Consider the following 227,411-nt stretch of genomic DNA (forward strand, 5'->3'; position numbering starts at 1 on the left):
TTGTTCAGCTTGAGCTTGCTGCTGTTCTTCTTGAGTTTGTTCAGCCGGCGCTTGAGTTTGCTGAGCTTCTGGAGCAGCTTGGGCTACTGAAGGGCTTGATTGCTGAGCTTGACCGTTTGGAGACTGAATTTTTAATTGTTCGCCAGGATAAATTAAATCTGACTTCAGTCCGTTCCATTCTTTAATTTGATCTACCGTCACGCCATATTGCTGACTGATGGACCATAATGTGTTTCCTTGCTGAACTTTGTGCGTCATTTCTTTTATAGTAGCTACGTTTAATTCTTGATTTGGATAAATAATATTAGATGTTAAGTTGTTTGCATCTTTTAGCTCGTCTACGCTCACGCTGTGCTTTTGAGCGACTTTCCATAACGTATCACCTTTTTCTACGTGATACGTTCCGCTTGTAGAAGCAGAAGCTGCACCTACAAATCCTGCTGAAAGGATTGCTGTTGTTCCTAGAGTAAATATAAATTTTTTCATTACGAATACCTCCTTATTTACTCAATGATTGAATGATATCATCCTCACATTTCACAGCCGTTACAGAGCCATGCTACTTTTATTACAAAACTTAACAAAACAGAACATTCAATCGTAATATTTCTGATAATTTGGCTATATGATGAAACGTTTCTACTTTTTACTGCTTTTTATTGTTGTTTTTACTAAAATAGTTAAATTTCTCTACCATTGCTGGCTATGCCTCTTCTTTTTTATTGACCATTTAACGGGTATATTCAGTTTTTTTATAACAAAAAAAAGCGAACCGCTAATCAAAAATTTTGATTAGCGGTTCGCTTTTCAATTCGGCTAAAATACTTTTGTCCCAGCTTTTTTTATTTCTTGTTAAATCCTTGCTTTTCAACAAATTCTTTCATATACATACGCTTAGGATTGGAAAGCATGTCGGCCATTTGACCAGTCCATGTGTCTTGGCGTTTGCCATTTGTTCTTTCGTTGTAATAAGCAGAAATTTCTTCGTTATACGATGCTAATTCTTTTTTCGTCTGCTCATCGTTCGGCTCATATGTTTCTTCATGATACACATGTTTAAATGGTAAGCGCGGCTTTTTATCCGTAATACCCGCTGGATGTCCAACCGTCAGACCAAATAACGGAATTACATGACGAGGCAGTTTTAACAATTTGCTTACTTCTTCTAATTCGTTACGCAAACCGCCGATGTAACAAGCTCCAAGTCCCATTGATTCAGCAGCAAGCGTTGCATTTTGCGCAGCAAGGGCAACGTCAATAATAGCTACCATAAACTGCTCTGTGCTTTCGAGCGCTGTCGATAAATCTTTTTTCTCCATTTCCGCAATGACATCATGACGATGAAAGTCAGCGCAAAATACAAAGAAGTGTCCATTTGTTTCTACGTAAGGCTGATTTCCTGCTAATTGAGCAAGCTTTCGCTTCGTTTCTTTATCTTTTACTCCGATAATGGAATACGCTTGAATATAGCTTGATGTGGAAGCTGCCTGTGCGCTTTCTACAATCGTCTGAATTTGCTCTTCTGACAATGGTTTGTCTTCATATTTGCGAATAGAACGATGATTTAAAATCGTTTCAATAACTGAGTTCATATTATAATCTCCTTTTACTTCATCTAACCTTCTACAGTTGTTATCTCTACAGTTAGTTTATCGAATGTAAAAAGAAATAACCAATGTTCTGCTTAAAATTGATTTTGACTTGTCTCATATCGATACAGCTTAAAGTGATCTGCAAGCACGCGATCTACTTTTACTTCTAAGCTGTCTACATATTCGTCCATCCGTTTTATCAACCGGTTTCGTTTCACATCATTTTCTAAAATGTTCTTAAGCTGCTGTTCAAAGGCTTGAGCCTCATTAAGCGGTATCAGCAGCTCTTTTTCTTTTAGATATTCAATGTTAATTTGTTCTTGACCGGGAAGAGATGAGTGAATAAAAATAGGTAGTCTTTTGTGAAGGGCTTCGCTAATTGTCACTCCCCCCGCTTTTGTGACAATGGCATCTGCTCCCTCATATAAATCATTCATTTTCTCTCTCGATTTTACATACGAGACCGCTTTAATTCTCGGGTGGTTTAATTTTATTAGTTCTTGATACAACTTTTTGTTTTTTCCGCACAGTACATAATACATATACGTACAGTTTTGCGGAAGCTGCTGAAGCATTTTGCGTACATTTCCAAGGCCGGAATTCCCTCCGGCAATCAGTATATGTTTCTGTGGCATAAGATGGTCAATCCTTCTTTTTAAAAACGCTTTATGAACAGGAATTCCCGTTACATAAATAGAAGACTCTTTTACACCGTGAACATTTTGTAAAAACGTTTTTGTATCCTGATCAGGCACGCAGTGAAGCTCAATTCCATTTTTACCCCATACGTCGCTTACTAAGAAGTCTGTGTATACATTTATAATAGGAAGATCAATGATTCCTTTTTCTTTTAACCCGCTTAATACACAGGAAGGAAAGCTGTGTGTACAAACAATGACATCCGGCTGCTCTGCATCAATTAATTTCTTCATATGGTATTCGATAATGGGCCACTTTTTCACAACAAAATCGTCCATCGTATGGTCGTTTTTTTTGTATACATGACCGTAATAAAATTTTTCAAACTGCTTTGGGAAAACAGAAATCCATTTCATGTATATCGATGAAATCATTTGTTCAAGCGGTTTGCTCCAATAGCTTAAACAATCAATTTTTTGACAAATAACGTGCGAAAAACGCTCCATAATGGCATCCATAACGGCGTCTGCTACTTGGTGATGACCAGATGGCATCTGAAAAAGCGGTAAGAATAAAACCTTCCTCATTGACCATCCCTCCTCTCAAGACGTTTTCGGTTTCTTGTTCTTTTTATAAGTAAATAAATGACAAAAAAAGCTACAGCGCCCATGATAATATACGAAATATGAATTCGATCTCCTACGTAGTAACCTAGAATCAGAAAAGAAAGGACCCATACTAGACTTCCTACTACCGATAACAATAAATAAAGCAAAAACGGATAGCGACTTATTCCCGCCATATATGGGCTAATTTGACGCAAGCCTGGAATATATAAACCAAATAAAATGGTCCATATCCCATATTTATGGTAGCTGCCGCTTGCCGCTTCAATTTTCTCTTTGGTTAACCCTACGTATTTTCCGTATTTATCAAAAAATGGGGTTCCCGCATACCTTCCTAGCCCGTAAGCAGTAAGCATTCCAGTAATAACACCTAAAAAAGCAAAAAGAGATGATTCGTATAAGTTCAGCTGATGTTTGGCAATAAACATGCCTAATAATATTAAAAATGATTCTTCAGGCGCTGGAATTCCAACAATCCCACAAAAAAGTACAAGTAAAATAACAATATAACCATAGGAATGTATATACTGAGAAATAATTGTTAAGTCCACTGCTCGCTCCTCTATTTACGATTGATTCATCAATTGCTGCATGGTTATACTTTCATACCCTTGCTGTTTTAAGTAAGGTAAAAATTCTTCTAACGCCGCAATCGTCATTTCAGGTGCTTTTTCATCTGCTCCCGGGGTATCTCCATTATCGTGTAACACAAAAATGGCTCCATCTTCTACTTTACGCATTAGTTTTTGAACTAATGCCGTTTTCGTTGTTTTTAGTGTCCAATCCTGAAAGATTCCTGTCCAGATCACAAGGTGATATGGCTTGGCCATTGATAAACTGCTCATATTTAAATGTCCCCACGGCGGACGATAAAAAAGCGGCTTTTGATTGGTTACTTTCTCTATAACCTGTGCACATTGATGAATTTGTCTTTTTAATTGCCAAGGTGTTTGCGTCCATGCACTCACATGACGGTGATGATGTATAGCTACTTCATGTCCTTCATCGATCATTCTGTTTAAAATAGACGGGTGTTTCTCCCCTAGTTCTCCCACAATAAAAAAAGTAGCTTTCATTTCATACAGTTTGAACAAGTCCAAAATTTTTGGTGTATAAACAGGATGAGGACCGTCGTCAAATGTTATAGCTATTTTATGCTTTTTTTCCCCTTTTATTATGACTGATGAATGATAGCGACGATAAAGGGTTTGCGAAATAATGGTATATACACATATAACCATTAGAACGAAAAGTAAAACAATAAAAAAACGAGTCATATGCTTTTAACCATCCTTTTGAATTTAAATCCTGCATTTATTATAACGGTTTACTCAGACTTTGGTTTCATTTTTTTGTGATAGAAGCCAGGAATTTTAAAATAATTTGATACTTTACCTAAAAATAGCTGTTCTGCAAGGATATACCGGAAATAAAATGATATCATAAAATTTCCCTTCATTCAGTAAAAAAAGTACTTTTTACCATTTATATCTATCTTTTGTACGATAACTTTCATTATTTTTTAAAAATAAAAAAACTTCCCGCACGAATGCGGAAAGTTTTTAAATTAAAATTTTGCTCGATACCATTTTTCAGCTGCTTCAATTTCTGTTCGTGTTAACTGATGGCCAAATGATTCCCAATGCACCTGTACGTCCGCTCCAGCTTTTTCTAAAAGCGCAGAAAGTTCTTCCGTTTCTGATGCTGGGCAAATAGGGTCGTTTTTGCCTGCGCCAATAAAGATAGAAGCGTCGGTCTTAGGCACTTCAATTCCTCTTCTTGGAACCATCGGATGAAGAAGAGCCGCCCCTTTTAAAGAATTCCCATAATGAAATAGCAAACTTCCTGCAATATTGGCACCATTTGAGTAGCCTACAGCTATGATGTTGTGTCGATCGAATGAGTATGTTTCAGCCGCTTCATCTAAAAATTGATGAAGTTCTTTTGTGCGTTCAATTAAATCTTCTATATCAAATATTCCTTCTTGTAAACGTCTAAAGAAACGAGGCATTCCGTTTTCTAGTACATTTCCTCTTACAGATAATACGGAGCAAGAGGAATCAATCATATCCGCAACAGGAAGCAGATCTTGTTCTGTACCTCCTGTACCATGCAACAGCAATAAAGTCGGTTTCGTCTCGTCCGTTCCTTTTTTAAAAATATGTTTCACGTATATCCACTCCTTTTAAATATCTCGAATTAAAGATAATTTTATTATAAGAACTTTCGAAGCATTTGTAAAGGAACTACTGTCAAAGAAATACCTGTATGTTTTGCTGGCAGTATCACATAATACTGAATAACTTCATATGGCCATTGCTCATATGCAGCTAGGTATTTAATTCGTTTGACTTACAGCGGGGAAAGAAATATTCCACTTTTAGCTAAGTGCTCCCGTCAAAAGGTGGATAATGATTAAAACTCGCTCGTCCTCCTTCGTATAAAAAGTGCCCTAGTCTGATAAATTAGTTAATTTTTTCTTTATTTCGTTACTTTCAACAGATATCAGCATTTATACCCGAACGTGCTAAATCTTATTTCGTATACGTGTTACAACAACTTTTTTCTATGAGAAACAGAACGTAAAATACCAGCTTGTGTTTTCATAAAGGGGAACAAAGCCCCGAATGGTGCTTTATACGACTTTATTTGACAAACACAAATTTATGGGTAAACTAAGTTCAGATGATTGTATTTCACTTTGTTTCAGTTTAATAAAAAACGAAGCATCTGCGAGTAAGCAAAAAATAACTGCGTAAAGAGCTATTTATGTCAATCATCTTATACCCTAAAAACTTACCTGCACTTGAATAATAGCCTTTATTAAACTTAGCGCGTCAGCTTGTGAACGTTAATACTTTATCACCCATTTCTCTGTTAAAAGATTGAATGGGTCAACAAACTTCAGCATTCTTTACATAACGACCTTGTAAAGACGAAGAATGTAGCTATGTGTGAACATGGAATTATTACTTAGTGGAGTGAACCAACATGAGGAAATTTATTTTAGCCTTTTTAGTCGTTGTTTTAATTGTAATGCTGGGAGTTACCTATGTATTAAAGCAATTTCAGCAAACGGCTGATTTATCTTACTCGAAACTGCAGTCGGTTCAAAGTACGGTAGTCTATGACAAAAATGACCGTAAGATTGACGAATTGTATAAAACCGTTCCCCGTCAAAATGTTTCGAGCAATGAAATTCCCGATTATGTAAAAATGGCGTTTGTTGCAACGGAAGACCGTCGCTTTTACAAGCATTTTGGGATTGATTTACAAGGTATTGGCCGCGCCCTTTTTAAGAACATTGTAACAATGAGTAAAGCTGAAGGCGCAAGTACCATTACACAGCAGTTAGCAAGAAATCTTTACTTATCTAGTGATAAGACCATTAAACGTAAAGTAGATGAAATGTTTCTATCACTAGGCTTAGAAAGACAATTTACAAAAGATCAAATTTTGGAATTATATTTAAATCAAATTTATTTCGGAAGCGGTGTATATGGTATTGGTGCAGCTTCTCAGCTTTATTTTAATAAGCCTGTATCAGATTTAACCGTAGGCGAAGCTGCGCTTTTAGCGGGACTGCCAAAAGCGCCGAGTACGTATTCACCAAGCAATAGTACAGAAAAAGCGACAGCCCGACGAAACGTTGTATTGAAACTGATGCATGACCAAAACGTTATTAGCGATACTCAGTATCAGCAAGCGTTAAACGAACGTGTAGTCAAGCCTAGTGTTCCTGTTAAAAAACCGAACTCCAATCAAGCATTTATTGATTATGTAATTAAAGAAGCTGCTCAACAGTATGGCGTATCTGCTGATGACCTTTATAAGGGTGGTTATGCCATTTATACAGATTTAGATCCTAATTTACAGGAATCGATTAATAACTCTGTAGCAAATCATACGTTCCGAGATGATGACATCAACAGCAAAGTAGAGGTTGGGATTTCAGCTGTTAACCCTAAAACAGGTGGGATCTCAGCGATGTATGGAGGACGCAGCTATGAGCGAAACGGCTTAAACCGTGCTACAAGCGGCTATCAGCTTGGTTCAGCTATTAAGCCGTTAGCCGTATACGGTCCAGCCTTAGAAACTGGAGATTATACACCAACTTCACTCTTAAGTGACGAACGACAAGACTTTGGCGGTGGATATAGCCCTAAAAATGCAGAAGGTGAATATCAAAAGCATGTGACAATGCGCGAAGCACTTACTCGTTCACTTAACGTTCCAGCTGTTTGGCTTTTAAAACAAATTGGTATTGATACAAGCGCAAAATTCATGGAAAAAGCTGGACTTCCTCTTGAAGATGATGATAAATCAAAATTAGGGCTTGCTCTTGGAGGAACGACCACAACGTTCTCTCCCCTTCAGTTAGCACAAGGATATACTACTTTTGCTAACAAAGGCGTCATGACTAAGCCGTACGCAATTCGAAAAATTGAGATGCGCGACGGTGAAGTGAAAAAGCCAGACATTCAGACAGAGCAAGTAATGAGTGAAGAAAATGCAGATACAATGACATCCATGCTGCAAGATGTGATTGAAAAAAGCTATGGAACAGGTGTTAACGCTCGTTCTTCACGGGATGCTGCAGGTAAAACCGGTACAACCAACGATGTCAAAGATGCTTGGTTTGTCGGGTACACCGATGATGCAGTCGTTTCTATCCACGCTGGCTTTGATAATGCTAATTCTACGCAAACAACGAAATACTTATCAGGCGGCGGTGGACAAGACCCTGCTACACTGTTTAGCTCAATTATGAATAACTGGTAACCAAAAAACCTCCAACTTCACTGTTGGAGGTTTTTTTAAGATAAATGCGTTTTATGCTTAAGTGAAAAAAAGGAAACATTAATGACTTTGCAAATCGTTACATAATGCAGAACGGTCAGGACAACCACGCCACAGTTCATCCCGATAATAATTCCCTGCATGCCAATATTTGTTTGTGATCCTAAGAAAAACATCAGGGAAAAAGATACAATATGAGACCAAATCGTATGATAAAAAGCATCTTTTACATAGCCAAGGCCAATTAAATAAGCTTGAAGCGGGACGGCAAAGAAGTGAAAAAGAAAATACGGCCATAAAGCCTTTAGGTAGTACACGGCTTCTGTAGAATGAAAAAACAAGTTAGTAAGCGGCTCAGCAAAGAAATACATCGCCACTATAGACGGAATCCCATATAAAAATGTCATTTGCATACTTTGAGTCAAAAGTCTTTGAAGCTGTTCTTCCTGATTTTTCGCATGAGCTTCAGATACAGCAGGTATTAGTGCTACTAAAAGAGAATGAGCAAAGAAAGCCGGAAAAAAGCCGATCGACATCGCTACCCCTGTTAGCATACCAAAATGCTGCGTTGCCCCGGTTAAAGTCATGCCCGATAAAACGAGCGCGTGTTTGATTAAAAACGGCTGAATAGCATTACATACCGCATTAAATAAACGCAGTCCCGTGGTCGGAAGTGAGACGCCTAACAGCTTTTTCCGAATCTCACTTGGAGAAAGCAGAGGTCTGTGCCCTCTTGATAAAACACTTAACTGGGTAACATACGTGATAAAAAAATAAAGCAAAATAACAGCTTCGGTCCCAATTAGCGTACAAATCGCAATAAACAGCGACATTTTAACATCTGTGAAAGCAAACATTTGAAAAACAATAAATAAAATCGTTAGCTGAAAGGCTTTGCGGATAAAATTAGACACAGCGATAGTCGTCATATTATTTTTACCCGTAAAATATCCACGAAGCACCGCTGAAAACGAAACAACCGGAATGAAACATAGTACAACCCATTTTAAGTAAGGATGATAGTGACTAAAAAATGGAAAGGCTGCTAATACGGCTAGTGTAATAAAAAAGATTCCCAAGCTCACAGCAGTAGCAAAAATGGTGGCATGCTTCATCATATGCTGATGTTCTTTGCGATGATGTTCAGCAAGAAATTTAGAAATAGAAATAGGCAGTTCTAAGTTGGCTACGGTGGCAATAAGAAAAATGATAGGAAGAACAGTCATGTACATGCCCATGCCTTCCCTTCCTAATTCTCTAGCAAGTACCATATTTACAAGAAATTCAATTAACTCTCCTGCAAAGGCAGCACCTGCTAGAATAAACGTTCCTTTCAAAAAAGTGTTCATCTCGTTATCTCCTCTATCTCCCGTCCTTTTTCATCACTACCTCTTCTCTCTATGTATATGACAAGCCCAATACGAATTATTTGTCTAATTGTATTTTTTCGGTGTACAAGTTCTTGTATAATGTTCAACCTATGTGAAAAAAAACCGTTATATACCTTTTTTACATAGGAAATTCATTCATTCTTATACTTTGGCTCTTGAAACTTACATAGAAAAACAGGAGACTGAGTGAACCTGCCGATTGCTAATGGGAATAGAGCATGTTGTTTTAATGTAACAAATTCACATATTAGTTAAGCGTCTTTATTCACTATTTTCTGTGGATGCACTTCTTTTTTTGACACCGAAGCGTTTTTGCCTAGTACAACCGAAAAGACAACAATTGTTGCTGTAGCAAGAGTAAAAAGTGTAATCGTTTCACCTAGAAATAGAGCTGCAAACAGAATCATTAAAAATGGCTGTAAATATTGAACTTGGCTAACTCTGGCTATTCCACCCATAGCCATCCCGCTGTACCAAGCAACGTATGCTAAAAATTGACTCACTACTGAGAGATAAATCAAACTAACCCATGCTTGTAAAGGCGCATGGAGCATTTCAGCTGTAATGCTTAGTCCCACTGGAACCATAAAAAATGGTGCACCGATGATAATGGCCCAAGCAATTACTTGCCAGCTGCCTAATTCTCTTGCTAACACCCCTCCTTCTGCATAGCTCAGTCCAAGTATCAGCACCGCTGCTAGTAAAGCTGCATCAGCAAACTGCAGTTGACCGAATCCAAGGTGAAGAGCATACACGATAACGGCTGCCGAACCAATCATGCTTGATATCCAGAATTTTAAAGAAGGGCGTTCATCCCCTCTAAACATCGCAAAACCGGCTGTGGCTAATGGTAAAAGAGCGAGTTCAACCGCTCCGTGAGAAACAGGCAAGGATTTCATTGACCAAGAAGTGAGCAGAGGAAACCCTAAAACTGCGCCTAAAGCGACGATCAGCAGACTTTTAAATTGGCAGAGAGAAGGAAATTTTTCTTTTCGTACAATCAATATCACAGCTACTAAAACAGCAGCTACAGCTGTTCTTCCTAAACCGGCGACTGTCGTTCCGAAATACTCGACTGCAATGCTTGTAGAAGGAAGGGTTAAGCTAAAACAGATAACGCCTACTAACCCCAACAATAAGCCCATTTTCTCTCTAATTTCTTTTTGCATCTTACCCTACCCCTGTCTTTTTATTTTTCAGAACTGTACCATTTTTCTAAAAAAAAGTTCTGATATAATTAAAAGGATAGCGCAGGACAACTACTAAAATAAATCATTCTTTTACCTATCTGTACGGGTACAAATTAAAGGAGTATGACCTATGAGTTTAAAATATCTGAAAATCATGGAAGAAATTAAGCTTGGCCTAGCAAATGGATCACTTATTGCAGGTGGTAAACTCCCTTCTGTTCGCCGACTATCCCAACATTTTTCGTGCAGCAAGAATACCGTTATCAAAGCGTATAGTGAACTAGAAAAAGAGCATTTAATTTATTCTGTTCCTAAAAGCGGCTACTACGTTGTGGCAGAATTTCAACATAGGACGAATGAAAATGAAGTGATTGATTTCTTGTCTGCTGGTCCAGATAAAAACGTTATGCCTTATCTTGAATTTCAGCATTGTATAAACCAAGCGATTGAACACTATAAAGAAGAGCTTTTTACATACTCTGATCAACAAGGCTCTTACTCATTGCGGGTACAGTTAGTGAAACACTTGCAGAACCTACAGGTGTTCACTCAAGCTGAAAGGTTAGTCGTTGTATCCGGGTCTCAGCAAGCTCTTCACTTACTAGGTTCTATGCCCTTTCCAAATGGAAAAAATAATATCCTAATTGAACAGCCCACTTATTTCGGTTTTATCGAGTCTCTTACGGTGCACCAAGCTACTACTTTTGGGATCCAGCTATCGATGGAAGGGATTGATCTTGATCGTTTGGAGTACATTTTTCGAAATAATGATATAAAATTTTTCTACATTATTCCAAGATTTCACAATCCTCTTGGGCATTGTTATACAAATTTTGAGAAGAAAAAAATCGTGGAGCTAGCCGAAAAATACGATGTATATATAGTGGAAGATGACTTTTTGGGCGACCTTGATCCGGATGCAAAATCAGATCCTTTATTTTCTTTTAATCCTTGTGGACGAGTTATTTACATTAAAAGCTTTTCGAAAGTCTTTCTTCCTGGGTTACGTATTGCTGCTGTCGTGCTTCCTTCGTTAATGAATAGCAACTTTTTACGATATAAATTCAGTTCAGATTTTAATAGTTCAGCGCTTTCCCAGGGTGCTCTTGAAATTTATTTAAAAAGCGGCATGTTTACGAGTCATCTTAAAAAGATAAAAGAGGTATACCATACCAAAATGCAAACTCTTATAGAAGCATGTGATTCACTGCTACCCGCTCATACACATTTTTCTAAACCAACTTCAGGATTCTATTTATCCATTAGTTTGCCTGAGCATGTGACAGCAAAACAGATTGTTCACATGCTAAACGAGCAGCACATATATGTTGATGATGCCTCAAGATTTTTTTTACCAGAATATAAAAGAGACACTCTTCTCCGATTAAGCATCTCACAAGTAAATACGAATACGATCAAACGAGGAATTGAACAGCTGGCTCAGTGCATTACTTTAATTGATGATAGAAAACATCATCCTATTCCAAATAACCTTTTCCCCTTGTAGAATGGGAATTCAATGGACATACTAAACGAAAAGAAGCCAAGGAATTAGAATCCTTGACTTTTTTTATTTAACCGTAACGGTTATAAGAGGCATGTTATGCGTCCCTTTTGCAGAAACATGTGATTGCACGGTATAGGTGCCAGGCTCAGAGAAAGATGTTTGTATTTCATATACACCTTCTCCTATTTGTTTAGGCTTTAACATCTTCCCTTTCCCTTCGCTATCTTTTTTTTCTATTTCAAATTCAATCATTTCAACATCATCATTTTTCACTTTTTCGTCTCCATATGTAACTTCGGCTTTGTAGATACCGCTTTCATTTTTCTGTAAAGCCTCTGGGCCTTGAAGATTTACGTCCAACGGTTTTGGCTGCTCAGCATTTGTGGTTTGAGCAGGTTCCTGACCACAGGCCGTTAAAAGTAAACAAAGACTGATTATAGATATACTTATTCTTTTTTTCATATATTCATCTCCTTTTTAAACCCTTTGTTTAACTATAACGCGTATTGCAAAGAAAAAAATGAATTTTTCTAAAAAAGAAGGATTTTTAAAGAATTTTTAAGAAAAAAAGTTCATACTGATACTAACTAGTTTTTTCCAAGGAGGAAGAAAATGAATTCAGCTAAATCTCCAGCTAAAAAATCATGGCTACAGACATTAATCAAAAATAAAAATGAGCGCAAAAAAGTGATCTTTATCTTTACTATCTCTTTTTTACTAGTTGTAGCAGGGCTTATTTACATCCCTATTTATAAACATTCCCTTCCACTCGATTCTAAAATATATGAAGGGAATTTTAAAGAGCTTGGTTCAATCGCACGAATTGGTTTTTTTGCAGCTTTAGCCATTTATCCTATTTTTTTATTATTAAAATGGAAACCGTTATCGCACATAAAAAAAGGAAATTTTGAGTTAAAACCGCTTATCCAATTTTTAGCCAAGTATGTTCGTCAGTGGCACGTTCCCATTGCTCTTATATCAACGGCCTTGATTATTTTACATGGTTATATGGCTTTAATAAAAGGATTTCAAGCAAGTTTTACGTACTTTTCAGGAATTATTACGATGGCTGTTCTAGCTTGTTTACTCGTAATGGGCGTGAAGCGCTATAAGCGTACAGATAAAAAGTGGCATCTTAAATTTGCTATCTCTTTTTTGGTTTTGTTTATGATTCACGCTACCTTTTCATAACTTGCCATTGTTTAAAGTTTTTTTATATAGGGTACAGTTCACAATGAATACATGATATGTATCACTATACGTTTTACATCATTTAGGAGGTATAAACATGGCAAGAGTGTTAGCTGTATTATCAAGCGGATACGAAGAGAAAGATTATCACACAGGTTGGTGGGCAGAAGAATTATTTGCTCCGCTGCAAAAGCTTGAGGACGCAGGGCACACCGTTGATTTAGCCTCACCTTTTGGAGGTAAGCCGGAAGTAGACGTTCGAAGTATTTCAGAAGACTTTGATCCAGACGGAACGTATAAGAAATTATATGAATCAGGAAGAGCGGATCAGACAATGAAACTTGAAGAAGTAGATGCTGAGAACTATGATGTTATCTTAGTAGTAGGCGGCCACGGCGCTATGTTTGACTTAGCAAAAAATGTGGACTTGCATGCACTTATGAACAAAGTGTACGACAATGGAGGTATTTTAGCAGCTGAGTGTCACGGACCTTCTGTTTTTGCTTTCTTGAAAGGATCCGATGATGAACTGTTAATTAAAGGGCTAGACGTAACCGGTTATCCTGATGAAATTGAACCGGAAGAAGTACTTCCCTTTTTACCATACAGTTTAGAACAAGAACTTCGTGAAGTGGCTAATTACATCCCTGAGATGGATAAAAAAGCATATGCTGTTTGGGCAAATGATCAAATTGTCACAAGCCGAGATCCTTTTTCTTCTGAGTTAATGGGTGATGAATTAGTTAAAAAGCTAAATAAATAAACTAAAAAAAGACTGCTTAAAAGCAGTCTTTTTTGTTTGTTCTATAGGGATGTTTGAAACTGCTGCTCTACCAAACGCCGGTAAAAAGAATGAGAGGCTAACAGCTCTTTATGCGTTCCGCTTCCTGTAACCTTCCCTTCTTCTATTACAACAATTTGGTCCGCATTAATGACCGTAGATAGACGATGTGCAATGACGAGTGATGTGCGTTCTTTCATTACCGTTTCCAATGACTCTTGCACAAGCTTTTCTGATTCGGAGTCTAAGCTAGCTGTCGCTTCGTCCAGTAGTAAAAGCTGGGGATTGCGTAACAGCGCTCGGGCAATTGCAATACGCTGTCGCTGTCCTCCTGAGAGATTAATACCTCTTTCTCCAATCATTGTTTCATATTGATCTTCAAAGGACTGAATGAAATGATGAGCATTCGCTAACTTCGCTGCTTCTTCTATTTCTTCATCCGTCACATGCCGCTCTAATCCGTAAATGAGATTTTCTCGAATTGTTCCTGCTAAAATCGGAGAATCCTGCTGAACATAGCTAAACAGGTGACGCCACGAACGTAAGTTGACGTTTTGACTGTCTGTTCCATCCAAGAATATGCGCCCCGATGAAGGCTCATAAAAGCGTTCGATAAGCGAAAAAACAGTAGATTTTCCAGCTCCGCTAGGTCCAACAAAAGCGGTAACTTCTCCTTTTTTAGCAGAAAATGAAACTTCCTGCAATACTGGTTTATCTTCATATTGAAAAGCAACTTTATCGAACCTTAAACTCCCTACCTGTTCAAGCACTTCTCCATTTTCATAGTTCTCTTCTTTCTCAGCTAATATATCAAAGATTCTTTCTGAAGCTCCTTTAGTTTGCTGAAAGCTAGTAACAAATCGGGTAAGTGAACCAACCGGAACCATAATTTGAAAAAGGTAAAGAACAAAAGCTACCAGCTCTCCTGCAGTGATAAATCCCTCACTCACACGATATGCACCAAACCCGACGATGGCAATCATAACAGCGGTCATCACCGTGCTAATAATCGGGGTAATGATGGCTTCAATTTTAGCTCTCTTTACACCGAAGAGGTAGAGTGACTGAAACGATTGTAAGCCGGAATCAACTTCTTTTTTCTCTGAACCGGATACTTTAATCAAGCGGATTTCACTCAGCATTTGAGCTAAAAAAGCTGTAAGCTTGGACATTTTATCCTGCTGCTCACGTGAAATTTTATGTATTTTTCGCGCTAGGGGCATAACCAGTACAAACATAACGGGAATAACCGCTAATAAAATGAGCGTCATGGGTACATCAAGCGTAAATAAAATAACAATGGCAACGATAATAGATAAAATATTTTTAACAAAGTCAATCATTTCTGTTGACAATAAATTCATCACAATGGTTGTATCATTTGTAATGCGGCTTACCATTTCACCGGAACGGTTTTGGTCGTAAAATGAAATCGGAAGCTTTATGAGCTTGTTCCACACTTTATGTCTGAGTTCTTTTACAACACCTTGTCCTACTTGAGCAAGGAGATAAAGAGATACTGCGCTTGTTACCATTTGAGCAGCGAATAAACCAAGGAGTCCTGCTATAAGCTGCGGTGAGACGCCTACTGCAATTTTCTCCATCACTTCTTTAATGACAAGAGGGATAGAAAGCGACGCTCCGGTATTAATTAAGGCCAGTATGAACGAAATGAGTAGCTTTCCTGTCGGAGGGTTCGTTAGCAACCATAATTTTTTAAATGAAAAATGAATTTTTTTTTGCGTATTCATCTTAGTTCCTTTCTAATTCTTTTAATAGGTGGTATACACACTTTAGGCAAACACCACACACTTTACCTTCAAAGTTCCATCTTATTTTACACCATTTCCTTTCTTAACCTGAACTTCTAAGCTTTTACCTATTTTTCAAACTCGTCTATACGAAAATGACAAGCTGGTCATACATTATGGTACACTGAATTCTTTTACTAGATGAGAGGTTGAATAAGGATGTCTGTTTATATTAAATCTATTTCTATTGGAACAATTTCTGGCGGGATCGTTATTTTTGGAAACGCAGGAAATATATCGCCTTCAAGCGGCTCTGCGTCCGGCTCTGGTTCTAGCTCTAGCTCTGGTTCTAATTCCCAAATGCCGATGCCTCCTTCTCCGGGAAAAGGCCCGAGAGATAATACAGCTTTTAATGGGTAATAAAAAAACAGTGAGATATTTCTCACTGTTTTTAGACTTGAATACTTGTCATCATCGCAATATAAAAAGCAAAAACAAACAAACCCGCACTTAATATGCTAAGCCATACTGTCTTTTTGTAAAAACAAATAAGTAAATACACAAAAAACAGCAGTGCGACAAATAAGAATAGGATTCCCACAATCGTTACGTGAAACGTTAGAGGGAGCGTCACTTGTTTCCCATAGATAAACGGAAAAATCGATGAATCCATTGCCATATGACTTATATTAGTTGGCGGCGATTGCGTTACCATGATAGCTGTAAATAAAAAAATGATAAGCAAAATAATGCTTTCTGCTCGAATCCACATCACGGGCTTATATTCTGGATGTTTTATCGTTTTTTTCATAAGAAAGCCATTGATGACGGCAAATGCAAGCAGCGGAATAATCGTAATATGCTTTAGCAAAAGAGACTGCCCGTAATCTGTAGCCCATGAATTTACATAGTTGGACAGACCCATGATAATGACCATCGAAATGAACCCACTTAATGAAAGAAGCACAAAACAAGCGATTGCAAAAGGAGTAAACCAGATTAAGAAACTTTTCCAATTGGAGGTTTCTTTTGAAAAAGCGGAAACAATCAGAACCCCCCCTCCCCACAGTCCAACTGCTAAAATATGAAGAGAATGAGAAAGCATGCCGCTAAGCGCAGAAGCGGATGCTGCGTGACTTGCGTAGGCGATTCCTCCCACCAAGGCTACAGTCAGTAATGTATACATATGAGGGTGGCTCTCTATTGAAACAGCAACCATACATAAAATAGCAATTAGCACAACAAAGATCCAGGCGTGTCCCGTTCTTGTTTCCAATAATACAAGACGAACTGTTTCACCTAACCCTCTTATTTTTGAAAAAGATAAAATAATCTCAAGCGAATTTCCAACCGAAAAAATAGCGACAGCCGCTGCACTTGCAAGTAGCCATCGCTTTGATAATAAAATTGTTGGCTTTTTTGTAAGCGGTACATATTGCAGTACGGCAAATCCTAATAATAAGGAAAGACCTACGTATGTGAACCACTCAAAAACAGGCAACAAAATACTCATCTTTTTAAGCCTTTTTCTTTCTGAAGATTAAGAGTAATGCTCCAACCACCACTACAATAGCAATAATCATGATAACAAAAAACGATGAAGAATCATTGTTCTCTGTTTTTTCATCATTTGCTACTGCACTTTTTTGGTGCTGTTCGGATTGCGTGGCGTCTTGCTTTTTTTCACTATCTTTTCCGGCTGCTTGAGTATTCTCTTCTTTCGCTTCATCTTTCACATCTACTTTAAAAGCAATCGAATCTTTCATTACATGACCATCTTCCCCTACAATTTCCCAGTCCACTGTGTAAGATCCGTTTTTAAGGGGCTGATCGAGAGAAGCTATTAAATCATGACCCTCTACTTTTTGCGATGCAAGTGAAATTTTTTGTCCATCTTTTGTAACGGTTACAGTACTGATTTTCTCGATGTGTGTTTCAAAGGTTAATTTAATTTCTTTTAGAGGAGCTGTAACAGTTGCACCATTTTCCGGCACGGTTGTTTGCACATGTGTATGAGCAAAACTAACTGTCGGAACAGCTAAAAAGCATGCTAAAAGTAAACCTATTATTTTTTTCATATTTATGACTCCCTATCTCTTTTTTCTTTTTTCATCATATCCAAAAATGTTTTTATGTAGACGTTTCCGAACACGATCTATTTTCCTAGTAAGTGTACTCCTTTTTTACTCAGTCTCACAATAACTATTACCAATTCGTTATAAAATGTTCACAAATCCTAGGGAAGATGCCGCTGTAATTTTTTTGAATATTCTTTCAGACTATCCTTGAATATAGTAAAATAGTTAAATAAGATGACTGACTTTTTTCTAGCTTAAAATCCCATACAGAAAGGATAGAAACAATGAAAAAGTATACATGCCCTTGCTGTGGTTATCAATCTTTAGACAGTGATGGTGACTATGATATTTGTGAGATATGTTTTTGGGAAGACGATCCGTACCAAAAGCTGAATGCCAACGAATTAGGAGCCAACTCTATTTCTTTAATAGAAGCTCAGGAAAATTTTATAGTTTATGGAGCGTGTAATAAAGAAAGCTTACAGCACGTGAGAAAACCTTCTGTTCAAGATGTAAAAGATTTTAACTGGAAACCTATTATAAGTCACGAGTAGCAAAACTAGTTTATAAAAAAAGAATGCTTGCGAAAGCATTCTTTTTTGGATTCAGTAAGAAGTAGAAGCGAATGTAGAAAGCACATTTGTAAACCTATAAAAAGTTTGAGTTTTAGACGAAGCTCTTCCTTTTGAAGTGAATGAATGAAACATAGCACTTCGCAGCGGTTGGCTAATCTCTAATTGAATACTTTTCCCGGTACGATTTTTATTTGCAATATTTCCAGAGTTAATGCCTGCAATCTCATCGTGCCCTTTTGTAATCAGTTCGGCCGGAAATCCATTTTGATTTAATAACTGCGTTAATTTTTTTGCGCGCTCCCGATCAGTCCCACCCACAAAAATATGTTTTTCGTTCCCAGAATATCCGTGAAGAGATAAAACATTATCATACTTGCTTACCATCTTACGCGCTGTGGGCTCATCAAAATGAGTGCTTGTGAGGTGCAGGTCTCGTGACCCTTTCGACTTTAACGATTCGAATAGGTAAAGAGCATTTGGTTTGCCAAGCTCTTGGGCAATTTCGCTTGTCCCCCCTTCAATTCCTCCACCGTGTGGAGCAAAGATAAGGACAGGGCTTTTCGTTTCTTTGGTCGTCACTTTATAGCTAGCTGAAGACTCGTGCTGTGAGAGCTGCTTGAAATTTTGATATTTATCAGTTGACGCACTAGATGTATCTTGAAAAGGTGAAATGAATAAAACGAGTAGACAGATACATAAGGTAGAGAAACTTACTAAACGATAGCTTTTCAATTTGTACTCCTGCTTTCCGTTGTGTAATAAGACCTAAAACATTAGGAACTTAAAAAAACCAAAAATAATATTTATAGTAGTCTTATTTACTTATCGTTAAAAATTATAATTTATTTAATAGTTCTTAATACCTATTTATGCTGTTTAAAAAAACTTCAGCGCATATTCACTGAAGTTTTTTTACTTTTTTTGTTTTTATTTATTTAAAGCAAGCGCCAAACTAATTTTATCCAGCCAAAGAAGGCGATCCATAAAGGTATGCTCAAAGATGTTCCCCACGCTAAACCAATTAAGAAGTTTCCTCTTTCAATCATACAAACCACTCCTTATGAACATTGTAGGTGAACAAGTACCATTCTATACCTTCACTATAACAGAAAGCGCTTTCATTTGATAGTCACTTACACGTTTTTAGTGCTATATTCATACAGAAAACCAGATTCCAAGTAGATAAAGGGCGATATATAAGAAAATGAATAATTGCAAAGTGTAAAAGTATAATAATCTACTAAAAAAAAGAAACCTTCTTTGAAGGTTTCTTTTCTAGGTGTTTTTTATTGTTCGCCGCTGCGCTGCAAGCGATTCTCAATAAATAGGCGCTCAACAAATTTATTTAGCTGTGCTTGATACAAACGGCGCTCATCTAGCGTTTTTGCGTCTTGTATTTGCTGCTTAAAGCGTTTGATTTGCTGTCTTTGTTCAACCGTTACATGATGAGAAAGAAGCATAGGTCCCCCTCCATTTCACTAACGTTTAAATTAAGTAAACCAAGGTTTACCAAAACAAACAACAAACCTGTTAGCTTCTCTTACATACATTTTTTTATTCAGCCTCTTTAGCCCCAACTAATGCTAAACCTGGACCGTACGGCGTTGTATGAACATCTAACATTAATTCATTTGTATAAGGCACAATAGAAGCTTCCATTGCTACTTGTACTCCATCGACTTCATACATTTCATCATTTTCAAAAGGCTCTTCAAAAGCTAACCCAATATTAGGGATTTCACAGCTAATTCCTTTGAAATACAAGCGAATTCCTGTTATCTCCTGTTCTTCAAGTATATTGTTAATTAATTGTTTTGCTTCTGGTGTAATATGCATGACTAACCCTTCTTCCTTTCAATACTCTTGCTCTATCCTATCATATCTTTAGAGTTTTTAAAGAGAATAATTATGCTTTAAAAGCATCTTTATTATTATTTAATAATTATTATAAATAAGTATTGATTTTAATTTGATATTTGATATAATATAAATATAAGATAACAACAACTCATTAGGAGGCTATTAACTATGAATTTAGAAAACGTATTGAACCAACAAATTGCCGATTTTAACGTATTGTATACGAAGCTACATCGCTTTCACTGGTATGTAAAAGGGCCTCAATTTTTTACGCTTCATGAAAAATTTGAAGAATTCTATAATGAGACGGCGGACTATATAGATGAATATGCAGAACGATTACTAGCCATTGGAGGAAGCCCAATTGCTACAATGAAGCAATTTTTGCAAGCAGCTACTCTTTTTGAAGATGGAAACGAGCAAACGAGTGAAGAAATGGTAGAAACCTTAATTAATGACTATACGCTACTTGTTAAAAACCTAAAAAATGCAGTTGAAAACGCTGAAGCAGCACACGATCACGTAACAGCTGACTTATTCATTGGAACAATCGGCAACATTGAAAAACATATTTGGATGCTAAAAGCTGCTTTACCTGTAAAAACATCCGTAAACGCATAAAAAGAGCCTAAGCGGCTCTTTTTTACGTTTGTTGATTTACTTTTTTTTGTCTTTGCAGCCACATAAAAAAAGACATATCATCGTGAATGTCATCTTCTAGCACAGCCTTATACACATGATCACTCGTATAATAGCGATTATATCCGCTTTGCTGCTTGAAAAATAAAATGCATTCCCGCTTTTTTTCAGTGAAAAGTGATTTTAATAACTCTTGTTTCTCAACTTTGCCTTTCACGATATTTTCTGGAAGCACGGAAATATCAAGCTTCCACTCTTCTCCCTTCTGAATCATATACACACTCCACTGATACTTATCTTTTTCATTAGCAAATATCATCTTATAAGGGCTAAAACGCTTTGTAAGCTGATACCCCATGTGAAAAATAGATTCTTCATCCATTTCATCATTTCCTACGTAAAAATTAATGATGCGATTTGTCATGACATTTAACTCAAAACTCTCCCCTGAGAGAAGACAACCATATTCTCTTAACAGATCCAATAAATGACTGGATACCACCAGTTGATTTGCTTCGTGTTTTAATTCACTTGAGTATGACAGCAGCTCATTCATGTTTTTTGATTCCCCTATCTATAGATCGTGAATTGTTATTGATATTCGCTTTTTTTTCATAAAACCCTTTCACTTTTACCCTTTAATTAAATAACTAGTTGTAAATTAAGTTATGTAGAGCAACATTTTATGAATAAATCAAGTTTAAGTATAAAACCTGAAGAAGTTTAAAGACTATAGTCGATACCGATTTTAAGGAGGACTTAGTATGAATAATCACGAACTTCCTACAAACATGCAAACTGGAGCTGTACCCCCTCAATTGAACCATGGAGGGCATGAACTATTTGACGTTCATGAAACACTTGCGGGCTCGATTAATGTAATGGATCAGTTTATGATGTTTAGGCAATATGTAAAAGAACAAGAGCTGCTTGATATCATTGATCGGCAATATCAGTTTATTTTAAATGAATATAATTTAATCGTAGAAGCTTTTTCTACTGGTCAAAAGCCGGCCGATTCTACACATGTATATAACATGAAGCAGTCTCATACCTTTGTTTATGGCTTAAAACCTTCACAGCCTAAAAAGCCGAATCAGTCCGTTGAGGAAATCAATGAAAAAGGCATATCAGGTCATATGCTAGGTCTAGTTAAGTCTCAAGCATCTCTTTTAACCATGACCGCTTTAGAAATAACAAATCCTGTTGTTCGCCGAATATTCGGAGACAGTGTTCCTAATTGGATTGAAATGGCTTATGAAATTTCTCTTTATCAAAATAAACACCATTATTATCAAGTGCCGCAGCTTGCAAAAGCAGATATGCAGCAAATGATCACAAGTTTTGCAAAAGCCACTGCCTCTCCTCAGATGCCTAATAACCATAAACTGCATTAATTAAAAAGAGGCTGGGGCAAACGTATTTTAGTTGAAGGAAGATCCGAACGATTCACCGTTCGGATCTTTTCATTAGTACGGTGAATATAGGTTATGTTTAGAGTTGCTTCTAGCTGTTGATTGGAGGGAAAGGCGAAGACTCCTGCGGGAAAAGCGGAATAGATGAGACCCCCCAGGAGCGCAAGCGACGAGGAGGCTCATCGGCCGCCTGCGGAAAGCGTAGCCTTGCATGGAAATCACCAGCAGTGTAACTAAACGACTCATACTAGATCATTTACTCAGTTTACTCGTCTTTAGATTGTATTGTATTGATTTTGTTATATCTCAATCTCGTTTTGTGCGTATATTTCAGAAAATGACAAAAAACTATGCATTTTGGATTATTTTCTGAATATTTGTAGTATTTTGATTAATTATGTATTATAATACAATTAACTAATAGAAAGGAGTGAGAGATGCATCATATATACTCGGATTACAGTTAAAGGAGGTGTCATAACACACTCGCAATACGTTTGCTAAAAGTCAGTTGAACTGTAGAACCGATATGTGATAGACCATGATGGTAAAGTTAAGATTAATTCCCCTAAATGAACATGTAACATAATAAACTGCTTCTTTTTCTTTTTAAAGATAGAAGCAGTTTTTTTATGTGCGTTTTTCTTTTCTTGATTTAATACATGTTTTCTCCACTTTGGCTAACACTTAAGATATACATTTACATACAAGGTGGTGACTTTGATGATCGCCGTAAAATTACTATTAGTCGCAGTTTTAATTGCATTAACTGCTTTTTTTGTAGCGACAGAATTCGCTATTGTAAAAGTAAGAAGTTCAAAAATCAATCAGCTTCTAGAAGAAGGACATAAAAAAGCTGTATCTGCCAAACACGTTATTACGCATCTAGATGAATATCTATCCGCTTGTCAGCTTGGTATCACCATCACGGCTCTCGGGCTTGGTTGGCTTGGTGAACCGACGCTAGATCGGTTGCTTCACCCTCTTTTTACTACCTTCCATACGAATGAGCCGCTTGCTGGTATTTTATCTTTTGTCATTGCATTTGTTGTTATTACTTTTTTACATGTTGTCTTGGGGGAATTAGCTCCTAAAACGTTTGCTATTCAAATGGCTGAACAAATTACGCTGAACTTTGCAAAACCGATTATCGTGTTTTACAAACTTATGTATCCGTTCATTAAAATATTAAATGGATCAGCTCGTATGTTGACTAAGATTTTTGGTATAACGATGATTTCAGAAAATGAAGCTGCTCATAGTGAAGAAGAGCTGCGTATTTTGTTATCTGAGAGCTTCGAAGGCGGTGAAATCAATCAATCCGAATATCGATATATGAGCAAAATCTTTGATTTTGACGATCGTTTAGCTAAAGAAGTAATGGTCCCTCGTACGGAAATTGTGAGTGCTTCCAAAGACGACGTCGTAGAGGTTTTTTTGCAAATCGCAAATGTCGAAAAATATACCCGCTATCCAATTGTTGAAGATGGGGATAAAGATAAAGTAATCGGTCTCGTTAATATCAAAGAAATTTATAATGATATTGTATTCAACGAAAAAGACGGCACCAATACGTTAGAGTCATACGTCAAGCCTATTTTTAAAGTAATTGAAACCGTACCCATTCATGACTTGCTTGTAAAGATGCAAAAAGAACGTATTCAAATGGCTATTCTTTTTGATGAGTATGGCGGAACCGCCGGGCTTGTTACAGTAGAAGATATTATTGAAGAAATTGTGGGAGAAATTCGAGATGAGTTTGATACGGACGAAATTCCTTATGTACAAAAAATTAAAGACGATCATTATATTCTTGACGGAAAAATGCTCATTAGCCAAGTAAATGATTTACTCGGTACGGATATTAGCGACGAAGAAGTAGATACCATTGCCGGGTGGGTGTTAACCGAAAAGTTTGATGTGACCAAAAATGATATCATTCAGCATGAGCAATTTTACTTTAAAGTTCTGATTATAGAGGATTTTCACATTAAGTATATAGAAGTGAAAAAAAGAAAGAAGAAAGAAAAAAAGGATGATCATCATTAATCATCCTTTTTATTTATTCAAAATCCCTTTTACCAATCGTCTCCTCCATCAAAAAAATCTCCATCCAACAGATCCTCCCCGGCTTCTTCAATATCTTCTCCAATTTCACCAAGCGCCGAGTCTTCAAACATATCATCCATCAAATTCTCAATGAGCAGTCCGCCTAACATACCGGCTGCAAAACCTCCCATTGCTCCTCCTAACCCGCTCATACGTGGGTGGTGTGAATGCTGATCATAGTGAGGAGACTTATAATATTCATAGTCTCGAGGATTCTCCATCATCTCTTCCATCGCTTCTTCCAGCAAACGAGCGATAGTAGATGGCTGGCTTAGTTCATCATTTGTAAAAAAGAGTTCATTTTTTATTTCCCTCTCACGGCCGAAAGAAGGCAAATCTAGCTCCAACAGCACGCGGATCCCTTCTCGTTCAATGGCTACCTCAAACTCAACCTCATTTACATATCCCTTTAAGAAGTCTGTAGGGAAAAATGAAAATTCTTGTTTGTATCCGTTAAATTTTCCTGAATGATGTTTTTCTCTAAATCCAAGTGCTTCAAAGCCCTCTACTAGCTGATATAAGCTTTTTGGAGCTTTAACGCGCACAGGGTCCCGGTCTGTTGAGTCTACTCCCCCTTCAATATCTAAGTGTGTCTTAAAGAAATAGCTAACGTTGCTCGCAGAGATTGGAAGGTCCAAAGGTAAATGATATGTAAATGGAATTTCTTTTTTCTCGCCTTCATTAATTGTAAATGAAGAAGCTGCGCGCAGGCTTTCCACACGATGTGTATGCATTTGACCGCTTTTCAATTGAACTTCAAGCCAAAATTCAACATCAATTAAATTAATATGTTGCTGAACGTTTCCACCTTGGATGACAATAGCTCCTTCAATTACATGACCGAGCGTATAGGCTGTTTCATTTAATCGTAAATCCACTTTGGCAGCTCCAACTCCAATTTTAGCAAACATTTTTTTAAACATTTTTTTCCTCCTCCAAAATGCTCTTACTATATATACGAAGTATACCGTTTATAAGTTTCAACTTACAAAAAAAAGAACTCAATTTCTTGAGTTCTTTCTGCTAAATCAACGCTTCATTTTAATTCAATTATTTATTAAATTAAAACACCCAGCCCCAACAGCAGCGACGTCTTTTACAACCGCCGTGGTTACCGCCATGGTTACCGTCATGACCTCCGCCATGGTTGCCACCGTGACCTCCGCCGTGGTTGCCGCCATGACAACCGTCGTGATTACCGCCATGACCTCCGCCATGACAACCGTCATGATTACCGCCATGACCTCCGCCATGGTTGCCACCATGATCTCCGCCATGGTTACCGTCATGACCTCCGCTATGGTTGCCACCATGATGGCATTTTTTATGTCCAGAACGATGATCATCATCATGTTTAGGACAATGATCGTTATGCTTATAATCGTTATGACAGCATTTTCCTTCATGGCTACTTCTTGGATCATAGCCAGAAGTTTTGTAATAATACTGATTAGAACACCAGCAACACTTCTTTTTATTGTTGTAACTCACATAAACCATCCTTATCTATAAATAAGATTTATATAGGCAATTTTATACCTATATATAAATAGATTATGTAAACTAGTACAAGGAAGTGCATTGCTGTGGGCCATGACCTAAGCCTGTTTTTAGGAGTATGTACGGGGGAGATAAGACAAGAAAAAAAGCCATCTCTAGATGGCTTTTTTTATATTTGATTTTTCACTTTACTTGCGCTTTCTGCATAAAACTCTAGAATTTCTCTTCTTCTTACAATTCCAATAAATACACCTTGATCATCCGTTACAGGAACAAAATTTTGGTCAATTGCCTTTGAAAGGATGTTTTGAACTTCATCATATATAGCAACTGGGTTATAATCTTGATAGCGGTCAATCTCTGTTAATTTAATATTTTCCGTATCTTGAAAGCGATAGTCTCCTAGGCTTTTTAACTTCCAAAGAAGATCTCCTTCAGTAAGAACGCCCACATATTTACCATCATCGTCAACTAGCGGAACTGTAGAATAGCGATGATACTCCATTTTTTCAAGAGCCTGTCTTAATGTGGATTGAATATTTAGTGTTACAACATCACTTTTTGGTACTAAGAAAAATGCAATATTCATTTTTTAATCTCCTTTTCCTTACCCGCTCATCTTACAATTTCTATTTATTTTTTCAGTTTTCGGCTTATTTTAATGTTTTAATCATACAAAATGCAGCTCGCAGTTATCTTACATTTACAACTATAAGCTGTCAATCCTAAGCTATGTAATTTTGACTTCTTATTTTCTTTATTACAGTACCCGTTTTCTAAATAATCAAATCCTAATTTTTAGAAAAACACGTCTAGTTAAAATAATGGTTCCTGCAGCTGCTTCTTTATACTAATAAGGGCCGGAAGAGCTACTTTCAGCTCTTCTTCTCTGCGATAAGAACGCAACTGAACCTCATTATATGCTCTGTTTATACTTTTTGACTCATGAAAAAGTCCCACATGATTCGACTAGCATTGGGGCCTTTAGGGTCTGTATAGCTGCCCGCTGAATTCCCTCCTGACCATGCATGCCCCATTCCATTGATAATATATTTATCAATAGCCAATTCTCCCTTACTGCTTTCGTAGCGATATGTTGTATAATCCCGTCCAAAGAGAATTTTTTCTTCTCTCGTTTTAACCGGGCTATCTTGAATCCATCCATCTATTCTTCCGTTATAAGCAAGATTATTCGTTGTAATCCACTGGTGAACCACTTGATCTGCATTGGCTACATTTACCGTAGAATCAGCGTTACCATGAAATACAATGAGCGGCAGTGGCTTTGCCCGTTTTCCCATTTGCTGATAAGCAATTCTTCCTTGTTTAACGGGGGAAGGACCTTTACTGGCCATGACAGAATACGCATTAAATACGTTAAGAGCCGCCTGATATTCGATACCTGCTGACACACCTATTCCAGCAAACAGTTCTGGATACGTTACCCCCATAACAATGCTCATTGCTCCTCCTGCTGACAGACCGGCAATAAACACTTTATTTTTCTGAATAAAGTGCATGTTTTGGACTTTTTTTACAATCCCTGCAATAATAGCTGGCTCGCCAAACCCTCTAATTTGATGAAGAGGTTCAAACCAGTTCCAGCATTTATTCATATTTGAGTTAGAAGACTGCTGTGGGTATACGACAATAAATTCTTTTTCGTCGGCGAGCTCGTTCATTTGCGTGCCTATTGCAAAATCATCTGCATTTTGTGTACATCCATGCAGCATAACCATTAGTGGGTAAGATTTTAAAATATGATAGGATTTAGGTAAATAGACCTTGAATTTTTTTCCTTTATGAGTATATGTTTTAAATGATTCAGATGACGCTTCTTGTTGTTCACTTGAAGACACAAGCGTTGACGTATTTATAACATTAGGTAGTGAACCCAACATGGTACCCCTCCTCTTTTTGTCAACGTTTTCATTTTTCTTCCCAATTACGTCCTGTATTACAATACTACATATTATTTCTTTTTTTTGCACGTTCTACATACTCTAAGAGTACAACTTGTTTTGGTTTTAAGCTGTTTTTTATCTTCTTGAAATTTGGGATTTTTTTGCTATATATATACTTTATTACTATATATGAAAATTGTCACTATAATCATGAAAAAAGGACAAACATGCCGTTTGCCCTTTTATTTGGACCTTGATGTTTAAATATCTTTTGCCGAATTAAGCCTCTATACTTTTATTATATGATGCTCCCTATCATTTATATGAATTTATTGCTTTGCATGTTTAAATCTGTAACCTTTACTATTTTATACTTTGCTTTTTATTCACCACTTCTTTCGCAGCAAATGGCAAGGTGCAGGTGCAGAAGCCACGTTTAAAAAGAAGAATCTTAAAGAGCAAATGTTTTGGTTTAACCTCTTCTTCGTTCGCAACAATTATACAAAGGCTGATTGCAATCACTCTTTTCCCTTCCTTTTGCTTAAATAGGTACAGCAAAGAGATGCTATTGGAGTAGATTCCTTTATTTTGCATACATTTTTTAGAAAACTATGGTAAAAATAAGACTTATCATATGGAGGTGAATAAATTGGCAAATATCCCAAAGGATACTGAGCCCTACTGGCGCGATCATTTAAAGTTTCCAACATACCCATCTCTTTCAGAAAATCGAAAAGTTGATGTTGTAGTAGTAGGAGGCGGTATTAGCGGTATTACAACAGCTTATTTATTACAAAAAGAAGGGCTGAACGTGGCGTTAATTGAAGCTGATAATATTTTAAATGGTACAACCGGTCACACAACAGCAAAGATTACAGCTCAGCATGACGTTATCTACGATGAGCTGCTTTCACACATTGGCGAAGAAAAAACGCTGCTGTATTATAGAGCAAACGAACAAGCTCTGCAGTTTATGAAAAACTTAATTCAAACGGAAAACATTGACTGTGATTTTTCGGTACAAGATGCTTACTTATACGGAGAAACGCTGGAGTTTGATCATCGAGTTCGTAAAGAATTTCGAGCCTATCAGCGATTACATATTCCATGTGAATTTGCAACAGAGCTTCCTTTTAATTTTGATATTAGGGCAGCAGCTATTATGAAAGATCAAGCTCAGTTTCATCCGTTAAAATATCTGCTTCATTTAGTAAAAAAATTCACAGAAAGCGGCGGATTGATTTTTGAAAACACCGTAGCCACGGATGTAGAAGAAAGCACGTCGCCCACCGTTGTCACAAGAGACGGACATCGAATTTCTTGCAAATATGTAGTGGCGTGTTCACACTTTCCATTTTATGATGGAGCCGGCTTTTACTATACGCGCATGTATGCCAAACGTTCGTATGTGTTAGCAGCAAAAGTTGAACAAGTTTACCCTGGAGGCATGTATTTAAGTGCTGATCAGCCTACTCATTCGCTGCGTTCAACAAAAGTTGACGGAGAAGAACTCATTTTAATTGGTGGAGAAGGCCACAAAGCTGGACAAGGAATTAATACCATGTTCCACTATGAGTCCCTTCAGAGGTTCGCCGAAGAAAATTTTACTGTTCAACATTTTCGTTACAAATGGTCTGCACAAGATTTATTTACGCTTGATAAAATTCCATATATCGGTCCCATTAAAGAAAGCAAGCCAAATATCTTTATTGCCACCGGATTTAAAAAATGGGGGATGACTCATAGCACCATTGCAGCACATATTATTCGAGATGCAATAACCGGAAAAGACAACCCATATGCGGAGTTGTATAATCCGTCTCGTTTTTATGCGGACCCTAGCCTTAAGCATTTCTTTCGTCAAAATCTTGATGTGGCTGAACACTTTATTACCGGTAAGTTTTCAATGCCTGAAAAAGGACTGGATCAGCTTCAAAATGATGAAGGGTCGGTCGTATATGTAAACAGCAAACGTACGGGAGCTTATAAAGATCCTCAAGGGAAGCTTCACTGCGTCGATACTACATGCACGCACTTAGGATGTGAAGTAAATTGGAACGCTGGTGACCGCACGTGGGACTGCCCTTGTCACGGTTCTCGTTTCTCTTACGACGGATCTGTGGTAGAAGGCCCTGCTAAAAAGCCGCTTACGCCAGTGGATGTCGATTCAAGCGATAAAAAAAGCACGCCGTAGGGCATGCTTTTTTTATCATTATCAATAGATTCACATTTGAGTTTACTCTTTACATCCTTCTTTTCTAAAATATCGATTATACACCAAAACCATTGCATAAATGACTAAAAAAGAAAACGTAAAGATAATTAACCTTCCAGATTCAGGGACATGATCAAGATAGTCTGTTTCAAAAAACATAACAAACATCAAAAATGGCAATAGGAACAAAAACCAAATAAAATCTCGATCCATAAACATTTTTATAAAAAATAAAATGGCCCCGATGTAGACAATCATCAAAAACATAATCATTCACCAAATTCTATTTAATACTAGAGGTGTTGTAATGATTATATCGGATTTCTCCAGCGAAATATAGAGTCATTGGTTTTAATTTTATAAATCCCTTATAACTTTCAAACTGCTATTTTAACATAATAAGGGAATTTACTGCTGTAAAGACTCTAAGTGAGCAAAAAACTGCGGGTAAGAGACGGATACCGCGTCACGATTTTCAATAATTGTTTCCCCTTCTGCAATACAAGAGGCAACAGCGAGCATCATACCGATACGGTGATCTCCGTGGCTGTTTACATTTGCTCCGTGAAGTTTTGCACCTCCGTGAATAATCATTCCATCTTCCGTTGCTTCAATGTTAGCTCCCATTTTGGTTAACTCATTCACTACCGTATCAATACGGTTTGTTTCTTTGACTTTTAACTCTGCAGCATCTTTAATAACTGTAATCCCTTCTGCCTGTGTGGCAGCTAGTGCAATAATTGGGATTTCGTCAATTAGGCGTGGAATTAAGTCTCCGCCTACTTCCGTACCTTTTAAGTGAGAAGCTTCTACAACTAAATCTGCATAGGGTTCCGCTGTTTCTTTTGTTTCTTTGACTGTCTCGATCGAAGCGCCCATATTTGAAAGCACATCTAAAATACCCGTTCGAGTTGGATTCATCCCAACTTTTTGAATTTCAATGCGGCTGTTTGCAATAATAGCCCCCGCTACTAAAAAGAATGCAGCTGACGAAATATCACCAGGTACTTCTACATGCGTTCCTCTTAACGTTTGGCCGCCTTCAATTGAAACGGTTAAGCCTTCTTCTTCGACTTTAACACCAAATGCCTCTAGCATACGCTCTGTATGATCACGTGATTTCGCCGGTTCCGTTACAGAAGTTGTTCCTTCCGCCTGCAGTCCAGCAAGTAAAATAGCTGATTTTACTTGTGCGCTTGCAACGGGAGATGTATAGTGTATACCTTTTGCTTTCCCACCTCGTATAACAAGCGGTGTAAAATTAGCATCTTTTCGACCGTCTAAATGAATATTCATATCACGAAGGGGACCGGTCACACGCTTCATAGGGCGTTTGGCAATGGATTCGTCTCCAATCAATGTTGAATGAAAGGGTGTATTTGCTAAAATCCCCATCATAAGGCGAATCGTTGTGCCCGAATTTCCAACATCTAAAATATCAGATGGCTCTTTTAGCGCTTGTATCCCTTTTCCTTTTACTACGACGCTTTGTTCATCAATCATTTGAATATCTACACCTAGTTTTTGAAAGCAGGAAATGGTGCTAAGGCAATCGTCTCCTGGCAAAAATCCGTTAATCGTTGTTGTTCCTTCTGCAATCGAACCAAACATAACGGAACGGTGAGAAATAGATTTATCTCCTGGAATTTGAATCGTTCCTCGTAAAGCTTTTACTGTCACAATATGTCTCTCCTTTATGCGTAAAGCGAATCACGAAATTCTTTGGCATCTGAAAAGTAATCAAATAATTCGTGACCGTCACCTTTTTCTACTAATAGTTTTACTTGTTCCATTTCTTTCATCCAGTCATCAAGCAATGTTAAAAGCATAGAACGGTTTTGTTTTAGTATATCTCTCCACATATGAGGATTACTTGAAGCAATTCTCGTAATATCTCGAAAACCGCCTGCTGCCATTTCCGTGACAAGATGATTCTGTGCTGAATATCCTTTTACTTGTCTTACAAGACTGGTCGCAATCACATGAGGTAAATGACTGACAACTCCAGTGATTTGATCATGAGTAGCTGCATCAAGCGGTGCAAATTGTGCACCTGTAGGCTCTAGCAAATGCATAAGCGCATCTATTTTTTCTTTTTGCTCATTTTCAAACGGCGTTAAAATATAGCGCGCCGAACAAAATAAATCCGCTCGTGCATTGACTGCACCGCTCGTATGAGAACCAGCCATCGGATGCCCGCCAATAAATGAAATACGTTTCTTATTCAGCGCTTCGGCTGCTTTCATAATTTCACCTTTGGTACTTCCGACATCCGTTACGATAACCGTTTCTTTAAGCTTCCAATTAGAAAGGTCGTGTATCCATGCTGTCGTGTGCTCTACTGGAGTAGCAAGTACGATATAATCTGCTTGGGCTGCTTCTGTTTTTATATCTTCAGCTACATAATCAACGATACCTAGCTGGTTGGCTACTTGTACTTCATTTGTATTGATATCAGCTCCAACGACTGTGACGTGACGATGCTTCTTCATAGCTAGCGCTAATGATCCTCCAATAAGGCCGACGCCAATAAGTAATACACGTGTTTTCACCTTTCATTCTCCTCTATTCATTAGAATTGCTTTGCGTATTCTTCATGTTTTTTTACGTTTTCTTGAATTAACTGAATTCGATCTGCCCCGAATTGATCGATAATAGCAGATGCTAGTTCCCAAGCAATCACTGATTCTGCTACAACCGCTGCCGCCGGTACTGCACAGCTGTCTGAGCGTTCAATACTTGCAGCAAATGGCTCTTTTGTATCAATATCTACACTTTGAAGCGGCTTGTATAAGGTAGGAATAGGTTTCATGACGCCTCGCACAACAATCGGCATTCCTGTTGTCATGCCTCCTTCTAAACCTCCCGCATTGTTCGTTTTACGCGTATAGCCGTTTTGTTCATCCCATAGAATTTCATCATGGACTTCACTTCCCGGTCTGCGAGCTGCTTCAAAGCCTACGCCGATTTCAACGCCTTTAAACGCGTTAATGCTCATAATAGCAGCAGCTAGCTTTGAATCTAACTTACGATCATAGTGCACGTAACTTCCCACTGCAGTAGGCATTCCTTCTACTACTACTTCCACTACGCCACCAATGCTGTCTCCATTTTCTTTTGCATCATCGATTGCTTTCATCATTTTCTGTCCCGCTTCTTCATCTAAGCAGCGAACGGGTGACGCTTCTGTTTTTTCCTGAAGTTCTGTCAGTGACTCATATGCCGTTTTTTCAGCTTTCACACCGCCGATTTCAAGCACGTGACATGCAATATTTACGCCTACAGCTTTTAGTACTTGTTTGGCAACTGCGCCTGTGGCTACTCGTACCGTCGTTTCGCGAGCAGATGAACGTTCCAATACGTTTCGCATATCTCTGTGACCGTATTTAATAGCTCCATTTAAATCCGCATGACCTGGACGAGGTTTTGTAATTTGTCGCTTTACTTCTTCATCATGATCAACTGGATCAGCACCCATAATATTTTTCCAGTGAGTAAAATCTTTGTTTTCAACGACTAAAGCAATGGGTGAACCAAGCGTCTCACCGTGGCGAACTCCGCCTTTAATCTGAACTTGATCTTTTTCAATCTGCATGCGGCGTCCGCGCCCATGTCCCTTTTGTCTTCTTGCTAAATCTTCATTAATATGTTCGGCTGTTAATTCAAGCCCTGCTGGTACTCCTTCAATAATCGCTGTTAATTGAGGTCCGTGCGATTCTCCTGCTGTTAAATATCTCATATTATCGATTCCTTTCTGTTGTAAAAAATAAAAAACTCGCCCCTACGTTCATAGGGACGAGTTTTTCTCGCGATACCACCCTAGTTGCATACATTGCTTGCCACCTCGAATTGTTAACGATCCGCTGACCGCTCTGTAAAAGAGTACTCAAAGAGTGTAATTCGCTCACATTTGTGTACTGACTTCCACCAACCGTCAGCTCTCTGAGACAGGGAAATGTTTGCTACTAGTTTCTTATCACTGTATCACTATGAAATTAAGATAATTTTACTGCTGCACCTTTTAATTCTTCCATGAATTTGTGGAATTCAGGAATGTTCATTTGCTGTGCTGAATCTGATAGTGCTACTGCTGGGTCTGGATGAACTTCTGCCATTACAGCATCTGCGCCGATAGCAATCGCTGCTTTTGCACATGGTAATAATAAGTCTTTGCGTCCTGTTGAATGCGTTACGTCTACTACAACTGGTAAATGCGTTTCTTTTTTCAAGATTGGAACAGCTGAGATATCTAGTGTGTTGCGTGTTGCACGCTCGTATGTGCGGATACCGCGTTCACAAAGAATAATGTTTCCATTTCCGCGAGACATAATGTATTCAGCAGCATTAATGAATTCTTCAATTGTTGCTGCCAATCCACGTTTTAAAAGAATTGGTTTGTCTACAGAACCTGCAGCTTTTAATAGCTCGAAGTTTTGCATGTTACGTGCACCAATTTGAATCACATCTACGTAGTCGAGAGCCGTTTCAATATCTTGAGGAGAAACAATTTCACTGATAATTGATAGGCCTAGCTCATCGCCTACTTGACGTAAGATTTTTAAGCCTTCCACCCCAAGACCTTGGAAATCGTAAGGTGATGTACGTGGTTTGAACGCTCCGCCGCGCATTAACGTAATACCTTGTTCTTTAAGCGCTAAGCCCACTTCTTTTACTTGTTCGTAGCTTTCTACTGCACATGGTCCCATTACAAATTCTAAGTTTCCAGGTCCTACTTTTGTACCGTTGATGTCAACGATTGTATCTTCAGATTTCTTTTTACGAGATACAAGAAGTGCTTTGCGGTGATCGTCTTCTTGAAGCTCTAAGCTTGCTTTGAAAATTTCTTTGAAAATATGCTGAATTGTTGAAGCTTCGAATGGTCCATTATGGTTAGCTAAGATTTGATCTAACGATTTACGTTCACGAACTGGATCAAAGCGATTCACACCTTGTGTACCTTTTACTTTTCCGATTTCTTGTGCGATTTCACCGCGTTTATTTAATAATTCTAAAATTTCTAAATTTATTTCGTCGATTTGTCCTCGTAATTGTTCTAGTGATTTTGTCATTTTAAAAATCCTCCTTTGATTTTATAACCTTGAACGGATCTTCTCGTTTAGTTTGTATTGAAAAATCCGTTTTACACCTACACAGCCGCTTATGCGGATATACAAAAAGTCCCTACTGATTGTATCAGTAGGGACGAATTGATCGCGGTACCACCCTAATTGCAAGCATTGCTTGCCTCTTCATTAAGATAACGGCTATTGCCGCTTTTGACTATTGCCAAAAGAAAGCTCCAAGAATGTAATTCGCAATCTCTTTTGTACTGATTCGCACCAACCATCAGCTCTCTGAATACAGGGAAGATTTTGCTACTATGCTCTTTTCATCGCTTGTAATGGATATAAAATTATAATGGGCCAAAATACAAAAAGTCCCTACTCACCCTTAAGATTTTTTCTTAAGAGTCAGTAGGGACGAAAATTCGCGGTACCACCCTAGTTGCAAGCATTTTGCTTGCCTCTTGATTAAAATAACGGCTAGGCCGTCTTTTCCTACTCGGAAAAGATGCTCAAGGAATGTACTTCGAAAAAATTTGTGTTCTGACTCGCAGCAACCGTCAGCTCTCTGTTACAGGGAAATTTTTTCTACTAGTGCTCCTATCAACGCTCAGTATTGACTATGTATGTGTACTTGGATAATCAGTTCCGATCGTTTGAAACTGTTTGTCGCTTCCAAGTTGTGTGTAATGTTGTGTGATGTTGATTTGTATTATGAATGGTTTTTTTATCTTCGTCAACACTTTTTATTAATTTTTTTTATTTTTTAAAAACCATAGCTCCTTCAAACCCATCTCTATCAAGAGTTTTGCTGCTCTAGTTTTTTTCAAACTTGTATTCCATTTCAGATTCATATTCAATAAATCCATGTTTTTGATACAAGCTTTTTCCAGCGGAAGAAGCATTTAACCATATTCGATTTACACCATTTTTTTGGCAGTACTGCATCAAATGCTTTAAAATAGCTGAAGAATAGCCGTGCTTTCGGTGATCAAAAGCTGTATACATGTTCATAACATATGCTTCTTTTCCCTGGAGGTTACTCGGTGAAGGCGGACGTATAAAAAAGACGATGCTTCCTGCTGATACAATTTCTCCATTCGCTTTTAAAATAGCCGTATAGCTATGTGGATTATTTATATTTGCAGTAAAATATTCTTCTGTAGCTTTTCGAAACAGCTCCTCATTCCCGTTTAATTCTCCCAGTTCTTTCATAAGCAAAATTCGCAAGCTAACTAGATCCTGAACGTTTTCTAACACCGCTTTTTCAACCATGACTTCCCCTCTTTTCGTCTCTTTTACAAAAAAAAACTCTCATCCTTCGAGAGCTTCATTCACGCAAGAAAAACAGCTCCGTATACGAGTGCTCCGACAATAACGAACGCTGGATGCACACGCAATTTTTCCAATAAAAGAAAGCTGGCTGCTACTAAAAATAAAGTTTGCCATATCCCTGAATCACCGTATGAATTCATAAAAAATTCATATGCCATCAAGCCCAGTAAAATGGCGATAACCGGACGAATGTAGTTCGTCATTTTCTTAACATTTGGCGAATCTTTATACTTAAATAATATTCGAAGTAAAATAACTAAAAGTAAAACCGACGGAGCAATCGTTGCAAAAAGAGCAATCACCGAGCCTAAAATCCCTGCCTGCTGATATCCGATAAACCCCGCCATTTTTGTTGCAATCGGACCAGGAAGCGCATTTCCAATTGCCAGCATTTCACTAAACTCTTTGACCGTAAGCCAATGATAGTGATCCACGACTTCTTTTTGAATAAGCGGAATCGACGCAGGTCCGCCTCCATAGCCTAAAATATTTGAAACAAAAAATGCCATAAATAGCTGAATATAAATCATACCGATTCCCTCTTTTGCTTGTGTTCAGCTCTTTCACCTTTTTTTCCTTTTCGTTTTAGCGGAATCCAAGCTGCTGCCATAAGAACAATAATAATGACCGCTGGATGGATATGGGCAAATTCCATTAGCCCTAAACTAATAATCAGTAAGATAATAGCTGGCGTCCATCCTAGACCAGACGTTGATTTTTTAAAAAAGTCCCACGTCATAACCGCGAGCATAACTCCTACTACAGGAACAACTGCTTTGGTCATGCCCATAACCCACGGCTGATCTTTAAATTGCGTTAAAGTTGTTAACAGCAATACCATTAAAAAAACGGTTGGAATAACGGCTGCAAATAAAGCTGTCCCGAGACCCAAAATACCGCCGACTCGATAGCCGATGTATCCAGCCAGCTTTGTAGCAATAGGCCCAGGCAGCGTATTGGCGATTGCTAATAAATCGCCAAATTCATCGTCATCCATCCATTTGTACGTATCGACCACTTCTTTTTTTACAAGTGGAATAGCTGAAGGTCCGCCTCCGTAGCCGAGCATACCTGAGCGAAAAAACGCTATAAAAATATCCAATTGTCGCATTTCTCCCGCTCCTTTCTCTGTGATCTAATAAGCAACGACAGCTCCGTCTGTTCGCGCTTCTGTGCCGCCGTATAATACACCGGTTTGTTCATCTCTTAAAATGATCTGCCCTCTTCCAAACGTATGTCTGCTCGTAGCTACATGAATATCATGCCCTTTGCGTTCTAATGCTTCTACAATATGTGAAGGCATTTCTTTTTCCACAAGAACCTTTTTATGTTCAATCCACTGCCATCTTGGTGCATCTAAAGCTGCCTGAGGATTTAGATGGAAATCGATCATATTCATGACGACTTGCACATGTCCTTGAGGCTGCATGAATTTGCCCATTACACCGAATGGACCTACAGCACTTTTATTCTTTGTTAAAAATCCAGGAATAATGGTATGATAGGTTCGTTTTCCAGGCTCTAATCGGTTATGGTGCTGTGGATCTAACGAAAAATTATGCCCGCGGTTTTGCAGGCATATGCCCGTATTAGGCACGACAAGTCCTGAGCCAAAATCCATGTAATTACTTTGAATGAATGATACCATGTTTCCTTCTCCATCAGCTGTCGCTAAATAGATCGTGCCGCTATGAGCCGGCTGTCCGGCTTCGGGAACAAGCGCTTTTTCGCCAATCAGCCCTCTGCGCTTGTTTGCATAAGAATCATTCAACAAATCTTCAACTGCTACTGTCATTTTATCAGCATCTGTAATGAATTTTTGTCCATCTGCAAACGCTAGCTTCATGGCTTCAATTTGCTTGTGATATGTATCGACAGAATCTTTGGCATCGAAAGAAAAGCCTTTTAGCGTATTTAAAGCTAAAAGTGCAATAAGGCCTTGGCCGTTTGGCGGAATTTCCCACACATCATATCCTCGGTAAGAAGTTGAAATTGGCTTCACCCACTCTGCTCTAAAAGCTGCTACATCTTCTTTTGTTAAAAATCCGCCGTATTTTTTCGAAAAAGCTGCTATTTTATCAGCTAAATCCCCTCTGTAAAAAGATTCCCCATTCGTTTCGGCAATTTCAAGCAGCGTAGCAGCATGGTCCGGTGATCGCCACACTTCCCCTACTTTAGGAGCTGATCCATTGTTGGTAAACGTCTCAAACCAGTGCTTATATTCGTCACCTTTTAACGTGTGTGTAAATCGTTCAAACGCTCGTTCCCAATTGTACCCTAAAATTGGGGAGATTGGGAACCCTTCTTGTGCATACGAAATAGCAGGTTGCAGCACTTCTTTTAACGACAGTCGCCCAAAGCGTTTTGACAGTTCCGCCCACGCGCTGGGGGCACCTGGGACCGTAACAGGAACAAAACCGCGAGCCGGCATCTCTTTTATCCCCATGGCACGCAGAGCCTCAATAGAGATGGAAGCAGGAGCAGGACCGCTCGCGTTGAGTCCGTATAGCTCTTCATTTATCCACACGAGAGCAAATGCGTCTCCGCCAATTCCATTTGACGTAGGCTCTACAACCGTTAAACAAGCTGCCGAGGCAATAGCAGCATCTACCGCATTGCCTCCTTTTTTCAACATTTCAAGACCCGCCTGAGCGGCAAGAGGCTGACTAGTTGCTACCATTCCATTTTTTCCAAACGTACACGTACGCTGAGATGCATAGGGGTGTGTAAAAAAGTATTCGCTCATAGAAAATCTCCTCTTTTCTTTATATGATGAATAAAACGAATCTTTACAGACTAGACAACGCTACTTCTTCCTCGTAAACTTCTAATGCTGCTTGTAAAGCAGAACCTGCATTCACGCTTGCGCCGTTTCGAATAAGCACTGCTTCAAGACCAGCCAATGTAAAGAGAACGTTGTCTTTTCGACAGCTGTATCCCATTGTACCGATACGCCATATTTTTCCGTGCATCGGCCCAAAAGAACTTGCAATTTCAATTCCAAATTGTTCAAGAAGCGTAGAACGAACTGCCTCTCCGTCAATACCTGAGGGAATTAAAACACAAGTAACGGTTGGAACTTTTGAATGCTCATCCCCGAATAAAGATAATCCCATTGCTTTAATACCGGCTACAAGTGCTTTTTCATGGAGGCGATGCCTTGCAAATCTTTCCTCTAATCCTTCTTCTAAAATAACGCGCAGCCCTTCTCTTAAAGCATAGAGCATGGACGTTGCTTCCGTGTGATGATTTAATCTGCGCTCACTCCAATAGTCTTGAAGCTGACTCAAATCAAAATAGTTGCTGATAATATTCGGACGCAGACGAACAGTTTGAGCATCTGCTTTTGTCGCAATTCCTTTTTCAACTTTTTTACGTTCCATGATAATTTTTTCAATACGATCATTGTACGTAATAGGTGCCATGCCGGACGGAACAGATAAACACTTTTGTGTGCCTGCAATCAATGCGTCAATGTTCCACTCATCTACTTTTACATCCGTACCGCCAATAGTAGCTACTGCGTCGACGATAAATAAAATATCTTCGTTGCGGCATGCAGCACCAATTTCTTTAAGAGGCTGCATTCTTCCTGTAGACGTTTCACCATGAACCATTGCAACAATTTTCGGGTTTACTTTTTTTATTTCACGAATAACTGTTTCAGGGTCAAACACTTCTCCCCATTCGCATTCGATATTGTGTACATCAGCTCCGTAGCGCTCGGCAATTTCCGTTAATAAATAGCCGAAGCGGCCGAAAATCGGGACGAACACTTTATCGCCTGGCTCAACTACACTTGCAAGAACTGCTTCAATCCCAGCTCTAGACGTTCCATCAACGGGAAAAGCCCATTTGTTTTTGGTTTGAAATAGTTCACGAAGCATTTCCATCGTTTCGTTCATAATGTGCGTAAATGCGGGGTCAAACTGACCTAAAATAGGTGTTCCTAATGCTCTTAATACGCGTGGATCTGCTTCTACGGGTCCGGGTGTCATAATCGTACGCGGCGGTGTATGAAGCTGTTTTGTTATAGTCATGTCAAATTCCTCCTAGTAGGCAAGTTTATATAATAGTTCTATTAAGACCTTTACTCCTTTTTCTAACTGTTCTCCTTTGGTGAATTCCTTTGGGGAATGGCTGATTCCATCTTGGCTCGGTACGAATAACAAACATGTGGGAACTCTTCGTCCGAATACCTGGGAGTCGTGTCCTGCACCGCTTACTAATTCTCGGGAGGAGATATTCTTTTCCGAGGAAATAATTTTGGAAAGTTCAGATAATTCTTCGCTCATAGCGACAGGTTTTTCATCCATCCAGCAGTCGATATTCACTTCTAAATCCCCTGCTGTTCGCTTTATAATTTCCTTCATTTCTCGTTCTGCTTCTTGTAAAACCTCATACTCATGATGTCTTATATCGACCGTGAATTCTACATATCCTGGTATTACATTCGGTGCATTTGGAGAAAGTGTAATTTTGCCAACCGTTACGTATAAAGCGTTATGATATTTTTCGCTCAATTCAATAAATGCTTTAGCAAGTTTGCAGCTCACATAAAATGCATCTTTTCTGATGTTCATCGGGGTTGTGCCCGCATGGTTACTTTCACCTTTAACAGATACTGTAAATCGTTTCTGCCCGACGATACTAGAAACAATTCCGATATCGCAACGAGACATTTCAAGCTGCTTTCCTTGTTCGATATGCAGTTCAATAAAAGAAGCGATGTCCGTGCGGTATGGCTCGCTGTGGAGGCCTTTTCCGAAATTGAGCTGTTTCATTGCGTCATCCAGCTTAACCCCTTCTTTATTTATAACATGTTTTGCATCACTTTTGCTGTGTAATCCATTCATATTGCCTGATCCCCAATACGTAAGAGGAAATCTGCTACCTTCTTCTTCACAAAGTGATACGACCTCTAAGGTTTTTGTAGGGGAGCCGTAATGCGCATATAGGTACTGCAGAGCAATGATACCTGCCACAACACCAAACGCCCCGTCATACTTTCCTCCGTTTATCACGGTGTCGATATGGGATCCTGTTAAAATAACTTGTTGTTCTGAACCCGTTCCTTGCAACCGTCCAAATAAATTTCCTACATCATCGTAATACGTTTTGAGGTGAAGTCCCTTCATTTTTTCTTCCAATGCCTTTTGAGCTGCATTCCACTGTTCCGTATATAAAAGCCTCGTGACCCCTTCTTTTTCATCTACCCCAAACTGTGACAACCAGCTAACGTTTTCTTCGATTTGCTGACAAAGCTTAGATTTTCCCGTCATATCTGCAACCATTGCTATCCCTCCTGCTATCTTCATTTTAAGAAAATGACTGATTGTTTTCATTAACACTTTCTACAATGATTTAGTGTTTTTTTAGCTATTATCACTAAATATGCAAAGTCTTATATACGTCACTTTTTCTAACATTATATGTTATTTATTTTATCTTACAGGATTGAATATACTTCTTCATTAACAATTTATACATTTTTTTCTGAAAATTTTATTTATTTTAACTAAACTTTCTTATAAAATAAAAGATAGATAAAGATACGCGCAGGGAAATGTGAGAATTTTTAACAAAAGGAGTAATAAATAATGGAACTACAAACTCTTTTACGTATTCCAATTTATGAGAAAGCATCTGTAGTAGCCGGGCAAAAAGGAGTCACCCGCAAAGTACATAACGTCAATATGATGGACGCACCCGATATTTTATCTTTTTTAAAAGAAGGAGAGTTTTTAATTACAACGGGTTATCACTTCAAAGAACATGAAGAAAGCTTAGCAAAACTTGTAGAAGGAATGGCTAAAAAGAAATGTGCAGGATTGGCCATCAAAACGAAGCGCTTTTTCGAGCACGTGCCTGCTTCTATTTGTCAGCTAGCTGATGAACTTCACTTTCCGATCATTGATTTCCAAACGGACGAAACGTTAGGCGCGGTTATTAACGAATCTCTCAGCTTTATTTTAGATAAAAAAACAGCCGAGCTTCAGCAAGCGATGGTCACACATCAGCTATTTTCCTCGTACATCTTACAAGGAAAAGGCATTGAGAAAATTATGCAATCCATTCAAACGTTATGCAATGCTCACGTTGCCCTTTTTGATACCCATGGCCATGAACTCTTTTATACAAACAAACGCGAACCCTTTTCACTCCCGATGGAAGAAGCGGTAGCGGGCGCTAAGCAGCTGTTTTTACGAACGGTAAAATATACAACCTTTTCCTTTTTACACACAAAAAAAACCGTTACGCTTTTTCCGATTGCTACTCATACAAGAAAGTACAGTTATTTACTTATTGAACATCAAGTTTCTTTATCCGATTCAGCGCTCCTAACGATTGAACAAGCGACAAACGTTTTATCCTTCGAAATGATGAGGCAGCAGGCTTTGTATGAAGCTGAACGGCGACGAAAAAACGATTTTTTCAATCAGCTTGTTAACAATTATTATAAAACGCTTGAAGATGCTTCCTTTCAAGCACAGATGATGGGCTTATCAGCGGGAAACAGCTATATTTGCGCCGTCGGGAAAATCCATTCTACATTCACGCCTTACAGCGATGATGATATGATCTATGAGCTCCTTCAATATGAGTTATCAACAGGTCATACAGAGGCCGTTTTGTTTTTCTATGACAATCTTTATATTCTTTTGTTTACACCTCATTCTCAACCTATGATTATAGAATGCTTGCATCGCTTGCAGGAAGCTGTTTACCGTCACTACGATAAGCGAATGTCATTTGGAGTTGGAAACCAAAGCCAATCCCTACTTACAATCGCTGATTCATATAAAGAAGCTGTTGAAGCTCTTGAAACCATCCATTTTAAAGATCAGTCGAAGCTTATTCAATTTTATCAGCCAAAACAGTTTAAAGAACTGCTGCGGTTGCTTCCAGCAAACGATTTACAGGATTACTATTCTCAAACATTAGAAGGTTTGCTGCAGTACGATAAGAAAGATCGCTCCATCTTACTTGACACGCTTGAAACATATCTAAATTCCAATTGCCAAATCTCAGAGACTGCTAAGCAGTTATTCGTTCATCGGAACACGGTGATCTATCGAATTGAAAAATGCGAAGAGTTATTAAAAAGACCTATTCACACGTCAGAGGAAACCCTTCGGCTGCGCGTAGCTTTTCAAATTTTTTCTCTTGTGCGTGCTAATTAAGTATAAATACAATAAAAAACGCCTGAGTGGATACTCAAGCGTTTTTATTGTATTGCATATTCTTTATTTCGCTTTTAATTTAGACTGTACGGATTGTAATTTCCCAGCCATCGTATGATTTTCTTTATCACGGCGATCATCAATTCGTAAATTTGTACATACGCGCTGAATACCATTTTCAAAAGGCACCTCATGCATCTCTTGGACAATGTTTAGCAGCGTGCTTAATTCCCCTTCAATCAATGTATTCATAGGGGTTAATTGATATGTAATTTCATCTTCATGCTTGGCCAACACTTTTTGAATATCAGCTACGTACTGACTCACGCTTGGCGTTTCCGTACCTACCGGAATAATGGTTACATCTACAATAGCCATGTTATACACTCCTTTTATTTGTTCCCTAGTTATCATATCAAATCGCGCAAAAATTTCCTAATTTTACGTTTATGGTGCATAGAAAAAAGGAATAGTTCTACAACTACTCCTTTTTGTTACACTCTTATAGGTAACGCTTTGCTCCTAAGTAACGTTTTGACCAGTAAGAGTTGCTTAGTGATGTGATTGTCACGCCTGTTGAAGAACCTGCATGCATGAATTGACCGTTTCCGATATAAATGCCAGCATGACTAGCTCCTGGTTGGTACGTTTCAAAGAAAACGATATCGCCAGGCTGAGGTGAACTTACACGCGTACCAGTTTGATAGATGCTAGCAACTGTACGAGGAAGACTTACACCTACTGCATTGCGATATACATAGTTAAGGTAACCACTGCAATCAAATCCTCCAGGCGCAGCTCCACCCCAAACATAAGGTGTTCCCATAAAACGTTTACCGTATGAAATAACTTTTGAAGCTGAGCTTGAGCTTGTGCTGCTTCCTGTTGATGTTGAAGGTTTTGAGCTGCTAGAGCTGCTTGAATTTAATTTATTCAGCGTATCTGGACCCGCTTCTCCGTCTACTAATAAACCATTTGCACGTTGAAATGATTTTACTGCACTTGTTGTAATTGAGCCAAAGTAGCCTGTTACACCAGCTGAGAAGTAACCTTTATTTTTTAGTTTTTGCTGAAGGCTGCTTACTGCTGAACCTTTCATACCTTGACGTAAAATAGTTGAGTTGCTAGAGCTAGAACCACCAGTTGAAGCGCTAGAACCGCCATTTTTTAACTTGCTTAACGTAGCCGGACCCGCAATTCCGTCCACAGACAGTCCGTTTGCACGTTGAAATGCCATTACTGCATTTTTTGTAATTGAACCGAAGTATTGAGTCGTAGTTCCTTTAAAATAGCCTTTATTCTTTAGCTGCTGCTGTAAAGATTGTACATTTGGTCCAGTTGAACCAACGCGCAGCAATGAACTTGAGCTAATTGATGAGCTTCCGCTTCCTAGCAGCTTATTAAATGTAGATGGACCTGCAATACCATCTGCAGATAAACCATTTGCACGCTGAAACGACTTTACTGCGCTAGTCGTGATTGAACCGTAATAGTTTGTTGTTGTACCGTATGTAAAATAGCCTTTGTTTTTTAATTTTTGCTGTAATTCTTTCACATCTGAATTACTTGTTCCTGGGTGCAGCGTAGCATCTCCTAAAGCAGCTTCACTAATTGTAGGTACTACTGTTAAAGATCCACATAACGCTAACGAATATATCAACTTTTTCATAAAAAAAGGTTCCTCCAATGCCATAATCTACTAATCTATAAGACGTTTACATTGTAACAACACATTATTACAAAATAACATCACTAATATTACATTTATGTTACAGGAAACGACAGCAGCGCAGCTGTATGGTGTATATTGTCGTAGTTTATTGTCGTTTAACACTTAATAAGTTCGACAAAAAAGCTAATATATTCCAATATTATTCCTTTTCCTACACTAATAATAGGTAAAAAATCACCTGTAACATTATCTTTATATTTCAAAAAAAACAATTTATTTTTTTTTGAAATGTGAAACTTTTTTAAAATTTATTCGTTTAGCGGATTTGTTTCCCTCTCTAGTAAAACAGCTTTTCTTCTAAAAATTTATATTATTTCCATATTAATGAATAAAAAAGCGAGGGCTGAAAAAAATAGTCTTGTTATGTTTGAAACAAGGAGGATTATTTTATGAGCCATAAAGGCACTCATGGTACAAATGTTAGCGGATCAGGTGACTCGGAAGACAAACGCTATGCAGCCGGAGAAAACGAGCAGACGCTTACGACGCGTCAAGGTCACCCCATTCGTGATAACCAAAATTCTCGAACGGTAGGCAACAGAGGACCTGCTACTCTTGAAAATTACCAGCTGATTGAAAAACTTTCGCATTTTGATCGTGAACGTATACCGGAACGTGTTGTTCATGCCCGGGGAACGGGAGCTCACGGGTATTTTGAAACGTACGGAAAGCTTGGTGACGAGCCCGTTGAAAAATACACCCGCGCAAAAGTTTTTTCAGGAGCAGGCAAACAAACGCCCGTTTTTGTCAGATTTTCTACCGTAACTCATGGAAAGGACTCTCCAGAAACAATGCGAGACCCAAGGGGATTTGCTGTAAAGTTCTACACAGAAGACGGAAACTGGGACTTAGTAGGAAATAACCTTAAAATATTTTTTATCCGCGATGCTATTAAATTCCCTGATTTGATTCATGCTTTTAAGCCCGATCCTGTGACAAACCGTCAAGATACCGAGCGTATTTTTGATTTTATTTCTCACACCCCTGAGGCTATGCATATGATTACTTTTTTATTTTCACCTTGGGGAATACCTGCTAACTATCGGCAAATGCAAGGTTCCGGTGTTAATACATATAAGTGGATAAACAAAGATGGCGATGCGTTTCTTGTGAAATACCATTGGGAACCAAAACAAGGAATTAAAAATTTGACCCAAAAGCAAGCAGAAGAAATTCAAGCTAAAAATATTAGTCACGCCACTCAAGACTTGTATGAAGCGATTGAGAGCGGTAACTACCCCGAGTGGGAACTTTGTATACAAATCATGGAAGATGGAGAGCATCCCGAACTGGATTTTGATCCGCTCGATGACACGAAAATTTGGCCGGAAGACCAATTTCCATTTCTCCCAGTAGGTAAAATGGTCCTAGATAAAAATCCAAGCAACGTATTTGCTGAAACAGAGCAAGTCGCATTTGGTACGGGTGTACTTGTAGACGGGCTAGATTTTTCTGATGATAAAATGCTGCAAGGAAGAACGTTTTCTTATTCCGACACGCAGCGTCACCGGGTGGGAACAAACTACTTGCAGCTGCCTATTAACGCGCCGAAAAAACATGTAGCAACAAATCAACGCGATGGTCAAATGGCCTATCATGTAGATGCTGCTCCAGGTCAGAACCCGCATGTGAACTATGAGCCTTCTTCTCTTGGAGGTCTTCAAGAAGCGCATGACCATCCAAAACCTCATCAGCCTTATGTTGAAGGAAATGTAAAAAAAGAAAAAATTGATCGTACAAATGACTTTAAGCAAGCTGGTGAACGCTATCATTTACTAGAGGACTGGGAACGTGATGAGCTTATTCAAAATTTAGTAGACGGCTTAAAATGTTGTCACCATACCGTTCAAACAAAGATGATTGAGCTTTTAACTCAATGTGATTTTGACTACGGCAATCGGGTAGCAAATGGCATTGGTCTTCTGATGCATGATGATGGTTCCCTAGAAATTGAAATGGGAGCAGAAATGACTCCTACATACGGGAAATTGCCAAAAGAAGGCGGTTCACCGTTAGGAAGCAACAAAGCTGCTGATGCGGTAGAAGAAGCTAATGAAAAAGGACACGATGCTCATCCTTATTAACAAAAAAACATCCTGCAGCGACAGCAGGATGTTTTTTGGGTTAAACGCTTATGACCAAGTAACGGCAAACACGTGGTAGTCATTTTTTAACTGTGGCGCATCAATGGGTGTCCCGTGCTGATATCCTTGTTTCACTCTTTTAGGATGTAAGGGTTGAACCCATTCTTTCACTTGCTGTTTTGTACCATTTGCTAAAATATATACACAATTAGAAAATGCCCCGTCATTGTTTGGACTATCAACTTTTAGTACTTCCACTAACACATCTTGGACACACGTTTTTCTCTGAATACACATAAGCGTATGGTAGATAATATCAGCGGACACATCGTTATTTAAACGAAAGCCCACCTTTTTTTGTTCAAAAAAAGACGAGAATGAGACGATTGGTAATGTCTTTTTTTGTTCATACGCTTGAGATAAAATCTTGACAAGAACTTCTCCACTCAAGATGATCCCTCTTTCTAAAAAACGCTTCATCACAACATATGTGAGCATTGATTATGCTCATAGGATAATATATTATCATAGTTTAATTCTGTGGTGTTAGTCTTTTTTGGGGTTTTTACACTGGGAATTATACCCGCCTATTTCTTGCGTTTCCCTGACGTTCTCGCTACTAGCAACAGAATTATTAATAAAATAAATACCCCTGCCCCTACAAACATATCATACAAGAAATCAAGCATCATACTCCTCCTCTTCCTTCAAAAAAACGCTGTTAAAACCAAGCGTTTTAACAGCGTTTTTTCGTTAGATAAAGCCTAGCATATTAATAAATACAATGATAATTAAAACAGGTGCAATGTATCGAATAGCAAGAAGCCATAAAGAGAACCAGCGCTTCACATTCGTTGAACCATGCTTAAATTCTTCAATTAGCACATCTTTTTTCATTTTCCAAGGAACAAAGATGGCAATTAAAAGAGCACCTAGTGGCATAAGAATATTACTTACAAGAAAATCGAAAGCGTCAAAGATGCTTTTTCCAAAGATCGATACGTCACTTAATAAACCATATGATAGCGCTGAAGGTATTCCTACAACGAAGATTAGCAAGCCAGAAATCCAAGATAGCTTTATACGCTTATGCTGCTCTCCTTTGGCTAAAGAAGCAACAATAATTTCTAACATCGAAAACGCAGATGTCAAAGTGGCAAATAAAAACAGCGCCAAAAAGAAAGTTTGAAACACAATTCCGAACGGAAGCTGTTCAAAAATAGAAGGCAATACAATGAATAAAAGACCTGGTCCTTCCGTCGGTTTTACACCCATTGAAAAGACCGCAGGGAAAATTGCCAGTCCTGCTAGTAAAGAAATCAAAATATTTAACGCTGAAATTGAAATAGCCGATTTTGGCAAGTTTTGCTGCTTAGATAGATACGAACTGTACGTAACCATAACTGAAACGCCTACACTAAGGGAAAAGAATGCTTGTCCCATCGCAAACAAAATGGTTTGGGATGTAAGCTTTGAAAAATCTGGATACAAAAAGAAAGATACGCCTTCCATTGCCCCTTCTAATGTTAAAGAACGAATAATGATAATAATAAATAAAATAAAGAGAGCAGGCATTAAAATTTTGTTTGCTTTTTCAATACCATTTTGAATGCCTCTTGCTACTACAACAATTGTTAAAAGAAGAAAAACAAATTGAGAGATAACAGCACGTGTTGGATTAGCAATGGTCGAGTTAAATAAACTCCCGTAGTCACTTACTCCATTCAGCTGACCCGTGACGCTTGCAAAAATATATTGCAAAATCCAGCCTCCTACTACACTATAGAAGGATAATAAAATAAAGCATGTAATCACGCCTAAATACCCGATTCCTTTCCATAGGGAACCGGGAGCAACTGCATCATATGCACGAATTGCTTCTTTTTGTGTATGTCTACCTAGTACAAATTCAGCAAGTAAAAGCGGCAAACCAATAATTGCTGTAAACAAGATAAACAGTAAAAAGAAGGCCCCTCCTCCGCTTGTTCCGGCTACATAAGGCAGTTTCCAAATGGCTCCGATTCCAATTGCAGAACCGGCAGATGCCAAGATAAAGCCGAGTTTTGATGTCCATTGTTCGTTTTGACTCATTTTTTCTCACCATTTTTCTTTATTTATTCTGATTTGTCATACTATAGCACACAACCCTTCTGTCGAAAAGGGTTTTTGTTGTTTTAACCCTCATCATGTGTTATGAATAGTATGTAGGTTTCATGATTTATTTTCGTAACTAAAAAAAGTTTGACAGTTAGAGGTACAAAAAATGACAAATCAGCAAGTAATACAGCAACAATTTTTAGATAAGTTCCTTGACTTTATCTTAGTAAAATGTCCAAACTGCGAACTATGTGCGCGAGTTGTAAAACTGGATAAAAAATTGAGCGGGTCAACGCACTCATGCACGTGTCCTCACTGCGGTTATCTAGACGTAACCAACGCTGATAGCCAAGGACCGTTAGAACTTTCTGAAGCAGTAGATCCTTTTTTTCAGCTTCCGCTTTACTTAGAAACGATATGCCCTGAACGTCGACTTTGGGCTTATAACTTAGATCACCTTCAGTATATTGAATCTTATATTGAAGTTAAAACATGCGGGGCTTGTTTCGACGAGCTGTCGGTTGAACATTCATTGCCAGATTGGGTAATTCATAAGCAAGAAGAAGCATTAAGCGAAATTCAACGTTTAAAAGATACCGTCTTTTGCACATTCAAATGAAGATAGAAAAGAAACGTTGCCGAAGAGGCAACGTTTCTTTTTTTACGAAGAACTTTCTTCGGTAAGTTTTCTTCGATAGTCTCCGGCCTTATCGAACTCTTTTGCGGTGCCGACGAAAAAGTAGGTTACCGTATGATTTTTGTTACCTTGAGTCGTTCCATGTATCATCTTCCCCTGCTTCAATTGCTTTCGCTCTCCATTCTTATTTACATAGAAATATTTATTTCTTGCCCAGCCGCCGCCGCTTAAAAGCGTTTTGGTTTTCCCGACTCCCTGGTCATTTACTTTAAATACAGTGTAGTCTCCTTCTGTCTTGCTGGGGTTGCCGTTATCTTTATCATATTCGACCATAACCCATCCTTTGTACCCTTCTGGTATAAGGAAAATGCTCGGTTGAGACGTTTCATCTGGGCGTCCACATCCAGCTGCGATTACAATCAAGAAGCACAAAATGAGCCACCTTTTCACTTTTTCCAACTCCTTTCTTAATAAAAGACGTGCCTCTATACTGCTTTTAGTTTTTGTTGAAGGTGAGATTATATTCTTTTTGCATCCCTCAATTTTTTCCAGTTCACCCAGTCAAATATGCTATATTTACGTATTGTTTGTCACACACTATTAGCAGGCGTTTACAATTTACATGGGAGGATAACAAAAATGAGCTATGTTTTTTTATTTATTTTGCTCTTTGTCATTCCGCTTTACACACAGCAAAAAATTGTTCGTGCCGACCGTGAAAATACACGTACATTATTACTAAGTGAACACGAGCAATCTGGACATAAAAAAAGCGATTCCCCGTAAAACAGGAATCGCCTTCTTTTAATATGTTAAGCTTCCGGCCACAATAAGGCCGACGGCAACCGACGCTGCAAAAAGAGTTACTCCAACCGCTACATTTCCTTCTTCTACTTTTTTGGCTAGGCTCGTTTTAGGCGTCATAATAAATTCAATAATCCAATATGCCACTACTTGAGTAATGATACCTACTACTCCCCAAAGAGTTGCATCTACCAAATTTAAGCTGTTGCTCCATACAGTAAAAATGACAATAGCAAGCCCAATTCCTTTTCCCCATAACTTCAAAGCGACCGCCACATTGCCTTTTTTTATGAGTTCACGGTCATTAAATTTTGTTGTTAATTCAAATACCATAACTCCGATAAATAATAACCCTAACCCTACCGCTACGTGAGATAAAAAACTCCCTATACTAGCCCAATCAATCCATTGTGTCATTTTTATTCCCCTTTTCATTTTAATCCAATCGGCAAATAGTACGATTCGTTATCCGTAATTTGATTTCCAGCTCGTATTCCTACTGCGCTTGCTTTTCCATTTAATAAAAAGCACCCGTACATGATATGAGCCTCTATTGTTTGCGTTTGAGTCTTCATCGTTGCAGTTGGCAAAGGAATAAACTGTTGATACACAGCCGTGTATTCTTGATATGTCTTATGCTGATCTTCGTCTATTTTGATTCCGTCTTCATTATAAATTTCAACGGTATCTCCCTCACGACCAAAGGATGGTTTCTTCACAAATGCTTGTTTTCTTTCAATAAATGTATCTTCTTCTAAATACGTTGGTAAAAAGTATGTTTCAATGATGTGATGCTCTTCTTTAGTGAAGAAAGGATGATGTTGTTCATGCAAAGCCCAAATGAGTGCTTGCACGGCTTTGGACTGCAGCAAAAATGCAGAAGGCGGATTGATTATGGCTACTTGTTTTTGCTGTGCTAATGTTAAAAGCATGTGTCCGACTTTTTCATGCGTACTCGGATCTTCATCTTCAATTAAATGTTCAAGCGGATAAGTTTGGCGATAGAGTACGTCTATTTTTTGTCCATATTGATCATACACGCCCGCTTCTATATGTTCACCTTCTTCCACTGTAGAGGAAGGGACAATTCGAAGCTGCGATAATGGAACGTATGTAGCATCTACATCGGCTAGCTTCATTAAATAAAGAGTCGTTAACTTATCTTCTTCATGCGTATCGTGCGAAGAAAAAACGACGTTTGGATAGTTCGTTCTATCGAGCTCGTTATAAGCTTCAAAAATGGCGTGTTTTAATGCTAAAGCAAGCTTTTTTTCTTCAAGCTTATTAGGGTTTTGTACTTGAAAATGCCGACAGACTAACTCATTTACATGAAATAATTCTTTAATGAACGTAGGCGTATCCGCATTTAGTTCTAAAAGCTTGATTTGATCAGTCGTAACAGCAAAATCAAGGCGCGAAATCACACTTTCTGTTTCCATCGTTTTCAGTCGTAGGTACGGGAGGCTGTCTTTTGGAAATCCTAAAGAAAAAAGCGTCTGATCATCTAACGAACGAAGTAAAGGTGCAGTTTTAAAAAATAATTCCCCAATTTGATTTGCAGCTTCTTTAATAGAATCAATGATATGAGAAGACTCTGTATGTACGTCATAAAGAGCATACTCTGTTCCGTATAAATCGTGCCAAAAATCTTCAATTTCTTTATAAAACATTTCTCGCTTTTCTTTATGCATTACCCGCCAAAACCGCCTTTAGAGCCGCTCCCAATTCCAGATTTATACGAGCTGCTTGATTTAAATGATTTATAGGCCGATGATGAGGTCAACTGTTTTTTAGAGCCGTAGTAGCGGCCTCCGTGATAATATGAGCCGCTGTGCGAAGAAGAAGAATCTGAACAGTAGTACGTTTGGGTATCTTCATCCCACTTCCACTTGTCACACGATTTATCTTTCGGTTTAGCTGGTCTTGCCTGATCAGTTGAACCGCAGGCAACGAGCGATGTCATTAAAGCTGTGGTCAAAACCCCGGCCATCATTTTTTTTGTTTTTGACATTACGCCTTCCCCCCTTCATACGTTACGCCTGTTTTTGTTACATATAAACTGTACACGCTGCGATCTTCATCAATTTCCGCAGAGTCTCTTTCCCATTCCCATCCATTGTAGTATGTATAAACTGTTCCGATATAGCTTAATACGTCCAAATGCGTATAAAATGAAGAGACGAATAAAATCGGATGTCCTCGAAGTAAATTCAGTTCACGTACTTCTAACGTAATCTCTCTGTTATCGTCTTCTGCTTGCTCTTTCGGCCCATGTTCATGTTCTTTTACATAAATAATATGTATATCTTCTTCGACTGCAGATGAAGTTTGTTTATACGTTACTCCTTCTTTAACAAAAAATTCGCATTCTCTTCTTGCTAAAATTTGTTCAAGTTCAATAGATTGATAGTGATAAATAGATACAAACGTATCATCAGGCTTTAGCAGTCGGTATTCTAACTTCCCCATTGTACAACTCCTTTTGTGACTTTTTTGTGAACGTTCTTTAATAAATACGCACAGATTTTCAAAAAGTTTCAATTTTTCTCATATTAAAAGGCTTAGCTTTAAATAAGCTAAACCTTTATTTTTTTATCACATCTGTCACAACTTCATAACCGCCTGTGTATGGGTCGAATACATATTCAAGCATGCCGTTTCCACGATTGACTTTAAATAGATAACGGTATTTTTTAGGGCTGTCTTTTGCTGGATATACGTATTTTCCTTTTTGGAACTGACTTAGCAAGAGCTGTTCTCTTTGCGCAAGCATTTTTTTTGCTTCATTATAACCATACAGCGGGAGATTTTTGGCATAGAGAACCGGTACGAATACAAGCACAACGACTGAAATCGTAATAAGCCCTTGTTTGAACCACCGCATAAATCTCTTTGGATTTCGCGAAAGTAACATCGTGATGACAATTACTATTAACAAAGGAACAATATATACTTGAACATACGGAATGTTTGCAAATACAGGTCGATTAATCAATAAGACAATTACTTCGATAGCTGCTACTAATACTAAAATAAAATAGACCACTTACTCTTCACACCTCGACGATTCCATGAATTTTATATGTGTTAGAAAGTATTCCCACTCATGAATGAACTCGTCTATTGTATCATAAGACGCAAAAAAAATATCTACGCTTCTCTATTTTACGGAATTCAGATAATAAAAGAGATTGAGACATTACGAATCACCCCAATCTAAAGACGAACAAATGGGATAATGCGCTAGTATGGCCCCCTTGTTACACCGCTGTTGATTTCCGTGCAAGCCTTCGCTTTCCGCAGGCGGCCTCTAAGCCTCCTCATCGCTTGCGCTCCAATCAACAGCTAGAAACACTACATACATGAAACTCCCTTCACCCTAACCATAAAAAAATCTGAACGCATTTGATTCTCCATCAAGAATTAAACACGTTCAGATCTCCCTTTAACTAAGCTACTTTTATTCCATCCTCTTTATTACGAAACTTCTACGTTTCGATTTTGATTATATTTTTTCCCTTGTAACAGTGAGTAAATGATCGCTGCTGCCCACACAATAAGTATGAATGCATATACAGCTATCTGAGTTGAGCTGCTGGATACCCATGTGTTTAAGAGTGTTCGAGCATTTGTTAAAATGATAAACCCACCAACAAGTGAACCAAGCAAGTGAGCCGGGATAATACGAACAAACCATGCAGCAATCGGAGCTGCGATAATTCCGCCAATCATAAGGGCGCCTACCCAGAACCAGTTTACTTGCTCCCAGCCAAGAGAAATTAAAAAGCCAAGTGTAGCCGAGACGGCAATAGCAAATTCACTTGTATCCACGGTTCCAACGACTTTCCGTGCTGTTGTGCCTTTTTTAGCTAGCAATACAGGCGTTGCTATCGGCCCCCAGCCTCCTCCTCCTGTAGCATCAGCAAATCCAGCAATTAACCCTAAAGGAATGGACTGCTTCGTCGATAAAGGTTTGGTGCTCTTTTCTTCGTTTGTTTTAAACGTAAATAAAAAACGAAATAACACATAAACTCCTAGAAGCAATAAGAATGTTGAAACGTAAGGCCTTACTGCATCTCCAGGTAAATTACTTAGAAAGCAGGCTCCTACAAAAGCTCCGATGGAGCCCGGGATAATCAGTTTTAACACCATCGATTTATCTACGTTTCCAAATTTAATATGCGAAACACCCGAAGCTGCCGTTGTTACAACTTCTGCTAAGTGAACAGATGCGGAAGCCACAGCTGGTGCAATTCCAAACGTTAAAAGCAGCGTAGTTGATGTCACCCCGTATGCCATTCCAAGTGATCCATCAATTAACTGAGCTAAAAAGCCAATAAGTGCAAACGTAATTAACTTTTTCATGTTGTCCCTCCACTTTCATCTTCTGTTAGAAAGCACAAAAAGGCCTCCAACAGTTGTTTGCTAGAAGCCTTCGGTATGTCCGATCAGCTGTCCGTTTTATGAATAAGTTGTTTATATTGTAATCCTAACTATTCCTAGAAGTCAACTGTGTTTTTAGTTTTTCTTTTAGTCTATGTATGCTGCTTGGTTATAGTATCAGTAAAATAAAATTCTTCTTGTTAAGTCAACAACATAAAAACGACCGCTCACTTAATAAGGGCGGTGGTTTTTATGCATGTCTTGCCAGTGAGCTAGCACTTCAGGTGGCAAACTCACATCTTTATCTAATGACGTCACATCCATAGAAGCGGGCTCATCGCTATTTATCACTTTTTCTACCCAATCTGGCTGCACAACTAATGCTTGTTCAATCGTAATTAAAGCCAGCCCTTTCTCAAAAGCTTCTGCTACTTCTGTTGCCGTAAGTCCTCCTGTACCCACAAGAGGGACCCGGTGATTGACGTGCTTAATAATCGAAGAAACCAGTGAACGATTTTCTTCACTACTTAAGGTAGGTTCATGCAAAGCACTGATATGTAAATAGTCAATTTCTGTATGAACAAGACGATCAATCCACTCAAATGTATCTTCCACTTTATTTCCTAAATAGCCTTTTTCTTTGGGTGCTAATGTATATCCCACAATAAATGGTTTGCCCGCATGTGCTGCTCGACGCGTCACTTCACGAATAACTTCAAGTGCAAAAGTGAAGCGGTTTTCTGCGCTTCCACCATAAGAATCGCTCCGTTCATTTGCTTGCCTTGACATAAACTGCTGCAGTAAACATTCATTTCCTCCATCAATTTCTACTCCATCAAACCCGGCTTCCATAGCTCTGGTGGTAGCTTCGCCAAACGCTTGAACCATATAAGTTATATCGCGCTCGGTCATTTGAACAGGCTTTTTCCCTTTACGTTTATGAGGCTTTTCACTTGGACTAATGGCTTGCCATTTATTTTTCATTTCTACGCACTTTCTTCCCCCGTGTGATAGTTGAAGAATCGCTTTAGCACCTCTTCTATGAATCATTTGGGTTAGTTGATGAAGCTTTCGTATGACCTGATCACGATGAATGCCGATTTGACCATGTGCTACTTGGCCATTTTCTGTGATAAACGCGGGGCCGACAATTACCGTACTGACGCCCCCTACTCGTTTTTCGTAAAAAGTCAGATCGATATCAGATATTTCTCCGTTTTCCCGTGAAGCGTATGTGAGGATAGGTCCCATTGCTAATCGGTTTTTCATCTCAAGAGCATCAACAAATTTAAAATGCTTAAATAATTTTTCATAGGCTGTCTTCAATTAATTCACCCCTTTTTTCCTTAGCTTGCCCATCTAGAAGCCGAGTAGACATAGGCACAAAAAAAGAAATACCTTCGCCGGCATTTCTTTTTACGTTGTTTTTCTTATTTTTTTAATGGGGTAAAATACAAATTCGCTTTTTCCGACAATCCGTTTTTCATCAATGAGGCCTAGACCGTTGCGGCTATCCATACTGTACAGACGGTTATCACCCATTACAAATACTTCGTTTTTAGGTATTTGAACGGGTTCAAAATCTCCTGTAAGCTCCATATCCATGTTATTGGCAATTTGACGATTCGTTTTTAAATAAGGTTCACTTACTTTTTTATCATCAATATAAAGCTGATCTTTTTTCATTTCGATTTTTTCACCTGGCAGACCGATTACTCTTTTTACATAATGCTTATTCTTAGCCTCATCTTTAATAATCACAATATCTCCGCGGCGAATATCATGGAGCGAATACGACAGTTTATTCACAAACAAACGCTCTCCGTTATGCAGCGTTGGGTTCATTGAAGCGCCTTCTACAATATACGGAGAAAATAAAAATGCGCGAATCATAAATACCAGAGCGATAGCGAAGATAATAGTTTTGAATATGCTGCGTAATTGATCGCTTTTTGTTTTTTCCGTAGTCAATATACTTTGTCTCCTTTGTACAGCTCACTTTTCTTATGTAAAAAAGCAAGAAACCTCTTACTTTAACACTTATTCTAACTTAACCATAGAAAGAACTGAAATCAAATGTTTTATGTTATGTAAAAAAAGAACCTCTAACAAATGTTAGAGGCTTACATTACGCAAGTTTCGTCTTTACATCTCTTATTATAACATTAATTATATAAAAAGAGACTACCTTTTATGTAAAAATTATGTTTTTTACGCAAACTTAACTAAATCTTCACATTTAAAGGCGTTTCTCCATGTATAAAAAGTTGAGAGATACAATACTCTATAATTTCTCTTCGCCGCACGAGTCCAATAAAAATATTTTGATCATCTACAACTGGTACAAAATTTTGTTCAGACGCACGTGACAAAATACTTTCCATTTCATCATTAATGGTGATAGGTTCATAATCACGATGCCTTGGGACCTCTTCAATTCGCAGGTGTTCTAGCTCATGAAGTTCTATATGTTCTAGGCTTTTTAGCTTCCATAGCAAGTCTCCTTCTGCCAAAGTCCCTACGTATTCTCCTTTTTGGTTAATGAGCGGTACAGAAGAGTAGCGGTGATACTCCATTTTCTCCAATGCTTGACGGACAGTTGACCGTGTCGACAGGGTAACGACTTCTTTTTTAGGGAGTAAAAAAACGCAATATTCACTCATATTCTCCTTTTAGTATACATCCATTTTATTGTGATTGCTTTGCTGAATCTGAAACAATATGAATGTCGATGTTATGAGTCTGTCTCATAATCGTATTCACAATAGACCCTTTTCGAATCTCTTCCCACCTTGTCCTGGCTGATTGCCCTAGTAAGATTTGAGTAACGCGATACTGCTTGGCTACGTTCACAATCACTGCAGCTGGTTTTTGCTTTTTAGCTTCTTCAACAATTAGCGAGGCGTGAAAGCGATCAGCGAATTCCCGCCACTCTTTAATTTGTGCTTTTTGCCTTTCAGTTTGCTCGCCTGTAAAAACATGAAGCAGCAGTAAATCTGCTTTCAATCGGTTCGCCATTCTCCAGCCTCTTCGAATCAATTTTTCAGCTGTTTCACTGTATTGAATGCATACTAAAATGCGTTCACGAATGCCTGTTACGCCAATTTCATGGGCATGAATGAGCTTACCGTCCACTTCATCCGCTACTTCTCGGAGCGTTAATTCGCGAAGAGCATGGAGATTCGCGAGCTTAAAAAAAGACTGCAGGCTTTGTTCAATTTTATGAACTTCGTATATTTTGCCTTCACGAAGACGCTTTTGCAGCTGTTCCGGCGTAACATCGACAAGCTGAATTTCATCTGCTTGCTGAATAAATAAATCTGGCACTGTCTCACGAACTTTTACCTGGGTAATGGCATATACGAGATCATGCACACTTTCCATATGCTGAATATTCATTGCTGACATGACTGAAATGCCTTGGTTGAGCAGGTAAGAAACATCTTCAAAACGTTTTTTATGACGGCTTGTCGGAACATTTGTATGAGCAAGTTCATCGATAATTACAACTTTTGGCCGCCTTCTTACAATCGCCAGCAAGTCAAGCTCTTGTAATTCTTTTCCTTTATAAAAAACGGTTTCTCTTTGGATTACTTCTAGATTTCCAATCATCCCTTTAGTCTCGTGCCTGCCGTGTGCTTCTATATATCCAACTACGACATCTACGCCTTCTTTGACTAAATCGTGCGCATCTTGAAGCATTTTATACGTCTTTCCTACTCCAGGCGCCGCACCGATGTAGAGTTTAAGCTTTCCGCGCTTCTGATCATGAAGTTCACGCAATAGTTCTTCCGGAGTTTTTCTTCGAAAGTATGGATGAGCTTCTTTTTCTTTCATTTTTCAGGCCCCTTTATCACACTCGCTTCAATACATGAAGCGAGTGCATGTAATTAGCGCTCTGGTTGAACAGCCAAATTTAGCTCTACTACATTTACTCGTTTTTCACCAAAAGCTCCTTGCTGAGTGTGTTCTTTGATCAGCTCTTTTAGCGTGTTGGTTTTAACGTGCGCCGCTTTTGCAACGCGTTCTACTTGTGCATATGCAGCTTGTGGCGTAATGTCAGGATCGAGTCCAGAAGCTGAATTTGTGACGGCATCAATTGGAATTCCTTCTTTTGGCACCTCGTTTTCTTTTTTCCAAGCCGCTACGGATTTCTCGATACGATTCGTAAGATCTTTATTTGAAGGTGCTAAATTTAACGACCCAGATCCTGCCCCGTTATAATCAATACTAGAGACTCTGCCATGGAAAAATGCATCGCTTGTAAACTGTTGCCCTATGAGCTTAGAACCGATAACTTGATGATTGTTTGAATAGATTAAGCTGCCGTTTGCTTTATTTGGAACAGCTTCCTGAGCAATGCCTGTCATCACAACAGGATAAATAAGACCACAAAGAATTATCATCATAATTGTTAAGCGAACAATTATGCTTCCCGTTCGTTCTATTTGTATCATCGTTTCTTCTCCTCTACATTACAAATGAAAGTAGTAAGTCAATTGCTTTAATCCCAATGAATGGAACCAATACCCCGCCTAATCCATAAATGAACAAATTTTTTCGCAGCAGTGAGTTAGAACTCATCGGCTTATATGCAATTCCCTTCATGGCTAAGGGAATTAACAGCGGTATAATTACCGCATTAAAAATGAGCGCTGACAACACCGCAGATAGAGGTGAATGCAGCTTCATTACGTTAAGAGCCTCCATTTGCGGAATCGCCAAGGTAAACATCGCTGGAACAATCGCGAAATACTTAGCAATATCGTTTGCGATACTGAATGTAGTTAAGGCACCCCTTGTCATTAATAGCTGTTTTCCAATTGAAACGACTTCAATAATTTTAGTAGGATCAGAATCCAAGTCCACCATATTTGCTGCTTCTTTAGCTGCTGAGGTTCCGCTGTTCATTGCTAAGCCAACATCAGCTTGAGCAAGTGCAGGGGCATCGTTTGTCCCGTCACCTGTCATGGCAACTAGCTTTCCTTGCTGCTGTTCGTATTTAATCACTTGAATCTTGTCTTCTGGCTTGCATTCCGCAATAAATTCATCTACTCCAGCTTCTTTTGCAATGGTTGCTGCGGTTAGCGGATTATCTCCTGTACACATGACTGTTTTAATGCCCATTTTACGAAGTTCCTCAAAGCGTTCTTTCATTCCTGGTTTTACCATGTCTTTTAAATAAATCAAGCCATAAATTTTATCATCAGCGGCGACGGCAAGCGGCGTGCCACCGGCTCCTGCAATTTCGTTTGCTTTTTGCTGCAAATCAGAGGGAACCATCCCGCCATTTGACTCTACCCATGCCGTGACGGCGTCCACTGCCCCTTTTCGTACAGATACATTCTGTAAGTCAATGCCGCTCATTCGCGTTTCAGCTTTGAATTCAACAAACGTTCCTTCGGTTTTTCTAAGGTCTTCTACTCCCATGCGGTTTTGAATAAAATCAACAACTGAGCGCCCTTCTGGTGTTTCGTCATAAAGAGAAGAAACAAACGCCCATTTGTAGAGTTCACGTTCGTCTGTGCCTTCTACAGTCGTTAATTGATGAGCCATTCGGTTTCCAAACGTAATTGTGCCGGTTTTATCTAAAATAATTGTATTGATGTCACCAGCTGCTTCTACTGCTTTTCCTGACATAGCGATCACGTTAAACTGCGTGACTCGGTCCATCCCAGCAATTCCAATGGCTGATAATAATCCTCCAATCGTCGTAGGAATGAGGCAGACGAGCAGTGAAATTAAAATAGCCGTGTCCAGTTGAAAATGTAAGTAGTTTGTAAATACAGGAAGCGTCACAACAACTAGTAAGAAAATAATCGTCAGACTTGTTAAAACCGTATTTAGCGCAATTTCATTTGGCGTTTTTTGACGCTCTGCTCCTTCAACAAGCGAAATCATTTTATCTAAAAACGATTCACCTTGCTCACACGTAATTTTAACTGTAATTTCATCGCTGACAACTCTTGTACCTCCAGTTACAGAGTTAAAGTCCCCGCCTGCTTCTTTCATAACAGGTGCCGATTCACCGGTAATGGCCGATTCATCAACAGATGCAAGTCCTTTAATGATTTCTCCATCTCCAGGAATCATTTCGCCTTGTGAAACGATGACGATATCTCCTTTTTTTAGGTGCGATGCCGAAACTTGTATTATTTGCCCTTTTTGAAGTTTATTAGCTGTAATATCACCTTTCGATTGCTTTAATGAGTTTGCCTGTGCTTTTCCTCGACCTTCTGCTAATGCTTCTGCAAAGTTTGCAAAAACAATTGTAAAAAATAACACGAGGGATACGGTAATATTAAAGCATGCGCTTACTGTACTTTCTCCGAAAAGGTCTGGAACAACAGCTAAAAAAAGCGTAATAACAAACCCGATTTCTACTACGAACATGATAGGGTTTTTTATCATCGTTCTTGGACTTAGCTTGATAAAAGCCTGCTTTACTGATTGAATAAAAATCGATGAAGCTTGTTTATCTACAGAACCTTGAATGTGACTGTTACGATCTAATTCAAGATTATTCGTAAAATTCCGTTTATTCATTATAATCCTCCGTTTTCTTGATTACAGTGTCAAATACTCAGCAACCGGCCCAAGTACAAGCACTGGGAAAAACGTAAGTGCTCCTACAATAACGGTAGTTCCAATTAAAATGCCGCTAAATAAAGACGTATCCGTTTTAAATGTCCCAGGTGTTTCAGGAACAAGCTGCTTAGATGCTAGTGAGCTCGATACCGCCAGCATCGTAATTAGTCCGAAGTAGCGTCCAATATACATAACAATTCCTGTAGAAATGTTCCAAAACGGAGTTGCGTCGCCGAGTCCTTCAAAACCGGATCCATTGTTTGCTGCTGACGACGTAAATTCATACAGTGCCTGGCTTAACCCGTGAAAGCCTGGATTTGATATACCTTCCATTCCTAAATGAGTAGTGAGCGCTACGGCTGTTCCTCCTAAAATTAACAGCGGCTGCAGAATAAGCGTTACAGCGATGAGCTTCATTTCTTTTCCTTCAATTTTTTTACCTACGTATTCTGGTGTTCTGCCAACCATTAAACCTGATAAAAATACGGCGATGATGACGTACATCATGACATTCATAAATCCTGCTCCGACACCGCCAAATACGGTATTTAACATCATATTGCCAAGCGTCAATAACCCGGTAAGAGGCGTAAGGGTATCGTGCATCGCGTTAACCGCGCCTGTTTCACTCGCTGTCGTCACGATGGCGTACAGAGTTGACATGCCGACACCAAAACGAACTTCTTTTCCTTCCATATAACCGCTCGCTTCATTTAAATGAAAAGCATCAAGTCTTGGGTTGCCGCCCCACTCTGTTACAAACGCTGTACTTAAGATAACAATAAAGAGCATACTCATCGATATAAACAAGATGCGACCTTGTTTACGCTGTCCGATCATTTTTCCGTACGTAAAAGGAAGTGCAGTTGGCAATAAAAGCATAAGGACGATTTGTAATACATTGCTCCACGCATTAGGATTTTCAAATGGATGAGCTGAATTGACACCAAAAAATCCCCCTCCGTTGTTGCCTAGCTCTTTGATTGAAAGAAAAGAAGCAACTGCTCCCCTTGCTATTTGCTGTGTTGCCCCTTCTAATGTATGGGCAGTCACCGTTCCGTTTAACGTTTGAGGAACACCTAAAAACGCAAATAAAATGCCTGTTATAAAAGCGATAGGAAGTAAAACACGCGTAATTGATTTCACAAAATCAACAAAAAAGTTTCCCATTTCCTTCCCTGCCAACCCGCGAATAAAAGCGATTGCTACTGCAAGTGCTGTTGCAGGTGCAGCAAACATCATAAATACAACGGCGGCCATCTGCGAGAAATAAGACAAACCTGATTCACCGCTGTAGTGCTGCAAGTTCGTATTTGTCATAAAACTAATGGCCGTGTTAAAAGCAAGGGCCGGATCCATTCCTTTGATGTGGCTTGGGTTAAGCGGCAGTACCCCTTGAAACCGGAAGATAAGATACACCACAAAAATCATGAACGTATTCGCCAAAACGAGAGCAAGTGCATATTGCTTCCACGTCTGATTATGCCCTTTAATTCCTGCCGCTTTAAACATCACCGATTCTATCTTCCCTACTAAGCTAGTGTTTTTATCGTTTGAAAACACATTCGCTATATAAATACCTACGGGCTTTGCAATAAGCGCTACAAAAACAAGCAGCAGCGCAACTGATAGTAGAAAAATCCCCACGTTTTATTCCTCCGCTTATTAAAATTGTTCTGGATTTAACAGTACATATACTAAATAAATTAAAACAAGAACTGAAATACCTAGCAAAATGAACGACATGTTCACTTCTCCTCTCTTTCGTCTACTACATGAGACGACCAGCAAATAATTCCGTACATAGCAGCTGTTAATATGGCAAGTGTTCCAAGCATGATCGTATCCAAGTTGCTCCCTCCTAACTGTTTCTTACCACCAATGATTAAGCGTAGCGACTGTTTCTGTGCGTAAAGCATCACGCCCAAGTGAGCTAGCAGCGAAAGGTTATCTTTGATTGTTTAATCCTCACGTATTGTTGATCTCGTTTTAAAAGCCCTACTATATCCTCTTTACGGTGCAGACATAACCTGCTCTCCTATTTTCCCCATTAAAAAAACCGCAGAAGAGAGTCCTCTTCCGCGGTTTAATGCACGACAAATAAGCCGTGATCGACACGAATTTTTTTACTCCCAAAACGCTTACGGAGTTAGCTGTCGGATTCGGGTTATGGAAGTAACCCTACTCAGTTAAGAGATTCACCCCTAGTACATACGTACAAAATATTGGGTCCCCCGCTCATGATTGATTAAGCGTATATTTGTTATTTAATTTTTAGACTTAATTATGGTTTTTCCTGCTGCGTTTAATACTTTGATTAGCTAACGTAGACAAATAGCGGTTTGCTAGATCAAAAGATTGCTGATCGCATATTGCTCGATATTCAATCATTTGAATCATTTGCTTAGGTAGATGCATCTTGACGCTCCTTTCACCTATATTTTGAAAGGAACGCGCTATCCGCTGCTATAGAAAACGGCCACGATTACACCATCCTCTCTCTTAACGCTTACGAAGTTAGCTGACGGGTTCGGGTCAAGAAAGTAACCCTACTCAATTATGAGATTCACCCCTAATAATTGGGTCCTCCGCTCTTCCCCTCTCTTTCAGGAAAGACTCAGCGTGTCACTGTGGAACGTTTCATGAGAGTAATCTTACTCCTGTTAAAATTTACTGTCAACAACATTTTTTGAAATTTTAAAAGCTTTATTTTTCCATGGGTATTCATTATTTTAAAATAATAGATTCAAAGAAAAAAAGGTTGTGATATAACTAAATGTATCCCTTCTAAAGACGAACAAATGGGATACATCAGCTGAGCCGATTGTGACACTGCAATTGATTTTCGTGCAAGACTTCGCTTTGTCCTCCAATCAACTGCTAGAAGGATCTGAACAGGTGAAACCTACGTTCACTTTAACAAAAAAAAAACGAACCACTAATCAAAAACCTTGATCAATAGTTCGTTTTTTACTTCGGCTAAAGTACGTTTGTCTCAGCCTCTTTTTTTAGTTCATTTTCTCAATTTCATTTACAAGAATTGAAATGGCATCCGTTTTTGTTGCTTCACGCATTGTACGCTTCATCGTACTTGCCTGCTGCTGAAGCTCATTTACTTCACGCAAAAACACTTCCTTTGTTAACTGTTCTTCTTCCACAACCATACAGTAGCCTTTTTTCTTAAAGGACTGTGCATTTAAAATTTGATCTCCCCGGCTTTGTGCTTTTGACAAAGGAATAATCATCATCGGTTTATGAAGGGCTAAAAACTCAAAGATAGCATTTGATCCGCCGCGTGTAATCACATAATCAGTGGCCGCTAGAACATCTGGAAGCTGTTCATTTACATATTCTAACTGACGGTAGCCCGACTCTTTTTCAAGGCTTGTATCAACATTGCCTTTTCCGCACAGGTGTACAATTTGAAATTTCTTTTGCAGTTCAGGCAAGGACTCTCGAACAATTTCATTGATGCGACGTGCTCCTAAACTTCCGCCCATAATGGTTAAAATTGGGCGCTTATCATAAAAACGAAGCCAGCTTTCCCCGTTCGCTGCGCTTCCGCTAAATAATTCTTTTCGAATAGGTGAACCAACAACCTGCACTTTTTCTTTTGGAAAATAGTTTGCCGCTTCATCAAAAGAAGTGAAAATTTTAGTGGCAAATTTCTGCGCAATTTTATTTGCCAGTCCCGGTGTTAAATCACTTTCATGAATGAACACGGGAATGTTTAGAGATTTAGCAGCCATTACAACAGGAACTGTGACAAAACCGCCTTTTGAAAACACAAGAGAAGGCTTTAACTTTTTCAGCACGCGACGTGCATCGCCAACTCCTTTTGCTACTCGAAATACATCTTTTACATTTTCCATATCTACGTATCGACGCAGCTTCCCGCTTGAAATCGCATGATATGGAACGTTTAATTTTGTAATTAATTCTTTCTCAATACCATTGTGAGAACCGACATAATGGATATCCCATTTTTCACTGTCTAATTCTTTCATAATGGCAATGTTTGGTGTTACGTGTCCAGCTGTTCCGCCTCCGGTAAAAACGATAACTTGCTTACTCATTTTTTCTTCCTCTCTTTACTTCACTTAATCGATCTGTTTTGACATCAATTTTTATCTGATCTTTTTAGCATGCAATCTGACATGTAAAACGATGGTTTTATTATAGCATTTTTCTTTTTACATATGTATGATAAGGCGTATAAAAGCATGCTATACTTTTCATAGGGAGTGATGATAATGAACAAATCTGCACCCATAGTAAAAGGTGATACGGTAGATTCCGAAACGCGCTGTACGCACTATCATACGGATAAAGATATTATCGCAATAAAATTTTATTGCTGTAATACATATTATCCATGCTATCAATGTCATAACGGATATGCTGATCATGATATTAAAAAGTGGCCAAAAGCTATGTTTAATGAAAAAGCTATTCTTTGCGGAGTATGTAAACATGAGCTATCAATTCATGAATATTTAACCTGTAACTCGACTTGCCCTCACTGTCGTTCTTCTTTTAATCCTGGATGCAGCCTGCATGGACACATTTATTTTGAACAAAAAAGCTGAACAAAACATTGTTCAGCTTTTAAAATAACTGCTCATCTATATTTATAATGGAAGGAAGCAGACCTGGGAACAATTCCTCAAGTTCTTCTAAACGCAAGGAATAATAGTGCTGCGTACCTTCTATACGCAGTTTGATAATTCCAGCTTCGCGAAGTACTTTAATATGATGTGATAGCGTTGATTTTGATACATTTAATTTTTGATAATACGAACAGGTCTGCTCCTTTCTTGTCGCTAAACACTGTACAATTCGCAGCCGGTTAGGATCACTCAACGCGTGTAAAATAGGCGTTAATTTAATTTCAGATTTCGGTGGTTGATAAGGTTTTCTCATGCTTAAAATATAACACAGCTTCTTTTGTGTATCAATGTTCGATAACTTTCGAACTAAATTCCTTGCACTGTTATTTAATCGGTGTTATAGTTTCATTGTTCGATGATATTCGAACTTATCTTCATTTTAATCATAAATTGAATGAAAGATTAAAAACAAAACAAATAATATAAAGCACCATCATTATTAAAGGAGGAATCACCCATGATTCATTTACAAGCTTCAATGAAAGTTAACTCAGCAAAAAGAGAAGAATTTTTAGAAAACGTACAAGAACTAATTAAGCATTCTTTACAAGAAGAAGGAAACAGCAACTATCAACTATTTGAAGATGCTTTTACACCTAACACATTTATGATGATTGAAGAGTGGAAAAGCGAAGAAGCAATTCAAGCACACAATAAATCAGCTCACTTCCAAAGTTTTGTAGCATTTGCTCAAACTGGCGTACTTGTAGCACCTTTAGATGTAAAAACATTACAAGGTTAATCATAACTTCTTTGAAAGGATGACGCCTCATGAATGAAGCAATTCGTACAATTCAAGATCATCGTTCTATCCGTCAGTATACAGACGAAGCAGTAAGTGACGAGCATTTAGATACAATTATTCAATCTGCTCAGTCAGCCGCTTCTTCTATTAATGGACAGCAAGTGACTATTATTAGCGTCCAAGATAAAGAAAAGAAGAAAAAACTTTCAGAGCTTGCCGGCAACCAAGCGTGGATCGACCAAGCTCCTCTATTTTTAATCTTTTGTGCAGATTTTAATCGTGCTAAGATTGCAGCTGAACTTAACGATGCTCCCCTTGGCGTAACCGATGGGCTTGAATCAATTTTAGTCGGGGCAACTGATGCTGGAATTTCTTTAGAAGCCGCAACAGTTGCAGCAGAATCACTCGGTTTAGGTACAGTCCCAATCGGAGGAATTCGCAGAAAGCCGCTAGAAGTCATTGAACTGCTCGATTTACCGGAATACGTATTCCCAGTAAGCGGTCTTGTGGTTGGACATCCGGCAGATCATTCTGCGAAAAAGCCTCGATTGCCACAAGCTGCTGTGCACCATCGTGAAAGCTATAATCACGACTTAAAGTCATTGATTCAAGACTATGATGCTGAAATGGCAGAGTATATGAAAAAGAGAACAAACGGTGCTGATGACCGCAACTGGTCACAAACTGTATCAGCTATTTATAAAACCATTTATTATCCAGAAGTTCGAGCGATGCTCGAAAAACAAGGATTTAAATTCGAATAACCAAAAGCTGCGATGAACATCGCAGCTTTTTTATCTACTTTAACAACGTGCTGAATAGACTAAAAGTAATACTCAATAAATGAGGTGTTGATATGGAGTTTATTTTAATTTGTAATTTTCTTTTAAGCGCAACCGCAGCGTTTTTATTGGTGCCGGCTTTTACAAAAAAGCACACTCTTCACGTGACTTTACTTTCTCTCCTTTTCCTCCTTTCAATTGTTCCGACTTTTCTTCTTGCTAATCCACATATCGGCGTTTTACCTTGGGCTATTCGAGACGGTCTTCTATTGTTCGCTGCTTTCCTTTTCTTTTGTTTAACCTTCACTTCAAACAAATGGAAAACGCTTTTGTTTTTTCTTCTATTTTTACTGTCGATTGCTCCTCTTTCCTACGTCGTATATGATGACTTCACGCATACGTATATAGATGCCAATATTGGGCTTGGCCTAGGCTTTTTACTGACATGGCTCTTAACAGCTCTGTACAATATTTTGGCTATTCTTCGTTTTTTTCGTCAGAAATCTCAGTAAACACATCAAAAGTTAACAAACAAACGAATAGTTGATTTTATTTAGTATACGCTAACAACTGCACAGTCCTTCTCTTTACATAAAGCTGTGTATACTAAAAAAGGAGTGATACTTGATGAAACGACTATTCGTAATGGTAGCAGTGATTGCCTTCTTGGCACTTAGCCGCATGTTAGTATTTGCCGCTGAAACACCTCCTGCTGCAGATGAGCGAACAGCTCAAAATGCAGAAGTTCGCATCGTTCATGCTTCACCGGATGCTCCGGCTGTAGACATTTTTGTGGATGACAAAGCTTTAGTAGAAGGAGCAAAGTTTAAAGATGTCGCCAACTCTTTGCCTTTGGCAGCCGGTTCTCATAAAGTAGAAGTATACGAAGCGAAGACAAAAGGAACAAAAGATTCCATCATCGAAGTTACCCTTGTTGTAGACGGTGGAAAATCGTATACAGTGGCCGCTGTAAATAAAGCAGAAAACCTTGAACTACAGGCTTTCACGAATAATAAGCAAGGAATGGATGGAAAAGCAAGCTTACGTGTTGCTCATTTATCTCCTGATGCTCCTGCGGTAAACGTAGGTCCTAAAGGTGCTGCTCCTTTATTTAAAGATCTGTCTTTTAAAAGCATTTCAGGTTATCAAGTAGTAAATCCGGGTTCGTATGATCTATCTGTTTCCACGGCAGATGGAAAAGAAATACTAAATCTTCCTGGAACAAATCTTCAAAGTGGTAAAAACTATACGGTTCTCGCAGTAAATACTGCTGACAAGCTTGAGCCCATTGTTTTACAAGATAATTAATTAAAAAAAACGTCATTTCAATTGAAATGACGTTTTTTATAGACTGCGCTGAATGAATTCCTCTTTTTTGTACTCATAGGTAGAAATATCGTTCCACAGTCGTTTTGAAAGCTCGTATTTCATACCTTCATATTTTTTTCTAGCACGTTCGTTCGAGCGTAACTGCTCCCTGAAATTAATTCGTTCGTTCCAGTAAGGTGATTCACTGACCGTTACGTACACATGACTTCTTCTCGCATCATGTGGAATGAGCTTACGGGCATTTTTAGCTGTCATAATTGGAGGGTAGTGTGCAGCTGGAACGCCTTCTTTTAATAAGACAAACATCTCTTTTTCCGCTACATATACGTGAGATTTATTTTTTAATATAGCGCGCACTTCATTTATATCTTCTTCGCGTTTGACTCCGATTAAAATATCAACGATTGGTGAACCAGCCAATCCTGGAACGGACGTGCTTCCAATATGTTCGATGTCTACTGAAAAATCTTTTAGTGTATTAAGCAACGCTTCTTTTTCCATTTGATACAAAAGCGACCACTTTGTTTCATACTGAACAATCTTTCGCATATCAGTTTCCACCCTTTCACTTTTTTATACTGTACCATGTTTCAAAGTAAAAAGAAAGAATTTTCTAACTATTTACTTTTAGTTTATGCTACGAGCTTTACACCCCTCCAGACAGGCTTTGTATTATTTTATATATTTTTGTTATTTTTATTCTAAATGTTTCATAATTGTGGATGTTTCCTCCTCCAAAAGATAGATAAGCTTTTATTTTCTATCTCTCCTCTATCATATTCACACTCAGCTGTTTTATACTATTTTACGTTCTTACTAGTAGAAGACATATCCTCAAAATGTAGATGAACAAAGGATTAAAGGTCTTTAATATCGCTAAATTCTACCTTTAATATAACTATATTTTACATTAATGTAAAATTTACCCCTAATGATGACGGCTAGTTCAAATTCATTATACAATTGAATTTCGACATATAGTATGATGGATAATATCGGTATTATGAGATAATAGTAGATTTAACTCAAAATTTTGGACTATTTGCCGATATATGCTTTGTATACCAATAACCTTATGTTGAAATTTGTAATTTGCAAGGAGGAAAAAATGAATAAAAAACATGTCATGTACACAGCCGTTTCTTCTGTTCTTTTAAGCTCTTCATTGCTTTTGCATTCAATTGATGCAGATGCAGCTGAATCGGCCAAAGTAACTGCTACATCGTTAAATGTACGTGCAACACCTAGTACAAGCGGTGCTATCGTTGGAAAAATAACGAAGGGAAACACCGTTGATATAGTAGATGAAAGCAAAGGATGGGCTAAAATTACCTATAACGGTAAAGAAGCTTGGATTTCATCTCAATACATAAATAAAACGCAAATAAACAGTACGTCTACCGCAAATTCGACATCGAAGTCAGCGGTCGTTAATGCGAGCTCATTAAACGTTCGCTCTTCTGCAAGCACAAGCGCATCCATCGTGACAAACTTACCGCGAAATGCAAAAGTAACGGTGGTAAAAGAAAGCGGGTCTTGGTCACAGATTAAAACGGCAAGCGGTCAAACGGGCTGGGTAGCAAGTCAGTACCTACAAGCAAGCTCCGGTTCTTCTACACCGACTAATGACTCTGGTTCTGCGGCAACCAAGCCAGCGGTCGTTAACGCCAGTTCATTAAACGTTCGTTCTTCTGCGAGCACAAGCGCGTCCATTGTGACGAACTTACCGCGAAATGCAAAAGTAACCGTGTTAAAAGAAAGCGGATCCTGGTCCCAGATTAAAACAGCAAGCGGCAAAACAGGCTGGGTAGCAAGTCAGTACTTACAAACAGGTTCTGGACAGTCTTCACAAACAGCCCAGTCGATTCAAATTACAAAAGCTTCAAATTTACGCACTCAGCCGAGCTTAAGTGCTGGAATTATCCGTGTAGCAAAAGCAGGTGAAAGATTCAAAAAAGTAAACGAAACGAATGACTGGGTGCAAATTCAGTATTCTGCCAGTCAAACAGCATGGGTATCAAAAGGGTTAACAGCTGCGGCTGATTCTACAACTTCAGCTAGTTTGCCTTCCTCATCTGCTGCTTTAAAAGATAAAATTATTGTAGTAGACGCTGGGCACGGCGGATATGATCCTGGCACGTCAGGCAAGTCATCGATTGAGAAAAATTTAGCGTTAACAACAGCAAAACTTGTGGCAAGCCGCTTAGCTAATGCTGGAGCAAATGTATTTATGACGCGTTCAAACGATACTTTTATTTCACTGAGCGGACGGGTGAATGTTAGTGAAGCAAAGCATGCAGATGCATTTATCAGCATTCACTATAACGCGTCTACTTCATCTTCTGCAAACGGCATCGCATCATTTTATTACAGTGAATCTAAAGATAAAGAATTAGCAAAATACATTCAAGAAAGCATGGCTGAAAACGCGCCTTCTATGAAGGATATGGGGGTTCGTTTTGGAGATTATTATGTTACTCGAGAAAACAACCAGCGGGCTGTACTTCTTGAATTAGGCTTTTTATCAAATGCTCACGATGAGCAAATTGTTTCTTCTAACGCGTATCAGCAGCAAATATCTACAGGTATTTACCAAGGGATCGCTCGATATTTTGCAGCTAATAAATAATAAAAGCCCTCATAATGAGGGCTTTTATACTACCAGCTTGCTTTTTTGACTCCTGGAATTTGTCCTTTGTAGGCCAATTCCCTAAACGCGATGCGTGACATTTCAAATTTTCTAAGATAGCCTCGCGGACGACCGGTAACGCGGCAGCGATTATTTAAGCGCGTTGGCGAAGAATCTCTAGGCAATTTTTTTAACGCTTCGTAATCTCCTTTTTCCTTCAGCTCTTGGCGTAATTGCGCATACTTCGCTACCATCTCTTGACGTTTTTGTTCTTTTACCACTTTTGATTTTTTAGCCAAACTCTTTGTCATCCTTTCGTTTTAATAATTTTTATTTGAAATACGTAATCATTACGATTTAATTATTTTGAGCAAGTCACTTTTTAAATTTAATCATATTTTCTTCATTTTTTCAACTTGTTTGCTTTCACGCTTACATGTACTCTACCTCCATGCTGCTGTACAAACATAAAAAAAATTGTATGTCAAATGTAATTAATTCCTGCATCTCCTATATCATACAAAGAGCCCTACATATTCCATATTGTAGGAGGATTTGTATTTACAGATAATATTTCAATAATATTACAGTTCATTTACATATTAATAACTTCGACAAATTTAGCGGTTATCTAGTATATAATCATCTTAGAAATTCCAAAAATAATATTTTGCGTACTCAATAAAATATAAAAGTAAAGGTGATTAAAAAATGAAATCGACTGGTATTGTAAGAAAAGTAGATGATTTAGGTCGTATCGTAATTCCTAAAGAGTTAAGACGTGTTCTTGAAATAGATGTAAAAGATCCTGTTGAAATTTTTGTCGAAACAGATCGAATTATTTTAAAGAAATATGAGCCGAACGGTGCTTGTGCGATTACTGGCGAAGTATCTTCTGACAACGTAACAATCGCAGATGGCAAATTAACTTTAAGCCGCGAAGGTATGGAGTTATTACTTGAAGAATTAAAACAACGTAATTTCTAATAAAAAGAAAAGCAGCTGCTCACATGCAGCTGTTTTTCTTTTTGTTAAAGTTTTTTCTTCGCTTTCTGATTTCCAGATGCTATACTCAGGAGCGAATACATAATAAAGGAGCCTTTCATCATGACAGTTGAACAAATTACTCATCACTTTTTAGCACATCGAAACGTAACTAATGAATTAATCAACAAAATTGAAGCAGGTCACTACGAATACAAGCCTGCCCCGACATCTATGTCCGCTTTTGACTTATCTACGCATATTTTAACATCCTTTTATGCATTTGCATCAGTGGTAAAATCCGGTGATTTATCGCCACTTGGTCAAAAAGCTGATTTTAGCGGTAAGTCATTATCGGACCTTGCAGCTGAATATACCCAAAAAACAGTAGACGTATTACGTTCACTTAGCGAAGATGATTTAAACAAAACAATTGACGCCACTGCAGCGTTTGGAAGAAAGCTTCCTGGAAGTCAACTTTTACAAATGGCCATTGACCATGAAATTCATCATAAAGGAAATTTATACGTCTACGTACGTGAGATGGGTCATACGGATCTTCCTCTTTTTGTTCAGTTTGGTTAAGTTAATGGTTATAAAATAGTTCGTGCTTGTAAGCGCCCAAGCTAGAAGTTTGGTGCGCTTTTTCTTTGCAGTTTTCGGCATAATAAGTAAGATATATGGTATAATTCTATCAATAACTTCATATCTACTATTCAAAGCTTGTTTCTTCTTATAAAACGATAGTCATCATCTTTTACAAAGGAGGAATCACTTCATGAGTCAAACTGTTAACCAACAAAAAATTGCTCAAGTGTATCATCTTCCGTTTGTTTCTTCATTTGGAGGAAGTGCTATGAACCTTCTTTCTCCTCAAGCTGGCGAACATATTTTAGATATTGGCTGCGGCACTGGCGAATTTATTTCGCAGCTTCATAAGCTTCATGTCCTTGCAACGGGCATCGATTGCTCTGAAAATATGATTGAACAAGCTCGTCATCAGTACCCAACTCTATCCTTTGAACAGTTAAATGCCCTTAACCTTCCTTATTACGAACAATTTGACGCAGTTTTTTCAAATGCAACTTTACACGACATCCGTCCCCCTCACCTTGTCATTAAAAACATTTACAATGCTTTAAAACCAAACGGCCGATTTGTAGCAGAATTTTGGGGAAAAGGAAACATGGACGAAATTTTTACAGAAATCATCCGTCAATTTAAAACGTTTGATATCCCTTATAACGATGTAGATTTCCCATGGTACTTTCCTTCTGTAGCTGAATATTCTTCTCTTTTGGAGTCACAGAATTTTCAAGTCACCACGGCTATTCACTACAGCCGTCCCTTTTTGTTAAAAGGGGAAAATGGCTTGCGTAATTGGCTGGAAACAAATGCAGCCCCTCTTTTTGCTCACGTGACGACAGAAACTAAAAATGTCCTCATTACGCGCTTAGAAAATCGAATGCAAGACAAACTATTTCAAAATGGATCTTGGCTAGCAGAAGCTAAACATATACGTGTACATGCTGTAAAACGAGATTAAAAAATGGACGTGATTCTATTCACGTCCATTTTCGTTAAAGTGCAGCCAATATCCTTTTCCTCGAATCACTTCGATTTCTAAATATGTTCCTATTTTTTTTCGAACCCGGTAAATCAGCGCATTCAGCTCTTCTGCTGCTACTAGAATTTCTCCATTTGACTCTACTCGTTCAGGCCAAACGCTTTTTTTTAATGCTTCTTTTGAAACAAATTGATTGTTGTATTCTAGAAGATAAGCTAAGCACGCATATTCTTTATCTGACAGAATATACGTTTCCTCTTTTACTTTTACTTTCTGCAAAATTGGATCTAATGTGTAAAATGGCTTATTTATTTGTTTTAGCAAAGGTCCTAAATCAAGGGTTGCATCCATATCATCATTTCTAAATACTAAAGCTGCCTCCTCATTTGCTAAGGTAATGACATCCTGCTCTTTCAATAAAAGAGGGGTTCCAGGCTGTAACTCTTCTCCGTTTACTTTTGTCCCGTGTTTACTAAACAAGTCTGTAATGAAAAAGGCATTGCTTTCGTACGTTACTTCAAAATGCTTGCGTGAAATGTAAGCACTTTGAAAGGCCAGATAAGGCTCCCATTCTTCACTGCTTCGTCCGATAATACAGGCTTTATCTTTTGGAATAGGCACGGAAGCTCCTTCATAAAAAGGAGCACCGTTCCGAATAATCAACATACCGTTCATTGTTTGCTCACACTCTTTTTTAAAATTTTCTGACTCTTATCATGTAATTATAACACTCACATTTATTGAGATTTCTTCCAACTTTGGATAACATCATAGTATAGTCAGTTATATGATAAAGGTTGTTGCCATGTAAGTAAACCTTTAGAGCAGTCCTTTTCTAACTGAAAAAATACGTATTCTTTGCCCTGCTGTAACGGGGATACAATTTTTTTGTAAAATAATTTAGTTTTTAGTAACTTTGACATATGTTCTCTCTTTTTAAAGCGGAGTAAAATAGGAAAATACGTGAAATATTTACATAATGGAGGAAGACCAATGGGACGTTTGCCAAAAGATAGAGAAATTCAAGCGATTAAACGACGCGTTGCACTGGTATTGTTAATTATTGGATCATTTATTTTAACAGGTGCTAGCTTTAGCATTTATTGGTTTATGATGTTAAAAATATAAATTTTTTTATAAAATAAAGAAAAAAGACATGGTTTTGTTCCCATGTCTTTTTTAGGTTTATTCTTTCTCAGACACTCCCGCAGATTCAAATGTGGCCATATTGGCAATCATCAGTGAAGCTGAGTGCAGCAGTGGAAATGTAACAGCAGCTCCACTTCCCTCACCTAAACGAAGATTGAGGTTGAGGAGCGGTTTCTTGCCAAGAAGCTTCATTGCACACGCGTGACCTTGTTCAACAGATTCGTGACTAGCAAACATATAGTCTCTTGCTTGTGTATTGATTTCTGTTGCTAGAAGGGCTGCAACTGTACAAATAAAACCATCTACTAAAATAGGAATACGGTGAGCAGCTGCCGCCAGCATAGCACCTGTCATCCCGGCAATTTCAAGACCCCCTATTTTACTAATAATATCAATCGGATCCTGAGGGTTAATGTGCCTGTTTTGCAGCGCTTCTTCAATCACATTCACTTTGTGGCGCAGTTGTTCGTCAGAAATCCCTGTGCCCATTCCTGCAAGCTTAGAGACTTTTTCTCCTGTCAATACAGCTAAAATAGCCGTGCTTGACGTAGTATTTCCGATGCCCATTTCTCCTACAATCAAACATTTAATTCCTTGGGCAATAAGCTCTTCAGCTTCTTCATATCCGACTTGAACAGCCAGTTCTGCCTCACTGCGCGTCATCGCGTCTTCTTTATAAAAACTTGCTGTGCCCAGCTTCACTTTGCGTTGTACAAGGTCTTTATGGGAAAGGTCAGAAGCAATGCCGATGTCAATCAATTTGAACTGGGCATCTATTTGCTGACTAAACACGTTAATAGCTGCTCCTCCCTGTAAAAAATTCAGCGCCATTTGTGCCGTTACATCTTGCGGATAAGCTGAAACTCCTTCTTTTACAATTCCATGATCGCCTGCAAAAACGAGGACCCCTGGCGGCGTGACTGTCGGAAAAACTTCCCCGGTCATGGCCGCTAATTCCACTGCTATTTCTTCGAGTCTTCCAAGGCTTCCTATCGGTTTGGTTAATGTATCAATATAGCGTGCCGCTTTTTCACCAGCGCTTGTTTGAAGCGCTGGAATATAAATGTTTATCATATGTACCGCTCCTTTATTTCAGCAAATGTCTACCGTTTAATTTAACAGGATTTTGTTTATTCTGGCTAGTCTTTTTTAAAGTAGATAATTGGATAGAGTTCCCAAGACTTAGTTATACTAGTAAGAGTTGCGTATAGGCAGTATTTTGAAAGGAAAGATTTTATGACAACGAAACAGCACAAAAAGGAAAAGGCAGGTCGGCTCATTTATCGCTACATTATGATGTTAATTGGGGCTTCCTTGGCTGCCGTTTCTATCGAATTATTTTTAGTCCCAAATTCTGTAATTGATGGCGGTATTATCGGTATTTCCCTAATTTTAGTGTACTTAACGAAATTGCCGTTCAGTCTTCTTATCATCATCTTTAATCTCCCTTTTTTATATAGTGGATACAAACAAATTGGTCGTAACTTCTGCTTTTCATCTATGTTTGCAGTTGTTGCTTTATCCATTGTAGAATCTCAGTTGCACCATGTTCCAGCTGTAACATCTGAACCGCTTCTTGCTACTGTATTTGGCGGACTGCTGTTAGGAGCAGGTGTAGGAACGGTCATTCGTCACGGTGGAGCGTTAGACGGAACTGAGATTTTAGGTATTTTATTAACAAAAAAAATCCCGTTTTCTGTGGGCGAATTTGTGATGTTTTTAAATATCTTCATTTTCGCTTGGGCAGGGTTTGTGCTAGGGTGGGAACAGGCTATGTACTCGATCCTTACGTACTATATTGCTTCTAAAACAATCGATGCGATTATTCAAGGGCTTGATGAAACAAAAGCAGCTTTTATAGTTTCAAATCACTATGAAGAGCTATCAGACGCTATTACGCATCGTTTAGGCCGCGGCGTGACGAAACTGTATGGTAAAGGCGGATTTGAAGGTACAGAAAAAGAAGTCATATACGTAGTTGTAACGCGTTTGGAAATTACCAAGCTTAAAACCATTATTTCCGAAATAGATCCACATGCCTTTACAACCATTATGGATACCCAAGAAGCGCAGGGCGGCAAATTCAAATCAGCCATCCACTAACTATACATAAGTGTGGATTTCCCTGAGCATGCTAATAGCTGACTACCCGTAAAGGAGCTCACCACAATGAAAGAACAAATGTCCAACTTATTTCACCAATTAAAACAGTCGGTTTCCGATGTATCGGATAAGTTATATGACAAAGTACATACGCTGCAATCATCACCAGGAGTGAGTGTGTTTGAACTGTATGAATGGATTAAAGAAAACCCAAGCACAAGTGTACAAAAGCAAACGCTGCTCGGGATTTCGTACTCTTTCTATACACTCCACGCAGACGGCGTTTTTTTCTATATGGAAACGAAATATGATTATTTACTTTACATGACTATTTATAGTCCAACACGTCATTATTTCACTTATCATTCTTACAGAGATTCTTTATCAACAGTGACTCCCTTGACGTTTCCTATTACTAAATAATAAAAAGCTCCTCAATCGAGGAGCTTTCTTTATATGGTTATCTTCCTTTTCGGACTTTAAAGATAAACAGCGCAAGTAAAAAACCGCTCGTCGCAGTTACTATTTTCCACGCGTTTAAGATTGGATTTTTTTTCAAGGTCCTGCTCCTTCCTTGCGGCTATACTAAAAATAGGATGGCCGCCTTTCAAACAGCTAGTCCAACTTCCCCCTACTATTGATACCATCATCTAACATATAGCCCACCGACATTTTCATCAATTTCACTTTTCATACTATAACATATTTTTGCCATTTAGTAGAAGTCTTAAAAGTAAAAGCTGCACTTCTCTTAAAAAAACCGGTATTGAACCCCTGCATTTTCTTTACCGTTCATTTTTTGATAAAGGTTTTGAGCCACTTTATTTTCACTGCTGCACTCAGCGGTCATCCCTGCAAACTCATACTTTTGAGAATAGGCCAGGCAGATCTTAAACAAACGTTCACCAATTTTATTTCCTCTGTTTAAAGGAGATACGTACAAGTCTTTTAAGATGGCTGTTTCTTTAAAATAATAGGTGCTCCACGATAGGTACACCGTCGCAAAACCTACTAGTTTCCCTTCCAATTCAGCAACAAACTGGATACCATAGGAAGGACTATTCAATAAGCGCTTAATATGTAAAGTTAAAGCTTTCCGGGAAGGGGCAGGCTGCTCACAGAATTTTACTATATATTCTTGCATTAACGTAGCCAGTCGCTCTCGATCAGTTTCAACCGCCTGTCGAATGACAACCATTTAATCACTCCTTTTAGCTCAACGCTCTTAACATAATTCGATAGCCATACTCTTTTTCCTTTCGTTTTCGTGATAAGCTCCCTACTTTTACACAAGGGGTATTTAAAGCAAACAACCTTATACGGCTTATGGTTGATGAGAGAAAATACGATGTTTTAAAAAAAGGTTGCAAATAGCAACCTTTTTTAGTTAGCAAGCGCATAATTTCGCAAGAATAAACCTACACAGCCGCTGATTACAATCAGTCCTCCTGCTGTTAGAAACGCCGCCGTTACATTTAGCGAAGCAACAGCTCCAAGCAGCAGCACCGAAAGCCCAAACGTCACATATGAAACGCTAAGCGTAGCGGAAAGTACCTTAGAAAGCTTTTCTAAAGGAACGGCCGTTTGTGTAAGCGTGTAAGAACATGTAGCGCTTATTTGAAGGGCAATGCCAATAGCAAAACTAAGTAAAAGTGAAAGAAAAGGAGCAGGCATCACTCCGAACAATAATGTAAAGAAACCTGATAAAAGACTGCCTAGTGTTACGATATGATAAAGACTTTTCTCTTGTTCAACTGAAATCTTCAACAAAACGAAACCTCCAAGAACCGTTCCAACAAAAAAACTGCTGTTGATATATCCCCACCAAGCTTCATTTTTATTTAATATCTCTTTCACAAACACGTAGACAATTGCTGATGCCCAAACGCCGGCAGCAATCCCTTCTAAAACCTCCATGACTAATAAAACCCGCAGGCGCGGATAATCCCAAATTAGCTTCCATCCCTCTTTTAACCCTTGTTTTTGCTTCGTTTTAGAAGAATGAGCGTTAATGCGAATAGCCTGCATAAATACGATTGACAAACTGAATAACGAAAATGACAGCCATAAAAGGCCAGTAGCATCCCAGCTAATGATCAGAAAGCTTCCAAGCGGATAGGCTGCAATTTGAATCATTTGATCAGTGACATTAAACATACTGTTCCATTTCAACAGCTTCTCTTTATCTACTAAATGAGGAAGCATAGAGCTTTGAACCGGAGCTGTCCACCCATCGAAAAAAGCAATAAGCGCTACGCAGCACAGCATGCTGATAAGCGACATATGCCACAAGAAAAACATAGATAAAACACTGGTTTTTAACAATTGAGACACAACAAGAATACGCTTAGCTCTGTAGCGATCTATAAGAAAAGGCACAATAAAACTGCTCAAAAACTTAGCAGTCGTAATGGTAAATGGAATGCATGAAAGCAGCACAGGAGAACTATTTTGAGCATAAAGAATGCTGATTAACGCAACAATATATAATACATCTGCTAAATTGGCTTGACTTTGACCAAACCATAAAAAAAGTACGGAACGATTTTTCACGACAATCCCTCTTTCTTTTTAGTATGACTGAAAAGAAAGAGAATCCTACACGTAATCAACCCCTTTTATATAGCGGCGTGCTTTTATCGACTTATTACAATCGTATGCTTTTTGCAGAACGAAACTTTTTTATATAGTAAAAAATACAAACAGTTAAACAGTATTGTAAGAAATCAAGAAATTGTCGTGAAAACGAAGTTAGATTAACTATAGAATATCAGAGTTATAGAATCAATACTTTTTACATAATTTTCTTTTTCTTCTTCTTCTTCACTTCTAAATAACCTAAGCTTGCCATATACATAGAGGGACGAGTACTCCTATTAAAATTTAACGTATAGGGTGAGGAATATTTTTTCGAGAGTGGTTTCGATTTGCTGTGGCAGCTTATTAATTGGACTAGGGCTAAACGGATTTATTGCTCCGTATCACTTACTAGACGGTGGACTTATAGGATTTGGGCTTATCGTATATTATGTGTTTGGAACTCCTATCGGACTGTCCATTTTCTTTTTGAATGTACCTATCTATTTATATGCTTTTTTTCGTCATCGTCAAAATTTTTTTTACGGAAGTATAGGCTTATTTGTTTCTTTTTTTATGACAGAATGGCTGTCTATTCTCGAAGGCACGCTAGAGCTTCCTTTGCTCTTTAGCTCATTGCTTGGAGGCGCACTCGTAGGGATGGGAATAGGACTGATGCTTCGCTACGGCATCAGTTCGGATGGGCTTGATTTAATTGCCATTATTGTATCGAAAAAATGGAAAATCAATATAGGAATAACCATTTTTATCTTAGACAGTACGATTATGATAGTGGGCTTACATATTATCGGATTTACTGCTTTTTGCTACTCCATGCTTGTTATTACGATGAGCAGCATAATGATTATGCTTTTTACTTCTCCGCGATGGCTGTCTTCATAAAAAAAACGCTGGAACTTCCAGCGTTTTTTTATCTGTTTCCGACTATCATATTGATGTGATTGTGGAGAACCGTAATCGTTGAAGGTGTCGTCGTTTCTTTTTCTCCATCACAATCTACCGTTTTTTCAGGAGTAGTTTCAATATGAACTTCTTTTGCACGAAAATGCATAAGGTTGCTTTCAGGGTTAAGCTGTTCCTCATCAGGGCTTGTTTGTAACCATGCCATAACCGGCTCGATTCCCATTTCTTTAATAACGAATACATCTAATAATCCGTCTTGAAATGAGCTGTTTCCTAGCATAGCGCGAGTTCCTCCTAAAAAAGGGCCGTTTCCAATTAACACCATAACAGCTTCTCCTTCATAGGAAGCTTTTTCGCTCGTCATTTTTAATTGAAAAGGCTCTGCTTGATTTAAAGTTCTGCCTACGCTCATGTAGTAAGAGAGCTTACCAAATTTCTCTTTATTTTCTTCCAAAATATTTTCAGATACATCAGCTACGAGGCCGATTCCCCAAAAGTTTAAAAAATAATCTTCGCCATGTTTTCCAACATCCACTGCCTCCGTCTGCTTTTCTATAATTTGCTCCACCGCTTTTAAAGGATTTTGATTCATTCCAATTGCACGCGAAAAGTCGTTGCACGTTCCACCAGGTAAAATAGCAAATACAGGACGTTGCTGCAACGGAGCAAGAGCGTTGATGAGCTCATAAATTGTCCCGTCTCCTCCTGCTCCAATAATGACATCCGCTTTGCCTTCCAATTTCCTTACCAGATCGGCACCATCTCCAGGTTGCTCTGTTTTATATAAAGTAACCGTCTCAAATGCAGTGTTTAACCGATCACATATAAAGTCAATTTCATTTACTAATTTTTTGTTTCCTGCGTTTGGATTCAAAATCACTGCTGCCTTCATCTTTCTCTCTCCTCTATTCATATCTTCCGTTTCACTTTTTTTCCCTTTCTTTTTAAAAAACAAACCTTTTCAAATATGAACGTTTTATGAAACCATTCCAATAGTACTTTTTTTACTTTCAAAACCTGCTATAATAATTTTCGGACTTGTATTAACAAAAGATGGTTATTGAGAGGAGCTTTCTATACGTGTCAATAAAATGCATGACGCAGCTATTTGCAAGTTGTTTTGTTTTTTTACTTTCCTCAGTCGCTACTTGGTATAACGGCTCTTCGATGCTTGAAGGACCTTTATCAGCTAGTTTGACCGGAGGGCTAACAAAGTCCTCGGCGGTTCATCACTATTCTCACATCGATTATTTGTTATATACAATTAAATTCCACCCTCAGTTTCCAATTATGATGATGGTGAGCGGAATTTATTTGATTGTATTACTATCTATTATTGGCTTCAAAAAGCGGTATGGATTGATTAGCTCCTGCTGTTTATGTATCACAGCTCTCTTGTGCTACAGCAGCTATAAACTTTCACATACCCCTACCGAAGGTGAGCACGCCATGATTACCTCTAGCTTAGCTGCAGCAAGTTTATGCTTAGCAGTCGGATTATTCTATTTATTAAAGCGATTTTATTCTCAAAAAGAATATATTTAACCATATGAAAAAAACGTCGGATCTACCGACGTTCTTTATGTGAAATCAGTTGTATTTATTGATTTTGTTCAACTGGCGTATAACCTATATACGCAGACTGAGGTCGGTAAATACGATTATTTTCTGATTGCTCTACGACATGAGCTGTCCAGCCAACTACACGGCTTGCTGTGAAGGTTGGGGTGAATAGTTCAGACGGAAGCTCAACCGCTTTCATAACCGCTGCAGCGAAATATTCTACATTAGTATAAATGCCTCTACCCGGCTTGTATTCATTGAGTAATTCAATGGTTTTATCTTCAATTTTAACAATTAAATCAAATAGCCCGTTATCTCCTGAGATTTGTTTCGATACTTCTTTTAATGCTTCTGCTCTTGGATCATGTGTACGATAAACGCGATGACCAAATCCCATGATTTTCTCTTTATTATCTAATTTTTTACGAACCCAAGGCTCAATATTCTCTTCACTTCCAATTTCATCAAACATGGTAATAACACCAGAAGGAGCTCCTCCGTGAAGCGGACCTTTCATCGCGCCAATTGCTCCGCAAATAGCTGAAACCATGTCAGATTCGGTAGATGAAATAACGCGTGATGAGAAGGTCGAGGCGTTCATCCCATGCTCAATTGTCAAAACAAAATATGCGTTCAGCGCAGTAACCAAACTTTGATCTGGAATTTCTCCGTTAATCATGTATAAATAGTTTGCTACATGATCCAAATGCTCGTTAGGCTCTACTACTTCTAAATCATTCATTTTACGATACCAATAGGCAATAATGGTAGGTGTGACCGCTGTAATCGCAAGTGCCTGCTCCTTTGTCGGAGGCCAGCTGTATGAAGGGTCTCCTAAAGCTGAGATACATGTGCGAAGCGCGCTCATCACTTCTGTATCTTTTGGCAAACAGTCCATTAATGCAACAATATTAGCCGGAAGCGTACGATGAGTCACCATTTTTTGTTTAAATGCTTTTAACTCATCATGATTTGGCAGCGTGCCGTTCCAAATTAAATAAGAAACTTCTTCAAAAGAATAATTGATCGCCAAATCTTTTGCCCAATATCCGCGATAAATCAGCTGACCTTTCTCTCCATCAACATGCCCTACTTTTGTTTCAGCTGCAACGATTCCTTCTAATCCTTTAACGTATGTCATCTCAACCACTCCCCCAATTATTTTTAACAAACAGGCCCTTTTTTCTATGTACGGCTCGTTTGCAGAATGAATAGACTCACCTTAGTGGTGCACTATACCATTTTATTCCTCTTTCTTAATTGTCAGAACAGTATACAAAATGAACATTTCAACACGCGTTATTTCTGCGCTCGCGGCTTTGTTTTACGGGAGAAAAAAATATTTTTCTAGGATTTTCTTCGAGGGTACTTTTTTTGTTAACGCTTACAAACATGCGGGTTTCTAACGTATTTAGAGGAATTTGATGTACTATTTTTAGATGAATCACTATTCACTTCCTTATGTAAGAGTTTACATTTATTTGAATCATAAGTAAAATAGATAAATAGAATAAATAGTATGAAAACTAAGAATACTAGTGAGGAGAATTTATGGATATTCGAGAACTGCAACATTTCATGGAAGTAGTTAATCAAAAAAGTTTCACGAAAGCAGCAGCCGCAATTCACTTGTCTCAGCCAGCATTAAGTAAAATTGTAAAAAAACTAGAAGAAGAACTCGGCGTAGATCTTTTTGATCGCTCTACTCGAAAGCTGACGTTAACCGATGCAGGACAGATTGTGTATGGGCAAAGCCAAAAGCTGGTATCCACTCTTCACGAGCTGCATGCTCTGTTAGATGATTTACGAAATCTCCCTACAGGAGATATTAAAGTAGGAATTCCTCCTTTAGTAGGGACTGTTGTTTTCCCGATGATTGCAAAAAACTTTACATCAAAACATCCTCAGGTGAAATTAGAGCTTGTGGAGCTTGGCGCAAAGCGAATTGTCGAACTTGTAGAAAACGAACAAGTAGACCTTGGCATTATCGTGTTGCCTATTCAAAACCCTCTTTTTCACGTCTATCCGTTTATTGAAGAAGAGTTTAATTTATACATTCATCATGAGCATCCGCTGGCAGCTAAATCAATCGTTGCTTTGAGCGAGCTTAGAGAAGAACCGTTTGTCCTATTCAGCAAAGATTTCTCTCTTCATGATCGCATTATTCATGAGTGCATTCAAGCGGGCTTTCATCCAAAAATAGCGTACGAAAGTTCTCAATGGGACCTAATTATTGAACTAGTCGCTTCTGAATTAGGTATTGCAATTTTACCAAAGTCCGTGTTTCCAAAGATCAATAACCCTTTTATTAAAAGTATTCCAATTGCCGCACCTACTCCAATGTGGGAGCTTGGCATCATTTTGAAAAAAGATCGCTATATGTCATATGCTACACGGGAACTTTTATCCTTTCTCGTCGACCAAGATATCATTCTACCGTCTCATACGATGTCAGCAAACTCTTAACAAAAAAGCCTCTTCTTTCATTAGGAAGAGGCTTTTAGTCACCTTTTATATCTTTCTTCAATCTTTTTTGTCTTGCGATCAACTAAAAACAAGTCAGCAAATGGCGACTTGTTTTACAGCTGCTTTTTGAATAGCACACTTTTTTTAAAATGTACTCCCAAAGCTTCACGATTCGCCATAAACACTCCTATTAAAATAAGAAGGCCTCCGCCAATAATAGAAGGCGTGATAGCTTCATTTAAGACTACATAGCCGATTAACACCGCGATTAAAGGAGATACATACAACCAAGTAGATGGAAAAATGGGATTTGTTTGGGCGATGAGCCAATAATATAAGCCGTGTCCAGCAATTGAACCAACAAAAATTAAATATACAATAGACCATACTGCATTTCGAGGCATAATAGTTGAAACATGGATCTGCTCTGTACATAAAGATAGCACCAGCAGAAATATTCCCCCGTAAAACATTTGAATACCGTTAATTAAAAATGGTGACACTTCTTTTAGTTCATTTAACAAAGCTTTCGAATAATTGCTGCCTATGCCGTAAAATACCTCTCCTACTATGATAATGATACACCCTAACGTCCACGAATAAGACATAGTGGCTGTCACATTTGGAAGTGAAATGCAAATAACACCGGTAAAAGCCAGAAGCAAAGCCAATAACTGCTCTTTTTTTAATTCCATTTTTCTTTGCATCACTTGAATAAGCAATATTATCATTGGGCCAGTAGCAGATAAAACAGCTGCAAGACCCGATGTCACATGTTGTTCTGCCCAATAGAGCGTTGAAAATGTCATAAAGGTCAAACAAAACCCTACCATCATCACTTTTTTTGAAAATAATAACGAGCGTCGAACGTCTTTTTTATATGCAAAGTACGAGATTACTAAGATTCCTGCTAAAAGAAAGCGAGTTCCGGCTGAGAAAAGTGGAGGCATTCCTGCTTCAATCCCTAATTTAATAGTTAAAAATGTCGTGCCGAAAATAAAACAGATAAGTACGTAATTAATAATAATCATATATCTTCCTCCTTTAAATATGCCACGAGTATAAAAGAAAGGAAGTATAACAGTAAAACCTTGACTATAACAGTTGCTGTTTTTCCAGTTGCGCCCATGCTTATTTTGAGGTTAACTATAGAAAAAGAATAGTTAGGTGACACAATGAGATTTAATGTACATAAAAAATCTTCTACCCCCATTTATCAGCAAATCTATGAGCAGATTCGTTATCGCATCCAAACGAGCATGATAAAACCTGGTGATCAGCTCCCTTCTTTACGCAAGCTATCACAAGAGTTAGAAATAAGCTTATTAACGGTACGAAAAGCGTATCAGCTCTTACAAAAATCAGGATTAATCGTAATACAGTCAGGAAAAGGAGCTTTTGTTAAAGGGGTTACTAAAGGTTCTTCCAAGGTATTAAATAATTTTTCATGGCAAGATGAATTAAACGTAAATATCACGCGCTCTCAGTATAGCTTAAATCGTGATCGTAAATATTATGATTTCTCTCAGGCTATTCTTTTCCCTCGTCTCCTTCCTAATCAGTTTTTAGCGCAAGAAATGCAAAGTCTGTTACGTACCAATGAGCTTGTTTTAGCCACATACGGTCCAATTCAAGGAGATCAGGAGCTTTGCATGGAGCTTTCTTCTTATTTACAGAGAGAGCAAGGAATAAAAGCTGAGCCTCATGAAATTATGATTACAAGTGGCGCTCAGCAAGGTATTGATTTAATTGCTCAAACGCTTTTAAAACCAGGGGATACGGTTATAGTAGAGAGTCCATGCTACGGAGCTGCAATTGATGTCTTCACCAATAAAGGTGTTAACGTCATTTCAATTGAACTAGATGAAGAAGGAATACAATCTGATTTAGTAGAAGAAGTCTGCCAAAAAATAAAACCTTCGCTTTTGTACGTGAACCCTTCTTTTCAAAATCCTACAGGTATACTAATGAGCAGACAGCGTCGCAAAGAACTAGTTGGTTTGGCCGAATTGTATCACTTTTTTATTGTTGAAGATGATTCGTTTGGAGAGATTTATTTCGATGATATATCGGTGCCTCCACCGATCAAAACGTTTGATAAAAATGGGCATGTTTTGTTCTTGAAGGGGTTTAGTAAAACGTTGGCTCCAGGACTTCGAATAGGATTACTTTATGCACAGGGTTCTGTATTTGATTGGCTATATGCGGTTAAAGCACTGATGGATATTGGTAGTCCCTTACTAACTCAAAAAGCCATGCTAGCTTTTTTACGCACTGAGCGAATGAAACATCACATGGAAAAACTGAGGACCGCTTTGCAACTGAGAAGAGATCATGCAAGCGATCTGCTTTCGTCTCTTTCCGAATCCGTTCAATTCCAAGTTCCTAATGGAGGATTCAACTTATGGTTAAAACTGCCTCAAAAAGTAAACACATTTGGGTTATTAAAAAAAGCCCAGGAGCACAATATCTGCTTTTTACCTGGTGAAGCTTGTTTTGTTCACAAACCGCTTCATGCTTACATTCGAATAAGCTATTCCCTCCTTAGTGATACTGATTTGAACACAGGACTTCAACGTCTTAACACCATTCTTTCAGCTGAAATATAAAAAGATTCTTTAATAGATGTTTAATTACAAGAAAAGAAGTGTATACAGAAAGAGGAGAAGAATAACTTTCTTCTCCTCCACTCTTTTAACTCACATTTTTATTCACAGCAATAATTTCACTCAGGTTATTCATATAAATAATTTGGTCACCAAACGTTCTATTTTTCAGAGCAGCCGTATGGTGCGGCTTCATGCCAATAATATAGCATGTGATACCCATGAGATAAAAGGACTGCATAAAGCCTGCAAAAGCTTGAATTCCTTCGTTCGTTAATATATCGAGTCCCCCAAAGTCAAATAGAAGCGTGGTGTAATTTCCTTCATGCGCAAAGTTTTGCAAAATGCACGTATTTTCAGCTACAAGATCTGTATCCAAGTCTCCAAAAAGGGGTATAAGTCCTACTTTAGAGGATAGTTTAATAAAAGAAGCGGACAATTGCTTAATTTTTTGTAATGATTTTTCAAGACGTTCTTTTTGTTCAAGCAGTTCAAAATCTGTATCTGCTAATCGTTTCCGATGGTCTTGAACAAGGTTCGTTAGCTCTTGTATACGTTCATCTTGGCGAATACAAACTAAATGACCTATATCACTATCCCATTGAATTAAGCATTCAAACAGTGAATAAGGTGAATCATTGGTTTGCATCACAAGCTCTACTTTCTGAATAGCCTGGCCTCGGCTTTGGACAAGCGTTTGCTCATCATGGGGTTCGTCTACAGACAATTCTCGAGAATCTTTTTGGCGCAAGCTTAAAAACTTTCTCGCCTTTTCTTGACTAAATACGTCTACAAGATCTAAAAAATTAGCTGAAGGCTTAAATAAATGACCTGATTGTTGCGACCATTCCAAAATATTAAATTCAGTATCCACTAAAAAGTAAGGAATTGGAACATATTCAAGCATCGACATTAACTTCCACTCCTTTGTGATAACTGATTAACCAGTTATTTAGTTGGTGAAGATCCGGAATTAGGCGTGTATGCTCAGAACAGTAAGAACGGAAATCAATTTGAGAAACTAAGCGCCCTCCTACCATTACCGTTGGTCTTGGTTCTAATTTGTCCAAAGTTTTGGTATATTCAGCAAGCCTCTCAATATGATAAGGAATGCTGACAGATAATCCTACCATATACGGCTTCCATTCTATAGCCATTTTCTCAGCGTATTCCAGAGGTAGATTGGCCCCTAAAAAGCGAGTATTCCAACCATGTTCCTCAAACAATAAAGCCACCATCTTTAAACCAATGAAGTGCTGTTCTTGTTCCAAGCATAGAAGCAGTGCCCTTGGAGCGGTGTCTGAAGCGTGTCCCTGAATTTTTTTATAAAAGCGATAGCGAGTTAGCACATAATCACATGTCGTAGTTGCAACATGCTCATCAGCTACAGAAATGATATTTTCTTCCCACATATCTCCAGTTACTCGCATTGCGGTTGTAATTAAATTTTCATAAATATCTAGGCTGTTCTTTCCTTGGTGGATTTCTTCTAGCACAACTTCCCAAGCGCTGTCTTGATCACCAGCTAATAAATAGCCTACAAATTTTTGTACTTGAGATTTCATTGTTTCACCTCAGTAAACGTGAAGCTTTTAAGAAACTTGACCAAAAGCTTCTCGTCTCTCTTTTTCAAGATAGCCTAAAATGTATACCACTTTTAGACTAACACATGTTGCCAATAGCAACAACATAAAAATAGAATAATAACTTTTTATTTTACTACACTCAGTAAAATATGACTAGTATTTCTCTAAATATTCTCCTTTCCCTTTTATTTATGAAAAACACCTCGGTATTTTGTACCGAGGTGTTTTTCAAGTTGTTATCATTTCGTCGGCTAAAATAATGTAAGTGCGTCTCTTTTTCTTTTATGCATCTTTCCTTTTTTCCACTTTCAATAGACTTTCAAACATATGTATTTATGACTCTTCTGCTCCGACCATAATACTGATAAGATAGAGCGCTGCCATAACTGAGCCGATTGTATTGCATATCAAATGAATATATTGGCTGGTCGCTATAAACAAGTACAAGCTTAGCGACAGCAGCACCGTTCCGAACAAAAAAGACCATTTAAATAATGACAGTGGCCGGTTAAACTTTAGACGCAAACAAAAAATGAGAATAAAGCCTACTAGCGCCATCACAAAGAAACTAACATTAAATAAATTGATGGTTATCACGTTTGTTCACACTCCCTTTACCCCTGAAACTATTATAACATATTTTTCCTTATCTCTATTCTTTCTCTAGGAGCGAACGCGTCGAAAATTGTTTTTTTAATGTGTTTATGTCACAATATTTTTATAAAAATTCCAAGGAATGAGGAAATGCATTGACTACACCTGAAGCTCAAGATTCAAAATGGTCCATTTTAAATAAAGCCCTTCATAGCTCACAATCTGGCATTATCGTGACAGACCCTTCTTTGCCTGATAACCCAATTATTTACCTCAATCAAGGGTTTTCTCTTATGACCGGCTATAAGGAAGAAGAAGTATTAGGAGAAAATTGCCGTTTTCTACAAGGGCCTCTTACAAACCTGCACCACATTGATGAAATTCGCAGCGCTATTAGCCGCAATCAATCAGTTTCTGTTACACTCGTTAATTATCGAAAAGACGGCTCTTTCTTTCATAATCAGCTAACGATTGATCCGACATATATAGAAGAAGAAGATAAATACTACTTTATTGGTGTTCAAAAAGATGTAACAATAGAGATTACAGCCCAGGAACAGCTACAGCAAGCTTTAGAAGAAGTTGAAAGGCTATCCACCCCTATCGTGCCAATAGAGGAAGGAATCTCTGTTCTTCCATTAATCGGAACGTTAAACGAACGGCGTATAGAAATGCTATTTAATAGCTTCACCTCGTGTAACACAAGCAGCAAAGATCGTTATTTAATCCTAGACGTCTCAGGGTTAGCGCGATTTAATGATTCATTCGGCCGTGATATTCTTAATATTTACAATTGGCTGAAGCTCATGGGAACTCAGCTTGTTTTAACAGGAATTTCTCCTGACATGGCCATACATATGAGCACTATGGAAGATGATATGTCCTTTATTTTAGTCTATCAAAGCATTAAAGATGCCTTACCCAAGCTAAAGCTATAAGCACAAGAAGTGTTTCTTTATGAGAAATAGGTAAAATGCATGAATATGGTAGTTAATAAATGTTTATTTTTTAATAAATTGGGTTTGAGAGTATACAGTTAGGGAAAACAAGGCGTATAGGAAAATAAATGCGCTTCATAATGGATTTATTTATAAGCATCCTCACTCTAGATCAGGGGATGCTTTTATGCCTTTATTTATAAATCAATTAGACTATACATATATAAGGAGAGTCTTCATGCATAAAAATCAGGACTTATATCATTTTTTCAAAGAACATTCTCTTCAATTAACTGAAGACTGGTACAATCAGCTCGACGATGAAAATGAGTTCTCTGTCTATTCGAGTAAAAATCCAGCAATTGTGAAAGAACTGAAGCAGCAAAATCAAGATTATTTTCAGCATTTATTTGACGTGTTTATAAAGGATGAGGAGTATTTTTTTTCAGATTTTCAGCAGTGGTCGATAGAACTAGCGCGTGATCCAAAGCATTTAAGTACGCCTCTTCACTTTATTATTCGAGAATATTTTAATTCACAAAAAATTGCCGTCAATTACTTAAAGAAGTTTATCTCTTTGCATTCGAATGAAGTAAGCACAGATAAGATATTTATGTGGTATGACATTATTGTTAAAGCTTTTGATCTATCTATTTATATCTTTATTCAAGAATATCATAAAAATACGCAAGAACAGCTGAACGCTCAGAAAGAGTTAATTAATGAATTAAGTTCTCCTGTGATCATGCTTCAAAATAAAGTTGCACTTCTGCCTCTTGTGGGGGATATTGGAACGGTCAAAAGTCAGTTTATTTTAGAAAACACGCTTCAGCAATGCTCGAAAAAAGACGTTGAACATTTATGTATTGACCTGCTCGGTGTAGCTACAATTGATACGATGATGGCACAAGAGATTTTTAATTTGGTAAAAGCTCTTCGTTTAATTGGTGTGCAAACAATTTTATCTGGAATTCGACCGGAAATTTCTCAAACTGCCATTCGCTTAGGACTTTCATTTGAACATGTTAAAACTACTTCTTCTCTTGCACAAGCACTTAATTCTATTGGTTAAGCATATGGCTCTCTATTACAGCATAGAGAGCCATATCTATGGTGTTTCAAATTTTACTGGAGTGTAATAGACACGCCCGATTAGCTTTTTTCCTTTGTTATCTTTCCAATCCGCTACGAGTATATACCGATCACTGCGAGAGGCAGAATCTACTGTAATAGCAGATGTTTTTTTTATGTCCTTTTTTTCTTCTATGTTTTCATAAATAGACTGATTACGAATTTGTTTGTAATAAAGGGCATTAGGTTTTTTACCATCTATTTTAATGGACACTTGACCACCTTCAGAGACGGGAATACTATCTTTCATAACAATTTGTCTAAAATTTTTTCGTTCGCCAAAATCAGCTTCACATTCGGTCCAGCAAAAGAATAAGGGTTTGATGATGGCTTCTTTGCCTTCGGTTATTATTTTTATAGCGGGTGGATAAGAATCTTCAAGCGTTTCAGCTGTAGGAATCTGACATGCGGCTAATGAAAACAAACTAAATAGGATAATCACCACTTTCTTCATACTATGTCCTCCCTTTTTTGTAAACGTGGTGCACGTAACCGAGTGGGTGCATAATATACTCTTTCGCCTGCAACCAAAAGATTCCTTTTATAATCAACAAAAAAACAGCTGCCTATTTGTTTAGTAGACAGCTGTTCTGTTCTATTTACTTAGCATGCTTATTTCTTTTTTCATATCTTTTTCTACATATTTCATTAAATCAGATACATAGGTTTGAAGTGGTTTTGTTGCGTCTTTGTGATCATTCATCGTTAATTCATAGATGCTATCGATATTATCAATCATCAGTTCCATATCATCGATGACGCCCGTATGCTTATACATCGTTTTCATCGTAGGATCAAGGGAAGCTAATTCATTATATTCATAGTTTATAGTATTTGAAATATCATCGAGTTCATTGATAAATTGCTTTTTGGTTTTTTTTTCGGCCATAAGCTGATTATACTCTTTAAAAGCAGTTTGAAGGTTTTTCTGAGAGGCAGTCAATACTTTCAGCTGTTCTCGTCCTAAATAATAATCATAAATACTAGTAACAGTAAAATATCCCCCAAATGTGAGCGCGATTCCGACAACCAAACCTATCCAAAACGTGCTCGTTTTAAAAAAATGTTTCATAATGACTCCTTTTATCTGTGTTCTATGTACAACACTAGCTCATGCTGCTGCTTTTTCCTAGGATACACCAAAAACGAAGTGGAAGCTACACTTTTTTTAAAAATTTGTCGAAATTTGTCTTTTTTCTCACAAACCGCAGCACATTATGTTCCATCTCTATTTCTCCATCTATATACATCAAATTCGTTAACCGCTGTAAAACCAATTTTTTCATAGGCTGGCTTTCCTGCACTTGTAGCATGCAAAATACACGTATCCGCCTGTTTTTTTGCTTCAGTAAGAACTTCCTTCAAATATGCGGTGGCCAGGCCTTTTCTCCTCATATGTCTAGCTGTAGTGATACAATACAAACCCGCTGTACCGTCATAAAAAAAGAGAGACCCAGCTACAGCTGGCCGGTTGTGATAAAGGCCCAGATATAACTGATATTGGTCAGCGTGCTGCATAAGCTCCCTAAACCTTTCAAAAAATTCAGCTTGATATTCTTTTGGTTTTTGATAGCCGTCTATATATACCGTGATCCATTCTTTCAGTTCAGCTTCTGTGCGCACTCGCTTACATTGAAACCCTTCTACTCCTGTATGTATGTATTCTTTTTCTTGAATGTGCTGAATCATTCCGATCCATTTTTCATAAGGAACAAATCCATTTTTATGAAGAACTGGACCAAGGTTATCATATGAAGATGGACCAACAATCCATAGAGGTTCCTCCCCTTGCGGAGGGCATATCCCCAACGCAGGCTCAATATGACGGGTTCCTGCATATATGCCCCGATTGTAAGGAGATGCAGAAATCCATTTAATTTCTGATGTATCCACCTTCACAGATTTCTTCGTATGCTGAAAATACATCCAATACTGAATCAAGTGCTGTTCTACTACCTCGCTTTGATTTTTTATTTTCACTTCATGTCTCCTTTCTCTTCTAAACTATGTTCCTTTTTCTATTATATACTAGTTAGTCTATTTTCTATGACTCTATCGCAGTTCTTAAATCCTTTTACAAGTTTTTTTTATTTTTTTGCTATTCCATGAATAGTTTTCTTTTAAGTGGGGTATTAACCTATATAAGCAATACATCATTAAAAAGGAGGATGATATTTATGTCATTTTTATGGGCACTTATTGTAGGTGGTATTATTGGGTGGCTTGCCGGATTAATTACGGGAAGAGACGTTCCGGGAGGTATTATTGGTAACATTATTGCCGGTTTTATCGGTTCTTGGTTAGGTTCAGCTATCTTTGGAAGCTTCGGACCGGTTGTAGGTGGATTTGCTATTATTCCTGCTATTATTGGATCAATCATCTTAGTGTTAATCGTAAGTTTCATTATGAGAAAAATGCGTGGCAGTCATAAACATGCCTAATAAATTATTATATTAGAAAAAGAACCTCTGTTAAAAAAGAGGTTCTTTTTCTATATGAAAAATTCTTAAAATTTACTATTTTTAATTTCATAATATTGAAAAATAAACCTATTAATGTTAATTTAACCATAATCACTATAGAAAAAAGAGGAATTAACATGCTGCTTTCAACCCACTCAAAAGACAAATCCATGTACCAAATACTAATAGAAGAAATCGAACAGACACGAACGTTAATGATTCAAACGGCTGTCCGTGAAGGAATGACAAGTCCTAACACACTTCAAGTTAGTCAATCATTAGATGCTTTATTAAATAAGCTTCAAATTTTCTTCTACCAATAAAAGCCTATGATATGGTTACATACTCATGGGCTTTTGTGTTGTATTAGTCCGCTTGATTAACGTGTTCCACTGCTTGGTGAAGGCTACTGAAAGTCGTAATGTCAGCCAAATCTAACCCTAAGTTCACCATCGTCTGAGCAATTTCAGCCCGAATCCCGCTTAAAACCACTTGAATTCCTAATAATCTTAAAGCACCGATTACTTTAAAAATTTGGTCCGCTACCATCGTATCAATAATTGGAACCGCGTATAAATCAATAATCAACCAATTTAGCTTGTAGTCGCTGCCGTGTTGAAGCGCATTTTCCATTAGAATTTGAGCGCGATTTGTATCTAAATCGCCAACAAGAGGAATCACGCCAATTTCTTTCGTAATGCGTACCACAGGAATTGAAAGTTCATCAATTGCATAGCGAGCCGATTGGATTTTGTGTGCAAAGTCGGTCATATATGATTTACTAACCCAGTGTACGGCCTTATCTACTACTACGTTGAAACGAGAAATAACTTGATAGAAGGCATCAAACGTAAACGTTTCAGCTTTTGCTTCTTCTTTAATAATTTCCCCGATAAGATTTCGGTAATAGCTGATTTCTTCTAATGCTACATCCAACGGAAGCTGAAGGACAACGAGTAAATTCGCTACTTCTCTTCCCCACTCCTCAAGCACTTCAAAGTTTTTTGTATCATTTGTTGAGACAGAATCAGCATATATTTGAATTAAATGAACGCGCCACGGTTCTAACTGTTGTTGAATATCTTTTTCTTCATATTTTTTTTGTTTTGAGAACTTTTCTTTTTTTTCTAGAATTAAATTCGTAATGTGTTTAAGCTTTTTATCTAATAATAATGACTCCATATTGTTCTCCCGTTAAGAATTTGTTTACTTAAAATGATATCACAAATACCGTTAAAAAAAGTAAAACTAAGGGAAAAAGCTTTAAAAAATGAACCGGATGTCCCTTTTTGCGAATAGTATGAGCTAAATTGAATCTAAAACGTACATAAGCTGAACTTCTCTCCTTCCTTTTATCGTTACTTTCACAGTGAATTCTCATACATAACTCTTCAGTTTAATGTTGGGCTATCTTAGCATATATGATAAATAGATGAAAAAATGTAAAAGGGTTTGCAGCAAGCATGTCGCATGACAGGATGTGTTTTAGGAAAGAATGAAAAGGAATTCCCTATAAAAAGGAGGTTAGGTATATGTCATTTATTTGGACGCTTATTGTTGGAGGACTTATCGGCTGGCTTGCTGGTGTGTTAACGGGACGAGATGTTCCAGGTGGAATTATCGGAAACATCATCGCTGGTTTCATTGGAGCATGGTTAGGCTCTCTAATTTTTGGAGATTTCGGTCCAGAGATCGGCGGATTCGCAATTGTTCCTGCTATTATTGGTGCTGTTATTTTAGTCTTAATTGTGAGTTTTGTTTTACGCAAAATGCGCGGAAATAACAATCATCGACATGCCTGAATGAAAAAGAGAAATCAGCGTCTTGATTTCTCTTTTTTCCTTACTTCTTGTAGTAAAATATTTTAACAATGACCTACCTGTAAGTGTAATTCTTTATTGCTACATTTAATAATTGCGGCTTGTCACCTCTCACATTTAATACTTCTACACCCTCATATCAAGCGCGTTAGTAATGAGCAGCAAGATCATCAAGCATATCGGTGAAGATAGCTTCGATATGAACAAGTGAAGTTTTAGCTTTCATTGGACATTGTTGTATAGCTGCTTTCTATTTCGGCTCTACTAATTCAATAAATGATCTTGCTTGTTTGCCCTTTAACTGTGCGTAGTGTGTATCTGTAGCTAATTCAACGGTTTCGCTTTCTAAGTTGACCCACATGCGATAAGATTGTACCTTTATATCCTTTTTTGTTTCCACCGGTTCAAAGTGAAGAATGTAGTTAGGTTTTCGAATCATTTCAGCTTTTTCTTCTCTCCATGATACATCTTTTAACCACTGCTGCACTTTCTGCACTTGATTTTGGTCTTTCATTTTAACCGCATGGCCATATTGATTATCGGCTATGTATTTTTCGATTACGAGCTTTTGTTCAACAGTACCGCTTGAAGCACTGCTTTGCTGACATCCTGTTATCACCCAACAAATAGCAATGAGAACAACTAATCCAGACCATACTTTTTTCATTTACATCTACCTTTCTTTGTGTAATTGAAATGAGATGTTCTTGCTGAATGATGCTACCAGCTGCTCGTTTTTAAATCTCTTTTTGCATTCTCCTTTCTTCATCTAAATCCCTGCTTCATTTGCTCAAAAAAACTGAATCCCCGAAAGGATCCAGTTTTTCGTTAAGATTCGACATCTTCTATGACATGAACAGCGCGAATAGCAGCGTTTACTTTTGTATGTTGAATGCGCTCTTTTGCTTCTTGTATAGTCATTGCCTCTACTTCTTGATAAAAAATCACGTTCGCCCATTCATATTCTATTGAATAATGATTTATTTTTTCCATACGGCATCCTCCTTATTGATGAACTAAAATTTGATCAATCATGCCATATTCTTTTGCTTCATCCGCTGTAAAGAATGTATCTCGATCAGTGTCTTTTTTAATTGTTGAAAGCGACTGTCCTGTTCGTTCAGACAGCAGTTCATTTAAGTGGTCTTTTAACCGCAAAATACGCTTTGCTCGAATCTCAATTTCAGCTGCTTGTCCTTTTGCTCCTCCTAGCGGCTGATGAATCATCACTTCGCTATTAGGAAGAGCAAAACGTTTACCTTTTTGACCGCCCGCTAGTAAAAATGAACCCATAGATGCCGCTAACCCTATACACAATGTGCTTACGTCTGCACGTATAAGCTGCATCGTATCAAAAATAGCCATGCCCGCTGTAATGGATCCTCCCGGTGAATTAATATAAATGCTGACATCTTTTTCTGGGTTTTCGGCATCTAAAAATAGAAGCTGAGCGATAATGCTAGTAGCCACCTCGTCCGTAACTTCACCTGTAAGCATAATCACTCGGTCGAGCAACAGCCTTGAATAAATATCATAGGCACACTCTCCTTTGCTTGTTTGTTCTACTACATATGGAGTTAAGTTCATGTGACCGCCTCTTTCTACTGAATTAGTATGAGCAAATTTTTTCACTTTTGCACTGATTTCTTGATTTAAAAACGAATTATCTACCAACTCTTCATCTGTAAATTTAATCATTAGAGAATGCCTTTTTTGCTGTATATGCAAGCTTTCATCGCGGTAAGTCACAGCAACTGCAATCTCTGCCTGTGGATATAAAACGGCCTCTTCCGTGTAGAACTCTATTAATAGAGGTTCATCGTCGATATGTTTTACTTCGATTTGCCCCTGTTCGTTTTCCCGGTATCCATTTAAGTTTGTCGTTTTAAACAGACCTTCGGGCAGCTGAATATCAATCGTGATGTTTGTTACTTTTACTTGCGAACGTTCAAATGTAATACAAAGGTGGTTCATTCCTTCTTCTTTTTCCATCACTGATTTTGCCACAGCTAATTTAATCATGCGATGAATGATCCTTTAAAATTTGAGTAACAGACTCAATTATTTTTTGCCGTACGTCCGCTGATAAATTTCGGTTCATAGCGACAAACACATCTTCATTGACTTGATGCATTTCTTGATTTTGAATTTGTTTGCTTTGGTAAAGAGGGAGCTGCGCACCGATGTTTTTTACTTCTTCATCACTCATTGAACGCAGCATTTCTTGAATCGAAGCTAGTGACTCACCTGCTTTTGATAATGTTAAAACGGCTCGAAAGTAGTGAACATGCTGATCTGTATACACGCGTTTATTCCCTGCTAGCACTAGCGGAGGAACGATCTCTATTTGCGTGTAATACCGTACCGTACGCAGGTTCAAGTCCGCACCTTCATTATTTAATAACTCCGTAATTTGCTTTCCTGTATAAGTATGCAAACAATCCCTCCTTATTAGTTACAGTTAACTGTTACACTATCATTATACTGTAAAGGTTTTTATTTTACAATTAAAACCATGGTAAATTTTAGATAACTATATAAAAAGAACGAAACAAAGAGCCCAGGTCATATATCCGGGCTCTCTTTACTAAGCGAAAAAACACCTGCGTATATTTCAAACTATTTCTCCTGATACTTCTCGTGCTACACTTTAGTTATCTTAAAAAAGGAGAGAAAATATGATGGGGAATCCACGTATAGATTGCTTAGGGTGTCGATTAGCAAATAGCCAAGAGAAATCACATATAATATTTGAAGATTCGTTTGTGACCTGCCTATTAGATCACAAGCCATTTAACGAAGGACACGTCTTAATTCTTCCTAAAACACATATAGTAGAAATTGACGAATTTGATACTGAACACATACTGGCCGTAATGAATGCAGCGAAGCTAATGACAAAAACAGTGAAGACGCTCTTTTTTTCAGATGGAGTTACTCTCTCTCAAAACGGGGGAATGTTTAACGAGTTAAATCATTTTCACATGCACGTCGTTCCGAGATATAAAGAGGAATGTTTTGGAGATTTTTATACGCAAATTCCCCAGTTTGCTGAAAAAAATGACGCTTTGGCTGCAACAGCTCAGAAAATGCGCCGCGTCATTCAGCAAATGTCTTTATAAAAAAACGGCTTCCTTATGGAAGCCGTTCTTTTTACTGACGATCAAACAATGAACTTCCTGCAATGCCAGGGTTCGTCATTTCAAATGGATTTAAAATAAGATCTAATTCCTCTTCTGTTAACACATCGTATTGAAGGCAAAGCTCACGAATTGGTTTTCCTGTTAAAATCGCTTCACGCGCAATACGCGATACGACTTCATAGCCTAAGTGAGGGTTAACAGCTGTAATAATTCCTACGCTTTTTTCTACATATTCTTTCATGCGCGTTTCATTTGCTTCAATTCCTGCTAAACAGTGATCTGTAAAGCTTCTGAAACCGTTGTTCATGATGCTGATTGATTGAAGCAAGTTAAATACAAGCACAGGTTCCATGACGTTAAGCTCCATCTGACCTGCTTCTGAAGCAAGAGAGATTGTTTGGTCATTTCCCATTACTTGAAACGCAATTTGATTGATTAATTCAGCCATAACCGGGTTTACTTTTCCTGGCATGATTGAAGAACCAGGCTGACGAGCAGGAAGGCTGATTTCTCCTAGACCTGCACGAGGTCCAGAGGCCATTAAACGCAGGTCATTTGCAATTTTAGACATATTCGTCATACAGATTTTAAGCGCTGCAGATACTTCTGTATAAGCATCTGTATTTTGAGTAGCGTCTACTAAATGCTCTGCATGCACAAGCGGCAGACCACTGATATCCGCTAAGTGTTTGACTACATTTTCAATATAGCGAGGATCTGCATTTAAGCCTGTTCCAACAGCTGTCGCCCCCATATTTACTTCATGCAAGTGGTCACGCGTTGCGCTGATACGCTTAATGTCGCGCGCTAACACGCGACTGTATGCTTCAAACTCTTGACCAAGACGAACGGGTACAGCATCTTGAAGGTGCGTACGGCCCATTTTAATTACATGATCAAATTCTTGCGCTTTTCGTTTAAACACATCATGCATGTCATTCATTGTAACAAGAAGTTTATTTAATAAGTTCAGCGTTGAAATATGGATAGCCGTTGGAAATACATCATTTGTTGACTGAGACATATTCACATGGCTGTTAGGACTTAATTTCCCATATTCCCCTTTGTTATTTCCCATAATTTCAAGAGCACGGTTCGCAATAACTTCATTGGCATTCATATTCATTGACGTTCCTGCTCCGCCTTGAATAGGGTCAACAATAAAGTATTCATGCCACTGACCTGCTAAAATCTCATCAGCTGCTTGAACAATTGCATTTCCAATACCTTCATATAAGCGCTTTGTATCCATATTTGCAAGCGCTGCCGCTTTTTTTACAATAGCAAGCGCTTTAATCATTTCTTCATGTACTTTATAACCCGTAATCGGAAAATTTTCTACGGCACGTGCGGTTTGTACACCGTAATATACGTCTGCTGGGATTTGTTTTTCTCCTAGAAAATCAGCTTCTGTACGATATCCTGCTGTTTCTTGTTTCATAGCTGTACCTGCTTTCTTTTTTAATTAATATCTTCTGCAATCGATGTTTCCATCATCTTTTTAACTTGGTGAGGATCTTTGGTTTGTCCGAGCACCCACATTAATTTAGGAACAATGGCTTCTGTGTTCATGTTTTTTGAGCGAACGACGCTGTCATGATTAATCATTCGGCCCACTTCATAAATGCCCATGTCTTCTCCTTCTTCAAGACACTGAGTCGTAATGACAACGGATACACCATGGTTTGTTAACTCAACAAGCTTGGCTAAAATGTTGCGAACTTGAAATGGAATACCTCCACTTCCATAGCTTTCAACAACAACGCCTTGATATACATCCTTTAATCCATCGAAAAATTCGGGTTTAATGCCGGGAAACAGTTTAACAACCGCTACATCCGTACAAAGAGATGTATTAACCGTCAACTCTTCTTTACTAGAGTGAACGGATTTTGTATATTCCACCGTATTATCATGAATAGACGCCACGTATGGATAATTAATGCTTTCAAATGCATCATAGCTTTTTGTACGAAGCTTGATTGCTCTTGTACCTTGAATCACACGACCGTCAAAGATTACATAAACTCCGCCTGTTTCTTCACATGCAAAGCGAATCGCATCTGCAATGTTGCGCTTCGCGTCCGTTTTACTAAATGAAATAGGAATTTGAGATCCGGTAATCGCAATTGGTTTTTTAGAATGCTGAAGCATGTAAGAAAGAGCTGCCGATGTGTAGGCCATTGTATCAGTTCCATGGGTAATAACAAAACCATCGTATTCATTATAATGCTCTTCAATCGCTTTTGCCATCTCTATCCAACATTCTGGCTGCATATTTGTACTATCAAGATTCATAAGAGATTTGCTGTCAATTTGACAGTGTTCATTTAAATCAGGTATGTAGCTTAGTAATTGATCTGGCTCCATTCCAGGAACAAGTCCATTTTCACCTTCAAGTGAAGCGACCGTTCCACCAGTTGATAACAATAATAGTTTTTTCAAAACTGACATCCCCTTTGCTTAATTTTTGTAAAAAAACCTGACAATCTATCAAATAAATTATATTCATTTCGCGTACTTCACCTGTAATTATAGTAACCAAAAATCAATAAATCAAGAGAAAAATTATTCGTTTCGCGTACACTTTTCTCTGCAGCAATGATATAATGAATAAAAATGTAAATTAGCTCACGGTTTGATTACAAAGATCTGCGCGCGAGCTGAATGCCTCGGTTTTTTACATACTACACCTACAAAGGAGCGTCATGAATGTTAAGCAGATTAGCTCAACTCAGGAAAGAAAAAAAATGGTCTCTTCAATATACAGCTGACCAGCTTGAAATTGCTAAAAGCACCTACGCAGGATACGAATCTGGCTATCGTCGTCCTTCTCTTGAAGCACTCGTTACAATCGCAGAACTATTTGATACATCAACAGACTACTTGCTAGGTAAGGAAAAGGAACCTCACTCTCTTTCAGATGCACCCATCGAATTAACATCGCCTCAAACTCATACGATTACGGTCGACGGTGCGGAACTATCTCAAGAAGAAATTCAGCAGCTGACGGCTTTTATTCGTGCTAAAAGACAAATTGAAAAAGAAACTGCACCTTCTTCAATTTAAAGAAGATTAGAAGCAGGGTGCTTCTAATCTTCTAGCTGCATTTCTAAATACCCTACTACTTCTTTTGTTATTTCCTCTTCTGTTTCTTCCAGCAGCTCGCCGGTTATCTTGCTGCCTGGGAGCTTCCTCGAAGAACGGATGCCCCAAAACATGCGTACACAGTGCCAGATAGGAATAAAAAGACTGTCTAAAAACTCATCTTTTTCCAAAATACCCACTTGAATAGTGGCGTGGTAACCGGGCTGAAAAGGATTTTCCCCTTCACGGATTACTTCTACAGAAATCTCCATCCCTTTTTTTTCAAAAGCTTCTTTATATTGTGCATATATTGATTTGAGAAGTTCTTGCATAGATTTTTCAACTGTATGTATATGTTGTTCTAACTGCGGCGTAAATTGTTTTGCTGTGTATTCCATCTATTTCCCTCTTCTTTCGGTTCCCTATCCCTTATTTTAGCGACTTTCATTTTATTGTATCATAAGAAAAGCTTTTATCTGTCTAGCAGAAAACCCCGCTTTTTTATAGAAAAGCAGGGTTCATACATACCTTTATTAGCAATAGCCTACATTGCTTTATCTTGTTTAGAAGATGATTTTAATTTCTTATTTTTAGTTGGATCTGGCTCATTAGAAGACATGATGATGTTTCCTTCGCCGTTGCACACTTTGCACTTTATCAATCCAAATTTCTTACCGGCTCCTTGGCATTGTGGACAAACATATCGAATTGGCATAAACTGTACCTTCCTTCTTTCTAATTTATACCTGCGCCTTGAAAGCGCCTGTGGCTAGTTTATAGTTTTATTATAAGTTGTACAATCCACCCTATCAAGACGTGCCAAATTGCACATCTTTAATGGCAAGAAATCCTTCCTTTCTAAAATTCACCTGAAAAATGAGTCGATAGACAGGAAAATTTCTTTTCTTGTCAAAAGGCAATACGTCAGAGGAAGTTTCTTATTGGATATAATTAGCGATTGTTTGCGCTGAAAATTTTGCGCTTTTTCGCGAAGTTATAGGTTAAACAACCGTTTTATCTCGAATTTCTTTTGAAATGGTTACGTCTTTCCAAAGCTGTTCGTATTTATAACCCGTTAAACTTTCACAAACCGCTTTCGCTTCAGGAGTAACGTCTTTCGCTCGGCCTCCCTTTTTTCTTCTTTGAATTTCAGTTAATAAGATTTTGTGATTTTCCGGACTTATTTTAAACCATATGGTTGCGATAATTCCAGCGAGAATCAAAATAGCAGGTACAATCATGAACAGCTTTTGCAAGCCGGCTAGCGTAGACGCTGACTGCTCGGCGTTTGGTACATAGCCAATATCCTTTAAGGCAACACCAACAAGAAAAATCGCAAGCGCCTGAGAAGATTTTCGAATAAACGACATCAGCCCTGCATACACGCCTTCTCTTCTTTTTGTCGTAATCATTTCATCTACATCTGATACGAACGGCAGTACATTCCATGGAATCATAATCGCTCCAGAATGACCGCTTCCTAAGAAAAATGCTGCTAAGTAAATAAGAACTAAAGAGCTGTCTGTTGTTAGGAAACTGAATAAAACAATGCCCGTTCCCCAGATGATCATGCTGAAGTTATAGGTTAATTTATTTCCTAACTTAATGGCTATGTACGTAACAAGAGGAATAAATAGCACTTGTGTAATTTGCACAAAGCTTAGGGTGTCTGCATAAATAGCTTCGCGCAGCATGTAATAGGCAATAAAATAAAAGAAAAGAGCATTAAATACATCCATTGCAATGTAAGATGCTAAGTACATGGCAAGATACACGTTAAACGACTTATTTTTAAATGCACTTCCAAAACTGATAAAAAGCTGCTTAAATTCTAACCAAAATCCGCTTTTCTTTTTTCGTTCCACTACTTCTCCGCTATCCCAAGTTCCTTTATAGACAAAAATCCATGGAAGAGCAAAAAGAAGACCAAAGATAATGCCCATGATTAAATATCCTTGTCCACCTGGAAACGCATCAATGATTCGTTTTGGGAAGAAAGCGCCTAAAAATGAAGCGCCTTGTGAAAAGACCATGCGTATTCCCGTCATTTTCGAACGAATACTATAATCTGTCGTCATCTCCGCTGCTAGCGTATTGTAAGGAACCATGACCATACCAAACGCCGTGTTAAATAAAAGATAAGCTAAGATAAAATAGGTGTATTTGAACATATGCGAGCCTTCAATAGGAATCCACAGCATACTGAACGTGATGGCAACTGGAATGATTCCAAAAAGAAAAAAGACTCTTCTTCGTCCTTTTTTTGTCTGAAGATGATCAGATATGTACCCAATGGTTGGATCTAACAAAGCATCCCACACTTTTCCAAGAGCTACAATCGTTCCTGCTTCTACAGGAGAAAGCCCGACTACATCCGTTAAAAAAACCATAAATAATGTGCCGATAATAAAAAAGGATCCTCCGCCAAACAAATCCCCAAATCCATACGCTACCATATTACGAAAGCGCACTTGTTTTGTTTTCCCTTGCATATGCAGCCCTCCCCCTGAGTAAATAGACTAGCTTCCTTTGTTATTCACTTTTTTCTATTTTACTAAACTACCCCTTGAAAAATAAGGAATATGTCACCTTTTCTACTCAAAAGAATAAGATACTTCTTGATCATATAAATAGAAAAAGCGCTGGGTAAACCGTTCTTTTTTATACTCTATTATAAGTTGACTTTTTTTCACAGCTGTTATAATTCAACCCATTGCTTGTTATTCAACTATAAAATGCAAACTTGAACATTTGACATCTGAGCTGTGACGAATAAAATAATAAGTATGAAACCTATTGATATCTTTAAAGCATTATCTAATGAAACTCGATTAAATATATTGGAGTGGTTAAAAGAACCTGAAAAGCATTTTAAAGACAAACAAGCACATTTGCCTAAGGAGGTCAGCAGCAGAGGCGGTGTTTGCGTGGGAGATATTCAGGAAAAAGCTCAGCTGTCTCAGTCCACAGTTTCTAGTTATCTTTCCATGATGCAAAAAGCAGGTTTGTTAGAGTCAATTCGGCACGGTCAATGGACATACTATCGCCGAAATGAAGAAACGCTTCAAGAGCTTTCTTCATTCTTACGAAAAAAACTTTAACGAGTTTTTTTCACTTATTATATCTATTTTTCTAGATATATAAATATAAAGAAATATTGGAGTGATAAACGTGAAGTTGTTGGTTTATTTGGTTGCGGTTCTAGGCGGAGCTGCTTTAAGTATGGAAGGCGCTATTGCCGGAGAACTTGGAAAAACAGTGGGGAAACTTGAAAGCAGTTATTATATTTTTATCATGGGAACGCTCATTTTAGGTCTGACCACTTTATTTGCTGGAAAAGGAGATTTACCTTACGTCTTAAAAGCACCTAAGTGGAATTTAACCGGCGGTTTATTAGGTACGATTTATTTAACAATTCTAGTGATTAGTATCCCCTTTATTGGAATTGGCGTTTCAATGGTTGCTGTTATTGTGGGTCAAATGATTACAAGCATGATCATTGAGCATTTTGGTTGGCTTGGCAGCAGTAAAATTAAAATTAACAAAGAACGCGTAATGGCTATTGTATGTATGGGAATTGCGCTTGTACTTATTTTCTAGGAGGGTTTTACGATGAGTTTATTGATGGTGATACTTACCTTAATAGGAGGATTAACGCTAAGCGCTCAGTCTTCTATTAACGGGACACTAAGTAAAAAAACAGGTACGTTTGAAACAGCTTTTTTAACCTTTGCGACAGGTGCCATGATTTTAACAATTGTCGTTGTGTTCTTTGGTCAAGGAAACATTCTCTCGGTTTTCGATGTCCCTAAATGGCAGCTTACCTGCGCTTTATTCGGAGCATCTTATTTATTTCTAACGGTTTTAGCTGTACCTAAAATTGGTGTAACAGCAGCTAATATCTCAACTGTTATCGGTCAGTTATTTGCAAGTATGATTATCGACCATTTTGGCTGGTTTGGAAGTAAGGAAGTACCCTTTGATCTATCCCGCTGGATTGGTGTAGCATTTATGTTATTAGCTCTTTATTTTATTTTTAAAAGCAATAAGAAAACAGCAGCATAAAATGTTCATGAAAATAGCCAAGTGCCCCTATGTAAAGGCGCACTTGGCTATTTTTTGTACGTAAACCACATTTGAATTTTCAATCAATTATTTAGAACATATTTTATTTAAACTAAATTGATTTTAAATAAGGTAAATTCCACAAAAAAAATTGTGCATACCTTCCTGCCTTTGTTCAAAAGATAAAGAGGCAGATTTAGAAAATCAGCTACATAAACGAACAGGTAAGGTGGGTTTTTTCGTGGGAAAATTTTTATTTTTAGCAGCATTTGTCTTTTTTTGTTTTACGCTTTCCATTTCCGCAGAAGAAAATATACCAGAAGAAAATATAGAATCACACGTAAGTCAGCCTGTTGTAAAAGATTTTATTTATCAATCTCTTGAACCTTGGGTACATCAAGATATTACTTCTCATTATGAGAAGGTTTACGGTAAACAGCATAAAAAAGTAAAAGTTCGCCCTATTAAAAAAGATGATATCGGGATACAAATGGGTGAAATACAGCCCGGCAAAGGCGGTAAGTTCACTCATATTGTGCGGGTGAAAATCTTAAACTTAAAAGTAAAACCCGAGGGAGAAGATGAATTTTTTGCAACGGATACGCTTATTTATAAAGTGAATATCAACGAACTTTCTGCTGAAAATGATGTAGAAAACGTCGTAAAACTACTCGAGTATAAACATCAAGAAAGATAAAATTCCAACTCTCCCCCTTTTGAAGGTATTTATTCCTCTATTCAAAAGGGGCTTTATTATGAAGCGCGTTTTCTCTTCACATATTTAGGGAATATAACTATCACTTATCCCCTAATTTTTTCATATTGCTAGTGCATAAGATATGAACTTGATAACTTTTTGTCGGTTTTTATCTATTTTTGTAGGGTTTCCTGTAGGATGAAAAAGAAAGTAAAGCGCTTTAATTACCGTGACAGAAAGGTTGAGGATAGCTTTCCTGCATAGCTGGAAATAAATAGGCATTAAGAACTACCTGTAACGACAAAAGTTGACAACCAAAGATTTCAGAATAATAATAATAAAGCAACAATGTTTAAATGAAAGACTTATTTTACATGAAAGGTGTTAGTCAGATGAACAATTTACATCGAAGAATGGGAACATTCGCGTTAACCATGACGGGACTTGGATCAATTATTGGTTCCGGCTGGTTATTTGGAGCGTGGCGAGCAGCTCAAATTGCAGGGCCGGCTGCTATTTTATCATGGGTCATTGGAATGGTTGTTATTTTATTTATTGCACTTTCTTACAGTGAATTAGGATCCATGTTTCCCGAAGCCGGCGGGATGGTCAAGTATACGCAGTACTCACACGGTTCGTTTATTGGTTTTATCGCTGCTTGGGCAAACTGGATTGCGATTGTATCCGTTATTCCAGTCGAAGCAGTAGCTTCTGTACAGTATATGAGTTCGTGGCCTTGGAAGTGGGCACAGTGGACAAGCCACCTCGTAGAAAAAGGAACGTTAACTGGCGAAGGATTAGCTATCGCTACTGTGCTATTGATTATTTACTTTTTACTGAATTATTGGACAGTTGGACTATTTTCCAAGGCCAACTCGTTAATCACTATTTTTAAAATTGTTATACCGGGACTTACAATTGGAGCACTTTTATTTGTCGGCTTTCACGGCGAGAACTTCACTTCTGGAAGCAGCATCGCACCAAACGGCTGGGCTAGTGTGCTAACAGCTGTTGCTACATCTGGAATTGTATTCGCTTTTAACGGCTTTCAAAGCCCTATTAATATGGCTGGAGAAGCAAAGAATCCTGGGAGATCTATTCCAATTGCGGTTGTAGGCTCAATTTTAGTGGCTACAGTCATTTATTTGCTTCTTCAAATTGCTTTTATCGGTGCGGTAAACCCTTCTGATATTGCGAAGGGATGGAGTCATTTAAATTTTAACTCTCCATTTGCAGATTTAGCCATTGCCCTTAATATTAACTGGCTTGTAATTGTCCTGTATGCAGATGCGTTTGTTTCACCATCTGGAACAGGTATTACGTATACAGCTACTACTGCTCGAATGATTTATGGTATGGAACAAAATAAATATTTGCCAAGTGTTCTAGGACGTCTTCATCCTATTTATGGTGTTCCGCGTCAAGCCATGTTTTTTAACTTAGCTGTTGCTCTTGTCTTTTTGTTTTTATTTCGGGGCTGGGGCGTGCTTGCTGAAATTATTTCAGTCGCTACGCTTATTTCTTACATTACAGGTCCTGTTACGGTTATGACGCTAAGACGAACTGGAAGCGATTTATATCGTCCCCTTCGTTTAAAAGGATTAAGCATTATTGCGCCGCTCGGCTTTATTTTTGCTTCATTAACGCTATATTGGGCACGCTGGCCGCTAACTGGACAAGTTTTGTTTATTATTTTAATCGGCCTGCCTATTTATTTTTATTATCAAGCAAAGGCTAAATGGAAGGGATTCCGCCAGAACTTCAAAGGTGGCGTATGGATGGTTGTATACTTACTGTGTATGATGACTATTTCATGGCTTGGAAGCGAAAAGTTTGGGGGCCTTAACGTTATTAAATATGGATGGGATATGGGAATTATTGTTGTTGTTTCTCTTCTCTTCTACACATGGGCTTTAAAAAGCGGCTTCAAAACAGAGTATTTAGAGAATGGAAGAAAAGTAAATGACAGCTTAAAAGCAGCAGCGGCTGAAACAGCCGCTTCCAAAGAGTCATAACAAAAGCACCTTGCATGAGCAAGGTGCTTTTTAGTGAGCAGTTTTAACTTTTTTCAGCACGTCTTCGATCGTAATTTGATCTAAATGCCTAATTACACTTTGCTCAGTCTCTGTAAAAATGTCGTCCATCACTGTTTGAATGTTTGATTTGACAATACAGTCAGCGTCAGGGTCGCCGCTGCACCAGTGAGGCTTCAGCGTTCCTGTCGATATAACTCGGTAAATCACCCCAAGACTTATTTCAGCAGGGCTGCAGCCTAAAGTATAACCGCCGCCTAGCCCTTCTTTTGTCCGAACCAAGTTGTTTTTTCTGAGTGTACTCATTATTTTCCGAACCCGTGCAGGATTGGTACAGATATTATAAGCAATCGATTCACTGCTTGCTCGGTGATCTGGTAAATTTGCTAGGAACACTAAGCTGTGCACGGCAATGGTAAATTCACTGTTCATCTTCCATAAACCACCTTTTTTCTTTCTCTACTGTAACGTTAAGTGACACAGTTCAAAAAGTCAAGAGAGCAAGGAGGGAAAGAAGAAGTGTAGCTTTATTTATTCACGGTCTTCTTTTTCTATACTTTCTACTTCGTTAGCTGAGTTGATTTCAAGGTATACCGTCTTTTCTTTTAAACTGCCTTTTTCTTCTTTTTCAAAGTCAGTGCTTTTTTGATACGTTTTTTTGCCGCTTGGAACTTTTACCGTTATATGTTTGTTACTTTCTTCTATAAAAATACCCACAATTTTACGTTCGTCTCCATCTTGTTCATACACGCCATCTTTATCTGCTTTTGCTTTTGGAGTTAATTCCATACTAGTTGCTTCTTGTTTAGCTGCGTCAATTTCAGCTTCTACTTCTTTATTAAGCATATCTTTTAGCTGTGAGCCTTCCACTTCCATCCCAGAGCTTTTTGGTACTTTAACAAGTTGACCATCAATATTCAGCGTCATTTCTTTTTCAGCGTCTTTTTTTAACGTACCGATCAAGTCAAAATCTTCTTCTTTCCCCTTTTTAATGTCTGGGTCATTGGAATACTGCTGTAGCTTTGTCAATTCTTGACGGTCTTCAATTGGTTTTTCCTCTGCTTTATGGTTGTCAGATTTTGTCTTGTTAGCTGGTTCACCTGAACAAGCTACCGCACTTCCAATCATACATAGAGTGACTAAGGACAGGATTCCTTTTGTTAGCTGTTTTTGCATATGTATTCTCCTTTTTCTTTTTTATTTCCACCTTTATACATATGTAAAACAAAAAAGTGAAATATAACTACATTACTCCAATCAACAGCTAGAAGCATCTACATACAGGAAACCTACGTTCAACCTACCAATGAAAAAATCCGAACGGGTTAAATTCTCTATCAAGAATCAAACCCGTTCGGATTTTCTTTTAACTAAAACACTTTTGTCCTAGCCTCTTTTTTAAAGCTACTGTTGCTTCAGTATATGATTTGCTTCTTCTAAGTAAGTCACGTACGCCTGTACTTGTTTATCACCATAATTATCTAGTTCAAACAGCGCTTCTTGTATAAACTTAAAATTATCAATAATATGCTGTGTTTTCATGCCTCGGCTCGTAAGTAAATTGTTTAACCATAAGGCATAGTCCGTAAAAATTTGCAGGTTGTCTAACTTATATGTTGTCTCAAGATACTTCATATGATAATGATTATCTTCATGGCATCTTTCTTTGCCGCGCTCTCCGAATTTTTCGAGCAAAGAAGGTTCTAACTCGTAGATTTTCTCCGTTACTCTTTCGACGATCTTATTAACGGGAAGTGAACTCATCGTGCCACCACTTTGTATTGAGAAACTTTTGGGATGACAGCTGCCAGTTCTTGATCAGGGTACTTTTTCTCTAAATCATGAATACGCTTGAAATCTTCGCTTCGTACCCAGCTTAAATAATTCTCTTTCGTATCAAATGTAAGCTGAACGGTGAGCTCCCCTGCTCGCTTATCGTTTTGAAGAAGTAGAAAATCTACAAATCCTGGAGCCTCGTCGACTGATTTTGAACGATTTTTATAAATTCCAATCACTTCTTCAGCTTTTTCATCCGGTACATTAAATGTTGAAAATACGGTGTACATCTTTGTTCCTCCCTTTATGATACAAAACCTGGGTTCTTTTCTCTTTATTGTACATCATATGGGAGATGAAATGGTGTTACGTTTAGATTTCACAGCGGTTACAGCAGGTCTTTAAAACAAAAAGCCCTTTGAAACAGCGTTTCAAAGGGCTTTTTTACCGTTATTAGTTTTCGATTTTTGTTAATTGTTCTGTATGTGTTTTTACACGTGCTGGATCAATTGTAATGCGGGCAACGCCTGAATCCATTGCCGCTTTTGCTACAGACTCTGCTACAGCTGGCGCTACGCGAGGATCAAATGGTCCAGGGATCACGTAATCTGCGTTTAGCTCTTCTTCTGTAATAAGGGCTGCAATTGCTTCAACAGCAGCTTTTTTCATTTCTTCGTTGATATGAGTAGCGCGAACGTCTAACGCACCGCGGAAGATTCCAGGGAATGCAAGAACGTTGTTTACTTGGTTAGGGAAGTCTGAACGACCTGTTCCAATAACAGCCGCTCCTGCTTCTTTTGCAGCGTCCGGCTTGATTTCTGGATTAGGATTTGCCATCGCAAAGATAATTGCATCTCCATTCATTGATTTAACCATCTCTTGAGATAATGCATCTGCTGCAGATACGCCGATAAATACATCTGCGCCTTTAATTACATCGCTTAGCGTACCGCTTTCTTTGTTTACATTTGTATAAGAAGCCACTTCCGCTTTTACTTTGTTCATACCTTGAGGGCGTCCTTCATAAATAGCACCTCTTGTATCACACATAATCATGTCACGTACGCCGTAAGAATAAAGAAGTTTTGTAATGGCAATGCCGGCAGCTCCTGCTCCGTTTAAGACGATTTTTAAGTCTTCCATTGATTTGTTTACAATTTTTAATGCATTTACAAGTCCTGCTACTGTTACGATTGCTGTACCGTGCTGATCATCATGGAACACAGGAATATCTACTTCTTTTTTCAGGCGCTCTTCGATTTCAAAACACTGTGGAGCTGCGATATCTTCTAAGTTAATGCCTCCGAATGTATGAGCCATTAATTTCACAGTTTCAACAATTTTATCTGTATCTGTTGTATCAAGGGCAATTGGGAATGCGTCTACGCCTGCAAAGCTTTTAAATAAAATTGCTTTTCCTTCCATAACGGGAAGTGAAGCCGCAGGTCCGATGTTTCCAAGACCAAGAACAGCAGTACCATTTGTCACAACCCCGACCATGTTTCCTTTCATTGTGTAATCATACACCGTTTCTGGATGTTCATGAATTTCTTTACAAGGTTCTGCTACTCCCGGAGAGTAAGCTAAGCTTAAATCTTGAGCGTTTTGAACTTCAACTTTTGATTTAACTTCTAACTTACCTTGTTTTTCTTGATGCATATGTAGTGCTTGATCACGTAGTGACATAATTGTATTCTCTCCTTTTTTTCTATACATTTAAATTTTTTAATGAATTTATTTAACACTTGCTTTTTATCTCCATAATTGTAAGACAACCTGACCGAATAAATTCACAGACAAGTGCCATTATGAAACAAGAAACATAAAAAGTAAACTATCTTGCTTAAACGACTGCTGCGCTTTGTTAATATAAAGTCTAGAGGCGGCGGGACTCTTGTTTGTCTCACTTCAAGTTGTCTGATATACAGACAACTTAGAAAGCATACAAGCGCTCACTATAGCGCTTTCAAATACGTTTCAGCAAAATCGACGGCTTTAGGCATTGAAAAGAAGTATGCACGTGCTGAACCGATTTTTTCAGCTTTTATTCTTTTTGCTTCAATAAACGCTTCACCTATCTCTTCAAACAGCTCTTCTCGAAACTCTAATTCTTTATACGTCTTCCATACTCGCTTTCCTGAATCCATAACTGGAGACCCTTTTTGAATTACGTTTCGATATGGAATCCGATATTCTGCTAGATGAAAAGAAGTATTATTTCCAAACCCGACACCTAATAATAAAACAAAGGCATGTTTTTTGTAAAGCCTTTCAAGAGGAGAATTTTCGCCTAAACTAAATTCAAGAGGATGATCTCTTAAGATGTCTTCGCTGCCCTTTCCCCAAGCGGCGAATGAATACATTGGATGGCTGCTTCTTCTTACGCCAGGATATGTTCGAAAAGTTTCCACGATTTGTCCCATCCCGCTTGTTGGTGTATGAGCTGGATCATATGCAGGCATCGTTTCCCGAATAGTTTCCCACCACTCTTTTGGCACAGCCGGATTGCCCCATTCTGATGGATCCGAAAGATCGACCGACTGTGACGGCATCACGATCGTTCCTTCCTCTGTCACTGTCTCCATTAAAGCTTGAACAACGGCTACTGAACCTCCGTTTACCCACCCTAATGAAGACAGCGAAGAATGAACCATGATAGTCATCCCTTTTGTTATGCCTAACCTGCGTAAATCTTCTTTTAATGTATTTTTCGTTCTAGGATGATCTGTTGCTTGGACAATGTGCTTCATCGTAAGCTCCTTACTTATGGTGCTGCTAGAATTTGTTGCTGAACTCTAGCAATATATGTAAAACTTATGTTTCCATAATAGTAAGAATAACACCAATTGTCAAATTATTTAAAGTAATAGAAAAACTTAGTTTTATTCATATCAGTTATCATACAACTGACTTGTTGGTAAGCTTCATTTCCTTCAATTATCTTACTATAATAACCGCTACTGAAGCTTTTCAATAAATTAAAAAGAAGAATATTCCTATAAATAAAAGAAATACTAATGAAGCTATACATATTTACCTATCACTATTATCAGGAGGAATGTGTACAATGAGCACATCAAAACTTCCGCCGCTCACGTCCTCAGAGCTTGCTAACTTATGGATGACTTATCAGGAAAAAACGATGATTTTGAGGTTTTTAGAATATTTTCTGGAAGATAAACAGGATTACAAAGAACTTTTTGAGCTATATTACAGCCGATCTTTAAAAAGTGTAGCGCAAATTAAAGAAATATTTGAGAATGAAGGCGCTGTTATCCCAATTGGTTTTACGAAAGATGACGTAAATGTAGGAGTTCCTAAGCTATACGATCATATGTTCGAAGTCATGTATATACGCTTAATGGCTCAAATTGAAACAGGACTGTTTGCTTTGCATTCGACCATGTCTTACCGAGAAGATATCCGGAATTTCTTCGTAGAGGCAACAGCAGAAGCACAGGACATATACAATCAATCCACACAAGTATTGTTAGAAACGGGTGTCATCGCAAAACCCCCATACGTTTCTATGCCTAAGGAAGTCCATTTTGTCCATGCGCAAAATTATATAGGCGGATTGAGCTGGTTTAGCGAAAAAAGATCGTTGAATACCATTGAAGTGTCACTTATTCAACATGCTGTTGATACAAATCTTGTAGGAATGCAGCTGATGATTGGTTTTGCTCAAGTGGCCAACAATAAAGAGGCACAGCAGCATTTTGTCAGGGGTATGAAGCTTTCGAAGAAAATTGAAACAGAACTAGGTGATATTTTACGCCATAGCTACATAGAACCTCCGGCTACTCATGCCGGAAAAGCGACAAATTCAACCGTTCCTCCTTTTTCAGATAAGCTGATGATGTACAATACGAGTCTTTTGAGTACGTTCGGTCTGGGGAGTAACGCTTTAGGAGGAGCCTTTAGTTTAAGAAGTGATTTGCCATTAAAGATGCTCCAGCTTGCAAAAGACATTTACAGTTTGGCAAAAGAAGGCGGTAAAATCATGATTCAAAACGGATGGCTTGAAGAGCCTCCTCAAATTGAAGATCGCAATCAGTTAACTAAAAAATAGGTTCTTTCCTGTAGGAAAGCTAGCTGCTCTACGTGCAGCTAGCTCTATTTGTTTTTTTAGTATACTGTTTTTAGGGCTAGTACGTAACAACTGTTTGCGTTATTTAGAAGTTGTTCCCATCTTTTTCTTAGTCATTTAGCCCGTATTTCTACTTAATTTATAACAGAAAAATAAAATAAAAGGTATTTTCCCTGAGCTGACGAAATCTTTCTATATAAAATAGAAAGGAGAAAAGTATGTTTCCTATTCTTCTTACACCTCGCACTACACTTCGTGAAATAACAGAAGTCGATGCAGATAGTATTTTTGACTGTTTCTCTCAGAAAGAAGTTATTAGATATTACGGGCAAGAAAAATTCACAACTATTCAAGAAGCTCTGGTTCTAATTGATATTTTTGCTGAAAATTACAGAAATCAAAAAGGCGTGCGCTGGGGAATTGAACGGCTTGATACGGGGGAATTGATCGGGACAGTTGGATTTAATCAGTGGAACCAAAAGCATAAGCGCGCGGAAATTGGCTATGAGCTGCACCCTCAGCACTGGGGTCACGGCTATGCTTCAGAAGCTGCTTCGGCTGTTATGGCTTATGGCTTTGATACTCTTCAGCTAGTGCGGATTGGAGCTGTTGTGTTTCTTGAAAACAAAGCATCACAGCATGTGCTTGAAAAGCTCGGGTTTCAAAAAGAAGGCGTGTTAAAAAACTATATGTATCAAAACGGAAAAGCTCACGATACGTTTGTTTATAGTTCCCTGCCTGCTACATAATAAAAAAAGGATTCTTTTCTTAAAAAGAATCCTTTTTCATTTTATTTAAATGCCGCATACCCATCATCAGCCATGATGACGCTGCCGTTTACAGCTCCCGCTTCTTCTAAGGAAAGCAAATAAACCATATCTGCAATTTGTTTTGGTGTAGTGAGCTCTCTGCTCATCGTTTTCGCTTTCATTCCTTCAATCATACCGTTGTCTTTATAGCCTTGAATAATGGGCGTATCAACAAATCCTGGCGCAACGGCGACGACGCGAATACCGTATTTAGCGAGATCTAGCGCAGCTGATTTCGTCATCATCACAACAGCTCCTTTCGTTGCGTGATAGGCATAGGTACCGGGTGAGGCTAAGAAGCTAAAAATAGATGCCGTATTGATAATGACGCCTTTAATACCTAACTCTCTCATTTTCCTGCCCGCTGCCATAATCCCATATGTAACGCCGTGCTGATTCACATTAATAATACGGTGATATTCTTCTAAGTCTTGATCTAAAATAGATGTAGGGTGTCCAATACCTGCATTGTTAAACATCACATCAATTCGCCCAAAGCGGTTCACGGTTTCTTCAATCAGTGCTTCCACTTCTTCAAACTTTGTGACGTCCGTTTGCACAAATAAAGCGCTCCCTCCAGCTTCTTCAATTTTTTGAAGGGCCTCTTTTCCTTTCCCTTTATCATAATCAGCAATGACCACCGCGTCTCCTTTTTGCGCAAACTTTAAGGCAGTTTCTTTGCCAATTCCGCTTGCTCCCCCTGTAATAACCGCTACTCGTTTTTGCTGCATGTTTCTCCCTCCTTGATAAAAGTTCCTTTCTTTTACATTATAGCATTCTTTTTTATACCATCCGTTTCTATTAGTCACCTCATTGCTATGAAATTAGCCGAGTTAGGCATAGTTGAACGCCTTTTTAAATAAAAATCAGCGTGTGTACAAGCATTCTGTCATTTTTTGCATTTACTATAGTGTAAGGAGGTGATGGCTATGCATGAACACACAGGAAATGTATCTATCCCACGTCCTCCGGATGTGGTGACAATTCTGTGGGAGCGAAATCCTTTGGATAGACAAGCTCCTCGTACTGTCGTAGAAGCAACAGTAATCGGCAGCGCAAAGCCTTGCGGACGCTTGTTAGCTCAAGGTCAGCGCTACCGAAGTGCAGCACATTGTTTACTTGATAACGGCTTTGAACAAATTACTGCTGAAAGATTAGGAGTATTTGGAGTAGCTGTATTTGTTAGAGAATATTAAAATAGAAAAAAGGGACCTTTCTGTAAGTTTAGAAAGGTCCCTTCATACGTATTATGCGTGGAAATTCGTGCCGTCTGTTACAGCTTCGATTACACCAGCGCGGATGACAAAGTCACCAAAGTGCTCGCCTTCTTCTCTCTCTTTTGCATAGCGAGGAAGCAAGACGCGCAGCTCGTTTAAAATTTCTTCTTCACTGATATTTTCACGGTACATTTTACTTAAGCGGCTGCCATCAAATGCTGCTCCAAGATACATATTGTATTTACCCGGCGCTTTACCGATAAAAGCAATTTCACCTAAAGCAGGACGTGCACAGCCGTTAGGACAGCCCGTCATACGAATAGTAATTTCTTTATCGCGAAGGCCGTTTTCATCTACAATTGCTTCAATTTTCTCAAGAAGAACTGGTAAATAACGCTCAGCTTCTGCCATCGCAAGCCCGCAAGTTGGAAGCGATACACAAGCTAATGAGCTGCGACGAAGAGCCGAATAATGCTTGCCGTCAGTTAATCCATATTGTTCGATGAGGTCACTAATTTGTTTTTTCTTTTCAGTTGATACGTTCGCGATAATTAAATTTTGATTGGCCGTTAAACGGAAATCACCGCTATGAATTTTTGCAATTTCACGAAGACCCGTCATAAGCTTATAGTCTTCAAAGTCAGCAATACGTCCACCTTGAACAAAAAGAGTAAAGTGCCATTTTCCTTTTACACCTTTTTCCCAGCCATAGCGGTCTCCGTTATGATCAAAGTGATAAGATTTTGCTTCGTCTAAGCTCCAGCCCAGACGATTTTCAAGCTCTTCTTTTACCGTTTCTAATCCAAGACGATCAACCGTGTATTTAAAACGCGCGTTTTTACGTACAGAGCGGTTTCCATAATCACGTTGAATCGTAATGATTTTTTCAGCTACTTCTAGAATTTGATCAGGTCGACAGAACCCAATCACTTTTGCAAGCTGAGGGTAAGTTGCTTTATCTCCGTGCGTCATACCCATACCGCCGCCGATTGCTACGTTAAACCCAACAAGTTTCTCGTCTTCTAAAATGGCAATAAAGCCAAGGTCTTGTGAATACACGTCAATATCATTAGACGGTGGAACAGCTACGCCAATTTTGAACTTTCTTGGCAAATAGAGCGGACCATACATTGGTTCCACTTCTTCTTCCACTTCCGGTGTGCTGATCACTTTCTCTTCATCTAGCCAAAGTTCGTGGTACGCTCTTGTACGAGGCAATAAGTAATCACTTAATTTTTTTGACCATTCGAATACTTCAGCGTGTACTTCTGACTGATAGGGATTCGGATTGCACATTACGTTACGGTTTACATCTCCGCAAGCTGCAATTGTATCTAATAACGAAGCATGAATTTCTTGAATCGTTTTCTTCATGTTCCACTTTAAAATTCCGTGCATTTGGAATGCCTGACGAGTTGTCAGCTTTAACGTTCCATTTCCGTATTTTTGTGCTAAATCATCCATCACTAGCCACTGTTCTGGTGTTGAAACTCCGCCTGGCGTACGGACGCGAAGCATGAATTGGTAAGCTGGCTCTAGCTTTTGTTTTTGGCGTTCGTTACGAAGATCTCGGTCATCTTGCAAGTAGCTTCCGTGGAACTTCATCAAACGATTATCGTCTTCAGAAATACCTGAGCTAATGCGGTCTAGCATTGTTTCTCCTAATGTACCGCGCAAATAATTACTTTCATCTTTTATGCGCTCAACGTCACTTGGAGGACCTTCGGGCGCTTTTAAAATTTTGTTTACCATGTTGAAAATCTCCTTTCAATCCTCAGTATACATCACGCTGATAACGTTTTTGTTTCTTCATTTCAGCAAGGTAACCTTCCGCCTGTTCACGGCTCATCTTGCCTTCTGTTTCGATAATTTCAACTAGCGTGTTGTGCACGTCGCGTGCCATATTTGTTTTATCTCCGCACACATAAAAAGATGCGCCTTCTTCTAACCATTGGAATAATTCTTTACTATGTTCGAGCATACGGTTTTGTACGTATACTTTTTCTTCTGTATCGCGTGAAAACGCCACGTCCATTTTTGTCAGTACGCCATCTTTTAACCATTTTTGCCATTCTGTTTGGTAAAGGAAGTCTGTTACGAAGTGCTGATCTCCAAAGAACATCCATGACTTTCCTTTTGCCCGTGTTTCTTCACGCTCTTGCATAAATGAGCGGAACGGAGCCACACCTGTACCAGGTCCTACCATAATAATTGGCGTTTCTTGATCTTGAGGAAGCTTAAAGTTTTTATTGCTTTGAAGGTATACAGGAATCGTATCGCCTGGCTGCAAACGTTCTGAACAAAGGACTGAACAAACACCTTTACGCTCGCGTCCATGCGCTTCGTAGCGTACCGCTCCGATTGTTAGATGAACTTCATCAGGGTTTGCTGATAAGCTGCTTGCAATCGAGTAAAGGCGCGCTGGCATTTTGCGTAAAATGGCTACAAACTCTTGTGCCGATACGTTCCATGGACCGAAGTCACGAACTAAGTCAATTACATCACGGCCTTGTGTGTATGCTTTTAATTCCTCGCGATTTTCTACAAGCGCTTTTAACTTATCGTTTCCAGTAAGCTCAGCTGCTTGCTTTAAAAGCGGCTTTGTTAAAACGGTAATTTCAAAATTAGAGATTAGCGCTTCTCTAAGAGGACGCGTTTCTCCTTCTTTATTAACCGTTACACTTTCACTTGCATCCCACTTGAATTCGTTAAGAAGAAGATCAACAAGCTCCGGGTCATTTTCAGGATAAATACCTAAACTGTCTCCTGGTTCATACGTCAAACCTGAACCTTCTAGAGATAGTTCTAAGTGTCGCGTTTCTTTATTTGATCCGCGGCCGTTTAAGTTTAAGTTCTCAAGCACTTCTGCTTTAAAAGGGTTTGTTCTTGAATATGGTGAAGTTCCTGCAGGAGCTTCCGCTGGAACAGCTGCCGAAGCGCTGTGTCCTTTCGCTTCGCTTAATCCGTCAATAACACCTTTAAGCCATTTATTTGCAGGCTCTTCAAAATCTAAATCACAGTCAACGCGCGGATACAGTCTTTCACCGCCAAGTTCTGCTAAGCGCACATCAAATTCTTTTCCTGTTTGACAGAAAAATTCGTATGAGCTGTCTCCAAGCGATAAAACAGAGAAACGGAAGTTCTCAAGTTTTGGCGCTCGACGGCCGTGAAGAAATTCATGGAAAGATAGCGCATTATCAGGCGGCTCTCCTTCTCCATGTGTACTTACGACAATTAATAAATTTTCAAGTTTCTTTAAATTATTTGGTTTGAAATCATTCATAGAAGATACAGTTACATTAAAGCCTTTTGCTTCAAGCGTTTTGCCTGTATTTTCAGCAAGTCCTTGAGCATTTCCTGTTTGTGATCCATAAAGAATCGTTACGTCTTTTGAAACTGTCTGTTTCGTTTGAGCAGGCGCTGCTGTAGAAACGTCTGGCGTTCCTTCGGCAGACGTAGATTGAGCTGCTGTTAAATAACCGCTCAACCACATTTTTTGTGCTTCTGTTAATGTCGGCAGAAGGCGATTAAGCAAATCTGCTTGTTCTTGATTAAAAGGGCTGTTTACTACCTTAAGTTGCAACACTGTCCACCTCACAAAAATATATAATTTAAATATGTATGCTTTTACGAATCATCTTCAACAACATGTAATACCTGTGTCTAATTAATCAATGATGTTTCCCTTCATACATTATTATTCCTATAGATTATATCAAATTTAATTATATAAATCATTAGAAAATTCTTATCAAATTCGTCTACCTGCATTTTATCGGAGAAGAATAAATTAGTAAAATACATATAATTGATAACTAGTATTAAGATCATTAATAATTGAAGTTATGTTTACGTTTTTTATAAACGCAGTTACTTCTATATTTGCTCATTCTACATCCTTCACATGAATATGAATATTTTGTAATTTTTAGAGAAGTTTTGTAGAAACGGTTTTCTTTCTCATCAGAATGTTACATAATAAATGTAACATTAATCCTTTTAAAAAACACTATATGGAAAAGACAGTATATTCTGAAATTTAGGACAGTTTATAGGTGAGCTAGCAACCTTTTATTCCATCTATTCATACACGTTGAAGAATATAAAGGGAAGCTTGCAGTACATACAATTCCCTTTTGCTCATCTCAAATGAAAGGACTGGCTTTTAAATCAGGTAATCTTTTTTAAGGAGGCTTCTTGAATGTTTTTACGAGAATTAACGAAAAGTGGGACGATAACTGTTTCTTACTATAAAAATGGGACGTTGCAAACGTGCAAAGGCCGCGTGCACAACTTAAATCTCCATCAGCAAATTCTATCCGTAAAAGACGAAAATGAAGCCGTTGTTTCCCTTTTGCTTTCTGATATTAAATCCATTCATTAGTATGTAAAATTAAGGAGGAATTACCATGTGGAAAGATGATAAGCAAACGCTTACAGATTTTGTGTCGGAAGATCGATTTGAACTGAACTTATATTTAACGTATTTGCTTGATCAAATTTCGTATGACACGTCTAAACAATCTCCTTTTCTTCGTAAGCCTAATGAAACAACCAGTTAATATAGAAAAAAGCGCACAAATTTGTGCGCTTTTTTTAATGTGATGGCTCTACTTCAACAATGCCTTCTTCTGGTTTTTCTTCCGCTTTTTTATTTGAAAGCTTGATCTGCCTTAAGAACAATGTGCATACCGCTCCTAAAATAATAAAAGCTAAGCCCATGAAAAAGACGCTGTGCAATGCGCTCATTAGCGAGGTCTTCAAAATTGGCACAATGCTGTCTGAAAGCGCAGCTGGAATACTCTTTAGCGCCTCAGGGCTAAACAGCATCTGCAACACACTTTCAGGATTCGTATCAATCGCTTTTTTAAACCCGTCTGCAAAAGCACTTGCTTGAGCAGGCAATGTGTTTAAATATGGAACGAGTTTGTCACTAAGAAGCGTACCTGATTTTGCATTCATTACTGCTCCTAAGATCGTAATACCGAACGTTCCTCCAATTGAACGGAAAAATTGACTTGATGATGTAACCACACCGAGCTCTTCTTTTGAAAAGCTCTCTTGAAGAGCAAGTGTTAAAATTGGCATTACAAGACCCATTCCTAAACCGATTATGGCCATATAAGAAGTAGCAACAAGCTTGCTAGTGTGCAGGTCTAATGTTGTTAACAAGAAGAACCCTCCTGCCATAATGAGCATACCCGTAACAATTTGAGGCTTGATTCCAACTTTATAAACAAGCTGCCCTCCAATAATACTTGTTACAATCATTGAAATCATCATCGGTGTCATAATGGTACCGGATTCCGAGGCGCTGACTCCAACGATTCCTTGCATAAAGAACGGAACAAACGTAATGGCTCCGAACATGCCGATGCTCATAAAAAAGCCAATGATATTTAAAAGCGTAAACGTTCGGTTCTTAAATAAATACATCGGAAGAATCGGCTCTTTCGCTTTCGTTTCCACAATGATAAAGCTTATGACCCCAACAACAGCAAGTGTAAATAGACTAATAATTTGCCATGAGTTCCAGTCGTAGTCTTTTCCTCCAAAGCTCAGGGCAAGAAGCAAGCTCACTACTCCGATAACCATTGTCAACATACCGGCTACATCAAATTTAACAGGTCCCGTATGTTTCTTTCCTTGAAGTCCCAGTGCAATAAAAACGGTAGCGAGTATCCCTACCGGCAAGTTGATGTAAAACACCCATTTCCAGTTCAGTGAATCAACAATCCATCCGCCAATTTGTGGACCGATGACAGAAGCAAGACCGTAAATTCCTCCGAATACTCCTTGAAACTTAGCTCGTGCTTTTCCTGTAAATAAATCACCGATTACAATCATTGCCATCGGCATCATAACGCCGCCGCCAATTCCTTGTAATGCACGGAATAAAATAAGCTCTGTCATGTTATTTGCCATTCCACATAGAGCAGAAGCGACCATAAAAATAATAAGTCCTGTAACATAAATTACTCTGCGTCCTACTAAATCAGCGAGTTTCCCTGCAATCGGAACAACCGTTGTCGACGTTAATAAATAGGCTGTTGTCAGCCATGTCATCATGCTCAATCCACCAAGATCTCCTACAATTCTTGGCATAGCTGTTCCGACAATGGTTCCATCAAGTGCAGAAAAGAACATCGCAATAATTAACCCAATTAATAAGAGCGTGCGCTTTGAATTTTTTTGATTTTCCATCGTGTGTCTCTCCTCTTTTTTGTTACTGCTGCTTATCTTTATAAGAAGCAGCTGACGTTGCAAGCTTTTTCGTAATAGAAGCCATCATAGAAAGCTCTTCTTCTGTTAAATGCAAAAGGTAGCGGTCCATAATGGCTTTTCGACCATTCAGCACATCTTCAAGCTTGCGATGCCCAAATTCCGTTAAGGTAATATCAACGACTCGTCTGTCCTCTTTATTATGTTCTCTTACAACAAAATTGTGTTGTTCGAGACGATCCACTAAAAGAGTCACGGCGCTCGGTTTGACATCCATTAGCTCTGCAATTTGAGAAACCTTACTGCTCCCTACTTTCTTTAAATAAGAAAGAACAAATAATTGCGTAGGAGTCATCTCATGCTCATTTAGACTCTCCATTATTTCGGGCTGCATTTTTTCAAATAGCACTTGAAGCGATGAACGAATCTCTCCAAGATACTGATTGCTTTTTGTCACATCTATTCCTCCAGGCTTGCTTATTTATTTCATGTTATAAATAGTTAATGCTAATTAAATATAAATGCATATAAACTAAAAGTCAATTATTTCTTTTTTAGTATTGACCCTTACGCTGCGTTATATTTTATAGTAGATTTCAGAAGGGAGATGAAAGAATGAACAGAAAAGTAAAAGAGGTTGCTGACTTAGTAGGAATCAGCGTCCGCACGCTGCATCACTATGACGAAATCGGGCTATTAAAACCTGATGTCGTTAGTGAATCCGGCTATCGGCTTTATTCACCGGCTAATCTCGATATGCTTCAGCAAATATTATTTTTTAAAGAACTTGGCTTCCCTTTAAAACAAATTCACGAGATTATAACAGAACCGACGTTTAATCGCATAGAAGCGTTGATACTGCAAAAAAACATGCTGATTGAAAAACGCAGTCGGCTCGATCAAATGATTGTAACCATTAATAAAACGATTCAATATGAAGAAGGAGCGATTGAAATGAACGAAAAAGAGCGGTTTAACGGACTGGATTTTTCGCATAACCCATACGAAGAAGAAGCACGGAAGCGCTGGGGAAACCAGCGGGTAGATGAAGCGAATGAAAAAATACAAAGCTTCTCACAAGAAGAACAGCAGCACATGTCAAACGAATGGGAAATTATCTACACTCACTTAGCTTCGCTTCGTGATCTGTCACCATCCTCTACAGAAGCTCAAAAAGCTATTGCGACATGGTATCAATTTTTAAATGAGAACTTTGGAACGTATTCATTAGAAGCCTTTAAAGGTCTTGGAGAAATGTATGTGCAAGATGAGCGATTTACAACTAACATCAATCGCTACGGAAAAGGATTAGCGAAATTCATGAGCGAGGCGATGAGTGCATTTGCTGATGCTAACAAACAATAAACAAAAGAGATTTAGGTATAACTAAATCATTCTAATCTAAAGATAAATAGATTGGATACATGGGCTGAACTGCTTGTTACAGAGCAAGCATAAAAAAATCCGAACGACGTTGATTCTCCATCAAGAATCTCGATTCATCGTTCGGATCTTCCTTTAACGAAACTACTTTTGTTCCAGCCTCTTTTTATAAATGAAGCCCCATAAGCATTGTATTATAGTACACGCCATTTATATAGGTGTCTTTTTCTTTTAATCCTTCTATTTGAAACCCTAGCTGCTTGTATAAAGAAATAGCTCTTTGATTATCTTCTCGCGTCACAAGTTCGATTTTTTTTGTTTGTTTATTCATACGTGCCCATTCAATCAGCTCAATCATTAGCTGTCTTCCTAACCCTAGCCCGCTATAAGATTTCTCTACCACGATACCAAGGGTACCCACATGCTTATTACGCGGGTTTTGGGAAGAGGTGATGGATGCAATACTAATGATTTCTTCTTCTTTTTCAGCCACGACTATAAGAGAATTTTGCTCTTGTTTTACAGAAGCTAAAAACACTTCATATTCTGAAACAGGTCTAAGAAACTCCCCTTTTCCAAATGAAAGAAAATCACTTTCTCCTCCCACTCGATTGTAAAAAGCAATCATTTTCTCTGCATCTTTTGATTCTGCTTCTCGAATGGTGACGCCTATACCATTCTTTAATGTACGTAAACTCATATACCTATCTTCCTTTTAGTTATTCTTGTTTGCCTATATGGGTTTTAGCGCTGTTTTTCTCTCCACTGACCTAACCACATGCGATTTCCTAAAGCCGTAAAATCATTTTCATCGGCGTAGCGTTCAATGACGGAAAGCGCGTTGTCCTCAAGCATTGGTGAATAGCTCATAATTTCTAAAATATGATGTGCAGCCCATAGGTCAATCCGATAAGTAGGATTCGTCAGCAGCGTTGAAAATTCAAACAGCATGCCTGGATAGTATAAATGAATGAGCTGCGCAATTTTTTTCATATCTTCTGCAGCTCGGTTTCCTTTTTTTACAGATTTTTTATCTCGATAATCGATTTCATAATGAATTTTTGCGCTTTTTTGATAAAGATCAACTAGCGTTTCGTACGTACGATGTTTCTGCATTTCTCATCTTCCTTTGCTTCTAGATTTCCTCATTTGAAGATGCTATAGTTCATTTTTAGGTTTCATATATTCAAATAAATGCAGCAAAAATATAATACTTCCGCCAATACACATCACAAAACTTAACGTAGCAGGATACTGAATAAAGAAACCGACAACACCAAAAATCAGCATAGCAAGCGCTCCTATCATCATAAACAGATGATAAGCCGGTGTATTTTCTTCATTATTCATACATAACTCCTTTTCACTATTTTTTAAGTTATTAAAAAGATATGATACTTCTTTTGGACTATGATCTTTTATTTTGCTGCCGCTTTATTTCTTTATCTTAGCACGAAGTAACGTGAGAAGGCCTCCTCCAAACATGACGCCACCCACAATTTGATACAGGTGTATGTAGCTTTTTACCGTTTCAACATACAGATCTGTGTCTACATTCCCTTTACTTTCTAGCCATCTTTGGCCCATTGCCTGACCCGTTGCAACGCTTTTTAACAAAACAACCAGGCCTCCGAGCATGACAACGGCTGCGATCATAAGCTGTACCTTTTCTTTGTCATCTAGCATTTTTTTGAATTCGTCTGCCATCTATCTCTCTCCCATCCTTATCTTGTTATGTATCTACTTGTTTGTAATCATGCTGTTTTTTCTCTATTATAACGCTTAACTTGGTCATTATAACACGGTTTTGCACTGCCTTTAGTCTTACTTTTCATAAATGAAGCCATCTTGGGTGATACTATTTTTGAAACACAGGCGTCTTTAACATCCCTTTATTATTTTTGAAGGGTTACTAATTGAGGTTGATACATGCTTATATTTTTAGGGATTTTTTTACTTTGTGCAGCGGTTTGTTTAGTAGAAATACCTTATTTAAAAAAGTGAAAAGTAAAAGAGAAAAGCGGATTTTTTGGAGTTTGTTCACAGTAAGTATGTTGATTGTTAGTTTAAAATACGGCGGTGTGGAAATCCCCAACCCCGGGGACGGCATTGCTTTTTTATTAAAGCCTTTTAGTGATTTTTTGTTCAGTCTGTTGAAGTAAAAGGAAGTGAACAACGTGCATAGTCAGATGAAATTATCCGCAGCACAGTTTCGAATACTCGTCATTTTTTATAGTTTAGGCGACACTATTTTAGTCGTGCCTGGAAGCTTAACGGCTGATTCTAAACAAGAGGCATGGATTCCAGCTATTTTAGGTGTAGGTGTAGGCGTTTTACTTGTATGGATGTATATCAAACTCTCTAGCCTTTACCCGAATAAAACCCTGATAGAACTCAACGAAGCCATTTTAGGCAAGTGGCTAGGAAAGTTTGTCTCTCTTTTATTTGTCGCTTCTACTCTTCTTTTTTGCAGTCAAGTTTTGTTTTACGTGGGCTCGTTTCTAACAACTCGCATTATTATTCAAACGCCTATGCTTGCTGTTCATATTTTATTTATGGGAATTGTGACTGTCGGCGTTTGGCTTGGCATTGAAACGATTGCCCGCTGTGCTGAAATTCTCTTCCCTTGGTTTGTTATTCCGTTTTTAATCTTAGTTTTTTCGATCTTTCCTCAAATTCATTATGAGAATTTACAGCCGTTGTTAGAGGTAGGCGTTAAACCTATTATCAGATCTATTCTGGTCTTTACAAGTATTACGTCTCTCACTTTTATTGTATTGCTGACCGTTTTCCCTGCTCACGTAGCGGAACCTGATCAGCGAAATCGCGCTTTTTTTACAGGAAGCTTAATCGGTGGAGGCATTATGATTATTATTTTATTGCTTGGCATTCTTGTACTTGGAAATACGTATACACGTATCGCTTTATATCCAAGCTATGAACTTGCAAGGCGTATCGAAGTGGCCGATTTTCTGAAAAACATTGAAGTAATCATGGCCATTATGTGGTTTTTATCTCTTTATTTCAAAACGTCTCTCTACTATTATGCGACCGTTTCCGGACTCGCTCAAATTCTTGAATTAAAAAACTACCGAATTTTAACTCTTCCGCTGGGCGTGATTGCCGTTACATTTTCACTTATCGTGTATCCAAGCATTCCATATGAACAAACGTGGGACAGAGATACGTGGATTCCGTACAGTCTGTTATTTGGACTATTTACCCTCTTGGATTATTAATTGTTGGGAAAATTCGTGTAAAGCATTCCGCGTCTTTATCCAAATAAAAAAGCCGCTTAAGCGGCTTTTAAAAGAATACAGTTATACTCACTAATCCATTCCACAGCATATGTAAAATCATAGATGGGAAAATAGATTTTGTTCGATAATAAATAATGGCAAAAACAAGTCCCATTACAGTAGCTGTAATTGGGAAACCAATATGTAAAAGACCGAATACAAGAGCAGAAACGAAAATGCCTACAAGCACATGATGACGTTTAGTTAAAAAGCCACATAAAACACCCCGGTAAAGCAGCTCTTCCTTAATAGGCGTAATGACTGCTACACTTATAAAAAATATCCAGCTCGAAAGCAGGGTTTGATTAAAACTGCCTTGATTTAAATCCTTTTGCTGCTGATCTGCGCTTTCTAAACTTAAAAATGAGAGCATCACGTACTGCACCGCGGCTACAATTAAAAAGCCTACTGCAATATATACATACGTTTTTCTTTCTTTTAATACTGAGAAGTTCCACATAGGCTTTAAAAATCTGCGCACAGGCCTGTACAGCACGGCAACGCCTAGAAAAAACGCCGCGTCTACCAGCAGAGCATATGGTCCTTCTAATAAAATTCCCGTCATATTTGAACCCGTAACTTCATCGTAAATAGCTACTCCAATTCCAGCTATAATCTGCAGTCCAAAGCCCAACACGATAAATAGAATCAGCGTGAAGTAAGTAAACTCTTTTTTCTTTTTAGGCTTTAAAACTGGTTCTGAATTTGTTGATAACGTACTCAAAATAGTAACCTCCAAAAATGATTCTTTCTCTCTAGTGCTCTCAAAATTCTACCATAACTTCCGCTTAATGATGTTATTTTTTAGGAAAAAAGTTATATTTTTTCACATTTTATACACAAAGGCAGGGCTTCAAGAGATAAATGCGCTAACCAAATTAGTTGTCAACTTCCTTATATTTGATTACGCTTGAAGAAATCTTACCGAAAGTGAAGTGAAAAAATGGCAAACATATTAATGATCAACTTTCCCGCTGAAGGTCACGTAAACCCAACGCTTGGAATGGTAAAAGCTTTTTCAGACCGAGGTGATACCGTTCATTACATTACGGCCGAGCGTTTTAAAGAGCGTCTTGAAAATGCCGGGGCTATCGTACACACTCAACCAGACTTATTAAGCGGTGTATCCATCAAGCCTGAAACTCCTCAAGGAATCAACGCTTTTTTAAATATCCACATCCAAACGTCTTTAGATACGCTGAAGCTTGTTCATACGTTATCAAAAAAAATTGACTTTGACTTTGTGTTTTACGACAAGTTTGGAGCGGGCGAATTAGTGCGTGATTATTTGCGGATTCCCGGGATAGTATCATCCGCTTCTTTTTTAATGCCAAAAGAACACTTAGCAATGATGCCTCTGCATCCGGATTCAGGCGTTCCATTTAAACCTGACGAAAAAGCTCAGTACGGGCTCAGCTTGCTAAAAAATCAGTTTGGGGTAGAACCTAAAAATCTGCTTCAATTTATGAACAATGAAGGCGAATTAACGGTCGTATATACAAGCCGCTTTTTTCAGCCGCTTCATGAACATTTTGATGACTCGTGTTTATTTATTGGGCCAAGCTTTCCAAAGCGTCACGGCTCTCATGATTTTCCGCTAGAAAAGCTGAAAGACGAAAAAGTTCTTTATATTTCAATGGGAACGGTGCTTCATGATGTAGAAGGCTTTTTCAACCTTTGCATCGACGCATTTAGCGACTTTGAAGGCAAAGTTGTGATTGCAGCAGGAGACCGAGCTGATTTTAAAAAGATAAAAAAAGCACCAGAGCATTTTCTTATTTCACCCTATGTTCCCCAGCTTGACGTGTTAAAAGAAGCTGATGTTTTTATTACGCACGGAGGTATGAACAGCGTAAATGAAAGTATTCATTTTAACGTACCGTTAGTCGTTTTACCTCATGGGAAAGATCAGCCTCTCGTCGCTCAAAGGCTCGTGGAACTAAACGCCGGGTATCGCTTAGCAAAAGAAACGGTAAATGCTTCTCTTTTAAGGAATGCAGTTGACGAAGTCATACATGACGACCGCTACAAGAAAGGGATAAAAGAAATCAACGTAAGTTTCGAACAGGCAGCTGGCCCCGCCGCTGCAGCCGAAAAAATAGTAAATCACGTAGTGAAGCAATATTCATAAAGAAAAGGTGCACATTTGTGCACCTTTTTTCATTAAACCAGCTATGTACAAACTGTATATACGCCAATGATTAGCAAAATGACGGCTAAAAAACTTATGAATACAAATCCATATGACTGAAATAATCGAAAATATGATTTAAATCTGTAATCTTTATGCTATGAGTGCTGTAAGCAACGATTATTTCAGCCAGCATAAGAACGAATAAAATGGCCAATAGCACCTTAACAAGCGGAAATTGTCGGAACTGAGGAGAAAAAAGCAGCTTACTGACTGTATACAAAAACAGCAGGATAAAGTAGATCATCATGGCATTTGTCGCCTGAAGGGGCACATTCCAGACAAATATGTACACGCTGAATGTCAAAATTAAAATAAACGACATTTCTTTCCCGCTAAAAAAATCACTCATTGCGTAACACCTTTTCTTGTTCATGAATGAATAAGAAATTATAAACTCACGAAACATTAACATTATTTTTACAACAGTATACACGATTTTCCTATTAATTTCTATATACCGGTGTATATATGGAGCGGCTTTTAGCGGATTGGCGTCATGTTTTTGAGTGCAATGGGTTATAGTAACAAGGAAAGCTCATAAAGGAGGTTTAGATAATATGGAAAACACAAATGAATTTGTTCAAAAGCTGAACGATAATCAAGAAAAGCAGCGTAAAAATAAGCAGGGGCAAGCTACTGGGCATCCTGAGAAAAAACTTCCTAACAAACAGCATTAATGTTGTAAAAGTTGGCTGTAAAGACAGCCGGCTTTTTTTTTTTGAACTTTTTTCGGAAGTCGAAATGTTTGAAGATAAAACAAATCCCCTGTTACAATAAACTGAACCCGCTGCAAAACGTTCGCAGCTATACTTTCCTCTTAAGGAGCTGAATATAAAATGAGTAAATTTGAAAAACTGTTCCAACCAACAAACATTGAAGCATTTGATTTACACACTCGTACAGCAATGGCACCGATGACAAGATGCTTTGCTGATCCAGAGACAGGCGTAGTCGGTCAAGACGTTGTAGACTATTACCGCCGCCGCGCAAAGGATGGTATTGGCTTAATTATTAGTGAAGGAATTGTTATCAGCGAACGCGCAAAAGGAAATCCTGGCGTTCCGGGTATCTATACCCAAGAACAAATTGATTCATGGAAGCTTGTAACAGAAGCTGTTCATGAAGAAGGCGGCACGATTATCGCTCAAATTTGGCACGTTGGCCGCTTGAGTCATTCCGGGTTAATCAATGGGCATAAGCCTCAGGCCCCTTCCGCTATTGCAGCACAAGGCCAAGTGCCTCGTTTCCGCAAGCCCTATGAAGAGCCTGAAGAAATGTCGAAAGAAGATATTAAAGAAGTTGTAGGACAGTATGCCCAAGCCGCTAAAAATGCCATTGAAGCAGGATTTGACGGCGTTGAAATTCACGGTGCTCACGGCTATTTGATTGATCAGTTTAATTCAGACTGGTCTAATAAACGCACTGATGAATACGGAGGCGGCCTTGCACAGCGATTAACGTTTATGAAAGAAGTGATTTCCGCTGTTATCGACGCCATTGGAAAAGAGCGCGTTGTGATTCGCTTCTCTCCTCATAAGCTTGATAAACCAGACTACCGCTGGGATGATACTGAAAAAGCTATTCAAACGTATACAGAAGCATTTAAAGAAACAGGAATTGAGATCATCCATCCGTCTATGCTGGATTTTTATGAAGATGTTCAAAACGGTCAAAATCTTTATGAAATTACGCGTAAGTACTGGGATGGACCGATTATCGGTGTAGGTGACTTGACGCCTGAATCAGCTGAAAAAGCGCTTCAAGCCGGCTGGATCGACGTAGCTGCTATTGGCCGCCCGCTGATTTCAAATCCTGATTATTTACAGCGCATTAAAAACGGTGAGTCTCTTGTCGAATACGATGCTAAAAAACATTTACCAGAGCTTATCTAAAAAAAGCGCTCCTTCCGGAGCGCTTTTTTTACTGGTTTACGTATGCCTGAACCTCTTGTTTCCAAATAGCATAGCCTTGGCCTTTTAAATGAAGACCATCAACCGTGAAATTACTTTTTAACTGATTATGTGTAGATACTTTTGAATACAGATCAATGTAAGAATCGTTGTGTTTCTTAGCTAGACGCTCTAAATAGTTATTTAATGCGATAACATCTTTATTGTCCACTGCGTCGCCGCATTTTTTATTGTTCACGGGCAGTACACTTTGAACGTAGACTTTTGTATTCGGTGATTCTTTATGAATACGTTCAAGAATTTCAGTATAATTGGCTTTGGTTTTTTTTACAGATTTTTGCTCGTTTAAATCGTTAATGCCAATCATTAAGAAAATCTTTTTTGGCTTAGCATCTGTAATACTTTTTAGACGATGCAATACCCCTTCTGTTGTATCATCAGCTACGCCTCGATTGACAATCTGCTTATTATGAAAAAGTTCGCTCCATTCAGAGCGCTGGGTAATGCTATCACCGAGAAATACGATTGACTCTTTAGGAATACTTAATTGCTTAAACAAAGTGGTCCGTTCAATGTAATAAGGATTATCCCTATAGCTTTGCTTAGACGAATCCTTAGATGACAGCGGATTTTTCATTGCGCTGCTGCTTGTGGCATAAAAAGCAAAAACACCTAGGAAAAGGACATTTAAAATAATGGAACTGATAAATACAACTTTCTTTGTTGAACTCACGAAAACGACACTCCTGTACTTTGTATGTTTTTTAGATAACTCTACGATGATATAGTAAAGCTTCCTGTTAACACTCTTTCCCTCCATACAAGACATTTAATCATTTTTTGTAAATAATGATTTTATATAAAAAAGAAGCGGCGCTCGAAAGCGCCGCTTCTTTTTCTATAATATAAGGGGTTAAAACGTACTTTTATTATAACATATAGTCTATGGTCATATTTTCCTCTATTAGAAAATAGTTCTTATGTCGTTTCTTTTTCCAGCTGCTTTTCTCTTTTCACTTGCTTTGCGAAGAAGAGTTCGTATACCACTGGAATAATAATTAAGGTAAGAACGGTAGATGAAGCAAGCCCTCCGATTACCGTGATAGCTAAGCCTTTTGAAATCAGCGTTCCGCTTGATGTAGTAAGCGCCAGCGGAATTAATGCGGCAATGGTAGCAAATGCCGTCATTAAAATTGGACGCAAGCGCGTTTTCCCAGCTTCAATAAGGGATTCGCGGATCGTCATGCCTTTTTGTTCACGATTTTGGGTAATTCGATCTACAAGCACAATCGCGTTTGTTGTAACAATTCCAATCAGCATTAAGAACCCAATCATTACGCTGACAGACAGCGGTTCTTTTGCAAGGACTAGACCAACTAACGAACCGATTGGCACAAAAATGAGTGACGATAAAATGATAAATGGAATACGCGCTTTTCCAAACGTAACGAGCATCGTTAAATACACAAGACCGATTGCTGTTAAAATAGCTAGACCTAGAGATTGGAAGACTTCCACTGTCTCATCGCTTCCGCCTCCACCGTCCAAGCTCACATCTTTTGGCAAGTCTAACTTTTTCACTTCATCTACAACATCTTTGGTCACAGCTTGAACATCATCGCCTTTAATGTCTGCTTCCACTCGCGCAAATACTTTGCCGTCAAGCTTTTGAATAGAAGTGAACGTATCAATTGTACGAACGTCAGCAATATCTTTTACTAACACAGGTCCTCGTTCTGTAAATACTTGAAGATCTTTAATTTCTTTTACTGAACTAAGGTCTTTATCGTACGAAAGCTGAACCGCTCGTTTTGTATTATCTAATTTTAAGTCTCCGACGGATACCGGTTTGGTTTGGTCGGAGATTGTACCAAGCAGCCGAAATCCAGATACTCCGTACTCTGCGGCTTTATCAGGATCTACTTCTACTACAAGCTGCTTTTGCTTATCTGAGAAGTTATTTGTTACATATTTAAGACGTTTGTCTTTGTTTAAGTGGTTTTCCACTTGCTTAGCTGCCTTTTGCAAGTCATCTAAATTAGAAGAATATAAATCAACGGTTACGTTATTATTTGTAGGAGGCCCTCCTGTTGATGCTTCTTGTACATTAACTGTTGCTTTCGGTGATTCTTCTTTCGTGATGCTTTCCATTTTCTTTTGAACTTTATCAATAAACGTATCAACATTCACGCCTTCTTTTACGTTCAAGAAATAGCCAACTTGGTTTGAGCGTTTTACACCTGTTGAAAAGTCGCGTGATCCAACTTCCGTAGTCACATCTGAAATTTCATTTTGATCCGCAAACATCTTTTCAATTTTTAAAGATACATCGTTTGTTTTTTCAAGTGATGTAGATGCCGGTAATTGAACGTTGGCCTGAAGCATTTTTTGTTCTTCATTTGGAATAAACGTAAAGCCAAGTGAAGGAACAAGTGCAAATGAGCCAAACAGTAAAATAAAGGATAAAATTAAAATTTTGATTTTATGATTAAGCGACCATGCAATCGCTTTTGCATATCCGCGCTGCAGCTTTCCTTCTTTTTCTTCAGGCGGTACTTTTTTAAATGCAAACTTTGCTAAAATCGGCACGATTGTAATCGCTACAAGAAGAGAAGCTAACAGTGAAAAAACAACTGTTAAGGCAAACGGCAAGAAGAACTCTCCTGTAATTCCTCCTACAAAACCGATTGGCAAGAATACGACAACCGTTGTAATCGTAGACGAGGTGATAGCTTTTAAAATCTCTTTTGTGGACGATTCGACAAGCTCGTTGCTCATGCCTTCTTCTGAACGGCGAACGCGTCTAAAAATATTTTCAATCACAACAATACTGTCATCCACTACGCGCCCAACGGCTACAGCCATTCCGCCTAGTGTCATAATGTTAAGTGAAATATCAAGCTGGTTTAAGAAAATAGCTGATACTAGCAGCGATAATGGAATCGATATAATCGCAATGATTGTAGCGCGAAAGTTACGCAAGAAAATCAGCACGGCAAGTGACGCAAATAATGCTCCGAGCAATCCTTCGCGTACTAAAGTTTCAACAGACTTTTCAATGCCATCAGCTGAGTCAAAGCCGATTGCATAGTCTAACTGATCGTCATATTTCTTCAAAATTTTCATCGTTTCATTAGCCACTTCAACCGTGTTAGCATCTTGTTTTTTCGTGATGGCCATCGACAGTGCGTCTTTGCCGTCATAGCGTGTATATTCACCTTGTTCTGTTACGGCTTCAACTTTGGCAATATCGCCAAGTGTAATAGGCTTTGCTTCAGGGTTCAGCGTGGACTTCAGCTGGATTGTCTTTAAAGCATCGATCGTTGCAACTTTTTCTTCTACTCGCACTGGAATTTGAAGCTCTTTGCCGTTTAATGTTCCTGCTGGGAATGAAACAGCTTTTTGATCAATTTGTTCTTTCATCTCATCAAGCGTTAAGCCAGCTTGTGCTGCTTTTTCTTTATTGACCGTAATTTGTAAAAGGTCCTCTTTAACGCCGCCAACCGATACGGAGTTAATACCTTGAATTTTATTTAATTCAGGAATCACTTCATCATTTAATACTTTTTCAAGATTTGCATCATCTTTCGCAAACAGTGAAATGTTGAAAATCGGGAATGAACCAAATGAAAAACGGTTTACGTCTATATTTGATGATTCTGGTAAATCTAACTCTTTTATCGACGAGTTAATTTGCTGTTCAACTTTATCTAAATCCGTATTAAACGGGAATTCTAAATTAATAATACCGACGTTTTCGTACGATACGCTTTGTACGCTTTTAACGCCTTCAATTCCTTTCACTTGGTCTTCGATTTTTGATGTGACGCTTTCATTTACATCATCAGGGGAAGCTCCAGGATAAGTGGCTTCAATGGACAGCTGCGGAAATTCAATATTCGGCAGTAAATCAATTTTTAGTTTTGAAAATGAATATAGCCCCGCTAAAATAAGTAAAAACGATACGATAAACACAGCTACCGCATTTTTTAAACTAAATCGCGTCAAAAAATTCATCTTTTTCCTCCGTTACGTAACTAAGTTATTTGAGAAGCCCTCGTCCTTTACTAGCTGCTCCAGACCCGTTTTATTTTTTATAACAACATTAGAGTACCCACGGGTCAGTTTTTCGCAAAAAAACTCACCTCCTTTCATGTGCTGATGAACTCTCTATAAAAACTGAAATTTGATGGTCACATGCTCCCCCTGGCAGCGAGATAAAGGAAAAGCCGTCTTGACCATATAAATCCCAACCTTCAAAAAAAGAGCTGTCGTGAAACATATCTAGCGCATACCCATTAGAAAATGTAATTCGAAGTATACCGATATCTTCATACCACTGTATAGAGATAATGTGCTGGCCAAGCAGCAGTGCTTCGACTTGCTGACGCTGCTCGGCAGAATGTAGCGATTTCCAGTCCGCTTGACCAAGCAAGATGCTGCGTTTGTTTTTTAGTCTCCATGGACATTCTGCCACAAGTCCACCTTTACTAAATCCAAGAGAAAACGGCAGGGTATTGTCTGTATTAACCTTGGTAACGGTTTGTTCTTGAAAATATGAAAAATTAATTACTGTGCTGCTGGTATTCATCATATCCCTCCATTATCAACCAGTACCGACGAGTCATTTTTAGGTCTCAAAGTAGCAGCCTTCAATGTATAAGTTCACAATGAACTCCGCATAGTTCATGATATCTTCTTCTGTTATATCATCATCGGAAACGATATCCATCCTATACCCATTTAACATGCTGCAAAACGCTTTTGAGTGTAAAAAAGCATTTTTTATTTTCTGCTCTTCAATCAATTTAGCAACAAGCCCGTGATAATCCTCAAAAAATTGATGAAGACGACCCATCATTTCTGGCATTTGGTGAGGGGCTTGCCAAAAAGAGTCGGGATATTTTTTAGTTTCGTAAAAAAAGAGCAGATGATGCTTCGCAATTGAATACAGCTTTTCATGAAAAGTTTGGCATTCATCCGTTCTTCGCTTTGCATGATACAAAAACTCATCAAACGAACGATTGTTCACAGCGACATAAAGCGACTCTTTAGACGAAAAGTACAAGTAAAGCGTTCCTTTAGATACACCCGCTAGTTTAGCAATATCAATCATTTTTGCTTCATAGTAGCCTTTGGATCCGAACACTTCAAAAGCAGCATCTAAAATTTTCTCTCTCTGCTGTTTTCGGTTTGTCATGGTAAAAAATCCTCTCATACGTTTTCGATACTATACATATAAAATAATTAAAATAACTTGTCAACACGTAGTGTGCTCTTTTATCCCTTGCATCATAAGAGTATGTCAGTTTTTTAAACAAAACACTTCTATAGAGCAAATTAAAGCGTTTTCGACTTTTTTGTGACAGATACAAATGATGCTTGTATATGAAGAGCTCGCTATGGTACATTTTTGTCATTGATACAGAAATTTATTCCGTCGTTACGGGAGGAGAAAACATGGTTCTTACATCACCAATCGGTCGCCTGCGTTTAGTAGGAATTTTAGAAGGAATTTCATTTTTACTGCTGCTTGGCATTGCTATGCCGCTAAAATATGCAGCAGGCATACCAGAAGCTGTATCAGTTGTAGGCGCAGCACACGGTGCACTTTTTGTGCTGTACGCTCTTGCAGTAGTTCATGTAAAATTCGCGCATAAATGGTCAATCGGCCGCTCTTTATTTGCATTTCTTATGTCGGTTATTCCATTTGGTCCTTTTATTTTAGAGAGACAGCTGAAAAAAGAACAGTAAAAGAAAAGAACGTCACGGACATCATGTTTCCATGACGTTCTTTTTCCTTACTGTCCACCACTGTTTTCGCTAAAATGGTCAATCGTTTTCCACCACTTCAGTGAGTGAGGTTTTAATAGCATTCCAATTTCTTCTGGGCTAATTTGCTGATCTATAATCATTTCATGCATTGCTTGAAAGAGTCCCGTTGTAACAGCTTCTTTCACATCAGCTTCACCTTCTATATACAGCTGTTCAATCGCTTCAAATACGTCCGGTTCACGCTGGAGCTGGCCGTTATATTCAAGAGAGATTAAATGACCCGCAACACGGCTTAATTCATGCTGCAGCTCGTCTTTATCGTTGAGGTCCACTTCTTCGCTTGGTTCAAAAGATGGGCAAGCTTCTTTTAGTAATGGAATAACATTTTGTTTTGTAATCATATCTAAATTCCCTGCCTTTGCATGTGTGACGAATTCTCTATTCTTTACCCTTTTCTCTTTTTCTATAAACTTGTTTTACAAAACTTTTCCGTTTTCTACAACTACTTCTCCTTTTTTCACTACGCAGTCAATATGATTTAAGCCATACTGATATTGAAGGGTTCGATAACTAGGGACATTAAAAATCGCTAAGTCAGCCTGTTTTCCGGCTTCAATACTCCCAATCTTATCTCCTTGATTAATAGCATGAGCTGCGTTAATAGTTGTGGCTACAAGCACTTCTTCAGGACTCATGTTCATATTCATACATGCCAGGTTCATCACAAATTGCTGTGAAGTCGTTGGAGATGAACCAGGATTGCAGTCTGTAGAAAGAGTAACCGGCACTCCTAAATCGATCATTTTTCTAGCATCTGGCCATTTCATTCCAACAAATAAGGAATTCCCCGGTAAAAGTGTCGCTACGATCCGCTTTTCAGCCAGTTTCTTTAATCCTTCATCAGAAGCATACAAAAGATAATCTGCTGATATCGCTCCTACCTCTGCTGCGAGCTCCGCTCCTCGGCAGTATTCAAAGGGGTCGGCATGTATTTTAGGAAGCATGCCATGGCTTTTCCCGGCTTCTAGTATGTCTTGACATTGTTTGAATGAAAAAGCATTTGGAAGACATACAGCATCATTAAATGCTGCAAGCTTATAAGAAGAAATTTGAGGAATCATTTCGTGAATAAGTAAATTGACGTATTTCTGCGTATCTTTTTTATATATAAGAGGTACGACGTGTGCGCCTAAAAAGGTACTTACTACATCAACTGCGTGCGTATCATTCAGCATTTTAGCGATTTGCAGCTGCTTTAGTTCTGTTTCTAGTTCTAAGCCATACCCGCTTTTCACTTCTATAGTTGTGACTCCGTGAGCTAGAAAAGACGTAAGACGCTCATAGCTCTGCTGATAAATCCGGTACGCATACTCTTCCTGTGTTTGAACGACAGTGGAGTGAATACCTCCACCTTCTTCTAATAAATCCAAGTGAGAAGTTGGCCTTTCAAACCGCCTATAAAATTCTTCTTCACGCGAGCCAGCGTACACAGCGTGTGTATGGGGATCAATCAGACCCGGAGTCACAATTTTATGAGAAGCATCAATAATCGTTGCGTCATTTCTTTCCCTTTCATATTTTTGTTCTAGCTCTTTTGTTGTACCTACGGTCACAATTTGATCTCCTTCTATCCAGACTGAGCCATTTTCAATCACCGTTAAGTTTCTCATTTCTTTTCCAGCTAAAGGCCCTTTATTTTCTTTGGCCGTTACAACTTGCGAAGCATTTTTAATCCATAGCGCTTTTTTTGACATCGTTGAATTTCCCCCTTTTCTAGCGTGTACCACGTTTTGGGGCCTCATGTTTACCGTAAACTCATTTAGATTCACCTACACATTTCGCACCTCTGCCTTCTTTCTTGTAGGTAGAAATTTGAAAAAGCATGTCCATGGTCTGAAAAGCGTGTTTTTAAGTCTTTAAAGCTATATAACTTATAATTTTTTCAATTATATACGCTTTTAGACCCTTCTTTTCTCCGTTTTATTACTTATTAATTCTCGTTTTATCCAAATATATCCCTATATACTAAATCTTTTATCACATGTATTTTATAAATATCACGGCGCTTTCCCCTCAACAGGATAAATAATAGATTTCTAGGAATAGAACGTTTATAATATTCTTTGAAGTTTTACATTTAGAAAGATTCACTAATGGAGGAAGAAATATGATTGTCAACTATAAAAACCAAGCAACCGGTCATCGCATGAATAACGGCTGGAATCTTTTCTATGCGTCAAACTTAACGATGTGGCGCAAAGATGAAAAGTATTTGCTTTTAGATGAAAACCAAGATGTAGTGATGATCTTTGGCTTTAAAAAAGACGAAATCATTCTAGATAAATTGCAAACGTGGGGTTATACATTTGGTGTCCATCCAGAGAAAAAACAAATTTCCTGCTTGCAGCGTCAAGAAGAAATTGGTGAATAAAAAGAGGGCTGAGTTTCTTCAGTCCTCTTTCTTATTAATGGGTTTGTTGAAACATAGCGCTCAGCTGTTTTTTTTCAGATGGTTTGACAACATAATACCATGTACCATCTACCAGTTGTCCTTCTCCTTTTACGGTTACCGTTTCGAAATCAGGCCGGCCCTTCTTAATAACGTTATACATCGTAAATGCATCGCTGACATCAATATTCGTTCGAATATGCTTCTTTACAAGCGTGAGGAGACTTGGAATGTTTTTCACCGTTGACATGTTCATTCCTTTATCTAATAGAGCTTCCACTACTTGGCGCTGGCGATTATTTCTACCTAAATCTCCTTTTGGATCTTCGTGTCTCATCCGCACATAGGCAAGAGCTTTTTCGCCGTTCAACGCATTTTCTCCTTCAGGAAAGATAAATGAATCAAACACAAAAGGAAACGGGTTCTTAACGTATACTCCGCCAAGTTCATCTACTACATCTTTAAAGCCTTCCATATTTACTTTCACATAATAATCGACATCGATATCTAAGAAGTTCTCAACCGTGCGCACGGTTAAAGGAATGCCTCCGTATCGATAAGCATGATTAATTTTCTCATCCGTTCCTTTTCCATCAATGTGCACGCGCGTATCTCTAGGGATCGGCATAACTTTTGCTTTATTGTGGCTCGTATCTAAGTTGACCACCATTAATACATCTGAGCGGCCTGTATCTCCTGGCCTTTCATCTACGCCCATAACCAGTACATTAAACGAGTGAGGCTGCTCTTTAGCAGATGTTTCCTGTTGATAGGCAATTCCAAATCCAGCGGTTCCTAAAAGCAAAATACATGCCGCTAAGATCCCTATTTTGTATTTTTTCATTCATACGGTCTCCTTTACACGTCACTTACTCTCTATATGCCTTAATGAATGAAAATTTATACCTTTTTAGAGAAATTTAAGCACACGTCAAAAAAGCCTGCTTGTTGAGAAGCTGGCTTTTCACTAGTAGATTTTAGCTTGATTTTTGATGCACATCACGCTGTGCCCATTCACTTTCTAACATACTCATTTCAATTAAGCTCCAGTACTGTCCATCTACAAGCCGGACATCTCGAAGAAGTCCTTCGCGTGTAAAGCCAATTCGTTCATAGGACTGAATCGCCCGCTCGTTAAAATCAAAGACGCCGAGCGAAATTCGGTGAAGACCCAGTTCTTCAAAACCGAAAGCTAACACTTTTTCAAACATGTGCGAGCAAAGCCCTTTTCCTCTATACTTTTCACCAAGCAGCACTCGGCCAATTCTTCCTGTTTTATGATAATAATCAATATGAGCAAGAGAAATATGCCCAATAAGCTGTTCATTTTCATCTATGACGGAAAAAGCATAGGTAGAAGCACCATCTTCATTTGCATATCGAATGTAGTGTTTTAACTGTCTAGGAGTAAGCGGAAAAGAAAAGCTAGAGCCGCTCCATTGCACCATAAATGACTCGGAGGGAATCCAATCCATTAGCTGTTTAAAGTCTTTTTTGGAGAACGGTCGTAGAGCTATCACATAATTCTCCCCCTTATTATTTCTGACTTTTCTAAATATATTACATTTATCATAATAAACTGTCAACTGTCTATGTAAAAAAAAGCCATCATTTCGATGACTTATAGCTGTAATGCTTTTCTGAGAAGAGTTAAATCATGAGTGAATTCAAAAAAATAGGTTCTATTTTCATTGTCAAATACCATCATGATTGGCTTTTGGTTCGGCTCAAGAACAAAAATAACTTCACTTGCCAGCGTGTTGACCGCACTATTTTCAATTTTTACGGCTGGATCAAGAGGTACTTTAACAAGATAGCCTTTTTTAGGAAGCGGACTTGCCTTTTTATATAAACCAGTAATGGACGCAATACTTTTTTCAGCTTCTTTTTGAACATTTGGAGGTTTGAGCGTTGAACGAACGACTCTGCCCGTTTCAATTTGAAATATCTCTACTTTTGGCTGTTCAGCACTTACTGCCTGCGGAAAAATAAAAGCAGCGAATACGACGCATACAGCCACCCATTTTCGCATCATTTTTAGCACCTCTTTCCATTCATTGTGGATGAGATGGAGATAAGAATGGTCGTCTCTTCTTATACTATGACCTATTTTTATGTATTTATTTCACTAAATGAATGCCTATACTTCCATGTTTTTGTCATGTTCTCAGAACTTCCTCTATACACTACTAATAAGGACACGCTGTATGAGGTGATAAGATGTCGTGGTTTGAAGCATTTATTTTGGGAATCATTCAAGGGCTTACAGAGTTTTTACCGATAAGCAGCACGGGGCATTTGTATTTAGGGCGCCACTTATTTGGCTTAGACGATGCAGGATTGTATCTAGATACGATGCTGCATATGGGCACTCTGCTTGCTGTATTTGTCTTTTATAAGCGTGAGCTATGGCATATTATTCGTCATCCCTTTAGCAAGCTTACAGGGCTTTTAGTGATGGGAACGATCCCTGCAGTTGCGATTGGTCTTTTGTTCAAAGACTATTTTGACAGTATTTCTAAATCCGGCTTAACGATCGGCTGGGAATTTCTTGCGACAGGACTGCTGTTATGGTTTGGTGATTCCGTAAAAAATGGCTATAAAAAAATGGATCATATTTCATACGGAGATGCCTTTTTTATCGGCTCATTTCAAGCAGCTGCGATATTCCCTGCTGTATCTCGATCTGGTTTAACCATGGTAGCTGCGTTAATGCGAAAATTAGACCGTGAAACAGCCGCTTACTTTTCATTTTTATTGTCGACTCCCGCCATTTGCGGAGCGGTGTTACTTCAGTTAAAAGATGTAGTCACAGGTGAAGTCGAGCAGCTTTCCGTTTTCTTTTTATTCGTCGCCACCCTTTCATCTGCTTTATTTGGTTATGTAGCGGTAAAATGGATGATCAATTATTTAAAGCATCATTCATTAAAAACGTTTGCAATTTACGTTTGGATATTAGGTGCAGTCGTGCTGATTTGTCAGTTTACGGGGGTGTTTTAAGATGAAGATGAAAGTCCGGACGCTTTTTTTAGTATTGTTTTTTGCCGGCATTTTAGTCGTGACAAGCTATGTTGATAACAATTCCCAGCAGTCGTTTAACAGTCTATCTCACCTTTCACTTGATGGAGGAGCTGTTGAAACCTCTGCAGATGAAGACGAGGCGGAACAATTAAACATGTCGGTCAAAGAAGTTCATGTTAAAACAGAAAAAAGAGGCGGATACCGAATTGAAGTGTACGAACAAGTAAATGTTTATAGAGATGATAAAGGAAAAGTAGTAAAAAAAGTTCCCACGGGAGAGTATCAAACGTTGAAATATAAACTGAATGAAAAAAAATAAACCACTTACCGAAGTAAGTGGTTTTATTTTTAATGGTTAAAGTGAGCTGCAAGAATCCACAGTGTACCAACAACGATACAAAGTGCAATAAAGAAACTGTAAAGAATATTTGCAACCTGTACTTTACCATTTTCACTTTCAGTCATGTGCATGAACATTACTAGCTGCATTGCTGCTTGTAATAATGCTAGGATCATGATAAGAGTCATCGTAATGCTTCTTGATAGATCAGCTAGCACTACTAAACCAAGCGCTGCGAATGTTAAGGCTAGTGAAAGGATAAGCCCAAATACATGACTAAGCGGAAAACCTGCTTTTTGGCCTTGTTTATTTTCCATGTCTTATCCCACCAATCCGTTCAAGTATACAAGCGTGAAGATGAAGATCCATACAACATCAAGGAAATGCCAGTATAAACCGATAATAAATACTTTACGAGCAGTAACTGGTGTTAATCCTCGTCTTACTAATTGAATAATAATACTGATTGCCCAGAATACACCGACTGTTACGTGAAGACCGTGCGTTCCAAGTAGTGTAAAGAACCCTGATAAGAAGGCACTTGTTTGCATTGTTGCACCTTCGTGAACTGCGTACATGTAAAACTCACGAATTTCGTAGAAAAGGAATCCTCCACCAAGGACAAGCGTAATCACGAACCAAACTAAAAGTCCTTTTAAATCATTATTACGCATTTTAAAGATGGCAATTCCCATCGTGAAACTACTGAATAGTAATAACAGCGTTTCGATCATAAAATCTTTAACAACGAACAGTTCTTCTGCAGTAGGGCCACCCGCTGTACGCGTATGGTACGTTAAGTACGTTACGAACAGCGTAGAGAACAACGCGATCTCGGCACCTAAGAAAATCCAGAATCCAAGGATATTCAGGCGACTTTGTTCTTCTTGGTATTCTAACGGCAATGATTTATCTAAATGTCCTGCCATTATTTGTCACCCCCTGTAATTCCTTCAACCTTCTTGATTTCATCTACTTTTACATAGAAGCCCGGATCATAATCAAATGAACGAGCAAGCATACAAGCAAAAATACCTGCTAATCCAACGATTGCCATTGGAATCCATTCAAACACTAAGCCAAATCCACCGATAAACCAGAAAATACCTGAGATAAACGGCACACCAGAGTTGCTTGGTAAGTGAATTGGTTTTAAGTCTTCTGCTTTAATTTCTGTTTCATTACGTTTTTTCATGTGCCAGAATGCATCCATTTCTTTCACATGAGGAATTACTGCAAAGTTGTAAGCTTGAACTGGTGATTTAGTCCACCACTCAAGTGTACGACCATCCCAAGGATCGTTTGCAGTGTCGCGTTTGTTTTTCCATGCACTGTATAATAAGTTAACTACTAATACGAAGAAGCCAAGACCCATTAAGAATGCACCAATTGTTGAAACTAAGTTTAATCCGTTCCAGCCAAGGTTGTCTGCATAAGTTTGCATACGACGAGTCATACCGTCTAAACCTAGGAAGAATTGTGGGAAGAAACATACGTTAAATCCAACAACAAAAATCCAGAATGAAATTTTTCCTAATTTTTCGTTCAACGTGTGACCGAAAATCTTTGGATACCAGAAGTATAAACCTGCGAAACAGCCAAACACTGTACCAGAGATTAATACATAGTGGAAGTGAGCGATTAGGAAGTAACTGTTATGATATTGATAATCGGCTGATGCCATCGCAAGCATAACCCCTGTTACCCCACCGATTACGAAGTTTGGAATAAACGCTAATGACCAAAGCATCGCAGTCGTAAATTTGATACGGCCTTTATACATTGTAAAGAGCCAGTTAAAGATTTTAACTCCGGTTGGTACGGCGATTAACATCGTTGTAATTGAGAAGAACGAGTTAACTGACGGTGAGTTACCCATTGTAAAGAAGTGATGCACCCATACAAGGTAACTTAAGAATGCGATACCGACCATTGATACAACCATTGCTTTATAACCGAATAAGTTCTTACGAGAATGTGTACTGATAACTTCTGAGAAGACACCGAATACCGGTAAAATAACGATATATACTTCAGGGTGACCCCAAATCCAGAATAAGTTAGCCCACATCATTGGAAGACCGCCGTTAGCCATTGTAAAGAAGGCTGTTCCGAATACACGGTCAAGTGTCATAAGTGCAAGCGCTACTGTTAATACAGGGAACGCGAAAATAATAATAATTGATGTGATGAAGATTGACCAAGTAAACATTGGCATTTTCATCATTGTCATGCCAGGGGCACGCATTTTTAAGATTGTTACAAAGAAGTTGATACCAGTCATTAATGTACCAGCACCAGCAATCTGTAGTGAAACGGCATAGAAGTTATTACCGATACCTTCACTGAATTCTTTACCTGCAAGCGGGAAGTAACTTGTCCAACCTGCATCAGGAGCTCCTCCGATTACGAAAGAAAGGTTAAATAGCATTGCTCCCATAAAGAATGTCCAGAAACTAATTGCGTTTAGGAACGGATATGCTACGTCACGCGCACCAATTTGTAATGGAACGATTACGTTCATTAGTCCGATAATAAATGGCATTGCCATGAATAAGATCATGATAACACCGTGAGCCGTGAAGACTCCGTTGTAGTGATGTTCATCTAAAATGTTCATACCCGGGAATGCAAGCTGCATACGCATCATGATTCCATCGATTCCGCCGCGGAAAAGCATTAATACAGCTGAAAGGATGTACATGACACCGAGTCTTTTATGGTCAACTGTTGTTAACCATTCTGTCCATAACCATTTCCATTTCTTGAAATATGTTAAGACAAAAACGATACCGATGACCGTCATAGCGATTGCTGCGTCAGCAGCGTAAATCATAGGTTCGCCAGTGACGAAAAATTCATCTAGCTTCATTATGTCTTCCCCCAATCATTACGTTATTTAGTGTAATAAATGAATGTTATTCATGATTTGAGTGATCCATGTTTTCCATTTCTTCATTACTCGTTTTTTCGTCTTCTTTCATCTTGCTGTGATCATGTCCTGTACCACGTTCTAGCTCTTTGCCAGGAATGTATACATCTTTTGCATGGTCAATCCATTTTAAATGTGTACCGTTGTAAGTTTGACGACCAACAACGCCTGGGCTTAGGATTTGATCATATTTCTTTTCAGTCAGTTTACCAGCTGTACCTTTTACATCACTAACCCACTCTTTGAAGTCTTTGTCCGTTTGAGCTTGAACTTCGAACTGCATTTGAGTGAAATGTTCACCCGAGAAGTTAGCACTACGTCCCATATAAGAACCAGGCTTATCAGCTTCTAAGTATAATGGCATTGACATATTGTTCATCGAATATTTTTGTCCGCCAAGTTCTGGTACCCAGAATGAGTTCATAGGTCCTTGAGCCGTTAACTCAAATTTCACTGGCGTATCTGCTGGAATGTTTACGTAGTTAACCGTCTCGATATTTTGTTCCGGATAGCTGAAAATCCATTTCCAGTTTGCAGATGTAACGTGAATCACGATTGGATCTTTATCCTTTGATTCTGCCGGTACTTCTTCTGCAGAGTAGATCGCTTTAACAGTTGGCACTGCTAATAGAATTAAGATGATGATTGGGAAAGCTGTCCAAATAACCTCCATCTTTAAGTTACCTTCTTGCTCAGGTGGCTCATAGTCCATGTTTTCAGGTTTTTCACGATATTTGACAAGAACAAATATAAAAATAGCAAATACGACAACAACCACGATCAACATCATCCACATAGACCAAATGATTAAATCAGATTGCGTTTTTGCAACAGGACCTTGCGGGTTCAATACAGCAAGTTTTGAACAACCGCTCAAAAATACTAGTGAAAGCGCAGATAGTAAACCTACTAGCTTCCAAAATCCTTTTTTTGGTTTCACTTAAAACTCTCCTTTCTAACAACACATGATGCGAAGCCTATATTGATGAACATTCAAAATGCGCTATCTTTCGCTAGATAACGACATTTTTATACAGACTCTCTTCCCCCTTATTTGTAGGCCACTACTATTGTAATACAAAATGACATTTTTTTCGTCCCTTTTGCTTTATTTTTTTATATTAAAAATATTCTAATATAGTGACTGTACTAATGGGGTTAGAGTGCTTCAACCTTGCGATATTCTATCACATAATGTGGTATGAATAAATGTAAATAAAAGGATTCGACTCCCATTTCTTAACTATTTCTTTAGGAATAACTGCAAAATTAGCCTTGCATGTTTGCTTCAACATTGATATATCAATACACATCGACATAATTGAATATTTTGTGACAAATTTTCAAAGAAAATGTGACGTCCTGTATGAAACTTATTTTGCCCGTTAATTCCCTTTTATTTTGTAGCAAATATTTGATTTTTTTGCTTAAAATTCTTTCTTTCGAAAATATGAACAAAACGTGAATTTTTAAAAAAAGCTTTTTATTACAGAAAAAAGCTGCGTGTTACTCACGCAGCTCTTGATCCATAAATTCTTTAACCGTGATATCATCCCCTGCTTTATCCAGCAGCGTTGTCGTTGCTGGAAACGGATGTTTAATATGACTCGGTATTTTTTCATACAGCACAAAATAATCACTTTTTGGAACCGCGGCATCAATTGTATACGTATCGTGCACTAAAGCCGCCTTTACTCGCTCAATTTGTTTACTTCTATTTGTTCCTGTAAACAGCGCATATGTCCCTTTATTTGTATGGATATCATCATAATCCACTAAATTGCTCATTTTGGTACTGACTTCAATACGCAGGCGTTTGTTCCATCCTTGCTTCAATACGGCCATTCCTTCTTTATCACCAGGTATGGAGAATAAGGCTATGTATGTATTAGAGTGATCAACCCGTTTAAAATCTTGCAGCGTAATCCTTGCAGAACCATCAATACTTTCTTTATGCTCCCAATTTCGCAAATGCTGCTGCACACTTGCAGCATTGTTTTCAATCGGATATCGAATCATTTCATACGCAACAATTACAACCGCTATACAAATGAACAGAAATAGCAACCGCTTTATCTTTCGCACATCTATTCACCTTCCTTAGCTTACTCCCCTTTTATGTAATTGCCTAAATTATAACTTCCTATTAAACCTCTGTCTATGCACTAGGAGAACTACGTTTTTTTTTACCACAAAAGGGATTTTTCAAACCTTTTGTCATAAAAATACGCTAAAAGACTCAGTAGCTGTTGAACCAAAAGAAACCCATCCCTGCCCCCCTTCTCATCTTCATAACAAAAAAAGATACCCGTTTTGACACAGGTATCTTTCAGCTTATATATCACAGCTTTCCAAAAGGAAACCCTATAAAGGGTCATTTGCTGTTCTTTTTATTACACACATCTTTCCGCACACATGTATCCCTTGACCTGGTACCCATGTTTTTTGAGCTGACGAATGCTTAAATTTCGGGAAATGCTGTCAGGAACAATTACGACCACTTCTTTATATGGAATTTCCTCATGCTGTCTCTCTAAATAAGGAAGCGGAATATGGATTGCTTTTTGACAGGGGTTTTGTTTCATTTCATGAAAATGACGAACATCTACATACGAAATTGTTGTAGAAGCACAGTCGACGGTCGTCACTTTCTTTATTCCCTGCACCGGCACATAGCGTTTATAAAAACTGTAACACATTAATAAAAGTAAAATACCTATGCTCATATATAGTATCGCCATGTTTTCCTCCCAATTAATTTCTATACCCCTGTATGTATACTATATTCAAAAGAAAGATTCAACACAGAAGCACTCTATCTCATTTCTCTCTGAAAGAAAAATGGTCTTTTTACACTTTATTATGAAACCACAATAAAGTGACGAAATCAATCATTATTTATTTTGATTTTTCGAAAGATTTAAATACTAGTAAACAGATCGTTTTTTCTTATTATAATGAAGAAACGCAGAATTTTTATTTTCATTTCTCCTTTTCTTTCCCGTTAAATCTGAGGTTCGCTTATGAGTAATACAATACATTAGAACCAATGTTGCACAAACGTTAGAAAAATGATTCTAAAAATGAAGGATGCGAGATAGGATAGTATGAACACGTGAAGGGAGAGATATGATGTTTGATTTGTACTATGTTGTATTATTTACAGATCAAGGTGAGGTAGCAGGCACCTGCCCCATCTATATAAGTCCCGAAGAAGACGTTGAAAAAGAACTGTTAAAAAATATCACTTTGCATAAACAAAGGCTGCAGTCAAAAAAAGAAAAAGTGTTTTATTTTGACCAGGATAAAGAGGATATGACAGATTTATCAGATCACTATGCACACATCCTGACATTCGCTAACAACGACAGCCAAATTGCAAAATGGCTGGAAGAAGCACATGAAAAACTGTGCAAAACCGGTGAACTTTTTGTGGAGAATGGTTATTTTCAGCGTGCTTTTATGCATTACATTAATCAAAAAAGCAATGTTTTAGAGAATTACTCGTACGAAGTTTGTGAAAAATCAGTAAAGTTCATATATCAAGCAAGAGACTATATTGTAATTGGATCAGAAAAATACGAGTTAACTTAAAAATGCGATATACACAAAAAAGGAAAGCTTCGGAAACGAAAGCTTTCCTTTTTTAGATTAATCTCCATCAAGGTTTGCCCGACAATTATTATGAGACAAAGAGGTACTTTGTGCTTCATGCTGTTTTTTCTCAACCTGCATTGTCATATCATCTTTTTCCGTTCTTCCTTTAGCGATGTGTTTAGTTTTATTTCCTTGGTTTAATGTCATGTTCATTCCCCTTTCTGGTGGATATAGTGTATGAGAATAACTCACACCCCATAAGAGGAAATGATATGAAAAAGTCGTATTTACAGTGAGGAAGCTTTTTGTCTAAAGCTTTTTTTTCTTTTATCACTGAACCCATATGAAAGGATATTCTCCATTTTAAACGTTCGTTTCTCGTTTCTTAATAAGCACCAAGCCTTTATGCTCTCAGGACAAATTTTATACACAATAATAAATCGCTGGGTCAAACATCCTTTATCGTCCATATAAATAATTTCAACAGGTCGTTTTGAAGAGTAGCTTTCTTGAAGTAGCTGTCGCATAGAATTCGCTCCTTTAATGTTCAGTTTACCGAACGAATGTTCTTTTTTCAAGTGTTTTAAACTGAATAATTCTTTAGCTTTTACAGCTTAAAACGGGGAAAAACATGGGGGAAATAATAAAAATCATACAAATATTAGGTAATTGTGATATGGTAAAAGGGATTACTTAAGTTGGGAGAGGTGCATGATGGAAAGTAACATACTTAAATGGATCCCCGTTCCTTACTTTCAATTAAATCAAGAAGGTGAAATCCTTCATTTTTCTAGTCAAGCACATTCTTATTTTTCTTCAGTCTCCAGTCTGTGGAGCATTATTCATAAAGACGACCGGAAACAAGCAATGTGGATGCTGTCACAGCACTCCTCATCTAACCCCATCATCAGCCATTTGCGTTTGAGAACGACCGATGATATATTTGTGAATTTTAAATGCACGATTCATTGGAAAAATGGTGTAGGGCATTTAGTATGTACCGAAAAGAAGAATGTCAAGGATCCGTTAGATGTTGTATTATCTGCTCAATCCTATTTAGAAAACTCGAACAAACGATTAAAAGAGTCGGACAAGGTGTTAAATAATGCAGCAGATTTATTATTTAACCGATTAAAACGCTAATTAAGTAAACAAAGTCTAAGCTATATTCCATTATTTCTATCATTTTTAAAATCATTAAAAGGCTACCTACAGGGGTGGCTTTTTGTTTTGGCCTGCATGTAAAGTCATTCTCTTTTCGCCCGCACCATTTAGTACAGAGTACATACACTAATAGGCATACTTTCTATATTTATGTTTTGCTCAGAAAAAAATTCCGAATACTCAATAAATGTTTGAACATTTTTTGAAATTGACATATATTATAAACAAACAATCATTTGAATGTTTGAATGAAGGAGGAAATCATGCCAAAAGACCGCTGTGATATTTATTGTTTTAATGAAGAAAAAGTAAATCGTATTAAGCCTGCTATCGATGCCGAAGCTGTTCAAGGTGTTTCTGCCCTGTTCAAAGCGTTAGGAGATGAAACGAGGCTTAAAATCGTCTTGGCTCTGTATAAAGGCGAGGAATTATGTGTATGTGACGTAGCCAATATTGTAGGCTCTACAGTTGCGACTGCTTCTCATCACTTAAGACTGCTGCGTAATATAGGAATTGCCAATTATCGCAAAGAAGGAAAGTTAGCTTTTTATTCTTTAAGGGATGCACATATTAAACAAGTAATTGATATCATGTTTGCTAAAAAAGAAGACGTAACCATTTAAGTTTTTCTTACCGTATAGGGAGTGGGACACAATGAAACACGAAGATAAAAAAAATCATCAGCATACCGGAAGCTGCTGCAGCGGATCTTCTTCACCAGAAATTGAAAGCAAGACCTGCTGCTCCTTTTCTTCAGAAGCCGCATCTACTGAAGAGCCTTCTTCCTGCGGCACAAAGAGTCATGAACACAGTCACAGCTGCTGTTCAGATACCATTGCGTTAACGACCGACAAAGGCCAGCATTCTTGCTGCAGTGATCACGATATAGTATCAGGCGACAGTGACATAGAAGAAACGGCTGAATACCGCGTATATGGAATGGATTGCCCTTCCTGCGCCGCGACGATTGAAAAAAGTTTAAAAACATTAAACGATATTCAACATGTAACCCTCAACTATAATACAGGGAAGCTCCAGGTAGCGGCAGCAAGTGAGTCAGCTCTGTTACTCATTCCAAGCTCAGTAGAAAAACTAGGGTTTAACATTGAGACTATCCAATCAAATAAAAAAATGAAAACGTATTTGATTGAAGGAATGGACTGCGCGGCTTGTGCGAACACAATTGTGAATCATTTAAAAACAGTTCCTGCTGTCAAAGATGTACGTGTTAACTTTTCAACGGGAAAAGCACAAATTGAGCACGATAACGAAGCGGATGACATTATTAAAGAAGTATCTAAAGCTGGGTATACCGCTACTTTAGTAACCAGCAGCAGGCAGTCCGCTGAGTCGCGGCACCATAAAGGGCAAAATGGACCGATTGTTTTTTCGGGCATTTTCATCGCATTAGGTTTTATCGGTTCTCATACAGGAATTGCTTCTTATATGACAACTGTACTCTACGCTATTGCCATGATTGTCAGCGGATATAAGCCGGCTAAAAGTGCTTATTACGGAATTAAAAGCCGTTCTTTAGACATGAATGTTTTAATGACCGTTGCAGCACTTGGAGCAGCTGTTATCGGTGAATGGCTTGAAGGTGCTACGGTCGTTTGGCTATTTGCTTTAGGTGTTGCTCTGCAAACAAGGTCGATTGAACAAACAAGAAACTCGATACGAGGTTTGATGGACTTAGCTCCTTCTGAAGCATGGGTGAAAGAAAACGGCCAGCTGATTAAAAAAGCAGCGGAAGATATTTCAATCGGTACTACGATGGTCGTAAAGCCAGGAGACCGAATTCCGCTAGATGGTGAAATTATAAACGGCGAATCCAGTATTAACCAAGCTCCTATTACAGGTGAATCTATTCCAGTTGATAAAGTAATCGGTGATACGGTTTATGCGGGCACCATTAACGAAAACGGATCGTTAGAAATTAAGGTAACAAAGCTAGTGGAAGATACGACGATTTCTAAAATTATTCATTTAGTGGAAGAAGCACAGGAGAAAAAAGCGCCTACTCAAGCATTTGTTGATAAATTTGCAACCATTTACACGCCTATCGTCTTTATTTTAGCTTTATTCATTATGGTCATCCCTCCCCTGTTTGATGGTGCATGGAGTGAGTGGTTTTACAAGGGGCTTGAATTATTAGTTGTGGCTTGTCCATGTGCGCTAGTCATTTCTACTCCCGTCGCCATTGTATCTGCGATTGGAAACGCGGCGAAAAATGGCGTGCTCATTAAAGGCGGGACGTTTTTAGAAAAAGCTGGTGCAATCAATGCGATTGCTTTTGATAAAACAGGAACGCTAACAGAAGGCAAACCAGCCGTTTCAGAGGTTGTTTCCCTTGCTGCTGAAGAAAATCAGCTTTTAGCGATAACAAAAACGCTTGAAGACTATTCGAATCACCCCATTGCCCGTGCTATCGTGGATTATGCAGAGGAGAAAAAAGTCGGTTCTTTACAAGGATCAAATTTTAAAATCCTTACAGGAAAAGGCGTGCAGGCAACAATTAAAGATACGGTTTATTACGCAGGTAATGCAAAATTATTCTCAGATTTAGAAACACCTCTATCCCACTGCTGGTCTCATATTGAAAAGCTTCAAAACGAAGGTAAAACGATTATTATTATCGGAACAGCTAAAAGTGTTCTAGGCATTATTAGTGTAGCTGATACCATCAGACATACAACCGTATCTGCTTTAGAAAGCCTCAAGCAAAACGGAATGCAGCAAATTGTGATGTTAACCGGTGATAACGAAGGAACAGCTAAAATGATTGCTTCTCAGTCTCGGGTAGACCGCTATTTCGCCGATTTGCTGCCTGAAGACAAAGTGAAAGCCATACAGCAGCTTCAAGATGAAGGGTATCAAACGGCTATGGTTGGAGATGGAATTAATGATGCCCCTGCCCTTGCTACTGCTGATCTTGGCATTGCAATGGGCGGTGCTGGTACTGATACGGCCATGGAAACAGCTGATATTGTTCTCATGGCAGACAATTTAGAAAAGCTTCCTCATACAATGAAGCTAAGCCGCAAAGCGTTAGCTGTTATCAAACAAAACATTTGGTTTTCTATTATTGTTAAAGTCATTGCCTTAGCCTTTATCTTCCCAGGTTGGCTTACTCTATGGATTGCCGTCTTAAGCGATACGGGAGCAGCGCTACTTGTTATTTTAAACAGCCTTCGCTTACTCAAAATGAAAAATTAAATGTAATCTATAAGCTTTCCAGCAGGCGTTGGAAAGCTTATTTTCTAGGAGGGTTTACGTGAATAACCGCTGGAATCAATTTATTTATAAATGTTGGGCTCCTTTTTACGATGCGTTTTTTAATAACGGGATGTTTTATCGAGCCAGAAAAAAAGTCTTTCAAGACGTCCACTTTTCATCTGAACAGCGCATTTTATTTGTAGGTGTTGGAACGGGTGCAGATTTAGCTTTTATTCCTCATGAAGTAAATGTAACAGCCATCGACTATTCCAGTGAAATGCTTCAAAAAGCAAAAGATAAATACAAAAATCCATCTATAACCTTTCACCAAATGGACGCTCAGCAGCTAACATTCGACTCTTTTTCGTTTGATGTAGTTGTAGCAAGCTTAATTCTTAGCGTAGTACCTGATGCGGAGCAAGCTTTAAAAGAAATGACAAGAGTAGTAAAGCCTAAGGGAACTATCCTGATTTTTGATAAATTTGAAACTAAAAAGAAATCAGCGGCTTTTCCTAAAAAAATATTCCGCCCTTTCGTAAAATTACTAGGAACGGATATTGGACTCTCTTTTGAACATGTGTTTGAAGCAAGCCGGGATCAGCTTATCTTGAAGGAGAATTCAAGCGTCATGTTGAAAGGTATGTATCGGAAAATTATTTTGCAGAAAGTTGATGAATGACTTCAAAGACGAATGATGCCTTTTTCACATGATGGATGTACATATTATTGTCTAGCTTTAATTGAAGAAAGGATGAACATTTTGATGATAAAATCAAAGGTCATAACAGTTGTCCTTGCAGCAAGCATGGTCTCCGGCTGCGGAAACGAAAGTAAAGAAAGTTCAGGCAGGAAACGTATAGAAGCAACACAACATGAAGAACATCAGAAGCACACATTAGGTGATAAACGAGAAGAAACAAAAAATAGTGAAACTCTTCCCTCTTTTCTAAGTGACAAGCCCGAAGACATGCAGCTTATTTATGCAGCCGCTGCTAAGCATCAAACCTTACTAGAAAACATTCCTTGCTACTGCGGATGTGGAGAAGAAGCTAATCATCAAAACAACTACGACTGTTTTATCTTCGAAAACAAAGGAAACGGCGCAGTGACGTGGGATGATCACGGAACAAAATGCGGCGTCTGTTTAGAAATAGCGGCTCAAGCTGTAGTAGACTACAGCAAAGGCAAAAGCATCGAAGACATTCGCCAAGAAATCGATGATAAATATAAGGAAGGCTATGCCCCGCCTACTCCTACGCCCGAGGTATGATGCTTCAGTATAAAAATCAGTAAAAGACTTTGATTTCTTTATTCAAAGTCTTTTTTGTCATTTTATTATTGGTTGATAAAATCTCGGTTGACCTCACCTTTTTAAGTCTTTGTAAAACGCCATAATGTAAAAATAACACATTCGGACGTTTATTTACTGAATCCTCAGGGAATATGCTTTCTAACACCCAAATATAACCATGAGAGGAGAAAAAAACTATGAGTAATTCTGTAGAAACAAATCATTCAGCAAAAGTTGAAGGAGCAATTAATTCTATGAGCGAGGAGAAAAAAGAGGATATTCTCTCTAGCTTCGAAGGATTTAAAAGTTATCTAGGGGATAAGGTCTCAAAAGGCGAAAAGTTAGGGATGAATGAAGAACAGCTTGCTAAAACAGCTCAGAAAGTAGCTGATTACCTTGCTAAGCATGAAGAGCCGCGCAATCGAGAGGAAAACCTGCTTCACGAACTGTGGAAGGTTGGAGACAAAGAACAGCAGCATCATCTTGCCCATATGCTTGTAAGATTAGTTCAATAAATAAAAAAGATGACACGCTGCCGTGTCATCTTTTTTATTTACAGATATTAAACAGCTGGAATGATAATTTGCTGGCCAATTTGTAAGTTTGCAGGATCTACGCCAGGATTTGCATCCTGCAGCTGCTGAACGGTCATGCTATATTTTTTCGCAATGCTATAGAACGTATCTCCTGCTTGTACAGTATACGTAGTGACAGGAAGAACAATTTGCTGACTAATTTGCAGTTTTGCAGGATCTACGCCAGGGTTTGCATCCTGCAGCTGCTGAACGGTGATATTATACTTCTTTGCAATGCTATAAAATGTGTCTCCAGATTGAATGGTATAGAATGTAACTTGATTAGAAGGTAAGTTTAAATACTTAGCAATTCCACGCGCGTGCGCTTCTCCCACTTCCCGAAGAAACGTAGCGTTTTTTAATTTTTCAGCGTCGGCTGTCGTATCGATAAACAAGTTTTCTGTTAAAACAGCTGGCATATTTGTTTCACGCAGTACAGCATAATTAGCCGTTTTTAAACCGCGATCTGCAATCGTTCCAAATTTCCGCATGATTGTTAAAATTTCCGTGTGCAGCTCTTTTTGTAAAAGAGAAGATTGACTCCCCTCTTGTGATGGATACCGATACGTTTCAAATCCAGTACCGCTGCCAGCATTAATGTGCATAGAAACAAAAATATCCGCTCCCCATGCATTAGCCCGGTTCGCTCGATCTGATAATGAAACAAACACATCAGTTGAACGAGTTACTTGAACATCTACGGAATAGTTATGTTCTAAATACGCCCGCGCGTGTAGTACAAGCTGCAGCGTAATATCTTTTTCACGCAAATTATTTCCTAAAGCGCCTGAATCTGTACCGCCGTGTCCTGCATCTAGCCATACTTTTTTCATGTGAACCTTTCCTTTCAATCATAATATGAAAGAACTTGTGATTAACATCGGCTTTGCCTGATGTTTTATCTCTCATTCTATATATATATGTGATTGGACAAGAAGGGTTCGTCCCCTTAAAACATTCAAAAAAATTCACACAAGAAAGCAGGATTTCGCTAGGTATTCTCCGCTTTTTTAAAGCACAAAATAAAGACGGATAAATGAGCTAGCGTGAATCTCATTACACCGCTGTTGATTTCCGGGCAAGACTTCGCTTTCCGCGGGAGTCTTCGCCTTGCCCTCCAATCACCAGCTAGAAGCAACTGCATACACGAAACCTACTTTTACTTTTACCATAGACATAAAAAAATCCGAGCGAATTGGATTTATCGTTCGGATCTCCCTTTAACTAACGTCCACGCCTTTCAATGGAGATAAAAAGCAGGTTCGCCATCTTATCTTCTGCTATTTCTCACTAAAAGCAATTTTTAAGCCAATAAGCGTAAAGATAGAGCCTTGCACGAGATTAAGCCGCTTAGACAGAGCTGGAGATTTTCGCAAAAACTCTCCTACTTTCCCTGCAAATAGACTAATTAACGTAAAAATAATCAGCGCTTGAACTAAAAATACGGCGCCATAAACAAGCATTTGCTGTGTGGCGTGTCCGGTTGAATGATTAACAAACTGAGGTAAAAGAGCAAGAAAAAAAAGCGAAACTTTTGGATTTAGCAGATTCATAATCACTCCTTTTTTATATAGCACCTTGTACTCAACGGCTTCTTTGTTGTCAACAGCGAGAGCGGAATCTTTTGCTGTAAACGTCTTATAAGCCAGATATAATAAATAAGCTGCTCCAGCGTATTTTACAATAGCAAACGCTAAAGCCGATTGATAGATAACAGCCGATAGGCCCAATGTTGCTGCAGCTATATGACCAAGCAAGCCCGTACAAAGCCCTAATGAAGTCGAGATTCCTGCATATCTACCATTTGATATGCTTTGTGCTAAAACAAATAAGTTATCAGGTCCAGGCATAACCGTAAGCAAAGCGGCTACGCCTAAAAAAGAAGTGATTGATACGATATCCATAAGTCGTTCTCCCCCTGCATGATTTTGCCCACCATTATAGCATTTTTTACTATCTAGTATTCAAAAAAAATAAAATCCATTCCTAAAAAAGCAGCCTCAACTATTCAGGCTGCTTTTTTACTACTTATTTAATTTGTTTTTCTATGATCTGTTCTTTAGCTGAGGCAGTCTGTGCTTCCGCTGCTTTCATTTCATTATTAACATTGATTGCTTCTTTTAAATACTCGGTTTTGTATCCGCTTTTAAGTGCCCAAGCATAAAAGAAAAGTGCAACAATTGCAATAAGACCCATATCCCAGCCGTATTTAATAATATTGAGTCCCCCGAACTTTTCACTTCCTACCCAAGAGATTGTCATCATACATAATAAGTAGACAATCATCCAAACGCCGGCTCGGAAGTTTTGACCAAAGCCTTTCCATTTTGATTTTGCTTGGTAATAAAAATAAATTGGCAAACCAATTAAAATAATAAATAATACCTGTCCAGTTAACGGCCATCTTGCCCAGTAAAGAGTAAGTGAAGCAAAAATAAATCCAAGAGGCGCTATTACGTTTAACCCTTTTATACGTAAAGGTCTATAAAGATCGGTCCCTGTTTTTCTTAACGTCATAGCGGTAATAGGACCGGTAAGATATGAAATTAATGTAGCTACAGAAATAATTTCGGCTAAAATTCCCCAGCCTCTAAATAAAAATAAAAAGATGAATGAGACAAATAAATTAAAGAACATGGCTTGACGAGGAACTCCATAAAGCGGATGAACTCGTCCCAGTATATTCGGCAAATATTTATTTTTTTCCATACCATAAATCATGCGTGACGTGGTAGCTGTATACGTAATACCTGTTCCTGATGGCGATACAAAAGCATCGGCATATAACACAATAACAAGCCAGTTAATATTTAACGCAATCGCTAGATCGGCAAACGGCGAATTAAAGTTAAGATGACTCCATCCTTTTACGATTTCTGAAGGATTTACCGCTCCAATAAACGCAATTTGAAGCAATACATAGATCACGGTTGCAATTAAAATTGAGCCTACTACTGCAATCGGAATAGAGCGACCTGGATTTTTTGCTTCTCCCGCCATATTAATGGGGCTTTGAAAACCGTTAAAAGCAAACACAATCCCAGACGTAGCAACCGCTGTCAAAACGCTTGCCCATCCATTTGGAGCAACGCCTCCTGCAGAGGAGAAGTTTCCTCCGTGAAACCCTGCAAATAAAAGAGCACCAATTGTAAGCCCTGGAATTACAATCTTAAAAACAGTAATAAGTGAATTAGCCTTCGAAAATAAGCCTACGGTCCAATAATTTAGAAGAAAATAAATGATTAATAGTCCTGTAGCAATAGCCAAGCCTTTTCCAGTAAGAATCCCGTTTTCTACTAAACTGCCTGTCCATTTCGCCCACTCCCACGGCCATGAACTCATATACTGAACAGAAGCAACCGCTTCAACAGGGATAACCGATACGATTGCAATCCAGTTTGCCCAAGCCGCAATAAAGCCAAGAAATGAGCCGTGCGAGTATTGCGTATATTTAACCATACCTCCTGCTTCTGGAAACATCGATCCTAGTTCACTGTAAGAAAGAGCTATAAATAAAATAACAACCATTCCAATAATCCAAGAAGCAATTGCTGCGGGGCCTGCAATTTGAGCAGCTCTCCATGCCCCAAACAGCCATCCTGATCCAATAATAGATCCAAGACCAACCATCATGAGAGAAAACGTTCCCATTTTTCTATGTAAGTTATTCATGTATCTAACACCTTTCTTCTATATTTTCTGAGAAGTGAGTTATTAAGCGCTTTCATTAAATCTAAAAAATAAAATTCATTTTGAACTTTAAAAATGCTGCTTAAAAATACTAACCAAAAGCTTTTCCGTTCATTTACGCGTCCCCTTTCTTCATTTATTATTTGTTATTATATCATCATCAAGGTAAAAAGTACGCGTTTTGAATAAAAAATATTTTTATTTTTAGAATTTTGTGCTTTTTTTCAATTAAAAGTGCGCGATTTGAACACTAACATTCATAAGAGCTGCCTTTCCATTAAAGTGATATACAAATGATCTTGTTGCGATAACCAGAAAAAAACAGGATAAAATGAGCGCTTCATTTTATCCTGCTTTTTTAAGTTATTTCACAACTGCTAATACCGTTTCTTTAAAGCTGTTATAAACATGCGACCAAAGAGCTGGTTCTTCTTTATATCTTGTTCGTAACGAAGAAAAAACTTCTTTTTGTTTTTCTTCAAACGAAGGATCTTCTTTTGAAGGAAGCGTGGCACGAAGCTCATCGACGATTTGCTGAACTTCGGGAGCACGGGGGCCCCACTTCCCAAGTAGCGTCCCTTCATTATTAAAAATTAAAATAATCGGAATGGCACGTCCTCCGTTTGTTAAGTGACGGTCAATTAATTCGGTGTCCGCATCTCGCAGTGCAACGCGCACATCGATACCGGCAGCTTCAGCTACTTTACGAATGATTGGGTTAATCATCATCGCATCTCCGCACCAATCTTCAGTAATCGCTAAGAAATGAAGCTTGTGAGCCTTTAATTTGTCAGCCAGTCCATCTTTAGGAAGCTGAAATTGTTCATAAACAGCTAAACTTTCCTCTTTTAATGTACTCATGTCGTTCATATATGTTTGAATTGATTTTCCTTCTTCAAAATACTGCTGTTCTGTTTTCATCAAAATCCCTCTTTCTTTTTTGTATACGAATAGATGAGATGTAAAAATTCGGTTTACTCTTTTCTACACGCACTACTAGTATAGCTTTTAAGCACAGTGAATCAAAATATAAAAGTCAGCGCGTTTTTTAGCCTGCGGCAGGATTTACAAAACTTCGATTTAAAAACAGCACATTGAGATGTTATAAAAAAAGAGAATGGGGTACATGTACACTATCAATGTAACAAATTTTAAATCTTTGTGAATATTTGAGAATGTTTATTGTGTAACCGTCATCTTTTGATTATGATAATGATATGTTAGCTACTTGACTAAATATGGAGGATGAGGCAAATATGAATCAATCCCCGCATGAAAAGCGAAAAAAACGCAAACAGTTTGTAGAACGTTTAAGGCTAAAAGGAATCAAAATAGAGCTGACAAAACCGCGCTCTCACTTTTCTTCACTATCCTTACTAAAATCATAACTCGTAACCACCTTTTTCTAAAGCGGAACGGTATCGAATTTCAACTATCTATGCTAAGGCTTACATATCATTTCAAAAAGAACAGCTTCTAAGTGCTGTTCTTTTTTGATACTTTTTTATATTTCTGCCTCTGTTAAAAAAAATTATAAACCTTTTTCTTTATTTCCTCCTTTTTCTATCTAGGGCTTTCCACTCCCTTTCGTACGGTGTTCTCAAAATATATAGTTCTATAAATCCCTTAAATTACCACTATATTCAAGGTATATATAATATAAGTATATATTGTAAATTTATAACTCTTCCTATATAATCTTGTAGAAAACGTAAAAAAAGGAGAAAATTGATGAAAAAACTGGGGGCAATACTATTATCATTTCTGCTGTTTGTTGGCGTACTTCCAACGTCTTCATTCGCAGCCGCGTCAACATTTGACGCAGATTTCAACAAGTATTTAAAATCGGTAAGCCAAACGCGAGGCTTTGAAGTAACCAAAGACGACGTTGAATATTCACTTTCACTGTATGACGATAGTCTTGAAAACTACGATACAATCGCAGATTTAGAAGATTTTTTAGGTGAACCGATTGCAGCTGACTTACATAACCTGCAAGATTTGTATGCAGATTTTGACTTAAACAAAACAAGCTTAAATGCGTTATTAAAAGAGAACGGCCAAAGCTTAGACGATTATGTGTACCTAGATGATTTATACGATGATGTCGGCTTCTATCTAGAGGGCGACGACTGGTATGAAGATGATGAGTCATATGACGAAGAAGACGCTTCTTACGATGATGAATTAAGCGAGGAAGATTTAAGCGGCTTACTATCATTTATGCAGTCTGAATTAGGCTTAACTTCAGAAGAGTTAAATCGAATTGAAGCACATTTTACATCGTTAGAAGATGAGCTTTCAAATGAAGCAACGCTTAACCGCTTAGATCAATTAGGCGAGCGCTTAGCGGCATTCGAAGATTTTGATACAGCAACAGAATTATCTGCTGATCAAATCGCTGAATTAATGTCTATTTATAAAGAAATGCTATCAATCTTCCATTTAGACGCTAAATTTTCACTTGTACAAGGCGGAAATGAAAGACCGCTTTCTCTTACTGATTTAATCAACTTAGAAGAATTAAAAAATGCAAGTCTAAAAATTTCTCTTTATACGACAGACGGTAAATTTTTAGCAGACATGGTGATCACAGGCGATATGTTTAATTCTGATATCATCACAGACACAGGAAAAGAAGTAGAAAAATCTGCTGAAGCTGTAGCAAAACCAGCTCAAGCACAAAAACCAGCAGTAGAAAAGACACAAGAACCTGTGAAGAAACAAACGAATAGCGCTGTACAAAAAACCGTTAAAGGCGGAAAACTTCCGGAAACGGCTTCTAATTATGTAACAAATACATTAATTGGATTAGTGCTTGTAGCTGCTGGCTTTGTTCTTTTCCGCAAAGTGAGACGCGCATAAAATGGAACCAAGAAAAACAAGAAGAACAATCAATCGTAAAAAGCGGTTGATTGTTCTTTCCCTTTTAGCCGCTGTCATCTGCTTTGGTCTTTGGTTTACAACAACAAACGCCTATAAATTTGCAAGAGGCTATTTGGCATTTAAAACAATGGATACAGAAGAACCAGCCGCAGCTTCAGTTTCTAAAAGCAAGGACGCTTCAACAGCAGACTCTTCTGCTGAAGCTTCTTCTGTTGAACCTAAAAAAGCGGTACACTCTCGTACTGCTAGCTCAGAAAAAAAGCCGAAAGTGTCAAATGTGTCTTATCCGAAACAGCCAAAAATCGGTGATTTAATGGGAGAACTATATATTCCTAAATTAAACGCTAAGCTGCCAATTTATCACGGTACGAACGAAGATGAATTAGAAAAAGGCGTCGGTCATTTTGCGGGAAGCGTGCTGCCTGGTCAAAACGACAATTCTGTTCTATCAGGACATCGCGATACGGTTTTTCGTAAGCTTGGCGACGTGGGTGAAGGCGATTCGCTTGTGGTAAGTACAGCAGCAGGCACCTTCACATACAAAGTGAACAAAGTACGAATCGTTGATGCGGATGACCGGACTGTTATTGTACCAAAGCCTAGAGCCACTTTAACCGTCAGCACCTGTTATCCGTTTAACTACGTTGGTTCAGCACCTGAACGCTATATTTTAGTCGCTCACCTTGTGTCATCAACAACAAAATAAAAAAGCTGTCCTTAAAAAGGCAGCTTTTTTTAATGAATAGATTTCATTAGTAAATCAAACCATATTTTCAGCGAAGTCGCCGTAATAACGATCGCTAAGATAACTTGCAGCGAGGCTACCTTCGTCTTTTGCCCAACAAAAGCGCCGATTGGAGCTGCTAGTAAGCTTGCTCCAATAATCATAAGCGCCGGAAGCAAAAGGACTTGATGCGTCATTACTTTACCGAATGTTGTTCCCATAGATGAAATAAACGTCACGGCTAATGAGCTTGCAATCGTTACGCGCACAGGAATTTTTAACACGGTAATCATAATAGGAACAAGTAAAAATGCGCCCCCTGCTCCGACAATCCCTCCGCAAATTCCAACTAAAAACGCCAGAGCTGCTGCCAAAGGTTTTGAAAACGTCACTTCGAATGAATCGGCCGCTGGATTATTTTTTTTGGGCATAAACATTAATCCTGCAGCAATTGTTGCCATCACGCCGTAAATGAAATTGATCATTCCTTCTGAAAACGAGTTTGATAGCGTTGAACCAATGAGACTGCCAACTAAGACGCTGATACCCATATATAAAATTAACGGTTTATTCAAATAGCCGCCCTTTTTGTAAGCAAGAGCTCCTGAAACAGACGCAAACAGCGACTGTACGGCTCCTATACCAGCTACTTCGTGCGCGCTGAACATTCCCACTCCTACAAGAGGCGGAACAAATAGCAACAGCGGGTACAAAACAACTGATCCTCCAATTCCAAGCATACCTGCTAAAAATGACCCGAAAAACCCGAGTGCAAATACCGTTATTAATAGTTGTACATCCATGTTTTTACCACCTGCTTTTATCAATCCAATATCATGTTTGTTATAAAGTATGTATACATACAACGCCTTATCTCTTCTTCCATTGTATCACTGTATATGCTTCTTTTCTGTAAAAATATTGATAAAAGTGCTTTCAATTATTAATTTTTTTAATCATTAAAATCCTATCGACTTTATGCGTTATTTACTTGTAGCCTAAACTTCCTCGCTCTCCTCTCTGTTACTTGTGGTAGAATAAAGAAAAACTAGATGTTAGAACTGCCTACACGCTACGCTTATCTCAGCAGGCCCATCATCACAGGAGGCTTTCGTATGTTTGAATACAAAATTGATGACGAAGTTAGTTTGCATTTGATTGAATCAACTGACGCTTTCCCCTTGCTTTCTCTTATTAACGAGTCAAGACCTTACCTAAAAGAATGGCTCCCGTGGGTAGATAGCATGCAAAGTATTGCTGACTACGATGAACTCATCCCTGAATGGAGAGCTCAATATTATAATAACCAAGGATTCCAGGCCATCATTCGGTACTACGGAGAAATCGCCGGGATGATTGGTTTTCACGGAATTAATTGGGGAAACAAAAGTACAAGTCTTGGCTATTGGATTGGAGATGATTTTCAAGGAAAAGGTATTATGACAAGAGCCGTACACGGATGCCTGAATTATGCATTTAATACGTTAAACCTTCATCGAGTCGAAATACGCTGCGGCGTTAATAACGAAAAAAGTAAAGCCATCCCTACGCGTCTAGGTTTTACAGAAGAAGGTATTTGCAGAGAAGGTGAATACCTATATGATCACTACCATGACCTTGTGATTTATGGCATGTTAAAACACGAGTGGAAGCAAGCTCCTTATGCTCCTTGGCTTCTTTCTTAAAAAGCAGGATCATTTGGACAAGCTATCGTTTGAACTGACTATATTGGTAAAATTAAAAAGAGGTTGAAGACATAACGAAATGAATCCAGCCTAAAGACGAACAAATGAGATACTTGAACTGAACCGCTTATGACACCGCAGTTGATTTCCGTGCAAGGCTTCGCTTTCCGCGGGCGGCCGCTGAGCCTCCTCGTCGCTTGCGCTTCTGCGGGGTCTCATCTGTTCCGCTTTTCCCGCAGGAGTCTTAACCTTGCCCTCCAATCACCTGCTAGAAGGAACAAGACAGATGAAACTATATTCACCATAACAAAAAAACGACGGTTGATCACATGCTGATCAATCGTTCGTTTTTCACTTGGGTTAAAACCCTTTTGTCCCAGCCTCTTTTTTCTAGTTGAAATACTGAAGCTGTTCGCGGCGAAGCTTATCTTTTTGTTTGTCCGAAATTGAGTAGTCGTAGTTATAAATAGCTCCTTCCCAATCTCCATACATTGGATTTGGAAATACGATTAGCTTTTGGCCAAACGTTTCTTTCTGCTCTTCTACAAGCTTATTTCGATCAGTAATGGACTTTTTATCAAAGCCGCTAAAATCAGATAAGTTATCACCAAACAGCAGGACTACATTATGATTTGTCGCTACTTTTTGACGGCGCGTTTCTTTTCCTTCATCTTTTGGACCCGTTAATAGCACATGGTCTTTGGTTGCTTGAGGAATATGTAAATCCTTTAGGTTTTTAATTGTTGCCTCAAGCTGAGAAGTTGTACGGCCCGAAATATAGTAAATATCTACACCTTTTTGATCCGCATACGTCAAGAATTCAACAGCACCTGGTACTGCTTTCGCTTTTGCTGCTTGCACCCACTCATCCCATTTATAAGGAAATCCTTTTCCGGTTTTGATTGCTGAAGCTTGAAATGGGCTATTATCAAGCACGGTTTCATCTAAATCCAAAATAATGGCAGGCTTTTTATCGGTACTTTTTGCAAGCGCCTCATCTAAACGAAGCTTTCCAGTATTATAGCCTTGGTAATACAAAGCTTTCATTTCGCCGGATGTTTGGTACCAAGCATCGGCCATGATTTGCTGATCAGCTAGGTGTTGGGCGGGTTCTTTTTTCTCAGCAGACACTTCTTTTTCCTGCTGAGGGGCACATGCCGTCAGTGAAAAAGCAAGTACACCCACCCCTGTCAACGCTGATAATTTCTTATTCATTTCGCATCCACTTCCATCTCTACATATTTTTATGCTAATAATGTTATATATTACCTCAATTAAACAGAAAATCAATAAAAATCCGAATTATATTTTAATTTTAGTTAAAAATGTTCGTTTTAATTATTTTTTTCTCCCTTTTTTAACCATTATCCAAATATTTGTTTATACATTTTCCAAAATCCGTTTTTCTCATTCTTTCTTTGTAATCTTTTTTTAGAAACATATTGTTTATCGCTCATTCGCTTCAAAAAAACTTAATAAATCTGAATTATCTAACTTTTAATCTTGTGTTAGATTCTCTCACAAAAGTGCTTTTTTTTGAAAAGATATATAGTAAAATAGATTTTGTGAATTAAAAGACGGTGTTTTCTATCGAAAGTATTGTATAAATATACAAAAGGGGATGGAGATATGAATCACGTAAAACAATGGGGATGGATTACCTTTGGCTGTTTGTGCGTTGCCATCGGGATTCAATTTTTAACCGCTTCTAACCTCGTTATCGGCGGAACAGCAGGACTTGGAATCGTCCTGCAGCATTTAACCGGTATTTCATTTGGGGTATTGTTCTTTATCATCAATTTACCATTTTATTTTATGGCTCTTACGCAAATTGGTCTGCAATTTACCATAAAAAGCTTCATCAGCGTTAGCCTGATGTCAGTGATGTCGGATTTATTAGCTGCCAACTTTTCGTTTGCGCTTCCGCATCCGCTTGTAGCTGCGATTGTGGGCGGCATTATTGTCGGCATTGGACTGATCTTTTTGTTTCGCCACGGCTCTTCTCTTGGCGGAATCAACATGCTATGCGTGTTTCTTGATAAACGCTTTGGCATTAATCCAGGTAAAACAATGCTTTTGACAGATGTGTTGATTGTAGGCTCTGCAACAGTGGTATTCGGCGTAGTTCAAGTTCTTTATTCGTTAATCGGTATCTTCATCATGACAGGACTGCTTGGACGCTATCACAAACGCTCGCCAATCGAACGAACTGGTGAACATATGGAAGAAGAAGCGAAACAACAAACGGCTTCAACTATGTAAAAAAACCGTGCGGGAATAATCCTGCACGGTTTTTTACGCTTATTCTGCTACTTTTACAAGCTGTTTTCCTAAGTTTGCTCCTTCAAATAAACCAAGGAACGCTTCAGGTACATTTTCAAAACCTTCTACAATGTTTTCGCTGTACTTGATTTTTCCTTGCTGCACCCATTCCCCTAACTGCTTAATGCCTTCAGGGAATTTGTCTGCATAGTCGGCTACGATAAAGCCTTTCATTAACGCACTGTTAATTAATAAAGGTGTTTGAACACGCGGTCCAACATCTTGTTTTTCTAAGTTATACAGTGAAATTTGGCCGCAAAGCGGTATGCGCGCAAATTTATTTAATAAGCTAACAACTGCATCTGAAATCTCTCCACCGACGTTTTCAAAGTAAACATCAACGCCATTAGGACACGCCTCTTTCAACGCTTCTTTTACATTTCCTTTTTTATAATTAATCACTTCATCAAATCCGAGCTCATCTTTTAAATAAGCAATTTTATCTTCAGAACCTGCGATGCCGACAACACGTGCGCCTTTAATTTTAGCGATTTGACCAACAACAGATCCAACAGCACCTGCTGCACCGGAAACGACTACTGTTTCGCCTTCTTTTGGCTGACCGATTTCAAGCAGTCCAAAGTAAGCTGTGAGACCAGGCATACCAAGAACGCCGATAGCCGTTGTAATTGGCGCTAGCTCTGGATCAACTTTCTGTAAGTTTTTTGCTTCTGCAGCTGAATAGCGTTTCCAAGGAAGCATACCCGTCACGATATCGCCTTCTTTAAAGCGATCTGATTTTGATTCCGTTACGCGTGCTACAATGCCGCCTGCAAGCGGTGCGTTTAGCTCAAATGGAGGAACATATGATTTTGTATCGTTCATGCGTCCTCTCATATACGGATCAACAGAAAGGTACAGTGTTTGAACAAGTACCTCGCCTTCTTTCGCTGTAGGCATTTCAATTTTTTCGTATTTAAACGTATCTTTTGTTGGCATTCCCTTTGGGCGTTCTGCTAATAAAATTTGTTCATTCATCGATATCGCTCCTTTTTATTTCTCTGTTTTTTGTAAAATGTGCTAAACTTACCTTTGTTATTTTAAATGATATATTGTGCACAACGCCAAAAATATGATTGTGCAATAACACCGAAGGAGAAAAAGACATGGAGCTAATTCGCTGTAAAGAAGATGTTGTTAAAAAACTAAACGAGTTTGTTGAAGTAACTCCCCCCGTTATTTTGTTTAAAAAAGGCAATATGTATCCGATTAAAATGGATATCAACTACAACTGGATTGCCACGGACGAACAAGGTCATGAGCATATTGTCGCTTCAAACACAAAGAATGTGCAGGACGACTACTGGTTTAGCTACCATTTTGACTTATATTAAGGAGTTTCCCGGATTTACTCCTCGTAAACGTTATATAAATAAAGTGTTGCATTCGTAAAAACAGCGTGCGAATTCCGGCGCTGTTTTTATGTAATAATTAGAGTATCCCAAGCGTGTGTTTGAAGCTTTGATCATGTTCCATTTTCTGCATCGATATCTACTTAAGATTATGTTACAATCACGGTAAAGTAATTTATGATTGATAGAATAAAAGCTAGAGCTTGAAAAATTCGAGGTGGATTATGCAAGGTAAAGTTGTATATAAAGAAGGATTTTCAGTGATAGGCATAGCAAAAAACGGAGAGTATCAAAAAGAGAATCTTTTGAAGCAAATACTTAAAGAAAAAGAAATGATTAGCTCTTCAAAAGAACCTCATATGGTTACAGGCATTTGCATGGCTCCGAAAAAAGAAAATTATTTTTATATTGCAGGGACAGAAGTGGCTGATACGGCTTTTATTCCAAACGGTATGAGCGTTCATACGTTTCCTTCGTTTACATACCTGCAGTTTAAACACAGAGGTCCCATTACATCGCTCGGGTCGACGTACAACAGCATCTGGAATGAATGGCTGCCGAACTCTCCTTACAGCATGATTGAAGGTCCTGCTCTTGAAATTGTAAATACAGCTATACACAGCAATTTATATAGTGATACATATGAAATGGATATTTATATTCCCATAAAGCTGGGACAATAAAAAAAGGTGAACTTACGTTCACCTTTTTCCTATTTTTGCAGCTGTTTATATAAATGATAAAGAGTAAAAACGCACTCTGGATGACGCTCTTTATGGTTAAAAAATCCGTGAGGAAACATGAGTGAAAGATTCCCTTTTTCAATTCCGGTCACATACTTGTTTTCCATAAGCGGATATTCTTTCACAACCCAGCGCGCTTCGTCAATAGTTGACGTAACCATTTCACCAAAGTATACGCCCATACACTCTTCGAATTCTTCTTTTGTCATTGAAAAATAGTCAAAGCAGTTGCTGTCTTCTAGATCATAGTAAAGAAGCTCTAATATTTTCAAACTTTCATCTGTAAAATCAACGGTGAATTCATCTACCGCTTTGCTTATTTCATGAATGCGATTCATGCACTGTTCACGCACTTGATGATAGTAATAGCTAGCTTCAAACTGATGTTCACACGTCACTAACGATTCTCCGTATGATGCTGTTAGATCATGATGCTTGCTCATGCTGACACCTCCACGATAAGCTTATGGAGCAAGTATAACATTAACCAAGCAGCTATTGAGCATCTTCCATTAACAACCTATCCGTGGCAATATTAGGTTCACTTTTTGCTCATTATTCTGCCGTACACAAATCCTCCGCTAACAAGAAGAATACCGCTAATTAATACGCTGCTTAAAAAGGTTTGCGAATGCATCAAGTGGTTATACACCATCCACACGCTCATTTCGTCATCTCCTTTTGGCTTTTTTAACTAGTATCCCCGATTTTCTTACCGCACATGCCGGCGTTTTCACTGTTTTTTCATCAAGTTTCTATATAGTTAAAGCCGTGAAGCCAACTATCTTTTTTCATCGTTTTACTCCTTAAAAAGCCTGCTTATGACTCTAAAGCAGGCTTTTTTTACATGGTGAAACAAGTAATTAAGCCGTCTATCCCCACTAATTGTGCATAGTAAGGTATAATTAAAGATAGTTTCACTTTTCTAAAGTGAGAAATACATATGAGACATCAAAGGAGACATGCAAATGACAGAACTCGAAAAAACGAAAATTCAGCATCGAAAGCTGTCTAAGGGACAGGTACTTGGAAGGGCCATCGCCATTGCGATCGGTGCGCTGCTCATGGCCACAGGACTTGAAATTTTCCTTGTCCCAAACCACGTTGTCGACGGAGGAATTACCGGTATTTCCATCATGCTTTCGCATATTACTGGAGTAAATCTAGGAATCTTTCTTTTTGTACTAAATCTTCCGTTTGTATTTATCGGGTACAAGCAAATGGGGAAAACATTTGCCCTTTCCACTATTTTTGGCATACTGGTTGTATCCATCTTAACTTCTATGTTTCATGAAGTCCCCGCGTTTACCGCAGACGTTCTTCTTGCTACCGTTTTTGGAGGAATTATTCTCGGAATTGGAATTGGACTCGTAATTCGCTACGGCGGAGCGCTTGACGGTACGGAGATACTTGCCATTTTAATCAGTAAAAAAATTCCGTTTTCCGTGGGAGAAATTGTGATGTTTTTCAACTTTTTCATTTTAGGAGCAGCGGGATTTGTGTTCACGTGGGACCGTGCCATGTATTCCATCCTTGCTTACATCATTGCAGCTAAAGCCATTGATACGGTTGTAGAAGGATTAGAAGAATCAAAATCAGCTTGGATTATTAGTGAATATTCCGACGAAATTGGCGATGCGATTAATGCGCGTCTAGGTCGAGGCGTTACCTATTTGCACGGTGAAGGTGCTTATACGGGCGATGATAAAAAAGTGATTTTCTGCATCATTACGCGCCTTGAAGAATCAAAGCTAAAAACCATTGTTGAAGATTTTGATCCTACTGCCTTTTTAGCCGTTGCAGATATTACCGAAGTCCGCGGCGGACGCTTTAAAAAACGAAACATTCACTAAAAAAACGCGCAGAAAGCACCATGCTTTCTGCGCGTTTTTTATGTAAGAGATACTTTTTGAACCCGCTTAAACCATTCATAACAAAGAAGCACAATTAAACATAAGTCGATTAAATCGCCTCCGTAATACATCAGCATAGCCCCTTGCTGCGCCCCTTCCGCCGAGACGTGCATAGGCGGGTGAGCGTACACATATTTTGATAAAATACCGTGAGCAGCAAGAGCAAGGACCAATACGGATGCCCGGTGCGTAAAAGTTTTTTGATGCGGCGAAGGATCGATTGAAATCATCGATACGGTGAATAAATAGCCGGCTAAAAACACGTGAATATGTACAGCGACATGCACGAAAAAAGAGTGATGCATCATGCCATACAGACTTGTTGTATAAAGAATCCAAAGTCCTCCTACGTTAAGAACAGAAGCTGTCACCGGACTGCTGATGAACCGAGCAAACCGCCCTTTTAAAAGTTTTGACACTTTTCTGGCTGCATGAACCGGAAGCGTGCGAAGCAGCAGCGTAAGAGGTGCTCCTAACGCCATTAAAAGCGGAGCTAGCATACCTAAAAGCAAATGCCCCGTCATATGCGCAGTAAAGTCCATATGAGCACGGGCTGCGAGCGGTCCGGCTACAGAAGATACGGCGCATAAAATACCAAGTGTCCAGCTGGACGTCCTATATAATGACCATTTTCTATACGTTGCATTCGAAGACGCTGCAGCCCACATGTATAAAAAAAAGGCAGCGACAAAAGGCAGGGCTAATAAAAGCTGAGACAATATTTCATATTTAATCATGATGTGCACCTTGTTTACGTGTAAACCATGTTAAAATGATGCCAATAAGCAGCATTAAACATGCAAGTACATTCCACGTAATGTCGTAAGGTGCAATCTTCACTCCGTACCGGATTTGATGAAGTCCCATAAGCTTGTGCTGCACGATCCCGTCATAAAGCTGAAACGCCCCGGCTCCAAGCAATACTCCTCCTATCCACCTTTTCACCCACCAGCCGCCTCGGCGCCTTAGATCTGCCACCATAAAAAGTGATGCAATTGTAGCGAACCAGCTGAATGCATGAAACAAACCGTCCGACACTAAACCAGCGGCCGTTGTGGACTTATCATAAAAATGATGCCAATGAAGCAGCTGATGAAACACTGCTTCATCAATAAAAGCAACTAACCCTACGCCAAACAAAAAGCCTGACCAGCTATTTCGAGTGCGATGAACCACGCGCTGATTTACAGTTGCTTCGTGTTTCTTTTCCATATATATACCTCCCTGGCAGCTCTTTAAGTTTATATCGATTCTAATGTACGTATACCCTATTAAAGAGAAATAAATCTATAATATGGAAAAATAGGAGCTATATCCTAATATCGTTTTCACTATCTTTTCACCATAAAGGTATAGGATAGTACTTGCGAAGCCAATTAGCATATTTTTTCATAGTTTTACTCCCTTTCTAAAGACCTGTTTCCCCAAAGCAGGTCTTTTTTATATCCCGCTTCTCTTTTCATCATTTTTTCACCATAAAGGTATAGGATAGTACTTGCGAAGCCAATTAGCATATTTTTTTCATAGTTTTACTCCTTTTGAAGATCTGCTTCCCCAGAGCAGGTCTTTTTTTATATCCCGCTTCTCTTTTCATCATTTTTTCACCATAAAGGTATAGGATAGTACTTGCGAAGCCAATTAGCATATTTTTTCATAGTTTTACTCCCTTTCTAAAGACCTGTTTCCCCAAAGCAGGTCTTTTTTATATCCCGTTTCTCTTTTCACCATTTTTTCACCATAAAGGTATAGGATAATACTTGCGAAGCCAATTAGCATATTTTTTTCATAGTTTTACTCCTTTGTGAAGACCTGCTTCCCCAGAGCAGGTCTTTTTTTGTTTGATGTTTCTTTTCACTGTTTTTTCACTATTGGACGGTAAGATAGTATGTGTAAAGTCAATTAGCATATTTTTCCATAGTTTTACTCCCTTTCTAGTGACCTGTTTCCCCAAAACAGGTCTTTTTTTATTTTTTCTAAAAGCTTCCATCTTTTCACCGTTTTTTCACTTTTCTTTTGTATACTAAGTTTGTCAAAGCAATTTCATCATTTTTCATAAATGACCCCTATTTATTCCCCGCTTTTTGTGAGCGGGGTTTTTTTTGTAAGACAAGCATATTTTCACCTTATTTTTTAAAAAAGCTTTTCTCTTTTCACCGTTTTTTCACTTTTCTTTTATATACTGTTCTTGTCAAAACAATTTCATCATTTTTCATAGATGTACCCTATTTGCACCCGCTTCTTGGAAGCGGGACTTTTTTTGTTTCCATACAAAAAAGCTTAACCCGGAGGTTAAGCTTTTTTCGCCTGCTTGCGAAGAACAAGCATCATAATTGTAATGATAGTAAACGCAATAAACGCTAAAAAAGGAATGGTGATAAATCCAAGCCAGTTAATATATTGACCTGAGCAAGGAACACCGCTTGTACACGTTTCAAATGCTTTAAGAGCCGGTATCTTCTGCAGGCAATAATGATAGCCTGAAAGCGCCATACCAATCACTGAAAACGGCAGGACGTATTTGTAGATGAACGTATCATTCCGATACACGGCTACACCTAGCACAATCGCGAGCGGATACATTAAAATTCGCTGATACCAGCAAAGTTCACACGGAATAAAGTGAAGAACTTCACTAAACGTCAAGCTTCCAAGCATCGCGATAAGCGCTGTAATCCACCCGAAGACCAAAGACTTGTTCATTATTTGTTCTCCTTAGCCGCATCTTTGACCATTTGATCAAAGTCATCGATTGTTTTTCCTTCGAATTTTTTGCCGCCTACATAAATGGTTGGTGTACCCGTGATGCCTAAGTTATTGGCTGTCTTCATATCTTGATCAAACGCATCTTTTCCTTTTCCATCTTTAAAAGCACTCGCTACTTTTTTCGCACCGGCATCGCTAGATACTTCTTTCAGCGTATCTTCTAAGTAAGATTCCGTTAAGACATCTTTCTTTTCATCCGCTGCGTTTTGCTTTTTATAAAGAAGTTCATGGAATTTCCAAAATGTATCGTTTCCAAGCTCTTTATATACCGTCTCGGCAAACTCTGCTGCACGAGATGAGTCATTGTTGATAAACGCATAGTTCATAAAGTAGAATTTGACTTTGCCTGTATCTACATAATCTTTTTGAATCAGCGGGAAAAAGGATTCCGTGAAGTTTTTACAAGCCGGACATTTGTAATCTCCAAACTCTACCACTTCTACCGGAGCTGACTCTTTTCCAAGATATGGTTGATTATCATATGTAAGAGCGGCCTTTTCATCTCCTCCGCCCTTTGACATATTAGAAAGGACGATTAACCCTAAAATACAGACCGCAATAATTCCAATCACCCAAAAAATCCACTTGCTCGAGGACGTTTGCTGATTGGGCGTTACTTTTTTCTTTTTCTTTGCTTTTGACACAATCTCATCTCCTTCTTTTCTTTCTCTCTTACAAACTTACAAAGCTGTTAGAGCTGTAAAAATTAGCGCACACAAAATAAAAAACACGTATAGCGACGTCAGCGTTAAAATAACAGGAGGCTGCATCGGCATTTTCGTTTCCGGATTTAAAATATATTGAATGCGATAATTAACCGACGTATCAGCAAAAGATACGTGCGCACACGAAAGGCTTGTCTGTCCCGTTTTAACCATTTTTAAAAGGGCGCTGCCGATGTGAGCAGACGTGCCATTTTTCACAATGGCATCTTGATCAGCCAGCACTTCACGCATGACTTTGAAACGTTTATGGCTCCATTTAATAAACGGAATATACCATAATGCAGAAGCAAGCGTGCTTAGTAAAAATGTTTTGAGCGGATCTTTGTTTGCAACGTGTGACTGCTCGTGGTAAATAACAGCTTCTAGTTCATTTTCATCAAGCACCGAGAGCAACCCTGTAGACAGAACGATATGCGGTGTAACCAACCCCATTGTTAATGCAATGGGCTGATCTGTTGTTAAAACTGTTAAATTCTTTCCGTACGCTTTTTGCAGGTGAGCCGTTGTTGTTTCATTTCGCAGCTTCGTAATCATTTTACGGACTTTCCGCATTTGAATCACTTGCTTTACAGCTTTAATGAACAGTACAAACATCGTATGAAAAATAACCGCATTCAGCATGTATTCAATAAAAAACAAGCCAAAAAAGTGGGCTACTTTGTTACAAAGTAAAATTAAGTTAAACGATAAATTCCATCCAAACAGCAAATGTAGCACATACATGCCCATTTGCATAAGCAACGTCACGGCAATAAAAAAGCACAGGTTAAAAATAAGCTTAGAACGCTTTAGTATTCCTTGATTCATTGATTATTCATCCTTTTTTAACTGTTTGACTTTTGATTCGAGCATGCTTAACAGTGAATCATCAACTTCTTCTAACGCATCAAGCATATGAGTAACAGCAAGCGAGCCAAATTCGTCGATCAATTCATGCGTTAACTCTTTCGACTGAGCGTCGATAAATTCCTCTTTAGAAAGAATGGGCTGATACATCGACGTACGTCCTTTTAAACGCTTTTGCAACACGCCTTTTTCCACCAATCGATTCATAACGGTCATAACGGTGTTGAAGTTCACTGCTTTTTCTTTCTCAAGCACGTGCTGCACATCTTTAATGGACATTTCACTTCCGTTCCATAAAGCCGTCATAATTTTTGCTTCAAGCGGGCCAAAAAAGCGATTAAGGCCGGTTTCGTTAAATTTGAATTTTTCAATTTTCATATTCGACACCTCACACTACCAATTGTAGTGTGAGGTGTCAAATCCGTCAACTTTTCCATGACAACTGCCTTACAATTGTCATAATCACTTTTTTACTTCATCGGTTAAATGCTGAATGGATAGCACAACTGTATCGAGCTTGGCTTCAATTCGGTGAAGTAAATAAAGCGTCACCACAACGGGAAAACCAACGTCTGAGACAAGCGTAAACCACTCTGTCATCTTCCTCTCTCCTTTTAAAAAAGCCCTTCGCACCGAAGTGGAAGGACTTTCATTTTTAAATCGTAAATTCGGTTACATTTCGCTCGACGATTTGAGCGCCTTTTCTGGAAACGAGCGCTCCGCCGCTTGAAGTAAAGACATCGCTTGCGATCAGCGCGTTCATTGCTGCTGTAATGGCTGCCGCGTCTAACGTATCTTTAGGTGATTCAATCGATAGGCTTACTGCTTTTTGTGACTCATTCAAAAACTGCATCGTTAAAGTTTTCATACTCTACCTCTTTTCTTATTTTAAAAGTGAAAACGTGACAACTTCGTTGATTTCAACAAGCGGCAGTGACTGCAGGCTGGCAATGGTTTCACTTGCTGTAATGAGTGCATCTGCAGAACTTCCAGGCTGAATGTTCATATAGGATTTTGTCTTTAAATCGGGTTTTCCATCCTCTTTTATTCCTTGTTCTAATACTAAGCGAAGCTGGCTTGAATGCTGAATTTTTTCTGCCATCTTTTATTCCCCCTTTCACTTTATATATAGAAATGGAAATAGGAAAGAGGGATGATGGAAACATAAAAATTTTTGGTTTATAATGGGAGATAGTCTGAGTTAGAAAGAGGCTTTGGTAATGAGAAAGTGGAGCTTTTTATTTTTTGTTCTAGCATTCATGCACCCAGCTTCAGCACTTGCTGACGACGGTGCAGATGAAAAAAAGCTTGGTCCGTTTTACTACACGGTTTCTCATGGTTATAGTCGAGAAAAATGGGATGTAGGGGTGTTAAATCAGCAAGACAAAACGAACATTCCTGAGACTGATTTGAACGATGAAACGCTAAAATTGTTTCAGCGTACGGTTGATGATTTAGCAGACCTCGCGATTCGATTTGCTGCTATGAGCGTACTGCTTGTATGTTCACTCGTTGTTTTTACGTACTTTCGCATTCAAAGAAAACGCCCTTTTCTCCGCTTGTTTTTTGTTTTTTCAAGCGTTGGCTTTCTATTTTGCGTCTATACCTCATTGGAGTTATTTAAAAAAACTGAACAAGCAAAATCTTTATTTTACTTACTATGACTTGAAACCCAAAAAAAACCAGCCGATCGGCTGGTTTTTTCATGCATTTCTTACGGTTATGTACTTCTGTTCATACTCATTTCTTCCGTTTGTTTTTGCTGCTCCAAATGGTAATAAGCAGCGCATACTCCTCCTAACCCAGCCAGTGCTAGGACAATTAGAAGTATGGATGTCGCTTTTTTCATTGCCTTTTCTCCCCTTATGTTTAACCCTACCTAGCAACGGCATCCGTAAAAAAGAGTCCCCTTTCTCTTCTTTACTTGCTCATTACTTACGAAAGATATTATCATACTTTTTTTCACTTTTGTCATTTTTTTAGTTATTGTCAAAAAATGTATATTTTATCCTTGATTTAATGAGTGTTTAAGAAAGTCAATGGACTGATTTTTTGAAAGGCCAAACGCTGTCACGATATAATCAACGTAGGCAAGAAGCTCCAGATTCTCTCCTAATTTTGTTGTTTTAAATGATCGATTAAATCGATATTGCTTTTTATCTGAAAAGACGAGCCCTTCTTCTTCTAGAAATGTTTGAAATTGCTCATGCGGAAAGTAAAGCACATCGTTTCGAACGTTCTCTAAGTCAATCACAATAATCATATCTTCTAGCTCTGCTTTTAATTCCATCATACAATCAATGTATCCGCCGATGCAGCTGATTAAAGATGTGAGAAAAAAGGGTCCGTTTATATATTGAAACTGCTCAAAAATCGTCTCATCGATGTAGCTTGAAATCCTTGACTTTAATACGTCATGAATTTGTTTTGATTCTTCCATGTACGGAATAGGAATATGAAACTTAGCTGATCCGTTATAAAACTGCTCCCACGCAATTGTTTTATCATACGCATCAATCACATCTGTGCTTCGAAAAATGATGGATTCCGCTGAATAAGAGGCTTTAACAAACGGTGTATGCAGCATCACCGTACTCTCGTCGTCCAAACGATAGTATTTTGGCTCACTAGACTTGCTTAAAATATATTGTTTTAACCGTTCTTCTTCCATTTGTTCAACTAAATGCAAATCATATAGTGGCAGCACGTACATATTACACATCCCGTAATGAATATAGCTTTTCCCGTGCATCGGCCATTTTCTGTTATAGATAGACAGTTCTTTTGTGCAAAATTCCTCTATTCGCTGCGTTTGATCCTCGGATTTTTGATAGAGTCGATCTAAATGATAGCGATCATCGATTTCCGTAACGGGAGATGTGCCGCTTCCAATTCTTCTGTAAATTTTCCCGTAAGACATGTACGGAGGGTTCGGACCTTCGGGAATCCAAATAACAAAAACACCTTGCCCGGAGTGATCTTCAGGTGATAAAAAACGCGTAACGATACGAGGAATGGGATTGGTGACATCTTTAAGCATATTATTAATAAACAGCTCATATTCTTTGCGCTCGAGCAGGTTAATGGAATGGTCGTCTTCATCTACGCCAAAAATAAGCCACCCTCCTTTTTCATTGGCAAACGAAGCGATGATATTTGGGATTTTCCGTTTGACCGTTGAGCTTACTTCGCGCTTGAACTCAAGCTGATAGCCTTCTTCTAAATGTTTTTCCATCATGCGCTGCACATCTGAAAACTCAATTTCTCCAATTGTTTTTTTCTTTCCGTCTTCGCTTATAAATGGTGAATAAAACGATTCTTCGTTCACTTGTCTTCCCCTCCTCACCACTTCTATTTAACTTATCCATATGATGAGAAGTAAAAAGACAGTCATATTTCTTTGATTTTTTTCAAAAAACAAATTTTTTACCAAATTAATCCTGTTTTATATTATGATAGAAAAAGAGGTGAAGAATATGATTGAAGCAATATTTTTAGACCGGGACGGAACGATTGGCGGCAGTAATGAAATACAATATCCAGGTGATTTTCAGCTGTTCCCCCAAGTAAAGCAAGCGATTATAGACATAAAGAAACAAAACATTCCGCTGTTTTCTTTTACGAATCAGCCCGATATTACAAAAGGAAAGGTAAAGAAATCAGACTTTATCTCTGAGCTTTTAGCTTTTGGATTTGATGATGTTTACCTTTGTCCTCATGAAGATTCAGACAATTGTTCGTGCCGCAAACCAAGGCCGGGCATGCTGTTAAAAGCAGCCGAGGAGCACAGCTTAAATTTGGCTAACTGCATCGTGATTGGCGACCGGTGGAAAGACCTCGTAGCGGCCCATGCAGCAGGAGCACAATGTATTTTAGTGTTAACAGGAGCTGGGCACGACACGTTACATGTACGGGAAAAATGGGCTGACGTACAAGCAGCCTTTATTGCAGCCAATATACAGGAAGCTGTTGAATTTATCTTTACATCACTGAGTTCACAGCCGATACTACCGCATTCACATACTCGTTAAACAGCTGATTATCCTGTAATAATTGTTCATACTGCGGAGTGGTTATTTCAAGCTGTAGTCCTTTATGCCGCTGATTGCCGTTTGCGATATTTCGAGGTGAAACGCCTTTTAAATGCACGGGCGTTTCACTGATCGGAAAACCTGAGAGTGCATGACGCACCGCTTTTTCTAACTTTTCGTCTCTTCCTCCGATATAAGTCGTGCAGACGTCGCTGTAGGCACCGTGAAGAGAAATCGTGACCTCTGATTTTTTAACGAGGTGACGCGCCATTTCTTCATCGTAGTTTGCAGACGTAACATGCAATTCAAACGGATTTTCTGTTTTCAGCGTTTTAAATACGTACACCGTTGCGTTCAGCTTTTCTGCTATTTTTTCTGCTACTTCTTCTGTCCCAATTTCCATCGTTCCTCCGTGAATAGCAAGCACGACAATTTCTCTCCGGCGAATGATACATTCTATTTCGTAATCAATTCCCGCTCGTTCACACTGTGATAGTTCTTGAAAACTTTGATACACATCCCTCATCGGTTTCTTCACACCTTTCTTTTATCTTTCATATACCCAGGCTTTATTTTTTCTTTTTCTTCATATAGTAAAGGTATTAACCCTTTGTTTACTCGTTTATTTTTGTTTTTATACTTTATATTTTAGTGTGCACAAAATTTTTTTTTGAAATTCGAAATAAAAGTATTGCCAAACAAACCGTCCAGACGGTAAAGTATTCTAGGGAAAATCAAAAAGGAGGAAATTCGTGTGTCTACATTTGATGATATATTGCTTGCAGCTACGCAGGTTGTACAGCGTGACGGCGTTGGAAATTTGACGCTTGAAAAAGTAGCAAAAGAAGCCGGCGTCAGTAAAGGCGGTTTGTTGTATCACTTCTCTTCAAAAGATGAATTGATTAAGCAAATGCTGTATTCAGTCACAAAGAAATATGATGACGGACTAAACGTACAAGTTGAACGTGACAATTCTCCTGGCAAATGGAGCCGGGCTTATCTCGCTGAGACGCTTCATGACCTTCAGCGTGAACAAGTGATGAGCGCGGGGTTACTTGCAGGTATTGCAACCAACCCTGAACTCCTGCAGCACTTTCAAAAGCAATACGAAAAGTGGCAGCAGCACATTGAACAAGACGACATTGATCCAGTCCTTGCTACCATTGTGCGCCTAGCAGCTGACGGATTATGGTTCAGTCAAATGTTTGGGCTCGCACCCGTGGATCCAGACATGCAAAAACAGATTCAACAACAACTTCGGAAATTAACAGAGGAGGGTTTTCGATGAAAGCCTATTTATTTTTAGCGATTGCTATTAGTTCAGAGTTATTTGGTACATCTATGTTAAAAGCATCAAACGGATTTACAAAATTTTGGCCTAGTCTTGGTGTTTTATTAGGGTTTGGTCTTGCTTTCTATGCGCTTTCCACATCGCTTCAGCACATTCCACTCAGCGTTGCGTATGCCATTTGGTCTGGTGTAGGAACCGCTGTGACAGCTGTGATTGGCGTAGTTATTTGGAAAGAAAGCGGCAGTCTCACTATGGTATTTGGCATCGTATTAATCATTGCAGGAGTCATTCTTTTAAATTTAAAATCAGTGGCTCACTAAAAAAAGAGCCAGTAAATACTGACTCTTAAGCAAAGGAGGAAAATCGACTGTCTACTTATGAAAGTAGTATGTATCGTTTTCCTTTTTTTATACTCTTTTATAGATTAAACGGGTCTAGGAATTTAACAGATGGATATTTGTCCTGGAACAAACGCCATACAAAATCGTTTTCAAACATAAGAACGGCATGTTTATCACGATCTTCTACTAGCATCACGCGAGAATCTAGCATGCGATCTTCAATTGTTGATTTGTCTACCCATTTTGCAATGTTATGAGACATGCGCGTGAATTCAAGATCGACGTTGTACTCACCTTTCATACGGTGTTCAAACACTTGGAACTGAAGTTCACCGACTGCTCCTAAAATATAATCTCCAAAGAACGGCGTACGGTAAAGCTGTACGGCTCCTTCTTGTACAAGCTGATTAATCCCTTTTTCAAAGTGCTTAGATTTCATTGCATTTTTCGCACGAACTTTTACAAACAGTTCAGGCGGGAACTTTGGAAGAGCATCAAATTCGAATACTTTTCCCTCTCCTACAATGGTATCGCCAATCTGATACGTACCCGAGTCATACAAGCCAATGATATCCCCTGGATACGCTGTGTCTACTGTTTCACGGCTTGATGCCAAGAACTGATGAGACTGCGCTAGCTTCATTTTACGATTCGTTCTTGCTAACGTCACGTTCATTCCACGCTCGAATTTCCCTGAACATACGCGTACGAACGCAATGCGGTCGCGGTGAGCGGGGTTCATGTTCGCCTGAATTTTAAAGATGAAACCTGAGAAGTTTTCATCCGTAGGCTGAACGGTGCCATTCGTTGATTCACGAGGCTGCGGCGGTGATGTTAATTGTAAAAATGAATTAAAGAAAGACTGTACACCAAAGTTTGCAATCGCACTTCCGAAGAAAACAGGTGTTAATAGGCCTTGCTTTACTTTTTCAATTGAAAAATCATTACCTGCTTCGTCTAATAAAGATAAATCATCCACTAAGCCTGGTAAATACATTTCATCGACGTGTTTTTTAATTTCATCGTCGATATTTTCACCGTCAAAGTCTGCAAAATAGGACTCTTTGTTTCCTTGGTATACTTCAATTTGTTTTGAAAAACGGTCATACGTTCCTTGGAATCGTTTCCCCATGCCAATTGGCCACGTTACAGGGTATGATTCAATACCGAGTACATCTTCAATTTCTTCAAGCAGCTCAAGCGGCTCTTTTCCTTCACGGTCTAATTTATTGATAAATGTTAGAATAGGAATACCACGCATACGACAAACTTTAAAAAGTTTAAGCGTTTGTGCTTCAATCCCTTTCGTTCCGTCAATAACCATGACGGCACTGTCTACAGCCGTTAAGGTACGATACGTATCCTCACTGAAGTCTTCGTGTCCTGGTGTATCCAAGATGTTAATAAAGTGATCTTTATACTCAAACTGCATAACACTTGATGTAACCGAAATTCCACGTTGTTTTTCGATTTCCATCCAGTCAGATGTAGCAAACTTGCCTGATTTTTTTCCTTTAACCGTTCCGGCTGAACGAATCATTCCGCCCAGTAACAGCATTTTTTCTGTTAACGTTGTTTTCCCGGCATCCGGGTGAGAAATAATGGCGAATGTACGACGTGAATCGACCATCGTTTCTTGAAGTTGGTTGTTCATACGTTTTAAAATCCTTTCTGCTCTACAATTCCTATTTTCATCATTTCATTATACGCTTTTTTTATACTGCGTGACTAGTTTTTTTCATATTTGAATACTTCTACAAAATCAAAGAAATCGTCAACAAGGTGGAAAAAGCGAACAAGAAAAGACCCCTTTTATAAAAGGGGCCTTCTCCCAGTTTAGTTTAACGAACGACCAGAGAAACGTTCTGCTGATCGGCTTAAACTTTATAAAAAAAATTACTTTTGAACGTTAGCAGCTTGTGGTCCACGGTTGCCTTCAACGATTTCAAATGTAACTTCTTGACCTTCTTCTAAAGTTTTGAAACCTTCGCCTTGGATAGCAGAGAAATGAACGAATACATCGTCTTGTCCTTCTACTTCGATGAAACCGAAACCTTTTTCAGCGTTGAACCATTTTACTTTACCTTGTAACATATCTCTTTTCCTCCTTGTGTGACAATCCACACATTGTGTATTACTCTATTCCTGCTCTTACAATAAGTCAAGACGAACACTTCGAACTATCCTTACCGAACAAAAATAAGCACCTTTATTGTAACAAATCCTCCAAAAAATTTCAAAGGAATTTGCACATTCTTTTTGTTTGCTTTGATCCCTTACCTACAGCCTTTCCGCCCCTTTTTAAGCAGCCGAATGTGAACGCATTATCCGCACTTCTTCTTGGTGTTTTTCTTGTATAACGATCCTTTAAATGGATAACGCTATAGAGATAGATACTCTTTCTATTTATGAGAAAGCAGGTGACATCACAACCTATGGAAGACATTCTCATGTCCCTTCTAAGAACCTTTGTTTCTTTCATTATCTTAAGCATTACAACTTTCTTGATTGGAAAACAAATTAACACGCATAATAATCATTTTACATTTGCGATGTCCATCATTATTGGGTCGTTCATCGCAAATATGGGATTTGATTTAAAATTAAAATTTCTGCCGATGTTCGCTTCTTTTGCTTTTCTTGTAGCCATTCATTTTCTTTTAGCATCAACAGCTCTAAAAAGCAGGCGCTTGCGAAAATGGATTACAGGACGCCCGACGGTTATTATGGAAAAAGGAAAGCTTCTTGAAGCAAATATGAAAAAAGTCAAATATTCTATTGACGACTTGAATCAGCATTTACGAGAACTAGGAACGTTCAACATTGCTGAAGTAGAATTTGCTGTTTTAGAAGTAAGCGGAAAACTGTCAGTATTAAAGAAAACTGCTTATCAAAACATTGCCAAACAGGACGTTTTGTCTAAGCCGTTTAAAGAAATGAGTTTACCGGTAGAACTCATCATGGACGGAGAAATTATTCATAAAAACTTAACATCTCAATATACCGAACAGTGGATCAACCTTGAGCTTTCAAATCGTCAGCTTCAGTTGAACCAAGTGCTGTATGCAGTTGTGTCAACAAACGGCATGCTCTATGTAGATCAGTATAAAGATCAGCTGTCCGCTCCTACAGACAGAGAATAAGATTGAGACATAACTAAATTACGCCAATCTAAAGACAGACAAACGGAGTGAATGAGTTCGTATGGATCGCTTGAGACATCGCTGTTAATTTCCGTGCAGGGCTTTGCTTTCCTATCAACAGCTAGAAGCAGCTACATATATAAAACCTATGTTCACGATCACCATAAAAAAATCCGAACGAGTTTGATTCTTGATAGAGAATCAAACTCGTTCGGATAAAATATGTTTGTCCCAGTTTCATTGGGCCATCTCTTCAACGGTTCCTTCTTTCAAGCCATAGTAGTTCCGTTCAAATCGCTTTATTTCTTGATCATAGCGGCGTACTTTTGCATCGGCTAGCTGACGGCTTTGTTTTGTTTCTTCAAGCAGCTCGACCTGCTGATTAATTTGAAAAATAGTCGTCGTCAGCTCGTCTTGATAATCATAAATTTCATTTTGAATATCCACGCATACGGGCAAGCGATTTGCTAAAATAAAGTCCGTCATTTGCATAAGCACTTTTTTACGCTCTACTTCTTTCACTTTGCTTTTGACGGCTCGTTCTGCAGAACGGAACGTCAGTCTTACTTTAGAGAAGAAGTCACCTTTAATCGAAAGCTTGCGCTGCAGTTCTTCTACATCTTGTTTTAATGATTCATGCTCTTCAATCATTTTTTGAAGCACAAGCCCTCCGTTTAACGATGTGAGCTCCATTTCATCAAGCTGATGGCGAATGCCTGTTTTGAGCGTTTCAATTTGCTTCACCGTCTTTTTCTCCGTAGCGCGGAGCTGCTTAACATACTGCTCTGTTTTATAAATAAAGCTGTCTAACCGTTCACGGTCAAACAGTGACTGCTCTTTCTTTTTCATATAATCTTGATACGCTGTGTGTACAGATGACCACTTGATCAGCAGAGACTGATAATTCAACAGCTCATCCTGATGCTCAAGCTTGTACGTCCACATCAGCTGAACAACTACCAATAACAGCGGTAAAAAAGTTCCAGCTTCTTTGCGTTTTGCAATAATTTCATGACTTTCAAAGCTCGCCATTAAAAACAGCGGCGCATTCATACTAAATAGCAGTGCTGGCGGATAATTAACGGGAATAAAGATACTCATTACGGTTGCCATAAGGCCTGAAATAGCAGGGTATGCGTGCGGAGGAAGCTGTTTGTACAGTTCAATTGTCCCTTTTTTCTGCAGCAGTTTCACAAGTGCTTCCTGCTGATATTCTCCTAATGCATCAATCATTCTTTCCTGATACATAGGGGGCAGCTGTTCAATCCAATTCATCAGCTGCTGCTGAAACACAGCTTGCTGACGATTTGTAGCAATCATGTATTGCGAATCAATTAGATGAAAGAACAGTCGGATTTGATGGCGCATTATGTCTTCCAGCGTATGACAGCGTGCAATTGAAAACAGCTCATTGTATTTAGATACAAGCAAATTTCCAATGTTATCGCTTAACTCGTACAGCTCGCCATTTGTTGTAGCATGAGAAACGGGAAGTTCAAAAAACTTCGCCATTTCAAGCAAAATATGCAGATGCATGTCTACTTCAGGCTGTTTTTCAAGCAATTTCATTTCTTCTACCAATGATGCTTGAAAATCCGTATGCTCCGTTTGCTGATACTGTGCTGACATTTCCGTATAAATGCGGTGGTCACATAACACATAAGCAGCTCTCAGGATATCGCCTTTAGACGTAAGCAACCCATACAATAACTGTTGTCCGTTCATCTTCACACCGTCCTTCATTAAATTTTCTTACTATAGCTTTCTATCATTTTATACTTTTTCTATAAATTCGATGCAATAGTTCAAATTTCCTGTTATCTTTCTTCTTGTTTCCTTAATACAAAAAGTGCCGTCCAACATGACATCAGCGCAGGCGGAATGGTCCAAGTCATATATCGCCACTCACCGGTCACAAGCGCCATAATAAGAAAGATGAGCGGAAAACCTATTAGTACTATGATAACACGTGCTCGGCTTACCGATTTTTTCATCGTGCATCGCCCCTTCTGTTCGTCCCTTATTCTTATAATACCCTTTCTCTTCTATAGCATTAAACACCTTTATAAACCGTTCGTACATTTCTTTGTTTTCTAGACAGTCTATGACATAAGTTTTAAAAAAGAACAGAGGATAGCTCTTACTTTGGTGAATCTCGTAAGCAGCTTTTATGTTTTGACAAGCTAAATCGTGAAAAATGTGTTATGGTAAAAGAAAATTTCGTTTTTACTACCTACATTGAAACGAAAGGGTTGATCGTATGAACATTTTTTTGATTGGCGCAAGCGGCAGAACGGGACAGGAAGTGATCAAGCAAGCCGTGACAAACGGACATTATGTAAAAGCTTTTGTGCGAAATCCATCTAAGCTTAAGCTAACGCATGCGAACGTACACATCATACAAGGCGACGTGCTTGATTATTATGAAGTGTGTCAGGCTATGCGAGGGTGTGATGCAGTAATTTCTTGTCTTGGAACCGAAAATCTAGGGCATTCTACCCTTTTAGTAGAAACGACAAATCTGCTCATTCAATGTATGAACGAAAACGGAATTCAGCGTATCGCCTACACGGCTTCAGCCGGAATCGACGGAGAAATTCCAGGCATGACGGGCTGGCTTGCTCAGCGTATTTTAAAAAATGTGCTTCGCGACCATCATGAAGCCGTGAAGCTCTTGAAGGTAAGCGGACTCGACTGGACAGTTGCTCGGCCAATGGGTCTAACGAGCGGTCCATTAACCACGTATTACCGTATAGGAGAAGCTAGCATACCAGAAAACGGACGCAACATCAGCCGTTCTGACGTCGCTCATTTTCTTCTTCAAGCCGTAGAAAACAACAGGCATATAAAAAAATCACTAAGTCTTTCGTATTAAGTGTTCTAAAGGAGTGTTGATAGTGAACCTATCAAAATTTTTTCTAAAAATAAGTCTTGTACTTTTAATGGCATGCGTCTTTATTGAAGGTAATTTTCAGGTAACACTTGGCATCTTTGCTGCTGTTTGCATGCTTGTTATTATTTTTGCCAAGCCTCTTTCAAAATCGCTGCTTCCTGCTAATAAAAAACCAGGAAAAAAAGACCGCGAAACATTAATGATGGTCATTGGTGTCATCGTTTTTATTTCAGGAAGCTTTTTTATTGCGTAGTAGCATTGTAAAGAAAACAGGCTTAAATCCACATTTTCAATCATATAAAGGGCTGTGCTGTAAGTCGAATGTTCGGCTTATGACGCAGCCTTTTTTTGGTTTCATGAGTTCTCTCTTAGCAATAGCTTCTGTCTTTTATATACATACCATTCCATTATTTAAGCAAATTACCTATCAAACCCTCTTATGCTTTTTTCATCAGTTCACATAATAGATGTAGAAGATGTCATAAGACAAGCGTCAAACGATTTGTATCTAGAAAAAGGAGGAAGATAAATGAAATGCCCCCATTGCGCTTATTCTAATCCGGAAGGGGTAAAATTCTGCTTAAATTGCGGCCATGAAATCGTGGACCACAACGAAAACTACAGCATATTCTACTTGTTTGCCCATCGTGTTGATAAAATCCCAAGAAATGAACGTTCGGTTGAACCTAAATTTCGAAATATATTCTCTCGAGTCTTCCGACAACACAGTGAAATGGAAGCTGAACGGCTTTTTATTGTAGGAACAGGGCTTACGACTCCTAAAATAGAAGAAGTTGTAAATACATGGCCAAAGCCTTGGCTTTTTGCAAGAGTCTTTCTTATTGCGCTTGTCGCATACTTAGGGCTATATCTAGGCGTAAGCTTGTTCGAAAACATCAACTTCATACCCGGCCTTATTGTAGTCGGTGCTTTTGCAGTGCCATTTACTACGCTTATTTTCTTTTGGGAAATGAACGCTCCGCAGAATATTGCTATTTACAAAATTGTGTATGTCGTTTTTATTGGCGGAATCCTTTCACTTTTATTAGCACTTGTGTTTTATGATATTCTTGGAAATAACACAAACGTGATCATGATTGGAATATGCGAGGAACTGGCTAAAGTTATCGCGGTTATTTATTTTGTGCGCAATCTTAAATATAGATATATCCTTAACGGACTCCTCTTGGGAGCTGCAATAGGAGCTGGTTTTGCTGCTTTTGAAACCGCTGGCTATGCTTTACGGGCACTTCTTTCCGGGAGCTTTCACATGCTTTATTCTACAATACTTTGGCGCAGCATTTTTGCTCCCGGAGGACATGTAGCTTGGGCTGCCTTGACTGGAGCTGCCGTCTGCATCGTCCAAGGAAATAAGAAATTTCAGTGGAGCATGTTGATAAAACCAAAATTTCTCGGTGTATTTTTGCTTGTCGTTTTTATGCACGCTCTTTGGGACTCACCTATACTAGGTATTTTGCCCGCTGGACATACAATTTTAACGATTATATTATGGATTTTAGTATTCAGTATGATTCGTATTGGGCTAAAAGAAATCGCAGATAAAAAGTTGGAGTTGACCTACTGCAAAGAAAAACCTACCCCCTCCTAGGAAGTCTTCAGCTTGCGTTAAGCTGCTCGTTTTAACTTTTTATTACCTTTATGTTTCATTTTGAAAATTGTTGTTACAAATTGTAAAAAAAAGTATTCAAACTACCTGTACATGGTATGATAAATTCAATAACATGAAAGGGTGACTTGGTGGATGAACCTAACTGAAATTAAGCACATGATAGAAAATTTAGTAAATTATAGAGATAGCGACATTACTCATACTCTTGCCAATAGGTTTACACTAAGTTATTCAAAACAATTAAACAGTTTTCAAATCTGCGATATTGAAAACGATATCATTCATCGTTATGAGGAAGCAGAAACAACTGCGTTAGCTTTGTTTAACATGGTCCATAATCTTCCTGAGACTATTTATAGACATACTAATTCGTTTGAACAAGTTTAAAGCAGCAAAAAAAGCTCATTTATCAACTAACATGAGCTTTTTTGCCGGTGTTTATCTATTTTAGTTATTTATAACCTTCTTCAAAAGAAGAATATCCTTTTTAATTGCCCGTCTAATTTCTTCAACTTTACAGCGTTTGTATTCTTGTACTAAGCGATAGAGCTCTCGTTTAAATAAAAATTTATCTTTTTGGTTACTCATAGCAGCATACCCCTTATTAGCTTTCTATCACAAGCGATTAAAGAAAGTATTCCCTTTTCTTCTTGTAAAAAACAAATAAATTCACAAACAGATGTAAAAAAGCCCTTTATCATGCGCTTACAGGAATGGCGAGATGTGCTTTGCGCTAGACAAATGAAAGAATTTCCCTAAAACAAATAAAAAACATTGACTACTAGCTCTCAGTCAATGTTTTTTATTTGTTTTAGCTTTGTGTAATTAAAGTCGATTCACATACTTTTATGCGTTCATATCTCCTAAACCTGGAGCATGCTCATTTGGCATTTCAGATAAATGAGGGACTGGAAAAGCTTCAGGTGGAGGTGTTACGCTCAAGTCTCCGCCATTTCTGCTTGGCGCCTGTCCTTGGAATATTTCTCCCATTCGATGCGGATCTAACCTAAAATCAAATTGCGTGTTATGATACCCCATCTCGACAAATTTTCTGCATTCAGGGTATTTGTTAATATCATAATTTGGTACAGGGAATAGTTTTCCCCAGTCCACGCCTAATGTTTCAAGAGCTTTTGCAAACGCATTTTGATGAGCATTATCTCGAACAATTAAGAAACCTAGCGTTTCTCTTAACGTTTGGTTAGAACTCATTTCGTATATTCTTGTTTTTTGTAAAACGCCGGTTGATTCTAATACGACGTTATTGAGCAAATCAGCCACTAGATTTCCGTGATTATAAACCCATGAGCCGTTCCATGGATTTCCGCCCGCATCCACTGGCAGTGAGCTTTGAGCGCCCATGATATAGTGATGAGGATTAGCATGTTTTACGGCTTCATCAAGAGGAGCCTGATCTGAACCTTGACTTCCTACCCCGGCTCCGCCAGATTCATCTAACAATGCATTAATGGTATTCTGAACGAGTTCTACATGAGCAATTTCTTCTAAAAAAACACCTTTCATTAAATCGCGATACTGCGTCTCTTTCCCTCTGAAGTTAGAGCTTTGAAAGAAATATTGCATCATCGTCCGCATTTCACCAAACTGCCCGCCTAAGGCTTCTTGCAGTACCTTCGCGGCCGCAGGATCGGGCTTATCCGGTTTAATGCCATTGATTAATCCTTCTTTGTAATAATACATATCAAACACTCCTTTTATTGACATTGCTTGTTTTTGAACTAACTTATGTAGATTTTTGTCCCCTGTATGATTTTTCACTTACAGTACCTGTTTCTTTTTTTCCTAACATATTCCTTGGTGCCATCTTTCTAACATGTGCACATAACTACTGTTTCCATATGCGGTCTTTTTATTCTGGGTAGTCAAAAGACAACGTCATTGAAACACGTGGATAACACCCTTTGTTATAAGCAAAAAAAGACCTCTCGAACATATCGAGGGTCTTTCTTTCTTTTATTTAGAGAAAACTTTTTTACGAGTTAAATCATGATGTAACGAAGTATCAGGGATTTCCGGATTGGGAACTTGTCCTTTTGCTACAGGATCTTTGATATATAGATATTCACCGCTTCCGTCTGGGGCACTTCCAGTAGCCCATGGTCCCTCTTCTGATTCAGCGCCTTCTGAGAGGTTCCAAAACTCATAAGCTTGTGGCTGTGATTCTTTTTCAGCCTCAGGAGGGAAAGATGCAGGAACAACAACTCCATTTTTTTCTTCTAGTTCGTTTATAGCTTCCATCCACTGATACTGGTGATAGCGATCACGCGCTAGCATTTTTCGGAATGTCGCGCGTACACCTTCATCTTTTGTCATATGGTATAACCTAGCTACTTGAAGTCTGCCTTGACTTTCTGCATGCAAGTTCGAACGCATATCTGCTAATAAATTGCCGCTTGCTACGATATATGAACCGTTCCATGGAACTCCATTTGAATTAGTAGGCAAACCACCAAGCCCGCTCACTAATAAATGCTGAGGATTAATTCCTCCCATGATAGCTGCTGTTGCAGGATCTTTCGCAGCTTCTGCTTGATCTTCTGGAGATGCTCCATCAAGTAATTGACTAATAAGTGAACAAAGCATCTCTACGTGTCCAATTTCTTCTGTACCTATATCCATCAGCATATCTTTATATTTCTCTTCTCCTCGACAGTTAAATCCTTGAAAGAGGTATTGCATCATTACCGTCATTTCACCGAATTGTCCACCTAGTACTTCTTGAATTTGGCGAGCAAGCATCGGATCGGGGCGATCTACTTTGACTTCAAATTGCAGTTCTTTTTGATGACGAAACATGTTAACTCCTCCTTTAATATACTAAATTCCTTTTAGAGATTTTTTCCTCTTTTTTCCGTTCCCTCTCCCTATTCAATTAATCACTAAACTTGTATCTTTTTCCTGCTGGAACGAAAATGGATAAAATCACCTATTAATAAACTTAATTTAATAAGTAGAAAGACACCTAAAGAGAAGGAAATACCTGCGCTTTGCTCTTTAATATTCGTTCAGTTTATAACGTTTTATAGTTAAAACCACTGCCAGACAGAAAAATGTTCACCAAAAAATGAGATTGAGATATAACTAATCACTTCAATAAACAGCTAGAAGCAGCTACAGATATGAACCCTATATTCTCTCCACCACAATAAAAAATCCGAATGATTTGATTAATCATTCGGATTTACTTTCAACTAAAATAATTTTGTCTCAGTCTGTCTTTTCTCTATTACTTCTCTATCCCTGCTTTGATTTCTTTAATCATGCCAGCCATTGACTCAAGGCCTCCTCCAGATAAATACCAAAGGCCTGGATCAAGATACACAACGTGATTGTTTTTCACCGCATTGACTTCTTTTACGTACTCATTTTCAACAATTTGTTTAGCAGATGATTTTTCACCAATCGCTGCACCGCGGTCAACGACGAATAAGTAGTCTGGATTTTGCTTAACTAAATATTCGTATGAAATGCTTTGGCCATGCTTAGCCGATGGATCTAGGCTGTCGTCTGCAGCTTTAATACCGAATACGTCGTGGATTAATCCGTATTTAGAACCCGGACCAAACGCTGTCATTTTGCTGTCATTTGCCATCATTACAAGCGCTTTTTTATCTAGTTTGTCCGCTTGTTTTTTCAAATCTGCAATTTGCTTATCAATTGCTGCTAGCTCTTTTTTCGCTTGATCTTCTTTATCAAAAATTTGTCCTAGTACTTTTGTATTTTCTTTAAATGACTTCATATAGTGCTGGGTGTCCGTATCGATATAGATCGTCGGCGCAATTTTTGAAAATTCATCGAATGAATCTGCTTGGCGGCCTTGAATAATAATTAAGTCTGGCTTTAACTCTGCAATTTTTTCGAAATCAGGTTCTTTTAAGCCACCTACATTCGCATACTTATCATCTTGATACTTTGATAAATACTCAGGAATCGCTTGTTTTGGCAAGCCCGCTACTTCAACCCCTAGTTTATCTAGTGTATCAAGTGCACCCATGCTGAATGCTACAACTTTTTTAGGGTTTTTCTTAATTTTAATTCCGTCTTTATTGAACTGATCGGTTACTGTTACCGTCTCTTTTTGCTTACTTTCTCCACCTGTTGTTTCTTTTGCTCCTTGATTACCGCAAGCAGCTACAACAATCGCAGTTAAGACTGCTACAAACATTACTAACACTTTTTTCACTTTCGTCACCTCATGAATAAATTTTATGAAAAATACACGCAAATACGCTGTCCGCCAACCGTTTCGATTGGAATATCCATATCGTATATATCCTTTAATACAGACGTTTGAATGATGGTTTCTGTTGGGCCTTCACGGATCACTTCACCGTTTTTAAGTGCCACAATATAATCCGAATAAACAGACGCAAAATTAATATCGTGAATGACAATTACAATGGTTTTGCCCAAGTCTTCTACGAGACGTTTCAACAGCTTCATAATTTCAACAGAATGCTTCATATCTAAGTTATTGAGCGGTTCATCTAAGAAGATATACTCCGTGTCCTGTGCGATGACCATGGCAATAAAAGCTCGCTGACACTGTCCCCCGCTCAGTTCATCCAAGTATTTATCTTGAATCCTTTCAAGCTTCATATAACTTAGCGCCTGATCAACCGCTTGTTTATCGCTTTTGGTTAACCGGCCTTTTGAATAAGGAAACCGCCCAAAATTGACGAGTTCACGTACGCTAAGCCTGATATTCAGCTGATTAGACTGTTTTAAAATACTCATTTTTTTGGCTAAATCTGAGCTGTCAATATTCTCTATATTTTTTCCTTCTATAGATATTGACCCTGAGTCAGCTTTAATGAGACGGCTCATAATTGAAAGCAGCGTACTTTTTCCCGCTCCGTTTGGACCGATAAATGACGTGATTTTCCCTTTTGGAATCACCACAGATGTTTTTTCTAAGACGGTTTTTTCTCCGTATGTTTTACTGACATTTGTTACTTCTACCATGATTTATTCTCCTTTAGCAGCAAATAAATAAAGTAAATTCCGCCGGCAAAGTCAATGATGACGCTCAGCGTGGTGCTGAAGGTGAACACTTTTTCAACGATAAATTCTCCTCCGACGAGGGCTATAACACTAAGCAGCAGTGATCCCATCATTAAATAGGTGTGCTTGTACGTTTTGAACAGCTCTCTCGCAAGGTTCACAACAAGCAGTCCAAGAAAGGTGATCGGCCCAACTAATGCTGTAGCCACTGAGACAAAAATGGCGATCACAATCAGCATTTTTTTGACGAGCCCGTCATAATCAATACCTAAATTTACCGCATGTTCTCTTCCGAGCGACAGTACATCAAAAATGGATGTAAAGCGCCACACGTAAATGCCAAGCAGGATAAATATGACGGCTGCTATGTATAGCAAATCGGTATTCACATTGTTAAAGCTTGCAAATGATTTATCTTGTACAACTTGAAATTCATTCGGGTCAATCAGCATTTCCATAAATGAAGACATGCTTTTAAATAACGTGCCGAACACAATTCCAACCAGTAAAATAAAGAAAATATTCTTACCGGCTTTTTTGAACATCAGTATGTAAAGCAAGACCGAAAAGATAATCATCAGCGAAACGCAAAGAAGAAAATTAAGATTTTTGTTCATGATGATAATATTCGTTGAGCCAAAGATGTACACAATAAACGTTTGCAGAAATAAATACAGTGAATCCAGTCCTAGAATACTAGGAGTTAGAATTCGATTATTGGTAATCGTTTGAAAGATAACGGATGAAAACGCAATGGCTCCTCCAGTTAAAACAATCGCAGCGACTTTTTCAATTCTTCGCGGCAGCGTGTACTGCCAGTAGCCTAAATCGTAGCTGATAAACAGCGCCACTGATAAAACGGCCAGCGCGGCGAGAATGATGATTTTATGTTTGTTATGCATAACGACCTCTCCTTATCAGCATAAAAAGAAAGATCGCACTTCCTATTACACCGACCATTAGCCCAATAGAGATTTCATAAGGGAAAATAATGACTCTGCCTAAAATATCGCACGCCAGTACGAACACAGCTCCAAGCAGCGCTGTATGAGGCAGGCTTTTTCGCAAATGATCTCCACGGTAAATCGATACGATATTTGGAATGATTAATCCTAAAAAAGGCAGCATGCCAACGGTCAAAATCGTAATCGACGTAATAAGCGAAACAATGACTAATCCAATGTTTACGATTTGTTTGTATTTCACGCCTAAATTGATTGAAAAGCTTTCTCCCATACCAGCAACCGTGAACTTATCTGCGTAAAGATAAGCAATTATTACGAGAGGTATACTCAGATATAAAAGTTCATATCTCCCTTTGACTACTAGCGAAAAGTCGCCTTGCAGCCATGAAGAAAGGTTTTGAATCAAATCGTATTTGTAGGCGATGAAGGTAGCTAAGGAACTTACGATACTGCCGAGCATTAAACCGACTAGCGGAATATAAATCGTATCGTTAAATTTAATTCTGTCTAGTATTCTCATAAACAATAGATTGCCCGCCAGTGAGAAAATAAAAGCAATGCTCATTTTTAATAGAGGACTTGCTGAAGCAAATACTAGTAGAGAAATCAACACACCAAGTCTTGCCCAGTCCATCGTTCCTGCCGTTGTTGGAGATACAAACTTATTTCGCGTAATTTGCTGCATAATTAATCCGCAAATACTAAGGCTCATTCCCGCCATAATAATGCTCAAAAGCCTAGGAAAACGACTAAAAAACAGCGTTTGGCTTTCTTCTTTTGTTAAATGAAACAGATCCATCGCTGAGAGATCTTGTACTCCTACAAAAAGAGACAAAATCGATAGTACAGCAAACACAAGAATTAACTGATAAAACTTCAACTTTCCTTACTCCTTTCTTTCATCTATAAGTCTAGTTATCTCCTCCTTTATCATATGTAAATGATTATCATTATCAATTGACTTTCTTTATCATATCATTATTCTCTAAATAATCAATGGTTTTCTTAAAATTTAAGCAAAAAAATACCTTAACAGATGGATCTGTTAAGGTATTTTAAGGTTTAATTAGACTTAAAAATAGCTATTTCTCTCTTCATACATAAGAGATTGAAACAACTACATACATGAAATCTACGTTCACCATAACAAAAAAATGCGAACCATTAATAACTATTAATGGTTCGCATTTAACTTTAAGCAAAATACTTCTGTGGCAACCTTTTTGTATCAACTTTACATATATATGAAATATATGTTTATATTTGAAAGAAATCTACTTATTTTGCAAATACATGGTTTCCGATAACTGCCGTTACTTGCTGCGTTGCAACCCATTGGCTTTCAGCGATTTTGGGATTATAGAAAAACAGCGCATCGTTTTCATGCGGGTTTGATAATGCTTCGCTTACCGCTCGTTTTGATTCTTCTGATGCAGGCTGATTAATTGCGCCGTTTGCTACTGGTGAAAATTGATATACGCCGTTTCCTAGCTGCTGATAAATAACGTCGTGAATGTTATTTGGGAATTCCGGTGAAGCTACACGGTTTAATACCACAATTGCTACCGCTACTTTTCCTTGGTACGGCTCACCTTTTGCTTCTGCCTCTACTAATCTTGCTAGTAAATCTTGATCTTGTGCAGAAACCGATGTAGACGGAGCAGTTTGTGCCGGCGCCGGTGCTTCTCCTTGAAGTTTTAACGTTTGTCCGATGGTAATGATATCACTTTGTAAACCGTTAACAGCTTTTAACTGATCCACAGTCATGCCGTTTTGTGTTGCAATATGATATAACGTTTCGCCTTGTGCTACTGTATGTACAGATGTTGCCGGACTAGCGGCAGGTTGTGCTTGTCCCTGGTCAGGAATCGTTAATGTTTCTCCAACGTAAATCATGTCGTTTTGGCGGTTATTAGCACCTTTCAGCTCATCTACCGTAACCCCATTTTGTTGGCCAAGCCCCCACAAGGTATCTCCTTTTACGACTTTGTGCGAAGCTGCTGCTGATGCTGTTCCTTGACTTGCTAGAAATGCTACAGACGCTGCAGAAGCAACTGCCCATTTTTTTACACGTTTTTTACTCACAAAAACTACCTCCTAAAATTTGAACCTGTTATTACCTTAGCACATAGATTCGCCTTTTCATTAAAAAAAACAGTAACATTTGTTCTAATTGGATTAAGTTTCTTACAGTGCCATTCATTATGTTACAACTTTTACATGACCCTTAAAGATTATGTAGAAATATGACGATTTCATTGCGAAACGAGCTTTTTATCTGTTTACTTACATTCCTCTTTCTGTAAAAAACTTGATTTAATTATGATTAATCGCAGAGATAAAAAGGAAAACAGCAGTCAAATAGAGAAATAGTGTAACTATTGAGGAACGATTCAGCGCTTCTTTGTCAATTTACGTTTGTTTATTAATAAAGGAGGTCTATTTGGATGTGTGCAAATAAAATGTATGTGACGTATAACACGGAGAAACCGGCTATTACAATTCAAGGAGCTTTTTATCATACGGGAGGAACGCAGGAAGAGTTTTTGCGGGAATTCAAGTACTGGCTTGAATCTCACGGCTGGTCATTTATGGGCGTAACAAATGAAACAACGATGACAACGGCGAATAAAGAGTTAAAAGAAACAATGGAACAGCATAAAATAGAAGGCAAAAAAGTTCAAAGACTAGAAGATTTATAACGATTGCTTCTATGACCCTTCACACATGTCCAAACGCCAATATGTAAAAAAGCCTTTAGATGAGCTAAAGGCTTTTTTACATTAACGAGAAAGTGCGACCACCTTCTGATTTTCGACTCTCTCTTCAACAGGCTTTCTCATTTCTTTTTCCGTCCATACGCCAATGCGTTTTTGTCTTTTTCCAAGAGGCTGTTTTTCACATGCATAGCAAATTTCTGAAATATCATCAAAATGAGCTAACGACATCTTTATCCCTCCTTTTCTAAATATACACAGGCAAGTTAGTATGCCTCTTCCCTTATTTTCCAAAGTTAAACTGCTTCTTCTTATATTTAAACAATTTATAAACAAACGGAATAAATAATTTCTACTTTATTATCATTTAGATTGTTTTATTTAGATATAGACGGGTAAACAAAAACTATCCCACCTCACACCCTGAAGTTTGAAACTGTCACGTAAAAAAGCTGCTTTCTATACATTACATGTATAGAAAGCAGCTTTTTTATGTAGCTAGAAAAAATGCATTGATGCATCAGCTATAAAAACAGGCAACCGGCCCTTTATTTTCTAGCAGTTCGTTTTTGGTAGCGGTGAATAGTATGCATAGATTCGTTAAAATCTTTCATTAGACGATAAGGCTTGCTCACTAACCTTATCGGAATTCCAGTTAAAAATCTATTTATATCTTTTTTATATTCTTTTGACACTCTGTTAGGTTTCGTAGAGACGCGCTTGTAGACCTCTTTATAGAACTCTTTCAAAACATCAACTTTAAATACCATTGTACGCTTACATTCTTGACACTCTACGCGTACAATTTTGCCGTTAATATAATAAACGTGGTGAGGAAGCTCTTCTTTGCAACTGTTACAATATAAACCTGCTTCCATTTGGGTATCTTTCACACTTCCTCCCTCCCTGATTTACATTATTTATATAGTTCGTTTCTACGATTGAATAAGCACTTTTATTTCATTACCTGATAGAACGGCTTCGAATCCTTGACGCCAATAATCAAGAGGTACAATTTTAGTGATCATTTTCTCTGTATTAATTTTCTTTTCTTCAAGGAGTTTCAAAGCAATATGCCAAGAACTTGGTTTCTGAGAACGAGTTCCAATATATGTAATTTCTCTTTGGATGATAGATTCTTGATCTAAAAGGTTTAATTTTTCGGAGAAAATCCCTACTTGTACAAACGTTCCTTTTTTCTTAACCAGAGGCAACCCTTGGTTTAACGCCTGGACAGCACCTGAACACTCAAATAACTTGTCAACACCGTATCCCTTTGTATAAGTCAGCACAATTTCTTCTAAGCTTTCTTTTTGGATATCTACAGTTACGTCGATTCCTAAAGACTTAGCTAACTCTAAACGCTTCTGATCTTTTGTTATACCTGCTAATATAACAAACGCTCCTTGTGCTTTTACAACTTGTGCTTGCAGTAAACCAATGGGACCTGGACCAAAAATTAATACTTTATCTTCTTTTTTAACAACTGTTTTTTCTAAAGCTGCATGAACGCAGCAAGCTAGAGGCTCAGTTAACGCAGCTGCTTTTAGGTCGACTGCATCTGGCAGCACATGGACACTTTCCTCACGTGAAATAACATATTCAGCAAAGCTGCCGTTTATTTGTGTACCTATTCCTTTTCGATGAGCGCACAGATTATAGTCTTTTTCTAAGCAATAATCACACTCTCCGCACGTCCCAAATGTTGTTTCACTCGTTACTTTATCGCCAACTTTTATTTTTGTTACATCTTCCCCTACTTCAACGACTATACCGGAAAACTCATGCCCAAGCACAACCGGCGTCTGGGAATTTTTATATTGACCTGTAAACGTGTGAATATCCGTACCGCATATTCCGGTATACGCTACTTTAATCTTCACTTGGTTTTTCTGAACTTCTAATTCAGGGATTGTTTTTAACAGCATCTTATCGTAGCCTGGCTCTACCTTCATGACTGCCTTCATTTTTTTCACTCCTTATTTGGAATTATTAACACTTTTCCATAAGCTTCTTCTCGATTAATAATCATATTAAATGCCTTTTGCGTGTCTTCTAACTTGAATCGATGAGAAATTAATTCTTTTAATCTAATCTTTCCATTTAAAATAAAGTCAACGCTTGTTTTCCACTCTTTCCCGGGAAACGGTGCAGAATAAGAGTTCCAGAAACCTTGCAACGTAAGCTCTTTTCTAAAAATACTCTCAAATGCTGCTTCAGATAAACAAACATCTGAATAAGCAATACCTAAATATCCAACCTCCCCTTTTTTACGAGTAACGAGCAGGCACTGCTCTTGAGTGACAGGGGAACCTGCACATTCGAGTGCAAGATCCACCCCTCTTCCTTTTGTATATTCATTAATTTTTTCAAGGACATTTTCGTAACGGGCATGAATCACTTTTTCACAACCCATGGCCTTCGCTTCTGCAAGCTTTTCACTAGAAATGTCGATGGCGATGACTTCTTTTACACCCGCAATTTTCAACCATTGAATCGTCAGCATGCCAATGACTCCTGCTCCAAAGACCGCTGCGGTGTCTCCTATTTGCGGATGAATATTAAGTACTCCATGAAGCGCTACTGCTAAAGGTTCTATCATCGCTGCTTCTTCAAAGTCCATCTCTCCTACTTGTATAACATTAGAAGCTGGAATATTGACATACTGAGCAAATCCACCAAATGCTTGAGCACCAATCATTCCATAGTTTTCGCATAACGAATACTGTCCTTTTTGGCAATATTCACATGCGCTGCACGGTTTAAACGGAATAGCAGCTACTCTGTCCCCAACGTTCAAATCTGTTACTTTTGCCCCTATTTCGACGATATATCCAGCAAATTCATGACCCATAATGGCAGGCAGCGGATACTTCCATCTGCTTGTCATTTTGTGTGTATCCGATCCGCATATTCCTGCTGCCATTACTTTTATTTTGACTTCATTCGCTCGGCAGGAATCAATGCTAATATCTTGATAAATAATTTCATTTTTTTCATGCAGCACGGCCGCTTTCATTGCCTTACCTCCTGTTTATGCCTATTTTAAAAAATAGAAGCCCACAGCTGAGAGAATTTAAGAATAAGCCAGTTAAATAAGTTTCCCCCCATGTCTAAACTTGAAATTTGTGTTGCCCCTTCAGGCATAGAAAACTGAGCTCCTGATAACATTTGCGTATGCACATCTGCAAAATTCGTTGCCATATAAAGTGATAGCGCCACCATAACGGTGCCCGAAATAAGAGAGTGTATAATATTTCCTCTTAATGAGCCCACAACAAAAGCTACATAGAAAGGAATGGTAGCCAAATCCCCAAAAGGCAACACTTTATTCCCAGGCAGAATGACAGCTAAAAGTAATGTAATGGGGACAAGTAACAATGCTGTAGCCATAACGGATGGATGTCCTACTGCAAGAGCGGCATCTAATCCAATATATATTTCACGATCACCATATCGTTTTTGAAGAAAAGAACGAGCTGCTTCAGAAATTGGAATAAGTCCTTCCATTAAGATTTTAACCATTCTAGGCATCAAAAGCATAACCGCTCCCATTGAAATACCTACTTGAAAAACTTTACCAAGATCATAGCCTGCTAATATACCAATTACACACCCTAAGATTAACCCCATCATCATTGGTTCACCGAAAATACCAAAACGTTTTTGAATAGATTCGGGATCTGCATTCAACCTTTTAATCCCTGGAATCCTTGATACACCCATACCTACCAAAATACCAATTGGTCCAAACGCAGCTGTAGAGCCTGTAGGAAGAGAAATTCCTTCTAACCCGTAAAATTTTTGAACCATTGGCGCCGTCTTATCTGCTACAAATAAAACAGCAATTTCATACAGAACAGTACACAATATTGCAAACCACCAGCTTCCTGTGACAACGTATCCTGTTGCACCAGCAGCGATAAAGTGCCAGTAGTTCCAAATATCAATATCAAGCGTCTTAGTCAGTTTTAATAAAAGCAAAATAATATTTACAAACAAGCAAACAGGAATTAGTATAGCTGCAACGGGAGATGCCCAAGATATTGCAGCGGCAGAAGGCCATCCTGTATCAATAACAGTTAGATTTAATCCAAATCGTTCAACCATTGCTTGTGCTGCTGGTCCTAAGTTTTTTACAAGTAAATCAATAACTAGGTTGATGCCGACAAAACCGATTCCTATTGTAATTCCGGATTTAAACGCTTTTTTTGCACCTGTTTTAAATAACAGGCCTAAGATAAAAATGGCAATTGGTAAAATAACTGTAGGTCCTAGATTTAATACTGCTTGCACACCTGATAGAAGTTTATCCATATCCATCCCTCATTTTTCTTTTGTCATTTTCTAAAATGGAGGCAACGCGTGATACCTATGCCTGTAAATGCGTCAGAATTTTTTGGTCCAGTGCTTCCATGCCAATTCCCGTGATATAGGAGGTTGCGCTTAATGCCGGGATGCTGTACGTTGTGGGTAAAATCGTTGTTGATACAATTAAATCCGCACCTTCTTGGCGAGAAGCTACTTCCGCAATTTTACACTGCACAACTTCTGCGTTAATGCCGTTGTCTTTTAATAGATTTTCCACTCGTTCACACACCACTGTTGATGTTGCAATTCCCGCTCCGCACGCTACTAATACCGTATATTTTTTCATTTTAATCATCTCCCAATTTATTATTTTTAATTTTCTGACTAATCAATTTGCAACTGGTTTATTTAAGGCATCTATTATTTTTTGGTCCAGTGCTTCCATGCCAATCCCTGTGAGATAGGAGGTTGCGCTTAATGCCGGGATGCTGTACGTTGTGGGCAAAATCGTTGTCGATACAATTAAATCTGCTCCTTCTTGGCGAGAAGCTACTTCCGCAATTTTACACTGCACAACTTCCGCGTTAATGCCGTTGTCTTTTAATAGATTTTCCACTCGTTCACACACCACTGTTGATGTTGCAATTCCCGCTCCGCACGCTACTAATACCGTATACTTTTTCATTTTACTTCTCCCCTTTTGTACTAATTTTTTCAACTCTGTTAAAAATAGCTTGAACATCTCTTTGATTTTCAGCGTGTAATAATTGTTCTATTTTTTGCTGATCTTGAATGGTTTGCATCAGCTCCTGAAGTACTGTTAACTGGGTGTGAGGCTGGTTTAAACCTAAAAGAAGCACAATGCGCACATCTACTTTTTTTGTATTATCATCCATTAAATAAAACGATACAGGTTTTTGTAAGGTAACCACACTAATAAATTGTTCAAAAACATGCTCTGGATCTGTATGAGGGATTGCTACACTGTAATCGCCTATTTGGAGGCCTGTCGGAAAAGATGCTTCTCTTTCTTTGATTTTTGTCAGAAAGTTTTCACTGACATACCCTTTGCCAAATGCCTCTTTGTACACCATTTCAAAAATATCCACTTGATCTTTACAAACGCTATTTAACTTCAGTAACTCTTCTTTTAAAAAAGGCTGTAATGTCACGATTGTATCCTCCTTGCTATACATTCTGTACCATGATTAGATAGAGTGCGTTTTAATTATTTCATAGATTTTGTATTTTTCATTTAGCCGTTTCATCTCATTTATTACCCCGTTCATTTCCGCTAACTTCATTAGCTGCAGCATAGCGTTTAAATGTTTCTTTTTATCAATAGCTGCGATAACAACAATAAAATGAACTTTTTGTTCTCCGCACAATAAGCCTTCTTTTAACTTAAGTAAGCTCATGCCTACTGCTTGAACACCGTCCTCAGGGCTTGCGTGAGGTATGGCAACATTAAGTCTTAGTACAATATGTGGAGACATAGACGGATATTGTTCCTGCATTTTATCAATATAAGCTTCAGTAATAACACCTTTATGTAAAAGCGGGGCAGCGGCTATTGAAATAGCTTCCTTCCAGCTTTCCACTTGATCGCGCAGCACAATTGTTTCGGGTGTAATTAAATCTGCTAAACTGTATTCTTGATTTTTACTTGTTTCGTTTAATATTTGGAGAGAAAAATAATCTTGCAATGCTTTTTGAAGTTGAGACTTCTGATCAACTTTTGCGTATTTTTCAATGACACTTATTAACTGTTCAATGTTTACCACGGATGTATTTAAACCGAATATGGTTTGAATGACTCGCTGCCGAAGCTGCAGCTTTTGAAAATCGGAAATAAATTGTTCCACAATAAATAAATGCTTAGAAGTCTGAACAGTAACAGGAGAAAATACCATATCAAATTCTGCTTTTGATTGCTCAAATTCTCGAATTGAAAGAGCTTCGTAGAAATAAAACTCTGGAAATAGATCACGCAGCGTGTGCTCCATCAAATGTGAAATGGATACCCCGTTAGGACAAACAACAACCGCTCGCTTTTTCAGCTGTATCGTTTCGCCACTGTTAATTAAATGTCCGCCAATAAAAACGGTAATAAACATCACTTCGCTTTCAGGAATAGAGCAGCCAATATAAGTTTCAAAAGGCTTTAATGAGTCCTTTACAATGTAGTGAATGGCTTCGAACTCTTCACTAACTTTTTCAATTATTGAATAGTTAGTAGTTAGCTGATATTTAATGCGGTAGTAAGCTGGTTTCATATGCAGCACTAATTTTTGAAGCAGCTTCTCTTTTTCTTTAAAAGTAATACATGCTTTTTTCTCAAATAACGCAAGGCTGTTTTTTAATGAAGATTTTAATTCAAGAGTTTCTTCCTCTCTTAAAAATTGGGAGGATAGAACGTTAGAAGTAAGCAATTGTAATGTAATAAATAAACGTTCTTCCTTTGGGATACAAGCAGCATCTTCAATTAAAATTTCGGCAGCTTCAAACTCTTTTGTATCCGATAGTTCTTCATAGTCGATATGATAAGAATCTTTAATTAAGTTTCCTTTTTTAATTCGTTTTAACAAAATGGCTATTGTATATGGAAGAAGTTTTATTTTTTGATCGATAAATTGAAGTGCTAAACGCTTTTCTACTTTTTCCATTTGCTCTTTTAATCTCTGAATTTCTTCTCTTGAAATTCCTGTATATGCCTGAATATACGTCTCGCCTTGATACATGTCATATACGGTCCGCAGTACTTCAATAAGCAGCTTCCTTTTATTCCACTCACTTCCTACTATGTCGTATCCATGCATTCGCGAATAAATAATTTCAAGATGATAACCATTTACAATTTTCTGTGTATATTTCATATCTCTTAATACTGTATTCTTACTCACTGATAGCGAGCTGGAGAAATGAAGTAAAGATAATTCTTCTTCGCTGCCTAATAGCATAAGCAAAACCAATTGAGCTCTTTCTTTTTCAGACGGAATATAACTTCCAGCAGAGTGTTCGACTTTTTCAGCAAACAGTTCCATTAGAAGAGGATCAATAATAAATTTCCCCCCGTTCGTTCGCTGAATTTTTGGGTAGTTATTACTGTTTAACCAGTCATTAATTTTTGTAAAGCTGTAGCTAATCTGCCTCCGTGAAAGATGATACTTTCTCTCTAATTCCGCATTGGAAATACCTGGATTACTAACCACTCGTTTTAAAATTAAATTGCTCCTTTCATCTAGATGCATCAATTGCTCCCCCCTTGCTGAAATTTATTCTATCACTGATCTCCACCAAAATGTTTACGCTTTCATTACCACTTCTGGTCGAATTATTGTGCAACTTGATGGTTAACTCTTCCTTACCATTGTAGACATTTCGCTAGTGCTCAGAAAGAAAAAGAAAAACTGTTTTTGACTACGATTTTTGCGTCAAAGTGAATAAAAAAACCCGACTGTTTAGTCAGGTTTTTTGTAGATATCGATTTTTATCGGGAAGGCTTCCTAAGTCTTTAAAGATTTTAGGAATCCCCCACTTCAGGCTTGCTAAGTGGGGGTAGTTCAATGATGCTCTCCTATTCCAAATACTTCTGCTACGTGATTTTCTAATTTATGCTTGTAGTGATCAATGTTTGGATGTTTGACTACATCATGAATAGAATAAGTTGGAAGTGGACTCATACCGACGTACTGATTCATTTTATGCAAATGCATAATGGCTTCGTCTAAACTTTTTCCTTCATAGAAAGCTTCGTCATTGTCGAAAATAGCTTCCGGCGCATTCCACGTGAGAGAAAACATGTATTTTTTCCCCGTTAATAAGCCGCCTCGCCCGTATTGATTGGAGCCTTTAAAGAAAATGTTATCCATATACACGCGATCAATATATTGCTTAAACTTTCCGGGAATGCTGAACCAGTAAATAGGCGTCTGCATAATCACAACATCAGCCCATAGCCACTTTTCAATTTCTTCTTCTACTTCGTAGCCTTTATCAACCACCGTTGTTTTAATGTCAAATTGATCAGTGAGTAAATGCTGTATTTCGTTAAAAATCGTCTGATTTAACTCTCCTTTTGACTTTTTATAATACTCGTGTCCATTAATGATTAATACGTTTTTCATGCTGACCTGCTCCTTTCCAAAATCCTTGCTTCTTTATCTTCATATATCTGTATACCCATAAAAACTACTTACCTATCAGTACCACCTCTTACTTTGAAGTAACATGGGCACCTAGAAGTCCCTTTTTAAACACCCTTATGATTTCCTAAACAAAGAAAAAAACAAGGTCTAATTTACTAATTTTTTAGAAGATGTTTAACTCGCACGAAGCAAATTGTTTTTTTAAAATCAGTTCTTTTAACCCAATAAAAAAGACCGGCGAATTAAATTTCGCCAGCCTTTTTCCCTTTTTTTATTTCGGTTCGCCTACTTCATTTAACGGATAGTAGCGAAACTGCACCTTTCCGATAACTGATTTTTGTGGAATGAAGCCAAATGCTCGTCCATCATGACTTACAGGACGGTTGTCCCCCATGACAAACAGTGAATTTTTCGGCACCTTCACTTTGCCATCAGTTGCAGGCAGCGTTTGAAGCGTAAAATCTTCCGTGAATTTTTCATTAGGTGCAAGAGATTTTTTAGATTCTTTTAAATACGGCTCTTTATAAGCTTTACCGTTAATATATAGAACGTCGTTTTTCATTTCTACCGTATCTCCTGGCAGGCCGATTACACGTTTAATATAATTTTCATCTGCATCCGGTGCATGAAATACAATCATATCAAAGCGATCAACATCACTGATTTTATTTAAAATAACGCGGTTTGAATCTTCAAACGTTGGATACATCGATTCACCGTGAACCGTAGTTGGCGCAAATAAAAAATGGCGAACTCCCACTACAATAACCAATGCAATAACAATGGACTTAAGCCATGAAAACACTTCTTTTTTTACGTTATTTTTGCTCATCTCAAAACATCCCTTACGTCAAAATATACTTTCATCATAGCATCAAATAGAGGGAAAGTATAATAATAACCGAATAATCTTATTTATTGATCATCGTCTGTCACTGTGCCTTGATGGAAAAACAAACGCCACTTTTCTTCTCTTTTTCGCCAAATAGAACTGCGAAGCGTCTTTTTTTCTGCCGTATGATTCATAAGATGATAAGTAATTAATACGCAGTCAGGAGACAATACGTCCATATGAAAATGAGAGATTTCGAATACATCTGGCGAAAGTACATGATTGTTATTGTAATCTTTTCGTTTCCATACCCTGCCCGAGCTGCCAAACTCCACGTAATCATCTGCAAGAATATTTGAAAGCTCTTTAGCAGAGGTGCGTATCTCAGATTTTAAGTGACTGCATTCTAAATTATAAAATGTTTGAGTGAGATTCTCTTTTTCCACTTTCACAGTCTCCTCTCATTCTTTCTTACATTCATTATAAAGGAATACTGCCGTTTTCACTTAAGACTTGTTGCATCATTTTGATCATTTCAAACATAGAAACCCCTCCTACGTTAGAAATTTTTTTCATAAGAGTTTCCCTTCATATTAAAATAAAGCATCGCACACAGTGCTTTTTCACCTCCTCTTTCTTCAAAAGTAGTTCAAAAGCAGATTGTACCTATTTAGCGATTTCTGTCTGTCTAGTAAAAATTTTTCAAAGGAGCTCTGCTTTTCATCTCAGAACCTATTGACTATTATTTTCATTTCATACAAAATTAACAATTGTGCATGCTTTACATGTTAATACGAGCAAAAAGATACTGTTTTGCAACATTAAAGGAGGAACAACATGAATATTGGGACGATTAAAAGAGAAGCTAAAGCTTCTTTGAAAAATCGCTGGGGACTTGCGATTTTACTGACGGTGGTGACGTACGGAGTATATACGCTTCTGCCTATTCCATTTGAAATTGTGGCAAGCGGCGGCTATGACAATTGGATGAAAGATGAAGCTGATTCGGCATCATGGATTTCAACTGCCTTTGCTATTGTCTTTTCGCCTCTTCTCATGGCGAACTACTGGGCATTTTTAGGTTTAGCGCGAGGTGAATCTGTCCAATTGGGACATTTGTTCAAAACATTCCAAGACTTCGGTCTTTATGTAAAGTCATTAGGGATTTATGTACTTATGACTCTTTATGTGATGCTGTGGTCACTGCTTTTACTGATTCCTGGAATTATCAAAGCACTGGCATATTCACAAACGTACTATATTTGTAAAGACAACCCTACTTATTCGATGAATCAAGCGATTACAGAAAGCCGCAGGTTGATGAATGGTTATAAAGGACAGTACTTCCTGCTGCTGCTAAGCTTTCTTGGCTGGTTTTTATTAAGTATCATTACACTAGGAATCGGCTTTTTATGGTCTATTCCATACCTTTCTGCTTCACTTGCCCGTTTTTATGAACATTTGTTAAATGAACGCTCATCGCATGCTGAATAATAAAAAAATCCTCTTCATCGTGAAGGGGATTTTTTTATAAGAACACTGTTTGCATAAGTGAAGCTCTGATGTCATAAAGCTTACTAAGAGTATAGAAGAAAGGCAGGAGCTTAAATGTATACTACAAGTGAAATTTGTCAGCAGTTTGGCCAGATTTTAAACGCTAAAAGCAAAGTTAGTCCAACAGGATGCTCAGTGTCTCTTAAAAGAAGCTTTCAAGCTCATGTTCAAGGGCGGAAAAGCAGCTCTGTCGTTCCTGTTGGGGTATCATTTGAAGCGATAGACGCACAGGGAAACGCGTTAAACTTGGCTGAGATTGCTATTTTACAAGAAGAAATCCCCCGTTTTACAGAAGCTGCTGCGCGGCAAGGTCTTATCGTAAGCGCTTTGCATAACCATTGGCTTTTTACAGAACCGGTCCTTATGTATCTTCATATTCAATCTGTAGAGCCTCCTTTACATTTTGCAAAAAAAATGGCTTTTTGTTTTACAATGCTCAAGAGTCTTCCCGTTCCAACAAACGAATAGTTTATTAAACGCGTCTCTCAGGTACATTAAAGAGGTAAGAGATGTTTTTTATACCTATAGACTACTAATATAGCTAAAGGAAACCTCCTTACCTTTTAAGTCATTAACAAAAAGGCGAATGTTTTATAAACATTTGCCTTTTTTATTTTTAGCATTTTATCCAGCATGCGTCCAAGTCTTCCCAAGTCTCCGGAAGAGGAGAAGTGCATAAAATATAATCAATGTGCTCTAAAGAATCTATTTTGTAGTTCGCCTTCACTTCTAGCTTGGAATGATCAGCCAATACAATGGTCTGGTTTGCATTAGCGATGAAGACTTTAGACAGCAGGCACTTTTCTAAATCAAAGCTTGTAATCCCAGCTTCGGGATGAAGACCGTCAATTGAAATAAAAGCTTTATCTACATAAAATTCTTTTGCAGCCCTTTCTGCTAGGGATCCAGAAGCCCGAAAATGTTTGCTTCTTACATGACCTCCTAGAAAAATAACTTCTCCGCTGAAAACCTGCTTGTTTTGGTAGTCGATTAGCATAGTCACAAGAGGAAAGGAATTTGTAATAACCGTTATACTAGAAATATTGACAAGTGACGAAACCATTTGCATGGTCGTGCTGCCTTCATCTATAAAAATAACGTTGCCTTCTTCTATCAACTTAGCTGCTTTACTCCCTATTTTTTTCTTTTCTTTGCTTCTGATAACTTCTCGCTCAAACATAGGCGGCTCAGCAATTTCTGTTTCTATTTTCACGGCCCCGCCATACACTTTTTTTAACTTTTTTTCTTCTTCTAATTCTTCTAGATAACGGCGAATAGTCTCAGTCGATACATCAAAAGCGTGCGCTAATTCGTTTACTTTGACTTGCCCTTGATGTTCAATCATATCTAAAATTGTTTTTTTACGTTGTTCTGCCAATAAAGACACATTATTGCACTCCTAACTCTACGAAAAAATTTGCTCATGTAAAGATGATATTTTCTTTCTTTATGGAGACCTTGCTTCTTTACCTCTCGAAAGACAGTGCTCCGCTAAATTTAATATTGCCAGCACCACCTAAACAAAACACGTCTATTGCTGCGTCTCCTTTCGCCTCACTGTCGAATGAATCGCTTCTAGCAACCTTTCGATATCTTGTTTATGTACGTCTCCAATATTTCCAATTCTAAAGGTGTCAACTTGAGAAACTTTTCCAGGGTAAATGACGAAACCTTGTTTTTTTAAAGATTGATAAAATCCTTGAAATGTAAAAAGAGAATCGTTAGGGTAAAGAAATGATGTAATAATGGGTGACTGCTGTTTTGACTGCAACAGAGTATTAAACCCTAGTTTCCTCATTCCTGTCACTAGCAAGTGCTGATTTTCCCGATAGCGCTTAAAACGAGCTTGGACTCCTCCTTCTTCTTCAAGTTCCAGGAGCGCCTGATAAAATGCCCGAACCGCATGAGTTGGAGAGGTAAAGCGCCATTTCCCTTTATCTCTTTCCATCGTTTTATATTGATCATAAAGGTCGAGTGAAAGAGAACGGGCATTTCCCTTACATTTTTCAAGCTCATCTGTTTTAGCAATGACAAATCCGAATCCAGGAACGCCTTGAATGCATTTATTCGAACTGCTGATAAATAAATCAATCTGCAGCTGCTCTATATCCATGGGTATACCGCCAAAACTGCTCATGGCGTCTACAATGGTCATTTTATTATAGCGCTTAGCAATACAACATACTTCTTCAATAGGATTTAAAATTCCTGTTGTCGTTTCACAGTGAACGACAGCTACATGAGTGATGTCTTCGTCTTCTTGAAGCATTCGTTCAATCACATCTGTATCAAAAGACTCAGTTTCATTTACTTTATATACAGTGTTATTAATTCCGATTGCTTCACACATATGAACCATTCTTAAGCCGTAAGCTCCATTTGCTGCTACCAGGATTTTCCCTTCGACTCTCGGTACGAACGTTCCGATGGCTGCTTCTACACAAAACGTGCCGCTTCCCTGCATTAACACAGCAGTGTATAAAGAAGACGCCGTTGCCAGCTTGACTAAACGCTTTCTTATATCTTGGACGAGATTATTATATTCATCATCCCATGTACACCAATCTTTCAGCATCGTTTCGCGAACCGAAGCTGTCGTAGATAATGGACCTGGAGTTAAAAGCAAATATGGATTTTTCATGATAATCCTCCTCTTTATTGCTGTTCCAATTGATTAATCACTTGATCAAGGTCAGATATACGATCCACTACGAAATTTGCCCCGGCTTCTTCTAAACGGCTTCGCACTTCTTCCATTTTTATTTTTAATTCTTTTTGATCCATATTTTTTTCTGCTTCTTCAGAAAGTCCCATCTCACTGCTTCCTAAAATCACGCCTACTGTCCACATGCCGGCATTTTTTCCTTCTTGCATATCTGTTACGGTGTCTCCTACTTTTATAATACGATTCATAGGAAAGACATCTAACTCCATGGCATTACGGTAACACATCCATGGATACGGCCGGCCTGCTTTTACATCATCTGCTGTGAAGTAACAGTCCGGTGAATATCCTTTTTCTTTTGCTTTTGGCGCAACAATCTCCATCATTTTTTTCGTATATCCCGTCGTAGAACCTATTTTAATATTTCTGTTTCGCAAACGCTCTGAAAGCTCAACAGCTCCAGGAATAGGCGTGGTGAAGTCTTCTAATATACAAAATAAGCTTGATTCAAATTCATCATTCAGTTTTGCAACATCTTGTTCTGTTGACTTTGATCCGTGTGCCTTTTTCCATTCCCGTTGAATACGCGGCATCTTAAGAAGCGCTCGGATATGTTCAATTTTCAGCATGCCCATTGGCTCTCTAGCTTCTTCAATTGTAATTTCTACCTTATGTCTTTTAAATACCTCTAAAAATGCCTCAAGCGGAGCAAAACACCCGTAATCAATCATTGTTCCAGCCCAGTCGAATACTACAGCTTCGATTTTTTTCATTTTCCTCTTTCCTTTCGTTATTTAATTTGCCATTTACAATGTTTTGATAAATAGTTTTCTCATTCGTAGAGAATTCCTACGATGGGCGAAAGCGGTAAAAATAATGAGTGCATTTATATCTGAGGCTGTGTTTTACACTTAACAAAATGAAAGTGTTTTAGATGTTGATTGTTGTTGTTTATGTTGTTTTTATAACCATTTCATATTATAACACGTTAAAACAACAAAAAACCATAACAATAAACAACTATAAAAGTGATGTAAATTCTTTTAAAATTTATTTGGAGATCTGTTCCATGTAGTTTTGAGAAGCTGCATAAAAACGAAACCCAGCACTTTCTTATAAGTGCTGGGTTTCTGCTTTATCTATTTTCGCGTATATCTTTTTCAATTTTCCGCAATGCTTTTTTTGATCCTCGCTGCAGATCATGCTGCTCTTTTCGATCTTTATAGCTAATAAATAATGAATCGAGATCATAGCCTTCGGGATATAATTCAGCAGCTTTGATTTCAAGAGCTACTCGCTTAACGTTTACTTCAATTAACTCATTCTGATAGAGTACGACTATATTGTTTGTGTTGTCTTTAGACTTATACACAATCGCATGATTTTCATAATCTAACAGCTTGACTCGATCTCCCATTTGGTATTCAACAAGGTCTTTTTTCTTTTCCTTCAAAATAGTTGGTTTTTTTATTTTATTTTCTCTGACAACTTCTGTATCATACGATTTGCTTTCCATATAGAACTTTGCTTTTTGTAAAATCTCTTCTTCTACCTTCATTTTCTTTGAAATCCAAAGCGCATTGCTTTCACCAGATGTGCCAATTAACAGCTGATACAGCGGTTCTAATGTTTTACCGTTGAACTGCATCGCAGCATTCATAAAGTCAGGATGAATTTCTGAGAAACGCTTAATTTCTCCGTAATGCGTAGTTGCGACCGTTATGCAGCCCATATGATAAAACTTTTCTAAAATTGCAATCGCAAGTGCAGCTCCTTCATTCGGTTCGGTGCCGCTGCCAATTTCATCGAATAGGAGCAGCGTATTGTTCGTTGCTTTTTGCAAAATAGTCGATATATTTTTCATGTGTGAGGAAAAGGTGCTCAGTGCATTTTCAATACTTTGGTTGTCGCCGATATCGACAAAAATATGTTCAAACAATGCAATTTCTGTTCCTTCATCAGCTGTAATATGAAAGCCTAACATTGTAGCGAGTGTCAGTAGCCCAATCGTTTTTAAGACAACGGTTTTTCCTCCTGCGTTAGGTCCGGTAATAATTAAGCTTCGATAATTCTCGCCAATTTCGAAGTGAAGCGGAACAATTTTACCAGTTAACAGCGGGTGATATGCGCCTTTTAAATGAATATATCCATAATCATTAATTTTAGGTTCGATTCCATCTGCCTGTTTACTGTATTTTGCTTTGGCAAACACCATGTCGTATTGGCTAATTAGCTCTAAATTAATATGAATATCAGCTAGCTTCTCTAACACTAAACCTGTTAAAGACGCTAAAATTTGATATTCTTCTACCTCTTCTTCTGCTTTCAAAATCGCTAGTTCCGCATTCAGCTTTGTAATAGATGCCGGCTCTATGAACACTGTTGACCCTTTAGAAGATGTCTCAACAATCGTTCCTCCAACATGGTTTTTATAGGATGCCTTGATCGGAATCGTATAGCGGTCTCCTTTTTTACTGATGAAGAAGTCTTGAATATACTCTTTGTTTTTACCGTTTCGTAAAAATTTCGCAAGCTGTTCTGAAATCTTGGCTTCCGTTCCTTCTATATGTCTTCTGATACGCTTGAGCTCTTTGCTTGCCGCAGCGTCTACTTTTCCGGCTTTGATCGCAAAATTAATTTCCTCTTCTATACCTGTCAGTTCTTTCATCGAATGGGCATAGGAACTTAAGAGCGAAGCAAAAAATTCTTTATCCACCATATATTGTTTTACTTTTCTGCAGCCTTTTAAAAAATCGGATACGCGCATTAGCTCTTCGGGCTCTAAAATCATGCCTTTTTCAAGCTTTTCGATGACTCTTCCTATACCTGAGACACCTGATAGCGGAAGTGATTTCTCAGCATCTAGAAGTCTTCGTGCTTCCGTTGTTTCTTTAAGTCGGTTTTTTACTGTTTTAAGAGATGTGCTCGGCTGAAGTTTATCCATTAATTGTTTTCCCAGCTCACTTACGCAGTGAGATTTTACGATTTCTTTTAATTCCTGATACTGCAATTTTTCAAATGTCATCGTATTCATGGTTTTTCTCCTCACTATGATTTGTCATCACATATGAAGATACCTATTTATTAGAAGGCAATGAAAAAGATAAATAAAAAAAGCTGTGGTGATCCCACAGCTTTTTGCGTTCATAAGGTGTCTAAACACATATCACAAAAGAAAGCTCTGTAAAAACAGACGCCTCTTTCGCGACAAATGCCGAACCCTTTATAAAGCATTGTAGGTATCTTCATAGGCAGTGAAATAAATCCATAAGCAAATAAAGGGTACCTTCATTCTCCAAAAAATACCCGTCTTGCTTATTTAATTTATTTCATTCAATTGTTCCTATTTAGATACTACTCCGCTCATAAAAGCACCTCATCTATATTTTAGTTTTCATTGGCTTCTAATTTACACTCTTATCATACTATATGAAAAAGCATGCGTAAAGGAGACAATAAAAAAGCTCAAGAGCATAACTTGAGCTTTCATGACAAAAGAAAAAAACGAAGCAGCGCCATCATTCCAACTCCGCTAATAACGGTGATGGATAAGCTTTTGGTTTTCAGCGCAATCAGTAAGGTTGGAATGACTACGATAATGACGGGCCAGTTAATCTTTACACTGTCATTTGCTTGAATGATAAAGTTTTCTACAACAAGTGCGGTTAAAATACAAATAGGAATATAGGATAGCCATTTTAATACGGGTTCTGGCAGCGCGATGTTACGCACAACTAAAAACGGAACAATACGAGGAACTACGGTAACAAGGGCACATCCTAAAATAACGATGAGTGTTGGGTAGTGGATGCTCATTTATCCGTCACCACCCCAATTGTCGCTACAATAATCGTTGAAATCAATACAGCCACATGTGAAGGTACGAAAAAAGACAGCACAATCATAATAATCGCCATATAAAGAATTAAACGTAAATAATGATTAAGCTTTGAAGGTAACACGCTTTCAATTTGTAAAACAAGCAGAGCTAAAAACATAGCCGTTAAGGCAAAATCAAACCCAAAGGCTTCCGGGTCAGGTAGCAAATGGCCCAAAATAGCGCCTATCGTACAGGCGATAATCCAGCTGACGTAAGCCGTTATATTTAATCCGTTCATCCAGCGGTCATTAATTGGCTCACCTTTCGCAATTTTACTTGAAGACACCCCGAATGATTCATCCGTTAGAAGGGCTCCGATTCCAACGTTTTTTAATAACGAATATTTTGTAAATTCAGGAGCGACCGTAGCGCTCAAAAGAAAGTGTCGTAAGTTTACGATAAATGTTGTGAGAATAATAGCTGAAATTGAACTGTTTGCAACCATCAGTGCACAAATAATAAACTGTGCTGCCCCTGCATACACGAGCGCTGATAATAAAGCAACTTCCATAACGGAAAGATGCGAGGATACTCCAACAATCCCAGCCGCAAGCCCTATACTTATGTAACCGAGTAGCGTAGGGATACAATCCTTAGCCCCTTGTCTGAACGTTAAGTCCACTTTTTCTCTTTGCTGTACTGCTTTTTCTGCAATCACCGTACTCCCTCCTTTTCTGCTATATTATACATCTATACGTTATATTAAACAACGGTATGTTATACTATCTTTATAATAATTAAAGGAGTACAACAATGGACGCGATTCAAGATATTATTGCTAAAAATCTTGTTAAATTACGAAAAAATCGAAATTTGACGCTTGATCAAGTTTCCGAATTAACGGGTGTGAGCAAAGCAATGCTTGCACAAATTGAAAAAGGTAAATCCAGTCCCACGGTTACCACGCTTTGGAAGATCGCCAACGGCCTTCAAGTCTCTTTTTCCGTATTTATGAAAGAAGACACTCCGGATGTCCAGAAAGTAAGCATAAAACAGCTAGATCCCATCACGGACAACAAAGGTGATTACTTGGTGTATTCTTTTTTCCCTTATCATCCGGAGAAAAAGTTTGAAATTTACATTGTTACATTAAAGCCCGGGTGCGTGCACGAAGCGAAAACTCACTTAGGAGATGAATACTTACTTATTAAAGAAGGAGAATTAACGGTTCGTTTTGAAAATGAAGAACATGAATTAGTCTCGGGAGACGCTCTGCATTTTTCAGGAAATACCTCTCACAGCTATATCAATTCATCTGAAGAAGAAGCAAGCTTTTTTTTGCTTATGCACTACCCCGAATCATAAAAAAAAGAGCGTACGGATCATCCGTACGCTCTTTTTTATTAAGCTGCGTGGGCTTGTTCTTTTTTCATTTTTTTGTTTTTCATGTACCCGATGCCTACAACTGCAATAGTTAAGATAACTTGAACAGCGAGATGTAAAGCTGTGCTTGGAACAAATCCGCCGATAATTTTATCTTCAACAATCATTTTTCCAGCAGACCATGCAAGCATCGCCGCTCCAGCGTAAATGATAATCGGAAATTTTTCCATTGCTTTCATAATAAAGCTGCTTCCCCAAATAATAATCGGAATTGAAATTAATACACCAATCATAATCGGGACAAATTCGTGAGCTACACCTGCTAGAGCTAATACGTTATCTAATGACATGACCGCATCTGCGATAATGATCGTTTTAACCGCGCTCCATACCGTTGCTCCACCTTGAGGATTGTCGCCGTGATCGTGATTGTCCGCTAATAATTTATATGCAATCCACACTAGCATCAAACCGCCGACCGCTCCGATTAATGGTATTTTCAATAAAGGGACAATAATAGCCGCAAATAATAATCGAAGACCAATCGCACCGCCTGTTCCAATTAAAATTGCTCTTTTTTGTAAATCTTTTGGTACGTTACGAGCCGCCATTGCAATAACAATTGCGTTATCCCCGCTTAAAATTAAATCAAGAAAAATAATTTGCAGCAAACCTTGCACTGATACGCCAATTAGTTCCTCCATAGTTACCTCCACCTTCTCTTTTTATGTAACGTTTCTCCTTTAAATGTCCGAGCCTTTTCCTCCCTTTTTATAATTGAATACAAAAAAGACCCTTACCAAATAAGCGGTAAAGGTCTTGCTAACAACATAATGTCGCCAACAAAGCCGAGAGATAATCTCTGTAATGACGACTTTGCTGTTAAAGCTACTCCCCTTTAGGAGATACGTTCAATTATTTGTTTGTATTTACACCACTTATACTATAGCATCTCCTACATTCTGTCAATCGTTTTTTATGTAAAACGATTATCAACGCTCTCTCTTTCAATCAATTCATAGTTAGAAAGTGTAAGCTTTTCAACTTCTTCTCCGTTGACTAGCTTAATAATTCGCTGTGCCCCCATTTGTCCCGCTTCTTTATAGTAATATTTTACGGTTGTTAAGCTAGGATGAATCACACCTGTAATTTCGTAGCCTCCAAAGCCGGTAATGGATACATCTTCCGGAACGCGCAGTCCATTTAAATAAGCTGCCTTTAACGTGCCAAGCGCAATGTTATCGGTCGCACATACAATGATGGACGGATTAAATTCTTTTATCACAGCCGTAGCGGCCCCGATTGCATCGCTCATGTTAAAGCTTGTTTGATAACAGCGGATCTCGCAATCTCTGTCTTTAAGACCTTCCTTTACACCTTCTTTTCGCTTTACACCTACAGCTATGTCTTTTTCGGTTACGCCTAAAAAAGCGATTTTTTTATGCCCTTTTTCTCCTATGTACCTTCCAATGTCGCATGCAGCCTCGTAGTCTTGGTGAATTAAACTGTGGACTTCTTCATGCTGCTGCCCAATTAGCAAAACGGGAATTGAAATTGTGCGGAAAGCTTCCAAATGAGCTTTTGTGATTTGAACGGCAAGAAGAATAATACCTGCTACCTTCTGCTTAGCCAGCGTATAGATATTTTCGATTTCTCTTTCTAAATCTTGATTAGAATTGGAAATAATCATTTGATAGTGGTGGTCTCTAAGTTCTTGGTCAATACCATCTAATGTGCGGGAAGTCGCAAAAGAACCCATGCGCGGAACAATTACACCAATGATGTTTGTTTTTTTTGCTTTTAAGCTTTGGGCAAACGCATTTGGGCTATAGTTTGTTTCTTTAATAATCTCTTCGATTTTTCGTTTAGTCGCATCGCTCACAGACCCTCCGTTAAGGTAGCGGGATACAGTGCTTTTTGCTACTCCTGCAAGCCGAGCGATATCTGCAATAGTTGTCATTCTCTCATCTCCGTATTTTGTTGCTGTTTCTTTCACAGTATACACGAATATCGCGTGCATATTAAGTAACTGCTTTACTTTTTGCTTCATAAGCGGTATGATAATCTAAACATGGATAATTATTATCCATATTGTACACATAAAGCAGGAGATGATGTTTTTGCATATGAAAACAGGCGTTGAGCAATCGGTGTATGCCATTTTGCTGCTTACGTTTTTACCTGAAAAAGCTGTGTTGCCAGGAGATGTCATCAGCACTCAGCTTGGGGGCTCGCCTACGTATTTTCAAAAGCTTCTTCGCAAGCTAGTTAGCGCTGATTTACTTGCTTCCGTTCCTGGTAGCAAAGGTGGATTTCGCTTAAAGAAAACGCCGGAAGAAATTCGTATTTATGACGTATACGTAGCCATTGAAGGTAAGCAGTCTCTTTACTCATCAAGCGGTATTTTTCACGACATGCTTAACTTAAAAGACAAAGATATTTGCTTATTATCCGATTTAATGGAAGAAGCCGAATCTTCGTGGCAGTCTATCTTAAAACGGCAAACCATTGCTACGCTCACAAATGAAATTAACAAAAAATGTCCGAAAGAAAACCTGGACATGCTAAAAGCAACAGTAGAAGAAAAAATGGTACTGTAGCACCCAAAGGAGATCATCATGGAAAACTTAAATAGATATTTTGATTTATTCGATCAATCACGTACAAGCGAACAAGCATTTGAAGAATTAGTGGGGCTTTTTTCAGACGATATCGTATTTGTCTTAAACGGCCACGAAAAGCAAGGCATTGAAAACTGGAAGCTGTTTGTGAAAATGGTGTTTAAAGAAAATGCTGATATTAAGCATATGTTCGAAGGCTGGAAAGCAGTTGAAGGTACCGATAAGTTTGAAACGCCTTGGGCAGTATGCGGAAAACGTGCATCTGGCAGCGTCTTTACTCAAATGGGAAAAGATATTGCTAAGCTAGATGAAAACGGGAAAATCAGCTATTTAGAAAACGTACCTGACGATACGAACATGTTTGATACGTATAAAAACTAATATAAAAAAGAAGGGCTCTTCTAGCCCTTCTTTTTTTACGGGACAAATCCCTCTTGAGAAAGATAAATCATCGAAGAAGGATAAAATTTTTCAAAATAACGAATGGCTTTGACATGAATGTCTTTGTCATACCAGTCTAGGAAACCGTACTTCTCAAATAATTCCGGCATCCCTAGCCTTTTAGACGTTTTACCTAAGGAACCGTCTCCTAAGTACAAGGTATCAATGCAAATTCGGTCCATCATTCCTTCTATTTTTTCAGGAAATTCAGGTGTGAAAGGAAGCATTGGAGCAATGGTTACTTGCGTTGAAATTCCGCTTTTTTTTACTTTTTTTAACGCGTTCATACGAAGTTTCATCCCCGGAGCATAAGGAGAAAAAATTTGTTTTACATCTTCTCGGTCCGTTTCAACAGTCATCGATACGCGAAGATCACATACTTTTTGAAGCTGTAAAAGCAAATCAATATCCCTCGTCACAAGTGGCGACCTTGTTTGAATCAATAAAAAATCAGGGGGATGATTGATCATCGTTTCTAAAAGGGCACGTGTGATGCCTGCTTTGCGCTCAGCAGGCTGATAGGGATCTGTCGCTGAAGACATAAAGATGCGCACCGGCTGCTCTTTTTTTCGCAGTTTTTGTATTTCTTTTTGATAGACTTCAGCTGCGTTGACCTTAAGCTCTAGCCATGTCCCCCATTCCATCTCTTTAAAACGCTGTATTGGCAGCTCTCGCACGTAGCAAAATTTGCAGGAAAATGCACATCCGGCATACGGATTTAAACTATGAGTATAACCAGATGCTAAAAAGCCGGTCGCTTTTGTTAAAATACTTCTCGAAACCACGTCTCTTTTGTTCATCTTTCTCACCTCGTTGTCCAATAAGTATATCAAGTTCGCAAATGAAAAAACTACTTTCCACATGGAAAGTAGCCCTTTATGTTTTCAATTCATCAACTTTGATTTTCTTTCTTTTCACTTGTCGTTTCAAGTAAAGAGGTTAAATATGAATTTAACTCAAATTGGTCCTTTTCAATAAAATCAGATAATACAGGCTGCTCTTCTTTTCTCATCTTTCTCCACTCCCTTTGTTTTTTATGTATGTGTTTTCATTCATCAATGGATAAAAGTAATGTACTTAACTCTACCCGTATTAAAACAAAAATAATCATGGTATTTTATACTATTTTTTAATTTATGCACGTTTCGTTTGTATATTTTTTACAATATCACGCACATTAATAGCAAGATTAGCAAACGTATATATTTCACTATGCAACATGAGAGGAATTTCATCATGACGATTAACAAATCAAACGATTGTTCTAGTCTAGCTGAAGTAGTTGACCGCATCTTAGATAAAGGCGTGGTAATTGACGTATTCGCTCGTATTTCCGTTATTGGTATTGAATTAATTACCATCGAAGCTCGAATCGTTATTGCCAGTGTGGACACATGGCTGAGGTATGCCGAGGCAGTTCGGCTGCTTCATAATGAAAGAGAAGATTTTCTTTCTTCGAATAACGGCGGAAAAAAACTTGAACAGCTAAACCTTTTACAAGATTTAGATTTATAAACTCATAAAGGTGGATTAGAGAAGTGAAAGTATCCGAAATTATGGAATCCGTGACTGATTTTTTTAAAGAACACGTTGCTCCTCCTCACCGAATTATTTCGTATGAATCGATTCAAAATGGAGGATGGAAAATAACACTTGAGGCATTTGAAGAACAGGAGTATATGAGGCGCTATGCAAAAGATGAACTGCTTGGTATCTATGAAGTGCTGGTCAATAAGCAGCATAACATCACGTCTTTTTCACGCACCAGCCTGCGCTATCGAAGCTCTCCAGCAGAGAAGTAAGCTGATTATTTTAATGGAAAGGAATGAAACAGAAATCAATGAGTGAAGAAACGGGCATTTATATTTTTTGCAGTATTCCCGCCACCGAGGCGCATACGTTTGGCAGCGTCACGATTGATCAGCAAGAAAGAGCTACTTTTACCATTCATTACCGAGATGCAGCTATAGTGGCTGCTGCCTTTCCTCTTAAAATTTATCATCCTACAAAAGAGAACGTCACAGCGCACCAGCAGGTGATTTCCAAAGTAATGAATGAGCATGATTCGGTCATTCCAATCAGCTTTGGCAACGTGTTTCATAGTCAGCAAGATGTTGAAATGCTGTTAGAAAATTTATATCCACAGTTCGCCTCTCTTTTCCCACAGTTAAAAGGAAAAATAGAAGTCGGACTAAAAGTAATTGGGAAACCGGACTGGCTGAAACAAAAAGTGAATCAAGATTCTTCTTTGCAGCAAGTACGAAACCAGCGTTCTGCCAGTGCTGATTTTTATAAACAAATTGCGCACGGAGAAACAGCTCAGAAATTCTTTTTAAAGCTTCAGCACGACTGTAAAAAAGAGCTGTATCAACATTTAGAACCGATAGCTGAAGCGTCGAGACTCAACCCTCCTATTGTCGAAACAATGCTTTTGAACGCTTCTTTTTTAATTGACCGAGAAAAAGAAGCAGCGTTTGATGAACGTGTAAATGACCTGTATGAAAAATGGAAGCACAAAGCCGATTTTAAATATTCCGGACCGTGGGCTGCTTATAACTTTATTAATATTCAACTAAAAGTAGAAGAGAATGTATGATTCATAAACTGCTGCTGTCTCCTGTTACGCTCATTGTAAAAGTCGGACAGAAAATCAAGGAAGAAGCGGATAAAGAACTTTACGATGTCTCTTTTATTCAGCAAAAAATCGTTCATCTTCAAATGATGTATGAGCTTGGAGAAATACCAGAAGATGCATATATGGAAAAAGAAAAAGAACTGCTGCTGAGATATGAAGCTGCAAAGGAATATGAATTAAAAAGATGGCAATCAATGACGAAGAAACAAAAGTGAGGTTAAAAGATGGAAAAGCTCATTTATTTATATGGTCTAGTTCCAACCGAAGAAGCTAAGGAAATGTCCTTTCCTTCACTTGAAGGCATGGATCAGAACAACCCTATCTATGCTCTTTACTTTGATGACATTACCGCATTTGTATGCGACTTGCCAAGCGCTCAGTATTCAGAAGAAATGCTGAAAGAAAAGATCGAGCACGATATGAAATGGCTACAGGACAAAGCCATGCATCACCATGAGATTCTTCTTTTCTTACAAAGTCACTACACGCTTCTTCCCATGAAATTTTGTACGGTCTACAAAAGCAAGGATAGCTGTCGAAAAAGTATTGCTGATAACAAAGAAAAAACCCTCTCTTCTCTTCAGCTTTTAAAAAGATCTGAAGAATGGAATATAAAAGTATATGCCCATACGAATTCTTTAAAGAACTATCTGCTAACGAACAATGAAACGATCCAAAAGAAAAAAGAAGAAATAAATACGCTGCCTCCAGGCAGGCAGTTTTTTGAACGTAAAAAGATAGAAAGGCTGATCGAAGAAGAAACAGAAAAAGAACAGCTGTCGCTTTGTGATCACTTGCACAGTGAGATAAGCCCCTACGCCGCTTACCACACAATCAAAAATAACTGGAGTCAAAAAATAACCGGCGAGAGCTACAGCATGTGTTGGAACAGCATCTACCTTCTTTCAAAGAACAATGTAGAATCGTTTTTAAAAGCCATTAGCGACAAGCAAACGTTTTATAGTGAAATGGGACTGAACATCGAAGTAACGGGACCATGGCCTGCTTATCATATCGACACTCTGCGCTCGGAGAAAGATGCGGGATGACATCGCTGCGAAAACAAACGCTGGAGCAAAAGGACATCGCCCTCATTGATATATTAGATGTGATCCTCGATAAAGGAATTGCCATTAAAGGTGATTTATTGATTTCAATTGCCGGAATTGATTTAGTCTATCTTGATTTGCGGGTATTGATTTCTTCTGTAGAAACGCTGATAGGCTCTCATGATCGTCAAATCATTTCTTCTCAGCAGCTTGAACAGGAAACGGAGGCGTTGCGAAATGGAAAATAACCTCAAACGAAACGGCCGCATTGAGCTGAGTGCGGAAAATGCTGAACAAGGCCTAGCGCAGCTTGTTTTAACCGTCATTGAATTACTGCGGCAGCTCATTGAAAAACATGCGATTCGCCGAGTCGACAGCGGAAACCTGACGGACGCTCAAATCGAAGACCTGGGCGTGGCGTTGATGAAGTTAGAGAACAAAATGGAGGAGCTAAAATCAGTGTTTAGCTTTACAAATGAAGATTTAAATATTGATCTAGGTCCCCTAGGAAAAGTGCTATAACAAGGAGTGAAAAAATGGCGGCGGAACATAACGGGCATCTGGGCACCATTGTAGAAGTATTAGAAAAAGTATTAGATAAAGGTCTTGTTATTGCTGGAGATATTAAAGTGCAAATTGCTGATGTTGAACTCTTAACAATCAAAATCCGGCTGCTTGTCGCTTCTATTGATAAAGCAAGAGAAATTGGCATGGACTGGTGGGAAACAGACCCTTACCTATGTTCAAAAGCAAATCAGTCTTATCAAAAACTCCAGGCGGAAAATGACAATTTAACGCAGCAGGTGGCATCTTTAACGCAGCGAATTCAAGATGATTTGCTTTCGCTTGATTAACAGCTCACTTTATATAAGGAGGAATAACAAACATGAATCATGAACAAAAATCTACGCTGTCTCCTATTTCACAAGAGCAGCAAAGCCCCGATACTCAGCTAACGGAAAAAGAAGAGCGTATGCCGGAGTATACGCATACTTCGCTTAATCCAGATTCATAGAACCAAAAGAGAAATGCTTGGGCATTTCTCTTTTTAATGTTTCTATACTTTTCTTCATTAATCATGACATTGAAACAAATGGAGGTAAATACAATGAACATAGCGAATGAGTAACATTATCTATCAATTACAAAGGAGAACGAGCATGAAGAAAAAAGCATGTGGAGTAGTCTATACTCTTTTAACGCTGTTCATTTTAGGTGCCTGCAGTACCGAAGACGTTGTGACAAATAATTCAGATCCAAAAGTTTCTGTTTCTACTACAGTTAAACCGCTGACGAAAAAAGAATTTAGTGAAGTTGGAACATCAGGGTTAACAAGCCCTTCAAAAAAAGATTTTCACAAAGTACATATGATCCTTACTTTACGCGGCACGGATTACCTGTCGAATATTCAAGTTAAGCTACCTAACTATAAAGAAGCTTTTAATAATATCAAAGACGATCAGCAAATAAGATATTGGTTTGGCAGCGGTGCAGATAAAGAGCAAGAAAATAAAAACATCTATACAAGAGAATTTGTCCTTTATACGAAAGGCTTAACCGATAAGCAAATTAAAGAAATTTTATCAGCAGCTAAGGTAAAGACGTCCTGGGTGGTAAAGGATACAAAAGCGAAGGATCAGTCCGAATTTGCTGCTGGTAAAAACATAAAATTTGAAGCAAAATGAGAAATGCATCAATTAGCAAAAGCCCCCTTTATTAAAAGAGGGCTTTCTCTTATTATATGAAGAACGACTACCTTGTCACCTGCAGCTAAAGGTTTGGATTTGAGGCCTGACTTTGAGAATGCAGCATATTTTCTAAACTATCTATCCGTTATAAACGCTAGCGCATGTTCCGGGCTTTGGCTCGTAGTAACAGTGATTTTTGTATTGACCAGAAGCGGGTTGACCGTACCAGGTTGGAGGGCATGGAGCGGATGGATTAAAGTACCACAGTGCATATTTCCCCGGGTGTTCTCTCCAATAATCCAAATTCTTTTTGGCTAACCTTTTTTCAACACCTCTTGCTCTTTGATAAAATACGTTTCCTTTTTGAACAGCTTCGAACGAATAGTTGCCTCCCTGTACCTGATAAATAACTTGCGGAACGGATCTTAAATTCTTGAAATCTAAACAGTTTGCTTTAAGACGATTTACAATGACATTTCCAACATACAGCATTCCTTGTTTTCCTTCGCCTTCAGCTTCTGCTCTCATCATCCTTGCCATTAAAGCAACGTCTGAATCTCGATAATTTACTCTTGGCATTTTTTCACCCCAAAAATATACTATGAAAAAAGGACACTCTTGATGTCACTGTCCCTAAAATAACAATAGCTGGATGTTAAATACACGCTGAGCACACTGACACTGCAGAAAGAGTTTTTATTACGAAAAGCTTATTCTTTTTCATAATAAAGCTGAGCAATTTGCCCGTACTGTTTTATATCGGTAAGCTTCAAGTTCATTTCGGGAATTCCTCGTTTAAACAGCGGAATACCAGCCCCAAGCAAAACGGGAATGATCGATATAATAAATTCATCCACCCTCTTTTCTGTTAAGAAATCAGCGAGAATGTCAGCGCCTCCCACCAGCCATATTTTTTTAGTTTCTTGACTGAGGTTGTTGAGAAATGACGCCACGCTTTCGTTTATAAACTCGACATATTGATCTTTTCCTTGAGCTGAGCGGCTAAACACGTAGCACTTTTTATCGAGATACGGAAACTCAGGTGTGAGCTTCAGCACGTGGTCGTACGTAGCTTTTCCCATAACGACCGCATCACACGTTTGATAAAACGCTTCGTAGCCGTTGTCTCCCTCTCCTTCTACGCTTTCCAGCCAGTCAATCTCTCCGTTTTCTCTTGCAATATATCCGTCTAAGCTTGCCGCAATATATACGACGATTTTTTTCTTCATTCCCTTTTCTCCTTTCAACTTTACTGTTTCTGTATGATATCATCTTAATACGACACTTTTTGTCATATTAAAAGAAAAAGGTGAAAATAAATGGCTAAGTCTAGACGGCTTGTTGATATGCTCATGTTTATTAATACAAAAAGAACGTTTACGGCAAAAGAACTAGCGGAGGAATTTGGTCTTTCCGTGCGGACCGTCCAGCGCTATTTACTGGACTTAAGTGAATTAGGGCTGCCTCTTTACAGTGAAAAAGGGCGGAACGGCGGTTACACAGTGCTAAAAAATCGTATTCTCCCTCCCATTTTGTTTACGGAAGAAGAAGCTATTTCTATCTTTTTTGCTTATCAGGCTCTGCAGTATTATCATGACCTTCCGTTTGATGCAGAAATTCATGCGGCTCTTCAAAAATTTTATGTGTACCTGTCTGAGGAAACAAAGAAAAAAGTAGATAAAATGAGTGCTCATATTGCGTTTTGGAATCCTAAAAGAAACCTTGACACTCCTTATTTAAAAGAGCTTTTAGAAGCAAGCCTTGCAGGAAAATATATTGAATTTCTTTATGATTCAAAGGCGGGTCAAACAAGAAAAGAAGTCAAACCCCTTGGAATTTATGCTCATAACGGTTTATGGTACTGTCCTGCTTATTCCTTCAATAAGCAAAAAGTGTTATTATTTCGAGCGGATCGTATTCACTCGTTAAAAGTTTTAGAAAAAGACGAAAATATGTCTCTTACGTTAAAGGAATGGCTTGAAACAGAACCGGTAAACTC

Annotated in this window: 266 protein-coding genes, 2 pseudogenes, 2 riboswitches and 3 other annotated features (1 of these 273 running past the window's edge); of the genes and pseudogenes, 97 read left to right on the plus strand and 171 right to left on the minus strand. The window is 38.3% G+C overall.

All coding sequences use genetic code 11. From position 1 onward, the window contains the following. From POF52_RS12930 to POF52_RS12955, 6 genes are all read right to left on the minus strand, one after another. Positions 1-486 (minus strand): LysM peptidoglycan-binding domain-containing protein (locus tag POF52_RS12930; RefSeq protein WP_271993121.1); only part of this gene is annotated, 486 nt, incomplete at its 3' end. A gap of 356 nt (positions 487-842) precedes the next feature. Continuing rightward, a complete protein-coding gene (gene nfsA / locus POF52_RS12935) occupies positions 843-1,592 on the minus strand; it encodes an oxygen-insensitive NADPH nitroreductase (protein ID WP_271993122.1) in 750 nt (249 codons plus the stop codon). Positions 1,593-1,684: 92 nt separating this feature from the next. Next, entirely contained in the window at positions 1,685-2,818 is a 1,134-nt protein-coding gene (locus POF52_RS12940; RefSeq protein ID WP_271993123.1) for an MGDG synthase family glycosyltransferase, read from the minus strand. Then, the gene (locus POF52_RS12945; RefSeq protein WP_013083764.1) at positions 2,815-3,408 is read right to left on the minus strand and encodes a DedA family protein; all 594 of its coding nucleotides are present in this window, start codon (positions 3,406-3,408) and stop codon (positions 2,815-2,817) included. The genes POF52_RS12940 and POF52_RS12945 overlap by 4 nt, the downstream gene beginning before the upstream one ends. A gap of 15 nt (positions 3,409-3,423) precedes the next feature. Further along, the gene (locus tag POF52_RS12950; protein ID WP_097825194.1) at positions 3,424-4,134 is read right to left on the minus strand and encodes a polysaccharide deacetylase family protein; all 711 of its coding nucleotides are present in this window, start codon (positions 4,132-4,134) and stop codon (positions 3,424-3,426) included. Positions 4,135-4,424: 290 nt separating this feature from the next. Then, positions 4,425-5,027 carry an alpha/beta hydrolase gene (locus tag POF52_RS12955; RefSeq protein ID WP_271993124.1) on the minus strand — a complete coding sequence of 201 codons (603 nt, stop codon included), beginning with the start codon at positions 5,025-5,027 and terminating at the stop codon, positions 4,425-4,427. Positions 5,028-5,848: 821 nt separating this feature from the next. Here POF52_RS12955 and POF52_RS12960 point away from each other — a divergent pair. After that, positions 5,849-7,639, plus strand: a complete 1,791-nt coding sequence (locus tag POF52_RS12960; RefSeq protein ID WP_013083767.1) for a transglycosylase domain-containing protein — start codon at positions 5,849-5,851, stop codon at positions 7,637-7,639. Positions 7,640-7,674: 35 nt separating this feature from the next. On the opposite strand, the gene POF52_RS12965 is transcribed toward POF52_RS12960, so the two are convergent. After that, a complete protein-coding gene (locus tag POF52_RS12965; protein WP_013083768.1) occupies positions 7,675-9,006 on the minus strand; it encodes a polysaccharide biosynthesis protein in 1,332 nt (443 codons plus the stop codon). A gap of 293 nt (positions 9,007-9,299) precedes the next feature. After that, positions 9,300-10,217 carry a DMT family transporter gene (locus POF52_RS12970; RefSeq protein WP_271993125.1) on the minus strand — a complete coding sequence of 306 codons (918 nt, stop codon included), beginning with the start codon at positions 10,215-10,217 and terminating at the stop codon, positions 9,300-9,302. Between the two features lie 151 nt (positions 10,218-10,368). Here POF52_RS12970 and POF52_RS12975 point away from each other — a divergent pair, with 151 nt between their 5' ends. Beyond that, the gene (locus POF52_RS12975; protein ID WP_271993126.1) at positions 10,369-11,745 is read left to right on the plus strand and encodes an aminotransferase-like domain-containing protein; all 1,377 of its coding nucleotides are present in this window, start codon (positions 10,369-10,371) and stop codon (positions 11,743-11,745) included. Positions 11,746-11,808: 63 nt separating this feature from the next. Here POF52_RS12975 and POF52_RS12980 read toward each other — a convergent pair whose 3' ends face one another. After that, positions 11,809-12,207, minus strand: coding sequence for a FixH family protein (locus tag POF52_RS12980; RefSeq protein ID WP_013083771.1), 399 nt, complete (start codon positions 12,205-12,207; stop codon positions 11,809-11,811). Between the two features lie 150 nt (positions 12,208-12,357). On the opposite strand from POF52_RS12980, the gene POF52_RS12985 reads away from it, so the two are divergent. After that, positions 12,358-12,936: a hypothetical protein gene (locus POF52_RS12985; protein ID WP_271993127.1), complete on the plus strand. Its 579-nt coding sequence runs from the start codon at positions 12,358-12,360 to the stop codon at positions 12,934-12,936. Positions 12,937-13,033: 97 nt separating this feature from the next. Next, positions 13,034-13,699 (plus strand): type 1 glutamine amidotransferase domain-containing protein, encoded by a 666-nt coding sequence (locus POF52_RS12990; protein ID WP_013083773.1) that lies wholly within the window; start codon positions 13,034-13,036, stop codon positions 13,697-13,699. Positions 13,700-13,740: 41 nt separating this feature from the next. Here POF52_RS12990 and POF52_RS12995 read toward each other — a convergent pair whose 3' ends face one another. The 4 genes from POF52_RS12995 to POF52_RS13010 form a co-directional block, all read right to left on the minus strand. Continuing rightward, positions 13,741-15,468, minus strand: a complete 1,728-nt coding sequence (locus tag POF52_RS12995) for an ABC transporter ATP-binding protein (protein ID WP_271993128.1) — start codon at positions 15,466-15,468, stop codon at positions 13,741-13,743. A 227-nt stretch (positions 15,469-15,695) separates the two neighbouring features. Next, on the minus strand, positions 15,696-15,914 hold the full coding sequence (locus POF52_RS13000) for a hypothetical protein (protein ID WP_176584147.1): 219 nt from the start codon (positions 15,912-15,914) through the stop codon (positions 15,696-15,698). A gap of 5 nt (positions 15,915-15,919) precedes the next feature. After that, the gene (locus POF52_RS13005) at positions 15,920-16,981 is read right to left on the minus strand and encodes a copper resistance D family protein (RefSeq protein ID WP_271993129.1); all 1,062 of its coding nucleotides are present in this window, start codon (positions 16,979-16,981) and stop codon (positions 15,920-15,922) included. A 4-nt stretch (positions 16,982-16,985) separates the two neighbouring features. Further along, positions 16,986-17,546 (minus strand): copper resistance CopC family protein, encoded by a 561-nt coding sequence (locus POF52_RS13010; protein ID WP_016764696.1) that lies wholly within the window; start codon positions 17,544-17,546, stop codon positions 16,986-16,988. Positions 17,547-17,830: 284 nt separating this feature from the next. Here POF52_RS13010 and POF52_RS13015 point away from each other — a divergent pair, with 284 nt between their 5' ends. Beyond that, positions 17,831-18,100: a CPCC family cysteine-rich protein gene (locus tag POF52_RS13015; RefSeq protein WP_013057680.1), complete on the plus strand. Its 270-nt coding sequence runs from the start codon at positions 17,831-17,833 to the stop codon at positions 18,098-18,100. A 51-nt stretch (positions 18,101-18,151) separates the two neighbouring features. Here the strand turns inward: POF52_RS13015 and POF52_RS13020 are convergent, their stop codons facing one another. The 3 genes from POF52_RS13020 to POF52_RS13030 form a co-directional block, all read right to left on the minus strand. Then, positions 18,152-18,853 carry a poly-gamma-glutamate hydrolase family protein gene (locus POF52_RS13020; RefSeq protein WP_271993130.1) on the minus strand — a complete coding sequence of 234 codons (702 nt, stop codon included), beginning with the start codon at positions 18,851-18,853 and terminating at the stop codon, positions 18,152-18,154. A 554-nt stretch (positions 18,854-19,407) separates the two neighbouring features. Beyond that, positions 19,408-19,581: a hypothetical protein gene (locus POF52_RS13025; protein WP_013057683.1), complete on the minus strand. Its 174-nt coding sequence runs from the start codon at positions 19,579-19,581 to the stop codon at positions 19,408-19,410. A gap of 94 nt (positions 19,582-19,675) precedes the next feature. After that, positions 19,676-19,957 (minus strand): hypothetical protein, encoded by a 282-nt coding sequence (locus POF52_RS13030; RefSeq protein WP_013057684.1) that lies wholly within the window; start codon positions 19,955-19,957, stop codon positions 19,676-19,678. Between the two features lie 192 nt (positions 19,958-20,149). On the opposite strand from POF52_RS13030, the gene POF52_RS13035 reads away from it, so the two are divergent. After that, on the plus strand, positions 20,150-20,602 hold the full coding sequence (locus tag POF52_RS13035; RefSeq protein WP_176584148.1) for a Dps family protein: 453 nt from the start codon (positions 20,150-20,152) through the stop codon (positions 20,600-20,602). A gap of 22 nt (positions 20,603-20,624) precedes the next feature. Here POF52_RS13035 and POF52_RS13040 read toward each other — a convergent pair whose 3' ends face one another. Beyond that, positions 20,625-21,176, minus strand: coding sequence for a hypothetical protein (locus POF52_RS13040; protein ID WP_013083781.1), 552 nt, complete (start codon positions 21,174-21,176; stop codon positions 20,625-20,627). A 208-nt stretch (positions 21,177-21,384) separates the two neighbouring features. On the opposite strand from POF52_RS13040, the gene POF52_RS13045 reads away from it, so the two are divergent. The 3 genes from POF52_RS13045 (at position 21,385) to POF52_RS13055 (ending at position 24,084) form a co-directional block, all read left to right on the plus strand. Then, complete coding sequence (locus POF52_RS13045) at positions 21,385-22,017, plus strand: spore coat protein (RefSeq protein ID WP_016764699.1); 633 nt, start codon at positions 21,385-21,387, stop codon at positions 22,015-22,017. Between the two features lie 116 nt (positions 22,018-22,133). Continuing rightward, on the plus strand, positions 22,134-22,268 hold the full coding sequence (locus POF52_RS13050; protein ID WP_255323379.1) for a hypothetical protein: 135 nt from the start codon (positions 22,134-22,136) through the stop codon (positions 22,266-22,268). Between the two features lie 490 nt (positions 22,269-22,758). Beyond that, positions 22,759-24,084, plus strand: coding sequence for a hemolysin family protein (locus POF52_RS13055; RefSeq protein WP_013057688.1), 1,326 nt, complete (start codon positions 22,759-22,761; stop codon positions 24,082-24,084). Between the two features lie 29 nt (positions 24,085-24,113). Here the strand turns inward: POF52_RS13055 and POF52_RS13060 are convergent, their stop codons facing one another. From POF52_RS13060 to POF52_RS13080, 5 genes are all read right to left on the minus strand, one after another. Continuing rightward, positions 24,114-25,067, minus strand: a complete 954-nt coding sequence (locus tag POF52_RS13060; protein WP_271993131.1) for a sporulation protein — start codon at positions 25,065-25,067, stop codon at positions 24,114-24,116. Positions 25,068-25,190: 123 nt separating this feature from the next. Then, positions 25,191-25,550 (minus strand): hypothetical protein, encoded by a 360-nt coding sequence (locus tag POF52_RS13065; RefSeq protein WP_271993132.1) that lies wholly within the window; start codon positions 25,548-25,550, stop codon positions 25,191-25,193. A gap of 263 nt (positions 25,551-25,813) precedes the next feature. After that, on the minus strand, positions 25,814-26,233 hold the full coding sequence (locus POF52_RS13070; RefSeq protein WP_013057690.1) for a CBS domain-containing protein: 420 nt from the start codon (positions 26,231-26,233) through the stop codon (positions 25,814-25,816). Positions 26,234-26,573: 340 nt separating this feature from the next. Further along, entirely contained in the window at positions 26,574-27,545 is a 972-nt protein-coding gene (locus tag POF52_RS13075) for an extracellular catalytic domain type 1 short-chain-length polyhydroxyalkanoate depolymerase (RefSeq protein WP_016764703.1), read from the minus strand. Positions 27,546-27,911: 366 nt separating this feature from the next. Further along, entirely contained in the window at positions 27,912-28,070 is a 159-nt protein-coding gene (locus POF52_RS13080; RefSeq protein WP_205661552.1) for a hypothetical protein, read from the minus strand. Positions 28,071-28,197: 127 nt separating this feature from the next. Between POF52_RS13080 and POF52_RS13085 the strand changes: the two genes are divergently transcribed. After that, entirely contained in the window at positions 28,198-29,742 is a 1,545-nt protein-coding gene (locus tag POF52_RS13085; protein WP_271993133.1) for an FAD-dependent oxidoreductase, read from the plus strand. A 42-nt stretch (positions 29,743-29,784) separates the two neighbouring features. Here POF52_RS13085 and POF52_RS13090 read toward each other — a convergent pair whose 3' ends face one another. From POF52_RS13090 to allC, 11 genes are all read right to left on the minus strand, one after another. Beyond that, on the minus strand, positions 29,785-30,030 hold the full coding sequence (locus tag POF52_RS13090) for a hypothetical protein (RefSeq protein WP_013057694.1): 246 nt from the start codon (positions 30,028-30,030) through the stop codon (positions 29,785-29,787). A gap of 141 nt (positions 30,031-30,171) precedes the next feature. After that, positions 30,172-31,461 (minus strand): 3-phosphoshikimate 1-carboxyvinyltransferase, encoded by a 1,290-nt coding sequence (gene aroA, locus POF52_RS13095; protein WP_271993425.1) that lies wholly within the window; start codon positions 31,459-31,461, stop codon positions 30,172-30,174. Further along, positions 31,458-32,315: a prephenate dehydrogenase gene (locus tag POF52_RS13100; RefSeq protein ID WP_271993134.1), complete on the minus strand. Its 858-nt coding sequence runs from the start codon at positions 32,313-32,315 to the stop codon at positions 31,458-31,460. The genes aroA and POF52_RS13100 overlap by 4 nt, the downstream gene beginning before the upstream one ends. A 20-nt stretch (positions 32,316-32,335) precedes the next feature. Then, on the minus strand, positions 32,336-33,502 hold the full coding sequence (aroC, locus tag POF52_RS13105; protein WP_271993135.1) for a chorismate synthase: 1,167 nt from the start codon (positions 33,500-33,502) through the stop codon (positions 32,336-32,338). A gap of 49 nt (positions 33,503-33,551) precedes the next feature. Next, positions 33,552-33,752 (minus strand) — a binding site (T-box leader). A gap of 6 nt (positions 33,753-33,758) precedes the next feature. Beyond that, positions 33,759-34,832 carry a bifunctional 3-deoxy-7-phosphoheptulonate synthase/chorismate mutase gene (locus POF52_RS13110; protein ID WP_013057698.1) on the minus strand — a complete coding sequence of 358 codons (1,074 nt, stop codon included), beginning with the start codon at positions 34,830-34,832 and terminating at the stop codon, positions 33,759-33,761. A 126-nt stretch (positions 34,833-34,958) separates the two neighbouring features. Continuing rightward, positions 34,959-35,165, minus strand: a binding site (T-box leader). Positions 35,166-35,236: 71 nt separating this feature from the next. Further along, positions 35,237-35,442 (minus strand) — a binding site (T-box leader). Between the two features lie 200 nt (positions 35,443-35,642). After that, positions 35,643-36,101: a GNAT family N-acetyltransferase gene (locus tag POF52_RS13115; protein ID WP_176584154.1), complete on the minus strand. Its 459-nt coding sequence runs from the start codon at positions 36,099-36,101 to the stop codon at positions 35,643-35,645. 59 nt (positions 36,102-36,160) lie between these two features. Beyond that, a complete protein-coding gene (locus POF52_RS13120) occupies positions 36,161-36,691 on the minus strand; it encodes a chromate transporter (RefSeq protein WP_028409146.1) in 531 nt (176 codons plus the stop codon). After that, positions 36,688-37,272, minus strand: coding sequence for a chromate transporter (locus POF52_RS13125; protein WP_271993136.1), 585 nt, complete (start codon positions 37,270-37,272; stop codon positions 36,688-36,690). The genes POF52_RS13120 and POF52_RS13125 overlap by 4 nt, the downstream gene beginning before the upstream one ends. Positions 37,273-37,296: 24 nt before the next feature. Then, complete coding sequence (ggt, locus tag POF52_RS13130) at positions 37,297-38,907, minus strand: gamma-glutamyltransferase (RefSeq protein ID WP_271993137.1); 1,611 nt, start codon at positions 38,905-38,907, stop codon at positions 37,297-37,299. A 43-nt stretch (positions 38,908-38,950) separates the two neighbouring features. Then, positions 38,951-40,201 carry a pyridoxal-phosphate-dependent aminotransferase family protein gene (locus POF52_RS13135; protein ID WP_074894896.1) on the minus strand — a complete coding sequence of 417 codons (1,251 nt, stop codon included), beginning with the start codon at positions 40,199-40,201 and terminating at the stop codon, positions 38,951-38,953. 12 nt (positions 40,202-40,213) lie between these two features. Then, positions 40,214-41,455, minus strand: coding sequence for an allantoate deiminase (allC, locus tag POF52_RS13140; RefSeq protein WP_255323380.1), 1,242 nt, complete (start codon positions 41,453-41,455; stop codon positions 40,214-40,216). 306 nt (positions 41,456-41,761) lie between these two features. Between allC and POF52_RS13145 the strand changes: the two genes are divergently transcribed. Further along, positions 41,762-43,345 carry a PucR family transcriptional regulator gene (locus tag POF52_RS13145; protein WP_271993138.1) on the plus strand — a complete coding sequence of 528 codons (1,584 nt, stop codon included), beginning with the start codon at positions 41,762-41,764 and terminating at the stop codon, positions 43,343-43,345. Between the two features lie 63 nt (positions 43,346-43,408). On the opposite strand, the gene POF52_RS13150 is transcribed toward POF52_RS13145, so the two are convergent. Next, positions 43,409-43,723, minus strand: coding sequence for an MTH1187 family thiamine-binding protein (locus POF52_RS13150; RefSeq protein WP_013083795.1), 315 nt, complete (start codon positions 43,721-43,723; stop codon positions 43,409-43,411). A 124-nt stretch (positions 43,724-43,847) separates the two neighbouring features. Continuing rightward, positions 43,848-45,014, minus strand: coding sequence for a C40 family peptidase (locus POF52_RS13155; RefSeq protein ID WP_016764712.1), 1,167 nt, complete (start codon positions 45,012-45,014; stop codon positions 43,848-43,850). A 452-nt stretch (positions 45,015-45,466) separates the two neighbouring features. Here POF52_RS13155 and POF52_RS13160 point away from each other — a divergent pair. Then, positions 45,467-46,991: pseudogene (locus POF52_RS13160) on the plus strand (catalase); the annotation flags it as partial. Positions 46,992-47,209: 218 nt separating this feature from the next. On the opposite strand, the gene POF52_RS13165 reads toward POF52_RS13160, so the two are convergent. Both POF52_RS13165 and POF52_RS13170 read right to left on the minus strand, forming a co-directional pair. Beyond that, on the minus strand, positions 47,210-47,611 hold the full coding sequence (locus tag POF52_RS13165; RefSeq protein WP_238939933.1) for a hypothetical protein: 402 nt from the start codon (positions 47,609-47,611) through the stop codon (positions 47,210-47,212). 303 nt (positions 47,612-47,914) lie between these two features. Beyond that, the gene (locus POF52_RS13170; RefSeq protein WP_016764716.1) at positions 47,915-49,252 is read right to left on the minus strand and encodes a sodium-dependent transporter; all 1,338 of its coding nucleotides are present in this window, start codon (positions 49,250-49,252) and stop codon (positions 47,915-47,917) included. 172 nt (positions 49,253-49,424) lie between these two features. Here POF52_RS13170 and POF52_RS13175 point away from each other — a divergent pair, with 172 nt between their 5' ends. Beyond that, the gene (locus tag POF52_RS13175) at positions 49,425-49,877 is read left to right on the plus strand and encodes a hypothetical protein (RefSeq protein WP_013083800.1); all 453 of its coding nucleotides are present in this window, start codon (positions 49,425-49,427) and stop codon (positions 49,875-49,877) included. Between the two features lie 42 nt (positions 49,878-49,919). Here POF52_RS13175 and POF52_RS13180 read toward each other — a convergent pair whose 3' ends face one another. Beyond that, on the minus strand, positions 49,920-50,345 hold the full coding sequence (locus tag POF52_RS13180; RefSeq protein WP_013083801.1) for a DUF6843 domain-containing protein: 426 nt from the start codon (positions 50,343-50,345) through the stop codon (positions 49,920-49,922). Positions 50,346-50,534: 189 nt separating this feature from the next. On the opposite strand from POF52_RS13180, the gene POF52_RS13185 reads away from it, so the two are divergent. Beyond that, positions 50,535-50,681, plus strand: a complete 147-nt coding sequence (locus POF52_RS13185) for a hypothetical protein (protein WP_016764718.1) — start codon at positions 50,535-50,537, stop codon at positions 50,679-50,681. Positions 50,682-50,699: 18 nt separating this feature from the next. Here POF52_RS13185 and POF52_RS13190 read toward each other — a convergent pair whose 3' ends face one another. The 16 genes from POF52_RS13190 to POF52_RS13260 all read right to left on the minus strand — a co-directional run bounded on the left by POF52_RS13190 (position 50,700) and on the right by POF52_RS13260 (position 65,746). Then, positions 50,700-51,116, minus strand: coding sequence for a DUF350 domain-containing protein (locus POF52_RS13190; RefSeq protein WP_095379327.1), 417 nt, complete (start codon positions 51,114-51,116; stop codon positions 50,700-50,702). A gap of 14 nt (positions 51,117-51,130) precedes the next feature. Then, positions 51,131-52,390, minus strand: coding sequence for a glutathionylspermidine synthase family protein (locus POF52_RS13195; protein ID WP_128820336.1), 1,260 nt, complete (start codon positions 52,388-52,390; stop codon positions 51,131-51,133). After that, entirely contained in the window at positions 52,390-52,710 is a 321-nt protein-coding gene (locus POF52_RS13200) for a hypothetical protein (protein WP_013057715.1), read from the minus strand. Before POF52_RS13200 ends, POF52_RS13195 begins: the two co-directional genes overlap by 1 nt. Continuing rightward, positions 52,710-53,168 carry a hypothetical protein gene (locus tag POF52_RS13205; RefSeq protein ID WP_271993139.1) on the minus strand — a complete coding sequence of 153 codons (459 nt, stop codon included), beginning with the start codon at positions 53,166-53,168 and terminating at the stop codon, positions 52,710-52,712. The genes POF52_RS13200 and POF52_RS13205 overlap by 1 nt, the downstream gene beginning before the upstream one ends. A 115-nt stretch (positions 53,169-53,283) precedes the next feature. Continuing rightward, positions 53,284-53,745: a hypothetical protein gene (locus POF52_RS13210; protein ID WP_013083806.1), complete on the minus strand. Its 462-nt coding sequence runs from the start codon at positions 53,743-53,745 to the stop codon at positions 53,284-53,286. 431 nt (positions 53,746-54,176) lie between these two features. After that, positions 54,177-55,064 carry a sulfite exporter TauE/SafE family protein gene (locus POF52_RS13215; RefSeq protein WP_013057718.1) on the minus strand — a complete coding sequence of 296 codons (888 nt, stop codon included), beginning with the start codon at positions 55,062-55,064 and terminating at the stop codon, positions 54,177-54,179. Positions 55,065-55,313: 249 nt separating this feature from the next. Next, positions 55,314-56,408, minus strand: coding sequence for an oxidoreductase (locus POF52_RS13220; RefSeq protein ID WP_271993140.1), 1,095 nt, complete (start codon positions 56,406-56,408; stop codon positions 55,314-55,316). A gap of 90 nt (positions 56,409-56,498) precedes the next feature. Further along, the gene (lepB, locus tag POF52_RS13225; RefSeq protein ID WP_013057720.1) at positions 56,499-57,053 is read right to left on the minus strand and encodes a signal peptidase I; all 555 of its coding nucleotides are present in this window, start codon (positions 57,051-57,053) and stop codon (positions 56,499-56,501) included. A 254-nt stretch (positions 57,054-57,307) separates the two neighbouring features. Further along, complete coding sequence (locus POF52_RS13230; RefSeq protein ID WP_271993141.1) at positions 57,308-57,745, minus strand: CBS domain-containing protein; 438 nt, start codon at positions 57,743-57,745, stop codon at positions 57,308-57,310. Positions 57,746-57,770: 25 nt separating this feature from the next. Further along, the gene (gene kdpDN, locus POF52_RS13235; protein WP_271993142.1) at positions 57,771-58,919 is read right to left on the minus strand and encodes a KdpD-like non-kinase potassium sensor; all 1,149 of its coding nucleotides are present in this window, start codon (positions 58,917-58,919) and stop codon (positions 57,771-57,773) included. Positions 58,920-58,972: 53 nt separating this feature from the next. Continuing rightward, positions 58,973-59,539 carry a potassium-transporting ATPase subunit KdpC gene (gene kdpC, locus POF52_RS13240; RefSeq protein ID WP_271993143.1) on the minus strand — a complete coding sequence of 189 codons (567 nt, stop codon included), beginning with the start codon at positions 59,537-59,539 and terminating at the stop codon, positions 58,973-58,975. A 13-nt stretch (positions 59,540-59,552) separates the two neighbouring features. Continuing rightward, positions 59,553-61,628: a potassium-transporting ATPase subunit KdpB gene (gene kdpB, locus POF52_RS13245; RefSeq protein WP_271993144.1), complete on the minus strand. Its 2,076-nt coding sequence runs from the start codon at positions 61,626-61,628 to the stop codon at positions 59,553-59,555. Positions 61,629-61,649: 21 nt separating this feature from the next. Next, positions 61,650-63,311 (minus strand): potassium-transporting ATPase subunit KdpA, encoded by a 1,662-nt coding sequence (gene kdpA, locus POF52_RS13250; protein ID WP_271993426.1) that lies wholly within the window; start codon positions 63,309-63,311, stop codon positions 61,650-61,652. A gap of 24 nt (positions 63,312-63,335) precedes the next feature. Then, the gene (gene kdpF, locus POF52_RS31165; RefSeq protein ID WP_063611563.1) at positions 63,336-63,416 is read right to left on the minus strand and encodes a K(+)-transporting ATPase subunit F; all 81 of its coding nucleotides are present in this window, start codon (positions 63,414-63,416) and stop codon (positions 63,336-63,338) included. 378 nt (positions 63,417-63,794) lie between these two features. After that, positions 63,795-63,935: riboswitch (cyclic di-AMP (ydaO/yuaA leader) on the minus strand. A gap of 15 nt (positions 63,936-63,950) precedes the next feature. Next, entirely contained in the window at positions 63,951-64,088 is a 138-nt protein-coding gene (locus POF52_RS13255; RefSeq protein WP_271993145.1) for a hypothetical protein, read from the minus strand. Positions 64,089-64,160: 72 nt separating this feature from the next. Continuing rightward, a riboswitch (cyclic di-AMP (ydaO/yuaA leader) is annotated at positions 64,161-64,303 on the minus strand. A 375-nt stretch (positions 64,304-64,678) separates the two neighbouring features. Further along, complete coding sequence (locus POF52_RS13260; RefSeq protein ID WP_016764730.1) at positions 64,679-65,746, minus strand: undecaprenyldiphospho-muramoylpentapeptide beta-N-acetylglucosaminyltransferase; 1,068 nt, start codon at positions 65,744-65,746, stop codon at positions 64,679-64,681. A gap of 177 nt (positions 65,747-65,923) precedes the next feature. Between POF52_RS13260 and POF52_RS13265 the strand changes: the two genes are divergently transcribed. Then, the gene (locus POF52_RS13265) at positions 65,924-66,259 is read left to right on the plus strand and encodes a CHY zinc finger protein (RefSeq protein WP_016764731.1); all 336 of its coding nucleotides are present in this window, start codon (positions 65,924-65,926) and stop codon (positions 66,257-66,259) included. 19 nt (positions 66,260-66,278) lie between these two features. Here the strand turns inward: POF52_RS13265 and POF52_RS13270 are convergent, their stop codons facing one another. After that, on the minus strand, positions 66,279-66,593 hold the full coding sequence (locus POF52_RS13270; protein ID WP_013083811.1) for an ArsR/SmtB family transcription factor: 315 nt from the start codon (positions 66,591-66,593) through the stop codon (positions 66,279-66,281). Between the two features lie 204 nt (positions 66,594-66,797). Here POF52_RS13270 and POF52_RS13275 point away from each other — a divergent pair, with 204 nt between their 5' ends. The 4 genes from POF52_RS13275 (at position 66,798) to POF52_RS13290 (ending at position 69,175) form a co-directional block, all read left to right on the plus strand. After that, positions 66,798-67,082, plus strand: a complete 285-nt coding sequence (locus POF52_RS13275; protein ID WP_271993146.1) for a putative quinol monooxygenase — start codon at positions 66,798-66,800, stop codon at positions 67,080-67,082. A gap of 29 nt (positions 67,083-67,111) precedes the next feature. Then, entirely contained in the window at positions 67,112-67,849 is a 738-nt protein-coding gene (gene nfsA, locus POF52_RS13280; protein WP_016764733.1) for an oxygen-insensitive NADPH nitroreductase, read from the plus strand. A gap of 92 nt (positions 67,850-67,941) precedes the next feature. Continuing rightward, positions 67,942-68,379 carry a hypothetical protein gene (locus POF52_RS13285; protein WP_016764734.1) on the plus strand — a complete coding sequence of 146 codons (438 nt, stop codon included), beginning with the start codon at positions 67,942-67,944 and terminating at the stop codon, positions 68,377-68,379. Positions 68,380-68,494: 115 nt separating this feature from the next. Next, positions 68,495-69,175, plus strand: a complete 681-nt coding sequence (locus POF52_RS13290; protein ID WP_271993147.1) for a DUF4397 domain-containing protein — start codon at positions 68,495-68,497, stop codon at positions 69,173-69,175. 36 nt (positions 69,176-69,211) lie between these two features. Here the strand turns inward: POF52_RS13290 and POF52_RS13295 are convergent, their stop codons facing one another. Continuing rightward, a complete protein-coding gene (locus POF52_RS13295) occupies positions 69,212-69,745 on the minus strand; it encodes a GrpB family protein (RefSeq protein ID WP_013083815.1) in 534 nt (177 codons plus the stop codon). Between the two features lie 559 nt (positions 69,746-70,304). Between POF52_RS13295 and POF52_RS13300 the strand changes: the two genes are divergently transcribed. Continuing rightward, positions 70,305-71,825, plus strand: a complete 1,521-nt coding sequence (locus tag POF52_RS13300; protein ID WP_176584165.1) for an SH3 domain-containing protein — start codon at positions 70,305-70,307, stop codon at positions 71,823-71,825. 29 nt (positions 71,826-71,854) lie between these two features. On the opposite strand, the gene rpsN is transcribed toward POF52_RS13300, so the two are convergent. After that, entirely contained in the window at positions 71,855-72,124 is a 270-nt protein-coding gene (gene rpsN, locus POF52_RS13305; protein WP_013083817.1) for a 30S ribosomal protein S14, read from the minus strand. Between the two features lie 412 nt (positions 72,125-72,536). Between rpsN and POF52_RS13310 the strand changes: the two genes are divergently transcribed. From POF52_RS13310 to POF52_RS13320, 3 genes are all read left to right on the plus strand, one after another. Beyond that, positions 72,537-72,812, plus strand: a complete 276-nt coding sequence (locus POF52_RS13310; protein WP_013057736.1) for an AbrB/MazE/SpoVT family DNA-binding domain-containing protein — start codon at positions 72,537-72,539, stop codon at positions 72,810-72,812. Positions 72,813-72,932: 120 nt separating this feature from the next. Further along, positions 72,933-73,394: a DinB family protein gene (locus POF52_RS13315; protein ID WP_013083818.1), complete on the plus strand. Its 462-nt coding sequence runs from the start codon at positions 72,933-72,935 to the stop codon at positions 73,392-73,394. 193 nt (positions 73,395-73,587) lie between these two features. Then, the gene (locus tag POF52_RS13320) at positions 73,588-74,355 is read left to right on the plus strand and encodes a class I SAM-dependent methyltransferase (protein WP_176584167.1); all 768 of its coding nucleotides are present in this window, start codon (positions 73,588-73,590) and stop codon (positions 74,353-74,355) included. 15 nt (positions 74,356-74,370) lie between these two features. Here POF52_RS13320 and POF52_RS13325 read toward each other — a convergent pair whose 3' ends face one another. Then, a complete protein-coding gene (locus POF52_RS13325) occupies positions 74,371-75,051 on the minus strand; it encodes an FHA domain-containing protein (RefSeq protein ID WP_271993148.1) in 681 nt (226 codons plus the stop codon). 318 nt (positions 75,052-75,369) lie between these two features. On the opposite strand from POF52_RS13325, the gene POF52_RS13330 reads away from it, so the two are divergent. Continuing rightward, positions 75,370-75,504, plus strand: a complete 135-nt coding sequence (locus POF52_RS13330; RefSeq protein ID WP_013057740.1) for a hypothetical protein — start codon at positions 75,370-75,372, stop codon at positions 75,502-75,504. Positions 75,505-75,561: 57 nt separating this feature from the next. On the opposite strand, the gene cobT is transcribed toward POF52_RS13330, so the two are convergent. Further along, positions 75,562-76,599 (minus strand): nicotinate-nucleotide--dimethylbenzimidazole phosphoribosyltransferase, encoded by a 1,038-nt coding sequence (gene cobT / locus POF52_RS13335; RefSeq protein ID WP_016764739.1) that lies wholly within the window; start codon positions 76,597-76,599, stop codon positions 75,562-75,564. A gap of 162 nt (positions 76,600-76,761) precedes the next feature. Here cobT and POF52_RS13340 point away from each other — a divergent pair, with 162 nt between their 5' ends. Together POF52_RS13340 and POF52_RS13345 are read left to right on the plus strand one after the other, a co-directional pair. Next, on the plus strand, positions 76,762-77,628 hold the full coding sequence (locus tag POF52_RS13340; RefSeq protein WP_013083822.1) for a YitT family protein: 867 nt from the start codon (positions 76,762-76,764) through the stop codon (positions 77,626-77,628). A gap of 66 nt (positions 77,629-77,694) precedes the next feature. After that, on the plus strand, positions 77,695-78,051 hold the full coding sequence (locus POF52_RS13345; protein ID WP_013083823.1) for a hypothetical protein: 357 nt from the start codon (positions 77,695-77,697) through the stop codon (positions 78,049-78,051). Positions 78,052-78,379: 328 nt separating this feature from the next. Here the strand turns inward: POF52_RS13345 and POF52_RS13350 are convergent, their stop codons facing one another. After that, positions 78,380-78,826: a GNAT family N-acetyltransferase gene (locus POF52_RS13350; protein ID WP_176584168.1), complete on the minus strand. Its 447-nt coding sequence runs from the start codon at positions 78,824-78,826 to the stop codon at positions 78,380-78,382. Positions 78,827-79,011: 185 nt separating this feature from the next. Next, the gene (locus tag POF52_RS13355) at positions 79,012-80,181 is read right to left on the minus strand and encodes an MFS transporter (RefSeq protein WP_271993149.1); all 1,170 of its coding nucleotides are present in this window, start codon (positions 80,179-80,181) and stop codon (positions 79,012-79,014) included. Positions 80,182-80,544: 363 nt separating this feature from the next. Between POF52_RS13355 and POF52_RS13360 the strand changes: the two genes are divergently transcribed. After that, positions 80,545-81,108, plus strand: coding sequence for a YitT family protein (locus POF52_RS13360; protein WP_074894945.1), 564 nt, complete (start codon positions 80,545-80,547; stop codon positions 81,106-81,108). Between the two features lie 28 nt (positions 81,109-81,136). Here the strand turns inward: POF52_RS13360 and POF52_RS13365 are convergent, their stop codons facing one another. Beyond that, positions 81,137-82,021: a diacylglycerol/lipid kinase family protein gene (locus POF52_RS13365; RefSeq protein WP_025751162.1), complete on the minus strand. Its 885-nt coding sequence runs from the start codon at positions 82,019-82,021 to the stop codon at positions 81,137-81,139. Positions 82,022-82,209: 188 nt separating this feature from the next. On the opposite strand from POF52_RS13365, the gene POF52_RS13370 reads away from it, so the two are divergent. Beyond that, complete coding sequence (locus POF52_RS13370; protein WP_223260182.1) at positions 82,210-82,674, plus strand: DUF4306 domain-containing protein; 465 nt, start codon at positions 82,210-82,212, stop codon at positions 82,672-82,674. Between the two features lie 55 nt (positions 82,675-82,729). Here POF52_RS13370 and POF52_RS13375 read toward each other — a convergent pair whose 3' ends face one another. Further along, on the minus strand, positions 82,730-83,833 hold the full coding sequence (locus tag POF52_RS13375; protein ID WP_016764746.1) for a citrate synthase/methylcitrate synthase: 1,104 nt from the start codon (positions 83,831-83,833) through the stop codon (positions 82,730-82,732). A 410-nt stretch (positions 83,834-84,243) separates the two neighbouring features. Here POF52_RS13375 and POF52_RS13380 point away from each other — a divergent pair, with 410 nt between their 5' ends. Then, positions 84,244-85,158 (plus strand): LysR family transcriptional regulator, encoded by a 915-nt coding sequence (locus tag POF52_RS13380; protein ID WP_013083830.1) that lies wholly within the window; start codon positions 84,244-84,246, stop codon positions 85,156-85,158. A 113-nt stretch (positions 85,159-85,271) separates the two neighbouring features. Here POF52_RS13380 and POF52_RS13385 read toward each other — a convergent pair whose 3' ends face one another. Further along, a complete protein-coding gene (locus POF52_RS13385; protein ID WP_271993150.1) occupies positions 85,272-86,189 on the minus strand; it encodes a DMT family transporter in 918 nt (305 codons plus the stop codon). A gap of 144 nt (positions 86,190-86,333) precedes the next feature. On the opposite strand from POF52_RS13385, the gene pdxR reads away from it, so the two are divergent. After that, the gene (pdxR, locus tag POF52_RS13390; protein ID WP_271993151.1) at positions 86,334-87,767 is read left to right on the plus strand and encodes a MocR-like pyridoxine biosynthesis transcription factor PdxR; all 1,434 of its coding nucleotides are present in this window, start codon (positions 86,334-86,336) and stop codon (positions 87,765-87,767) included. 85 nt (positions 87,768-87,852) lie between these two features. Here pdxR and POF52_RS13395 read toward each other — a convergent pair whose 3' ends face one another. The 3 genes from POF52_RS13395 to POF52_RS13405 all read right to left on the minus strand — a co-directional run bounded on the left by POF52_RS13395 (position 87,853) and on the right by POF52_RS13405 (position 89,947). Continuing rightward, positions 87,853-88,677, minus strand: a complete 825-nt coding sequence (locus tag POF52_RS13395; RefSeq protein ID WP_074894947.1) for a hypothetical protein — start codon at positions 88,675-88,677, stop codon at positions 87,853-87,855. Beyond that, positions 88,664-89,329: a cobalamin B12-binding domain-containing protein gene (locus tag POF52_RS13400; protein ID WP_271993152.1), complete on the minus strand. Its 666-nt coding sequence runs from the start codon at positions 89,327-89,329 to the stop codon at positions 88,664-88,666. Before POF52_RS13400 ends, POF52_RS13395 begins: the two co-directional genes overlap by 14 nt. 354 nt (positions 89,330-89,683) lie before the next feature. Beyond that, positions 89,684-89,947, minus strand: a complete 264-nt coding sequence (locus POF52_RS13405; protein WP_074894949.1) for a hypothetical protein — start codon at positions 89,945-89,947, stop codon at positions 89,684-89,686. 152 nt (positions 89,948-90,099) lie between these two features. On the opposite strand from POF52_RS13405, the gene POF52_RS13410 reads away from it, so the two are divergent. Together POF52_RS13410 and POF52_RS13415 are read left to right on the plus strand one after the other, a co-directional pair. Next, positions 90,100-90,882 (plus strand): PAS domain-containing protein, encoded by a 783-nt coding sequence (locus tag POF52_RS13410; protein ID WP_176584177.1) that lies wholly within the window; start codon positions 90,100-90,102, stop codon positions 90,880-90,882. Positions 90,883-91,120: 238 nt separating this feature from the next. After that, a complete protein-coding gene (locus POF52_RS13415; RefSeq protein WP_271993153.1) occupies positions 91,121-91,954 on the plus strand; it encodes an STAS domain-containing protein in 834 nt (277 codons plus the stop codon). Positions 91,955-91,990: 36 nt separating this feature from the next. Here POF52_RS13415 and POF52_RS13420 read toward each other — a convergent pair whose 3' ends face one another. From POF52_RS13420 to POF52_RS13430, 3 genes are all read right to left on the minus strand, one after another. Continuing rightward, positions 91,991-92,467 (minus strand): hypothetical protein, encoded by a 477-nt coding sequence (locus tag POF52_RS13420; protein ID WP_271993154.1) that lies wholly within the window; start codon positions 92,465-92,467, stop codon positions 91,991-91,993. A 141-nt stretch (positions 92,468-92,608) separates the two neighbouring features. Continuing rightward, positions 92,609-93,085: a hypothetical protein gene (locus POF52_RS13425; RefSeq protein ID WP_271993155.1), complete on the minus strand. Its 477-nt coding sequence runs from the start codon at positions 93,083-93,085 to the stop codon at positions 92,609-92,611. 143 nt (positions 93,086-93,228) lie between these two features. Next, a complete protein-coding gene (locus tag POF52_RS13430; protein WP_271993156.1) occupies positions 93,229-93,993 on the minus strand; it encodes a GNAT family N-acetyltransferase in 765 nt (254 codons plus the stop codon). A 197-nt stretch (positions 93,994-94,190) separates the two neighbouring features. On the opposite strand from POF52_RS13430, the gene POF52_RS13435 reads away from it, so the two are divergent. Both POF52_RS13435 and POF52_RS13440 read left to right on the plus strand, forming a co-directional pair. Continuing rightward, positions 94,191-94,454 carry a GlsB/YeaQ/YmgE family stress response membrane protein gene (locus POF52_RS13435; RefSeq protein ID WP_013083841.1) on the plus strand — a complete coding sequence of 88 codons (264 nt, stop codon included), beginning with the start codon at positions 94,191-94,193 and terminating at the stop codon, positions 94,452-94,454. 158 nt (positions 94,455-94,612) lie between these two features. Beyond that, positions 94,613-94,798, plus strand: coding sequence for an aspartyl-phosphate phosphatase Spo0E family protein (locus POF52_RS13440; protein ID WP_013057763.1), 186 nt, complete (start codon positions 94,613-94,615; stop codon positions 94,796-94,798). A gap of 43 nt (positions 94,799-94,841) precedes the next feature. Here POF52_RS13440 and POF52_RS13445 read toward each other — a convergent pair whose 3' ends face one another. Then, positions 94,842-95,657, minus strand: coding sequence for an STAS domain-containing protein (locus POF52_RS13445; protein WP_271993157.1), 816 nt, complete (start codon positions 95,655-95,657; stop codon positions 94,842-94,844). A 350-nt stretch (positions 95,658-96,007) separates the two neighbouring features. On the opposite strand from POF52_RS13445, the gene POF52_RS13450 reads away from it, so the two are divergent. Continuing rightward, positions 96,008-96,277 carry a GlsB/YeaQ/YmgE family stress response membrane protein gene (locus POF52_RS13450; RefSeq protein ID WP_013083843.1) on the plus strand — a complete coding sequence of 90 codons (270 nt, stop codon included), beginning with the start codon at positions 96,008-96,010 and terminating at the stop codon, positions 96,275-96,277. Between the two features lie 268 nt (positions 96,278-96,545). On the opposite strand, the gene POF52_RS13455 is transcribed toward POF52_RS13450, so the two are convergent. From POF52_RS13455 to POF52_RS13470, 4 genes are all read right to left on the minus strand, one after another. Further along, positions 96,546-96,962 (minus strand): hypothetical protein, encoded by a 417-nt coding sequence (locus tag POF52_RS13455; RefSeq protein ID WP_271993158.1) that lies wholly within the window; start codon positions 96,960-96,962, stop codon positions 96,546-96,548. A 161-nt stretch (positions 96,963-97,123) separates the two neighbouring features. Beyond that, on the minus strand, positions 97,124-97,288 hold the full coding sequence (locus POF52_RS13460) for a hypothetical protein (RefSeq protein WP_271993159.1): 165 nt from the start codon (positions 97,286-97,288) through the stop codon (positions 97,124-97,126). 12 nt (positions 97,289-97,300) lie between these two features. Continuing rightward, a complete protein-coding gene (clpP, locus tag POF52_RS13465) occupies positions 97,301-97,882 on the minus strand; it encodes an ATP-dependent Clp endopeptidase proteolytic subunit ClpP (protein ID WP_271993427.1) in 582 nt (193 codons plus the stop codon). 427 nt (positions 97,883-98,309) lie between these two features. Further along, the gene (locus tag POF52_RS13470) at positions 98,310-98,732 is read right to left on the minus strand and encodes a MerR family transcriptional regulator (RefSeq protein WP_271993160.1); all 423 of its coding nucleotides are present in this window, start codon (positions 98,730-98,732) and stop codon (positions 98,310-98,312) included. 241 nt (positions 98,733-98,973) lie between these two features. On the opposite strand from POF52_RS13470, the gene POF52_RS13475 reads away from it, so the two are divergent. Further along, complete coding sequence (locus POF52_RS13475; protein WP_271993161.1) at positions 98,974-99,417, plus strand: HIT family protein; 444 nt, start codon at positions 98,974-98,976, stop codon at positions 99,415-99,417. 31 nt (positions 99,418-99,448) lie between these two features. On the opposite strand, the gene aspA is transcribed toward POF52_RS13475, so the two are convergent. Both aspA and POF52_RS13485 read right to left on the minus strand, forming a co-directional pair. After that, positions 99,449-100,879 (minus strand): aspartate ammonia-lyase, encoded by a 1,431-nt coding sequence (gene aspA / locus POF52_RS13480; protein WP_013057771.1) that lies wholly within the window; start codon positions 100,877-100,879, stop codon positions 99,449-99,451. 20 nt (positions 100,880-100,899) lie between these two features. Continuing rightward, positions 100,900-101,883, minus strand: coding sequence for an asparaginase (locus POF52_RS13485; protein WP_034650732.1), 984 nt, complete (start codon positions 101,881-101,883; stop codon positions 100,900-100,902). A gap of 267 nt (positions 101,884-102,150) precedes the next feature. Here POF52_RS13485 and POF52_RS13490 point away from each other — a divergent pair, with 267 nt between their 5' ends. Further along, positions 102,151-102,507: a helix-turn-helix domain-containing protein gene (locus POF52_RS13490; RefSeq protein ID WP_013057773.1), complete on the plus strand. Its 357-nt coding sequence runs from the start codon at positions 102,151-102,153 to the stop codon at positions 102,505-102,507. Positions 102,508-102,530: 23 nt separating this feature from the next. Here the strand turns inward: POF52_RS13490 and POF52_RS13495 are convergent, their stop codons facing one another. The 3 genes from POF52_RS13495 to POF52_RS13505 form a co-directional block, all read right to left on the minus strand. Continuing rightward, a complete protein-coding gene (locus POF52_RS13495; protein ID WP_271993162.1) occupies positions 102,531-102,923 on the minus strand; it encodes a hypothetical protein in 393 nt (130 codons plus the stop codon). Between the two features lie 146 nt (positions 102,924-103,069). Beyond that, a complete protein-coding gene (locus POF52_RS13500) occupies positions 103,070-103,240 on the minus strand; it encodes a hypothetical protein (RefSeq protein ID WP_013083852.1) in 171 nt (56 codons plus the stop codon). 286 nt (positions 103,241-103,526) lie between these two features. After that, a complete protein-coding gene (locus POF52_RS13505) occupies positions 103,527-105,017 on the minus strand; it encodes an MFS transporter (RefSeq protein ID WP_013083853.1) in 1,491 nt (496 codons plus the stop codon). Between the two features lie 294 nt (positions 105,018-105,311). Between POF52_RS13505 and POF52_RS13510 the strand changes: the two genes are divergently transcribed. From POF52_RS13510 to POF52_RS13530, 5 genes are all read left to right on the plus strand, one after another. After that, positions 105,312-105,626, plus strand: coding sequence for an ArsR/SmtB family transcription factor (locus POF52_RS13510; protein ID WP_013083854.1), 315 nt, complete (start codon positions 105,312-105,314; stop codon positions 105,624-105,626). Positions 105,627-105,696: 70 nt separating this feature from the next. Further along, positions 105,697-106,125, plus strand: coding sequence for a DMT family transporter (locus POF52_RS13515; protein WP_129710478.1), 429 nt, complete (start codon positions 105,697-105,699; stop codon positions 106,123-106,125). A 12-nt stretch (positions 106,126-106,137) separates the two neighbouring features. After that, complete coding sequence (locus POF52_RS13520) at positions 106,138-106,590, plus strand: DMT family transporter (RefSeq protein WP_016764763.1); 453 nt, start codon at positions 106,138-106,140, stop codon at positions 106,588-106,590. A 241-nt stretch (positions 106,591-106,831) separates the two neighbouring features. Then, the gene (locus POF52_RS13525) at positions 106,832-107,287 is read left to right on the plus strand and encodes a hypothetical protein (protein WP_014459377.1); all 456 of its coding nucleotides are present in this window, start codon (positions 106,832-106,834) and stop codon (positions 107,285-107,287) included. A 392-nt stretch (positions 107,288-107,679) separates the two neighbouring features. Further along, the gene (locus POF52_RS13530) at positions 107,680-109,302 is read left to right on the plus strand and encodes an APC family permease (RefSeq protein WP_016764764.1); all 1,623 of its coding nucleotides are present in this window, start codon (positions 107,680-107,682) and stop codon (positions 109,300-109,302) included. 30 nt (positions 109,303-109,332) lie between these two features. Here the strand turns inward: POF52_RS13530 and POF52_RS13535 are convergent, their stop codons facing one another. From POF52_RS13535 to POF52_RS13560, 6 genes are all read right to left on the minus strand, one after another. Beyond that, positions 109,333-109,752 (minus strand): Rrf2 family transcriptional regulator, encoded by a 420-nt coding sequence (locus tag POF52_RS13535; protein ID WP_271993163.1) that lies wholly within the window; start codon positions 109,750-109,752, stop codon positions 109,333-109,335. 99 nt (positions 109,753-109,851) lie between these two features. Further along, the gene (locus tag POF52_RS13540) at positions 109,852-110,496 is read right to left on the minus strand and encodes a hypothetical protein (RefSeq protein WP_271993164.1); all 645 of its coding nucleotides are present in this window, start codon (positions 110,494-110,496) and stop codon (positions 109,852-109,854) included. Positions 110,497-110,724: 228 nt separating this feature from the next. Next, on the minus strand, positions 110,725-111,084 hold the full coding sequence (locus tag POF52_RS13545; protein ID WP_271993165.1) for a hypothetical protein: 360 nt from the start codon (positions 111,082-111,084) through the stop codon (positions 110,725-110,727). Next, entirely contained in the window at positions 111,081-111,386 is a 306-nt protein-coding gene (locus POF52_RS13550) for an antibiotic biosynthesis monooxygenase family protein (protein ID WP_013057785.1), read from the minus strand. The genes POF52_RS13545 and POF52_RS13550 overlap by 4 nt, the downstream gene beginning before the upstream one ends. 163 nt (positions 111,387-111,549) lie before the next feature. Then, positions 111,550-112,782: an NAD(P)-dependent malic enzyme gene (locus POF52_RS13555; protein WP_013083861.1), complete on the minus strand. Its 1,233-nt coding sequence runs from the start codon at positions 112,780-112,782 to the stop codon at positions 111,550-111,552. 269 nt (positions 112,783-113,051) lie between these two features. Further along, positions 113,052-113,846 (minus strand): aminoglycoside N(3)-acetyltransferase, encoded by a 795-nt coding sequence (locus tag POF52_RS13560; RefSeq protein ID WP_271993166.1) that lies wholly within the window; start codon positions 113,844-113,846, stop codon positions 113,052-113,054. A gap of 317 nt (positions 113,847-114,163) precedes the next feature. On the opposite strand from POF52_RS13560, the gene POF52_RS13565 reads away from it, so the two are divergent. Beyond that, a complete protein-coding gene (locus POF52_RS13565; RefSeq protein ID WP_095379296.1) occupies positions 114,164-115,168 on the plus strand; it encodes a DUF3231 family protein in 1,005 nt (334 codons plus the stop codon). Between the two features lie 236 nt (positions 115,169-115,404). Continuing rightward, entirely contained in the window at positions 115,405-115,935 is a 531-nt protein-coding gene (locus POF52_RS13570) for a GNAT family N-acetyltransferase (RefSeq protein ID WP_016764769.1), read from the plus strand. Between the two features lie 41 nt (positions 115,936-115,976). On the opposite strand, the gene POF52_RS13575 is transcribed toward POF52_RS13570, so the two are convergent. After that, positions 115,977-116,726 (minus strand): SDR family NAD(P)-dependent oxidoreductase, encoded by a 750-nt coding sequence (locus POF52_RS13575; RefSeq protein ID WP_074894982.1) that lies wholly within the window; start codon positions 116,724-116,726, stop codon positions 115,977-115,979. Between the two features lie 198 nt (positions 116,727-116,924). Between POF52_RS13575 and POF52_RS13580 the strand changes: the two genes are divergently transcribed. Next, complete coding sequence (locus POF52_RS13580) at positions 116,925-117,191, plus strand: hypothetical protein (protein ID WP_013083866.1); 267 nt, start codon at positions 116,925-116,927, stop codon at positions 117,189-117,191. Between the two features lie 51 nt (positions 117,192-117,242). Here POF52_RS13580 and cysI read toward each other — a convergent pair whose 3' ends face one another. After that, the gene (cysI, locus tag POF52_RS13585) at positions 117,243-118,964 is read right to left on the minus strand and encodes an assimilatory sulfite reductase (NADPH) hemoprotein subunit (protein ID WP_013083867.1); all 1,722 of its coding nucleotides are present in this window, start codon (positions 118,962-118,964) and stop codon (positions 117,243-117,245) included. Positions 118,965-118,986: 22 nt separating this feature from the next. Continuing rightward, a complete protein-coding gene (locus POF52_RS13590) occupies positions 118,987-120,795 on the minus strand; it encodes an assimilatory sulfite reductase (NADPH) flavoprotein subunit (protein WP_116071232.1) in 1,809 nt (602 codons plus the stop codon). Between the two features lie 618 nt (positions 120,796-121,413). On the opposite strand from POF52_RS13590, the gene POF52_RS13595 reads away from it, so the two are divergent. Together POF52_RS13595 and POF52_RS13600 are read left to right on the plus strand one after the other, a co-directional pair. Continuing rightward, a complete protein-coding gene (locus tag POF52_RS13595) occupies positions 121,414-121,596 on the plus strand; it encodes a YolD-like family protein (protein WP_028409205.1) in 183 nt (60 codons plus the stop codon). A gap of 25 nt (positions 121,597-121,621) precedes the next feature. Then, a complete protein-coding gene (locus tag POF52_RS13600; protein ID WP_271993167.1) occupies positions 121,622-121,774 on the plus strand; it encodes a hypothetical protein in 153 nt (50 codons plus the stop codon). A gap of 34 nt (positions 121,775-121,808) precedes the next feature. Here POF52_RS13600 and POF52_RS13605 read toward each other — a convergent pair whose 3' ends face one another. Together POF52_RS13605 and POF52_RS13610 are read right to left on the minus strand one after the other, a co-directional pair. Beyond that, the gene (locus tag POF52_RS13605; protein ID WP_271993168.1) at positions 121,809-123,416 is read right to left on the minus strand and encodes an MDR family MFS transporter; all 1,608 of its coding nucleotides are present in this window, start codon (positions 123,414-123,416) and stop codon (positions 121,809-121,811) included. A gap of 22 nt (positions 123,417-123,438) precedes the next feature. Then, entirely contained in the window at positions 123,439-123,891 is a 453-nt protein-coding gene (locus tag POF52_RS13610) for a MarR family winged helix-turn-helix transcriptional regulator (RefSeq protein ID WP_013083871.1), read from the minus strand. A gap of 158 nt (positions 123,892-124,049) precedes the next feature. Between POF52_RS13610 and POF52_RS13615 the strand changes: the two genes are divergently transcribed. Next, positions 124,050-124,799 (plus strand): MerR family transcriptional regulator, encoded by a 750-nt coding sequence (locus tag POF52_RS13615; protein WP_271993169.1) that lies wholly within the window; start codon positions 124,050-124,052, stop codon positions 124,797-124,799. Positions 124,800-124,983: 184 nt separating this feature from the next. On the opposite strand, the gene POF52_RS13620 is transcribed toward POF52_RS13615, so the two are convergent. The 4 genes from POF52_RS13620 to POF52_RS13635 form a co-directional block, all read right to left on the minus strand. Next, positions 124,984-125,517 (minus strand): GNAT family N-acetyltransferase, encoded by a 534-nt coding sequence (locus POF52_RS13620; RefSeq protein ID WP_013083873.1) that lies wholly within the window; start codon positions 125,515-125,517, stop codon positions 124,984-124,986. A gap of 44 nt (positions 125,518-125,561) precedes the next feature. Beyond that, positions 125,562-125,933, minus strand: coding sequence for a hypothetical protein (locus POF52_RS13625; protein ID WP_013083874.1), 372 nt, complete (start codon positions 125,931-125,933; stop codon positions 125,562-125,564). Between the two features lie 42 nt (positions 125,934-125,975). Next, entirely contained in the window at positions 125,976-126,167 is a 192-nt protein-coding gene (locus tag POF52_RS13630; RefSeq protein WP_014459359.1) for a hypothetical protein, read from the minus strand. 84 nt (positions 126,168-126,251) lie between these two features. Beyond that, positions 126,252-126,524 carry a hypothetical protein gene (locus POF52_RS13635; protein ID WP_013083876.1) on the minus strand — a complete coding sequence of 91 codons (273 nt, stop codon included), beginning with the start codon at positions 126,522-126,524 and terminating at the stop codon, positions 126,252-126,254. 470 nt (positions 126,525-126,994) lie between these two features. Between POF52_RS13635 and POF52_RS13640 the strand changes: the two genes are divergently transcribed. Continuing rightward, complete coding sequence (locus tag POF52_RS13640) at positions 126,995-128,056, plus strand: GerAB/ArcD/ProY family transporter (RefSeq protein WP_271993170.1); 1,062 nt, start codon at positions 126,995-126,997, stop codon at positions 128,054-128,056. A 67-nt stretch (positions 128,057-128,123) separates the two neighbouring features. Here POF52_RS13640 and POF52_RS13645 read toward each other — a convergent pair whose 3' ends face one another. After that, entirely contained in the window at positions 128,124-128,840 is a 717-nt protein-coding gene (locus tag POF52_RS13645) for a CPBP family intramembrane glutamic endopeptidase (protein ID WP_176584197.1), read from the minus strand. Between the two features lie 219 nt (positions 128,841-129,059). On the opposite strand from POF52_RS13645, the gene POF52_RS13650 reads away from it, so the two are divergent. Continuing rightward, a complete protein-coding gene (locus POF52_RS13650; protein WP_176584198.1) occupies positions 129,060-130,247 on the plus strand; it encodes a macrolide family glycosyltransferase in 1,188 nt (395 codons plus the stop codon). A 94-nt stretch (positions 130,248-130,341) separates the two neighbouring features. On the opposite strand, the gene POF52_RS13655 is transcribed toward POF52_RS13650, so the two are convergent. Then, on the minus strand, positions 130,342-130,659 hold the full coding sequence (locus POF52_RS13655; protein WP_013057808.1) for a hypothetical protein: 318 nt from the start codon (positions 130,657-130,659) through the stop codon (positions 130,342-130,344). A 208-nt stretch (positions 130,660-130,867) separates the two neighbouring features. Here POF52_RS13655 and POF52_RS13660 point away from each other — a divergent pair, with 208 nt between their 5' ends. Both POF52_RS13660 and POF52_RS13665 read left to right on the plus strand, forming a co-directional pair. Beyond that, the gene (locus POF52_RS13660) at positions 130,868-130,987 is read left to right on the plus strand and encodes a DUF4023 domain-containing protein (protein ID WP_013057809.1); all 120 of its coding nucleotides are present in this window, start codon (positions 130,868-130,870) and stop codon (positions 130,985-130,987) included. Between the two features lie 174 nt (positions 130,988-131,161). After that, positions 131,162-132,202 (plus strand): annotated as a pseudogene (locus POF52_RS13665) (alkene reductase); the annotation flags it as partial. 28 nt (positions 132,203-132,230) lie between these two features. Here POF52_RS13665 and POF52_RS13670 read toward each other — a convergent pair. The 4 genes from POF52_RS13670 to POF52_RS13685 form a co-directional block, all read right to left on the minus strand. Continuing rightward, on the minus strand, positions 132,231-132,953 hold the full coding sequence (locus POF52_RS13670) for a GDSL-type esterase/lipase family protein (RefSeq protein WP_034650680.1): 723 nt from the start codon (positions 132,951-132,953) through the stop codon (positions 132,231-132,233). Positions 132,954-133,198: 245 nt separating this feature from the next. Next, positions 133,199-136,237 carry an efflux RND transporter permease subunit gene (locus tag POF52_RS13675; RefSeq protein ID WP_271993171.1) on the minus strand — a complete coding sequence of 1,013 codons (3,039 nt, stop codon included), beginning with the start codon at positions 136,235-136,237 and terminating at the stop codon, positions 133,199-133,201. A gap of 124 nt (positions 136,238-136,361) precedes the next feature. Then, a complete protein-coding gene (locus POF52_RS13680) occupies positions 136,362-136,811 on the minus strand; it encodes a DUF6188 family protein (protein WP_016764785.1) in 450 nt (149 codons plus the stop codon). Positions 136,812-136,850: 39 nt separating this feature from the next. Next, a complete protein-coding gene (locus tag POF52_RS13685) occupies positions 136,851-137,420 on the minus strand; it encodes a TetR/AcrR family transcriptional regulator (RefSeq protein ID WP_271993172.1) in 570 nt (189 codons plus the stop codon). A 260-nt stretch (positions 137,421-137,680) separates the two neighbouring features. On the opposite strand from POF52_RS13685, the gene POF52_RS13690 reads away from it, so the two are divergent. After that, on the plus strand, positions 137,681-137,974 hold the full coding sequence (locus tag POF52_RS13690) for a DUF3817 domain-containing protein (protein ID WP_013083888.1): 294 nt from the start codon (positions 137,681-137,683) through the stop codon (positions 137,972-137,974). A gap of 47 nt (positions 137,975-138,021) precedes the next feature. On the opposite strand, the gene POF52_RS13695 is transcribed toward POF52_RS13690, so the two are convergent. Both POF52_RS13695 and hutI read right to left on the minus strand, forming a co-directional pair. Next, complete coding sequence (locus tag POF52_RS13695) at positions 138,022-138,396, minus strand: DUF7674 family protein (RefSeq protein WP_013083889.1); 375 nt, start codon at positions 138,394-138,396, stop codon at positions 138,022-138,024. A gap of 75 nt (positions 138,397-138,471) precedes the next feature. Next, complete coding sequence (gene hutI / locus POF52_RS13700) at positions 138,472-139,749, minus strand: imidazolonepropionase (RefSeq protein WP_271993173.1); 1,278 nt, start codon at positions 139,747-139,749, stop codon at positions 138,472-138,474. A 413-nt stretch (positions 139,750-140,162) separates the two neighbouring features. On the opposite strand from hutI, the gene POF52_RS13705 reads away from it, so the two are divergent. Then, a complete protein-coding gene (locus POF52_RS13705) occupies positions 140,163-140,426 on the plus strand; it encodes a hypothetical protein (protein WP_013057818.1) in 264 nt (87 codons plus the stop codon). Positions 140,427-140,460: 34 nt separating this feature from the next. Here POF52_RS13705 and POF52_RS13710 read toward each other — a convergent pair whose 3' ends face one another. The 3 genes from POF52_RS13710 to POF52_RS13720 all read right to left on the minus strand — a co-directional run bounded on the left by POF52_RS13710 (position 140,461) and on the right by POF52_RS13720 (position 142,479). Next, positions 140,461-141,288 carry an LCP family protein gene (locus POF52_RS13710; protein WP_271993174.1) on the minus strand — a complete coding sequence of 276 codons (828 nt, stop codon included), beginning with the start codon at positions 141,286-141,288 and terminating at the stop codon, positions 140,461-140,463. A 133-nt stretch (positions 141,289-141,421) separates the two neighbouring features. After that, positions 141,422-141,964 (minus strand): GNAT family N-acetyltransferase, encoded by a 543-nt coding sequence (locus tag POF52_RS13715; protein ID WP_013057820.1) that lies wholly within the window; start codon positions 141,962-141,964, stop codon positions 141,422-141,424. Between the two features lie 101 nt (positions 141,965-142,065). Further along, positions 142,066-142,479: a hypothetical protein gene (locus tag POF52_RS13720; RefSeq protein ID WP_271993175.1), complete on the minus strand. Its 414-nt coding sequence runs from the start codon at positions 142,477-142,479 to the stop codon at positions 142,066-142,068. 185 nt (positions 142,480-142,664) lie between these two features. On the opposite strand from POF52_RS13720, the gene POF52_RS13725 reads away from it, so the two are divergent. Beyond that, positions 142,665-143,444, plus strand: coding sequence for an undecaprenyl-diphosphate phosphatase (locus POF52_RS13725; protein ID WP_013083894.1), 780 nt, complete (start codon positions 142,665-142,667; stop codon positions 143,442-143,444). Between the two features lies 1 nt (position 143,445). Next, on the plus strand, positions 143,446-143,784 hold the full coding sequence (locus POF52_RS13730; protein ID WP_013083895.1) for a hypothetical protein: 339 nt from the start codon (positions 143,446-143,448) through the stop codon (positions 143,782-143,784). Positions 143,785-143,813: 29 nt separating this feature from the next. Here the strand turns inward: POF52_RS13730 and qoxD are convergent, their stop codons facing one another. The 6 genes from qoxD to POF52_RS13760 form a co-directional block, all read right to left on the minus strand. Further along, a complete protein-coding gene (gene qoxD / locus POF52_RS13735; protein WP_013057824.1) occupies positions 143,814-144,122 on the minus strand; it encodes a cytochrome aa3 quinol oxidase subunit IV in 309 nt (102 codons plus the stop codon). A gap of 3 nt (positions 144,123-144,125) precedes the next feature. After that, positions 144,126-144,734, minus strand: a complete 609-nt coding sequence (gene qoxC, locus POF52_RS13740; protein ID WP_013057825.1) for a cytochrome aa3 quinol oxidase subunit III — start codon at positions 144,732-144,734, stop codon at positions 144,126-144,128. Beyond that, the gene (qoxB, locus tag POF52_RS13745; protein ID WP_013083896.1) at positions 144,734-146,677 is read right to left on the minus strand and encodes a cytochrome aa3 quinol oxidase subunit I; all 1,944 of its coding nucleotides are present in this window, start codon (positions 146,675-146,677) and stop codon (positions 144,734-144,736) included. Before qoxB ends, qoxC begins: the two co-directional genes overlap by 1 nt. A gap of 46 nt (positions 146,678-146,723) precedes the next feature. Continuing rightward, complete coding sequence (qoxA, locus tag POF52_RS13750) at positions 146,724-147,677, minus strand: cytochrome aa3 quinol oxidase subunit II (RefSeq protein WP_013057827.1); 954 nt, start codon at positions 147,675-147,677, stop codon at positions 146,724-146,726. Between the two features lie 566 nt (positions 147,678-148,243). Then, positions 148,244-148,822 (minus strand): hypothetical protein, encoded by a 579-nt coding sequence (locus tag POF52_RS13755; protein ID WP_013057828.1) that lies wholly within the window; start codon positions 148,820-148,822, stop codon positions 148,244-148,246. Positions 148,823-149,130: 308 nt separating this feature from the next. Then, on the minus strand, positions 149,131-149,478 hold the full coding sequence (locus POF52_RS13760) for a hypothetical protein (RefSeq protein ID WP_013083897.1): 348 nt from the start codon (positions 149,476-149,478) through the stop codon (positions 149,131-149,133). Positions 149,479-149,866: 388 nt separating this feature from the next. Between POF52_RS13760 and POF52_RS13765 the strand changes: the two genes are divergently transcribed. Next, positions 149,867-150,331, plus strand: a complete 465-nt coding sequence (locus POF52_RS13765) for a hypothetical protein (RefSeq protein WP_236702274.1) — start codon at positions 149,867-149,869, stop codon at positions 150,329-150,331. Between the two features lie 57 nt (positions 150,332-150,388). Here POF52_RS13765 and POF52_RS13770 read toward each other — a convergent pair whose 3' ends face one another. Next, the gene (locus tag POF52_RS13770; RefSeq protein ID WP_013057831.1) at positions 150,389-150,541 is read right to left on the minus strand and encodes a hypothetical protein; all 153 of its coding nucleotides are present in this window, start codon (positions 150,539-150,541) and stop codon (positions 150,389-150,391) included. An 80-nt stretch (positions 150,542-150,621) separates the two neighbouring features. Further along, on the minus strand, positions 150,622-150,861 hold the full coding sequence (locus POF52_RS13775) for a hypothetical protein (protein ID WP_042452367.1): 240 nt from the start codon (positions 150,859-150,861) through the stop codon (positions 150,622-150,624). Positions 150,862-151,048: 187 nt separating this feature from the next. Between POF52_RS13775 and POF52_RS13780 the strand changes: the two genes are divergently transcribed. The 6 genes from POF52_RS13780 (at position 151,049) to POF52_RS13805 (ending at position 156,520) form a co-directional block, all read left to right on the plus strand. Beyond that, positions 151,049-151,477: a PAS domain-containing protein gene (locus POF52_RS13780; protein WP_271993176.1), complete on the plus strand. Its 429-nt coding sequence runs from the start codon at positions 151,049-151,051 to the stop codon at positions 151,475-151,477. A gap of 284 nt (positions 151,478-151,761) precedes the next feature. Beyond that, a complete protein-coding gene (locus POF52_RS13785) occupies positions 151,762-152,121 on the plus strand; it encodes an ArsR/SmtB family transcription factor (RefSeq protein WP_013057833.1) in 360 nt (119 codons plus the stop codon). Positions 152,122-152,152: 31 nt separating this feature from the next. After that, the gene (locus POF52_RS13790; RefSeq protein WP_271993177.1) at positions 152,153-154,714 is read left to right on the plus strand and encodes a heavy metal translocating P-type ATPase; all 2,562 of its coding nucleotides are present in this window, start codon (positions 152,153-152,155) and stop codon (positions 154,712-154,714) included. Between the two features lie 58 nt (positions 154,715-154,772). Beyond that, positions 154,773-155,393: a class I SAM-dependent methyltransferase gene (locus POF52_RS13795; RefSeq protein ID WP_013083903.1), complete on the plus strand. Its 621-nt coding sequence runs from the start codon at positions 154,773-154,775 to the stop codon at positions 155,391-155,393. An 84-nt stretch (positions 155,394-155,477) separates the two neighbouring features. Continuing rightward, a complete protein-coding gene (locus POF52_RS13800; RefSeq protein ID WP_271993178.1) occupies positions 155,478-155,984 on the plus strand; it encodes a PCYCGC motif-containing (lipo)protein in 507 nt (168 codons plus the stop codon). Positions 155,985-156,202: 218 nt separating this feature from the next. Continuing rightward, positions 156,203-156,520: a DUF3243 domain-containing protein gene (locus POF52_RS13805; RefSeq protein WP_013083905.1), complete on the plus strand. Its 318-nt coding sequence runs from the start codon at positions 156,203-156,205 to the stop codon at positions 156,518-156,520. A gap of 47 nt (positions 156,521-156,567) precedes the next feature. Here POF52_RS13805 and POF52_RS13810 read toward each other — a convergent pair whose 3' ends face one another. The 4 genes from POF52_RS13810 to POF52_RS13825 form a co-directional block, all read right to left on the minus strand. Beyond that, entirely contained in the window at positions 156,568-157,413 is an 846-nt protein-coding gene (locus POF52_RS13810) for an N-acetylmuramoyl-L-alanine amidase family protein (protein WP_176584208.1), read from the minus strand. Positions 157,414-157,860: 447 nt separating this feature from the next. Continuing rightward, positions 157,861-158,484 carry a LysE family translocator gene (locus tag POF52_RS13815; protein ID WP_013083907.1) on the minus strand — a complete coding sequence of 208 codons (624 nt, stop codon included), beginning with the start codon at positions 158,482-158,484 and terminating at the stop codon, positions 157,861-157,863. A 124-nt stretch (positions 158,485-158,608) separates the two neighbouring features. Continuing rightward, the gene (locus POF52_RS13820; protein ID WP_176584210.1) at positions 158,609-160,252 is read right to left on the minus strand and encodes an APC family permease; all 1,644 of its coding nucleotides are present in this window, start codon (positions 160,250-160,252) and stop codon (positions 158,609-158,611) included. Positions 160,253-160,633: 381 nt separating this feature from the next. Then, on the minus strand, positions 160,634-161,191 hold the full coding sequence (locus POF52_RS13825) for a thioredoxin family protein (protein WP_026106641.1): 558 nt from the start codon (positions 161,189-161,191) through the stop codon (positions 160,634-160,636). A 335-nt stretch (positions 161,192-161,526) separates the two neighbouring features. On the opposite strand from POF52_RS13825, the gene POF52_RS13830 reads away from it, so the two are divergent. From POF52_RS13830 to POF52_RS13840, 3 genes are all read left to right on the plus strand, one after another. Beyond that, positions 161,527-161,658 carry a hypothetical protein gene (locus tag POF52_RS13830; protein ID WP_013057845.1) on the plus strand — a complete coding sequence of 44 codons (132 nt, stop codon included), beginning with the start codon at positions 161,527-161,529 and terminating at the stop codon, positions 161,656-161,658. A gap of 343 nt (positions 161,659-162,001) precedes the next feature. Continuing rightward, positions 162,002-163,135, plus strand: a complete 1,134-nt coding sequence (locus POF52_RS13835; protein WP_271993179.1) for a processed acidic surface protein — start codon at positions 162,002-162,004, stop codon at positions 163,133-163,135. A gap of 1 nt (position 163,136) precedes the next feature. Continuing rightward, positions 163,137-163,862: a class D sortase gene (locus tag POF52_RS13840; protein WP_176584212.1), complete on the plus strand. Its 726-nt coding sequence runs from the start codon at positions 163,137-163,139 to the stop codon at positions 163,860-163,862. 29 nt (positions 163,863-163,891) lie between these two features. On the opposite strand, the gene POF52_RS13845 is transcribed toward POF52_RS13840, so the two are convergent. Continuing rightward, complete coding sequence (locus tag POF52_RS13845; protein ID WP_013057848.1) at positions 163,892-164,683, minus strand: sulfite exporter TauE/SafE family protein; 792 nt, start codon at positions 164,681-164,683, stop codon at positions 163,892-163,894. Positions 164,684-164,995: 312 nt separating this feature from the next. On the opposite strand from POF52_RS13845, the gene POF52_RS13850 reads away from it, so the two are divergent. Beyond that, complete coding sequence (locus POF52_RS13850; protein WP_271993180.1) at positions 164,996-165,565, plus strand: GNAT family N-acetyltransferase; 570 nt, start codon at positions 164,996-164,998, stop codon at positions 165,563-165,565. Between the two features lie 390 nt (positions 165,566-165,955). Here the strand turns inward: POF52_RS13850 and POF52_RS13855 are convergent, their stop codons facing one another. Further along, positions 165,956-166,780 carry a 5'-nucleotidase, lipoprotein e(P4) family gene (locus POF52_RS13855; protein ID WP_271993181.1) on the minus strand — a complete coding sequence of 275 codons (825 nt, stop codon included), beginning with the start codon at positions 166,778-166,780 and terminating at the stop codon, positions 165,956-165,958. Positions 166,781-167,194: 414 nt separating this feature from the next. On the opposite strand from POF52_RS13855, the gene POF52_RS13860 reads away from it, so the two are divergent. After that, positions 167,195-167,827, plus strand: a complete 633-nt coding sequence (locus POF52_RS13860; protein ID WP_013083915.1) for a YitT family protein — start codon at positions 167,195-167,197, stop codon at positions 167,825-167,827. Positions 167,828-167,866: 39 nt separating this feature from the next. Here the strand turns inward: POF52_RS13860 and POF52_RS13865 are convergent, their stop codons facing one another. Next, complete coding sequence (locus tag POF52_RS13865; protein ID WP_034650639.1) at positions 167,867-168,865, minus strand: NADP-dependent oxidoreductase; 999 nt, start codon at positions 168,863-168,865, stop codon at positions 167,867-167,869. Between the two features lie 128 nt (positions 168,866-168,993). Between POF52_RS13865 and POF52_RS13870 the strand changes: the two genes are divergently transcribed. Beyond that, positions 168,994-169,221 carry a hypothetical protein gene (locus POF52_RS13870; RefSeq protein ID WP_016764806.1) on the plus strand — a complete coding sequence of 76 codons (228 nt, stop codon included), beginning with the start codon at positions 168,994-168,996 and terminating at the stop codon, positions 169,219-169,221. Between the two features lie 242 nt (positions 169,222-169,463). After that, the gene (locus tag POF52_RS13875) at positions 169,464-169,922 is read left to right on the plus strand and encodes a GyrI-like domain-containing protein (protein WP_013083918.1); all 459 of its coding nucleotides are present in this window, start codon (positions 169,464-169,466) and stop codon (positions 169,920-169,922) included. Between the two features lie 29 nt (positions 169,923-169,951). Here the strand turns inward: POF52_RS13875 and POF52_RS13880 are convergent, their stop codons facing one another. Both POF52_RS13880 and POF52_RS13885 read right to left on the minus strand, forming a co-directional pair. Then, on the minus strand, positions 169,952-170,425 hold the full coding sequence (locus tag POF52_RS13880; protein WP_013083919.1) for a hypothetical protein: 474 nt from the start codon (positions 170,423-170,425) through the stop codon (positions 169,952-169,954). 98 nt (positions 170,426-170,523) lie between these two features. Next, positions 170,524-170,649 carry a hypothetical protein gene (locus POF52_RS13885; RefSeq protein WP_255323385.1) on the minus strand — a complete coding sequence of 42 codons (126 nt, stop codon included), beginning with the start codon at positions 170,647-170,649 and terminating at the stop codon, positions 170,524-170,526. A gap of 301 nt (positions 170,650-170,950) precedes the next feature. Between POF52_RS13885 and POF52_RS13890 the strand changes: the two genes are divergently transcribed. Further along, positions 170,951-171,835 carry a YitT family protein gene (locus POF52_RS13890; RefSeq protein WP_013083921.1) on the plus strand — a complete coding sequence of 295 codons (885 nt, stop codon included), beginning with the start codon at positions 170,951-170,953 and terminating at the stop codon, positions 171,833-171,835. Between the two features lie 38 nt (positions 171,836-171,873). On the opposite strand, the gene POF52_RS13895 is transcribed toward POF52_RS13890, so the two are convergent. The 10 genes from POF52_RS13895 to POF52_RS13940 form a co-directional block, all read right to left on the minus strand. Continuing rightward, positions 171,874-172,632: a cytochrome c oxidase assembly protein gene (locus POF52_RS13895; RefSeq protein ID WP_176584215.1), complete on the minus strand. Its 759-nt coding sequence runs from the start codon at positions 172,630-172,632 to the stop codon at positions 171,874-171,876. After that, positions 172,625-173,107 carry a DUF2243 domain-containing protein gene (locus POF52_RS13900; protein WP_013083923.1) on the minus strand — a complete coding sequence of 161 codons (483 nt, stop codon included), beginning with the start codon at positions 173,105-173,107 and terminating at the stop codon, positions 172,625-172,627. The genes POF52_RS13895 and POF52_RS13900 overlap by 8 nt, the downstream gene beginning before the upstream one ends. Positions 173,108-173,678: 571 nt before the next feature. Further along, positions 173,679-173,882, minus strand: a complete 204-nt coding sequence (locus POF52_RS13905) for a hypothetical protein (RefSeq protein ID WP_271993182.1) — start codon at positions 173,880-173,882, stop codon at positions 173,679-173,681. A gap of 302 nt (positions 173,883-174,184) precedes the next feature. Then, complete coding sequence (locus tag POF52_RS13910) at positions 174,185-174,595, minus strand: disulfide oxidoreductase (RefSeq protein WP_013083925.1); 411 nt, start codon at positions 174,593-174,595, stop codon at positions 174,185-174,187. Beyond that, positions 174,595-175,302 (minus strand): DsbA family protein, encoded by a 708-nt coding sequence (locus POF52_RS13915; RefSeq protein ID WP_271993183.1) that lies wholly within the window; start codon positions 175,300-175,302, stop codon positions 174,595-174,597. Before POF52_RS13915 ends, POF52_RS13910 begins: the two co-directional genes overlap by 1 nt. Positions 175,303-175,338: 36 nt before the next feature. Further along, a complete protein-coding gene (locus tag POF52_RS13920; RefSeq protein WP_176584218.1) occupies positions 175,339-176,190 on the minus strand; it encodes a M56 family metallopeptidase in 852 nt (283 codons plus the stop codon). Positions 176,191-176,193: 3 nt separating this feature from the next. Next, entirely contained in the window at positions 176,194-176,607 is a 414-nt protein-coding gene (locus tag POF52_RS13925; RefSeq protein ID WP_013057865.1) for a BlaI/MecI/CopY family transcriptional regulator, read from the minus strand. Between the two features lie 84 nt (positions 176,608-176,691). Continuing rightward, positions 176,692-176,829, minus strand: a complete 138-nt coding sequence (locus POF52_RS13930; protein WP_013057866.1) for a YvrJ family protein — start codon at positions 176,827-176,829, stop codon at positions 176,692-176,694. Between the two features lie 55 nt (positions 176,830-176,884). Beyond that, positions 176,885-177,097 (minus strand): DUF2922 domain-containing protein, encoded by a 213-nt coding sequence (locus tag POF52_RS13935; protein ID WP_034650620.1) that lies wholly within the window; start codon positions 177,095-177,097, stop codon positions 176,885-176,887. Between the two features lie 15 nt (positions 177,098-177,112). Further along, positions 177,113-177,331, minus strand: coding sequence for a DUF1659 domain-containing protein (locus POF52_RS13940; protein ID WP_013057868.1), 219 nt, complete (start codon positions 177,329-177,331; stop codon positions 177,113-177,115). A 118-nt stretch (positions 177,332-177,449) separates the two neighbouring features. Between POF52_RS13940 and POF52_RS13945 the strand changes: the two genes are divergently transcribed. Next, entirely contained in the window at positions 177,450-177,893 is a 444-nt protein-coding gene (locus POF52_RS13945; protein ID WP_271993184.1) for a hypothetical protein, read from the plus strand. A 56-nt stretch (positions 177,894-177,949) separates the two neighbouring features. On the opposite strand, the gene POF52_RS13950 is transcribed toward POF52_RS13945, so the two are convergent. Continuing rightward, entirely contained in the window at positions 177,950-178,078 is a 129-nt protein-coding gene (locus tag POF52_RS13950; protein ID WP_255323386.1) for a hypothetical protein, read from the minus strand. Between the two features lie 156 nt (positions 178,079-178,234). After that, complete coding sequence (locus POF52_RS13955) at positions 178,235-179,557, minus strand: AlbA family DNA-binding domain-containing protein (RefSeq protein ID WP_074895029.1); 1,323 nt, start codon at positions 179,555-179,557, stop codon at positions 178,235-178,237. A gap of 148 nt (positions 179,558-179,705) precedes the next feature. Between POF52_RS13955 and POF52_RS13960 the strand changes: the two genes are divergently transcribed. Beyond that, positions 179,706-180,260 carry an HAD-IIIA family hydrolase gene (locus POF52_RS13960; protein ID WP_271993185.1) on the plus strand — a complete coding sequence of 185 codons (555 nt, stop codon included), beginning with the start codon at positions 179,706-179,708 and terminating at the stop codon, positions 180,258-180,260. On the opposite strand, the gene POF52_RS13965 is transcribed toward POF52_RS13960, so the two are convergent. Beyond that, entirely contained in the window at positions 180,211-180,786 is a 576-nt protein-coding gene (locus POF52_RS13965) for a poly-gamma-glutamate hydrolase family protein (RefSeq protein WP_271993186.1), read from the minus strand. The two genes, POF52_RS13960 and POF52_RS13965, sit on opposite strands and share 50 nt — an antisense overlap. Before the next feature lie 228 nt (positions 180,787-181,014). Here POF52_RS13965 and POF52_RS13970 point away from each other — a divergent pair, with 228 nt between their 5' ends. Together POF52_RS13970 and POF52_RS13975 are read left to right on the plus strand one after the other, a co-directional pair. After that, positions 181,015-181,548 (plus strand): TetR/AcrR family transcriptional regulator, encoded by a 534-nt coding sequence (locus POF52_RS13970; protein WP_013083934.1) that lies wholly within the window; start codon positions 181,015-181,017, stop codon positions 181,546-181,548. Beyond that, positions 181,545-181,871 (plus strand): DMT family transporter, encoded by a 327-nt coding sequence (locus tag POF52_RS13975; RefSeq protein WP_013057875.1) that lies wholly within the window; start codon positions 181,545-181,547, stop codon positions 181,869-181,871. Before POF52_RS13970 ends, POF52_RS13975 begins: the two co-directional genes overlap by 4 nt. Positions 181,872-181,968: 97 nt before the next feature. Here the strand turns inward: POF52_RS13975 and POF52_RS13980 are convergent, their stop codons facing one another. Further along, positions 181,969-183,546 (minus strand): peptide chain release factor 3, encoded by a 1,578-nt coding sequence (locus POF52_RS13980; RefSeq protein WP_016764821.1) that lies wholly within the window; start codon positions 183,544-183,546, stop codon positions 181,969-181,971. A gap of 242 nt (positions 183,547-183,788) precedes the next feature. Further along, entirely contained in the window at positions 183,789-183,986 is a 198-nt protein-coding gene (cspD, locus tag POF52_RS13985; RefSeq protein WP_013057877.1) for a cold-shock protein CspD, read from the minus strand. A gap of 326 nt (positions 183,987-184,312) precedes the next feature. Here cspD and POF52_RS13990 point away from each other — a divergent pair, with 326 nt between their 5' ends. Then, entirely contained in the window at positions 184,313-185,035 is a 723-nt protein-coding gene (locus POF52_RS13990) for a DUF421 domain-containing protein (protein ID WP_228459510.1), read from the plus strand. 237 nt (positions 185,036-185,272) lie between these two features. On the opposite strand, the gene POF52_RS13995 is transcribed toward POF52_RS13990, so the two are convergent. Both POF52_RS13995 and POF52_RS14000 read right to left on the minus strand, forming a co-directional pair. Further along, positions 185,273-186,760: a hypothetical protein gene (locus POF52_RS13995; RefSeq protein WP_176584223.1), complete on the minus strand. Its 1,488-nt coding sequence runs from the start codon at positions 186,758-186,760 to the stop codon at positions 185,273-185,275. Between the two features lie 92 nt (positions 186,761-186,852). Continuing rightward, complete coding sequence (locus POF52_RS14000) at positions 186,853-187,029, minus strand: hypothetical protein (protein WP_016764823.1); 177 nt, start codon at positions 187,027-187,029, stop codon at positions 186,853-186,855. Between the two features lie 266 nt (positions 187,030-187,295). On the opposite strand from POF52_RS14000, the gene POF52_RS14005 reads away from it, so the two are divergent. The 4 genes from POF52_RS14005 (at position 187,296) to POF52_RS14020 (ending at position 189,945) form a co-directional block, all read left to right on the plus strand. Continuing rightward, complete coding sequence (locus tag POF52_RS14005; RefSeq protein WP_034650603.1) at positions 187,296-187,910, plus strand: NAD(P)-dependent oxidoreductase; 615 nt, start codon at positions 187,296-187,298, stop codon at positions 187,908-187,910. Between the two features lie 22 nt (positions 187,911-187,932). Further along, positions 187,933-188,181 carry a hypothetical protein gene (locus tag POF52_RS14010; RefSeq protein ID WP_271993187.1) on the plus strand — a complete coding sequence of 83 codons (249 nt, stop codon included), beginning with the start codon at positions 187,933-187,935 and terminating at the stop codon, positions 188,179-188,181. Positions 188,182-188,457: 276 nt separating this feature from the next. Next, entirely contained in the window at positions 188,458-189,537 is a 1,080-nt protein-coding gene (locus POF52_RS14015; protein WP_271993188.1) for a PrsW family intramembrane metalloprotease, read from the plus strand. Positions 189,538-189,690: 153 nt separating this feature from the next. Then, on the plus strand, positions 189,691-189,945 hold the full coding sequence (locus tag POF52_RS14020) for a hypothetical protein (protein ID WP_016764827.1): 255 nt from the start codon (positions 189,691-189,693) through the stop codon (positions 189,943-189,945). A 60-nt stretch (positions 189,946-190,005) separates the two neighbouring features. Here POF52_RS14020 and POF52_RS14025 read toward each other — a convergent pair whose 3' ends face one another. The 8 genes from POF52_RS14025 to POF52_RS14060 all read right to left on the minus strand — a co-directional run bounded on the left by POF52_RS14025 (position 190,006) and on the right by POF52_RS14060 (position 197,633). Beyond that, entirely contained in the window at positions 190,006-190,146 is a 141-nt protein-coding gene (locus POF52_RS14025; protein ID WP_271993189.1) for a hypothetical protein, read from the minus strand. Positions 190,147-190,404: 258 nt separating this feature from the next. Then, positions 190,405-191,259, minus strand: a complete 855-nt coding sequence (locus POF52_RS14030; protein ID WP_271993190.1) for a manganese catalase family protein — start codon at positions 191,257-191,259, stop codon at positions 190,405-190,407. Positions 191,260-191,532: 273 nt separating this feature from the next. After that, positions 191,533-192,375 (minus strand): manganese catalase family protein, encoded by an 843-nt coding sequence (locus POF52_RS14035; RefSeq protein WP_271993191.1) that lies wholly within the window; start codon positions 192,373-192,375, stop codon positions 191,533-191,535. Between the two features lie 430 nt (positions 192,376-192,805). After that, positions 192,806-193,762, minus strand: coding sequence for a siderophore ABC transporter substrate-binding protein (locus tag POF52_RS14040; protein ID WP_271993192.1), 957 nt, complete (start codon positions 193,760-193,762; stop codon positions 192,806-192,808). 23 nt (positions 193,763-193,785) lie between these two features. Then, complete coding sequence (locus POF52_RS14045; RefSeq protein ID WP_176584226.1) at positions 193,786-194,544, minus strand: iron ABC transporter ATP-binding protein; 759 nt, start codon at positions 194,542-194,544, stop codon at positions 193,786-193,788. Beyond that, a complete protein-coding gene (locus POF52_RS14050) occupies positions 194,538-195,485 on the minus strand; it encodes an iron chelate uptake ABC transporter family permease subunit (protein ID WP_271993193.1) in 948 nt (315 codons plus the stop codon). Before POF52_RS14050 ends, POF52_RS14045 begins: the two co-directional genes overlap by 7 nt. After that, positions 195,478-196,428, minus strand: a complete 951-nt coding sequence (locus POF52_RS14055) for an ABC transporter permease (protein ID WP_271993194.1) — start codon at positions 196,426-196,428, stop codon at positions 195,478-195,480. Before POF52_RS14055 ends, POF52_RS14050 begins: the two co-directional genes overlap by 8 nt. A gap of 398 nt (positions 196,429-196,826) precedes the next feature. Continuing rightward, positions 196,827-197,633: a cell wall hydrolase gene (locus POF52_RS14060; protein WP_013057892.1), complete on the minus strand. Its 807-nt coding sequence runs from the start codon at positions 197,631-197,633 to the stop codon at positions 196,827-196,829. A gap of 362 nt (positions 197,634-197,995) precedes the next feature. On the opposite strand from POF52_RS14060, the gene POF52_RS14065 reads away from it, so the two are divergent. Next, complete coding sequence (locus POF52_RS14065; RefSeq protein ID WP_013057893.1) at positions 197,996-198,250, plus strand: hypothetical protein; 255 nt, start codon at positions 197,996-197,998, stop codon at positions 198,248-198,250. Positions 198,251-198,331: 81 nt separating this feature from the next. Here the strand turns inward: POF52_RS14065 and POF52_RS14070 are convergent, their stop codons facing one another. The 12 genes from POF52_RS14070 to POF52_RS14125 all read right to left on the minus strand — a co-directional run bounded on the left by POF52_RS14070 (position 198,332) and on the right by POF52_RS14125 (position 208,002). Next, entirely contained in the window at positions 198,332-198,496 is a 165-nt protein-coding gene (locus POF52_RS14070; protein ID WP_013057894.1) for a hypothetical protein, read from the minus strand. A 317-nt stretch (positions 198,497-198,813) separates the two neighbouring features. Further along, positions 198,814-199,158 carry a bh protein gene (locus tag POF52_RS14075; RefSeq protein WP_176584229.1) on the minus strand — a complete coding sequence of 115 codons (345 nt, stop codon included), beginning with the start codon at positions 199,156-199,158 and terminating at the stop codon, positions 198,814-198,816. Between the two features lie 42 nt (positions 199,159-199,200). After that, the gene (locus tag POF52_RS14080) at positions 199,201-200,232 is read right to left on the minus strand and encodes a zinc-binding dehydrogenase (RefSeq protein ID WP_271993195.1); all 1,032 of its coding nucleotides are present in this window, start codon (positions 200,230-200,232) and stop codon (positions 199,201-199,203) included. A gap of 5 nt (positions 200,233-200,237) precedes the next feature. Next, positions 200,238-201,284, minus strand: coding sequence for a galactitol-1-phosphate 5-dehydrogenase (locus tag POF52_RS14085; protein WP_271993196.1), 1,047 nt, complete (start codon positions 201,282-201,284; stop codon positions 200,238-200,240). 26 nt (positions 201,285-201,310) lie between these two features. Continuing rightward, on the minus strand, positions 201,311-202,582 hold the full coding sequence (locus POF52_RS14090; protein WP_013057898.1) for a PTS galactitol transporter subunit IIC: 1,272 nt from the start codon (positions 202,580-202,582) through the stop codon (positions 201,311-201,313). Between the two features lie 55 nt (positions 202,583-202,637). Further along, a complete protein-coding gene (locus tag POF52_RS14095; protein ID WP_013057899.1) occupies positions 202,638-202,922 on the minus strand; it encodes a PTS sugar transporter subunit IIB in 285 nt (94 codons plus the stop codon). A 42-nt stretch (positions 202,923-202,964) separates the two neighbouring features. Next, entirely contained in the window at positions 202,965-203,261 is a 297-nt protein-coding gene (locus tag POF52_RS14100) for a PTS sugar transporter subunit IIB (RefSeq protein WP_128820277.1), read from the minus strand. Position 203,262: 1 nt separating this feature from the next. Then, complete coding sequence (locus POF52_RS14105) at positions 203,263-203,748, minus strand: PTS sugar transporter subunit IIA (protein ID WP_176584232.1); 486 nt, start codon at positions 203,746-203,748, stop codon at positions 203,263-203,265. A 36-nt stretch (positions 203,749-203,784) separates the two neighbouring features. After that, on the minus strand, positions 203,785-205,827 hold the full coding sequence (locus tag POF52_RS14110; RefSeq protein WP_271993428.1) for a BglG family transcription antiterminator: 2,043 nt from the start codon (positions 205,825-205,827) through the stop codon (positions 203,785-203,787). Between the two features lie 312 nt (positions 205,828-206,139). Next, positions 206,140-206,703 carry an NAD(P)H-dependent oxidoreductase gene (locus POF52_RS14115; protein WP_271993197.1) on the minus strand — a complete coding sequence of 188 codons (564 nt, stop codon included), beginning with the start codon at positions 206,701-206,703 and terminating at the stop codon, positions 206,140-206,142. Between the two features lie 292 nt (positions 206,704-206,995). Then, complete coding sequence (lepB, locus tag POF52_RS14120) at positions 206,996-207,556, minus strand: signal peptidase I (protein WP_029322864.1); 561 nt, start codon at positions 207,554-207,556, stop codon at positions 206,996-206,998. 83 nt (positions 207,557-207,639) lie between these two features. Further along, on the minus strand, positions 207,640-208,002 hold the full coding sequence (locus POF52_RS14125) for a nuclear transport factor 2 family protein (protein ID WP_271993200.1): 363 nt from the start codon (positions 208,000-208,002) through the stop codon (positions 207,640-207,642). A gap of 391 nt (positions 208,003-208,393) precedes the next feature. On the opposite strand from POF52_RS14125, the gene POF52_RS14130 reads away from it, so the two are divergent. Both POF52_RS14130 and POF52_RS14135 read left to right on the plus strand, forming a co-directional pair. Continuing rightward, positions 208,394-209,050: a DUF975 family protein gene (locus POF52_RS14130; RefSeq protein WP_271993201.1), complete on the plus strand. Its 657-nt coding sequence runs from the start codon at positions 208,394-208,396 to the stop codon at positions 209,048-209,050. A gap of 114 nt (positions 209,051-209,164) precedes the next feature. Continuing rightward, a complete protein-coding gene (locus tag POF52_RS14135; protein WP_013083952.1) occupies positions 209,165-209,578 on the plus strand; it encodes a DUF1259 domain-containing protein in 414 nt (137 codons plus the stop codon). Positions 209,579-209,726: 148 nt separating this feature from the next. Here POF52_RS14135 and POF52_RS14140 read toward each other — a convergent pair whose 3' ends face one another. From POF52_RS14140 to POF52_RS14165, 6 genes are all read right to left on the minus strand, one after another. Next, on the minus strand, positions 209,727-210,497 hold the full coding sequence (locus POF52_RS14140) for a DeoR/GlpR family DNA-binding transcription regulator (protein WP_271993203.1): 771 nt from the start codon (positions 210,495-210,497) through the stop codon (positions 209,727-209,729). A gap of 144 nt (positions 210,498-210,641) precedes the next feature. Further along, positions 210,642-211,754: a 2-aminoethylphosphonate--pyruvate transaminase gene (gene phnW, locus POF52_RS14145; protein WP_271993429.1), complete on the minus strand. Its 1,113-nt coding sequence runs from the start codon at positions 211,752-211,754 to the stop codon at positions 210,642-210,644. An 11-nt stretch (positions 211,755-211,765) separates the two neighbouring features. Continuing rightward, entirely contained in the window at positions 211,766-212,548 is a 783-nt protein-coding gene (gene phnX, locus POF52_RS14150) for a phosphonoacetaldehyde hydrolase (RefSeq protein ID WP_098449160.1), read from the minus strand. Positions 212,549-212,910: 362 nt separating this feature from the next. Then, positions 212,911-214,809: an endonuclease MutS2 gene (locus POF52_RS14155; RefSeq protein WP_271993204.1), complete on the minus strand. Its 1,899-nt coding sequence runs from the start codon at positions 214,807-214,809 to the stop codon at positions 212,911-212,913. A gap of 452 nt (positions 214,810-215,261) precedes the next feature. After that, on the minus strand, positions 215,262-215,591 hold the full coding sequence (locus POF52_RS14160; RefSeq protein ID WP_016764847.1) for an AzlD domain-containing protein: 330 nt from the start codon (positions 215,589-215,591) through the stop codon (positions 215,262-215,264). Continuing rightward, positions 215,588-216,313 carry an AzlC family ABC transporter permease gene (locus POF52_RS14165; RefSeq protein WP_271993205.1) on the minus strand — a complete coding sequence of 242 codons (726 nt, stop codon included), beginning with the start codon at positions 216,311-216,313 and terminating at the stop codon, positions 215,588-215,590. Before POF52_RS14165 ends, POF52_RS14160 begins: the two co-directional genes overlap by 4 nt. A gap of 95 nt (positions 216,314-216,408) precedes the next feature. On the opposite strand from POF52_RS14165, the gene POF52_RS14170 reads away from it, so the two are divergent. Further along, a complete protein-coding gene (locus POF52_RS14170; protein WP_013057914.1) occupies positions 216,409-216,960 on the plus strand; it encodes a helix-turn-helix domain-containing protein in 552 nt (183 codons plus the stop codon). Between the two features lie 38 nt (positions 216,961-216,998). On the opposite strand, the gene POF52_RS14175 is transcribed toward POF52_RS14170, so the two are convergent. Further along, a complete protein-coding gene (locus POF52_RS14175; protein ID WP_016764850.1) occupies positions 216,999-217,682 on the minus strand; it encodes a TerC family protein in 684 nt (227 codons plus the stop codon). A 272-nt stretch (positions 217,683-217,954) separates the two neighbouring features. After that, positions 217,955-218,938, minus strand: coding sequence for a LacI family DNA-binding transcriptional regulator (locus tag POF52_RS14180; RefSeq protein ID WP_271993206.1), 984 nt, complete (start codon positions 218,936-218,938; stop codon positions 217,955-217,957). A 160-nt stretch (positions 218,939-219,098) separates the two neighbouring features. Here POF52_RS14180 and POF52_RS14185 point away from each other — a divergent pair, with 160 nt between their 5' ends. Further along, on the plus strand, positions 219,099-219,578 hold the full coding sequence (locus POF52_RS14185) for an RrF2 family transcriptional regulator (protein WP_043981394.1): 480 nt from the start codon (positions 219,099-219,101) through the stop codon (positions 219,576-219,578). Positions 219,579-219,596: 18 nt separating this feature from the next. Beyond that, a complete protein-coding gene (locus POF52_RS14190) occupies positions 219,597-219,980 on the plus strand; it encodes a nuclear transport factor 2 family protein (protein ID WP_271993208.1) in 384 nt (127 codons plus the stop codon). Positions 219,981-220,015: 35 nt separating this feature from the next. Here POF52_RS14190 and POF52_RS14195 read toward each other — a convergent pair whose 3' ends face one another. Next, positions 220,016-220,840 carry an SPL family radical SAM protein gene (locus tag POF52_RS14195; protein WP_271993210.1) on the minus strand — a complete coding sequence of 275 codons (825 nt, stop codon included), beginning with the start codon at positions 220,838-220,840 and terminating at the stop codon, positions 220,016-220,018. 436 nt (positions 220,841-221,276) lie between these two features. On the opposite strand from POF52_RS14195, the gene gvpA reads away from it, so the two are divergent. The 10 genes from gvpA (at position 221,277) to POF52_RS14245 (ending at position 225,409) form a co-directional block, all read left to right on the plus strand. Then, positions 221,277-221,555 (plus strand): gas vesicle structural protein GvpA, encoded by a 279-nt coding sequence (gene gvpA / locus POF52_RS14200; RefSeq protein WP_013057921.1) that lies wholly within the window; start codon positions 221,277-221,279, stop codon positions 221,553-221,555. 23 nt (positions 221,556-221,578) lie between these two features. Beyond that, on the plus strand, positions 221,579-221,842 hold the full coding sequence (locus POF52_RS14205; protein ID WP_271993211.1) for a gas vesicle protein GvpO: 264 nt from the start codon (positions 221,579-221,581) through the stop codon (positions 221,840-221,842). 23 nt (positions 221,843-221,865) lie between these two features. After that, on the plus strand, positions 221,866-222,636 hold the full coding sequence (locus POF52_RS14210; protein ID WP_034650550.1) for a GvpL/GvpF family gas vesicle protein: 771 nt from the start codon (positions 221,866-221,868) through the stop codon (positions 222,634-222,636). Further along, complete coding sequence (locus POF52_RS14215; protein ID WP_271993212.1) at positions 222,633-222,890, plus strand: gas vesicle protein GvpG; 258 nt, start codon at positions 222,633-222,635, stop codon at positions 222,888-222,890. The genes POF52_RS14210 and POF52_RS14215 overlap by 4 nt, the downstream gene beginning before the upstream one ends. A gap of 9 nt (positions 222,891-222,899) precedes the next feature. Continuing rightward, entirely contained in the window at positions 222,900-223,724 is an 825-nt protein-coding gene (locus POF52_RS14220; RefSeq protein WP_271993214.1) for a GvpL/GvpF family gas vesicle protein, read from the plus strand. Further along, positions 223,721-223,972 (plus strand): gas vesicle protein, encoded by a 252-nt coding sequence (locus tag POF52_RS14225; RefSeq protein ID WP_013057926.1) that lies wholly within the window; start codon positions 223,721-223,723, stop codon positions 223,970-223,972. The genes POF52_RS14220 and POF52_RS14225 overlap by 4 nt, the downstream gene beginning before the upstream one ends. Continuing rightward, positions 223,962-224,246 (plus strand): gas vesicle protein K, encoded by a 285-nt coding sequence (locus POF52_RS14230; RefSeq protein WP_028409281.1) that lies wholly within the window; start codon positions 223,962-223,964, stop codon positions 224,244-224,246. Before POF52_RS14225 ends, POF52_RS14230 begins: the two co-directional genes overlap by 11 nt. Positions 224,247-224,260: 14 nt before the next feature. Beyond that, entirely contained in the window at positions 224,261-224,578 is a 318-nt protein-coding gene (locus tag POF52_RS14235; RefSeq protein ID WP_271993215.1) for a gas vesicle protein, read from the plus strand. Positions 224,579-224,610: 32 nt separating this feature from the next. After that, positions 224,611-224,739, plus strand: coding sequence for a hypothetical protein (locus tag POF52_RS14240; RefSeq protein WP_013057929.1), 129 nt, complete (start codon positions 224,611-224,613; stop codon positions 224,737-224,739). Positions 224,740-224,884: 145 nt separating this feature from the next. Beyond that, on the plus strand, positions 224,885-225,409 hold the full coding sequence (locus POF52_RS14245; RefSeq protein WP_271993216.1) for a hypothetical protein: 525 nt from the start codon (positions 224,885-224,887) through the stop codon (positions 225,407-225,409). A 141-nt stretch (positions 225,410-225,550) separates the two neighbouring features. Here the strand turns inward: POF52_RS14245 and POF52_RS14250 are convergent, their stop codons facing one another. Both POF52_RS14250 and POF52_RS14255 read right to left on the minus strand, forming a co-directional pair. Continuing rightward, a complete protein-coding gene (locus tag POF52_RS14250) occupies positions 225,551-225,991 on the minus strand; it encodes a cell wall hydrolase (protein ID WP_013083968.1) in 441 nt (146 codons plus the stop codon). Between the two features lie 131 nt (positions 225,992-226,122). Beyond that, complete coding sequence (locus tag POF52_RS14255) at positions 226,123-226,641, minus strand: dihydrofolate reductase family protein (RefSeq protein ID WP_176584241.1); 519 nt, start codon at positions 226,639-226,641, stop codon at positions 226,123-226,125. 90 nt (positions 226,642-226,731) lie between these two features. On the opposite strand from POF52_RS14255, the gene POF52_RS14260 reads away from it, so the two are divergent. Next, positions 226,732-227,411: the 5' portion of a helix-turn-helix transcriptional regulator gene (locus POF52_RS14260; protein ID WP_271993218.1), read on the plus strand. It continues 280 nt past the right edge of the window; the window shows 680 of its 960 coding nt (coding positions 1-680); its start codon is at positions 226,732-226,734; its stop codon lies off the right edge, out of view.

The organism is Priestia sp. AB, assembly GCF_028369225.1.
Lineage (GTDB): Bacteria > Bacillota > Bacilli > Bacillales > Bacillaceae_H > Priestia > Priestia megaterium.

Bases quoted from the DNA above. Each gene is read 5' to 3' on its own strand.
- nfsA (WP_271993122.1), bottom strand. From the start codon at position 1,592: ATGAACTCAGTTATTGAAACGATTTTAAATCATCGTTCTATTCGCAAA.
- POF52_RS12940 (WP_271993123.1), bottom strand. From the start codon at position 2,818: ATGAGGAAGGTTTTATTCTTACCGCTTTTTCAGATGCCATCTGGTCAT.
- POF52_RS12950 (WP_097825194.1), bottom strand. From the start codon at position 4,134: ATGACTCGTTTTTTTATTGTTTTACTTTTCGTTCTAATGGTTATATGT.
- POF52_RS12960 (WP_013083767.1), top strand. From the start codon at position 5,849: ATGAGGAAATTTATTTTAGCCTTTTTAGTCGTTGTTTTAATTGTAATG.
- POF52_RS12965 (WP_013083768.1), bottom strand. From the start codon at position 9,006: ATGAACACTTTTTTGAAAGGAACGTTTATTCTAGCAGGTGCTGCCTTT.
- POF52_RS12970 (WP_271993125.1), bottom strand. From the start codon at position 10,217: ATGCAAAAAGAAATTAGAGAGAAAATGGGCTTATTGTTGGGGTTAGTA.
- POF52_RS12975 (WP_271993126.1), top strand. From the start codon at position 10,369: ATGAGTTTAAAATATCTGAAAATCATGGAAGAAATTAAGCTTGGCCTA.
- POF52_RS12980 (WP_013083771.1), bottom strand. From the start codon at position 12,207: ATGAAAAAAAGAATAAGTATATCTATAATCAGTCTTTGTTTACTTTTA.
- POF52_RS12985 (WP_271993127.1), top strand. From the start codon at position 12,358: ATGAATTCAGCTAAATCTCCAGCTAAAAAATCATGGCTACAGACATTA.
- POF52_RS12990 (WP_013083773.1), top strand. From the start codon at position 13,034: ATGGCAAGAGTGTTAGCTGTATTATCAAGCGGATACGAAGAGAAAGAT.
- POF52_RS12995 (WP_271993128.1), bottom strand. From the start codon at position 15,468: ATGAATACGCAAAAAAAAATTCATTTTTCATTTAAAAAATTATGGTTG.
- POF52_RS13005 (WP_271993129.1), bottom strand. From the start codon at position 16,981: ATGAGTATTTTGTTGCCTGTTTTTGAGTGGTTCACATACGTAGGTCTT.
- POF52_RS13010 (WP_016764696.1), bottom strand. From the start codon at position 17,546: ATGAAAAAAATAATAGGTTTACTTTTAGCATGCTTTTTAGCTGTTCCG.
- POF52_RS13015 (WP_013057680.1), top strand. From the start codon at position 17,831: ATGAAAAAGTATACATGCCCTTGCTGTGGTTATCAATCTTTAGACAGT.
- POF52_RS13025 (WP_013057683.1), bottom strand. From the start codon at position 19,581: ATGCTTCTTTCTCATCATGTAACGGTTGAACAAAGACAGCAAATCAAA.
- POF52_RS13030 (WP_013057684.1), bottom strand. From the start codon at position 19,957: ATGCATATTACACCAGAAGCAAAACAATTAATTAACAATATACTTGAA.
- POF52_RS13035 (WP_176584148.1), top strand. From the start codon at position 20,150: ATGAATTTAGAAAACGTATTGAACCAACAAATTGCCGATTTTAACGTA.
- POF52_RS13040 (WP_013083781.1), bottom strand. From the start codon at position 21,176: ATGAATGAGCTGCTGTCATACTCAAGTGAATTAAAACACGAAGCAAAT.
- POF52_RS13045 (WP_016764699.1), top strand. From the start codon at position 21,385: ATGAATAATCACGAACTTCCTACAAACATGCAAACTGGAGCTGTACCC.
- POF52_RS13055 (WP_013057688.1), top strand. From the start codon at position 22,759: ATGATCGCCGTAAAATTACTATTAGTCGCAGTTTTAATTGCATTAACT.
- POF52_RS13060 (WP_271993131.1), bottom strand. From the start codon at position 25,067: ATGTTTAAAAAAATGTTTGCTAAAATTGGAGTTGGAGCTGCCAAAGTG.
- POF52_RS13065 (WP_271993132.1), bottom strand. From the start codon at position 25,550: ATGAAGGAAAATGCTGTCATAACGATTATAAGCATAACGATCATTGTC.
- POF52_RS13070 (WP_013057690.1), bottom strand. From the start codon at position 26,233: ATGAATATTGCATTTTTCTTAGTACCAAAAAGTGATGTTGTAACACTA.
- POF52_RS13075 (WP_016764703.1), bottom strand. From the start codon at position 27,545: ATGTTGGGTTCACTACCTAATGTTATAAATACGTCAACGCTTGTGTCT.
- POF52_RS13090 (WP_013057694.1), bottom strand. From the start codon at position 30,030: ATGTTTTTGATGATTGTCTACATCGGGGCCATTTTATTTTTTATAAAA.
- aroC (WP_271993135.1), bottom strand. From the start codon at position 33,502: ATGAGATATTTAACAGCAGGAGAATCGCACGGACCTCAATTAACAGCG.
- POF52_RS13110 (WP_013057698.1), bottom strand. From the start codon at position 34,832: ATGACAAAATCACTAGAACAATTACGAGGACAAATCGACGAAATAAAT.
- POF52_RS13115 (WP_176584154.1), bottom strand. From the start codon at position 36,101: ATGGTTGAAAAAGCGGTGTTAGAAAACGTTCAGGATCTAGTTAGCTTG.
- POF52_RS13120 (WP_028409146.1), bottom strand. From the start codon at position 36,691: ATGATTTATATTCAGCTATTTATGGCATTTTTTGTTTCAAATATTTTA.
- POF52_RS13125 (WP_271993136.1), bottom strand. From the start codon at position 37,272: ATGCGACAATTGGATATTTTTATAGCGTTTTTTCGCTCAGGTATGCTC.
- ggt (WP_271993137.1), bottom strand. From the start codon at position 38,907: ATGAGCGAATACTTTTTTACACACCCCTATGCATCTCAGCGTACGTGT.
- POF52_RS13135 (WP_074894896.1), bottom strand. From the start codon at position 40,201: ATGACTATAACAAAACAGCTTCATACACCGCCGCGTACGATTATGACA.
- allC (WP_255323380.1), bottom strand. From the start codon at position 41,455: ATGGTTGCAGATATGACGGGAAAATCTAAGCTTTGTCAGCAAATCGAA.
- POF52_RS13145 (WP_271993138.1), top strand. From the start codon at position 41,762: ATGGAACTACAAACTCTTTTACGTATTCCAATTTATGAGAAAGCATCT.
- POF52_RS13150 (WP_013083795.1), bottom strand. From the start codon at position 43,723: ATGGCTATTGTAGATGTAACCATTATTCCGGTAGGTACGGAAACGCCA.
- POF52_RS13155 (WP_016764712.1), bottom strand. From the start codon at position 45,014: ATGAAAAAGTTGATATATTCGTTAGCGTTATGTGGATCTTTAACAGTA.
- POF52_RS13170 (WP_016764716.1), bottom strand. From the start codon at position 49,252: ATGAGTCAAAACGAACAATGGACATCAAAACTCGGCTTTATCTTGGCA.
- POF52_RS13175 (WP_013083800.1), top strand. From the start codon at position 49,425: ATGACAAATCAGCAAGTAATACAGCAACAATTTTTAGATAAGTTCCTT.
- POF52_RS13185 (WP_016764718.1), top strand. From the start codon at position 50,535: ATGAGCTATGTTTTTTTATTTATTTTGCTCTTTGTCATTCCGCTTTAC.
- POF52_RS13190 (WP_095379327.1), bottom strand. From the start codon at position 51,116: ATGACACAATGGATTGATTGGGCTAGTATAGGGAGTTTTTTATCTCAC.
- POF52_RS13195 (WP_128820336.1), bottom strand. From the start codon at position 52,390: ATGCATAAAGAAAAGCGAGAAATGTTTTATAAAGAAATTGAAGATTTT.
- POF52_RS13200 (WP_013057715.1), bottom strand. From the start codon at position 52,710: ATGTCAAAAACAAAAAAAATGATGGCCGGGGTTTTGACCACAGCTTTA.
- POF52_RS13205 (WP_271993139.1), bottom strand. From the start codon at position 53,168: ATGGGGAAGTTAGAATACCGACTGCTAAAGCCTGATGATACGTTTGTA.
- POF52_RS13215 (WP_013057718.1), bottom strand. From the start codon at position 55,064: ATGAAAAAGTTAATTACGTTTGCACTTATTGGCTTTTTAGCTCAGTTA.
- POF52_RS13230 (WP_271993141.1), bottom strand. From the start codon at position 57,745: ATGAGTGAATATTGCGTTTTTTTACTCCCTAAAAAAGAAGTCGTTACC.
- kdpDN (WP_271993142.1), bottom strand. From the start codon at position 58,919: ATGAAAGAAAAAGAAGCTCATCCATACTTTCGAAGAAAAACTCCGGAA.
- kdpC (WP_271993143.1), bottom strand. From the start codon at position 59,539: ATGATACAAATAGAACGAACGGGAAGCATAATTGTTCGCTTAACAATT.
- kdpB (WP_271993144.1), bottom strand. From the start codon at position 61,628: ATGAATAAACGGAATTTTACGAATAATCTTGAATTAGATCGTAACAGT.
- kdpF (WP_063611563.1), bottom strand. From the start codon at position 63,416: ATGTCGTTCATTTTGCTAGGTATTTCAGTTCTTGTTTTAATTTATTTA.
- POF52_RS13255 (WP_271993145.1), bottom strand. From the start codon at position 64,088: ATGCATCTACCTAAGCAAATGATTCAAATGATTGAATATCGAGCAATA.
- POF52_RS13260 (WP_016764730.1), bottom strand. From the start codon at position 65,746: ATGAGTAAGCAAGTTATCGTTTTTACCGGAGGCGGAACAGCTGGACAC.
- POF52_RS13265 (WP_016764731.1), top strand. From the start codon at position 65,924: ATGAACAAATCTGCACCCATAGTAAAAGGTGATACGGTAGATTCCGAA.
- POF52_RS13270 (WP_013083811.1), bottom strand. From the start codon at position 66,593: ATGAGAAAACCTTATCAACCACCGAAATCTGAAATTAAATTAACGCCT.
- POF52_RS13275 (WP_271993146.1), top strand. From the start codon at position 66,798: ATGATTCATTTACAAGCTTCAATGAAAGTTAACTCAGCAAAAAGAGAA.
- nfsA (WP_016764733.1), top strand. From the start codon at position 67,112: ATGAATGAAGCAATTCGTACAATTCAAGATCATCGTTCTATCCGTCAG.
- POF52_RS13285 (WP_016764734.1), top strand. From the start codon at position 67,942: ATGGAGTTTATTTTAATTTGTAATTTTCTTTTAAGCGCAACCGCAGCG.
- POF52_RS13290 (WP_271993147.1), top strand. From the start codon at position 68,495: ATGAAACGACTATTCGTAATGGTAGCAGTGATTGCCTTCTTGGCACTT.
- POF52_RS13295 (WP_013083815.1), bottom strand. From the start codon at position 69,745: ATGCGAAAGATTGTTCAGTATGAAACAAAGTGGTCGCTTTTGTATCAA.
- POF52_RS13300 (WP_176584165.1), top strand. From the start codon at position 70,305: ATGAATAAAAAACATGTCATGTACACAGCCGTTTCTTCTGTTCTTTTA.
- POF52_RS13310 (WP_013057736.1), top strand. From the start codon at position 72,537: ATGAAATCGACTGGTATTGTAAGAAAAGTAGATGATTTAGGTCGTATC.
- POF52_RS13315 (WP_013083818.1), top strand. From the start codon at position 72,933: ATGACAGTTGAACAAATTACTCATCACTTTTTAGCACATCGAAACGTA.
- POF52_RS13320 (WP_176584167.1), top strand. From the start codon at position 73,588: ATGAGTCAAACTGTTAACCAACAAAAAATTGCTCAAGTGTATCATCTT.
- POF52_RS13325 (WP_271993148.1), bottom strand. From the start codon at position 75,051: ATGAACGGTATGTTGATTATTCGGAACGGTGCTCCTTTTTATGAAGGA.
- POF52_RS13330 (WP_013057740.1), top strand. From the start codon at position 75,370: ATGGGACGTTTGCCAAAAGATAGAGAAATTCAAGCGATTAAACGACGC.
- cobT (WP_016764739.1), bottom strand. From the start codon at position 76,599: ATGATAAACATTTATATTCCAGCGCTTCAAACAAGCGCTGGTGAAAAA.
- POF52_RS13340 (WP_013083822.1), top strand. From the start codon at position 76,762: ATGACAACGAAACAGCACAAAAAGGAAAAGGCAGGTCGGCTCATTTAT.
- POF52_RS13345 (WP_013083823.1), top strand. From the start codon at position 77,695: ATGAAAGAACAAATGTCCAACTTATTTCACCAATTAAAACAGTCGGTT.
- POF52_RS13350 (WP_176584168.1), bottom strand. From the start codon at position 78,826: ATGGTTGTCATTCGACAGGCGGTTGAAACTGATCGAGAGCGACTGGCT.
- POF52_RS13365 (WP_025751162.1), bottom strand. From the start codon at position 82,021: ATGAAGGCAGCAGTGATTTTGAATCCAAACGCAGGAAACAAAAAATTA.
- POF52_RS13375 (WP_016764746.1), bottom strand. From the start codon at position 83,833: ATGACATACGTTAAAGGATTAGAAGGAATCGTTGCAGCTGAAACAAAA.
- POF52_RS13380 (WP_013083830.1), top strand. From the start codon at position 84,244: ATGGATATTCGAGAACTGCAACATTTCATGGAAGTAGTTAATCAAAAA.
- POF52_RS13385 (WP_271993150.1), bottom strand. From the start codon at position 86,189: ATGATTATTATTAATTACGTACTTATCTGTTTTATTTTCGGCACGACA.
- pdxR (WP_271993151.1), top strand. From the start codon at position 86,334: ATGAGATTTAATGTACATAAAAAATCTTCTACCCCCATTTATCAGCAA.
- POF52_RS13395 (WP_074894947.1), bottom strand. From the start codon at position 88,677: ATGTCGATGCTTGAATATGTTCCAATTCCTTACTTTTTAGTGGATACT.
- POF52_RS13400 (WP_271993152.1), bottom strand. From the start codon at position 89,329: ATGAAATCTCAAGTACAAAAATTTGTAGGCTATTTATTAGCTGGTGAT.
- POF52_RS13415 (WP_271993153.1), top strand. From the start codon at position 91,121: ATGCATAAAAATCAGGACTTATATCATTTTTTCAAAGAACATTCTCTT.
- POF52_RS13420 (WP_271993154.1), bottom strand. From the start codon at position 92,467: ATGAAGAAAGTGGTGATTATCCTATTTAGTTTGTTTTCATTAGCCGCA.
- POF52_RS13425 (WP_271993155.1), bottom strand. From the start codon at position 93,085: ATGAAACATTTTTTTAAAACGAGCACGTTTTGGATAGGTTTGGTTGTC.
- POF52_RS13435 (WP_013083841.1), top strand. From the start codon at position 94,191: ATGTCATTTTTATGGGCACTTATTGTAGGTGGTATTATTGGGTGGCTT.
- POF52_RS13440 (WP_013057763.1), top strand. From the start codon at position 94,613: ATGCTGCTTTCAACCCACTCAAAAGACAAATCCATGTACCAAATACTA.
- POF52_RS13445 (WP_271993157.1), bottom strand. From the start codon at position 95,657: ATGGAGTCATTATTATTAGATAAAAAGCTTAAACACATTACGAATTTA.
- POF52_RS13450 (WP_013083843.1), top strand. From the start codon at position 96,008: ATGTCATTTATTTGGACGCTTATTGTTGGAGGACTTATCGGCTGGCTT.
- POF52_RS13455 (WP_271993158.1), bottom strand. From the start codon at position 96,962: ATGAAAAAAGTATGGTCTGGATTAGTTGTTCTCATTGCTATTTGTTGG.
- POF52_RS13460 (WP_271993159.1), bottom strand. From the start codon at position 97,288: ATGGAAAAAATAAATCATTATTCAATAGAATATGAATGGGCGAACGTG.
- clpP (WP_271993427.1), bottom strand. From the start codon at position 97,882: ATGAACTTAACTCCATATGTAGTAGAACAAACAAGCAAAGGAGAGTGT.
- POF52_RS13475 (WP_271993161.1), top strand. From the start codon at position 98,974: ATGATGGGGAATCCACGTATAGATTGCTTAGGGTGTCGATTAGCAAAT.
- aspA (WP_013057771.1), bottom strand. From the start codon at position 100,879: ATGAAACAAGAAACAGCAGGATATCGTACAGAAGCTGATTTTCTAGGA.
- POF52_RS13490 (WP_013057773.1), top strand. From the start codon at position 102,151: ATGTTAAGCAGATTAGCTCAACTCAGGAAAGAAAAAAAATGGTCTCTT.
- POF52_RS13495 (WP_271993162.1), bottom strand. From the start codon at position 102,923: ATGGAATACACAGCAAAACAATTTACGCCGCAGTTAGAACAACATATA.
- POF52_RS13500 (WP_013083852.1), bottom strand. From the start codon at position 103,240: ATGCCAATTCGATATGTTTGTCCACAATGCCAAGGAGCCGGTAAGAAA.
- POF52_RS13505 (WP_013083853.1), bottom strand. From the start codon at position 105,017: ATGCAAGGGAAAACAAAACAAGTGCGCTTTCGTAATATGGTAGCGTAT.
- POF52_RS13510 (WP_013083854.1), top strand. From the start codon at position 105,312: ATGAAACCTATTGATATCTTTAAAGCATTATCTAATGAAACTCGATTA.
- POF52_RS13520 (WP_016764763.1), top strand. From the start codon at position 106,138: ATGAGTTTATTGATGGTGATACTTACCTTAATAGGAGGATTAACGCTA.
- POF52_RS13530 (WP_016764764.1), top strand. From the start codon at position 107,680: ATGAACAATTTACATCGAAGAATGGGAACATTCGCGTTAACCATGACG.
- POF52_RS13535 (WP_271993163.1), bottom strand. From the start codon at position 109,752: ATGAACAGTGAATTTACCATTGCCGTGCACAGCTTAGTGTTCCTAGCA.
- POF52_RS13540 (WP_271993164.1), bottom strand. From the start codon at position 110,496: ATGCAAAAACAGCTAACAAAAGGAATCCTGTCCTTAGTCACTCTATGT.
- POF52_RS13545 (WP_271993165.1), bottom strand. From the start codon at position 111,084: ATGAGTTCACTTCCCGTTAATAAGATCGTCGAAAGAGTAACGGAGAAA.
- POF52_RS13550 (WP_013057785.1), bottom strand. From the start codon at position 111,386: ATGTACACCGTATTTTCAACATTTAATGTACCGGATGAAAAAGCTGAA.
- POF52_RS13555 (WP_013083861.1), bottom strand. From the start codon at position 112,782: ATGTCACTACGTGATCAAGCACTACATATGCATCAAGAAAAACAAGGT.
- POF52_RS13560 (WP_271993166.1), bottom strand. From the start codon at position 113,846: ATGAAGCACATTGTCCAAGCAACAGATCATCCTAGAACGAAAAATACA.
- POF52_RS13565 (WP_095379296.1), top strand. From the start codon at position 114,164: ATGAGCACATCAAAACTTCCGCCGCTCACGTCCTCAGAGCTTGCTAAC.
- POF52_RS13570 (WP_016764769.1), top strand. From the start codon at position 115,405: ATGTTTCCTATTCTTCTTACACCTCGCACTACACTTCGTGAAATAACA.
- POF52_RS13575 (WP_074894982.1), bottom strand. From the start codon at position 116,726: ATGCAGCAAAAACGAGTAGCGGTTATTACAGGGGGAGCAAGCGGAATT.
- POF52_RS13580 (WP_013083866.1), top strand. From the start codon at position 116,925: ATGCATGAACACACAGGAAATGTATCTATCCCACGTCCTCCGGATGTG.
- cysI (WP_013083867.1), bottom strand. From the start codon at position 118,964: ATGGTAAACAAAATTTTAAAAGCGCCCGAAGGTCCTCCAAGTGACGTT.
- POF52_RS13595 (WP_028409205.1), top strand. From the start codon at position 121,414: ATGTTTTTACGAGAATTAACGAAAAGTGGGACGATAACTGTTTCTTAC.
- POF52_RS13600 (WP_271993167.1), top strand. From the start codon at position 121,622: ATGTGGAAAGATGATAAGCAAACGCTTACAGATTTTGTGTCGGAAGAT.
- POF52_RS13605 (WP_271993168.1), bottom strand. From the start codon at position 123,416: ATGGAAAATCAAAAAAATTCAAAGCGCACGCTCTTATTAATTGGGTTA.
- POF52_RS13615 (WP_271993169.1), top strand. From the start codon at position 124,050: ATGAACAGAAAAGTAAAAGAGGTTGCTGACTTAGTAGGAATCAGCGTC.
- POF52_RS13620 (WP_013083873.1), bottom strand. From the start codon at position 125,517: ATGAGTTTACGTACATTAAAGAATGGTATAGGCGTCACCATTCGAGAA.
- POF52_RS13625 (WP_013083874.1), bottom strand. From the start codon at position 125,933: ATGCAGAAACATCGTACGTACGAAACGCTAGTTGATCTTTATCAAAAA.
- POF52_RS13630 (WP_014459359.1), bottom strand. From the start codon at position 126,167: ATGAATAATGAAGAAAATACACCGGCTTATCATCTGTTTATGATGATA.
- POF52_RS13635 (WP_013083876.1), bottom strand. From the start codon at position 126,524: ATGGCAGACGAATTCAAAAAAATGCTAGATGACAAAGAAAAGGTACAG.
- POF52_RS13650 (WP_176584198.1), top strand. From the start codon at position 129,060: ATGGCAAACATATTAATGATCAACTTTCCCGCTGAAGGTCACGTAAAC.
- POF52_RS13655 (WP_013057808.1), bottom strand. From the start codon at position 130,659: ATGAGTGATTTTTTTAGCGGGAAAGAAATGTCGTTTATTTTAATTTTG.
- POF52_RS13660 (WP_013057809.1), top strand. From the start codon at position 130,868: ATGGAAAACACAAATGAATTTGTTCAAAAGCTGAACGATAATCAAGAA.
- POF52_RS13675 (WP_271993171.1), bottom strand. From the start codon at position 136,237: ATGAATTTTTTGACGCGATTTAGTTTAAAAAATGCGGTAGCTGTGTTT.
- POF52_RS13680 (WP_016764785.1), bottom strand. From the start codon at position 136,811: ATGAATACCAGCAGCACAGTAATTAATTTTTCATATTTTCAAGAACAA.
- POF52_RS13685 (WP_271993172.1), bottom strand. From the start codon at position 137,420: ATGACAAACCGAAAACAGCAGAGAGAGAAAATTTTAGATGCTGCTTTT.
- POF52_RS13690 (WP_013083888.1), top strand. From the start codon at position 137,681: ATGGTTCTTACATCACCAATCGGTCGCCTGCGTTTAGTAGGAATTTTA.
- POF52_RS13695 (WP_013083889.1), bottom strand. From the start codon at position 138,396: ATGATTACAAAACAAAATGTTATTCCATTACTAAAAGAAGCTTGCCCA.
- hutI (WP_271993173.1), bottom strand. From the start codon at position 139,749: ATGTCAAAAAAAGCGCTATGGATTAAAAATGCTTCGCAAGTTGTAACG.
- POF52_RS13705 (WP_013057818.1), top strand. From the start codon at position 140,163: ATGATTGTCAACTATAAAAACCAAGCAACCGGTCATCGCATGAATAAC.
- POF52_RS13710 (WP_271993174.1), bottom strand. From the start codon at position 141,288: ATGAAAAAATACAAAATAGGGATCTTAGCGGCATGTATTTTGCTTTTA.
- POF52_RS13720 (WP_271993175.1), bottom strand. From the start codon at position 142,479: ATGATGCGAAAATGGGTGGCTGTATGCGTCGTATTCGCTGCTTTTATT.
- POF52_RS13725 (WP_013083894.1), top strand. From the start codon at position 142,665: ATGTCGTGGTTTGAAGCATTTATTTTGGGAATCATTCAAGGGCTTACA.
- POF52_RS13730 (WP_013083895.1), top strand. From the start codon at position 143,446: ATGAAGATGAAAGTCCGGACGCTTTTTTTAGTATTGTTTTTTGCCGGC.
- qoxD (WP_013057824.1), bottom strand. From the start codon at position 144,122: ATGGAAAATAAACAAGGCCAAAAAGCAGGTTTTCCGCTTAGTCATGTA.
- qoxC (WP_013057825.1), bottom strand. From the start codon at position 144,734: ATGGCAGGACATTTAGATAAATCATTGCCGTTAGAATACCAAGAAGAA.
- qoxB (WP_013083896.1), bottom strand. From the start codon at position 146,677: ATGAAGCTAGATGAATTTTTCGTCACTGGCGAACCTATGATTTACGCT.
- POF52_RS13760 (WP_013083897.1), bottom strand. From the start codon at position 149,478: ATGGCGATACTATATATGAGCATAGGTATTTTACTTTTATTAATGTGT.
- POF52_RS13765 (WP_236702274.1), top strand. From the start codon at position 149,867: ATGATGTTTGATTTGTACTATGTTGTATTATTTACAGATCAAGGTGAG.
- POF52_RS13770 (WP_013057831.1), bottom strand. From the start codon at position 150,541: ATGACATTAAACCAAGGAAATAAAACTAAACACATCGCTAAAGGAAGA.
- POF52_RS13775 (WP_042452367.1), bottom strand. From the start codon at position 150,861: ATGCGACAGCTACTTCAAGAAAGCTACTCTTCAAAACGACCTGTTGAA.
- POF52_RS13780 (WP_271993176.1), top strand. From the start codon at position 151,049: ATGGAAAGTAACATACTTAAATGGATCCCCGTTCCTTACTTTCAATTA.
- POF52_RS13785 (WP_013057833.1), top strand. From the start codon at position 151,762: ATGCCAAAAGACCGCTGTGATATTTATTGTTTTAATGAAGAAAAAGTA.
- POF52_RS13790 (WP_271993177.1), top strand. From the start codon at position 152,153: ATGAAACACGAAGATAAAAAAAATCATCAGCATACCGGAAGCTGCTGC.
- POF52_RS13800 (WP_271993178.1), top strand. From the start codon at position 155,478: ATGATAAAATCAAAGGTCATAACAGTTGTCCTTGCAGCAAGCATGGTC.
- POF52_RS13805 (WP_013083905.1), top strand. From the start codon at position 156,203: ATGAGTAATTCTGTAGAAACAAATCATTCAGCAAAAGTTGAAGGAGCA.
- POF52_RS13810 (WP_176584208.1), bottom strand. From the start codon at position 157,413: ATGAAAAAAGTATGGCTAGATGCAGGACACGGCGGTACAGATTCAGGC.
- POF52_RS13815 (WP_013083907.1), bottom strand. From the start codon at position 158,484: ATGGATATCGTATCAATCACTTCTTTTTTAGGCGTAGCCGCTTTGCTT.
- POF52_RS13820 (WP_176584210.1), bottom strand. From the start codon at position 160,252: ATGAATAACTTACATAGAAAAATGGGAACGTTTTCTCTCATGATGGTT.
- POF52_RS13825 (WP_026106641.1), bottom strand. From the start codon at position 161,191: ATGAAAACAGAACAGCAGTATTTTGAAGAAGGAAAATCAATTCAAACA.
- POF52_RS13830 (WP_013057845.1), top strand. From the start codon at position 161,527: ATGAATCAATCCCCGCATGAAAAGCGAAAAAAACGCAAACAGTTTGTA.
- POF52_RS13835 (WP_271993179.1), top strand. From the start codon at position 162,002: ATGAAAAAACTGGGGGCAATACTATTATCATTTCTGCTGTTTGTTGGC.
- POF52_RS13840 (WP_176584212.1), top strand. From the start codon at position 163,137: ATGGAACCAAGAAAAACAAGAAGAACAATCAATCGTAAAAAGCGGTTG.
- POF52_RS13845 (WP_013057848.1), bottom strand. From the start codon at position 164,683: ATGGATGTACAACTATTAATAACGGTATTTGCACTCGGGTTTTTCGGG.
- POF52_RS13850 (WP_271993180.1), top strand. From the start codon at position 164,996: ATGTTTGAATACAAAATTGATGACGAAGTTAGTTTGCATTTGATTGAA.
- POF52_RS13855 (WP_271993181.1), bottom strand. From the start codon at position 166,780: ATGAATAAGAAATTATCAGCGTTGACAGGGGTGGGTGTACTTGCTTTT.
- POF52_RS13860 (WP_013083915.1), top strand. From the start codon at position 167,195: ATGAATCACGTAAAACAATGGGGATGGATTACCTTTGGCTGTTTGTGC.
- POF52_RS13865 (WP_034650639.1), bottom strand. From the start codon at position 168,865: ATGAATGAACAAATTTTATTAGCAGAACGCCCAAAGGGAATGCCAACA.
- POF52_RS13870 (WP_016764806.1), top strand. From the start codon at position 168,994: ATGGAGCTAATTCGCTGTAAAGAAGATGTTGTTAAAAAACTAAACGAG.
- POF52_RS13875 (WP_013083918.1), top strand. From the start codon at position 169,464: ATGCAAGGTAAAGTTGTATATAAAGAAGGATTTTCAGTGATAGGCATA.
- POF52_RS13880 (WP_013083919.1), bottom strand. From the start codon at position 170,425: ATGAGCAAGCATCATGATCTAACAGCATCATACGGAGAATCGTTAGTG.
- POF52_RS13885 (WP_255323385.1), bottom strand. From the start codon at position 170,649: ATGAGCGTGTGGATGGTGTATAACCACTTGATGCATTCGCAAACCTTT.
- POF52_RS13890 (WP_013083921.1), top strand. From the start codon at position 170,951: ATGACAGAACTCGAAAAAACGAAAATTCAGCATCGAAAGCTGTCTAAG.
- POF52_RS13895 (WP_176584215.1), bottom strand. From the start codon at position 172,632: ATGATTAAATATGAAATATTGTCTCAGCTTTTATTAGCCCTGCCTTTT.
- POF52_RS13900 (WP_013083923.1), bottom strand. From the start codon at position 173,107: ATGGAAAAGAAACACGAAGCAACTGTAAATCAGCGCGTGGTTCATCGC.
- POF52_RS13905 (WP_271993182.1), bottom strand. From the start codon at position 173,882: ATGGAAGCTTTTAGAAAAAATAAAAAAAGACCTGTTTTGGGGAAACAG.
- POF52_RS13910 (WP_013083925.1), bottom strand. From the start codon at position 174,595: ATGAACAAGTCTTTGGTCTTCGGGTGGATTACAGCGCTTATCGCGATG.
- POF52_RS13920 (WP_176584218.1), bottom strand. From the start codon at position 176,190: ATGAATCAAGGAATACTAAAGCGTTCTAAGCTTATTTTTAACCTGTGC.
- POF52_RS13925 (WP_013057865.1), bottom strand. From the start codon at position 176,607: ATGAAAATTGAAAAATTCAAATTTAACGAAACCGGCCTTAATCGCTTT.
- POF52_RS13930 (WP_013057866.1), bottom strand. From the start codon at position 176,829: ATGACAGAGTGGTTTACGCTTGTCTCAGACGTTGGTTTTCCCGTTGTG.
- POF52_RS13935 (WP_034650620.1), bottom strand. From the start codon at position 177,097: ATGAAAACTTTAACGATGCAGTTTTTGAATGAGTCACAAAAAGCAGTA.
- POF52_RS13940 (WP_013057868.1), bottom strand. From the start codon at position 177,331: ATGGCAGAAAAAATTCAGCATTCAAGCCAGCTTCGCTTAGTATTAGAA.
- POF52_RS13945 (WP_271993184.1), top strand. From the start codon at position 177,450: ATGAGAAAGTGGAGCTTTTTATTTTTTGTTCTAGCATTCATGCACCCA.
- POF52_RS13950 (WP_255323386.1), bottom strand. From the start codon at position 178,078: ATGAAAAAAGCGACATCCATACTTCTAATTGTCCTAGCACTGGCTGGG.
- POF52_RS13960 (WP_271993185.1), top strand. From the start codon at position 179,706: ATGATTGAAGCAATATTTTTAGACCGGGACGGAACGATTGGCGGCAGT.
- POF52_RS13965 (WP_271993186.1), bottom strand. From the start codon at position 180,786: ATGAGGGATGTGTATCAAAGTTTTCAAGAACTATCACAGTGTGAACGA.
- POF52_RS13975 (WP_013057875.1), top strand. From the start codon at position 181,545: ATGAAAGCCTATTTATTTTTAGCGATTGCTATTAGTTCAGAGTTATTT.
- POF52_RS13980 (WP_016764821.1), bottom strand. From the start codon at position 183,546: ATGAACAACCAACTTCAAGAAACGATGGTCGATTCACGTCGTACATTC.
- cspD (WP_013057877.1), bottom strand. From the start codon at position 183,986: ATGTTACAAGGTAAAGTAAAATGGTTCAACGCTGAAAAAGGTTTCGGT.
- POF52_RS13995 (WP_176584223.1), bottom strand. From the start codon at position 186,760: ATGAACGGACAACAGTTATTGTATGGGTTGCTTACGTCTAAAGGCGAT.
- POF52_RS14000 (WP_016764823.1), bottom strand. From the start codon at position 187,029: ATGAAAAAATCGGTAAGCCGAGCACGTGTTATCATAGTACTAATAGGT.
- POF52_RS14005 (WP_034650603.1), top strand. From the start codon at position 187,296: ATGAACATTTTTTTGATTGGCGCAAGCGGCAGAACGGGACAGGAAGTG.
- POF52_RS14015 (WP_271993188.1), top strand. From the start codon at position 188,458: ATGAAATGCCCCCATTGCGCTTATTCTAATCCGGAAGGGGTAAAATTC.
- POF52_RS14020 (WP_016764827.1), top strand. From the start codon at position 189,691: ATGAACCTAACTGAAATTAAGCACATGATAGAAAATTTAGTAAATTAT.
- POF52_RS14025 (WP_271993189.1), bottom strand. From the start codon at position 190,146: ATGAGTAACCAAAAAGATAAATTTTTATTTAAACGAGAGCTCTATCGC.
- POF52_RS14030 (WP_271993190.1), bottom strand. From the start codon at position 191,259: ATGTATTATTACAAAGAAGGATTAATCAATGGCATTAAACCGGATAAG.
- POF52_RS14035 (WP_271993191.1), bottom strand. From the start codon at position 192,375: ATGTTTCGTCATCAAAAAGAACTGCAATTTGAAGTCAAAGTAGATCGC.
- POF52_RS14045 (WP_176584226.1), bottom strand. From the start codon at position 194,544: ATGGTAGAAGTAACAAATGTCAGTAAAACATACGGAGAAAAAACCGTC.
- POF52_RS14050 (WP_271993193.1), bottom strand. From the start codon at position 195,485: ATGCATAACAAACATAAAATCATCATTCTCGCCGCGCTGGCCGTTTTA.
- POF52_RS14065 (WP_013057893.1), top strand. From the start codon at position 197,996: ATGTGTGCAAATAAAATGTATGTGACGTATAACACGGAGAAACCGGCT.
- POF52_RS14070 (WP_013057894.1), bottom strand. From the start codon at position 198,496: ATGTCGTTAGCTCATTTTGATGATATTTCAGAAATTTGCTATGCATGT.
- POF52_RS14080 (WP_271993195.1), bottom strand. From the start codon at position 200,232: ATGAAGGCAGTCATGAAGGTAGAGCCAGGCTACGATAAGATGCTGTTA.
- POF52_RS14085 (WP_271993196.1), bottom strand. From the start codon at position 201,284: ATGAAAGCGGCCGTGCTGCATGAAAAAAATGAAATTATTTATCAAGAT.
- POF52_RS14090 (WP_013057898.1), bottom strand. From the start codon at position 202,582: ATGGATAAACTTCTATCAGGTGTGCAAGCAGTATTAAATCTAGGACCT.
- POF52_RS14095 (WP_013057899.1), bottom strand. From the start codon at position 202,922: ATGAAAAAATATACGGTATTAGTAGCGTGCGGAGCGGGAATTGCAACA.
- POF52_RS14100 (WP_128820277.1), bottom strand. From the start codon at position 203,261: ATGAAAAAGTATACGGTATTAGTAGCGTGCGGAGCGGGAATTGCAACA.
- POF52_RS14110 (WP_271993428.1), bottom strand. From the start codon at position 205,827: ATGCATCTAGATGAAAGGAGCAATTTAATTTTAAAACGAGTGGTTAGT.
- POF52_RS14115 (WP_271993197.1), bottom strand. From the start codon at position 206,703: ATGAAAAACGTATTAATCATTAATGGACACGAGTATTATAAAAAGTCA.
- lepB (WP_029322864.1), bottom strand. From the start codon at position 207,556: ATGAGCAAAAATAACGTAAAAAAAGAAGTGTTTTCATGGCTTAAGTCC.
- POF52_RS14130 (WP_271993201.1), top strand. From the start codon at position 208,394: ATGAATATTGGGACGATTAAAAGAGAAGCTAAAGCTTCTTTGAAAAAT.
- POF52_RS14135 (WP_013083952.1), top strand. From the start codon at position 209,165: ATGTATACTACAAGTGAAATTTGTCAGCAGTTTGGCCAGATTTTAAAC.
- phnX (WP_098449160.1), bottom strand. From the start codon at position 212,548: ATGAAAAAAATCGAAGCTGTAGTATTCGACTGGGCTGGAACAATGATT.
- POF52_RS14155 (WP_271993204.1), bottom strand. From the start codon at position 214,809: ATGAATACGATGACATTTGAAAAATTGCAGTATCAGGAATTAAAAGAA.
- POF52_RS14160 (WP_016764847.1), bottom strand. From the start codon at position 215,591: ATGAGCATCCACTACCCAACACTCATCGTTATTTTAGGATGTGCCCTT.
- POF52_RS14170 (WP_013057914.1), top strand. From the start codon at position 216,409: ATGGACGCGATTCAAGATATTATTGCTAAAAATCTTGTTAAATTACGA.
- POF52_RS14175 (WP_016764850.1), bottom strand. From the start codon at position 217,682: ATGGAGGAACTAATTGGCGTATCAGTGCAAGGTTTGCTGCAAATTATT.
- POF52_RS14180 (WP_271993206.1), bottom strand. From the start codon at position 218,938: ATGACAACTATTGCAGATATCGCTCGGCTTGCAGGAGTAGCAAAAAGC.
- POF52_RS14190 (WP_271993208.1), top strand. From the start codon at position 219,597: ATGGAAAACTTAAATAGATATTTTGATTTATTCGATCAATCACGTACA.
- POF52_RS14195 (WP_271993210.1), bottom strand. From the start codon at position 220,840: ATGAACAAAAGAGACGTGGTTTCGAGAAGTATTTTAACAAAAGCGACC.
- gvpA (WP_013057921.1), top strand. From the start codon at position 221,277: ATGACGATTAACAAATCAAACGATTGTTCTAGTCTAGCTGAAGTAGTT.
- POF52_RS14210 (WP_034650550.1), top strand. From the start codon at position 221,866: ATGAAACAGAAATCAATGAGTGAAGAAACGGGCATTTATATTTTTTGC.
- POF52_RS14215 (WP_271993212.1), top strand. From the start codon at position 222,633: ATGATTCATAAACTGCTGCTGTCTCCTGTTACGCTCATTGTAAAAGTC.
- POF52_RS14220 (WP_271993214.1), top strand. From the start codon at position 222,900: ATGGAAAAGCTCATTTATTTATATGGTCTAGTTCCAACCGAAGAAGCT.
- POF52_RS14225 (WP_013057926.1), top strand. From the start codon at position 223,721: ATGACATCGCTGCGAAAACAAACGCTGGAGCAAAAGGACATCGCCCTC.
- POF52_RS14230 (WP_028409281.1), top strand. From the start codon at position 223,962: ATGGAAAATAACCTCAAACGAAACGGCCGCATTGAGCTGAGTGCGGAA.
- POF52_RS14235 (WP_271993215.1), top strand. From the start codon at position 224,261: ATGGCGGCGGAACATAACGGGCATCTGGGCACCATTGTAGAAGTATTA.
- POF52_RS14240 (WP_013057929.1), top strand. From the start codon at position 224,611: ATGAATCATGAACAAAAATCTACGCTGTCTCCTATTTCACAAGAGCAG.
- POF52_RS14245 (WP_271993216.1), top strand. From the start codon at position 224,885: ATGAAGAAAAAAGCATGTGGAGTAGTCTATACTCTTTTAACGCTGTTC.
- POF52_RS14250 (WP_013083968.1), bottom strand. From the start codon at position 225,991: ATGCCAAGAGTAAATTATCGAGATTCAGACGTTGCTTTAATGGCAAGG.
- POF52_RS14255 (WP_176584241.1), bottom strand. From the start codon at position 226,641: ATGAAGAAAAAAATCGTCGTATATATTGCGGCAAGCTTAGACGGATAT.